The sequence below is a fragment of the Neorhizobium fuzhouense genome, from assembly GCF_042611105.1.
Taxonomy (GTDB): domain Bacteria; phylum Pseudomonadota; class Alphaproteobacteria; order Rhizobiales; family Rhizobiaceae; genus Neorhizobium; species Neorhizobium galegae_A.
In genome coordinates, this window is record NZ_JBHFFP010000013.1 from 1 (window position 1) to 210,418 (window position 210,418).

The window sequence follows — 210,418 nt, forward strand, 5'->3', positions numbered from 1 at the left end:
CCGCAGTCAACAAAACCATCAGAGCCAAACCGAAACCCGGCCCCAAAATCAGCAATCAGCCAATTCAATGATTTCTCAAGAACGAAGTCAGTCGTCGCTAGCAGCGCCGCCGCCCTCGTCAGTGAGTGGGCTTATAGATCCACCACCCCCAAAACGTCAACACTCAAAAATCATAAATCGCAGAAAAACTCGCAAGGCATTGATTTAATGGGGGAAATTTCGGCGCAAAAGCGACATAACCCTGCGGGAGGTAAACATGTGGCCTCCACGACCGCCGGAGCAACAGGCCACAAGGGCACGAAAGCGACAATGAAAGGGAAACCCTGGCAAGTCGGTTTAAATCCGGACAGCCTGGTTCGCGGACGGGTGTCTGCTGCCCCACGGGACTGCGCCTCGCTTGTTCTACGTCTATATGAAGTGCCTGCACTGCACAGAAGCCGGAAGAGAGATGAATCGCAGCACCTCCGACCCGCGACTTGTCGCGGCACGGCCTGACATGCGATAGAAAGGCCTTCCCGACAGACGCCCTATGCAGTGTTGACGTCTGCCCCCATGCCCGCCGCGTTGCGGCCTCTTTTAAGAAAGATCCGTCCGTGCATGTTCTTGCCGAAGCCTTCATTGCCGAACTTCCCAATTATTACCGCGGCAAGGTTCGCGACAATTACGATCTGCCGGACGGGCGCCGGATCATCATCTCGAGCGATCGGCTGAGCGCCTTTGACCGCAATCTCGCCGTCATCCCCGACAAGGGACAGGTGCTGACGCAGACGGCGCGCTACTGGTTCGAGAAGACCGCCGACATCTGCCCGAACCATGTGCTGGCCTATCCCGACCCCAATGTAGTGATCGGCAAGCGGCTCGACATCCTGCCTGTCGAGATTGTCGTGCGCGGTTATCTCGCCGGCACGACCGGGACCTCGCTGCTCACGCTCTATAAGAAGGGTGAGCGCCATATCTATGGCCTTTCCCTGCCCGATGGCCTGCGCGACAATCAGGTTCTGCCGCAGGCGGTGATCACGCCGACCAGCAAGGCCTTCGACGGGGGCCATGACGAACCACTCTCGGAGAAGGAAATCGTCGAGGCAGGGCTTCTGACCGCCGAGCAGTGGCAGACGGTGAGCACCTATGCGCTCGCGCTTTTTGCCCGCGGTCAAGCGCTTGCCGCCGAGCGCGGCCTGATCCTCGTCGATACGAAATACGAGTTCGGCGTCGATAAGACCGGCACGATCATCCTTGCCGACGAGATCCACACGCCCGACAGCAGCCGCTACTGGATTGCCGCGACTTATCAGGACCGTTTCGAAAAAGGCGAGCGACCGGAGAGTTTCGACAAAGATTTCGTGCGGGCCTGGGTTGCTGAACGCTGTGACCCCTATCACGATGACATTCCGGAGATTCCGCAGGAGCTCGTTGAGGCGACTGCCGATGTCTATCGCAAGGCCTATCACAGCATTACCGGGGAGACGATCACGCCGGTCAGCATGGAGACAGACGTGCTTGCGCGTGTCCGGGCAAACCTCGCGCCCTACTTCGTGTAGGCCGGGACCCTATGCAGGAGCGGGAGGACAAGGTGCGCAGACCCAGGCGACGGGCAGAAGAGACACGGGCGGAAATTCTCGACACCGCCGAAACCTTGTTTCGCAAGCAGGGCGTTTCCGGCTGCTCGATCGCCCATATTGCCCAGGCGCTTTCCATGTCCCCCGCCAATGTGTTCAAGCACTTTCATTCCAAGGTGGCGCTCGCCGATGCGATCTGCGAACGCCAGATCTGCGCCATGTCGCAGAAGGTGGAAGCGCTACATCTCGAAGGGCCAGCGCCCGAGCGGCTGAAAACGCTCGCCTTTGGCCTGATGGACCTGCACACCCAAGCCGTGGCCGATAACCAGTTCATGCTCGAGATGATCTTCTACCTGTCGGAAACCGAAATCGAGAGCAGCAAGCACTACGAGAAGATGGTCGAAACCCTGTTTGCCGACCTGATCCGGCACGGCGTCGAGGCCGGCATCTACCATAGCCGTGATCCGGAGGTGAGCGGGCGGGCGGCGGCGGCGGCCTTTGCAAGCGTTTTACACCCGGTTTTCCTGACGCGTCACTCACGCGCGCAGACGGCCGAGCGGTGCAGCCAGATTGTCGATCTCGTCAATGCCGCACTGCAAAATCCCCTTGCTAAGTGACGGTATCTGAATTACGTCACTTAGCAAATGTCGCGAATGCCCTGCCCGGAATGCATTGTTTCGCTTGCCGGATATAAAGGTGCACTTCACTATTCCTTGCCGTGCACCGCTCCGTGCACCCTCATTCTGGATGTGACCATGACCACACGTCGCCTCATCGTTCCCCTTCTCCTGACTGTCGCCCTTGCCGGATGCAGCGATCAGGGCAAGTCCGGGCAGGCAGCAGGCGGGGCTGGCGCAGCCGGTCAGCAGCGCCCGCCGTCAAAGGTCAGCGTCGTCACCATGACCAAAGGCGAGCGTCCGGTGACACGGGTTCTGCCGGGTCGCGCCGTGGCCTATCAGACCGCCGATATCCGTCCGCGCGCCAATGGCATGATCGAGCAAATCACCTTCAAGGAAGGCAGCGAGGTCAAGGCCGGCGACCTTCTCTACAAGATCGACGACGATACCTATGTCGCCCTCCTGGAAGAGGCGAAGGCAAGCCTCGCCAAGGCCGAGGCAAGCGTTCCGAGCGCCCAGGCCAACCTCACGCGCTACGAGCGCCTGGTGAACAGCGGCGCCACCCAGATCGAATATGAAAACGCCCGCGTTACCCTGCTGCAGGCGCAGGCGGACGTGGCTCAGGCCAAGGCCTCCCTGCAATCGGCCCAGATCAATGTCGGCTATACGGAAATCAGGGCGCCCTTCGATGGGGTGACGACGATCTCCACCGTCAGTGTCGGCAATATCGTAACGGCCAATCAGACGACGTCGCTGACGACGCTTCGCCGGCTGGACCCGATCTATGTCGACCTTAACGATTCCAGCGCCAACCTCCTGGAGCTGCGCTCGGCGATCGCCGCCGGCCGCCTGAAGGGCAACCCGACCCAGGCCGATATCAAGCTGACGCTGGAAGACGGCACCAATTACGACAAGACCGGCAAGCTCGACATGGCGGAACTTGCCGTCAGCGAAACGACCGGCACCTACCAGATCCGCGCCGTCTTCGACAATCCGGACAATCTCATCCTGCCGGGCACCTATATGCGCGCCACCGTCACCGTCGGCTATGAAGACGGCTATCTCATCCCGCAGCGCGCCGCGACACGCAATGCCACCGGCCTCCTGTCGGCGAAATTCGCGACCGCCGACAACAAGGTGGAAACCCGCACCTTCGAGCAGAGCCAGGTATCGGGCAACAACTGGCTGGTGACCACCAATATCAAGGACGGCGACAAGCTGATCGTCGATGGCTTCCAGTCCATTGCAGACGGTGCAACCGTCGTGCCCGTCGATGCCAAGGTCGATGAAAAGGGCTTCGTCGTCGAATCCGCTGCGGCCCCGGCCGCAACCCCTGCTGCAAAACCATGACCGGTTGCTGGCACGGACAATCAGGCGTTAAGGGGTAACCAATGGCCAAGTTCTTCATCCGACGCCCGGTCTTTGCATGGGTCATCGCAATCGTCATCATGCTTGGCGGCGGGCTTGCAATCTCGACGCTGTCGATTGCGCAATATCCGGAAATTGCCCCGACGACCGTTCGCATTTCCGCCACCTATACGGGGGCCAGCGCCGAAACCGTCGAAAAATCGGTGACCACCATCATCGAGGACGGCATGACCGGGCTCGATGACCTCACCTATATGACGTCGTCCTCGAGCACCGGCTCGGCAACGGTGACGCTCACCTTCGGCAACACGATCGATCCCGATATCGCGCAGGTGCAGGTGCAGAACAAGCTGCAGCTCGTGCAGTCGCAGCTGCCGGACGTGGTTCAAACCAATGGATTGTCGGTGGAGCGCACCACATCCAGCATCCTTCTGGTCGGCGCGCTTGTCTCGACCGATGGCAAACGCCAGCCCGTCGAACTCGGCGACATCTTCTCCACCCAGATCGAGGACCAGATCAAGCGCCTGGAAGGCGTCGGCAGCGTGCAGGTGTTCGGTACCGGCTATGCCATGCGCATCTGGCTTGACCCGTTCAAGCTCAACAAGTTCCAGCTGACGCCGACCGATGTGACGTCGGCCATCCGCGCCCAGAACACACAGGTCTCCGTCGGTTCGATCGGCGCCCAGCCGGTGGTGGAAGGCCAGCAGTTGAATGTGACGGTCACCGCGCAGAGCCAGCTGCAGACCGTGGCCGACTTCCGCGCCGTCATCTTGAAGACGGAAACGGGCGGCGCCACCGTGCGCCTGTCGGACGTGGCCCGCATCGAGATCGGCCAGGAAAGCTATTCGACCAGCACCCGCTCGAACCGCAACCCGGCAACCGGCTTTGCAGTCAACCTTGCCACCGGCGCCAATGCGCTCGACACCGCAGCCCGCGTGAAGAGCGCGCTTGCAACGGTCGGTCCCTCCCTGCCGGAAAACGTCATCATCACCTATCCCTATGACACCTCGCCCTTCGTGCAGCTGTCGATCGAGAAGGTGGTGCATACGCTGATCGAGGCGATCATCCTCGTCTTCGTCGTGCTCCTGGTCTTCCTGCAGAATCTGAGGGCAACCTTCATTCCGATGATCGCGGTGCCGGTCGTGCTTCTGGGGACCTTCGGCATCCTGGCGGTGACCGGCTATTCGATCAATACGCTCACCATGTTCGCCATGGTTCTGGCGATCGGGCTTCTCGTCGACGATGCCATTGTCGTCGTGGAAAACGTCGAGCGCATCATGACGGAGGAAGGCCTGTCGCCGCTCGAGGCGACGGAAAAATCCATGGGCGAGATCACCGGCGCCATCGTCGGCATCGCGCTTGTGCTGACGGCCGTCTTCATTCCCATGGCGTTTTTCGGCGGGTCGACCGGCATCATCTACCGCCAGTTCTCTGTCACCATCGTTTCCGCCATGCTGTTGTCGGCAGTAGTGGCCATCGTGCTCACACCGGCGCTCTGCGCCACCATGCTGAAGCCTGCCCATCACGGCGAAAGACGGGGCCTTGCCGGCTGGTTCAACCGCAATTTCGACCGCACCACCGGTGGCTATGTGAAGACCATCGGCTATTTCCTGAAGCGCCCGCTGCGGGTGATGCTGATGTTTGCCATCATCATCGGCGGCTGCGCCTGGTTCTTCCTGCGTCTGCCGACCTCCTTCCTGCCCCAGGAAGACCAGGGCGTACTGTTCACCATCGTGCAGCTGCCGAACGGCGCCACGACCGCACGCACGGAAGAAGTGGTCAAGAAGATCGAGGACTATTATCTCGACAAGGAACCGGACGCGATCCAGGACGTGTTTTCCGTCAACGGCTTCTCGTTCACCGGTTCCGGGCAGAATTATGCCATGGTGTTCGCCAAGCTGAAGGATTTCGACAAGCGCACCGATCCGAAGCTTGCCGCCTCGGCGGTTGTCGGGCGTGCCATGGGCTATTTCTTCACCCTTCGCGATGCCCGCGTCTTCCCGCTGCAGCCGCCGGCCATTCCCGGTCTTGGCAATTCCAGCGGTTTTTCGATGTATCTTGTCGACAGCGGTAAAACCGGGATCGATGCATTGACCTCGGCCTCTCAGACACTTCTTCAGGCAGGCAACAGCAATCCGTCCGTCACGGCGCTCAGATCCAACAGCCCGCCGGCGGAAAACCAGCTGAAGTTCCTGCTCGACCAGGAGAAGATGGGGGCGATGGGTCTCGATATCGCCACCGTCAATTCCATGCTGTCGACCATCTTTGCCGGCAGCGACGTCAACGACTTCACGCTGAACAACGAATTGAAGAAGGTCTATGTGCAGGGCGATGCGCCCTATCGCATGCAGTCGGACGCCATCAACAGCTGGTATGCCCGCAATGGCAACGGCGAGATGGTGCCCTTCTCGTCCTTCATCAAGCCGCAATGGGTGAGTGGAGCGCCGACGCTCAGCCGCTTCAACGGCATCAGCGCCATTTCCATGGAAGGTGCCGCCGGCCCGGGCGTCAGTTCCGGTACGGCCATGGACGCCATGGAGAACCTCACCGCCGGTCTTGGCGGCGGCTATACCGTGGCCTGGCAGGGCATTTCCTATCAGGAACGCCTGTCGGGCTCACAAGCGCCGATGCTCTATGCCTTGTCGCTTCTCGTCGTCTTCCTCTGCCTTGCAGCGCTGTATGAGAGCTGGTCTATCCCCTTCTCGGTCATCATGGCCGTGCCGATCGGCGTTCTGGGGGCTGTGGCGGCTGCAACGCTGCTCGGCCAATCGAACGACGTCTATTTCAAGGTGGGCCTGCTGACGACCATCGGTCTTGCCGCCAAGAATGCCATCCTGATCGTCGAGTTTGCCAAGGATCGCCAGATGGCGGGAATCGGGCTGATGGAGGCGACGTTGGAGGCGGCGAAACTGCGTCTGCGTCCCATCATCATGACCTCGCTTGCCTTCATCCTGGGGGTCGTGCCGCTTGCCATTGCAACCGGAGCAGGGTCTGCCGCGCAGAACTCCATCGGCATTGGCGTACTGGGGGGTATGCTTTCTGCAACACTCCTGGGAATTTTCTTCGTCCCTTCATTTTTCGTGGTGGTCAGAAAGCTTTCACGCGGTAAAAAAACGCCGAATTAACCTTTTGTGCCGCGAGGCATTAACCATTCCGAATCGCGGGTACCGCCTCCGACCGTCGCGGCCGGGGGCATTACAATAAGAGTTCGATGAGTGAAATCATCGCCAAACAGGGTGTACTCATGACTTCCATTCGCGCAGCAGCCCCCCTCGTCATGCTTCTGCTTTCAAGCTGCGTGCTCGGGCCGGACCACAAGGCACCGGAAATTACCCTTCCGGCGAAATTTGCCGAAGGTGGCGTGGCAAGCAACGGCGATCTTTCCCAGCAGGCCTGGTGGACTGCCTTCCGCGACCGTCGCCTCGATGGCTTCATGAAGCAGGGGCTCGAACAGAACCTGTCGATCCAGGAAGCTCTGGAGCGTATCAACCAGGCCGAGGCCAATGTGGTGGTTGCGGGCGCAGGCGCCCTGCCGAGCCTGACCTTGTCCTCGCAGGCTTCGCGCAGCGGGGCCGAAGGTTTCCGCAATACGCCCAATACGTCTCCGACCACCGCCGCCTCGGGCACGCTTGACGTCTCCTGGCTGCTGGACCTGTTCGGTCGCTACAAGCGCAACAAGGAAAGCGCACTGGCCTCGCTCGACGTCGCCTATGCCAATGTCGACACGGCGCGCCTGTCGCTTCTGTCGTCCGTTGCCTCGGCCTATATCGATGTGCGCTACTATCAGGAGCGTATCGCGCTGGCGCAGCAGAACCTCAAGTCGCGCCGCGAGACGCTTGACCTGACCAAGCTGCAGCTGGAAGCCGGTGCGGCTTCGCGCCTCGACGTCGTGCAGGCCGAGGGTCTTGTCAATTCGACCCTGGCCGACATTCCGGGCTTCGAAACCAGCTTCCGCCAGGCGTCGCACCGGGTTGCCACGCTTCTGGCGCTTCCGGCTTCGTCGCTGGTGTCAGACCTGCAGAAGGGCGGCGGCCAGCCGGTCGCACGCGTCAACCCGAAGTCCGGCATTCCGGCCGACCTCATCCGCAACCGCCCGGATATCCGGGCGGCAGAACGGACGCTGGCTGCATCGGTTGCCTCCATCGGGGTTGCCGAAGCCGAGCTTTATCCGAGCATCAGCCTCGGCGGCTCGATCTCGCCCGGCTATACGCGCGTGGGTGGCTCGGAATCCGGTCGCCTGAGCTGGTCCTTCGGCCCCGCGCTGAACCTGCCGATCTTCGACGGTGGCCAGCTGCGCGCCAATCTGAGCTCTGCCGAATCGCAGGCTCGCGGAGCCTATCTCTCCTGGAAGAGCACGGTTCTGAGCGCCGTCGAGGAAGTGGAAAACGCGCTCGCCGCCATCACGCGCGACGGCCGTACCGTCGCGGCCCTTCGCGATACCGTGCGCTCCTACGAAGAAGCCCTGTCGCTGTCGACCGCAAGCTACCGCGACGGCGCCTCTTCGCTTCTGGACGTTCTGGATGCGCAGCGCCAGGTATCGAGCGCGCAGGCAAACCTCGCCGCAGCCATCCAGCAGCAGGCCCAGGATTACGTGACGCTGAGCGTTGCCATCGGCGGCGGCTATGCCTGGGGTCGTGGACCGACGGTTCTGGCGGCAGCCAACACGCCGAAACGTTAATCATCCAGACAACTGGCACAGCAAAAACCCCGCAGCTTCGAAGGCTGCGGGGTTTTTCATGTGAGGATCTCTTGGGCGAGGCCGGGAGAGGATAGGCGACCGCGGGGTGCGCGATCGCCGTCCGCTCAGGCGCCGCTCTTGGCGCGCTCGACGTAGGAGTTGTCTTCCGTCGCGATCACGACGCGGGTGCCGGCATCGATATGCGGCGGCACCATGGTGCGCACGCCGTTCGACAGCATGGCCGGCTTGTAGGAGGACGACGCCGTCTGACCCTTGACGACCGGCTCGGTCTCGACGATTTCCAGCGTCACGTGGCGCGGCAGCTGCAGGGCCAGCGCAATGCCTTCGTGCATGGACAGAATGCAGGTCATGCCTTCCTGGAGATAGGCCTTCTGATCGCCCATGGTTTCGGCATCCACGACCACCTGGTCGTAGTTGTCGGGGTTCATGAAGTGGAAGCCTTCGCCATCCTCGTAGAGGAACTGGTGGTTGACGTCTTCGACGAAGGCACGCTCCACCTGTTCCGTCGTGCGCCAGCGTTCCGACACCTTCACGCCGTCGACGATGCGGCGCATGTTGACCTGGGTGACGGGCGTGCCCTTGCCAGGATGGAAGTTTTCAGCGGTGAGCACGACATAGAGCTTGCCGTCGACATCGAGGACATTGCCCTTGCGGACGGAGGAGGCGATTACCTTGACCATTGGATTTCCTTGTGACTGCCTTGGCTTGTCAGTTCGCAGAATGCGTCGTAGAGGTCCAGCCTTCCGCCGGCCTTTGGCACGCTTGATCTGTTTTCCCGGGCGCAACTACCTTAAATTGGCGGAAATAGAAAGCCTTCGCATGGAATGGCCCGGAATAAAGCCCAGTTATGGAGCCTGACTTGCCCAACGCCTCTCCTCCCCTGCGCGCCGCCTGGTGGCGACCGGACATCCATGCCGATCGCCGCCCGCTGCTGATCGGCCGCAACCGCATCCAGGCGCGGTTTCGCCGGTTCTTCGAAGAGGCCGATTTCATCGAGGTCGATACGGCAGCCCTGCAGGTTTCTCCGGGAAACGAAGCGCATCTGCATGCCTTTTCGACCGAGGCGCTGACCACGGACGGCCGCGCCAGCCGGCTTCACCTGCACACATCGCCGGAATTTGCCCTGAAGAAGCTTCTGGCCGCCGGCGAACGCCGGATCGCCTGCTTTGCCCATGTCTATCGCAACCGGGAGCGCGGGCCGCTGCACCACCCGGAATTCACTATGCTGGAATGGTATCGCGCCGGCGAGCCCTATGAACGCCTGATGGAAGACAGCGCAAAGCTCATCGCGCTTGCCGCCGAAACTGCCGGCGCACGCTCCTTCCAGTTCCGCGGCCGGCAAATGGACCCGTTTGCCGAACCCGAACGCCTCAGCGTGGCGGACGCCTTCGAGCGCTTTGCCGGGATCGATCTTCTCGCCTCCGTGTCGCGCAACGGGGAGACGGACCGGGAGCAACTGCGGGCCGGACTTCTCAGCGCCGGCATTCGCACCGCCGATGACGACACCTGGACGGACCTCTTCAGCCGCGTTCTCGTGGAAAAGATCGAGCCAAACCTGGGCGACGGTCGCGCCACGATCCTCGACCGCTATCCGATTTCGGAGGCAGCGCTGGCCCGGCCGGCTCCGGATGATCCTCGTGTCGCCGAACGTTTCGAACTGTATGCCTGCGGGGTGGAACTTGCCAATGCCTTTGGCGAGCTGACGGACGCGGCCGAACAGAGACTGCGGTTCGAAGCGGAAATGCTCGAAAAACAGCGCGTCTATGGCGAGACCTATCCACTCGACGAGGAGTTTCTCTCCGCTCTTGCCATCATGCCGGAGGCGAGTGGTATCGCGCTCGGCTTCGACCGGCTGGTGATGCTGGCAACAGGAGCCACGCATATCGAGCAGGTGATGTGGGCCCCGGTCGCAGAGACCGTCGGATGACCACACGGCGCACGCTCAAGACACCGGCGGATCTGGCCGGAGCCGGGCTGCTTGACGCAGCCGGCGTTGAGGCCGCATCGAAGGTGGCCAGCCGCTATGCCGTGGCCGTCACGCCCGCCATGGCGCGCCTCATCGATCCCGCCGATCCCGCCGATCCCATTGCCCGCCAGTTCCTGCCCGACAGTCGCGAGCTCGACGTGACCCTAGAGGAGCGCGCGGATCCCATCGGCGACAGCGCCCATTCGCCGGTCAAAGGCATCGTCCATCGCTATCCCGACCGGGTGCTCCTGAAGGCGGTACATGTCTGTCCGGTCTATTGCCGCTTCTGCTTCCGCCGCGAAATGGTCGGTCCCAGCGGTGATGGCACGCTGTCGGGGCCGGAACTCGCTGGCGCGCTCGACTATATTCGCGCACACCCCGAGATCTGGGAGGTCATCCTCACCGGCGGCGATCCGCTGGTTCTGTCGCCGCGTCGGCTGTCCGAGATTCTTGGGGGCCTGAGGGATATCGAGCACGTCAAGATCGTGCGTTTTCATAGCCGCGTGCCTGTGGTCGATCCGGAGGCGATCGATTCCGCACTCATCGGCGCACTCAAGGACAGCGGCAAGGTGACCTATGTGGCGCTTCACGCCAATCATCCCCGCGAGATGACGCAGAGCGCCCGCGCCGCCTGCGCCCGCCTGATCGATGCCGGCATTGCCATGGTCAGCCAGACGGTGCTCTTGAAGGGCGTGAACGACGACCCGGCGGTTCTGGCCGACCTGATGCGGGCCTTTGTCGAGGCGCGGGTCAAACCCTATTACCTGCACCATCCGGATCTTGCACCGGGCACCAGCCATTTTCGCCTGGATATTGCCGAAGGCCAACGCATCGTCGCCGCCCTGCGTGGCCATGTCTCCGGCCTTTGCCAGCCAACCTATGTGCTCGATATCCCCGGTGGCTTCGGCAAGGCGGATATCGGCCGGAGGGCTGTTCGACCGCTCGGCGACGGCTGCTACTCGGTCAGCGATTATCGCGGCGAGGAGCACGTCTATCCGCCGAAGGCCTGAAGCTGCTTGCGCCGGCCTTTGCGTCAGTAAAGCCCGATGGCGGCACCGACCGTTGCGCCGGCACCTGGCGTCGAGGGGGCGGGATTGGCGAGATATTGCCGGAAAAGCTGCACCATCTGCTGGTCGCGCGCCTCCGCGGTCGCTCCTCCCATCACCACGCCGATGAACCGCTGGCGCCCTTTCTGCACCGACGTGACGACATTGTAACCGGAGGCGCTGGTATAACCGGTCTTGATGCCATCGACGCCGGGATAAAGGTCGAGCATAAAATTGTGTCCCTTGAGCGGTTTCCCGCGAAACGTCGCCTCGCGTGTGCTGAACAGCGCAAATTCCCGCGGAAAATGATGCATCAGCGCCATGCCGAGAATGGCCATGTCACGCGCCGTGGTCAGCTGGCCATCCGCCGTCAGGCCGGTGGCATTGCGAAACGTGGTGTTGGTCATGCGCAGCGCCCGCGCCTTCTTTGTCATCAACTGCGCAAAGGCATCCTCGCTGCCGCCCAGCCGCTCGGCCATGGCAATGGCGGCGTCATTGGCAGAGAGAACGATCATGCCCGTTACCGCATCGCGCACGCTCACGGTGCCGCCCGGGGCAACATCGAGCTTGTAGGGAACGGTGGCGGCGGCGTGTCGTGACATCGGGATCTGCTCGTCCCAGCGAAGGCTGCCCCGGGCAATCGCCTCGAAGGTGAGATAGAGCGTCATCATCTTGGTGAGCGAGGCCGGCCGGTTAAGAGCCTCAGCATTGTCCGAGGCAATCACGGCGCCTGTAGACGCGTCGATCAGAATGCGCGCCTGCCCGGCCCATGCCTGAGCGCCGGCCGACAGGAGGAAAACGACAAGCCATGCCGCGCGCTTCAGCAAGCCAATCCTGTGCTGCATGATATCTTCCTTCTGCCCGTCCTCGTGCGGCAACGCCTATCATGTGCGGCAAGCCGGGCGTACACATAGGGCGGCAGGCGGCTGACGTCTTCCACTCATCGCACCGGATCGATCAAATTCGGGAGAGCCCGGCGCCCTCACCGATCGTCTGTATGGGCCATGCCGGCCGCAATGATGACCAGATTGGCACAGCCGTACGCCGATGCAGCCGCTAAATGCCCAATATTGTTGCGAAACCTATGGACGGAACCTTTCAGCGCGCTACTCTTCTCCCCTCAATCGTCGTGGGGAGACGCGGATGGGCACTGTTCAGCCAGACCAGGCACAAGACGTCAGAGAGCAGACCATCTTTCCCGACCCGGACGACGTTCTGGCGCGCTCCTTTGGCCTTTCCGGCGACCTCCGCCCGATCCCGTCCAATCCTCACGCCTATACCTTTTCCCCTGAAGACCTTTCCTACCGGCTGGATTTCACCGATGACGCCGAGCAACAGGCGCGCTTTCAAGGACAGGCGGACCTGATTTCGGGCCTCATGGAAGGCGAGGAGACCATTCAAGGCCCGCTGCCGATCCGTGACATCTATGACGAGTTTGTCGTGAAGCTTGCGGCGGACGAAGACGAACCGTCGTCCTGGGCACGGCTTCTGCGTCTGCCCGACGGGGTAGCCCTTGCAGGCGACAAGGCACCCTCGGCTCTTGAAGCGCGGGCCTTTGGCCAGTTTGCCGCCCGGCTCATCCGTGCACTGGATGGTGAAAGCCGCAAGGACGAGGGCCGGACGACGCCGGTACTCACCTCGATCCATGATCTTCGCCAGGCGGGTCCGAGCGTGGTGAAGCTGTTGCGCGCCGTTGGAGATTCGTCCGTGCGGGACCCCGTGGCAAAGACGATGGTGGCGGCACTGCGCCAGATCCAGCCGCTCGGCCCCGCGCTTCGGGTCAAGATCGTTCATCACCAGCCGGTGCGTGCCGATGTGCTTGGCGAACGGGTGGACGGTGCGTGGCATCCGGTTTCCTTCATCAGCGCAGACGCCCTCGGCGAAGGCTGGATTGCCGCATCGCTTGCCGCGCTCTGCGCCGACCTCCTTGTGTCGGGCGATGCCGATATTCTGGATTTCCTGCCCGCCGTCAGCGGCTTTCACGACGAATTGCCGCTTCTCGAGGAAGAGTTGAAGGCCCTCTGGCCGCTGACATTGATCCGCATCGGTCTTTTGCGGGCAATGGCCGAACATCAGGCAGTGGTTGCCGCAAGTGACGAGACGCTGGGCGCCCGCCAGGCGGCCCGGGAGCTGTTTTCCCGTGCAACGGCCGTCCATGCCGCCTTCGTGGAGGCGGCGATCCTTGATGCGGTCGACTGGCCACGCGAGGGCGCCCCGAAATTCGGCCTGCTGCTGCCGGAGATCGAGGCGGACGCCATCCGCGTGGTCGATCTTTCGGTGACAAGCCCGCTGTTTGCGGAAGGAAACTGGCAGGATCCGGACATCGACTGGCGGCTTCTTGCCCGCATCGCCTGGGACAGCCGCATGGGCGCGACGCGCTTTGGGGAATACAGGTTTTCGCGCGCCCAGCTGGCCGGTGGCGAAGAGGCGGACAATTATGCGCTGCATGTCGATCTTTGCCTTCCGGCAGGCGCTGTCGCGGTCGCGCCGATGGGCGGTATCGTCCATCTCGTCGACAATCGGCTGGTGCTCGTCGGAAAGGAGGCAAGCCTTTATCTCGAAGGGCTCGACAGCGTGCTTGTCGATGGGACCGCGCTGTTTGCCGGAGACCGGCTGGGTGTTGTTGCCGGCGGTGAAGGATCCGTCGGTGGCCTGCGCATCCGCATCTGTCGGGCGGCCGACCTCCTGCCACCGCTGTTTGCGTCCGCCCGCTTTGCGCGCCTGTGGAGCCGGCTTGTGCTCTCGCCATCCCTGTTGCTCGGCCGTGACCTTGATGCGCCGCCGACCGGTCGCCAGCCGCTGGCCCGCGGCTGGCAGGACTGCGTCTTTGATGGAAACGGCCGCTCCTTCGTGGATCTCTCCGGCGCTGCGGGGCTTCTCGGCCATGGCAATGCCGATATGGCAGAGGCGGCCTATCGCCAATGGATGACGCTGGCCGGCGTTCAGGGCACGCAGGCCGAGGCGGATTTCCGCGACGCCCTTCTGCGCCTTCTGCCCGACGATTATAACGTCGTGCTGACGGTGACAGATGAAGAATCGGCGATGGAGCTTGCCGAGGCGCTTGCCGGGCAATTGGCACAAGATGGTGAAACGCTGGTCATTGCCGATGAGCGCCGCCATGGTTTCGGCCGTCTGGGAGCAACGTTCTGGCGGTTCGTCCGGGACGGTGAGGCGCCTGATCTTGTCGTGACCGGTTCACCGGTGCCCGGAGAGCCGCTGGCGGCCGTCATCGCAAAAGCCGTTCATGAAGATATCGCAGTGCCGGCGCCCGCTGTACCCCCCGGTGCGGTTGCCTGCCGGATCGGCTGCTGCGTCTTGAACGCTCTCACCGATGACGCCTCTATCGAGCGGGCCGACACCACCGCGCGCTATCTTGGCGAGCAGCTTCACAGGATCGGTGGCTGGATGCCGGAGCTTCTCGCTGTGGAGGGCGAGGGTTTCACATACGATCTTCTTCTGCCCGACGAAACGCTTTCCTCCTTCGATCTGGCACGCCAACTGGCCGCGCACGGCATTCTCATGCCGCGCCCGCAAACGCCCGACCGGTTGCCATTTTCCGCGCCGCTCTGCCTGACGCATCAAAGCGTCGACCGGCTGACACAGGCGCTGGCGAGCGTTCTTGAAAGGCTGCGTCCCGAGGCGGGCACGCTTGACCAACCGGCACCGTCCTTGACCGACCTTGAGGATGAGCCTGTATGAGCAGCTATTGAAACGCGCGCAATCGGCGAACAGGATTTCGCAAATCCGCCTCACTCCTGTCATGAAACGGAAAAAAATTCTAGGTAGACAGGAATTCGATTGAAGTTGCCGATCGACTCACATATGGTCCCCATCCAAGGACGAGCCTTAATTCGCGCGTCCGGAAGAGCGCAACACCAACAGGGAGAGTGACATGTCGAAAACCGTCCGTAATGCCGCCCCTCTTTGGCGTTCGCATGATGTGAAACGCACGGGAATTTTCTCCGCCCCGTGCTGTCGAATGTGACGCTTCACCTTCCAAGGATCTGAACAGTCAATTCGTCGCGCTGTCTTGAACAGCCACACCAGGAGTATGACCATGCAAAAGCAGGTTATCGAATACGGCGGCGAGCCCGTCGGCATCGTCGTGCCGGACCAGGACCGCCTGAAGTTCATCGCCGTGAAGTTTCACGTGATCGATCTGGATGAGCAACGCTTTTCCTCGGCTGACGAGGTGCGTCTTGCCATTCGCAACCACGTGCTTGCCCAGAAGAGTGCCGCACCGGTTGTCCGTGCGGCCGTGGCGTGAGGCGCAGCAAGGCGCCTGCCGCGCCGCCCGCGTGAAGGATTCCGCCCGAACGGACATCCAGGTTCAACCGACATGCCAGCCGCCCTGCCTCATCCGGCGCGGGCGGCTTTTTCTATTAGAGCGTTTCAACGCATTTCCGGACGGAAAACCGTTTCACACTTTTCCTGGAAATGCTCCAAGGGATGAGACGACGGGGCTGATCAGAAGGCGGTGAAGGTCAGCGTCGTCAGCGAGCGCTCGATGCCGGGGATCTTGACGATCCTCTCATTGATGAAGCGGCCAATCTCCTCGCCTTCCGGCAGATAGATCTTCAAAAGCAGATCCCAGTCACCGCTCGTTGAATAGAGCTCGGAGACAAGTTCGGTCTTGTAGATGGCATCGGCCACCTCGTAGGTGGTCCCCGGCGCGCAGCGCAACTGGACAAAAATCGGCTTCATGACATGTCTCGCTCGTCGGATCGCTCTGGCGATCGGTATGGGTGCGCCACTATTGTCCGATGCTGCCGGAGCGCGCAAGGCGGTCCTTGCCGATCTCGGTCAGCAGCCACGTGCGAAACGCCATCAGGGGCGGGTAGCTTGCGCGATCCGGGGGATAGGCCAGATGATAGTCTCCCGTGCGCATATCCGTATCGGGAACGGCTTCGACCAGGCGGCCAAGCTCCAGTTCGCGCGCAATCAGCACCCGCGGCAGAAGTGCCACGCCAAGCCCGGCCGTCGCCGCCTCCGCCATGGTGATGAACTGGTCAAACAGCATGCCGTGCAAGGCATCGAAACTGACGCCCTGCTGGCCGAACCACATCTCCCAGGCGTCGGGGCGTGTATTGAGGTGGAGAAGAGGCGCCTTGAGCAGATCCTCCGGAGCTTTCAGGGCCTGACGGGCAAAAAGATCCGGGCTGCAGGCGGCAATCACCGTCTCATCCATCAGGGCGGTGAGAACGGCTCCGGGCCAGCGCGGCGCGCCAAAATGAATGGCTGCATCCAGCGTATCGAAACGAAAGTCGAAGGGCTCCAGCCGGGTAATCAGGTTGACCACCATGCCGGGATACTCCTTGAGAAAGCGCGGCATGCGCGGCGTCAGCCAGCGCGTTCCGAAGAAGGGCAGGATGGCCAGGTTCAGCGTGCCGCCGGATGGATTGGCGCGCAGGTTGAGCGACGCGTTCGAAATGCGCCGCAGGGCCTCGCGCACTTCGCGCACATAGGTGTCGCCGGCAATCGTCAGGCGGATCGTCTGGCGCTCCCGCAGGAACAGCGCGACACCAAGCTGCCTTTCGAGCGCGGAAATCTGCCGGCTGACGGCACTCTGGGTAAGCCCCAGTTCCTCGGCCGCCGCCGTGACGCTGCCGGTGCGGGCAGCAGCCTCGAAGGCGGAGAGCAGCGAGAAGGATGGCAGGAAGCGCCGGGGCGGCAGCATGGTCATTCCTCCGGAGAATGAACTGTTGAGAAGAATTCGATATTCACCGGGATGGCCGGCCTGTAAAGATGCCATCGGCGGCGTTCCGGGTCCCTCCGGCCGCCTTATCCGGACATGTCCCATGCTCAACGATCCCCGCTCCCATGGCCTTTGGGAAAAGACTGCACCCGCCGCACCGCAAACCCGCAGCCTGAAGGGACCGGTGAGCGCCGACGTGGTGATCGTCGGCGGCGGCTATACCGGCCTGTCGGCAGCCCTTCATCTTTCCGAAGCGGGGCGCCAGGTGGTTCTTCTGGAGGCAACAGACATCGGTTTCGGCGGCGCCGGACGTAATGTCGGGCTCATCAATGCCGGCATGTGGGTGATGCCCGATGATCTTCCGGGCGTGCTTGGTGAAAGGCATGGCGAGCGCCTGCTCGATCTGCTTGGCAACGGCCCGCAGGCCGTGATGGCACTGATCGACCGTCATGGCATTGAGTGCGAACTGACCCGCACCGGGACCCTGCATTGCGCCGTAGGCGACGACGGTTTGAAGGAAATCGAGGATCGAGCCCGCCAGTGGCAGAAACGCGGCGCACCGGTCAGCGTGCTCGATGCGGCCGAAACAGAACGGCGGATCGGCACCAGTGCCTATCGCGGCGCCCTTCTCGACATGCGCGCCGGCACGCTGCAGCCGCTTGCCTATGCGCGCGGACTTGCCCATGCCGCCGTCAAGGCTGGCGCGGTACTCCACACAGCAAGTCCAGCCATCGGCTGGCGTCAGGCGCAGGGGCGCCACACCATCGAAACACCGGAAGGCTCCGTGACCGCCGATTGGGTGATCGTCGCAACCGATGCCTATTCCACCGGCCCGTTTGCGGCCGTGCGCACCGAACAGGTCCGTCTTCCCTACTTCAACTTTGCCACCGTGCCGCTGTCCGACAATCTGCGCCGCTCGATCCTGCCGGAGCGGGAGGGATGCTGGGATACCAAGGAAATCCTCTCCTCCTTCCGCATGGACGCCCGCGGACGGCTGGTCTTCGGCTCGGTCGGCGCGCTTCGCGGGACAGGTGTCGCCGTTCACCGCAACTGGGCAAAGCGGGCGCTGCGCCGGCTGTTTCCACAACTGGGCGACGTCGCTTTCGAGGCCGAATGGTATGGCCAGATCGGCATGACCGACAATGCGCTTCCCCGCTTCCACACATTTGCCAAACGCGTCATCGGATTTTCCGGTTACAATGGGCGCGGAATTTCACCCGGCACCGTCTTCGGTCAGGTGCTGTCGCGCCATGTGCTGGGCGAGATGGGTGAAGAGGATCTTCCCCTGCCTGTCACCGTGGCGAAGGACCCGGCCTTTCGCGCGCTGAAGGAAGCCTATTACGAAGCGGGCGCGCAGCTTGCCCATTTTACCGGTGACCGGTTCTAAAGCCCGACGGCTTGACCCGCCCCGACGAACATCGCAGATGACACCGACAGACAGACGAGAAGGACAAAGATGACCCTCGCCACGCTCAACCTGAACGCCGAAACCGCTGCCATCCTTGCAAAGCTGGGTGTTGCCGCTTCCGCCTATACGGGCGGCACGCTTGTCGTGCGCTCGCCGATCACAGGCACAGAAATCGGCCGCCTGCCGGAAATCTCCGCAGCCGATACGACGACCGCCATCGATGCCGCGCATCAGGCCTTTCTCGAATGGCGTCAGGTGCCGGCGCCCAAGCGCGGCGAACTGATCCGCCTGCTTGGTGAAGAACTGCGCGCAGCCAAGGCCGATCTTGGTCGCCTCGTTTCCATCGAGGTCGGCAAGATCACCTCGGAAGGCCTTGGCGAAGTGCAGGAGATGATCGACATCTGCGATTTCGCCGTCGGCCTGTCGCGCCAGCTCTATGGGTTGACCATCGCAACGGAGCGCTCCGAGCACCGGATGATGGAAACCTGGCATCCGCTGGGCGTCACCGGCATCATTTCGGCTTTCAACTTCCCCGTTGCCGTCTGGTCGTGGAATGCGGCGCTGGCGCTGGTCTGCGGCAATTCCACCGTCTGGAAGCCGTCGGAAAAGACGCCGCTGACGGCGCTTGCCACACAGGCGATCTTTGAAAAGGCGCTTGCCCGCTTTATCGCCGAAGGTGGCAAGGCACCGGCCAATCTTTCGACGCTGTTGATCGGCGGGCGCGAGATCGGCGAAGTGCTGGTTGACCATCCGAAAGTGCCGCTCGTTTCAGCCACCGGCTCCACGGCGATGGGCCGCGCCGTCGGCCCGCGCCTTGCCAAGCGCTTTGCCCGCGCCATCCTGGAACTCGGCGGCAACAATGCTGCCATCGTCACGCCGACGGCCGATCTCGGTCTCACGCTGCGCGGCGTTGCCTTTTCCGCCATGGGCACGGCCGGTCAGCGCTGCACCTCGCTTCGCCGCCTCTTCGTTCACGAGAGCGTCTACGACAACCTCGTGCCGCGCCTGCAAAAAGCCTATCAGTCCGTCACCATCGGCAACCCGATGGTGGATGGCAATCTCGTCGGCCCGCTGATCGACAAGGCAGCCTTTGACAAGATGCAGGCGGCTCTGGAAGCCGCAAAGGCCGAAGGCGGCAGCGTGACCGGCGGCGAGCGCGTCTCTGCCGAAGACGCCGCCGACGCCTATTACGTACGCCCCGCCATCGTCGAAATGCCGTCGCAATGCGGCCCGGTGATCGAGGAAACCTTCGCCCCGATCCTCTACGTGGTCAAATATTCCGATTTTGACGCGGTGCTTGCGCTCCACAACGACGTACCGCAGGGCCTGTCTTCCTCGATCTTCACCAATGACATGCGCGAGGCTGAAACCTTCATTTCCGCCCGTGGCTCCGATTGCGGCATTGCCAATGTCAACATCGGCCCATCGGGCGCTGAAATCGGCGGGGCCTTCGGCGGCGAGAAGGAAACCGGCGGCGGCCGCGAATCGGGCTCCGATTCGTGGAAGGCCTATATGCGCCGGGCCACCAACACGCTGAACTATGGTCGCACGCTGCCACTCGCGCAGGGTGTGAAGTTCGACATCGCCTGACGCGGATGACAGGGGGCAGCGATGAAGCCGCTGCCCCTTGCACGACAGGGGCAGCGCAACGCGCTAGTCTGCGGGCCGAATCGCCGCTGACGTCAAAAGGTCCCCGCCCATGCCCGCTCCCCTTAATCTCCTCACCGATATCGATGGCCTGAGCGTTGGCCATGCCACGGATCTCACCCTCGGATCCGGGGTCACGGTGGTGGTTTTCGATGAACCGGCCACCGCTTCCGGCATCGTGCTCGGCGGAGCGCCGGGCGGACGCGATACCGCACTGCTTGACCCCTCTCTTACGGTGGAAAAGGTCGATGCGCTGGTGCTGTCGGGCGGATCGGCCTTCGGGCTCGATGCGGCCGGCGGCGTACAGGCGGGGCTGCGTGAGATCGGACGGGGGCTTCAGGTCGGCACCACCCAGGTCCCGATCGTGCCGCAGGCAATCCTCATGGATCTCCTGAACGGCGGCAACAAGGACTGGGGTCTTCATTCTCCCTATCGCGACATGGGTTACGAGGCCTTTGCGGCGGCCGCAAAGGGTTCCTTTGCGCTCGGAACCGTCGGCGCCGGCACGGGCGCCACCACGGCAACCTTCAAGGGCGGGCTTGGATCGGCAAGCGCGGTGACGCCGAGCGGACACCGGATTGCAGCGCTGGTGGCGGTAAACGCCCTTGGCTCGGCCACCGTGGGAGAGGGCCGGCACTTCTGGGCAGCCCCTTTCGAAGAGGGACAGGAATTTGGTGGTCTCGGCCTTCCCGCCACCTTTGCACCGGGCGATCGATCCATGCGCCTGAAAGGCGTGAACCTTAAGGCAACGACCATCGGCCTTGTGGTGACCGATGCCATCCTCACCAAGGCGCAGGCGCATCGCCTGTCGATCATGGCGCATGACGGGCTTGCCCGGGCGATCCTTCCCGCACACCTGCCGGCCGACGGCGATACGGTCTTTGCAGCCGCGACCGGCAAACGCGCCCTCGAAGACCCGCTCGACTTCATGGAGCTTTGCCATCTGGCAACGCTCACCTTTGCCCGCGCCATCGCACGCGGCGTGTTCGAGGCAACCGCCCTGCCGGTTGAAAAGGCCCAGAAAGCCTGGCGCGACAGCCTCGCCTCAGATCAGACAGCCGGCTGAGCCTGACGTTTCATCACGGCAACCGTCACGAACCACAGCACGACGCCCAGCGCGATCAGCAGGCCGGCAATGGTGTATTGCACCGGATCGCGCCCCGTCCAGGGCCCGGCCAGAAAGGCGCAACTGGCAGCCCCCAGCACCGGGAGGATGGTTGGCGTGCGAAAATGTTTGTGTTCCACCTTGTCCTTGCGCAGCACGAGGACCGCAATGTTGACGATGGTGAAGACGCAGAGCAGCAACAGCGCCGTGGTGCCGCCGAGCGCCGGCACGCCGCCGGCAAAGGTGATGAGGAGGGCTGCAATCAGCGTGGTGAAGAGGATGGCGACGAACGGCGTCTGTCGCGTCTCGTGCACCTTGCCCAAGACCGGCGGCAGCACGTTTTCGCGCGACATGCCGTAGATGAGGCGGCTTGCCATCATCATGTTGATGAGGGCGGAATTTGCCACGGCAAACATGGTGATGAGACCGAAGATGCCGACCGGAAAGTCCGGAGCACCGGCGGCGACCACTTTCAGAAGCGGCGTTTCACCCTCGCCAAGTTCTGCGGCCGGCACCAGCGTGATGGCCGAAATGGAGACGAGGACATAGATGATGCCCGTCAGCACAAGCCCACCCAGCAGCACTTTCGGAAAGATCCGGCTCGGCTCCTTGCATTCTTCCGCCATGTTGACGCTGTCCTCGAAGCCAACCATGGCAAAGAAGGCAAGCGTCGTTGCCGCAACAACCGACCAGATCGCGCCATGATCTCCGGCCGGCTGAAAGGTCCAGGCGCGCGAGACATCGCCCTGTCCGCCCGCAATCGCCCAGAAGCCGATCCCGATGATGAGGAGCAGGCCGGACAGTTCGATGACGGTCAGCACCACGTTGACCTTGACGCTTTCGCCGACGCCGCGAAAATTGACGATGCCGACCAGCGCCATGAAGGCAAGCGCCACGCCGGTGACGCCAAAGGCGCCGGCATCGAAGCCCGTGGAGGCGGTAAAATTGGCGGCAAAGGCACGTGACGCCGTGGCGGCCGAGGTAACGCCGGAAGACATGACGGCAAAAGCCACCAGAAACGTGATGAAATGGATGCCGAAGGCCTTGTGCGTATAAAGCGCAGCACCCGCCGCACGGGGATATTTCGTCACCAGTTCCAGATAGCTGAAGGCGGTCATCAGCGCGACGAGGAAAGCGACGAGGAAAGGCAGCCAGACGACGCCCCCCACTTCTGCAGCCACCTGCCCCGTCAGCGCATAGATGCCGGTGCCCAGAATGTCGCCGACAATGAACAGCAGCAGCAGCCCCGGTCCCATCACCCGTTTCAGCTCCGGCTGGCTGCCGAGCTGCTCAGTCCCCCGATTGTCCTGCATGATCCCCTCCTGATGCACCGCATTGGCAACGTACACGTCGTGACACGTCGTGCTGACGGATATGGATCACGAACAGTGAGGAACAAGTCGAGGCCTTGAAGGTTCGGCATCAATGGCGTGCTGCCCTTCGGGGCGGCAGAGCGCGCATGTCTTACCGAACCATGTCTTATCAAACAGGAGGGACGACCATGGATGACAGACAGAGCGGCACGATGCCGAAGGGCACCGATGACAAGGTTCTAACCAACCGGCAAGGCCATCCGATCACCAACAACCAGTCGCAGCGCACCGTTGGCGCCCGCGGCCCGGCCACATTGGAAAACTACCAGTTTCTCGAAAAGATCAGCCATTTCGACCGGGAGCGCATTCCCGAGCGCGTCGTGCATGCGCGCGGCTTCGTCTGCTACGGCGAACTGGAAGTGACCGGCAAGATCGGCGACGAGCCCGCATCCAGATATACCCGCGCAAAACTGTTCCAGGCGGCAGGCAAGAAGACGCCGCTCGCCATTCGCTTCTCCACCGTCATCGGCGGGCGCGATTCCTCGGAGACAGCGCGCGACCCGCGCGGCTTTGCGGTCAAGTTCTACACCGAAGACGGCAACTGGGATCTGGTCGGCAACAATCTGGCGGTCTTCTTCATCCGCGATGCGATCAAGTTTCCCGATGTCATCCATTCGCTGAAGCCGGATCCGGTGACGTTTCGCCAGGAACCCAACCGTATCTTCGACTTCATGAGCCAGACGCCGGAAAGCATGCATATGCTGACGCATCTGTTTTCGCCGCGCGGCATTCCGGCAAGCTATCGGCACATGGAAGGCTTTGGCGTCAACACCTACAAGATGGTGAATGACCAGGGCGAGACGGTGCTGGTGAAATACCATTTTCACCCGCGCGCCGGTCTGGCCTGCCTGACGGCGGAAGAAGCTGCCAAGGTGCAGGGCCAGGATTTCGGCTCGGCCTCGAAGGATCTCTTCACCGCGATCGAGCGGGGCGAATATCCGCAATGGGACATGTTCGTGCAGATCATGGAGGATCACGATCATCCCGAACTCAGCTGGGACCCGCTCGATGACACCAAGATCTGGCCGGAACACCAGTTCCCGCTGCGCCATGTCGGCACGATGACGCTGAACCGCAATGTCGAGGACTTCTTCAACGAGAACGAGCAGATCGCCATGGGCACCGGCGTGCTGGTGGATGGGCTCGATTTTTCCGACGACAAGATGCTGGTCGGGCGCACCTTCTCCTATTCCGATACGCAGCGTTACCGGGTCGGCAGCAATTACCTGCAATTGCCGGTCAACCAGCCGAAGAACGCCAAGGTCTCGACCAACCTCTCCGGCGGCCAGATGAGCTTTCAGCGCGATCTGGCGCCGGGGCAGAACCCGCATGTGAACTATGAGCCATCCATCCATGACGGACTGACGGAAAGCGCCCGCGCCGAGCCTAACAATCCGCCGGAAATCCGCGGCCGCCTGACCCGCGAAGTGCTGGAACGCCGCAATGACTATGAACAGGCGCGTGGCCGTTTCTGCACCATGATGGACTGGGAGCGCGACGACCTGATCTTCAACATGGGGGACCTTCTGTCGCAATGTCAGCGCGACGTGCAGGAGCGCATGGTCTGGCACTTTTTCATGGTGCATGACGATTATGGCCGGCGCGTTGGCGAAAAGCTCGGCATTTCGGCAAGCGACATCGCCCATCTCGGCCCCCTGCCGAAACAGGTGCTGACGGACGAGGAGACACGGCGCCTGCAAAATCTTGGCCGCAACGGCGACGTGATCGATCCGGCCGTCTGGGGCCAGTGGACGAGTTCGGTAAAGAACCACAAGGCAACAGCCGAAGAGGTTCTGATGGGCAAGCTTCCCAAGGCCGGCATGATGCAGAGCGAAGCGGCCGAATAACCGCTCATTTCACGCAACACGATCCGGGAGATCCGTCTCCCGGATTTTCTTATTCCGTCGCCTCTGCCCGGCGGCCCAGCCGCGCCAGCGCCAGAAAGATAACCAGCCCGACAAGCGAAAGCCCGGTCAGCGACCAGAGAACGCTTTCCGCGCCGGCTCTTTCCAGAACGAAGGCAAGGCCGAACGGGGCGACCGACGATACGGCAAGCCGCACCAGCGTCATCTGTCCCTGGCGGGCGCCGTAGCCTTCGCTGCCGAAGAGCGTCAGCGGCAAGGTTCCGAAAACGATGCTGGCAAGGCCTGAGCCGAAGCCGAATAGGACGGCAAACACCATAGCACCCGGCACGAACGGATGGGTGAGCGCCAGGATCAGAATGGCAAGCGGCGGAAAGACCGCCATCAATACCGCCAGATGCAGCGCATCGAGGTTCTTGCCGAAGATCATGTTGGTGAAGCGGCTCAAAACCTGCGCCGGCCCGAAGACTGTGGCAACCAGGACGGCTGTGCCTCCGAGCCCCAGCGCTGTCAACACCGGCACCATGTGGAAGAGGAGCGCCGCATTGCCGAAGGACACCACGCCCATGCCGGCCAGCATCAGGCGGAAGCCGCGTTCCCGAACAGCTTCGGGAAGAAGACCCGGGACGGGTTCACCGCGATTGCGGGTCGAAGCATCAACGGCACCGCGGGCACCCTTGCCCTGCAGCCCGAGCCAGGCATGCAGAGGCAGGCAGATGAGGAGATTGAGCCCCGCAAAGGCAAGATAGACCTCGCGCCAGTCGAGATGCGCGTGGAGCGCCGATGTGAAGGGCCAGAACAAAGTGGAGGCAAAGCCTGCAATCAGCGTCAGATAGGTGATGCTCCGCGATGCCTCCCGCGGCCGGATTTCAACGAGCAACGCAAAGGCTGCCCCGTATTGGACGAGGTTTGAAGACACTTCCATCAGCAAGATGCCGGCGACGAACATCGGCAGGCTTGAAGACAGAGCACACAGAAGCAGTGACAGGACTGCCATCAGCGAGCCGGTTGCCATCACCCGGCCCGTGCCGAAGCGGTCCATCAGGCGCCCGACATAGGGCGCAACAAGGCCCGAGAGGAAGAGCGAGGCTGACAGAAGGCCAAAGAGCCAGTCGACTGTCCAGCCGAAATCCCGCGCCATGGCCGGCGCCAGAATGCTGAAACTGTAATAGAGCGTGCCATAGCCGATGATCTGCGTCACCCCTAGGGCGACAATGGCGGCAATCGGCAGACGCTCACTCATATCGAACTCAGTTTCACCCGTTGCTCCAGCTTTTGCGCATCCTCTTTCCGCTCGCTGTAGCGATCGGTCAAGTGGCCCGAGACATCGCGGGTGAGAAGGGTGAATTTCACCAGTTCCTCGCAGACATCCACCACCCGGTCATAATAGGCGGATGGTTTCATGCGGCCGTGTTCATCGAATTCCTGAAAGGCCTTGGCAACCGACGACTGGTTCGGGATGGTGAGCATCCGCATCCAGCGCCCGAGAATGCGCATCTGGTTCAGCGCATTGAAGGATTGCGAGCCGCCGGACACCTGCGCCAGCGCCAGCGTCTTTCCCTGGGTCGGGCGGATCGAGCCGATGGACAAGGGGATCCAGTCGATCTGCGCCTTCATGATGCCGGTCATGGCGCCGTGGCGCTCGGGACTCACCCATAGCTGGCCTTCCGACCATTCGACCAGATCGCGCAATTCGGCCACCTTCGGATGACTGACCGGCTCGGCATCGGGAAGCGGAAGCCCGGCCGGATCGAACAGGCGCACCTCACAGCCGAAATGCGTCAGCAACCGGTCCGCTTCCTCGGCCAATAGCCGGCTATAGGAAATGGTTCTGAGCGATCCGTAGAGAATGAGGATGCGTGGCTTGTGGGTGGAGAAGGTCGGCCGCAGGACGGCAGGGTCCGGCATGCGCAGATGATTTTCCATGACGGCCGGAAGGTCGGACGAGAGATCAGCCAAGACGTTTGCCCTCCGCGTCCAGAACCTGCTCTCCGTCCTCCTTGGCAAACGGACCCTTGTGGGTATCGGGCAGGATATCGAGCACCCGTTCGGACGGGCGCGACAGCCGCGTGCCAAGCGGTGTGATCACGAATGGCCGGTTGATGAGGATCGGATGCGTGAGCATCGCATCCAGCAACTGATCGTCGCTGAGCGCCGGGTCATCAAGGCCCATCTCCCTATAGGGCGTGTCCTTTTCGCGGATCGCCTCGCGCACAGAGAGGCCGGCATCGGCGATCATTTTCTTGAGGTCGGAGCGCGAAGGCGGTGTCTTCAGGTAGTCGATAACGGCGGGCTCTATTCCGGCATTGCGGATCATGGCCAGCGTGTTGCGTGAGGTTCCGCAGGCGGGATTATGGTAGATGATGACATCCATGGCGTTTCACGTCCTTTCGACAGAGGTTGACCGCACGGACGCGCCGCGCTCGTACCAGGGCTTGCTGGCATTGACGATCCAGACGACCGACAGCATGACCGGCACCTCGATCAACACGCCGACCACGGTTGCCAGGGCGGCACCGGACTGGAAGCCGAAGAGGCTGATGGCAGCAGCCACCGCCAACTCGAAGAAGTTGGAGGCACCGATGAGGGCCGAGGGGCCGGCCACGCAATGGGCTTCACCGCTCATCCGATTGAGCAGATAGGCAAGGCCGGAATTGGCATAGACCTGGATAAGGATGGGGACGGCCAAAAGCGCGATCACCATGGGCTGCGCGATGATCTGTTCGCCCTGGAACCCGAACAGCAGCACAAGCGTCGTCAGAAGTGCGACAAGCGACAGCGGCTGCATGACCTTCAGCAGAGCGTCGAGCGCAACCATCGAGCCGGAGGCCAGAAGCCGGCCCCGGATAAGCTGGGCGGCGATCACCGGCAGGACAATATAAAGCATGACCGAGAGGATCAGCGTATCCCATGGCACGGTGATGGCTGACAGGCCGAGCAAAAGACCAACAATCGGAGCAAAGGCGATGACCATGATCGCGTCGTTGAGCGCCACCTGCGACAGGGTGAAATGCGGCTCGCCTTTGGTCAGGTTAGACCAGACAAAGACCATCGCCGTGCAGGGCGCCGCTGCCAGAATGATGAGGCCAGCAATATAGCTGTCGATCTGGGCGGACGGCAGCAACGGGCGAAACAGCCAGCCGATGAACAGCCAGCCAAGCAGCGCCATGGAAAATGGCTTGACTGCCCAGTTGATGAAAAGGGTCACGCCAATTCCGCGCCAGTAACGGCTCACCTTTCCCAAAGCGGCAAAGTCGATCCGGATCAGCATCGGGATGATCATCAGCCAGATCAGTACCGCCACCGGCAGGTTGACCTTGGCGACTTCCAGCGCCGCAATTGCATGGAAAACGCCGGGTATCAGAGCGCCGAGCGCCACGCCGACGAGGATGCACAGAAAGACCCAGAGTGTGAGATAGCGTTCGAATGTCGACATGATCAGAAGGTCCTGCCCTTGGTGCGGCGGCGGCCTGCCAGTGGATCGTGCTGCAGGATGCCGGTCATGGCTTGTTTTCCTCGGCGGCCGTGGCGCAACAGATGTCGATGGTATGTGTGACGGGCGCGCAGATTTCCGGACGTCCACCACAGCAATCCTCCATCAGAAAGCGGATGAGGCCGGTCAGTTGTTCGTAGGCGGCAGAGTAGATGATGGACCGCGAGTCGCGCTCTGCCGCCACAAGCCCTGCCCGCTCCAGTTCCTTCAGGTGAAACGAGACATTGGAGGCCGAAACGCCAACGGCATCGGCAATTGCACCGGCGGCCATGCCCGCGGGCCCGGCGACCACCAGCATGCGGATGATCTTCAACCGGGTTTCCTGCGAGAGCGCACCAAACAGAACGACTGCCTGCTTTTCATTCATAATTCAATAATCCTATAAGTATTGAATTATTTTGTACACGTCTGCGCGACTTGAGGCAAGAGGCAGCAAAAAGCCCGCGACAGGACATCGCGGGCTTCGGTCACGGATCAGCGAGGGGGCATCAGATCTTGGCAGATGCGCCGGCTTCCTTCAGGGAGGCAAACTTCATCGTCAGGCTGCGCAGGTTGTGGTCCAGCCAATCGGCCATGGCCACTTCCTCGTCCAGATTGGCCTTGAGACCGGCCGTTGCCGCCGGGAAATTGCCCAGCTCAGCAATGGTCAGCAGCGATTTGTAGGCCGCGATCTCGTAATTTTCGAAGGCGAAATTGGCCAGGGAATTCTTGACGATTTCGTCACCGGCCATGCTGTGGCTGATGGCCGCCATGGAGCCTCCCATGGACAGCGCCATGTCCTTCAGCGCCGAATTGCTTTCGGAAAGGCCGGACAGGATCTCCTCGAGCCGCTGGATCTGCCCCTCGGTTTCGCGGATATGGGCTTCCAGCCGGGTGGCGACTTCCGGATAGTTCTCGATGCGGGAAACCTGCGGCTTCATGATCGAAAGAGCCTGGTTTTCCATGGCGTGGGCGTTTTTAAGGCCCGTCACGAAAATCGTGCGTGTTTCGTCGGCTACGGCCATTATGATCTCCTCGGTTGATGCCGGCCCAACCGGCAAAGCCAGGGATTGTTCCAGCCCGCAGTCAGCCGAGGTAGGAGCGCCATTGCGCGCGATACGCGGCAAGCCCCTCGGCAGACAGAGGAACGACGGCCCGTCCGGTTTCAGACGGCAGTGCCGAGCCGCAGAGCAGGGCTGCACCATGGGTGGTGCCGGTGGACCCGGCAAGGGCCAGCACGCTGCGGCCAAGAAGACCCGCAAGCGCTGCCAGATAGGCCTCATTTGCTGCAAACGGCCCCTCCACCAGCACGGGACCGTCCGCCCCCAGCAGGTCCAGGCAGGCTTCGGTCATCAGTGCCAGATACAGCGAAGCAGCTGCCCAGCGGTCCTGACGGCCAGGACCCTCACCACCCTTCCTCTCGATCCAGCGCATGCGCCGGCCGGGAAACGGCCCCGATCCTTCTGCCACATTGGGAAGCAGCATCAGCCCCGAGGCGATGACGGCAGGAAGGGCCTGAAGGACGCCCACCTGCGAATCGAGAGGGCCAAGGGCGCTGGCGAGCATCTCGTATTCCCGCCCGCCCATAAAGCGTGCGGAGGGAACCGCACGGCCATAGGCATCGACATTGGCCAGCGTATCGCGGGCCGGATCAAGATGATCGAGATCGCCGCCGACGGCGAAGCTGACCACCCAGGTGCCGGTGGAGACGACCGAAAACGGCGGCTCGCGGCCGACGAGATGGGCGAGAAGCGAAGCGTTGGAATCGTGCAGGCCGCAAAAGACCGGCACCGGAGACGGCAGGCCAAGTTCGGCTGCAAGCTGCGGCAGAAGATCCCCCAGACGATCGAAGGCGGAACGCACCGGCGCCATCTGCTGACGGATGCCGAGCGCATCGACCAGGCCGGACCATCCGCCGTCCCGGGGGCACCATAGGTCGGTATGGCAGCCAAGCGAGGTGACTTCATTGGCCGCAATGCCCGTCAGCCGGAACGCCCAGTATTGCGGATAGGTCATGATCTGCGCGACACGGGCAAACTCATCCGCAAAGACGGTCTTCTGGTAGTGCAGTTGCGCTCCAAGGTTCAGCCCGCCGGGAAGCGCCGGTGAAAATGTCTCTATAAAAGGCGGACGTAGCGCCGCATAGGCTTCTTCGATCGCCGGCGGGTAGCGATGCTCGTAATCCAGTACCGGCAGCGCAAGTTCGCCTGATACATCGACAAGTGCTGCAGACGCGCCGTGGGTGGTGATCGAAATGGCATCGAAGCCCACGCTGCCGGCCAGCTCCTGCAAAGCCTTGCGAAAGAAGCGCCAGAGCGCCTCGATATCGTAATGCGGATAAGGCGGCGCGTCGATGACGTGGTTGCGGACACGGCGCATATCGAGTTCCTGCCCACTCGCACAATCGAGAATGGCGACCTTGGCATTGGTCTTGCCGACATCGAGAACCGCAACGCGCGCATAGCCGGTCATGGCAGGTGAAACACCGTGACGAGATCAGTGGCAACAGGCGAATTGTCCGGATGGGTTTCCATGATATCGGCCATGTGCGCCCACCAGCGCTTCATGACGGGATGGTCCGGCAGGCTTGCCATCGTGTGGTCGGCGGGACGGGTGAGAATGCCGAAGAGGATGTTGGTCTCACGGTCGAGATGGATCGAGTAGTCGCTGACACCGGCCTCGTGCAGGAGGTCCACCAGGTCCGGCCAGATCTCGTCGTGGCGTTTGCGGTATTCGGCTTCCATGCCGGGGGCGAGCTTCATCTTGAAGGCGTGTTTTTCAAGGCTCATGCGCGTCTTGCCTGTCTGATGCGGCGCGCCAGGATCGGCAGCGCAATGGTGACGATGAGGAGAAGGCCGACGAAGATCGACATTACGATGCCGGGGACGTTGAGGAGCCCGAGGCCGAAGGTGACGAGCCCCATGACGAAGGCCGCGATAACGACGCCGAGAATGCTGCCCGAACCGCCCAGAATGGACACGCCGCCGAGCACGACCATGGTGACCACTTCCAGTTCCCAGCCTTGCGCGATGGAAGGTCGCGTCGAGCCGAGCCGCGAGGTGAGGCAGACGGCTGCGATACCGCTCATCAGACCCGTCAGCAGGAAGAGGATGAATTTTATCCGCTCCACCGGCACACCGGAAAAGCGCGCAGCAAATTCATTATTGCCGATCACCATGACCTGCCGGCCGAAATTGGTCCAGTGCAGCAACACGGCAAACAGCGCGGCACAGAGGAGAAACAGGCCGAACTCGAAGGAGAACACCCAGACGAGGTAACCTTGGCCGAAATAGGCAAAGCTGTCCGGATAGCCGCCATAGGCCTTGTCCCCCAGCGTGATGTAGGAAATGCCGCGGAACAGGCTCATCGTGCCGATGGTGACGACGATGGAGGGCAGCTTCAGCGCCGAGACGAGAAAACCGTTGACGGTACCGCAGGCAAGGCCGGTGCCGATACCGATTGCCACAAGGCCCGGCGTTCCGACACCCGCCTGTGCAGCCGCCCCCATGGCCGTGGAGGCAAGCGCGATGATGGCGGCAACCGACAGATCGATTTCGCCGGCGATGATGAGCAGCGCCATGGCAAAGGCGACGAGCGCCTTTTCGGTGAAGTTGAACGTCGCGTCCGAGAGATTCCAGGCATCCAGGAAATAGGGAGAAGCCAGCGAATTGGCGATGAAAATCAGCACTGCCACGCCGAACAGCAGCACTTCCCAGCTGGAAAGAGTGCGGGACAAGGGGGTGCCGAGCCGATCCGGAATGGTGCGGCGGGCGGGGACCGGCGTATCGCGCTTGTTCATGCCGTCACCTCTATCGTGTTGCGGTTGCGAAGGATGATACGGCCTTTTCGAGCTTCGGCGCGGGCGTTGAACACGACGGCGAGCACAATCACCACGCCGGAAATCGCCATCTGGGCAAAGGGCGAAATGCCGATGACGGGAAGCGCATTCTTGATGACGCCGAGAAACAGCGCGCCGAGGACCGCACCGGCCACCGAGCCAATACCGCCAGCAATGGAAATCCCGCCGATGACGCAGGCGGCCACGCTATCCAGCTCGAAACCGTTGGCGATATCGACATAGGCGACAGCGTAGCGCGAGACCCAGAGATAGCTGCAAAGACCGGCCATGGCGCCAGACAGAACGAAGGCGAAGAAACGCGTCGCGCCGATATCGATGCCGGCATAGACCGCCGCAACGGGATTTCCACCAGACGCAAAGGCGGCACGGCCAAACGGCGTGCGGGTGAGCACGAACCAGAAGACAAGCACCACCAGAACCGCCACCCAGGACAGGACCGGCAAGCCCAGAAGCACGGTGCGCGGCACATTGAGGAAGGTCGGCGTCATCTGGTGGGCGTTGACCCAGCTGCCGCCCGAGAGCACGAAGGCCATGCCGCGATAGATGGTGAGCGTGCCGAGTGTCACGACGATCGGCGGGATCTGCAGGATCCAGACCAGAAAGCCATTGATGGCGCCCAGGCATGCGCCGATCCCGAGCGCCATGACGATCAGCGCCACAAGCGGCAGATCCGGGAAAGCGGCATTGGTCATGGCAACCGCCATGCCGGTAAAAGCGAGATTGGCAGCCACCGAGAGATCGATGGATTTGGTGAGGATCACTGTCATCTGTGCGAGCGCCAGGATGATCAGGATCGACGTGTCGTTAAAGATATTGGCCAGGTTGACCGGCTCAGCAAAGCCCGGTGCGCGGGTGGCAAAGCCTGCAACCATCAGCACAATAATGCCGGTCAGCAGGATTTCGCGGTTTTTCAGAAGTCGTGTCATCGCGGATCCTTCACGCATTGCCGGTTGCGGCACGCACCAGCACTTCGGCTGAGGCCTCGGCGCGCTCAAAAATTCCAGCCTGCAGGCCCTCGCGCATCACCATGACCCGATCCGACATGCCGAGAATTTCCGGCAGTTCGGACGAGACCATGATGATGGAAAGGCCCTGGGAGGCGAGTTCGGAAATGAAGCCATGCACGGCAGCCTTCGAGCCGATGTCGATGCCCTTGGTCGGTTCGTCGAGAATGATGACCTTCGGCTGCGTGGCGAGCCACTTTCCGATGACGACCTTCTGCTGGTTGCCGCCCGACAGCGTGCCGACCGGAACCGAGAGGGCCGCGGCGCGCAGATCCAGCCGCTCCGCATACTGGCGTGCCAGCTTCAACTCGTTGGCAGCATTGAGAAAGCCTGAGCGCGAGGTTCTGGCAAGCGAGGGCAGCGACATGTTCTGGAAAATCGGCATGGGCAGCGCCAATCCATGTCGGCCGCGTTCCTCCGGCACATAGACGATGCCAGCTGCAATTGCCTCTGCCGAAGAGTGGATCTCAATACGGCTTCCCTCAAGCGTCAGGCGGCCGGATGACGGCTTGGTGATGCCGAACAGCGACTGGCAGAGTTCCGAACGCCCGGCACCGATCAGGCCGTAGACCCCCAGAATCTCGCCGCGCTTCAGATCGAAGGAAATGTCGTTGAATTCCGTCGGGTGGCAGTAATTCTCGACCGACAGCACCGTCTGGCCGATCTCGACCTTGATTTTGGGAAACACGTCATGGACGTCGCGGCCAACCATCAGCCGGACGATATCGGCCTGCGACGTCTCCTTCAGACGCCCTTGGCCGACAGCCTTGCCATCCCGGAAGACGGCGAAATTCTCGGCGATCTCATAGACTTCATCGAACTTGTGGCTGATGAACAGGATCGCCTTGCCCTGGCGCTTCAGGCCTTCGACGATGCGGAAGAGATCATCGATTTCCTTGCGCGAAAGGGCGGCCGTCGGCTCGTCCATGATGACGATGCGGGCCTCGACGGAAAGTGCGCGGGCAATGGCCACCAGATGGCGCTGGGCGATCGAGAGATCCTTCAGCCGGATCGTCGGATCGATCTCGCTCTCCAGCTGCCGCAGCAGTTCGCGCGAACGGGTGTTGATGGTGCGCCAGTCGATGGTGCCGAAACGGCCGCGCGGGGCATGGCCGAGAAAGATGTTTTCGCCCACCGACAACTCGTCGAACAGCACGGTCTCCTGATGAATGGCGGTGACGCCCGCATCGATGGCAGCCTGGGCGCTTGCAAACTGCACCGGCTGACCGTCGAGCAAGATCTCGCCTTCATTCGGCCGGTAGATGCCCGTGAGGATCTTGACGAGTGTCGACTTTCCCGCGCCGTTTTCGCCGATCAGCGCCGTCACCTCGCCCGGATAAAGCGCGATGGATACCTGATCGAGCGCCTTTACGCCGGGAAAAATCTGGCTGATGCCGCGCATTTCCAAGAGCGGCTTTTGCGCCCCACGGCTTTCGATAACAGTCATCGGTGCGACAGCATTCATTGTTGTTTTCACCATTGGAGCCCCTCATCTGCCTGCCGGCACCTTCTCCCCGCATACGGGGAGAAGGAGATATGCCGCGCCCTCAAAACCCGACGCGATGTTTCGTGCGGCAGGTTCCCTCTCCCCTTGCAAACGGGGAGAGGGTCAGGGTGAGGGGCAAAGCGTCAAGCGTGAGGGATGATCAGAAGATCTTCGAGAACTGGTCGATGTTCTTGGCGTCGTAGACAAAGGGATCGGCCATGGCGGCTTCGCCATTGTCGCCGATCTTGATCGAGCCCATGCGGCCAGCCTTCACCTCGGTGCCGGGCTTGCCGGTCGCGTCACCCTTCACCAGGTGATAGGCGATCTGGGTTGCCGAGTATCCAAGGTCGATCGGGTTCCAGATCGCGAATTCCTTGGTGGCACCGGACTTGATGGCGCCGGCCATTTCGGACGGAAGGCCAAGGCCGGTGACATAGACCTGGCCGATCTTGCCGGCATCCTTCACCGCCTGCGAGGCGGCGAGCACGCCGACCGTGGTCGGAGCGACGATCACCTTGACGTTGGGCTGCGAGGTGAGCAGTCCCTGTGCTTCACGGTAGCTCTTGTCGGCAAGGTCGTCACCGTAGACGGTGGTTGCGAGGTTGAGGCCCGGGAAATCCTTCAGCTGCTTCTTCATCTCGCCGATCCAGATATTCTGGTTGGTCGAGGTGGTGGTGGCGGACAGGATGGCGAAATCGCCCTTGCCGCCGGGCAGATGGTTCTTGGCGAGCGTCAGGCACATCTTGCCGATCAGCTCGTTTGACGACGGGTTGAGATGCATGATGCGGCCGGCAGGCGCCACGCCCGAATCCCAGGAAATGACCTTGATGCCGCGCTGGGCCGCCTTCTTGAGCGCCGGGACGACCGCATCCGGATCGTTGGCGGAGATGGCAATGGCATCGACGCCCTGCGCGATCAGCGAGTTGATGACTTCGATCTGGCCTTCGGCCGTCGTCGTGGTCGGGCCGGTATAGATGATCTTCACGCCGCCCAGTTCCTTGGCGGCCTCTTCGGCACCCTTGTTGGCCGCTTCGAAGAAGCCGTTGCCGAGCGACTTCACCACCAGCGCGATCTTGATGTCGGCAGCAGAGGCAAAGCCCGCCATCGAAACGGAGGCTGCCAGCGCAAGGGCTGCCGCACCCAGATGTCTTCTCGATAATTTCATGTCCATTCCTCCCAAAAAAGACCGTTCTCTCCCCGTCTTCGGCCGGTCGTCTCCTCACGCGACCGAAGACGTATCCTCTCTGCCCGCGGATGCCACGGGCTTTACCGTGATCAGCTTCACGCCAGCACTTTCCACCATCGCAACCGCCTCATCGGTCACGCCGTCATCGGTAATGATGGTTGAAACATTTTCGAGCGGGCACAAAATCATGCTGGAGCGCCGGGCAAACTTGCCCGAATCGACCAGCAGGATCAGCTCGTCCGCCTGGCGCATCAGCCGCTGCTCGCTCTGGATGACGAGCGCGTCCGGCTCCATCACGCCCAGCGCCGAGATGCCTTGCGCTCCCACGAACATCCGTCGCGCATAAAAATTGCGGATCGCGTCGTTTTCAAAGGGCGACAGGATCAGGCTCTGGTCGCGATAGATCGCGCCGCCCGGCACCGTCACAGTGCATTTCGACTGCTTGACCAGATGTTCGGCAATGGCGAAGGAATTGGTCATCACCTGCAGACGGCGCGCCGACATGAAATGCACCATCTGGAACGTGGTGGTGCCGCCGTTGATGATGATCGAATCGCCTTCCTCGCAAAGCTCGACCGCTGCGCGCGCAATTGCGCGCTTCTTATCGATATTGACCGATTCCGATACCCGGAACGGACGTGCCGCCAGATTGCCCAGTTGCGGGGGATGCATTGCTTCCGCCCCGCCCCGCACCCGGCGCAGCTTTCCCTGCACATGAAGAGCCGCAATGTCACGCCGGATCGTCGCCTCGGAAGCCTCCGTCAACTCGGCAATATCCTGCACCGTGATCACAGGCTTTTCCTGGATCGCGCTCAAGATGATGCGATGGCGTTCACGTTCGTGCATGGGGTCCTCCTTGCTGTCGATATAGGCTTAGCAAAAGATTGCTGTCAATCATAATCGATCAAAAATATCTATGCTGCGTCGCACAATGAAAACTTATGATCGTTTTTGATTGACAATCGCGACCTGCCTGCGCGATACCGTCAAGCCAATAGGGGAGGCGCTGGCCAGCGGTCCTCTTGAACGAACGATCTGGGAGGATTTCCATGACAGGCCAAACGCACCTTCTCGACAATCGTTGGGACGATGCCCATGCGGCAAGCCTCGATGAGCCGGGCAAGCTTCTTTACCGCTCCAACCTTCTTGGCGCCGACAAGCGAATCACCAATTACGGCGGCGGCAACACGTCCGCCAAGGTCATGGAAACGGACCCGCTCACCGGTGAAAAGGTTCAGGTTCTCTGGGTCAAGGGCTCCGGTGGCGATGTCGGCACGATCAAGCTTGATGGCTTTGCCACGCTTTACCAAGAGAAGCTGGAAGCGCTGAAGGGGATCTACAAGGGCGTTGAGGATGAGGACCGCATGGTCGGCTTCCTGCCGCATTGCACCTTCAACCTCAACCCGCGTGCGGCCTCCATCGATACGCCGCTGCATGGTTTTGTGCCGTTTACCCATGTCGACCATATGCATCCGGATGCGATCATCGCGATTGCTGCCTCCAAGAACTCCAGGGAACTGACGCAACAGATTTTTGGCGCCGATATCGGCTGGCTGCCCTGGCGCCGCCCCGGCTTCCAGCTCGGGCTTGATCTCGAAGCCTTCGTGAAGGCCAATCCGACGGCAAAGGGCGTCGTGCTCGAAAGCCATGGCCTGTTTACCTGGGCGAACGATGCCAAGGACTGCTACCTGCTGACGCTGGAGATCATCAACAAGGCGATCGAGTGGTTTGCCAAGGAAACCGAGGGCAAGCTGATCTTCGGTGGCGCCGTCACCCAGAGCCTGCCGGCCGAAGAACGCCGCGCGATTGCTGCTCGCCTGATGCCGGAAATCCGTGGTCGCATCGGAAAGCTTGAGCGCAAACTCGGCCATTTCGACGATCAGGATGCGGTTCTGGAATTCGTCAATTCCGCAGACCTGAAGCCGCTCGGCGCGCTCGGCACCTCCTGCCCGGACCATTTCCTGCGCACCAAGATCCGCCCGCTGATTCTTGATTTCAATCCGGCAAAGCCTGATGTCGACGCGGTTCTCTCCGGTCTCGATCAGGCGCTTGAAGACTACCGCGCCGATTACACGCGCTATTACGAGGCCTGCAAACACGCCAACTCGCCAAAGATCCGTGACCCGAACCCTGTGATTTTCCTCGTTCCCGGCGTCGGCATGTTTTCGTTTGCCAAGGACAAGGCGACGGCCCGCATTGCCGGCGAATTTTACGTTAATGCCATCAACGTCATGCGCGGTGCCTCCACCGTGTCCGACTATCAGGGCCTGCCGGAGCAGGAAGCCTTCGATATCGAATACTGGCTTTTGGAAGAGGCAAAGCTGCAGCGTATGCCCAAGCCCAAGAGCTTGGCCGGCCGGGTCGCATTTGTGACCGGCGGTGCCGGCGGCATCGGCCGGGCAACGGCAGAGCGGCTGGTGGCGGAAGGCGCCTGCGTGGTGCTGGCCGATATCGATGCGGACGCGCTTTCTGCAACGCTTGCCGATTTCTCCAAGCGCCATGGCGCTGACGCCGTACGTTCGGTGAAGCTAGACGTGACGCAGGAGGCGGCCGTCATTGATAGCTTCGCCGCCGCTTGCGTCGAATTCGGTGGCATCGACATCCTGGTGTCCAATGCCGGCATCGCCTCCTCGGCCCCGGTGGAAGACACCACGCTTGCCATGTGGGACAAGAATATCGGCATTCTTGCGACCGGCTATTTCCTTGTTTCACGTGAAGCATTTCGACTTTTCCGCCGTCAGAAGCTCGGTGGAAACGTCGTCTTCGTCGCCTCCAAGAACGGCCTTGCCTCCTCGCCCAATGCGTCTGCCTATTGCACCGCAAAGGCGGCCGAAATCCATCTGGCGCGCTGCCTGGCGCTGGAAGGGGCCGATGCCGGCATCCGCGTCAACACGGTGAACCCCGACGCAGTTCTGCGCGGCTCAAAAATCTGGAACGGCGAATGGCGCGAACAGCGCGCGGCTTCTTCGAAGATCGAGGTGGACGATCTGGAGGAACATTACCGCAAACGCTCGATGCTGAAGCTCAACGTGTTTCCGGAAGACATTGCCGAGGCGATCTATTTCCTCGCCTCGGATCTTTCCGCGAAATCGACGGGCAATATCATCAACGTGGATGCAGGCAACGCGCAGAGCTTTACGCGATAAGGGCGTTGCGTCCCTGATCCTTAAGCCCCCCTCCCCGTCAAGACGGGAGAGGGAGGCTACCGGATGAGGGGACGCAATCCTTTGGGAGGAAACACAATGACAGAACCGACAATTTCGAGCGATCAGATCGCCGAACACAATGACCAACACGAAGCCGCACTCGCGTCCGATTATTCAGCACTGGGTGAAAAGCTCGCGCGCAGTGGCATCGATATCGATTCCATCACGCAAAAGGTGTCCGAGTTTTTCGTGGCTGTCCCCTCCTGGGGGGTCGGCACCGGCGGCACGCGTTTTGCCCGTTTTCCGGGCCCCGGCGAACCGCGACACATCTTTGACAAGCTCGACGATTGCGGCGTGATCCAGCAGTTGACGCGGGCCACCCCCACCGTTTCGCTGCACATTCCCTGGGACAAGGCCGACCCGAAGGAGCTGAAGGCCAAGGCCGCATCGCTTGGCCTTGGCTTTGACGCGATGAACTCCAACACGTTTTCCGATGCCGCCGACCAGGCGCATTCCTATAAATATGGATCGCTCAGCCACGGCGATGCGGCAACCCGCGCGCAGGCCGTCGAGCACAACATCGAATGCATCGAAATCGGCAATGCGCTCGGCTCCAAGGCCCTGACCGTCTGGATCGGCGACGGCTCCAATTTCCCGGGCCAGACGAATTTCACGCGTCAGTTCGAGCGGTATCTCGACTCCATGCGGGAGATCTACAAGGCGCTGCCCGACGACTGGCGGCTGTTTTCCGAGCACAAGATGTACGAGCCGGCCTTTTATTCCACCGTCGTCCAGGACTGGGGCACCAATTACCTGATTGCCCAGACGCTCGGCGAGAAAGCCTTCTGCCTCGTCGATCTTGGCCATCATGCGCCCAACACTAATATCGAGATGATCGTCGCCCGCCTCATCCAGTTCGAAAAACTCGGCGGCTTTCACTTCAACGATTCGAAATATGGCGACGATGACCTGGATGCGGGGTCAGTGGACCCTTACCGCCTGTTCCTCGTCTTCAACGAGCTGGTGGATGCGGACCACCGTGGCGTCCAAGGTTTTCATCCGGCCCACATGATCGACCAGAGCCATAATGTCACCGATCCGATCGAAAGCCTGATCTCCTCTGCCAACGAAATCCGGCGCGCCTATACACAAGCCCTGCTGGTGGACCGCGCAAGCCTCGACGGCTTCCAGGAGGCAAATGATGCCCTGATGGCGACCGAGACGCTGAAGCGCGCCTACCGCACCGATGTCGAGCCGATCCTGGCACAGGCAAGGCTGCGGTCGGGCGGCGCGATAGATCCCATCGCAGCCTATCGTTCGAGCGGGTATCGTGCAGCAGTTGCGGCCCAGCGTCCCGCTGTCAAAGGTGGTTCCGGCGGCATCGTCTGAATGTCACAGTGGGGTGCGCCTGGAACGTCAATACCGAACCGGGCGCACAACCCACTGTATTAGCGACATAAAATAAAGTTTGTTAACCGTAACTCTTAATCAGATTTTAAAAACTTCCGGATCGGCCCCTTCGCAGCGCAGCATAGTTTGATACACTGTCGGCTATTGGAAATGGGGTCGAGACTATGGCGGACGTATCGGAGCGGGCGAGACAGGTGGAACGCGAGGCAACCGGCGACGCCGGCCTGCGCCGTCCGGCAGCAACGATCCCGGAGAAGCCGGCGCTGCTGCGTGGCAGTGATCTCCTGCCGATCGAACTGAGCTTTGCAACCGCCTCCTATGATCAGCTGGAGGTGCGGCTTGATCCGGCCCAGAAGACCCTCTGGTACTTTATGCGCCCCACCCAGGCGCCAAGCTATACCCCGGCACTTCTGAAGGACCTGAGCAATCTTCGCGCGCGCATCCAGAAACTGTTCGAGCGCCCGAGTGATGAGTTGCCGCTGCTCTATCTGGTCAACGGCTCCAAGCAGCCGAACATCTTCAACCTCGGCGGCGATCTTGGCTATTTCGCCGAGCACATCCGCTCGCGCGACCGCGACGGGCTTCGGCGCTATGCGCTGGATTGCGTCGATCTCGTCTATTCATCATCGCAAAGCCTCAACCTTCCGATCTTCCTCATCTCGCTGGTACAGGGCGATGCGCTGGGCGGCGGCTTCGAGGCAGCGCTTGCCTCCGACATCATCATTGCCGAGCGCAAGGCAAAGTTCGGCCTGCCGGAAATCCTGTTCAACCTCTTCCCCGGCATGGGCGCCTACAGCTTCCTGTCGCGCCGCCTCGACCCGACCCGCGCCACCAAGATGATCATGAGCGGGCAGATCTACAGCGCTGACGATCTTTTCGAGATGGGTCTCGTCGACATGGTGGTGGACGACGGCAAGGGCGAGGAAGGCGTGCGGGAATATATCGCCCGCAACAGCCGCAAGCATGCCATCCAGCGCACGATGCGCGACGTGCGCCGGCGGGTAAACCCGCTCACCCACCAGGAACTGATCGATGTGGTCGATCTGTGGGTGGATGCGGCCATGGCGCTCGAGGATGCGGATCTGCGCAAGATCGATCGGCTGCGCGGGGCGCAAACGAAGCGCATCGAGGCGGGCCTGCTCTAGGACGGAACCGAGACGCGCTTGCGCGCCTCAGGATGCAAGCCGTGATCGGACCTCCTGCTGCAGGCGCTCAACTTCTCCTGTCAGCGTGTGAAGATGGTCTTCGCCCCGTCTGGACAGTTCCGGGTCGTTGATTTCCCGCCATTCCAGGCACAGCTGGTAGATACGCGCGGCCCCGACATTGGCGGCGGCACTGCGCAGCGCATGGGCGCAGTTGCGAAAGCTCTGCACGTTCTCCTCGGCAACGGCCTGGGCAAGCTCGCTCAACGCCTCGGCCGAATCGTTGACGAACTGTTCGAGCAGCTCGTCGACGAATGCCGGGCCACCCAGTTGCTCCAGCGCCTCGCAGGTCATGGCATCAATGATCGGACGGTCGGCAGCAACAGCGGCAACGGCAACGGCTGGCGCCTCCACCACCTCAGCGGCCGGTTCCGGCATGGTATCGCCGATGATGGCGGCAATCGTTTCCAGAAGATGCCGGGGTTCGACGGGCTTTGTCAGGCATCCGGCCATGCCGGCTGCCAGGCAGCGCTCCCGCGCCTCAGCCGTGGCATCGGCCGTCACCGCAACAACCGGAATCTCCTTGGTGCCGAGGGCTGCAAAGCGATAGAATTTGACCGCCTCGATGCCGTTCATCACCGGCATGTTGAGATCCATCAGCACCAGGTCGAGATCGCCTTGCAGCATGCGCTCGACCGCCGCCTCGCCGTTCTCGACCACTTCGTAATGATGTCCGCTGGTTTCCAGAATCTTGCCCAGCACCATCTGGTTGGTCTTGTTGTCGTCGGCGATCAACAGGCGGAACCGCCGCCCGGTGCGGGCCGGAACATGCGCCTCCGCGAGGCTTTCGGCACTTTCGCGTGTCATTGCAAGGAGAACCGAGATGTTCCCCGGTTCATCCGGCGCAACAACGGTGAAAAACAGATGGCGCATGACGGGGGTAAGGCGCCCCTCGCCAGGCTGGCGCTTGACGAGAACCAGGAGCGGCGCGTCATCGAGCGGGAAAGCATCGAGCAGCAGCCGTGCCAAGCGGGCGGGCGATGGATCGCGCATCTGCGAATCGATGAGAACCAGCGGCTGTTTGACGCCTTCAAGACGCAAGGCGCGGACCGCCTTCACAGCCGCCTCGAGCGTTGAAACCGGACGGGCATGGCGATAGGCTTCCGCCTCCAGCCTGCCCTGCCCGAGGAATACGAAGGGCGGCAGCGTCACATCGGCCTCTTCATCGATGACCGCCTCGACCGGCAGGCGGAAGAAGAAGGAACTGCCCTCGCCTGGCGCACTGACCACACCGATATCGCCACCCATCGCCCGCACCAGTTGGCGCACGATCGCCAAGCCGAGCCCCGTGCCGCCGAACCGGTCCATGATGGTACCATCGGCCTGGGTGAAGCGTTCGAAGATGCGCCCATGTGCCGAAGGGTCAATGCCAATGCCCGTATCGGCGACTTCCACATGAAGGCCCGCGCCATCCGCGGTGGTCTTATAGTCGACCTCGATGCGGATGTGGCCGCTTTCGGTGAATTTGACGGCGTTGCTGGCCAGGTTGAGCAGGATCTCTTCCAGATGCCGGCGATCCGCCAGCACGAATTGCGGTGTGTTGGCGCCCACATGCAGAGACAGCCTGAGACCCTTTGCATGCGCCGCCACGCCGGCCATGGCCCGCACGTCCTGCAACAGACGCGGCAGGTCGACCTTTTCAGGCAGGATCTTCACCTGGCCGGCCTCGATGCGGGAGAGATCAAGCAGCGCCTCGATCAGCGATAGGAGTGAGCGGCCGGAGCGGCTTATGGTGCGCACCATATCCTTGTGCTCGCCTTTCAGCGCCATGCCCATCAACAGGTCGCTGAGGCCGATAATGGCATTCAGGGGCGTGCGCAGCTCATGGCTCATGCTGGCGAGAAAAAGGCTCTTGGCGCGGCTTGCCTCTTCCGCCTCGCGCTTGGCCTGCGACAGCTTGCGCACGAGCTTTGCGGTATAGGCGGGGATGACGATGAGGGCGCCGATGAGGCCGATGGAGAGGTTGATCTCGGTCTGCCAATAGGGGGTGGTGAGGACGACCGCCAGAAAGCAGAGGACGGCTGCGACGGCTGCAAGCGCCAGATAGACGATGCCGAACCGGAAGCCATTGCCAAGCACTGCCCAGAAATAGACCAGGAAAAGAGCGGCACCCGCTTCGCCACTGACATGCAGCCCATAGGAAAAGGCCCCGACATCGGCCACGATGCCGGCCACCCGGCGCCAATGACTGACGCCCGGGTAAAACAGGATATGCAGAAAAAGACCGAAGGCAAAAATCTCAAACAGCGCGACCGGTACGGCAGCCACATCGAGGGCAGAGGCTGCCGCCTCGGACCCGACGAACTGCGCCAGCACCAGATAGAGGATGATGCCGGAGGACAGAATGAGGCGATTTGCCGTCAGCTCGTGCTCGGTATCCGGGCGCGACCGCAACATCAGCCGCAACTGATGCAACGAGACCGAGAGCGGCTGGCAAAACAGCAACCTCAGATCAAGGGACAGTGTCCGCCTCATGCACTCAGTCCCAGCCCTTGCGGATCGGGGTTCTGCTGCGAGCGCACCAGATCGATAAACTGCGCGGCAGGCATGGGGCGGCCGAAGAGATAGCCCTGCATGACATCGCAGCCATCGACCTTCAAAAGCGTCGCCTGCTCCTGCGTCTCGACGCCTTCGGCAACGACGACAAGGCCAAGGCTGTGGCCGAGATTGGCCACCGTGCGCACGATGGCGTGGTCGCTCGGATCCTCCACCATGTTGCGCACGAAGCATTGGTCGATCTTGATGCGGTCGATCGGGAATTGCTTGATGTAGTTCAGCGACGAATAACCGGTGCCGAAATCGTCGATGGAAATGCCGACCCCCAGCGCCCCGATCTGCTTCAGTGCGGAAATCACGCTCTCGGTATTCTCGATCACGATGTTTTCTGTGATCTCGATTTCGAGGACGGCCGGATCAAGATCGGCGGCGGCAAGCGATCGCGTGATAAGGTCGGCGACATCGACGCGCCGGAACTGTACAGGCGACAGGTTGACGCTGATGCGCAGGCCGGCAAGTCCGAGGCGCTGCCAGTTGCGCGCCTCGCGGCAGGCCTGCGCCAGCACCCATTCATTGATGGGCACGATATGGCCGTTTTCCTCCGCCCGCGGCAGAAAACTCCCCGGCGTCACCAGTCCCTTTTCCGGGTGCTGCCAGCGCAGCAGCGCTTCGGCGCCGATGACGAGACCGGTGACGGCCGAAATCAGCGGCTGGTAATAGACGACGAATTGGCTTTCATCGATCGCCGTGCGCAGCTTGCCATCGAGAATGGCGTTGTTGCGCATGCGCTCGGCCATGTTCGTTTCGAAGAAACGGAACTGGTTTCCACCGTTTTCCTTGGCCTGATACATCGCAAGCTCGGCATTCTTGACCAGCTTGCTAACGTCGGTGCCGTCCACCGGATGGGCGGTGATACCGATGCTTGCGCCGCAGGCAAAGCGCTTGCCTTCCCCGGCAAAGGGCTTGCCCATCACCTCGATGACCGCGCGTGCGCGGGTTGCCGCATCCGGATCGCCACTGCTGATCGATTGCAGCATGGCAAATTCGTCGCTGCCAAGCCTTGCCACCATATCCTCAGGCCCGGCCAGTTGCTGGAGACGGCGGGCGACTTCCTTCAGAAAGTCGTCGCCGGCATCATGACCGAGCAATTCATTGATGCTCTTGAACTCGTCGATATCGATGAAATGCAGCGCAAAGGACCGGTCGCCCCGCCGTGCCCTGGCAACCTCGCGGCGCAATCGGTCGAGCAGGAAATTGCGGTTCGGCAGGTTGGTCAGCGCATCATGGCGCGCCACATGCAACAGGTGCTCTTCGGCCCGTTTGCGCTCCGTAATATCGAGCGCGCTGGTGACCACGCCGACAATGGTGTTGCTGCCATCGCGAAGCGGCGATTTGGTCGTCAGGAAAACCCGCTTGTCACCGGCGGCGCTCGTCATCTCCCGCTCGAAACTCTGCAGGGGCTGGCCGCTGAGAATGACCTTGCGATCCAGCATGCGGTTCGGTCCTGCGATTTCCGGATCGACCAGCAGATCGCTGCTCTTGCCGACCAGGCTTGCCGGATCGCGCGCCATGAAGGCGCCGACAAAGGCATTGACGAACAGAATGCGGCCCTCGCGGTCACAGGCGCTGACCATCGCCGGCACCGTATCGATGACCTGCGCCAGCCTTTCGCTCGAATCGCGCAGAACCGCCTGGCGTGACTGCTCGCTGGTCGCAAGCTCGACGGCGAGAAAGCGGGCACGGCTTTCCAGCAGCATCTGCTGCTTGCGCAGCTTCAGGAGGTTGCGCGCCCGCGTGATGAATTCCTGATGGTCAATGGGGCTCTGCAGGAAATCGGTGGCGCCGGCCTCCAGCGCCCGCATGCGAAAGCTGCGCTCTTCATAGACAGTGATGACGATGACAGGGATCTCGGAAAATCCGTGCAGCGCGCGCACTGCGCGAATGAAGCCCGCACCATCCATAACCGGCATCTTGAAATCGGTCACTATCAGATCCGGGACCAGGCCTGCCTCGAAGGCAGCAAGCGCGCTGACTGGATCTGCAAAGACACGGATGACCACCGCATCTTCAATCGAGGACGCTAATCGCTCGAAGATGCGCCGGTTGGTTTCCTGGTCATCGAGAATCGCAATTAGGGGCATTCTGGATTCCGGTATCATATCGGCGGCCTTCCGATCGGCGGCAGATATTGGTCATGCTGCAACAGAATTCGTGCCTTCAAAAGACACATTCCCGCCACGTTAGGCAGGAAACCGTTAACGTTTTGATACTGGATCAGCTTTGCTGGTATCGGTAATGGCAGGCCGTCGTTATCGCTGTATCGACTTGGGATCTTGCACCGCCCCGAAAGGGGCTTTCCCTTCATCGTGGCTGCGGGAACACACCTTCCCCGTCCCAGACTGGCGCAGGATCGGTTTGCTTTGACCGCGGCTGCGGCTGCGCTTATCTTGAACACCTGTTGAATCTAAGGGGGGCGCAATGCCTTTTTCCTCTTATGACACACTGGAGACGGAGGATCTGCGCATTCTGCGCGCGATGCTGGAAGAGGTGTGCCTGCAACGATCGATCGCTGTTGACAGTGAGGAAGCCCAGACCATCGGTCGCGCGCTGATCGACTGGTATCTCTTCGGCATCCGCGAGCCGGATCAGTTGAAGGCGATGCTCGATCCCTTGTCCGAGACCGCCGGCTGATTGCAAGCATCGTCGTCTGGGATCATAAGACACTGCCGCCAGATAAAGGCGGAGAAACTTCCCCGCCGGCTCGCCGTTGAGCCCTCCCCCTGACGGATCGCTCATGCCGAAGAAACACAAGCGCACTGCGCTGGAAAAGCTGCAGAAACACTGGCTGCGGGCAAGCGCTGATGAACGCCGGTCATTTCTGGCCAGCCTCCATGCCAGGGATTCCGATCCGGAAGGAGCCTGCGGGACCGAGACTTTCATAAGCGGACGCGACGAGCTGATTGCCAATGGCCGCTACCTGCTGCCGCTGACGGTCGCCCGCATCGAGAAGATCATGATCGCCCGCCGCATCGGCCCGTCCGAGGTGATGGCGGAAATGGGCTTTGCCGGACAGGGTACGGCGCTGGCGCGCGCGCTCATCCGCAAGGCGAGCATCCGGCTTCGGGTCATCGCGGCCCTGCAAGACTGGCTGCGCGCCCAGGAGGCCGCCGCGACGGCGAAGCCGGGGGCCATGTCAAGCGAGGCATCACAGGGTCAGCCGGGTGACGCCACGCACCTTCAGCCGGAATGAACCGCGCATCCGCAACGCATTGATGGCAGCGTCCTAGAAGTCGATGGCGCGCCCATTGATTTCCCAGTCGCCGAAACGGGCCGGATCGGCACCGCCGCGCCCACCGCGTTCGGCCGGCATTTCCATGGGTTTTTCGCGGGCGCGACGCTCCTCGGCTTCCTGCAACGCACGCTGGGCGGCCGGCGAAAGCACCTTGGCCACCGGCTCTGCGCTTGCGTCCGTTTCGACATTATCGTTGTCCGGCGTCTGCATGGGGTCAACCTCCTTGCGTTGCGGGGAATATTGAAAACACGCCCCGGATAACCACATTTCCTTACGATAGAACGCGGCGCGCATGAAGTACCGCGTTACCTTTCCCGGGAGAACCCACAATGAACATGATCCGCACCGCCATGCTTCTGGCCTTCATGACGGCACTCTTCATGGGCGTCGGCTTCCTGATCGGGGGACGCGGCGGCATGATGATCGCGCTTCTGATCGCGGCCGGCATGAACCTGTTCTCCTACTGGAATTCCGACAAGATGGTGTTGTCGGCCTACCGCGCGCAAGAGGTGGACGGGCACAATGCGCCGGAATTCTATCACATGATCCGCGACCTTTCCGCCAATGCCGGACTGCCGATGCCGCGCGTCTATGTCTATGACAGCCCGCAGCCGAATGCCTTTGCCACCGGCCGCAATCCTGAAAACGCAGCCGTTGCCGCCTCCACCGGCCTCTTGGAACGGCTATCGCCCGAAGAAGTGGCCGGTGTGATGGCGCATGAACTGGCGCATATCCAGAACCGCGACACACTCACCATGACGATTACCGCAACCCTTGCCGGTGCCATTTCCATGCTGGGCAATTTCGCCTTCTTCTTTGGCGGCAACCGCGAGAACAACAATCCGCTCGGCTTCATCGGCGTGCTGGTTGCCATGATCGTGGCACCGCTTGCCGCCATGCTGGTGCAGATGGCCATCAGCCGTACGCGCGAATATTCCGCCGACAAGCGCGGCGCCGAAATCTGCGGCAACCCGCTCTGGCTTGCCTCGGCGCTTGCAAAGATTGCCGGTGCCGCGCAGTCGATCCACAACCAGGATGCCGAGCGCAATCCGGCCACCGCCCACATGTTCATCATCAACCCGCTGTCGGGCGAGCGGATGGACAACCTGTTTTCGACCCATCCGAACACCGAAAACCGCATTGCCGCCCTGCATTCCATGGCATCGAGCATGCCCATGACCTCGACGCGCCCTGCAACGACTGCTAGACCCACGCGCACATCGCGTTCCGTGCCGACAACCGGCCCGGCGCGCCGCACCGATGACGAACCGCGCAAAGGTCCCTGGTCTTGACGGCAGACGACAACAAGAAGAAACGACAGAAGCCCTCAGCACCACGCCCGGGTGGAGACGGGACGCCAAGACATCCCGTCTTTGCAGACAAGCCGGGCCTTGATGTGCGCATCGCCGCCTCGAAGATCCTCGCTGCCGTCATCGACAAGAAGACATCGCTCGATGGCATGCTGGATGCCGGCCATGGCAATCCGGCCTACCGGGCCTTGAGCGAGGCAGATCGTTCGCTGCTGCGCGCGATCCTCAACACCACGCTTCGCCACCTGCCGCGCATCGAAAAAAGCCTGTCGATGATGCTCGACAAGCCGCTGCCGGAGGGCGCGCGCGCGCTCCAGCATGTGTTGACGACCGCTGCTGCGCAGATCCTTTATCTCGATATCCCCTCGCATGCCGCCGTCGATCTTGCCGTCGAGCAGGCGCATCGCGATCCGCGCAACCGGCGCTTTGCCAAGCTCGTCAACGCACTCCTGCGCCGGATGGTGCGCGAGCGCGACGAGATCCTTGCGGCAAGCAAGGCCATCTCTCCGGTGCCCGGCTGGTTTTACACCCGGCTGGTCAAGGCCTATGGCGAGGCCGAGGCCCGCCGCATTGCCGAAGCCCAGCTGACACCGGCACCGATCGACCTCACCGTAAAGGACGACGGACAGGCCTGGGCCGAGCGCCTCAATGCCCGTATTCTGCCGACCGGCAGCCTGCGGCTTGCCGCGTTCGATGGTGGCATTACCGCGGTCGAAGGTTTCGAGGAAGGCGCCTGGTGGGTGCAGGATGCGGCAGCCAGCCTCCCGGCCCAGTTGTTCGGGGGCCTTGCCGGCAAACGCATTGCGGATTTGTGTGCCGCTCCCGGCGGCAAGACCGCCCAGCTTTGCGCGCTCGGCGCCGAAGTGACTGCCATCGAAATGTCCGCCAACCGGGCCTTGCGGCTTGCCGAAAACCTGTCGCGGCTTAATCTGCAAGCGACAATCGTCCAGTCCAACCTCTTTGACTACAAGCCCGAAGAACTGCTGGATGGGGTGCTTCTCGATGCGCCCTGCTCCTCCACCGGCACCACGCGCCGGCATCCGGATGTGCTGTGGACGAAGGACGCCAAAGATATCGAGAAACTGGCCGACCTGCAGGGGCGCATGCTGCGCCATGCCCTGACGTTGGTAAAGCCGGGTGGGCTCGTGGTGTTTTCCAACTGCTCGCTCGATCCGCTGGAAGGCGAGCAACTGGTGGCGCAATTGCTGCGCGACGATGCCTCCGTCAAGCGCTTGGCCATCCGCCGCGAGGACTGGCCGGGCTTGGAAGAGGCGATCAATCCGCTCGGCGAATTCCGCACGACGCCCGCCATGATCGCCCCCAGCGAAAGCCATGCCGGCGGCATGGACGGGTTTTTCGCCTGCGTTCTACAGCGTGGGTAAGGATTTGTTCACCATAAGCGCGCACATTCGGGACTTGTAATGGACTGCAGCCGTTTCACAGGAAGCGGCAGGCGGGAGGGGTCCATCAAGGATTTCCGGATTTGACAATGCTCATGGCAGAGCGCCGACACTATGCTGCTCTCTGGACGACCGAGGCTCGCAGGCGCCTCTGTCAGCGCATGACGGCGCTTGGCATGACGCGCTGCCGGGTTCTTCTCGACGTGCCGGACCGGCTGGTGGTGGCGCCCACCGACCTGCGCTCCATCGATCCTTATATTGCCGAGGAAATCATGGAGGGTCGCTTTCCGCTGGCCGGAAAGCTGCTCGAAGCCGGTGAGACCTCGCCGTTCCTGATGCAGCTCCCCTCGCTTGCCTTTGCTGAGCGTCTGCACTCATTTGCCTTCCTGCGCCACATGCGGGCGATCCGCTCCCCGCAGGCGCGCGCGCGGGCACGCAGCCTCGTGTCGTCATGGATGCATTTGCACAACGCCCGCATCTCCGGCCTCGCCTGGGAGCCGCATGTGGCGGCAGAGAGGATGATTGCCTTCCTCTGCCATTCGCCTGTCGTGCTGCAGGGAGCCGAAAGTGGGTTTTACCGGCGCTTCATGAAAAGCCTTGCCATCCACCGGCGCTATCTGCGCAAGGTGGCCACGTGCCTGCCGGAGGGCGAAACGCGGCTGCGCATCCAGATCGCGCTAGCCATGGCCTCGCTTTCGATCCCCTCGACGGAAAAGCTTATTCGCCGCGAGGGCCAGAAACTCGACCGGGAACTTGAGCGGCAGATCTTGGCCGATGGCGGCCATGCCTCGCGCAACCCCCGCACGGCGCTCGACCTGCTTCTGGATCTCCTGCCGCTGCGCCAGACCTATATCAATCTCGGCCATGACGTGCCGGGAAAGCTGATCCCGACCATCGACCGGATCTTTCCGGCGCTGCGCTTCTTTCGCCACCAGGATGGCGATCTTGCCCTTTTCAATGGTGCAAGCGCCACGCCCGCCACCGAGTTGATGTCCGCCCTGCGCTACGACGAGACAGGCGGCAAGCCGTTCAAGGCTCTGCCGCACAGCCAGTACCACCGGCTCACCGCCGGCGAGACGACGATCCTCATCGATACGGGAAAGCCCGCATCGCCGGAACTGTCGCGGTCGGCCCATGCCGGCTGCCTGTCGTTTGAAATGTCGGCCGGGCGCAACCGCTTCATCGTCAATGCCGGAGCGCCGAAATTTTCCGGCCGCGATTTCCGCCTGCTGTCGCGCTCGACGGCCGCCCATTCCACGGCAACCCTTGGTGAAACGTCCTCGGCGCGAATCCTGCCCTCCCGCTTTCTCGGGCCGATCATGATGGATGGGCTCGAAGAGGTCGAAGCGCGCCGCTGGGACGATGCCTATGGCAATGACTGGGTGAAAGCCTCCCATGACGGCTACCTGAAAAGTTTCGGCTATATCCATCAGCGGGAAATCGGCCTGGCTGCCAAGGGCAACAAGATCAAGGGCCACGACCACTTCTTCATGCCCGAGGGTGCGGGACGAAAGGCCGGAGGGACGGTTTCTGCGGTGCTGCGCTTTCATGTCCACCCCGCCATCCTTCTGCAGCGCCTGCAGGAGGACACGATCCGCCTGGCCGCGCCCGATGGCGAAACCTGGTTGTTTTCCGTGCCCGGCCAGACCGTTCAGATCGATGAGGATGTCTTCTTCGCCGATGTATCGGGCATGCGGGCCAGCCAGCAGATGGTCATCGAATTTGTACTGCCCGACACACCCGACCTGCGCTGGATGCTCAAACAACAGGTTTAGCCACAAAAACCTCCGCCCACCGCCCTGCCCGCGCCTGATCGTCGTTTCCTCCCGTGCCAAGCTGTGATAACGCGGCCCGGATCGAGGCGCCCGGCAGCACGGGGCCAAGTTACCCAGCACGGAGTTCCCCCGATGGCCGTCGTTTCCAAGATGATCCCCGCCCCCGACAAAGTGAAAATCCGCACGGCCCTTCTGTCGGTCTCCGACAAGACAGGCATTGTGGAACTGGCACGCGCCCTTGCCGACCATGGCGTGCGGCTTCTGTCGACCGGCGGCACGTTCAAGGCCATCCGCGAGGCGGGCCTTGACGTGACCGATGTCTCTGACATTACCGGCTTTCCCGAAATCATGGACGGCCGCGTCAAGACGCTCCATCCGGGCGTTCATGGCGGGCTTCTGGCCATCCGCGACGATGCCGAGCATGTGAAGGCGATGGAAGAGCACAAGATCGGTGCGATCGATCTTGCCGTCATCAATCTTTATCCGTTCGAAGAAGTGCGGGCAGCCGGCGGCGATTATCCGACGACGGTCGAAAACATCGATATCGGCGGCCCGGCCATGATCCGTGCTGCGGCCAAGAACCATGCCTATGTGACGATCGTCACCGATCCGCAGGATTATCCGCAGCTGATCGAAGCCCTGCGTGCCGAGGACGGCCAGACGGCTTATGCCTTCCGCCAGAAGCTTGCTGCCCGCGCCTATGCCCGCACGGCCGCCTATGACACAATGATTTCCAACTGGTTTGCCGAAGCACTCGATATCGAGATGCCGCGCTACCGCACCGTCGGCGGCATTCTCGCCCAGGAAATGCGCTACGGCGAAAATCCGCACCAGTCGGCAGGCTTTTACCTCACCGGCGACAAGCGCCCCGGCGTTTCGACGGCGACCCTGATCCAGGGCAAGCAGTTGTCCTATAACAACATCAACGACACGGACGCCGCCTACGAACTGGTGAGCGAGTTCCCGGCCGAGATGGGTGCTGCCTGCGCCATCATCAAGCACGCCAACCCCTGCGGCGTCGCCATCGGTTCGTCGCTCGTTGATGCCTATGGCCGGGCGCTTGCCTGCGACAGCACCTCTGCCTTCGGCGGCGTGATTGCGCTCAACCAGATGCTGGATGCCGCAACGGCAGAACAGATCATCAAGCTGTTTACCGAAGTCATCATCGCCCCGGATGCCTCGGAAGAGGCCAAGGCTATCATTGCGAAAAAGCCGAACCTGCGCCTGCTCGTGGCCGGTGGCCTGCCCGATCCGCGCTCGCGGGGACTCACCGCCAAGACCGTCTCCGGCGGGCTTCTTGTCCAGACCCGCGACAATGGCATGGTGGAAGACCTTGATCTGCGCGTCGTGACCAAGCGCGCGCCGAGCGAGCAGGAACTGATCGACATGAAGTTTGCCTTCAAGGTGGCAAAGCATGTGAAGTCGAATGCCGTTGTCTATGCCAAGGATGGCCAGACGGCCGGCATTGGCGCCGGCCAGATGAGCCGCGTCGATTCCGCCCGTATCGCGGCGCTGAAGGCCGAGGAAGCTGCCAAGGTGATGGGCTGGGCGGCACCTATGACGCAAGGCTCCGCAGTTGCCTCCGAAGCCTTCCTGCCGTTTGCCGATGGTCTCCTGTCGATGATTGCCGCTGGCGCCACCGCACTTATCCAGCCGGGCGGCTCCATGCGCGACGAGGAAGTGATTGCAGCCGCCGACGAACACGGCGTTGCCATGGTGTTTACCGGCATGCGCCACTTCCGCCACTGATCACAGTCGCGCCTCAAACCATCCTGCACGATGCCCGGGTTACGCCCGGGCATTTTTCGTTGAGGATCAGCGCTCTTCCGGGCGCTCCACGGCCGGATAACGGGTCCCGATCAGAAGAACGAGGCCAGCCAGAAGAAACAGGATGAGCATGGCCATCCCGAGCCGCGCCGAGCCAGAGGCATAGGTGACGAGCGAGAAGGAGAGCGTTGCCATAAAGCTCGTGGCGCGGCCGGACAGCGCATAGATGCCGAAGTAGCGCCCGGCTTCATCCGGATGCACGCTTCTCGACAGGTAGGAGCGGGACGAGGCCTGAACCGGGCCGAATGCCATGCCGATGAGCGCGCCGAAGAGCAAATAAACCTTTTCGGCAGACGTGGCGAACACGCCGCCGGTATCGACTGGCGACAGCGGGACCAGTCCGAACAGGATGTAACCCGGCGCCGTCGAGATGATGCCGAGCGTTGCGATGAGCAACAGGACAAGGCTGAGGATGACGACGGTTTTTGAGCCGGACAGCCTGTCGAGGTGGCCGGCAGCAAGGCAGCTGAAGATCGCGACGACATTGATGAGAATGCCGAACAGGCCGATTTCAAGCGTGGCCCAACCGAACATGCCCGCCGCAAAGGCGCCACCGAGGATCAGAAGACCGTTTACGCCGTCCTGGTACAGCATGCGGGCGATGAGAAATCGAAGGATGGTTTTGCGCCGCGTGACGAGTTCGGAAAGCGTGGCAGACAGTTCGCGCACGCCGGAGAGAACCGCCTTTTTCATCGGCTCGCCACGCTTGGCATCCGGCGTGAAAAAGAACATCGGCAGGATGAAGAGAAGATACCAGCCGGCAGCCAAAGGCCCGGTGATGCGCGCATCTTCGCCGAGCGCCGGATCGAGCCCGAAGAGCGGGGCCATGCCAAGGATCGTCACCCCCGTCTTCGGATCGGCGGCCAGAAAACCGACGACGAAGATCAGCACCACCATACCGCCCAGATAACCCAGCCCCCAGGCGGTGTTGGAGACACGGCCCACCTCGCTTGCCGGCACCAGCCGCGGCATCATCGAATCATTGAAGACGATGGAAAATTCCGCGGCGATCGAAGCAAGGATCATGAAGGTAACCGGCCAGACGAGCGCTGAGCCCGGGGCTGCAAACCAGAGCATTGCAAGCGATGCAATCTTCACCACGGCAAAACAGGCGATCCACGGCTTTCGCGGGCCGGATTGATCGGCAATCGCACCGAGGACCGGCGACAGAAGCGCGATCACAATGGAGGAAACGGTTGCCATGTTGCTCCACATGGCCTGGGCTGCCACGGGATCCTCTGTCAGGCGGGCCACGAAATACGGCCCGAAGACGAAGGTGGTCACCACCGTGAAGAAGGGCTGGGCTGCCCAGTCGAACAGCATCCAGCCCCAGATTCCGCGAGACGACACCTTGGGCACCGTCCCGGAGTTTTCAAACGTCACGGCGCTCCTCCCGTTTCAGAGCGCCATTGGATCACCGAACCCCGGTCTGGGCAAGGTCCGTGAACAGGCTGGCCGCCACCATCATCCGGGCCAACGTCGTGTCGCCGCCTTCGCTCAAGGCCATCAACTCGCTGCTGATGCGGTTGAGACGCAGCCGGTCGCTGGCAAGCCAAGCTTCCAGCGGCTTGTCGTCTGCGCCATGGGTCTGGAGCGCAATCGTCACGATATCCCGCCGTGCCGCTGCGATCTGCTGCAGGGCGCGGATGATGGCGAGGTTTTCGTAATGATCGGCCGTGCCGAACCGTTCGCCCGCCTCAAGGAAGCGATTGACCCGGAACGTGTCGGTGGCGTGGAAATAAACCTCCGTTGCCCGCGAAAGAGGTGCACCGCTGCGCTCGGAAATCAGCATGATTTCCGGCACGAGAACCAGGTTCGGCAGAAGGTCAAGTTCGCCTGCAAGCGCGGCCGGCACGCCCTCGATGGGGGCGGCACCCTCGCCTGCCGCCGTGCTGCGGATGGTACTGCGCAAGCCATCGATGCCGGCCCGGATGCGCTTGATGGCATCTTCCACCGGAGCAGCGACAATACCGGTCTGCAGGATGAAGATGGTGGCGCCGAAGAAGATTTCGCCGATACGCTCGTAAAGATCGTTCTGCACCTCGCCATCCAGCGTGCCATCCAGCGCATCGACCGCCGCCCAGAGTTTTGGCAGATCATAGGCATCGCGGGCGATGAAGGCGGCTTTCACCACATCCACCTGCGCGCGACCGCTGATATCGCTCATCATCTGGGCAAAGCCCGGACCGCCGCGGTTGATCACCTCGTTTGCCAGCACCGTTGCGATAATTTCGCGGTGCAGACGGTGGTGGGCAATTTCATTTGCATAAGCCGCCTGCATGGGGCCTGGGAAGTAAGCCGTCAGCACAGCGCCAAAATAGGGATCATCCGGCAGGTCGCTTGCCACGATCGCATCAAACAGCACGATCTTGGCATAGGAGAGAAGCACGCCCACTTCCGGGCGCGTCAGCGGCTTGCCGGCGGCATACCGTTCGGCAAGTTCGGCATCATCCGGCAGCGTTTCAACCTTGCGGTTCAGCTCCCCTTGCCCTTCCAGCGCCGACATCAGCCGCGACAGTTCCTCGCGGTTGCGCACGCCACGTCGCGTCGTCAGCGAAATGGCAAGCGACTGCAGGTAGTTGTTGCGCAAAACGAGCGCGCCGACATCCGCCGTCATCGAGGCAAGCAGAATATCGCGCTTGTCGCGCGGCAGGCGGCCATCCTGCATGGCGGGGCTGAGCGCAATCTTGATGTTGACCTCGACGTCGGAGGAATTGACGCCGGCCGAGTTGTCGATGGCATCCGAATTGCAGCGCCCGCCGGCAAGCGCATAGGCGATGCGGCCCTTCTGCGTGACACCGAGATTGGCGCCCTCGCCGATCACCTTGGCGCGCACCTCGCCGGCCGTGACGCGGATCGGATCGTTGGCGCGGTCACCAACCTCCGCATCCGTTTCCGACTGCGCCTTGATATAGGTGCCGATGCCGCCGAACCACAAAAGATCGACCGGGCTTTTGAGGATCGCCGTGATGATCTCGAAGGGAGTGGCGATATCCTTGTCGAGGCCGATGGCGGCCTTTGCCTCCGGCGTCAGTTTCACCGATTTTTCCGTGCGCGGAATGACCATGCCGCCCTTGGAGAGAACCGAACGGTCGAAATCCTGCCAGCTGGAGCGCGGCAAGGCAAACATCCGCTCGCGCTCGGCAAAGGTCTTTTGCGTATCGGGGTCCGGATCGATGACGATGTCACGGTGATCGAAGGCGGCAACCAGCCGGATGTGCTTGGACAGCAGCATGCCATTGCCGAACACATCGCCCGACATGTCGCCGACACCGGCCACGGTAAAGGGCGTTGTCTGGATATCGACGTTCATTTCGCGGAAATGACGCTTGACCGCCTCCCAGGCGCCGCGTGCGGTAATGCCCATTTTCTTGTGGTCGTAGCCGGCCGAACCGCCGGAGGCAAAGGCGTCGTCCAGCCAGAAGCCCGCCTCCTGCGCCAGGCCATTTGCCGTATCAGAAAAGGTTGCCGTGCCCTTGTCGGCGGCGACGACGAAATAGGGATCGTCACCATCGAGCCGCAGCGTATCCTCAGGACCGACGATCTCGCCGCCGACGATGTTGTCGGTGATCGACAGGAGCGTGCGGATGAAGGTCTTGTAGGCGTCGCGGCCGGCATTAAAGAAGGCATCGCGCTGCGCCGGCGATGGTAGCTTTTTCGGGAAGAAACCGCCCTTTGCGCCAACCGGCACGATCACGGCATTCTTCACCTGCTGGGCCTTCACGAGCCCCAGCACTTCCGTTCGGTAATCCTCGCCGCGATCCGACCAGCGCAACCCGCCGCGCGCCACCTTGCCGAAGCGCAGGTGGACACCCTCCACTTCCGTGCCGTAAACGAAGATTTCGCGGAACGGGCGCGGTTGCGGCAGGCCGTCCAGCAGTTTGGGATCGAGCTTGAAGGCGATCATCGGCTTGGGCTGGCCGTTCTCGTCCGTCTGGAAATAGTTGGTGCGCAGGGTTGAATCGATGACGTTGACGTAGCGGCGCAGCGTACGGTCGTCGTCGAGATTGGGAACGGCCGTCAGCGCCTCCTCGATGGCGGCATGATGGCGGATGAGACGCTCCTCGCGCTCGACATCACCCAGTTTAGGATCAAATCCATCCCTGAAGAGCGAGAAGAGATCCCGGCTGATGGACGGGTAGCGGGCCATGGTATCGGCAATATGGGCCTGCGAATAAACGATGCCGGTCTGGCGCAGGTAGCGGGCATAGGCCCGAAGCACGGTGACTTCGCGCACGGAAAGACCCGTCATCAGAACCAGCCGGTTGAAGCTGTCATTATCGGCCGACCCGTCGAAGGCGGCGAGGAAGGCTTCCTCCACCAGCGGCGCCTCCCGCTCCATGTCGATCGCGCGCTCGTCGGTCAGTTGCAGTTCCATGTCATGCAGCACGACGCGCGTGCCGCTTTGCGTGAGCACAAGGTCGAAGGTGCGCTCGCTCACCACCTGAAAGCCGAGATTCTCCAGAAGCGGCACGCGGCGCGACAAGGCCAGATGGCCGCCGGCGTGGAAGATTTTGAGAGACAGAATGCGCCGCTCTCCCTCCTGGCGCTCGTAAAGCGAAATACGGATCGGCTCTCCGCGCACGCAGGCCAGGATATCGGGCAGATCGGCAAAAGTTTCCTCCGGCGAAAACGCTTCCTGGAAGGCGAAACTGGTGTCGATGTGCGGACTGTCCGGCCCTGCGAGACCAGCAAAGCGCTCGGCCCAGGGCGTTGAAATCTCGCGGATCGCGTCTTCCAGCTGCTTTTGAGGCACATGCGGGGTCTTGCCGAGCCTGCGGCCGATGATGAAATGCACGCGCGCATTGCCGCCCTCCGGAAAGGCCGGATAATAGGCGGAGACATGGCCTTCGAAGGTTGCGGCGAGATAGGTGCCGATCTTCTCGCGCACCGCCGAATTGTAATTTTCACGCGGCACGTAAACGAGAATGGACACGAAGCGGTCGAAATGGTCGATGCGCGCCAACGCTCGCACACGCGGCCGCTCGGCCAGTTCCATGATCTGCTCGCAATAGCGCGCCAGAAGATCCGGATCGATCTGGAACAGGTCGTCGCGCGGATAGGATTCGAGCGTGTTGCGCAGCATGCGACCGGAATGGCTGAGCGGATCAAAGCCGAAATGCTCTTCCACCCGCGCGGCCTTGGCCCGCAAGAGCGGAATTTCGCTGACGGAATGGGTGTAGGCCGTGCCGGTAAACAGGCCGACGATGCGCAACTCGCCGATCACCTTGCCTGCGGGGTCGAAACGCTTGACCCCGACATAGTCCATATAGGCGCGCCGGTGGACGGTGGATTTCACATTGGCCTTCGTGACGATCAGGAAATCCTCCCCCTGCAGGAATTGCAGGATTTCCGGCGTCGTTGTCACCTGATCCTTACCCTGGCGCAGTACAAGCACATCCGGATCCGACAGGATGCCGAGGCCCCGCCCCTCGCCGCGCGACAGTGTCGCATCGGCGCCCTCGCCGGAATAGACGTATTCACGCATGCCAAGGAAGATGAAATTGCCGTCGCGCAGCCATTTGAAGAAGTCGAGCGCCTCGTCCCGTTCTGCCCGACGGCCGGTGATCGGCGCCTCCTTCATGTCGCGGCTGGCGCCCTTCAGCAGGGACAGCATCGGCTTCCAGTCGGTAATGACGGAGTGGACCTTATCGAGCAGAAGGCGCAGTCGCGCCGAAAGATCTGCCGCCTGCTCCTCGGTGAGTGGTGCCAGATGAATCTGGATGAGGCTGACATGCTCGCTCGCCGCCTGGCTTCGCTCATAGGAATAGAGCCCCGGCGCCTTGCCCGGCTGCACGTCGAGGATAGGATGGACGGCAAGCGTGATGTCACGGAAGCTGCTGGTCACCTCGCCCATGACCGAATCGAAGAGGAAGGGCATGTCACGGTCGATCACCGTCAGCACCGAGACCGGCACGCCATGGGGTGCGACGCCCTCGACGGTGGAAATGGAGATCCGCGCGGTTTCGCCCGTAAAAGCCTCCAGTTCGCGGGCCGCATAAAGGGCGGAAGCGGCCAGCATGTCGGGCGTATAGGCGGCGATGTCGTCATTGCTGGCCCGGCCAAACAGAATATCCGGATCCAGCACGACACCACCGCTCTCAGCCCAGGCCGCGTGGGCCAGTTGGATCTGTTTTTCCTGCTTCGGATTACGCTTGGCAGCCATGCTTTCCTCCCTTTGCTTGGTTAGGAGCTATTCAACCGATGTTTGAGGCATTAAGGCAGCTCTGGAACAGGTTCTTGCATAGTTTTATGAGTTTAATTGACACCAGACCGTGAAAAATCGACGTAATCGCTCAAAAACAGGCTTTTTCTCATGTCCGACACCCATGCCGTCATCGTCATCTCGAGCCATGTGATTCGCGGCTCCGTCGGGAACCGCGCAGCCGTGTTTGCGCTCGAGACGATGGGCCTGCCCGTCTGGGCGCTGCCGACGGTCATCATGCCGTGGCACCCGGGCCACGGTCCCTCGACGCGGGTGGTGATCCCGGAAGATCAGTTCGAAAAGATCATCGAGGATCTGATCCGCGCGCCCTGGCTGCCGGAAGTGAAGGCGGTGCTCACCGGCTATTTCGGCCACGCGGCGCAGCCGCGGCTGGTGGCGCGTCTGATTTCGGCGCTGAAAGCCAAAAATCCCGATCTCCTTTATGTCTGCGATCCGGTGATGGGCGACAAAGGCGGCCTCTACGTGCCGGAAGCAACGGCCGAAGCCATCCGCGAAAACCTCATTCCGCTTGCCTCGCTTGCGACGCCGAACCGCTACGAGCTTGCCTGGATGGCCGGCGCAGATCTCGACAGCAATACGGCGATCATGGATGCCGCCCTGTCGCTGGGGCCGGCAAAAATGCTGGTCACCTCCGCCGTGCCGATGATGGCGGGTGGCACCGGCAATCTGTACTTGAGTGGAAAACATGCCCTGCTTGCCGAGCACCGGCTGATCGACAATGCCCCCAACGGGCTGGGCGACCTCCTGTCTGCGGTGTTTCTCGCCCGGCTTCTGTCGGGTATGGACGAGGAAAGGGCGCTGCAGCTGGCAACCGCCAGCGTGTTCGAGGTTCTGGCGCGCACAGCCAAACGCGGCGGTGACGAACTGACACTCGAAACCGATGCGGCCAGCCTCTCGACACCGATGGCCATGGTGCAATTGCGCCACCTGATGCATCCCTCGCGCACCGGACGGCGCTGAACGGGTGGGCGCTTTGGCTCTCCTCAGGGCGTTAAGCTGCGCCGCCTGGATGCACACGAAAGAGGGTTCCTGCCGGCTGCCGTTTGACGACCGGCTCGGCTGGCCCCGATTCGGATCGGGCGGATGCCGCATGTGTTGATCTTCTGCGCCAGCAAGGCTAATCAAGGCGCATGACAGATTTTCCGCCCTCGCTCCTTTCCGGTTACGACAACTTCATGAGCGGCCGCTACAGCGGGGAGCGCGAGCGCTACCGCACGCTGGCCGAGACAGGCCAGAAGCCGCACACACTGGTCGTTGCCTGTTGCGACAGCCGGTCGGCGCCCGAGACCATTTTCGATTCCGGCCCCGGCGAGCTCTTCGTCGTGCGCAATGTCGCAAACCTCGTGCCGCCCTATGAGCCGGACGGCCAGTTCCACGCCACGTCGGCGGCACTCGAATATGCCGTGCAGGTGTTGAAGATCCGCGATATCGTCGTCATGGGCCATGGCCGCTGCGGCGGTATCCAGGCAGCGCTCGATCCCCTGGACGAGCCTCTGTCGCCCGGCGACTTCATCGGAAAGTGGATGGGCCTGCTGCGCCCGACCGCCGAACAGATCCCCGGCATCGACGTTCTGACCCAGGCCGAGCGCCAGACGGCGCTGGAGCGGGTGTCGATCCGCAACTCCATCGCCAACCTTCGGACCTTTCCTTGCGTGAAAATCCTTGAGGAAAAGGGCCGTCTGCGCGTCCACGGCGCCTGGTTCGATATCTCGACAGGCGAGTTGTGGGTGATGGACGCCAAGACCGGCGATTTCATCCGGCCCAGTCTCTGAGCCGGATGCATGGTGCAGGTTGAAGAGGCCTGCACCGGACGGGATTATTGCCCGTCGATCTTTGCGCCCATATAGGCGATCGCCTGCTGATAGACGGTGGCGGCATTCCAGCCCTGGATGGCTGCAAAATTCGGCTGGCCCTGCTGATATCCCGCACCACGCTGCCAGCCATGGCCGACGAGGAAGTTTGCGGTCGAGGCCAGCGCATCGGCGCGCGAACGCACCATGTCGATATGGCCATCGCCATCGCCATCGGCACCGTAGCGGATGACGTTGAGCGGCAGGAACTGCGTCTGGCCGATTTCGCCATGGGCTGCACCCTTGGCAGAGGGGCTGAGGTCACCGCGCGCCACCAGCTGCAGGGCGGCGTAAAGCTGCTCGGTAAAATAAGCGGAGCGGCGGCAGTCATAGGCGAGCGTCGCCACTGCCGACAGCGTGTGCTGGTCGCCCATGAAACTGCCAAAGCCGGTTTCCATTCCCCAGATCGCCAGGATCGGACCCGCCGGCACGCCGTAGCGACGCTCGATATTGGCAAACAGCGCCGCATTCGAGGCCTTCATGGTCTTGCCGCGGGAGATGATGGCAGAGGCGCCGCGCTTCTGCAGGAATTCATCGAAGGACAGCTTGAAGCTTTTCTGACCGCGGTCGGCACGGATCGTCGGGCGATTGTAGCTGACGCCGGAAAAGGCCTGCTGGACGACGGAGGCCGGAATGCCCTGGGCGGGCGCCTGTTGCTTGAAGTCCTGCACCCAGGCCTCGAAGCCTGATGCATCATTGCCGCAGCTGGCAGCCTGCGCGGCAGTGACAGTCATCATCACCGCGCCGACAGCGCCACCCAGAACAGTTTTCAACATTCGTCGGATCCCATGGTTGTCTCGAAGGCGCAGCCGTTCTGACGCGCCCTTTGTTGCTCGTGTGGTTATGGTGCGCTGAGCGCCATCGACAACCTTTCCAGGCATGAAAAGATCGTGATCCGCCCGAACGCAAAAGCCCCGCCCTGAAGGCGAGGCTTTATCACGTCATGCTTACCAAAAGGTAATTTAAGCTCAGGCGGCCTGCTTGCGCGGCTTGATCAGGCCGCGATTGACGAGAAGTTCCGCAATCTGGATGGCATTGAGGGCAGCCCCCTTGCGCAGGTTGTCGGAGACGACCCAGATGTTAAGGCCGTTTTCAACCGTGGCATCCTCGCGGATACGGGAAATGAAGGTCGCATCCTCGCCGGCGGATTCGAGCGGCGTGATGTAGCCACCGTTCTCGTGCTTGTCGATGACGAGGCAGCCGGGCGCCTCGCGCAGGATATCGCGCGCCTGGTCGGCCGTGATCTCGTTTTCGAACTCGATGTTGACCGATTCCGAATGGCCGATGAAGACGGGAACACGCACGGCCGTGCAGGTCACCTTGATCTTCGGATCAAGCATCTTCTTGGTTTCGGCGAGCACCTTCCACTCTTCCTTCGTATAGCCGTCTTCCATGAAGCTATCGATATGGGGAATGACGTTGAAGGCGATGCGCTTGGTGAACTTCTTCGACTCGACAGGATCGGCGACGAAGACGGCGCGTGTCTGGGTGAACAACTCGTCCATGCCTTCCTTGCCGGCACCGGAGACAGACTGGTAGGTGGACACAACGACGCGCTTGATCTTGGCAAAATCATGCAGCGGCTTCAGTGCCACGACCAGCTGGGCCGTCGAGCAATTGGGGTTGGCGATGATGTTGCGCTTGGAAAAGCCGTCGATGGCATCCGGATTGACTTCCGGAACGATGAGCGGAACATCCTGATCGTAACGCCAGGCCGAGGAGTTATCAATGACGACGCAGCCCTGCGCGCCGATCTTCGGCGACCACTTCTGGGAAATCGTGCCACCGGCCGACATCAGGCAGATATCGGTATCGGAGAAATCATAGTTCTCGAGGTTGGCAACCTTCAGCACCTTGTCGCCAAAGGAAACTTCCGTGCCCTGCGACCGTGCGGAGGCAAGCGCCACCACTTCATCGACGGGAAAGCCGCGCTCGGAGAGAATGTTCAGCATCTCCCGGCCGACATTGCCGGTTGCGCCGACCACTGCAATCTTGAAACCCATTTTCCTGCTCTCTTTCTCTTCTCTCCTCGGGCTTTGAGGGGGAAACACGATAAAACCGTGCTTCCTTGTCCCCGGCCGAACCGGGGAGAGAGCGGTAGGCCAGAGACGTCAGACGGTTTTCGTCGTCGTTTTGGCCTTGGTTTTGGAGGATACGCATGCGAAAAGCGGCGCTCCGGCCACACGTGCCGGACCAAATGAAGCGGCGATGTGATTGTCGCTGCGATACATTGTTGCTTCCCTTCGGATGAACTCCTTAGAAGATTTCGCAGGCGAGTCAAGCGTTGCGAAGAGCAACCTTTGCAGCCGCCCCCCGTTAGCGGCCAAAGCCATGGCCATTGCGAGCATGCCGCATGAGAAGGACACATCATTTGTCAATGATCGACCGCCGGAGCCTGCGACCCGGAGCCTCCACTGGTGATCAGTGAGCTTACCAGTCTCCCGCGCCCTGCAATCCTTGCCGCCGGTGCCCTGACAAGCGCGATCTGCGTCTTCGTCATCATTGCAAAGGCACGCGATCTCGGCCTCATGCAGGCCCCGGTGGCGCGTTCCTCGCATGTGCGGCCGACGCCGACCGGCGGCGGCATCGGCATTGTCGCCGGCACGCTGCTGGCCGGCCTCCTGTTGCCCGGCGGCAATGGCCAGACCCTGTCACTGCTGCTGCTTGGCGCGCTCATGGCAGCGCTGGGCCTTTTCGACGACTGGCGGCCGCTCCCGGCCCGCGTCCGTCTGCCGGTGCAGGCGCTGATCGTTCTCCTGGCGATCTGGATCACAGGCGGCACGGCGGCCATCGCCGGCGACAGTGGAGCTGTCATTCAGCTCGGCGCCGGGCTTATTCTGCTGCTCGGCGGGCTCTGGTGGGTCAATCTCTTCAACTTCATGGATGGCATAGACGGAATTGCCGGCCAGCAGGCGGTCATGATGATGATCTCCGCCATGGCAATTGCCGCCCTCGGCACTCCTGCAGCGCTGGAGAGCTGGGCCTGGTGGCTGATGGCGGCCACCGCCAGCGCGACGGCGGCCTTCCTGCTCTTCAACCTTCCCCCTGCCCGCATCTTCATGGGCGATGCCGGCAGCACGTTTCTCGGTTTTGTCATCGTCGCGATCGCCATGACGAGCCTTGTTGCCGGCTGGCTCAGCCTGCCGCAATGGCTGATCCTGTCGGCACTCTTTGCAAGCGACGCCACCGTGACGCTGATCATCCGCTATCTGAGGGGTGAAAACATTGCCGAGGCCCACCGCTCCCATGCCTATCAGCGCCTGGCGCGGCGGTTCGGCGCGGCGCGGCCGGTTACCCTGTCGGCCTTCGGTCTCAACCTTCTGGTCATTCTGCCGCTGGCACTTCTGGCCCGTGACACGGGCTTTGGCTGGCTTGCCGTGCTTCTGGTCTATCTGGCCACGGCCGCACTTGCGCTTCTGTCCGGTGCCGGCCTTCCCGACCACGAGACGGCAGGGATCGCCACCTATCGGCGTCTGCTGAAACGATGAGCATGAGGGCGACAGAAACGTGTACCTGATCACTGGCGCCACAGGTTTTGTCGGACAAGCCCTCTGCCGGATGCTGGCGGAACGCGGCTTGCCGTTTCGGCCGGTGAGCCGCCTCCCCCGCCCCGGCTATGCAACGATCGGCACCATCACCGACCGGACCGACTGGCGGCATGCTCTTGCCGGCATCGACACGGTCATCCACCTTGCCGCGCGCGTTCATGTGATGCGCGAGACGGACGGCGACCCGCTGACGAAATTCCGCGCGATGAATGTCGAGGCGACGCTTCATCTGGCCCGCGCGGCCACAGAGGCGAAGGTGCGCCGCTTCATCTTTGCAAGTTCCATCAAGGTAAACGGTGAAAGCACAAGAGAGGGCTTTCCCTTCCACGCCGACGATACACCTCATCCCGAGGATGCCTACGGCCTTTCCAAGGCCGAAGCGGAACGGGCGCTTCTGGCCTTGGGCAAGGAGAGCGGCATGGAAGTGGTCATCGTGCGCCCGCCTCTGGTCTACGGCCCGGGTGTCGGCGCCAATTTCCGCCTCTTGATGCGCCTTGCCGCTGTCGGCCTTCCCTCGCCTTTCGCCGCCTGCGACAACCGGCGTTCGCTGGTCTATGTCGATAATCTCTGCGACCTGCTTCTTGCCGCGGCCCAGCATCCGCAGGCTGCCGGAGAGGTTTTTCTGGCAAGCGACGGTGAGGATCTTTCCACGCATCAGTTGTTCAAGCGGCTGGCACAACTGCAGGGACGGGCTGGACTTGGCCTGCCGATCCCACCCAGCCTCCTGAAAACATTGGCAAAGTTGGCCGGAAAGACCCAAATAAGCAACCGCTTGCTTAAGAATCTTCAGGTGGATATACGAAAGACGGGTGATTTGCTGGATTGGGTTCCTCCCTATCCGGTGGCCTACGGTCTGCAGCAAACGGTGGCGCGGGACAAATCACCCGAAGCGCCGCCCCATCACGGCAAGGCGACCCCATGATTGGCGCGAGAGGCTTCAAGACGCGAGCGACTGCATGGTGTTGACCGAGGTGCTGCGGCGCAAAATCGAGGAAATGCCCCGGTTCTGGAAGCGCGTCCTGCTGATCGGCTTCGACGTGGTGACACTGATTGTCGCGCTCTGGGCAAGTTACGCGCTGCGCTATGCCGTGTGGTGGCCGGATATCTCGCCCGAGCGGGTCTTTCTGGCGCTGTTGGCACCGGCGATTGCCATTCCGATCTTTATCCGCATGGGCCTCTACAGGGCCGTGATCCGTTACCTTCCGGATACGGCCATCTGGACGATCCTGAAGGCCATGGCGATTGCGACGATGATCTGGGTCATCCTCGTGTTCCTGATGGAGATGTCCGGCCGCGGCATCGTTCCCCGGTCGATTCCCTTTTTCTATTTCGCCCTCGGCGCGGCCCTCATCGGAGGATCGCGCTTCACCACCAAGATCATCCTCAGCCATGGCACCGGACTGCGCCGCGACGAGCGGCCGGTGTTCATCTATGGCTCCAGCGCCTCCTCGGTGCAGCTGGCGCAGGCGCTGCGCGGCAACGGAAACCGCTTCATCGTGGGGCTCCTGGACGAGGATCCGGGCCATCATGGTCGTGATGTCGGCGGCTACCGCGTTTACAATCCGGCCAACTTGCCGCGCCTGATCGAGCAATACGGCGTGCAGGAAATCATCCTGTCCCTGTCGACGATTTCGGCCGACCGGCGCCGCAGCGTCATCAGCAAGATTAGCGGCCTTGGCGTGAAGATCCGCACCGTTCCCGATATTTCAGACCTGGTCGACGGCCGCTACCTGGCAAACCAGATCCGCGAGATCGAGATCGACGAATTGCTCGGTCGTTCCTTCGTGCCGCCGGACCCGCAACTGATCGATAGCATCGTCAAAGGCCGGGTGATCATGGTCACCGGCGCCGGTGGCTCCATCGGCTCGGAACTGTGCCGGATGATCGTGCAGTGGAAGCCGGAATGCCTTGTTCTGTTTGAGGCCAATGAATTTGCACTCTACAAGATCGAACGAGAGCTGGCCGGGCTTACACGCTGCCCAATCGTCCCTTTTCTCGGATCGATCACGCATCCGGGCCGGGTCAATCAGGCAATCGAGACCCATAAGGTCGACGTGCTTTACCATGCCGCGGCCCACAAGCATGTGCCCATGCTTGAAGCCAATGCGCTGGAAGGCATCGAGAACAATGTTTTCGGCACGCTGACGGTCGCCAAGGCTGCATTCGAAGCCGGTGTCGGCCATTTTGTGCTGATCTCGTCGGACAAGGCGGTGCGCCCGACCAATGTGATGGGCGCCACCAAGCGCTGGGCGGAACTCATCATCCGGCAGATGGCGCTGGAAGCGGAGCGACACGGCACCGGCCAGCACTTTTGCGCGGTGCGCTTCGGCAATGTGCTGGGCTCCAACGGTTCGGTCGTACCGCTGTTCAAGCAGCAGATCGCCGAGGGCGGGCCGGTCACCGTCACCAATCCGGACATGACGCGCTACTTCATGTCGATCCAGGAAGCGGCCGAACTGATCGTTCAGGCAAGCGCCCTGTCGGTCGGCGGCGACATCTTTCTTCTGGAAATGGGAGAGCCGGTGCGCATCGGCGATCTGGCGGAAAACATGATCCGCCTTGCGGGCTTTACCGTGCGCAATGACGAAAACGCCCACGGTGGCATTGAAATCCGCGTGACGGGCAACCGGCCGGGCGAAAAACTGTTCGAGGAACTGTTTTACGATATGGCAAACGCCATGGCGACGCAGCATCCGAAGATCCTGCGGGCCGACACCAAACTGGCCGACCATGACGATGTGCTGCAGGCACTGCAGGCGCTGAAAGCCGCCGTCGATACCAAGGACGAGCAGGCCGCGCGTGCAACCCTCTTTCGCTTCATCGGTCTTGAGTTTCCGCCGTCATCAACGACCTGACGGAAAGGCTCAGGCCGCCGCCGTCGGCTGGCCTCCCGAAGCGCTGCCGCCCAGCACCGGCAAGAGAGTGCGCCACCGGCCGGCACGCCGGCGCGGCGGCAAAGACAGCGGCAGTGGCCGGCAGAGCTTGGGCAGGCTGCCATCCTGCGCCGTAAACAGAAGCCCGTACCGGGCAAATGCCGTCGCCGTCACGATCGAGAACCAGGCGCCGAAGACGAGGCCGGCAATCACATCGCTCGGATAATGCGCGCCCACGATGACGCGCGAGAAGCCGAGCCAGAGGCCAAGCACCAGGCAATCGACGCGCCAGGCGGGCGCCATCAGCGCAAGCGCCATCATCAGCGCCCCCACCGTCGTGGCATGGCCGGAGGGAAAACTCTCGAACTGGTAGCTGCCATGCAGCGGCGAAAAGCCGAAAGCGCTGCCATCCGGCGCAAACAGCGGCCGTACGCGCCCGATCATCCGCTTGGCGAGATTGGCGGCAAGACCGGAAAGGGCGACCGTCAGAAAAACATAGGCGGCAACATGAGAGATGAGGAAAGCCTGCAAGCGCAGTGCGGCGCTGCGCACAAGCCTTGCCTTCGTCAGGGCTTCGCCAAACAGAAGGGCGCTCACCATCAAAATCCAGCCGGATTTGCCGGCATCCGTCACAAAACTACCGATCGGCTTCAAGACCGATGGCGTACGCAGCAGATAGGTGGATACCGGCTCATCCAGAAGGAAGACGGCCAGTAGAATGAGGTTCAACGCAACCAGAACACAGGAAACATGACAGTGTGTCCGCACGCTGCCGCAGTAACGAAGGTGCCGCCGCCTCAACTTTCCCATCATCGCCAGATTTCCCCACAGCCTATACAGGGATAACAAGTCTGTATGACAGGAATTTTGGCATTCCTGACGTTTGGCGGCAGGCATCGCGATAATCTTGAGGCCTTTGCAGGCAAGGCAAAAAAAATGCCCCGCACAGGGCGGGGCACGGGTCGCATCCGCAGGCTCCACCGTTTCCGGCAAAGCGCACAGCGCAAGTGTCAGGCCGACAGAGCCTTGAATTCAGCAAGGATCGCATCGCCCATTTCGGACGTGCCGACCTTGGTGCAGCCTTCCGCCATGATGTCGCCGGTGCGGATGCCCTTGTCGAGCACGTTGGCAATGGCCTTTTCCAGACGGTCGGCTTCTTCAACCTTGTTGAAGGAGTAGCGCAGGCACATGGCAAAGGAAGCGATCATGGCAATCGGGTTGGCAATGCCCTTGCCGGCGATATCGGGTGCCGAACCATGGACGGGCTCGTAAAGCGCCTTGCGCTTGCCGGTCTTTGCATCCGGCGCGCCAAGCGAGGCAGACGGCAGCATGCCGAGCGAGCCGGTCAGCATGGCGGCGACGTCCGACAGCATGTCGCCGAAAAGATTGTCGGTGACGATCACGTCGAACTGTTTTGGCGCGCGCACCAGTTGCATGCCGCCGGCATCGGCCAGCATATGCTCCAGCTCCACGTCGGAGAACTTTGCCTTGTGCGTCTCGGTCACCACCTGGTTCCACAGGACGCCCGACTTCATCACGTTGCGCTTTTCCATGGAGCAGACGCGGTTCTTGCGGGTGCGGGCCAGTTCGAAGGCAACACCCGAAATGCGCTCGATTTCGTAGGTGTCGTAGACCTGCGTATCGATGGCGCGCTTCTGGCCATTGCCGAGATCGGTAATCGTCTTCGGCTCGCCGAAATAGACGCCACCGGTCAGTTCGCGCACAATGAGGATATCGAGCCCTTCAACGAGTTCCGGCTTCAGCGAGGACGCGTTGGCAAGCGCCGGATAGCAGATCGCCGGGCGCAGGTTGGCAAACAGCTCGAGATCCTTGCGCAGGCGAAGCAGGCCGGCTTCCGGGCGCACCTCATAGGGAACAGAATCCCATTTCGGGCCGCCGACGGCACCGAACAGCACCGCATCGGCACTCATGGCCTTTTGCATGTCGCCTTCGGAAATCGCAGCGCCATGAGCATCGTAGGCCGAGCCGCCGACCAGGCCCTGATCCGTAACGAAGCCCGCACCGAGCGCCTCGTTCATGTGGTCGATGATCTTCACCACCTCGGCCATGGCCTCGTGGCCGATACCGTCACCGGGAAGCAGGAAAAGCGAATGAGACATATGATGCGTGTCCTTGAGAAATCGGCAGGCCTGATGCGCCAAAGGTGGCGCCTCCCTGAGCTTCGCCCGCGCCTGCCGCTGGACGAAGTCGCAGATTGGTTGTCATGCGGAACCGGCGCCGCGGCGCGCAGTAACCTCGATCTCGATCTTCATCTCCGGGCTGACCAGACCGCAGACCACCATTGTGGCGGCCGGGCGAATGGCGCCAAAGACGTCTCCGAGGACGGGAACCACCGCATTGTAATGGACCACGTCACTCAGGTAGTAGCGCACGCGCAGCACATCCTTGAGGGAACTGCCGGCCTCTTCGAGCGCCTTGGTAATGGTCTGCAGCGCGTTTCGGGCCTGTTCGCCGACATCGCCGGGCATCACCATGCGGCTGTAATCATAGCCGGTGGTGCCGGAGACGTAGATCATGTCGCCATCCACGACGGCGCGCGAATAGCCGATCGTCGCTTCAAAGGGAGAGCCCGACGAGATGTACGTCAACATCGGAAACTCCTTCTTCGGCTTTAAAGCCAGGGGCGCTCGGACTTCAGCTTCGTCTCGAACGAGGCAATGGCGCCGTCGCTCTTCATCGTCGTTGCAATGTCGTCGAGGCCTTCCAGCATGATGTGCTTGCGGGCCGGATCGATGTCGAAGGTGATCGTGCCGCCATCGGGACCGGAAATCTGCTGCGCTTCCAGATCCACCGTCAGCACGGCATTGGAGCCACGCGAAGCATCGTCCATCAGCTTGTCGAGGTCGTCCTTGGAGACGACGATCGGCAGGATGCCGTTCTTAAAACAGTTGTTGTAGAAAATGTCGGCGAAGGACGTGGAGATGACGCAGCGGATGCCGAAATCGAGGAGCGCCCAGGGCGCATGTTCGCGCGAGGAACCACAGCCGAAATTGTCGCCGGCCACCAGGATCTTGGCATTCTGGTAGGCGGGCTTGTTGAGGACGAATTCGGTATTGAGCGAGCCGTCTTCCAGATAACGGGCTTCGGCAAACAGGCCGGCACCGAGGCCGGTGCGCTTGATCGTCTTCAGGTAATCCTTCGGAATGATCATGTCCGTGTCGATGTTCACGACAGGAAGCGGCGCAGCAACGCCGGTGAGCTTGGTGAATTTATCCATGATCTGCCTCCGCGAGACTTACTTCTGCGGAAGCTGCCATAGACCAATTTCAAGAGGATTTGAAGGCCGGTTTGCCATCAAACGGTACGCCGCCCTGCCTTGAGCGGGCGGCTGTCATCACAATGTGATACGCGCCCTGTAAAGAGCGCGCAGGCAAGTCACTGGCGGCAGGGCCTAAAGATCGATGGCTTAAAGATCAATGATCGTGCCGCGGCCATCGTTCCAGACGCGCATGTGCTCATCTCTTGCATTTGCCGAACGCCTCGCACGCACAGGGGCGGGCTTGGGACGCGGGGTCAGTGCCTTCACGGCCGTAAACACGGCAAGCATGGCGGCAAAGGCCAGCGTGATGGAGGCCGTCAGCACGACGATTGCGGTTATAGCGGCAATGCCTGCAAGGCCAAGGAAGAGTGCGCGGATATTCTGCATGGTTTTAAACCTTTCTTCTTGTGGAAATGTGGGCTTTTCTCTCGACACATGCAAGGGCTTTTGCCCTACTGCGCTCTTGCGCCTCATCACAAAGCTTGTCACAACATTGCGATGTCCCATTCGCTTGCTCCGGCTCTTCGCCCGCACCGCTCGTTTTTGAGCGTGCCTGCCATCAACCAGCGCGCGCTGAGCAAGATTTCCTCGCTTGCCTGTGATGGCGTGATCCTCGATCTCGAGGATTCCGTTTCTTTCGAGAAGAAGCACGAGGCACGCGCCAATCTTTCGGGCCATTTCGCAGAGCCGCCGGCCGGGGATCGCCTCTCGATCATCCGCATCAACCCGCTCCTCTCTAAATTCGGCGCCGACGATCTGGCGCTCGTCGTCTCTATCCGCCCCGATGCGATCCTCCTGCCGAAGGTGGAAAGCGCCGAGGATCTGCAAACCGTGGAACGCGTCCTTGATGAGGCCGGCGTTCCCGACACCACCAAGATCTGGGCGATGATCGAGACGGCCAAGGGCGTGCTCAATGTGGGCACGATTGCCGGTTCCCGTGAAACATTAGTGCCCCGCCTGCAGGGGTTCGTCGTCGGCCTCAACGATCTTCGCAAGGAAACACGCATCCCGGCGCGGAAAGGCCGCAGCTTTCTTATTCCCTTCCTGATGCAGGTGGTGCTGGCGGCGCGCGCCCATGGGCTTTGCGTGATTGACAGCGTATTTAACGATTTTCGCGACGCCGAAGGTTTTGAGGACGAGTGCATCCAGGGCCGCGACATGGGCTTTGATGGCAAGATGCTGATCCACCCGGCACAGATCGACCCGGCCAACCATCACTTCGGCCCGGATCCGGAGGCTGTCGCGGAGGCCGAGGCGATCATCGCCGCCTTTTCCACACAGGAAGCGCAGACCCTCAACGTGATCAACCTCAACGGCCGCATGATCGAGCGGTTGCATCTTGTCGAGGCCGAACGGCTCGTGCAACTGGCCCGGCTGATCGGACAAAGCAGCCGCATCGACCAAAGCCCCTTTGACCAAGGAAAGACCGAAACATGAAAGTTTACCGCTTCCTCACCGGACCCGACGATTCCTCCTTCTGCCATCGGGTGACGGATGCCCTCAACAAGGGATGGGAACTGTACGGCTCCCCCAGCCACACCTTCAACGTGGCGGAAAACAAGCTCTATTGCGGGCAGGCGGTGGTGAAAACCGTCGAAGGCAAGGACTATCATCCCGACATGAAGCTCGGCGAGCAATAAGCCTCAACAGGCTTGCCGGACACCATTCCACGCATGGGCAGGGCTGCGCCTTGAACGATGACGATGCCTTACAACCGCCGGGAAATCCGTGTGGTTGGGGCATTGCTTCGCACCCCAAACAAGACGGATGAGACCATGGCAGAACCGAGAGCGGCTGAACGGGTAGAATATATTGTCGAGGGCGGACATCGCCTGTCCGGCACCATCGAGCCCTCGGGCAACAAGAATGCAGCCCTGCCGATCATTGCGGCCGCCTTGCTGACCGACGAACCCGTCACTCTCTCCAACGTTCCGCGCATTCGCGATGTCGAGGCGCTGGTGCAGCTGCTGTCCTCGCTCGGCGCCGAAACCGCATGGACGGATCACAATACCTTGCGGATCCATGCGCGCGAGGTTCGCCCGGCAACGCTGGATCCGGATCTGTGTTCGCGCATTCGCGCCTCGATTCTGCTGGCCGGGCCGGTTCTTGCCCGCTGCGGGGAAATTACCTTGCCGCCGCCCGGAGGCGACGTGATTGGCCGGCGCCGGCTCGACAGCCACTTTCTGGCCCTGCGCCAGCTCGGGGCGGATATTGCCCTCGACGGAGATTATGTCTTTCACGCCAAAAAGCTTGTCGGGGCGGATGTGTTTCTCGACGAACCCTCGGTCACGGCAACGGAAAATGCGCTCTGCGCCGCCGTTGCCGCCTCCGGCACGACGATCCTGCGCAATTGCGCCTCCGAACCGCATGTGCAGGATCTCGCCCATTTCCTCGTTGCGATGGGCGCCCGCATCGAGGGTATCGGCACCAATTGCATGACGATCCATGGCGGGGCAGCCCTTTCGGGGGCAAGCCACCGGATCGGGCCGGACCATATCGAGGTGGGCTCCCTGATCGGGCTTGCGGCGGTGACCAATTCCGATCTTCGCATCACCAATGCCGGCGTCCAGCATCTGCGCTCGACCCTCATGGGCTTTGAACGGCTGGGCATCCATTGCCGGATCGAGGGCGACGACCTGATCGTGCCATCCGGCCAGTCCAAACGGATCGAACCGGATTTCGGCGGCCATGTGCCCAAGATCGAGGATCAGCCCTGGCCCGCCTTCCCGGCCGATACGATGTCGATTGCCATCGTCACCGCAACCCAATGCGAGGGCATGGTGCTGATGTTTGAAAAGATGTTCGAATCCCGGATGTTCTTCGTCGACAAGCTGATCTCGATGGGCGCGCGCATCGTGCTGTGCGATCCGCACCGGGCCGTCGTCTCCGGGCCAAGCCCGCTGAAAGCCGCACGGCTGGAAAGCCCCGACATTCGCGCCGGCATGGCCATGCTGATTGCCGCCATGGGCGCCGAGGGCACCTCGATCATCAACAATGCCCAGCAGATCGAGCGCGGCTATGAACGCATCGAGGAGCGGCTGAATGCGCTGGGCGCCCGCATCCGGCGCATTCCGGCCCGCGCCTGATGAACGCGGCTTAGCCGGTGCGATCTGCCGCTTCGTCGACGCTTGCCTCGATGCGCTCCATGTCATCGTCGCTCAAGCCGAAATGGTGGCCGATCTCGTGGATCAGCACATGGGTGATGATATCACCCAGTGTTTCCTCGTTTTCCGCCCAGTAATCGATGATCGGCCGGCGATAGAGCCGAATGCGGTTGGGCAATTCGCCGGTTTCCATGGTGAACCGCTCGGAAATGCCGCGCCCTTCGAAAAGCCCCAGAAGATCAAAGGGCGTCTCAAGCGCCATGTCCTCGAAAATCTCGTCGTCGGGAAAGTCCTCGATCTCGATGGTGAGGTTTCCGGTCAGCGCGCGGAACTCTTCCGGCAGGTTGCCATAGGCCTCGATTGCCAGCGATTCGAACGTGCTGATGGTCGGGGCGTGGCGATCACGCCAATCATCGGTCTGGTCGACACGGGCCATAACTGCTCCTTTTTCAACGAGCATATAAGGTTTCTGGAAAAATATTTCGAGTGCGGATTCAAGCAAGAGGTGGGGAGGGTGAACGAATCTCATGGGACGCGCTGTTGACTCTTCGGGGCAGCTCTGGAATCCATAAGAACATAACATGAACAATTGAGGCGAAGAGGATCCTGGAGATCCTGGTCTCGACAAGAAGTGGAGCTGACGTCATGGCGCGATCCGCCCTGGCGCAGGAGACTGTTTTTGCCCTGCGCGAAACCATAGCCCGGCTGGAGGGAAAGCCTATTCCGGCACTGGCCGCTGCACAGGCGCAAGCCACGGCAGACGGGCAGGAAAGGGAACGGTCAGGCCGGGAAGACCGGCCGGCCCGGCTGGCGACCGGTGTTGCAGTGCTGGACGAGGCCCTCGAGGGCGGGGTGCCGCTCGATGCCATCACCGAAATCCGCAGCCGCGCTTTTCTCGATGCGGGTGTCGCAAGCGGCTTTGCATTTGCCCTTTCGGCGCGCCTGCAGGCAGGCGCGCAGGGCGGTGTGGGCACGCTGCCGGTGCTGTGGATTGCCGAGCGGATGGCAAGCCAGGAAGTTGGAGCGCCTTACCCCTTGGGGATAAGGGGGGTCGGCTTGTCCACGACACAGTTCTTTCACGCCTTCCCGAACCGTATCGATGAGGCGCTGTGGCTTGCGGAAGCAGCCCTTGGCAGCGGCGCCTTTGGCATGACCATTCTGGAGGTGCGCGGCAATCCGAAAGCCTTCGGGCTGACCGAAAGCCGGCGCTTGGCGTTGAGGGCAAAAGCGGCGGGGCGGCCGCTTTTCGTTCTGCGCCATGCCGCGCAGGAGGAGGCCTCGAGTACCACCTTCCGGTTTCTGGCCGAACCGGCGCTTGCCGGCGAACGGCGCCTTCCCGACGGATCGATGCTGGGCGGCAGCATCGGCCATCCCGTCTTTCGTCTCACCTTGGAGAAGAGCCGAAACCCGGCTCCGCTCTCCCTCTTTCTTGCCTGGAACGCCCATGACCGTCAATTCACCTGCGTCGACGACCCGATCCGACATGCTGTGCCTGAGGGGAGGGCCGCAGCGCATTCTCGCGCTTCACTTCCCGCAGCTTTCAACCGACAGGATCCTGCGCCGGCACTGGGGTCTCTCCTGGCGTTTGACCGGCAAGCGAGCGGGCGCGCCGGGCCTTTCGAACGGGCATCCTGAGGATGCGCCTCTCGTCTGCGCCGGCCGGCGTGACAATGCCATGCGGCTCACCGCACTCGATGAGAATGCGCAGGCTGCCGGGCTGAAGCGGGGGCAGGGGCTTGCCGAGGCGCGTGCCATCTGTCCGGGCCTTGTCGCCATCGACGAGGATAGCGCCGCCGACCGGCGCTTTCTCGACGCGCTCGCCGACTGGTGCGACCGTTATACGCCGCTGGTGGCGCTGGAGGGCCAGGACGGCCTGTTTCTCGACATTACAGGCTCCGCCCATCTTTTCGGCGGCGAGGCGGCTCTTCTTTCTGATGTTCTCCACCGCATGACCGGCCTTGGCCTTGCCGTGCGCGGAGCCGTCTCGTCGACACCCGGCCTTTCTTCCGCCGTCGCCCGCTTCGGCGAAAGCCGGGTGATCGCCGACAGCGAGATCGAGGCCGTTCTTGCCCCGCTTCCGATCGCGGCCCTGCGTGTTGGCGCCGACGTGGTTCAGGCGCTGGCAAAGGTGGGACTGAAACAGGTGGGCGACCTTCTGGAAGCGCCGCGCGCGCCGCTTGCCCGACGCTTCGGCCCCCATCTCCTGCTGCGGCTCGATCAGGCAGCCGGCATGGACGAGGAGGCGATTTCGCCGCGCCTGCCGGTGGCAAGCCTGTCGGCCGAACGACGGCTGGCCGAACCGATCCAGTCCGAGGAGGATATCCTGAGCCTTGCGGGTCAGGTGGCGGAAGCCCTGAAGCCGAGCCTAGAAGCCCGCGCGGCAGGGGGCCGGATGTTCGAACTGGTGCTGTTTCGCGTCGATGGCAAGGTGTTTCGCTTGACCGCCGGCGCCTCGCGCCCCTTGCGCGACGGTCCCCGCATTGCCCGCCTGTTTGCCGAACGGCTGACGGGCGTGCATGACGACCTCGATGTCGGCTTCGGCTTTGAGATCCTCAGGCTCAATGTCCTCAGCCACGACGCTTTTGACCACGCCCAGGGCGATTTCGATGGCGATGGCTCCAGGCAGCAGTCCCTGGCCGATTTCATCGACCAGGTGTCGGCACGGCTTGGGCCGGAATGTCTCAAGACCTACCAGCTGCGCGAAAGCCATATTCCCGAGCGGGCGATGGTCGCCGTCGATGCCATCCACCACGCCCTGGGCAAACCGCAGCGCCTGCCGGAGGCGGCACCGCTCGACCATGGACACCTCTTGCAAAAGGAGCGGCCGCTGCGGCTGTTTGCCCATCCCGAGCCGCTTGAAGCTTTTGCCGTGGAAGTGCCGGACGGGCCGCCGATCCGCTTTCGCTGGCGCCGCCTCACCCATCAGGTGCGCCGGGCGGAAGGGCCGGAACGGCTGGCGGCGGAATGGTGGCTGGACGGTGAAGACGCCCCGACGCGCGATTATTTCCGGCTTGAATCCGACAATGGCCAGCGTTTCTGGGTCTACCGGCAGGGGCTTTACGATCAGGTGGCTAATCCGCGCTGGTTCATGCACGGCATTTTCGCATGAAAGACGCTCCTGCCTTTTGCGAACTGGGAGCACGCACCAATTTCTCCTTCCTGGAGGGCGCCTCGCATCCGGAGGAAATGGTGCAGCAGGCCGTTTTCCTGAAGCGGCAGGGGCTGCTGTCGGGTCTTGGCATTGCCGACCGAAACACGGTGGCGGGCGTGGTGAAAGCGCATTCGCAACTGCGGGTGCTGAAGAACGAGACGGATCTGGAGGTCAAGCCCGGCGCGCGGCTGGTGTTTTGCGATGAGACGCCGGACCTGCTGGCCTATCCCCGCAACCGAAAGGGCTGGGGCCATCTCTGCCGGCTGCTGAGTGCCGGCAATCTGCGCGCCGAAAAAGGCGAGTGCCGGCTTTTCCTCGACGACCTCCTCACCTGGGGCGACGAGATGATGATGGCCGTCCTGCCCGGCCGTCCGTTGCTTTTCGATCAGCATGCCGGCGACAATTTTCTCTCCCTGCTGGAACGCCTACGGGAGCGGTTCGGCACGGCGTTCCATGTGGCGCTTTCAGCCCATTATGACGGGCAGGATGTTTTTGCCTTTGCCGCCTTTGCCGGTTGGGCGCGAAAGGCACGCGTTGCCCTGATTGCCACCAACGAGCCGCTTTACCACGCCTCCGATCGCCGGCCTCTGGCCGACGTCGTCACCGCCATTCGCGAGCATGTGACGGTGACGGAGGCCGGCTTCCGTTTTGCCGCCAATGCCGAACGCTACCTGAAGACCGCACCACAGATGGCTTCCCTCTTTCGCCGTTACCCGCAGGCGCTCGACAACAGCCTTGCCTTTTTCGACCGGCTGGATTTCTCGCTCGATGAATTGCAGCACAATTATCCGGAAGAGCGAGTGGAGGGCGAAACGCCATCGCAAACGCTGGAACGGCTGGCCCATGAAGGGGCCCACCGGCGATATGGCGGTGACGTTCCGGAAAAGGTCAGCGCGCAGATCCGCGCCGAACTCGATCTGATTTCAGAGAAAAAATACGCGCCGTATTTCCTGACCGTGCGCAACATCATGGAATTTGCCCGCGGTGAGAACATTCTCTGCCAGGGGCGCGGATCGGCGGCCAATTCCACCCTCTGTTACTGCCTCGGCATCACCGATGTCGATCCGATGACATCCTCGCTGCTGTTTGCAAGGTTCCTCTCCACCGAGCGCGACGAGCCACCCGATATCGACGTGGACTTCGAGCATGAGCGGCGCGAGGAGGTGATCCAGCACATCTATCGCACCTATGGACGCGAGCATGCCGGCCTCACCGCCGCCGTCACCAGCTATCGCACCCGCTCCTCCGGCCGCGAGGTGGCCAAGGCTTTCGGATTGTCGCAGGACGTTCAATCGGCGCTGTCGAGCACGATCTGGGGCTGGTCGACAGAGGGTCTGACGGAGCGCGAGGCGAAGAATGCCGGGCTCGACACGGAGGATGCGACGACGCAGCGCGTGCTGACCTATGCCCGCCAGCTGATGAATTTCCCCCGCCACCTCACCCAGCATGTCGGCGGTTTCGTCATCACCCGCGACCGGCTGGACGAGGTGGTGCCGATCATGCCGACCGCCATGCCCGGCCGCTACATGATCGAGTGGAACAAGGACGATCTCGACACACTCGGCATCCTGAAGGTGGATGTGCTGGCGCTTGGCATGCTGACTTGCCTCGCCAAGGCTTTTCGCCTGCTGGAGAACCATTATGGGCAGCGGAAAACCCTGGCCGGCATCCTGAAAGACGAGAAGCCGCAGGTTTACGACATGATCTGCCGGGCCGACACGGTGGGTGTCTTCCAGATCGAAAGCCGGGCCCAGATGAGCATGCTGCCGCGCCTGCGGCCGCGGAAATTCTACGATCTGGTGATCGAGGTGGCCATCGTGCGCCCGGGCCCGATCCAGGGCGACATGGTTCACCCCTATCTGAAGCGCCGCGAGGACGAGCGGGCAGGGCGGAAGATCGCGTATCCGAGCGACGAACTGCGCCAGGTGCTGGAGCGCACGTTGGGTGTGCCGCTCTTCCAGGAACAGGCCATGCAGATTGCCATTACGGCGGCGGAATTTTCCCCAAGCGAGGCCGACAGACTGCGCCGGGCCATGGCCACCTTCAAGCGCACCGGCACCATTCACAGCTTTCGCGACAAGATGGTCGGCAACATGGTGCGCCGCGGTTATGACAAGGATTTCGCCGATCGCTGCTTCAGCCAGATCGAAGGGTTTGGCGAATACGGCTTTCCCGAAAGCCATGCCGCCTCTTTCGCGCTGCTGGTCTATGTCTCCTGCTGGTTCAAGGCGCTCTATCCCGATGTGTTTCTCGCCGCGATCCTCAATGCGCAGCCGATGGGTTTTTATGCCCCCGCGCAACTGGTGCGCGACGCGCGCGATCACGGGATCGAGGTGCTGCCGGTCGATGTGAACTTTTCTGACTGGGACGCCATGCTGGAAGAAGGCAAGGGTTTCGACGCCCGCCGCATGGCGCCGCAGCACCGGGACATGGGCACTGTCATTCAGGCGCGAAAATCCGTGCGGCTGGGCTTCCGACTCATCAAAGGTCTGTCGGAGGCAGAAATCCGGGGAAAGCTGGTGGCGGCGCGCGGCGAAGGCTATCGCTCGATCCGCGAACTGTGGCTGCGCTCCGGCCTCAACCGCGCCACCATCGAAAAGCTGGCGGAGGCGGATGCCTTCCGCTCGATGGGGCTCGACCGGCGCCAGGCGCTCTGGGCGGTGCGGGCGCTCGATACCGCAAGCGCCCGCGACAGCCTGCCGCTGTTTGAACGGGCAGGCCACGAGGATCTGCAGCACGAGCCGGCGATGGACCTGCCGGAGATGCCGCCCGGCGAAGAGGTGATCGAGGACTACCGCAGCCTCACTCTGTCGCTGAAGGCGCATCCCGTCTCCTTCCTGCGCGGCGAGCTTGCGGGGCGGGCGATGGTGACCACGGCCACGCTCAGAACCGCCGAGAAGAACCGTCGGGTGGAGGTGGCGGGGCTGGTGTTGATCCGCCAGCGGCCCGGCACGGCCAAGGTGATCTTCATCACGCTGGAGGACGAGACGGGCACCGCCAACATCATCGTGCGGCCAAAGATCTTTGCCGCCTACCGGGCCGTGGTCATGGCCGCAAGGCTGGTGCGCATCCGTGGCCTGCTGCAGCGGGAAAGCGACGTGATCCACGTGATCGCCGACCATATCGAGGACCTGACCCCGATGCTCGGCCTGCTGCAGGCCGAAACCCGCCGTTTTGGTGCCTGCGAACGGTCCGATGAGGTCTTGCGGGCGACCCGCGATCCACGGGAAGCGCGGGGGAGGCCGTTTCCGCCTTCAACTCCAGGCGCCCCGCCGGCAGGTGCTTTGGACGAAAATGCCCGCGTGCTGCCGCGCGGTCGCAATTTCCACTGAGACTGCACCTCCATGGCTCAGGCAGCAAGCGACACGAAGATGTGACAAGGCCAAGGGCCGCCAGATCAGCGAAAAGGCCCGTCACCAACCTTTTGCCGGCGATTCTTTCTTGACATCCATCATCCGCTTTATCAATAAAGAGGATATCGTGTGTCATGTTTGATGGCTAATGAGCATGCTGGTCTGTAGTTGCAATTACATCACCGATCATGAAATCAGGGACGTGATCAACGGGCTCCTCGATGAGGACTGTTGGCAGCTGATCGTGCCGTCCAAGGTGTATCATGCGATGAGCAAGCGCGGCCGTTGCTGTGGATGCTTCCCGAATGTCGTCGACCTGATTATCCGGACCACGGAAGAATATCATGCCTGCCGCCACTCGACGGAGGCAGAGGTTGTCGACTATATGTCACGCTTGAAAAAGTTCCATGAGGACAACAGGAGAGCGGACATTGAAAGGCGACACAAGAGTCATCGAGCGGCTTAACGAAGCCCTTTTTCTCGAACTCGGCGCAGTCAACCAGTATTGGCTTCACTATCGGCTTCTGGAAGACTGGGGCTATACGAAGCTTGCCAAGAAGGAACGGGCCGAATCGATCGAGGAAATGCAGCATGCTGACAAGCTTGTCGCGCGCATCATCTTCCTGGAAGGCCATCCCAACCTGCAGACCCTTGCTCCGCTGCGGATCGGCCAGACCGTTCGCGAAGTGCTGGAAGCGGATCTCGCCGGCGAATATGATGCCCGCACCGCCTACAAGGCATCCCGCGACGTCTGTCATGAAGCCGGCGACTACGTCACGATGAAGCTGTTCGAAGAACTGCTGATCGACGAAGAAGGCCATATCGACTTCCTCGAGACCCAGCTCGAACTGCTCGGCAAGCTGGGCGAAGAGCGCTACGGCCTGCTGAACGCCGAGTCGGCTGACAGCGCCGAATAAGCCATTTCAAATCATCAAAAAAGCCGGCTCGCGCTTATCCGCAAGCCGGCTTTTTTTGTGGGCTGCTGAAACGCAGCGGATCAGCCTTTCGTGCCGGACAAATGCGAGAAGGCGGCAACCACCTGCTCATAGGCGGGCCGCTTGAACGAGACGATGAGGTCCGGCAGTTCCGCCATCGGCTTCCAGTCCCAGGCATCGAATTCCTGATGCTGACCGCTGGGCGGGTTCTCGATGTTGATCTCGCTCTCATCGCCCTCGAAGCGGAAGGCAAACCAGCGTTGGCGCTGGCCACGATACTTGCCCTTGAGGCCGATGCCGATCAGGTGGGCAGGAAGATCGTAATGAATCCAGTCCGGCGCTTCTGCCAGAAGCGAGACGGTCTTGATGCCGGTTTCCTCAAACAGTTCGCGATAGGCCGCATCCCGCGGATCTTCGCCCTTGTCGATACCGCCCTGCGGCATCTGCCAGAGCTGCGGCGATCCGTCCGATTCGCTGTTGTTTTGCGACAGGCGCCGGCCAACCCAGACCAGCCCCTCGCGGTTCAGCACCATGACGCCGACGCAGGGGCGATACGGCAGCTCACCTGCGGGTTTTGTGTTCTTGCTCATGCTCACCTCACTGATGTTCGGGTACGGCCAGAAGGGCCGACACGCCTACAATTTCCACGCCACGACCTTGTGCCTGCTTCAACCACTCAGCCACGGCATCCACCGTTTCGTCAAAGGCCGAGCCAATGCCGATTGCCGATCCCTGCCGCTGCGCAATCCGCTCGAGATCATCCAGCTTTTTCAGGATGGCCTGACGCGAGAGGCTTGTATCCAGTGTCAGGTCGGCAAAGCCATGCGGCAAGGACAGTGTGCGGGCCAGATCGCCACTCTTCGATTGCGCCGATGACCCATCATCGAGAAACAGCAGTCCACGGCGCGCCAGATCCGCCAGAACGGGCTGAAGCGCCTGCGGATCGGCGAGATAGCGGCCGCCGAGAAAGTTCACGACACCGGTATAATTGGTGATGCGGCCCATGGCCTCGTGCAGGCGGCTCAGATTTTGCGCGGACGAAGACCCGCTAACCAAGGTCAGGGGACCTGGATCGTTTGCCGGGTAATCAAACGGTTCCATCGGTATCTGCAGGAGGATTTCGTGATCCGAACGGCGCGCCTCCTGCATCCAGCGCTGCAGGCTGTTGCCACTGGCGGCAAGGGCAAAGGTCACGGAGCCGGGCAGGACGCGGATTGCTTTCTGCGTTCCGGTCTGACTGAGACCGAGCCCTCCGATGACGATCGCAATGCGAGGGCCACGCGCACCGGACCAGGGCCTGGCATAATGATCCATCGGCCGAAGCCCATCCGGACCCTTGACTGGCAGGCGCCCGAAACGCGTCTCTTCCAGAAGATCGTCATTGGGCAGGGCGGCCAGGCGCGGATCCTGCCCGATCCGAGCCCCCTCGACGAGAAGCGGTCCGGAACCGTCCCGCGGACGCGGTGAAAAGGTGGTGACGACCGTCCCGTCCTCAAGCTGCGCAGGCTTGGCATTGACGCCGGCCGTCCTACCGGAGCGCAGCAGCGACGATAGCGGCGGCTCGTCCGGCAACGCCGACTGGGATGGCTCCGGCAAGGACTTTGCCAGGCCATCGACGGAAGACGTGAGGGGGACTGTTACTGCAACGCGGGCCTTATCGGGAACGCCCGAAGCCCGCATGAGATAGAAGGACACGCCGAGAAGGGCAGCAGCCGCCAGGCCGAGAAGGCACCCACCCACAGAAAGGCCCCGCCTCGGCCGGGCCTTTTTGGGTCTGCCGGGTCCAAGCGGAGCGCGAAGATCTGTCCCCAATGCGTCCGTCCGCTGTGCTGGAGGTCGGGCAAGAAAAACCCGCTCTGCGCCGGGCGCAAAGCGGGCTTAACGCGTGGATCAGGGCTTGACGACGGCGGCAGCCGCCTTATCCGGCTGCGGCGGGAAGGACGGATCCGTCTTCACACCACGCAGCAGGTCGAGCGCATAATTGAGCTGGACGTCGTCCTTTGCTTCCGGCGGCACATAGGCCGTGGAGCCGGAGCCTTCTTCGGTCTCGCTCTGGCCCTGGATATGCCCCTTGAGGCTTGATTCGCCTTCAGCGCGCACCTTGCCCTGCAATTCCGGCGGCAGCGGCTGCTCGACCTTGATATCCGGCTGGATGCCGGTGCCCTGGATCGATTTGCCGGACGGCGTGTAATAAAGCGCGGTCGTCAGACGCAGCGCACCGGCTTCGCCGAGCGGGATGATCGTCTGGACAGACCCCTTGCCGAAGGAGCGGGTGCCAACCACGGTCGCGCGCTTCAGATCCTGCAGCGCACCGGCAACGATTTCCGAAGCCGAGGCCGAACCGCCGTTCACGAGCACGATCACCGGCTTGCCGTCGGTCAGATCGCCCGGGCCGGCGTTGAAGCGGCGGGTTTCCTCCGGATTGCGACCGCGGGTGGACACCACCTCGCCGCGCTCCAGGAAGGCATCCGACACATTGATCGCCTGATCCAGCAGGCCGCCCGGATTGAGGCGCAGGTCCAGCACATAGCCCTTCAGCTTGTCGGCCGGTACGTCCGCCTTGATCTTCTTGATCGCCTTTTCGAGGTCGTCATAGGTCTTTTCAGTGAACGAAATCACGCGCAGGTAGCCGACATCGCCTTCAACGCGCGACTTGACGGCGCGCACGGCAATGATGTCGCGCATCACGGTGATTTCGAGGGGCTTGTCAGCACCTTTGCGCAGAATGGTCAGCTTGATCGGCGTCTTCACCGCGCCGCGCATCTTCTCGACCGCATCTTCCAGCTTCAGGCCGCGCACCGGCGTTCCGTCGATTTCGGAGATGAAGTCCCCGGCGAGAACGCCCGCGCGGGCTGCCGGCGTATCATCGATCGGCGTGATGACCTTGACCAGCTCGTCTTCCATGGTCACTTCGATGCCGAGACCGCCGAACTCACCCTTGGTCTGGGTGCGCATGTCGGCCGCATCCTTGGCGTTCATGTAGCTGGAATGCGGGTCTAGCGAGGAGAGCATGCCGTTGATGGCATTTTCCACGAGCTTTTCATCGTCGGGCGGCGTCACGTACTGCGCGCGCACGCGCTCGAACACGTCACCGAAGATGGACAGCTCACGATAGGTCGATGAACCGGCCGCCTGGGCAGGCACGCCGGCGGAATAGACGACACTCATGGCCGTCGCGCCGAGCAGCGCTCCAACGATGACAAGAGAAGCCCTACGAATCATTGCGTGCCCTTCCAGTTTCCTTTGCGGACCACCACGGCTTCGAATCGACCGGAGTGCCGTCCTTTCGAAATTCAATGTAAAGCGTCGGACGGTCTGTTTCCAGCGCCAACGCGGTTGCGCTCGCCACTCTTTTCTCGCCCATGGCGGCGAGCGGCTCGCCGGCAAAGACGAATTTTCCCTGCCGCACATTCACCCGGTCCATCCCCGTCAGGACGAGGTGGTAGCCATCGCCCACATTGAGGATGATCATCTGCCCGTAGCTTCGAAACGCACCGGCAAAGACGACCAGCCCATCTGCCGGAGCCGTGACAACCGCACCGGCGCTTGCGGCCAGGGTGATGCCCTTGGCCGGGTGACCTGTACCGTCCGGATCGCCGTAACTGCGCAGAAGGTCTCCCTCCACAGGCAGTGTCAGTTTTTGCTTGAGGCTTGAAAATGCATATGCGGGTGCAATACGGTTTTTGTCAGGCACGCCGCTTTCAGCCAGTTCCTGGGCCTTCCGGCGCTCGGCATCCGTCAGCTGGTTGCGCCGCTCCTCCTCCTCGCGGGCCCGCTGCATGGCCTCGCGCACGGAGGAAATTTCGCCTTCCAGCGAACCGATCAGCCCTTCGAGACTGCTGGCGCGGCTGGCCAGTTCCTGCGACCGCCGACGCTCTGCCTCCAGCTCGGCGGAACTTTGCCGGCTCTGCTTGTCGTTTTCCGCCAGAAGCAGTTCCATGCGGCGATCTTCCTCAAGGCTTGCCGTCATCGCCTGCGAGGCCTTTGTCCGTTCGGCCAGCACCTCAGCCTGAAGATCAGACAGTGCCTTCAGATCCGCCATCAGGCGATCAGCCTCGGCGCGCATGCCGGGAACGACTGCCCCCAGCAGAATGGCACTGCGCACCGAACCCAGCGCATCTTCCGGGGTCACCAGAAGCGCCGGCGGCGGATTGCGCCCCATGCGCTGAAGGGCGGCCAGAACTTCGGCCAGGACGCCACGCCGCTCATGCAGGGATTTCCGAATGCCGTCTTCCTTCACCTTCAGCTCGGCAAGCTTGTTTTCGCCAGCTTTCAGATCGGCCTCGAAGCCTTTGCGCCTTGTGGCCGAATCGATCAGCGCCTGGCGGATATTGGCGCTGCTCTTGTCGAGCGCGGCAATGGCTGCGGTAATTTCCTTAGTCTTGTCCGTGGAGAGAGAAAGCGTCTTCGACAACGTCTCGAATTCGCGGCGCGTTTCATCGCGCTTCGTTTCCAGGAGATCGACGGCGTTGCCGGTCCCACCCGGGGATGCGGCATCGTTGCGCGGCACCGTCGCATCCGTCTGCGGCAACGCCTGACCCTGCGCCGCCATGGACACGGAAACGCAGGCCAGCAGCAGGATTGCCGCCAGAGACCTTGCAGGCTGCATGCTCTCGTCGCGCTTTCGCATTCTCACCCGTCACACCAGCCTTTGGACCTTGGCCAACCCATGGCCGGATACCCGCAAACGACCGGAACACGCCACCTCAATCCGTCAAGATTAAGCTGATTTGCCGGCAAGCACCAGAAACAACATCGTGTATCGGTGAGGCCATCAGACCCGGTGATAGGGATGGCCGGACAGGATGGTGACGGCGCGGTAGAGCTGTTCGGCAATCAGGATGCGCACCAGTTGATGCGGCCATGTCATGGAACCCAGGTTGACGATCGCATCGGCGCGCTCGTAAAGCGCAGGATCGAGGCCATCGGCGCCGCCGATCGCCAGCAGCAACTCGCGCTTGCCCTGGTCCCGGTAGCGCCCCAGGAGGTTTGCAAAGGCCGGACTGTCCAGCGCCTTGCCGCGTTCATCGAGCAGGATCAGGATGGCGCCGTCGCCCAGGCTTTTTTCGAGAAGCTGCGCCTCTTCGCGCTTGCGCGTCTCGGCAGAGGACGCCCGGCTTTCATTGACCTCGACCACCCGGGAGAGCTCCAGGCTGACCGCCGGCCCCGCCTTGGCGAAGCGATCGAGATAGCGCGAGGCCAATTCCTTCTCTGGGCCGGTCTTGAGCCGCCCCACCGCAAAAAGACCTATGCGCATTGCATCACCGCCTGAATTCCAAACACCGCATCGGTAGACATCGGGCTCAAAAGAGCCCGGCCACCTCGGCAAGCTATCCTGCGACGGCCCGGCAAGGGCATTGGCAAGTCACATGCCGTCCCGCATCCGGAAGCCGAAGCCGACCCGATGGCGCCTGATGCCTTTATCCGATCGAGGAGCACCTTGCACGCGCAAAGGGCGTGCCGGCACCCTCAATGGAGCGTTTCGTCCTCGTCGGGCGCGGCCCACATCCGTTCCAGGTTGTAGAATTCCCGGATTTCCGGACGGAACACGTGGATGATGATGTCACCGGTATCGATCAGCACCCAGTCTCCCGTCTCCAGTCCCTCGATGCGAGCGCCGCCAAAGCCCTCGTCCTTCAGGTCGGAGAGAAGATGCTCGGAAATGGCCGAGACATGCCGGCTCGATCGCCCGGAGACCACAACCATGTAGTCGCCCAGCGCGGACTTTCCGGCAATGTTGATGGTGACAATGTCTTCCGCTTTGGAGTCCTCAAGGCTTGCGAGGACCAGTTCAAGAGCACGGGAAGCGGCATCGACGCCACGTTCCGCTCTCTTCGGGAGGACGCTGTGCGCCTTCCCCTTGGCGTGTACTGTTGTCAGGGTTGTTCCTTTCTTCCAAGAACAGAACAGGCACTTGCCCCGAATCCCTTGCTTCGGAACCCGGTCAAGTGAAGGTGGCATCGAATGATCAATCTTTCAAGGGATGGGGTTCTAGAACACCGGGCGAAGCGGCAGTCCCCTGCGCCGCCTTTTGCCCGTGGCGCAGCGCCGTCGAACTGAGGGAGGAGCGCGGTCCGTGGATGAAGGTCCAGGCGGGCGGTGTCCGGTAGGGCAGGGAGCGTGCTGCCTCCTCATCGATGCGCGCAAAAGACAAAGCACGCGCCGCCGGCGATGACAGGAAGGAGAGCGTGGCACCCGGCCGGTCCACCACGGCGATCGGAACGGTTGCGGCAATCTCGCGCCATTTCTGCCAGCGGTGAAAGGTCTTCAGGCTGTCGGCGCCCATGATCCAGACAAACCGCACCTTGCTGTTCCTTGCCGCGACATGGGCAAGTGTGCGGGCAGTATAGCTGGTGTTCAGCCGTTCCTCGAAGGCGGTCACCTTGATGCGCGGATCGCGCGCCAGGTCCTCGCTGAGCGCAATGCGCTCGGCAAGCGGCAGCAGTTCCGCACGGCTTTTCAGCGGATTGCCGGGCGTCACCATCCACCAGAGCTGATCGAGCCAAAGCCGTTTCAGCGCGATTTCCGCCACCAGAAGATGGCCCGGATGCGGCGGGTTGAACGAGCCACCGAACAGGCCAACCGTCATGCCGGCTTCGGCACGCGGCATGACGAGATAGCGATCGTGTGCCCGCCTGGCCGTCACGCCGTCAGGGCCGCGTCTGGCCGGTGCCGTGCACGCGGTATTTGAACGAGGTCAGCTGCTCGACGCCGACAGGGCCGCGTGCATGCATCTTGCCGGTCGAAATCCCGATCTCGCCGCCCATGCCGAACTCGCCGCCATCGGCAAACTGCGTTGAGGCATTGTGCAAAAGGATGGCCGAATCGATCTCGTTGAAAAAACGCGAGACGACCGACGGATCCTCGGCAATCACCGCTTCCGTGTGATTGGAAGAATAGGTGGCGATATGAGCGATCGCCCCATCGATGCCATCGACCAGCGCAACCGAAATGATCGCTTCCAGGTATTCCGTCCGCCAGTCCTCTTCCGTTGCGGCGACAAGGTCGGGCTCCAGCGCCAGAACATCCTCCGAAGCACGGATCTCGCATCCGGCAGCCGACAGCGCAGCAAGGATGGGCTTCAGATGCGTATCCGCCGCTGCTCGGTCCACCAGGAGCGTTTCGGCCGCACCGCAAATGCCGGTCCGGCGCATTTTCGCGTTGACGACGATGCTGACCGCCATGTCGAGATCGGCAGAGGCATCCACGTAGATATGGCAAAGCCCTTCCAGATGGGCAAAGACCGGCACGCGCGCTTCCGCCTGCACCCGCGCCACAAGGCTTTTGCCCCCACGCGGCACGATGACGTCGATGGCGCCATGAAGACCGGACAGCATGGCACCGACGGCCGCGCGATCCGCCACCGGCACGATCTGGATTGCGTCTTCCGGCAGGCCGGCTTCGGTGAGCCCCTGGACCAGGCAGCGATGGATCGCCTGCGATGAATGATGCGAGTCCGAACCGCCGCGCAGGATCACGGCATTGCCGGCCTTCAGGCAGAGGGCACCGGCATCCGCCGTCACATTCGGGCGGCTTTCGTAGATCACGCCGATGACCCCGAGCGGCGTGCGCACGCGCTCGATCTTCAGCCCGTTCGGACGCTCCCAGGCGGCAATGACGTCGCCGACCGGATCGGCAAGGGCGGCGATGGCGCGCAGTCCCTCGGCCATCTCCACCACCCGCTTGTCGTTCAGTGTCAGGCGATCGATAAAGGACGGCTGCAGGCCCTTGTCGGCAACCGCTGCCAGATCTTTGGCATTGGCGGCGAGGATTTCCTCGCGTGCGGACAGAATGGCATCGGCCGCCAGTGTCAGCGCCCGGTTCTTGGCTTCGCTCGAGGCATTGGCAAGCCGGCGGGCGGCAGCCTTCGCCTTGTCACCCATGTCCTGCATCAGCTGGCCGATATCGTTTGTGGTCACCTTGTCAAGCATGGGCGGCCTCCTGTGAGATTGCATCCGTCGTCACCTTGGCCGACACCGGGCCGGTCATTACCAGATCATCGCGATGAACCATGGCGGCGCGGCCGGCATAGCCGAGGATCGCTTCGATCTCGCCAGACTTGCGTCCGGTGATCTGGCGCGCCTCGTCGGCATCATAGCCAGCAAGGCCACGGGCAATCTCGCGCCCTTCCGTGCCGATGATGGCGACCGTATCGCCCCGGCTGAACTGGCCAGACACGGCACGAACACCCGCCGGCAGCAGGCTCTTGCCGCTTGAAAGCGCTCGTTCAGCACCGGCATCCACCACAAGCTCTCCGGCCGGCTGCAATTGCCCGGCAATCCAGGTCTTGCGGGCCGTCACCGGCGTGCCAGACGGGGCAAACCACGAGGAGCGAGCGCCGCCATCGATCACCTTCAGCGGATGGTCGGGTTTGCCCGACGCGATGATCATGCCGCAGCCGGCACCGGTTGCAATCTTGCCCGCATCGATCTTGGTGCGCATGCCGCCGCGCGACAGTTCCGAAGCCGCGCCACCGGCCATGGCTTCGATCTCCTGGGTGATGGCGGGGATCGTTTCCAGAAACCGCGCATCCGGATCCAGATGCGGCGGGGCGGTGTAAAGCCCGTCGATATCCGACAGCAGCACCAGAAGATCCGCGCCCGTCATGGTCGCCACGCGAGCTGCCAGCCGGTCGTTGTCGCCATAGCGGATTTCTGAGGTGGCCACCGTATCGTTCTCGTTGATGATCGGCACGGCGCCAAGCTTCAGCAACTGGTTGATCGTGGCACGGGCGTTAAGATAGCGGCGCCGCTCTTCCGTATCGCCAAGTGTCAGCAGGATCTGGCCGGCGACGATCTCGTCGCGCGACAGGCTTTGCGACCAGGCACGCGCGAGCGCGATCTGGCCAACGGCTGCCGCCGCCTGGCTTTCCTCAAGCTTCAAGGCACCGGACGGCAGGCCGAGCACCGTGCGGCCAAGCGCAATGGCACCGGACGAGACGACGAGAACGTCGATGTTCTGCGCGCGCAGCGCCGCGATATCGGCGCAGACGGAATTCAGCCAGGCGCTTTTCAAACCCGTCTTGCGATCGACAAGCAGGGCGGAGCCGATCTTGATGACGATCCGACGATGACCGGACAGGGGCTTGCGCGACAGGCTCATCTCAATCCTCGTTTTCTGCATCTTCGCCAAGGCTGCGGTCGGGAAGCGCCGTCTCGCCATGGGAGGACACGATGACATCGCGCAGCGCCCGCTGCACCTCCAGCATGCCCTTGTTGATGGCAGCCGAAATCAACATCGGCGGACGCCCACAGGCCTTTTCCAGCTCCTTGGCCTTCTTCTTCAGTTCCTTCTCGTCCAGAACGTCGATCTGCGACAGGGCGACGATCTCCGGCTTGTCTTCAAGCCCGCCGCCATAGGCTTCCAGCTCGTACTTCACGGTCTTGTAGGCCTTGCCGACATTCTCTTCCTGGGCAGACACCAGATGCAGCAGCACGCGGGTGCGCTCGACATGGCCGAGGAAGCGGTCACCAATGCCGACGCCCTCGTGGGCGCCCTCGATCAGGCCCGGAATATCGGCGAGCACGAACTCGCGTCCATCAATCGTTGCGACACCGAGATTCGGATGCAGCGTGGTGAAGGGATAATTGGCGATTTTCGGCCGTGCGCGCGTGACGGTGGCCAGAAAGGTGGATTTTCCCGCATTCGGCAAGCCAACCAGACCCGCATCGGCAATCAGCTTCAGCCGCAGCCAGATGTTCTTCTCTTCGCCCTCGAGGCCGGGATTTGCCCAATCCGGCGCCTGGTTGGTGGAGGACTTGAAATGCGCATTGCCAAAGCCGCCATTGCCGCCGGCGGCTAGGCGAAAGCGCTGGCCTTCCTTCGTCAGGTCGCAGATCAGCGTCTCGTTGTCTTCCTCAAAGATCTGGGTACCGACCGGCACTTTCAAGGTGACGCTTGCGCCATTGGCGCCGGTGCGGTTGCGGCCCATGCCGTGCACGCCGGTCGCGCCCTTGAAATGCTGCTGGAAGCGGAAATCGATGAGGGTGTTGAGGCCGTTGACCGCCTCCACCCAGACGTCGCCGCCGCGTCCGCCATCTCCGCCATCCGGGCCGCCGAACTCGATGAATTTTTCGCGGCGAAACGACACCGCGCCCGCGCCACCGTCGCCGGATCGGATGTAGACTTTTGCCTCGTCGAGAAATTTCATGGGTTCTGCCATCAGTTCTGGGGTTGATCGGGGCGAGCCCGCACCGTTTTCCGGGCTTTTCGTTATCGCCGCTTGTCGTGAAGGTCAAAGATTATCGACATTTTCGTGCCTCGCACGCCGCAAGAGATCAGTAGATCTGCCGTTTGGCGGGAGAGACGAGCAGGCCGAACGCAATCGGCCTGCTCCAGACGGGTGTTGATCAAGCCCGCGGGCTCTTCAAGGCGCCGGGCAGAAGCCGGGTCGCGATATGCGAGGCCATGCGGTTGCGCGCCAGCGAAAAGACCTCATCGGTGCCGACCACTTCGAACCCCAATTTTTGCTGGATCCGCAGCGAGGCTGCGTTATCGGCAAAGGCACCGGAATAGATCGTCACATCCGGCATGCGGCGCGTGAAACGTTCGAGCGCGGCAAAGACCGCCTCGCTCATGACGCCCTGGCCCCAGTAGAACCGGTTCAGCCAGTAGCCGAGGTGCCACAGCCCGTGGCGCAGCTCGATGCCGACGCAGCCGATATGCACGCCATCGCCTTCGGTAATGGCCAGTTGCCAATCCGGAAGCGCGCCGGACCGTTGCCGGTTCAACCAGTCGCGCGCGTCATCGCGGCTGTAGGGCAGGGCGACGCGCGACAGCATGCGCGTCACCTGCCAGTCGTTCAGCGACTGGGCGATTGAATCGGCGTCATCCATGCGGTGGGGCCGCAGCACGAGATGCTCCGTCTCGATGATCGGGCAGGGGCCGGGCCTTGCCAGGACCGGCCGGGAGAGAACGGCAGCGCTCATCGCATTTCCCCCCAGCTCTTCAACGACATCCAGGTCTTGCGATCCAGCCGGAACCACTCGACCGGCACCATGCCGCCGAGCGCCAGCGAACCGACCATGCCGGAGCCCTGGAACTGGAAGCCGCACTTCTGGATGACCCGCCGCGAGGCGATGTTGGTCACCCGGCAGCGGGCATCGATCTGGTCGATGTCACGGGTGCGGAACGCCATGTCGATCAGCGCATGGGCGGCTTCCGTCGCAAAGCCCTGGTTCCAGAAGGGTTCGCCCAGCCAGTAGCCGATTTCGAGCGTCAGCGGATCATCCAGATGTGGCTCCAGCGCGCAGCAACCGAGAAAGGCGCCGTTGTCTCCTCGCGTAATGGCATAAACGCACTTGCCAATCTCGCCCGCTTTCGTGCGTCGCACGAAATCGGCTGCGTCCGTTGCCGTGTAAGGATGCGGCATACGCGACACCATGGAGGCGATGTTCACATTGTTGGCGAGATGGGTAAGGGCGTTGATGTCTTCTTCGTGCGGGGCGCGCAGAACAAGTCTCTGCGACAACAAGACAGGGCAATCGCTCCGTAACCGCTGCGGCCTCAGCCGCTCTTGCGGCAGCCGCTGCCGGCTGCTCCTTAATAATTCGTCCTGCATGGTTTCAGTCCTCCTGACGGGGGTTAAGAAAAAAGGGGAGGTGGGTGGCGCCCCATCTCCCCTTTTTTCAGACTGAACCTTTTGCGGGCATCAGCCGGGTCGATGTGACGCCGGCTGTTTTAACGCGCTCCGGCTTGTTATTCCGCGGCTTCCGCTTTCGGCATAACGGACACGTATACGCGGCCGTTAGCCTTCGTACGGTAGTTCACATTGCCGGCGGTGAGTGCAAAAATGGTGTGGTCCTTGCCGAGGCCGACATTGGCGCCCGGATGCCACTGCGTGCCACGCTGGCGCAGGATGATGTTGCCGGCAATGACGGTTTCGCCACCGAACTTCTTCACGCCGAGGCGCTTGGATTGGGAATCGCGACCGTTGCGCGAGGAACCGCCAGCTTTTTTATGTGCCATGGGAGTTCTCCTTTAAACCTTCGAAAACCTAGTGAAACCGATCAGGCGACGATGTCGGTGATGCGGACGACCGTGTGGTGCTGGCGATGGCCGCGAATCCGCTTGGAATTCTGACGACGACGCTTCTTGAAGGAGAGAACCTTCTTGCCACGGTTATGTTCGACCACTTCCGCCTTGACGGTGGCGCCAGCCACGAAGGGCGCGCCAAACTTGGCATCGGCGCCAACGCCAACGACCAGAATTTCATTGAACTCGATCACGTCGCCGGCTGCCACGTCGAGCTTCTCGATGGTGAGAACGTCGTTGGCCGCTACGCGGTACTGCTTACCGCCGGTCTTGATGACTGCGAACATTTTTTATCCTTTCATGTTCGATCCGGCTCTTCCTGCCTTCAAAGGCAAGCGGCCGTCTTTTTATCAGTCCACATTTGAGCAGGATTACAAAAGATCAACTCTTTCGAACCGGTCTGCCGGTGAAACAGGTTTCATTCGAAACCCGCCTTTTCATCCCGCGGGCACCGCGTTGAACGCAATACCCCACTTCGGAACGCGTGGGGGATACGTGAGGGCCTTGAAGCTGTCAAGGAGAAAGACGTGACAAGACGCGATTTCGCCCTTGCCAGCCCTTCCTTTCATCGCTATGAGACAGCCCGCGCTACAAAGCGCCGACCAGCAAAGCGGAGAGGTGGCTGAGTGGTCGAAAGCACCGCACTCGAAATGCGGCATACGGGCAACCGTATCGTGGGTTCGAATCCCACCCTCTCCGCCATTTCTGGGTCACTCTTCCCCAATTAGACGCAAGCCCTTGGGTTTCCTCGCGAATTCCTGACTGATCGCCCCAACCAGAGGCACGCAAGTCATGAATGTATCGCGCATTGTATCGCTCGATGTACAGTCCGATGTATCGCCGGACGCGGAAATCATTTCCGCAAAGAAACGGAATCGCAAGCTTAAAACGAGATCGTCCGGGCTCTATCTGGTGAGGAGCGGCGGGACCTATCTTTTCCAGATCAGACTGCCGAAACGCATCGGTGGCGGTGCAGGCTCCCGGCCCATCCGGGTGAGCCTGGGCGCGCTTCCACACCAACAGGCGAGAGAGCTTGCCAATGCCCTTGGGGCGTTGGCACCGACGCTCTTCAGGGAGATCGAGAAGAGAATGGCAGGCAAACGGGGACCCAATTCGAAAACTGCAAAAGACCTCGGTGACGAGGGGATCGCTGACGAGGACTGGCCTTTCGATTTTGCCAGCGTGTTCCTCAAGGCCGCGCTCTACGACATCGTGCAGCCTCCTCGCGCGCCGACGCCTGCCGAAGCGGAGGGGCATGAGATGATGCGCGGCCTCGTGCGGATTGGACGTGAGGTCTCAGCCAAGCAGGCGGGCCAGCCTCATGACGAGATGATTGCCGACCATGCCGAACTTATTGCCTCCCGACATGTAGCCAAATATCAGGCGGCAGCCTCGCCGGTTTCTATCTCTGAGGAGCTGTACACCTCGGTATCGGCCCCGCTCGCGCCGGTGCCTTATCAACCATCAAGTTCGCCTCTACCAGAACCCACGCCCCTTACTCAGCCTGACACCGAGTCCGGCAGCAAGGACAAGCGCTTGATCAGCGCCGACGTGCCCGCCGCCTTTCAGCTCGATCGGCGTACCGTCGAGCGACCTGCCTCAAGCAAGCCGCTCTTCAGTCACGTTGCGAGCAATTATCTCGCGAAAAGAAAGTCCTCCAAGTCGGAGGAAAACAAAGATATTGCCACTGCCGAGACGCGCCTTAATCTATTCGCCGAGCTGATCGGTGATCACCCGATCGACACCTACACGGCAACCGATCTTCAGGCCTTCATTGATCTCATCAAGTATTGGCCCAGGCTCGCAAAATATCGGCCTGCTCATCTCACCGCACGTGAGATTATCGCGTCGAACCAGGATTACCGGTTCGAGACAATGGCGCGGAAGACGCTCGAGGAGGGCTATGTCGCTGTCGTCAAAGCAGCCCTGAATTCAGGCCAGGTCGACTATGACTACCGCCCGATCGCCAATGCCAAACTCTTCTACCCCGACCTGGCTCGGCCACCGGTTCACACACAGCCGTTGGCGATTGCCAAAATCGAGAAGGTATTTCAAACAGGGGTCGCAAGTGGGATGTTCGACTACGCGTTTCTCCCGCTTATCGGCTTTCTGACCGGGCGACGCTTGGGACTGCTGTTGCACCTCCAAGGCTCGGACTTCAGGGAGAAGTTTGATGGCGTATGGGTTGCCCAGACATCTGGCATCGTCTTGAAGGATGGCAAATGGAAGCGGGTTCCGATCAAGAACACCGCTAGCGCCTCGTTTTTTGTGCTCAATAACTTCCTCGCCAAGATCGGCCTCGTTCAGTGGGCGCAGGAGCGGGGGGACCAGTTTTTGTTCCCCGAGTTGATGAGGCTGATGAGACCCAGCAAAAGCGCATCCAGCTACATGGGACGGTTGTTCGAGAAGGCAGGGATCGAGAAATCTCGCGGTGAGGTGTTTCACTCGTTCAGGAGTGGCTACATTGCCGACGCCGGTGACAACAACATCGAAAGGCGCGACAGGAAGATGCAGGTTGGACACGAGGTCGGTGATGACGAGCACGACAAATACGGATTTCGGACCCTGACTGAGCGGAAAGCTCGCCTACTCGCCAACCTCCCGATCGAGGCCGATGTTTCCATGTTCAGGGGGCTGGATTTCGACGAGTTCGCCAATGCAAAGCGAACGCGGGGACGGAAGCCTCAGAAGGCTTGACCGTCTCCGTCCCAAAAATAGTCAACGATGACCTTCCAATCTTCCTCGCGCCTCTGCAGCTCAGAGTAGGGGCGCGACATCAAAAAGTTGAAGAAATGGATTTACAATCATGAGGATAATGAACGAAATACACTGACTAGAAGTAAGTGGGGGCTTGCCTGCCTCCAGCAGCGCCAGCCGGCTGGGACAGACTATGGACTTGATTAAGAATACTGGTCGCGAGCGTGTCCTCGACAAGCTCGAAGAGTGGCTACAGGCAGGCTCTGCACTCGACATTATGTCTCCCAGCCTCTCGCTGCATGCTTTCGCTGAAATCCGCGAGCTCCTCAAAAAAGCCGACTCAGTCAGGCTATTGCTGGAAGACGGAGCCTCTCTGACGGCGTCCTTGTTCGGGGGGCATTCTGATATCGGGTACCGGAACAAACTTCAGGGCCGATGGCATGCAAGATCGACGCTAGAATGGCTCGGACGGCAAGTTCAGCTCCGGTACGCGGATAGGCTGCCTCAGTCTATGGCCATCGTTCGCAACGCTAGCCTCCGCAGGGCTGCGATCGGCTCATGTTCGCTGACAACGGAAGGGTTAGGAATAACGCCTGGAAGCAGGCTGGGCCTCGTGCAGACAACATCCACGGACGATGAAACTGCGGCTTTCTCATCCTGGTTCCAAACAGCCTGGGACACCGTGCCGGGCAGACCTGATGCCGATGACCTGGAACGCGTTTTGGCCGACGCTGCATCTCAGCGCGCGCCCTCGCTCATCTACTTCAAATTCCTCTTCGAGATGTTCAAGGATTTGGGCGACGAGCTTGATGAGGAGCGCATCGTCAAATCCGCGACCGGCATCAGGAACACGACCGTCTGGAAGAAGCTCTTCAAATTCCAACGGGATGGTGTCGTCGGGGCAATCGACAAACTCGAGCGTATCGGAGGATGCATCATCGCCGACAGCGTAGGTCTGGGTAAGACCTTCGAGGCGCTCGCAGTCATCAAGTACTATGAGCTACGTAATGATCGCGTCCTGGTGCTTTGCCCGAAGCGTCTCCGCGATAACTGGACGCTCTATAAAGCTAACGATCGCCGCAATAGCCTGGCGAGCGACCGCTTCAACTATGACGTCCTCAATCATACCGACCTGTCCCGGGATGGTGGCACCTCCGGTGATATCGATCTCTCGCACGTAAATTGGGGCAACTACGATCTCGTGGTGATCGACGAGTCCCATAACTTCCGAAATAAGGCGACCCACAAGGATCGCGACACCCGCTACGATCACCTGATGAAGCGCGTGATCAAGGCTGGCGTCAAAACCAAGGTCCTGATGCTGTCTGCAACTCCGGTCAATAATCGGCTTGCGGACCTGAAGAACCAGATTGCCTTCATGACGGAAGGCAGTGACATCGCCCTGATCGACCACGGTATCCCGAGCATCGAAGCAACCATCCGTAAGGCGCAGGCACAGTTTAACAGGTGGCTAGACCTGCCTGACGGCGAGCGTCGCACATCGCGCCTGATGGACATGCTGGGCTTTGACTACTTCAAGCTCCTGGACATGCTGACCATTGCACGATCCCGAAAACACGTGCAGCGTTACTATGGGACGGCGGAAACTGGCCACTTCCCTGATCGCTTGCAGCCGATCAATGTCAAGGCAGATGTAGACCTCGCCGGTGAGTTCCGTCCGATCCGCGAGATCAACAATGAGATCAGGCGACTGACGCTCGGGGCCTATGCGCCGTTGCGCTATGTCGTCCCTGACAAGCAAGAGGCCTACGACGCGAAATACAGCACCAAGATTCGCGGAGGCGAGAGCTATTTTCGTCAGGCCGACCGAGAGGAAAGCCTTATCCACCTGATGCGCGTTAATCTGCTCAAGCGGATGGAAAGCTCGGTGGCCTCCTTTGCTCTCACCATCAAGCGTCAGCTCGATGACGTGAATGCGTTGCTTGCGAAAATCGAGGCCCATGATGAATCTATCGATGAGCTTGCGATCGACGATGTGGATATCGACGACCCCGCCTTTGAGACGCTGCTCGTCGGCCGCAAGGTCAAGGTACTCTTGCAGGACGTCGATCGGGTTCGTTGGCAACAGGACCTGATTGAAGACCGGAACCGCCTGGCCACGCTTCTGTCGGCTGCACGCTCTGTGTCAGCAGATCGCGACGCAAAGCTGTCGGAGCTGAAAGCACTGATCACCCGCAAAGTTCAAGCACCGATCAACGGCGAGAACCGGAAGATATTGCTGTTCACCGCCTTTGCGGACACCGCTGACTACCTTTACCGCGAGCTCGGCGAGTGGGCACGGGCGACGCTTGGAATCCATGCGGCCGTGGTAACCGGTACAGGCGCAAACAAGACCACGCTCCAGAGCCTTCGCTCGGACATGAGCTCCATCCTCAGTGCCTTCTCGCCCCGGTCTAAGGAGCGGCCTCCGGAACTGGCTGTTGAGGGTGAGATCGATCTCCTGATCGGCACGGATTGTATTTCGGAAGGACAGAACCTTCAGGATTGTGATTTCCTCGTCAACTATGACATCCACTGGAACCCCGTCCGCATCATTCAGCGCTTCGGCCGCGTCGACCGTATCGGCTCGACGAACCAGCGCATTCAGCTAGTGAATTTCTGGCCGAACATCGAGCTCGACGAGTATCTCGACCTGGAATCGAGAGTGAGTGGACGCATGGTCCTCCTGGATGTGTCCGCGACCGGTGAGGAAAACGTTATCGAGTTTCAGGCCGGCAACCAGATGAACGACCTGGAATACCGCCGTGCTCAGTTGCAGAAGATGCAGGACTCGGTGATCGACCTTGAGGACCTGTCCAGCGGCGTCTCCATTGCTGATCTCACGCTCAATGATTTCCGCATCGACCTCGCAGGGTATCTGCGTGATCACCGTGAGCAGCTCGAGGCATTGCCACTTGGTACCTATGCCGTGGTTTCACCGCCTGAGGACGAGTTTGGCAGTGCCGAAAACGTCATCTCGCCAGGCGTCATTTTCTGCCTGCGCGCGGTCGGCGAAGCTGCGGAACGGTTGGCGGAGCCTGGGTATCCGCTGAAACCCCATTTCGTTGTCCATGTGAGCGACGAGGGAGAGGCGCTCTTGCCCTATACCCGTGCGAAGCAGGTGCTGGATCGCCTCAAGAAGGTTTCCGTCGGACGCGATCTGCCAGACGCCCAGGCCTGTGGCCGGTTCGATAAGTCCACCCGCTTCGGGCGGGACATGGAGCCCTATCAAAAGCTTCTGGCACGGGCCGTCGCCTCGATTGCGGGAAAGAGCGAGGAGCGTGCGGTCGCAAGCCTGTTCTCTCCAGGTGGTACACATGCGCTCAAAGGGGAGTTCGCCGGCATCAACGATTTCGAGGTCGTCGCATTCCTCGTGATCCTTCCGGAGATGAGCGCGGAATGAATGCAGCAGCGTGCATCAGTGCTGTCGTTGACGCTCTCGGGTTACCCGCGAATGCCCGCGTTGATATTCGCGTCCCGAAGAAAATGCTCATTGAACAAGGCGCACCCACGTCGACCGACAAGCGCGCCATTCAGGACGGCATTGATGAACTGCTGTGGTTTGCGGCATGCAAGCCCGGAACTGTCGGCGTGCCGACCTTTGCGGACGACTTACGCGAATATGTCGAAATCGCCGTCATTGGCTGTGCCTTCCGAAGTGGGGCGAAAACAAGCCGACTTATAGAGCTCATTCATCGTGCCATCCCTTATCCCGTGGTGTTGATCACCGCTGATGATGAAGGCATCGATGTGTCCGTGGCCCACAAGCGGCGGGCTCAGAACGAAGCGGCCAAGGTCGTCGTCGACAGAGATGCCTCCACACGCCTATCCGATCCGACGACGCTGACACCGAACGAAAAGGCCTTCCTCGATAGCCTTGAACTTTCGAAGCAATCGCAACGGGACTTGTACGCACTGTATGACGGGTGGGTGGCACGGATTGAGGCTATGAACGCGGCCCACCTGGTCGGCTCCTTCTCGGTGACGACAGACGAGAACCAGATTACGCGTCGCCGAGCGGCGATTGAGGACTACGAGAGGCTGGCCAAGGAAAACTCGCTTTTGCGGTCGCAGGCGGCAAAGGCGAAACAGATCAGTCAGCGCGTCGATCTGAACCAAAAGATAAAGGCGATCGAACGCGCCATGGAACAAGCGAAGCAGGCAATGGGGGGAAAGCAGCGATGAAGATTTCGACCATTCTGGACCACATCGACAGTGGGCACATGGCACTGCCGGAATTCCAGCGAGGCTATGTCTGGAACACCGAGCAGGTACGTGGCCTGTTTACCTCGCTCTATCGACGCCATCCCGTCGGAGGCCTCCTGGTCTGGGCAACGGAATCGGTCACTGCAAATCATCGTGGCGATGGCCAACTCGCGTCCGGGATCGTGAAGCTATTGCTGGATGGCCAGCAGCGGGTCACCTCCCTCTACGGTGTAGTCCGCGGCAAGCCACCTGCTTTCTTTGACGGCAACGCCAAAGCTTTTACTGGCCTGCATTTCAACCTCGCCTCCGAGATATTCGAGTTTTACCAGCCGCTGAAAATGTCTGGAGACCCGCTCTGGATCGATGTGTCGGCTCTTATGAAGTCGGGCCATGATGGCGTTGGAAAGATCATGACCTCCCTCGGGCCGACACCGCCCGGAGAGTATTATGGCCGACTGAGCCGGCTGCTGGGTATCCTTGAAATCAACCTGCATGAAGAAGAGGTGACTGGCGCGGACAAGACGCTTGATGTGGTCGTGGACATCTTCAACAAGGTGAACAGTGGCGGCACCAAGCTCTCAAAGGGCGATTTGGCGCTGGCCAAAATCTGCGCGGAGTGGCCTGATGCCCGCACCGAGATGAAGGGCAAGCTGAAGGCCTGGAACGACGCGGGGTACGACTTCAATCTGGATTGGCTCCTGCGCTCGATCAATACCGTGCTGACCGGGGAGGCCAAATTCCTCTATCTGCACAATCAGTCTGCCAGCGATATTCAGGACGGCCTCAAGCGCGCCACCAAGCGGATCGACGCGTGCCTCAATCTTATTTCCGGCCGACTTGGACTCGACCACTCGCGGGTTTTCTTTGGCCGATTTGCTGTTCCGGTGATTGTGCGCTACCTCGACCAGAAGGGTGATGCGTTGGATGAAGTCGAGCGCGACAAGCTCCTCTTCTGGTTTGCGCAGGCTGGTATGTGGGGCCGTTACTCCGGCTCAACGGAATCCTTCCTCGATAAAGACCTTGAGGCGCTGGAAGGCGCTGACGGTGGCCTCGACAAGCTCCTGGAGCAGTTGCGGCTTTGGCATGGTGGCTTGCGGGTCGAAAAAGGCCATTTCACCGGATGGAGCCTCGGAGCACGCTTCTACCCTGTTCTCTACATGCTCACTCGCATGGGAGCGTCCAAGGACTGGGGAACGGGCATCGAATTGAAGTCCGGGTTGCTGGGGAAAATGAATGCGCTTGAAGTGCACCACATCTTCCCGAAGGCACAGCTCTACAAACATAAGGTCCCGCGGTCGCAGGTGAACGCGATTGCCAATTTCTGCTTCCTGACCAAGGATACCAATCTCAACATCCGCGACACGCTGCCTGAGGTCTATTTCCCGAAAATCGAATCGAAGCATCCGGGCGCTCTGGCGTCGCAGTGGATTCCGATGGACGAGTCCCTGTGGAAGATTGACCGTTATGCCGACTTCCTCGAAGCCAGAAAGGAATTGCTGGCGGCCGAGGCAAACAAGCGGTTTGCCTCGCTGCTGCATGGCGATGACAGATGGATTGCCGAACCTGCGCGGATATCGACGATTTCCACGACGGCTGCGGCCGGCGGCATCTCCAGCGCTGATGAAGAAGCAGAGCTGCAGGCCATCAATGATTGGGCGGTCGAGCAAGGCTTCGCCGAAGGGATCATTGCCTATGACCATTCTAACCCGGAGACAGGCGATCAGATCGCGGTTTTCGACCTCGTCTGGCCGAACGGGCTCCAGGAGGAGTTGTCAGAACCGGTCGCCGTGTTACTGAACGAAAACGACGAGACGATTGCCCTAGCGAGTGCTGCAGGCTTCCGCTGCTTCACCAGCGCCGCGGCCTTCAAGGACTACATTAACAAGGAAATGCTCGGACAACAGGCGGCCTGAGGCCGTGTTGGAACCCGAAGGAAATGGATGTGCGATGAAGAAGCTCGAACTGAACGACCCTGAAACCAAGAGCGCCGATATCGTCTCGGAGAACATCGCCGCTTTGCAGGCAGTCTTTCCCGATGCTTTCCGCGAGGGGAAAATCGACTTTGAGGTGCTCAAGCAACTTCTTGGTGGCACGGTTGACGATCGAGAGGAGAAGTACGGGCTTAATTGGCATGGCAAGCGGAAGGCACGTCAAATCGCGTTGATGCCTTCGGTCGGCACGCTTCTCCCTCGGCCCAAAGAGAGTGTTGATTGGGATACTACCCAGAACTTGATGATCGAGGGTGATAACCTGGAAGCGTTGAAGCTTTTGCAAAAAAGCTACTCTGGAAAAGTGAAACTTATCTACATTGATCCACCGTACAACACTGGTAAGGACTTTGTTTATCCAGACGATTTCCGAGACAGCATCAAAAACTATCTGGAACTGACCGGGCAGGTCGCTAGTGACGGTAAAAAAGCGACATCTAATGCTGAGACCTCTGGTCGCTTTCACACTGACTGGTTGAATATGATGCTGCCACGCCTCAAGGTGGCCAAAACTCTCTTGCGACGTGACGGCGTCATCCTCATCAGTATTGATAATCAAGAAGTTTCAAATCTTCGAATTCTCTGTGACGAGATATTTGGACCAGAAAATTTTGTTTCATGCTTCATTTGGGAAAAGGGAAGGAAAAATGACGCCAAACTGGTGTCCAATGGCCACGAATATATTTTGGTCTATGCAAATTCTCTTGGTTATTTGAAAGAGTTGAAGACTAAGTGGCGGGAAGAAAAGCCTGGGGCCCGCGAAATTTGGGAGCAGTATTTAAGGCTGCGTACCAAATACGGGAGTGACGACCGCGCGATAGAGGTTGATCTCCAAGCATGGTTCACGGCACTTCCGAAGACGCATCCCGCCAAGAAATGGAGCCGCTACAAGAGGGTTGATCAAAATGGCCCATGGAGAGATCGCGACATTTCGTGGCCCGGCGGTGGCGGACCTCGATACGATGTACCCCATCCCGTGACAGGAGAGGCATGCGCGGTTCCTGAAGCGGGTTGGCGCTATGCAAATTACGCGGAGATGAGCCGTCAAATAAAACTTGGTCTCGTTGAGTTCCGTCAAGACCATACCGAGCCACCGTTTCGAAAAGCGCATATTCGTCCACTTCCCGAGGAAGATGACACGCCCGAGGTTGACGAATTCGAAGATGAAAACGGTGCTGAAGACGAAGAGGAGTTCGCTACCCAGGTCCGGGGGTCATATTTCTACAAGCAGTCTCAGGTCTCGGTAAAATCTCTTCGAAATCTGATGGGCGCGCAGGTCTTTAACAATCCAAAGGATTCGGAAGAAATTGCACGACTGATTGAATACGCCACTGCTGGCGATCCGACTGCTATCGTATTGGATTTTTTCGCAGGCAGCGGCACCACCGGACAGTCAGTTTGGTCTCTAAATGTACGCGACGGAGGGCAGCGCCGATTCATATTAGTACAACTACCTGAGCCCCTTGACCCATCAAAGAAAGATCAGAAGGCTGCAGCAAGCTATTGCGACAAGCTGGAAAAGCGGCGAACCATAGCCGAACTCACTAAAGAGCGTCTCCGTAGAGCTGGTCAAAAATTTAAAGACGATACCTCGTTCGAAGGCGACCTCGGATTTCGGGTGTTTAAACTCTCGCGCTCTAACATCCGTTCATGGGAACCGACTTCATCTGACCTAGAAGGCACGTTGCTTGCCAATGCCGAACACATTGTTCCGGGCCGCACCGAGCAAGATATACTGTATGAACTTTTGCTCAAACTCGGTCTCGATCTCTGCGTGCCCATGGAGACGCGACAGATCGCGGGAAAGATTGTTCACGCTATTGGAGGCGGCGCTCTGATCGCCTGCCTTGCGGATGGCCTTATCAAGGATGTCGTTGAAAGTCTTTCGGCGGGCATTGTCGCTTGGTGGAAGGAGCTTGCGCCGGCGGTTGAAACACGGGTCGTATTCAAGGACTCGGGCTTCGCCGATGACATTGCCAAAACAAATATGGCGGCGATCCTCAATCAGAATGGCATTCTCGACGTGCGCAGTCTGTAAGGGAGGGCGGGATGAAGCTTCATTTTGAGTCCGACCTCGACTACCAGAAGGCGGCGATCGAGGCGGTGTGCCAGCTGTTTCGTGGGCAGGAGATAAACCGCACCGAGTTTACTGTGACACGACGCTCGGCTGGCGGCGTGCAGGGCGAACTAGGCTTTGTCGAGAATGCGCTTGGCATCGGTAACCGGCTGACGTTGCTCGACGACGAAATCATGTCCAACCTCAAAGACATCCAGTTGCGCAATGGGCTGGCTCCGTCTGGCTCGTTGACCTCTGGCGATTTCACCGTGGAAATGGAGACCGGCACGGGCAAGACTTATGTCTACCTCCGGACGATCTTCGAACTGAACAAGCGGTTCGGTTTTACCAAATTCGTGATCGTCGTGCCGTCCGTCGCCATCAAGGAAGGCGTCAACAAGACCCTCCAGATCACCGAGGAGCATTTCAAGGCACTCTATTCCGGGCAGCCTTACGACTATTTCCTCTACGACTCGTCTAAGCTCGGCCAGGTGCGCAATTTCGCAACCAGTCCAACCATCCAGATCATGGTGGTTACGGTTGGCGCAATCAACAAGCAGGAGGTGAACAACCTCTATAAGGACAGCGAGAAGACGGGCGGTGAAGCACCGATCGACCTGATCCGCGCCACGCGCCCGATCATCATCGTGGATGAACCCCAGAGCGTTGACGGTGGTCTCCAGGGCCGCGGCAAGCAGGCGCTCGACGCCATGAACCCGCTCTGCACTTTGCGCTATTCTGCGACCCACGTGAACAAGCACCACATGGTCTATCGGCTCGATGCCGTCGATGCCTATGACCGCAAGCTGGTGAAGCAGATCGAGGTTGCTTCGCTTGAGGTCGAGGGCGGCCATAACAAGGCCTATCTGCGCTTCTTGTCCGCCCGCAATGTGAAGGGTGTGATTTCCGCCCGGGTGGAAGTGGACATTCAACGAAGAAGTGGCGTTCAACGCGAAGAAATCACCGTTCATGACGGCGACGATCTGGAAGAGGTAACCGGCCGCGCGGTCTACAAGGACTGCCGCATCGGCGAAATCCGCATTTCGGGCGCCGCGTCCTTTCTCGAGGTCAAAACGGCGGGTTCAGAGACTTTCCTGGAGCAAGGCCAAGCGATCGGTGATGTGGACGCCGATGCGATCAAGCGGCTGATGATCCGCCGCACCATTCAGGAGCATTTGGAAAAGGAGAAGCGGCTCGCGCCTCTTGGGATCAAGGTCCTCAGCCTGTTCTTCATCGATTCCGTCGAGCATTACCGCTCCTACGATGCAGACGGAAATCCGGTTAAGGGCAAGTATGCGACGATCTTCGAGGAGGAGTACCGTCGCGCAGCCAAGCTTCCCGAGTTCGTGAGCCTGTTCACGGAGGTTGATGTCACCTCTGACGCCCAGGAGGTGCATGACGGCTACTTCTCCATCGACAGAAACAAGCGCTGGACGGATACGGCTGAAAACAACCAGGCCAACCGGGACAGCGCGGAGCGTGCCTATAACCTGATCATGAAGGAAAAGGAGAAGCTGCTCAGCTTCGACACCAAGCTCAAGTTCATCTTTTCTCACTCGGCACTCAAGGAAGGCTGGGACAATCCCAACGTCTTCCAGATTTGCACGCTGCGCGAGATGGGTACTGAGCGGGAGCGCCGGCAGACGATCGGGCGCGGTCTTCGGCTCTGCGTCAACCAGCAGGGTGAGCGACTGCGGGGCTTTGAGGTGAACACCCTGACCGTGATCGCCACCGAGAGCTACGAGTCCTTCGCCGAAAATCTTCAGAAGGAGATCGAGGCCGACACAGGCATCCGCTTCGGGATCGTCGAGGAGCATCTGTTCGCGAATATCCCCATGGTCGCCGACAAGCCTTCACAGGGACCGGGGATGGAAGAGGAAGGCGCAGCCTACGACGCTGGGGTGCCGGAAGTGTTGGGGTATGAGCGTTCCTCGGAAATCTATCGCCACCTGCGTGCCTTGGACTTTATCGATCGCCAGGGCAAAGTGCAGGATAGCCTGAAGACTGCCATCAAGACTGGAACCCTTGTGCTGCCGGTCGGCCTGGAGCCATATCTCCCTGCCGTCACGGGTATCTTGCGTAAGGTGGCCGGTCGCCTGGAAGTCAAGAATGCCGACGAGCGTAAGCCGGTGGCCATTCGCAAGGAAGTGTTTCACAGCGAGGAGTTCCGTGCACTGTGGGACCGGATCAAGCATACGACGACCTACCGGGTGGAATTCGACAATGAGAAACTCATTGCCGATTGCGCCCGCAACATCGCCAATGGGCCACCGATTGCAAAGGCGCGTGTGACCGTCCGGAAGGCCGATCTCGCGATCGGTCAGGGCGGCGTGCTTGCCAAGGAGACGTCGAGTTCTGGACCGATTGCCATCGACGAAGGCGACATCGTACTTCCCGACCTGTTGACCGATCTCCAGGACCGGACACAGCTCACGCGGCGCAGCCTCGTGACGATCCTGATCGAAAGCGGCAGGCTATCCGACTTCAAAAGAAACCCGCAGGCCTTCATCGAGCTGGCGGCTGACATCATCAATCGCACGAAGCGCTTGGCCCTGGTGGACGGCATCAAGTACCAGCGGATCGGTGACCAGGACTTCTACGCTCAGGAACTGTTCGAGCGAGAAGAGCTGACCGGCTATCTGAAGAACATGCTGACCAACACTCAGAAGTCGGTTTACGAGCATGTCATTCACGACTCTGCGGGCGTGGAGCGAACCTTCGCCGAGCAGATGGAAAAGAACGATGCCGTGAAGGTCTATGCGAAGCTTCCGGGCTGGTTCAAGATTCCGACGCCGCTGGGAACCTACAATCCGGACTGGGCCGTGCTGCTAGAGGTCGATGGGCGGGAGCGGCTGTATTTCGTTGTTGAAACGAAGGACAGCCTGTTCACGGACGATCGGCGTGAGCTAGAGAACGCAAAGGTAGCTTGTGGCGAAGCGCATTTCCGCGCGTTGGTGCGCGACAACAATCCGGCCAAATACGTCCAGGCGACCAAGCTTGAGGATGTGTTCGACCACGTTTAGGGGCGTGGCCTGATCGCAACGAACAACCGCGGCTCCCGGTACTCTGAGTGTTCCGGGAGCGGCGTGCAGCGGTGACCTTTATTCAGGCGCGCGCTCAAGACGCAGATTTGGTACGAGCACTCTGAAGCGGAAATGATTTCCGCTTCATGTTCACGATCGAGACGTCATCCGAGTAGCTATGACACCCAACGCTTCGGCGTCTGGAAATCCTTCTGCCCAACCTGCGGCAAAAGAAATGTCATTGGAGTTTGGCCGCTTTTCTTTTGGCAAATGGGTTAACTTGATCCTCGCAGGAAGGGCTGCGGCCTCTCCCACGAATAGTGCCTCGCGTCGCGGTAACGACGGAAGCAGCTTGATGAGACCGGCCATTGTGTCTGGCAGAAAGCGGCTCACATGCTCTTGGTCCCGGCCATTGGTCAGACGTAAAACTACCCAGGAATTACACTGTGAAAGGACCGTGCTCTCGACATCAGACGGGCGCTGAGACACGAGCATCAAGCCTATGCCGTATTTCCGACCCTCACGAGCGATCCTCCGTATTGCCTCTTGCGCGGCGGCATATTGGGCCTCGCCGCGGTCTGGGACATATCGGTGAGCTTCTTCGCACACGATGAGAATAGGGTCCTTCTCCCGTTCTTCTCGTGTCTGGGCAAGCTTGTATGAGAATAGCAACCTAGCTATAGCCGCGGTCAAGGGCCCGGCTACCTCGGTCGGAAGGCCAGAGATATCTATGATGCGAATAGGAGCGTCGGGTTTTTCGGCGTCTGCCCCAACGAACTGTGCAAGGACATCCGCGAGGCTTGGGTCGCCAGCAACATAGTTGCGCATCAGAAAATCAATGCGAGCGTCGAGCCGAAGCACAGACAGCTTATCAAGTATGGAGGCAAATTTCTCCTGATAGACGCTATCGCTAACCGCCTCCCAAGCGGTCTTGACCCAACGGTTGTTTTGACACGCTTCAATGTGCTTTACGAACTCATCTAGATCAAACGGAAGAGGCCAATCACGGTCGAAAGTTGCAATGGCCGTTTGATCTTGATTCGGTGCCGCACGCGGAAGATCAGGATGTCCTCCTCCTGCCTTTCTAGCTCCATCAGTCGCATCCAAAACAAGGCCGCTCTTGTGCATTCGGGCGTGCGCCAGAGCCTTGTAGACAACGTTGGCTTGAGATGTCGCCTCGAACTCCCCTTTGCCGACCACCAATCGACGGAACTCATCACTGGACATAAGCCAGTAGGGTAGCTTGATCTGACGAGTGCCTGCAGCCCCCTGATCGGCATCATCGTAAGCCCGATAGACAATGGCTTTATCACCAAACGCGGCACCATATTCTCCGTGAGGATCGATAATGATCACTCTAGGAGCACAGGCTTGTGCGCCTTCAGCAGCTTTGTGGTCGAGTACCGCATGAAGTATCGCAGCGACTGCGGTGGATTTGCCTGAGCCGGTAGAACCCAGCACTGCTAGATGTTGCCCGAAGAGTTTATCCATGTCGGCGTGACACGCGACGCCTTCAGCTCCGACGTAACCACCGAAGCTGATGAAACGATTGGGACCCTCGCCGCCGTGCTTTTCGATTGCGGTGTACAGGCGGCGTGTCTCAGAAGAGGTAACAAGGTATGCCGCTTGCAAGGGGAGTGGCGAATTGCGCACACCTCTGTCAAATGACAGAATTTGTTCGGTCCTTTGCCAGCGCGCCTCACCAAAGAGATCGGCCTCAAGCACTCGGCGATCCATAGCTTCGGCTGCACCTTGCGCTGCAGCCTCCTCCTCGGTCTGTAATCGAAGGAGCCGCACCATCGCGAAGAGGACGGTTCGCCCCATATGCAGCTTGATCAGGCTGCCAATTTGACCCACGGAGTATACAGTTCCGCCGTGGGTTTGAACGAGCTCGGTTAGGCTACGCCGAAGAGATATCTTCAACGTTGTACCCGACGTTTCGAAAACGGTGCCAATCTCAAGATTGGGATCAAGATCAAAGTCGCTCATTCGATCGCCTCAGCAATATCGGCAGGCAAGCCGTTCTCAAGCAGGGAGCTGGTGCCTGCAAAGCTCCACCAATCGCGCGCGATACTGGCGGTGGGTGGAAAGAATGGCCCGGCACGCCCTCGATAAAGACCGTCTTCTGCGAGAACGAATATCCTTTCACCCGCACTACTTTCTCCCCAGGCTTTCAGCTTGGGTGTGCGGCTTTTGGAGAGCGCTACGAGGGTCGTTTTGCTGTCAACGTGGAGCAACTGATGCTCAATAATTGCATCTATGTGATCGTCACCGAACGAATATCCGCATACGAATAGGACCTGCTGCCTATCTGCAGACAGAAGACCGCGAAACCGTTGAAATAGAAATCCAAAAGGGTCCTCACGTGATGCCATGTATTTCGTCGACTGCGGATAGATGACCACGTTGCCATTGTTGTTGGAGCGATCGGGGTAGGCGTCATCATGGCGAACCCTAAAAACGCGCCCGTTCTCTTGACCACTTCTGTACCAGTCTATCGATCCGTGAAGCTTGGTTATCACGGCTTTGACGGAGGGCCCGCTTACAGGAAGATTGAGAGACTGTTCATCCCACCCAGCGATAGCGCCACCTGAAAATCCATCAATGTATGGGACAAGCTCGAGCGCCAGAGCATCCTCGAGAAGAGTGTCGTAATTCGTTGTGACGAACTGGATCGCCTCTCGGCGCTCATCAAGTCCCGCGCGATTGACCCTATATAGTGCGCGAACGAAACGACGGTGATCATCGATCTTGACGATTGGCTTTCCGGGTTTGCCTTCCTGCTCGGCTGATGTCTTGGAGCCCGGAACATACCCCCAACGCAAAGTGTCTCGGATGTGCCGCAGTATTGTGTGGTGGGCCGCCTGCAGTTTAGTTTTCGTCACCCTTTTGCCGCCGACGAAGGCCGAGGTATCTTTAGCTCGCTCGGCAAGCGCCACCAGATCACCAAAATGACTAAGGACGTGTTCGATGTGCAACTCATCGGGCAAATCATCTCTGACTGCTTTGACCAGTTCGAATGCCTCGGCGTCCTCTGCATTTTTTTCCAGCAGATTAAAGACCCGGTCAGTGAGGGGATACATCAGGGGCAATCCCGCACCGTAGCTGATACCAGCGCCGGTGAGCCAAATCTGCCGTGGTGAGCGGATGTGACGATCCAACTGACGCGCTGCTTCAATATCGGTACTCATGATCCCCCCTGTAAGAGTCCTCGGAATTGATAACTTCTGGTTGAAGGTCCAGCAAGTCAAACTTCAAATCAGGCAACATCGGAAGACAGCCCCACCGATGACCGATTCCTCTGCAAACGCCGTTATCGGGAGTAACGGGGGGAAGACGAGGATAAGAACCTAACGGCGTTTGCATTTGACGGAACGCAGAGTGCCTGATCAGGAAAGCTTGAGATGGCGCTTTGGTCGGAACGGGTAGAGGCCGTCGCTATACCGGTCAGCGATCTCGTGGAACACTTCTTCGCATTCTCGGACGGCAAATCCCTGGCGCTCAAGATCATTGGTCAGAGAGTCCCGGACCTTGCCCAGCGCGCGGTCTGTGTCCTTATGCGCCTGCGCGGCGGTAATGATCTGCCACAGCAGAACTCGAGCCAGGTCGTCGCGGGATGGACGGCAGCGCGCCTTGGCATCCTCACGCACCTGCTGTTGGCGTTCCGCCTGCTCGGCGTTGCGTTCTTTCTTACTCTTTCTAGGCTTCTTCGACATCGTGTGCTCCTTGGTTGTCGGAGCCTTACCGTGACCGATGGCCATGCAAGCAACAAAACCACCGAGCCAACCGCCGGCGCGGCACCTCCCTCATGCAACCTCAGCATGAACGCCCAGCGGTCCACGCCCTTCCGCCCAATCACCGTTTGCAGATGAATCGCAGAACCGGAATCCAGCAACGCTCTTCGGGAATTCGGAATCGGATGAGGGTAAATTGAGATGACGTGTCCAGAACTCGACGCAAAGCATGGCGATGTAATCTCAATCGACATGCCTTGCGCTCAAGACGTTTCAAATCGCCAAGGATGGAAGCGGGATAGCGCCTCCGGGGATGGCGAAGTCGAATGCCTAGCCGAGTAACGCGGTTACGCGATTTCGCAACGCGGACCGGGAAGCCGGAATCCAGATCACTGAACTCAGAATCGAGCGTTCAGATTTCTGAATCGAAAATCTTGAGATAGGAAACGCGCCGGCGCCATCAGGAATCGCCTTTTCTCAGCTGAGGTCATGGCTCACCCTTTTCGCTATCACCGACGGAACCGCGAACGATGCGCCTCACCTCGTCGCCCGACAGAATGCCGACGCTTTCCAGGCCTGAGGCAATCTCATTGAGAGCCGACCTGTTGGCCTGGATCAGGTCATGCGCCATCGCCTCTGCGCACTCCAATCGCTGATAAACGCGATCGGCGAGTTCCCGATCGATCGTCGCTTCGTGCATGCCCATTGCGATCGACCGATAGCGAAGCGGCTGTTGTTTCGAGAAGCCGAGACTGGTCTCAGCCGCCAGGGCCATCGCCGTCGCACGGGCGAGATCGCTTTCATCCGCGCCACCGGCTCCGGCAATTGGTTCGTGGAAGACAAGAATTTCAGCGGCACGGCCCGCAAGGAGGGAGGCGATGTTGTTCATGAGCCACGCTTCAGTTTCCGGCAGGTGCGCGTTCGGAACCGTCTTGACCAGTCCGACACCGTGCAACGCGATACTGGCGGATTGCACCTCGGCGATGCCGGTCAGGGTATAGACCAGCGCATGCCCCGCCTCATGGATGGCTGCTCGTTTGCGAAGGTCAGCGGACATGGGTGCCTGTCCGGCCCGCAGACCTGCCTCGAGGTCGCGCCAGGTGATGCTGCGCCCGGAGCGGCGGGCGGCTCGGCGAATGTCGCGGATCAAGTGCTCGATATCCGCACCCGTCTTCCCCAGAGCCAAGAGGGCGAGTGGACGAAGCAGATTTCCGGGATTAGTGACGTGGTCTGTCATGGTGCGGCTCCCTTTCCCTTTGAGGCTTTGCGGGTCTCGGAATTCTTCCGAAGCTGTTGAGGATCGGTGTTCCTCGCGGCAGCTGGCCGCAGCCTGACGCGGTTCGCGGGAGCCGACGCCAGGACGGCTGGGAGATCGTTGCCCAGATGATGCGTAAGGATGCCGGTCAGCGTTTCGACGTCTGGTAGCGGAATGCGGACATGTGTCTCCAGCCTTCCAGACCGAAGCAGCGCTGGATCGATTTTCTCGGGCAGGTTCGTTGCACCGACGATCACGACGCCCTCGGTTTTCGTGGCACCATCGAGCAGCTCAAGGAGGCGATTGATCAACGACACCCAATAGTCATCGTGTTGCCGCGCGCCTGCACTTGAGCGGGAGCCAATGTTGTCGATCTCGTCAATGAAGAGGATCGCAGGCGCGTGCTTCGATGCTTGGGTAAAGGCGGCCGACATCCTCTGGAGCACGTCACCGAGAAATCCGGGCTCAAGCCAATTGGCGACCGAAGTTACCAGAAGCGGTACCTGAAGCGTATTGCAGAGCGCCCGCGCAAACGTCGTCTTGCCGGTACCGGGAGGTCCTGACAGCAGAAGCTTTGTGCTCATCTCCGGCCAGCTAAGAGCGCCTTCACGCCAAAGCGCCAGATCGGCCTTCAAGTCGCGCGTCCAAGCGTGGGCGGCACCATAGCCGCAAAGTGTTTCGACTAAGACGATCGGAGTGCGCTTTACAGCTGTCCGCTTTGGTTCATCGGTGTCGACCGGGACGGTTTCGGAAATGGGTGGCTCGGGAAGAATGACCTCAATACCCGTCAGTTCATTCGCGTTTTCCTTCTCGGCAGACTTGGCACGTGACTTCCCGCCGCCTGACCGGCCACGTGCCTCACCTGCTCCCTTGTTGTCGTTGGCGTCTTTTTCCTCGACTGAGCATCGATCAACCAGCATCGAAAGAAGCGTGAGCACTTCCTCGGCGGAGCGACCAGGCCGCACTGCGAGGAGCAGATCATCGATCGAAAGCGATTGTGGATCGAACGCCTTCATCTCCATCCGTTTGAGAGCGACGTCCGCTGATGCGCCGATACAGAGGTTCAGAAGATCGGCGATCATCGACCGGTCAAAGCCCTCACATTCGACAACGAGGTCGGCCGTCTCGACGATCACCGGTGTCAACGCAGTCGGTGTTTCATCGGCCACCAGAATTGGCTGAGCTGCATCGGTCATCGCCGTGCGGAGTAGACGACGGATCGTTCTGTCGTCGCGTTTAATCAGTGAGGAACCAGCCAGCGTTTGCAGCCTCATCTGCTGTCTCGAGGACCGGCTATCCCGAAACCTGCCGGACAGCGATCCCTCTCGCGCGACATCTTCCAAGATCACCGAGAACGGCAGAAGCAATCCGTCCTCGAGCATCATGCCGACACTCGCCTCGAACCTTGCAACCGGTGCTTTGATCAGCACGAACGGTGTAAGGGAACGAATGACATCCGTGAACGCTGACAGACGTCTCAGACTTGTGCCGACCGCACGCGCGATCAGAAGCGCGACTGCGACGTGCATGGGAGAAGATGGCGGCAGATGCTCTTTCAGCAGCTCGGCAATATAGCTGAAGCTGATCGCTGAGCCGCCGGGCAGTCGACGAGTACGGCGTCCGGGCTTTGGTTTCGGCTGCTGACTTGGAGGTGCCGGAGTAGACCAGTCGTAGAGTGATGCTTCGCCCTCTGAGGTGCTCGTCGACCGAATGTGATCTGGGCTGTCACCATCACGATTGCCACGACTGCTGCCGATCATCCGAGCGATGGTTTTCCGATCGTAGTCATGGGCGCCGGTCAGATATTGCCGTGCCTTGATCGAGACAATCCAGGACCTGGCAAGCGTGCCGGTATCGCCGACGCCGCGTTCCAACAGTCCAGCAGTCGCAGCCGTTTCGTAAAGGTCGAGGACAGCACGACGGCGCAGCCGTGCGAGGAGGTAGCGGCGAACGCGTTGCTCGAGCGTTTCCATTACGCGCCTTCCTGAGAGGACAAGTCCGTGAAGACCGGGTTGCCATCGAGCCAAGCACGCACAACAACGCATGTCGGGTCACCCAGCTCGCACAGCTCGAGCAACCACACCCGCAGTTGCGGCGGCAGGCTTTCGATCCGCCGACCCTTGCGTCGGGCAAAGCCGATCGTCGAGCGGACAATGGATGCGACGTAGTCCGCGCGTTCGTCGGCATCGACTTTGTCGCCGGCAGGCACAGGATGCTTATCCTGCACCGGTGGCAGAGGAACTGATGACGGGGTGCGATTCGGGAAAGGAAGGATATTCGATGTCGATGGCGTCATGGCAGACGTCTCCTGTTTCCCCAGCAGCACTGCTTCCGGGGACCTAAGGTCAGAGATGGATGATGGAAGACTTGGGCCGATTAGGCTTTTGCTATCGAGGGTGGCCTGGCAAAGCCGATCGATACCGGCGTACGCGACACGCTGGACTCTTCTTCGCGTGAACGTCGTCGGGCGACGTCGTCTGCGATCGGGTCGCCACTTGGCGGCATCTGGATCGGAGCTGTGTCGAGCCAGTGACCGTTCAATACCGACATCCAGTTTGCCTCGACACGCCGTTGGAATAGCTCGCGGAGGTGCGCCATGACTTCGCCGGCGCCCATGATTTCCAGAAGGTGGTCGAGATGCGTGAGGGGCCAGACACCGCCATCGATATCGGTCCGCTGGTTCTCGGCGTTCAAGATGACGACGCGAACCTCTTCGACATGCAGTCGCCGGTGCTCCTTATACAGGAGGTCTGGCACTACCAGCGCAGCCGCAAGCATGCGGTTCTTCAGTTCCACGATCCGCGAGACCTCATAAGAGCTAAGGCTCCGCTTCACATCCACAAGATGCCCGATCTTCGTCGACCGGTTGATGATCAGGAGATCGGGCGTATAGCTCTTGCGGCCCCCGCTATCGGCATCGAGGCTGAGTGCCTTGACCAGAGCGACATCGTTCATCGCGACCAGTTCCGCCGCAGCCTTGGTCACTGGCAGGCGCAAGTTGTCGGTCAGGACGACAAGATCGGGATTGCGTTTGGCGAGGAAGCCAATGCCTCGCTCGAGCAATCGGCCCTCGGCGACCGGTACTGCGCGCATCACGGATGCGATGTCGTCCATGCCGGCGGCAAGCGCACGGCGGAACACAGCAGCGGAGAGAGCAGTGTCGACGACCTCGCCCACCAGCTTGTCGAGCGCCGAACGGATATCCTCAAGGTCGATGGTCAGGTCATAGGATGCCGTTGCGACGGCGGGAATGATGTTGGCAGTCATGCGGAATACTCCTGTGATCGAAGCAGGATCGGCAGTCACATCCAAGGGACAGACGCGGGTGCCCAGACGCGGAAATGATTTCCGCATCGACACTGGTGACAGCGATCCTGACGGAGGCGGTTAGCGGGTAGTCGAATGGCCGCTGGAAGATGGACGCCCGCGAGTTTCAACAGGGGAATGCGGATAGGATGCTTCCGGTGGGCAAGCGAAGCGGTTAAGGGTCGACATAGCCGGTGGCCTTTCATCAGAAGGTTACGGGTCAGGCTTTCGTCGGTGTTGGTAGCACCGGCGGGAGCCGCTAAGTGTCTGCAGAACCAGGCGTTTCTGCTGACACCGTCGACATAGCCTGGAGAACCATGTCCGGCAAGTCGACAAGAACACACCCGGAACAAAGAGCTCCGGGATGGTTAACGAAGGACGCAGCTTCCCCTAAATGCAAAAAGCCCCGCGCGGTGGCGGGGCTCTTGGTGGCGGTCTGGTGTCAGGCAGCCAACCTCTTTAGCTGCCGCTTGAACGGTCTGGCATCGAACACAAGCTTCGTCTTGAGTTCGTCTCGACCGTCTGGAGCGACGGTATCCAGAGTACTGTCGATCAGGTCCCGCACCGGTAGCGGCATCTGACCGTAGCCGAGCAACCCTTCATCAGCCTCCTGTTCGATCTTCACAGCGACGTCCGAGCCGGCCTCCTCCTCCTCGGCGTCACCCGGCAGGGGTTCACCGTGAACGACGAAGCGGAGGAGCGGTACCACTTCGTTCTGAAGCCAGGGTACAAAGCTCGCTCTGTCCGGCCAGTCCTCCGTGCCGCCCATCCGATGCAGGAGTGCCTGCACCTTCCGCCAGTTGGTGCCGTCGGGCAATTTCTCCGGACGCCAATTCAGATGCGGAGTGACGTCAGGCCTGAGCGGGGCAGCGAGACTGTTGATCAGGTCGTGGGCATGGCGGCAGTCGTACATGACGGCATCGCTCAGCGCCCCCTTGAGTACGGCGCGATTCCGGGAGAGAGGCTCAAGTGCCTTGTCGACCTTGTTCAGGATCGACGTCGTCAGACCAAGGAACCGTGCGGCATCCTGCTCGATCTTCAGATCGGCAACTTTGCGCAGGCCGGCCAATCCGCCCATGTTCAGACTGTCAGGAACGGGCGCTGCCTTCTTGGGTGTCGACACGCCGACCATCTGCTTCACCTGGGCTACTGTGAGCTCCTCACCGGCTTCAAGAGCAGCCAGTACGTCCTCGACCTTTTGTTCCTCGGCGTAGGCGAGGACGAAGAGCATGGTCGGGGACGTCGCCGTTGCGACCAGCCGCTCCTTATAGACACTCAGGTTCTCATAGACGGCGATGTAGTTGCGGGCGGTCTTCTGGGTGAACTTGCAGATCGCCTTCACCCAAGCGCCAAGCTCTCGCTCCGGGAGTATGGCTTTCGCGCGAGCGAGGTAACCGCCCAGCTCGTATGCTTGCAGGTTTGTCCTACGACCGAGAGAGCGAATGTCCTCGCCGATGGCCTGTAGCTCGCTGACGTCCTCTGGCGAGACGTCGTCGGCCGCCTTCGCTGCCTTGGCGGCGAGCTTGGCCGAAATCTTCTTATGCGTGTACTTCGCCATGTAATCATTATCTCCTTGTCTGATCCGGTCTTCATCGATGACCGTGAGATAATGATGACACGGATTTGCAGAAGGTGTTACAACCGAGATTGTCAACACTATGAAAAACAAAGATAAATGACGATTTTGCCGACATTCGCGTTGGATTTTCTCAATGATTCCAAGAGCCGAATTTTCTCGAAAATTTTTTTGGAGGCCAATTTTGAATGCATCAATAAGTTGCATTCAAATGTCGATCATACCGAGTTTCAGCCCGAAATCTGCCGCTCGATCCGTCGGCACCGCTTCTTGATGAGGAAGACGAGGTTCGAGGCGATTTCCCGGTTCGAAACCGGGTAGGATTGCACCTGCTCGAGCGCTTCGTCGGCCTTGGTCGTGACAAGAGCGGCAAGCTCTCCGACGCGCCTGGTCACGGTGGCGGGGCTGAGCCCGACGTCGGCGGCGAACTCACGCCAGTCCTTTCCGTGCAGCTCATCGGCGTTTCGTTTGCCGCCCAGATGCTGGGGTAAGGATTGATCGACCTGCTTGTAGGGTGCCGCGCACATCAGGTCGTAGAGCGGGGCGAGCCTGGCCGTGCCAGACGCACCGATTAGGACGGAATAGTTTTTCGCATGCGAGTCCGAATTGCAGATCAGGACATTGAAGACCACCGCGTCGAGTAGCCGAATGCGTTCGGCTGGCGAGACAAGGCGAGCCAAGGCTTCGAACATCTGCGGCAGAGATGCGCCGCCACGCCGACCGAGACCGGTTTGCTCATACTTCTCTGCCGGGAACAGTCCCAACAGCTGGCAGAAGTCCTCCTGGTGTATGCGGCGGATGATCCCCTGGCCGTCGGAAACCCGGTCATAGCGGCGGACAAGAAGATAGTCCCGTTTCCCTGCGCGGCCCATTGTCACCTCGGCGGCGTCCAGACCGCAGAGCCTTGCGAGGATCATGCAGAACGCTTCGTTGGTGACGCTGCCTGCGAGACGCTTGATGTCGGGCTTCAGGATGTGGGTCGATGGTGTGCCGTCGATCGGAATGCCGATCCGGCTGTCCTGATCGAGATAGACGGGCAGCTTATCCTGGACGCCGGCAAGCGACATCGAGACGCCACGCTCGCCGATCAGGAAAGGTCGCTCCGGCAGTTCGTCGATGATGCGCTCGAGTGCTGCCTCGTCATCGACGATGCGGAAATTATTTCCCTCCCGCCGCGGCTCACCGATCGAGAATGCGCCTGCCGTATCGCGGCCGACGCGCATCAGGAGACCGAGCACGTCTTGGGGCGAGACTTTCAGCTGTTGGCCGATTTCAGAGAGATGGGTTTCCGGCAGCAGATTGGCGAGCCAGGGCATGACCCGTTCGGGGCCATAGCTACCAGCGCGCATCGGCATCGTGAGTGACAGGGGGAAGGCGGAGGCCCGCTTCTCCCACTCCGGGTGATAGAAGAGAGACAGGCCGTCCTGGTCCGACAGATGTGCCACAGGCCAGTTCTCGTAGTAGATCGTCGTCAAGGTCGTATCCGATCAGGAAAAGCGTGGCAGGTAGCCGAGATCATCATCGGCCGCCGAAGCGGGCGAGGGGGAGGCCGAGTTCAGATCGCCGAGGTTGATTCCGACCGTTCTGGCCGCGATCAGGGATTTCTCGAGCTGACAGCTGGGCTTGCCGTTCTCCAGATCGACGATGAAACGTTCCCCGGTCCCGCAGCGCTCGGCGAGCTGGGTTTGCGTCCATCCCAGCTTCTTCCTGTGTTCTCGGACAAGCGCGCCGAATTCTGCCGCTGAACGGATCATGATAGGCTCTCCCATATGCTGACTTACCGTACAGGAAGAATTGATAAGTTTCCATGAAAACTTACCGAAGGGGAAGAGCGGCAATGTTGCGACCAGAATCGTCCCGATCGGGAAGCTTTTCTGTTGCCGTTGATCAACGGCGAACTTTTGGTAAGCTGCTCATGGATGGAGGTGAGACATGTCGCTCACCTGGAGTTTTCTACGAACTCGTCAGCGAGGCGTTCAATCGGCGCTCGTACCGTTCAAAGACTGCGGAGTGACGTATTACGCATACGTCGTCTTGTGCGAGGGTTTTCCTCCCAACTGAGGGGTGGCCGCAAACGGTCACTGCACGTCCGCTTCAGCAATGAAGCAAAGGACGTGGACCCATGCCATCAACAAAGGCAATCAAGAATCTGAGAAGGCAAGCTGCTCGAGAGCAGGGCTGGCGTTGCTTCTACTGTCAGCTACCGATGTGGGACACCGCACCGGAGGAGTTCATCGAGCGCTATGGAATTTCGTCGGGGCTGGCGAAGCGGTTTCGATGCACGGCCGAGCACGTTGAAGCCAGATGCGATGGTGGCAAGGACGTCGCACCCAACATCGTGGCTGCCTGCCTCTTCTGCAACGCAACGCGGCACAAGGCGAAGCATCCCCTCGATGCGATCAAACACGTGTCCGTCGTGCGCTCCAGGCTGGCCAAGGGGAGGTGGCATCCGCCCCAGGTCGTGGCCGCTCTAGGCAAACGAAGAACGCCACCGATCTGAGCCGGATTGGCTTCTGGATTGATCCAGATCGCGCGACCAGAATTGGGGAAGGCAGCGGCTCCGAACAGGTCGACTTGTCAAAATGTATCGTTCAATGTATCGCTCGAAGTATCGAAATCGGGCTTATCCGTCAGTGTCTTGGCGGAAACCCTATGGTTTTGCTCTAATTGGGGAAGAGTCCCACCCTCTCCGCCATAATTTGCGCCATTGATTTCACGTGACATACCGCCGGTCTTCAGGGCCTTCGCAAGCCGATGTCCAGTGAGCACCGTGCGACGAAGAATATTCGTCTCTCGCAGGGCGCCTAGATATCCTCTTTGAGGAGGTCGAAGGCCAGCACGCCTTCGCGATTTGTTGGCCGTTCATAGATGGACGGGTTTTCCAGAGTGCGTCTGGCGTCCAGATAGCCGGCCTTCCAGTGGTCGAGCATGGTCAGCCGCGAGAACTCGTAGTCCTTGGAAGATCCCTCGTGTCTTTGCGTGCGGTAGATCAAGTGAACGACGCTGTAGACCTTCTGGTCCGCCACTTCAGCGAGCAGCTTTGCATCCTCGCTGTCCTGGAGGTCCGGGGGCAGGGCGGCAAGCAGATGGGAAAGCGCGCCGCGGATGCGCTGGAGACGCTTGAAATGATCGGTTTCCGAGCGGGTGCGGCTCGAATACTGGATTTCCTTCTGACGGGTGGAGACTTCGAAGATATTGCCCGGCAGTTCACCGTGTGCGCTCCAGAGGTCGACCTGAAAGGCCAGCGTATCCTGGCGAATGCCGGCCGTATCGACCACCCATTGCAGCGGCGTGTTGGAAATCAGGCCGCCATCCCAATAATATTCTCCATCGATTTCGACGGCGCCGAAGCCGGGCGGCAATGCGCCGCTGGCCATGACATGTTCCGGCCCGATGCGATGGCGCGTGTTGTCGAAATAGGTAAAATTCCCGGTCCTGACATTCACCGCGCCAACCGAGAAACGCATGTCGCCGTCATTGATGCGATCGAAATCGACCAGCCGTTCGAGCGTCGATTTGAGCTGGCTCGTATCGTAGAAGCTGGTCGCCTCCCGGTCACCCTGCGCGTGGAGGAACGGCACCGGGAAACGGGGCGTAAAGAACGCCGCCGCGCCGAAGGCAAGGTTGCAGTTGGCGCTGATGGCGTTGTGAATCCAGCGCGCCAAGTCGCCCCTTGGGGTTAGCATCTCATTCGCCGTGACCCAGTCCAACAGCGGATTGGCCGTGATCGTATCCCAGAATGCCCGCAGCTTCTCCACCCGCTGTTCCGGCGCGTTGCCGGCAATCAGGGCCGCGTTCACGGCCCCGATCGAAATGCCGGCCACCCAGTCGATCGGCAGACGGGTTTCCGCCATCGCTTCATAGATCCCGGCCTGATAGGAGCCGAGCGCGCCGCCGCCCTGCAGCACCAGCGCGACGCATTCGAAGGGCGGGCGGCGTTGAGAGGATGGGCTGCGGGCTTTCATGGAGCCTCCTGACATTACTGCATGAACCAGCCGTGGCTGACGACGATCGACTGGCCGGTCAGGGCATTGCTTTCGAAGCCGGCAAAGAACAGTGCCGCTTCGGCGACATCCTTGGCGGTGGTGAACTCACCATCCACCGTGTCCTTCAGCATGATGGTACGGACGACCTCCTCCTCGGTGATCCCGAGGGTCTTTGCCTGTTCGGGGATCTGCTTGTCGACGAGCGGCGTGCGCACGAAGCCCGGGCAGATGACGTTGGCGCGCACCTTGTGCTTTGCGCCTTCCTTGGCCACCACCTTGGCAAGACCGGAGAGGCCGTGCTTGGCGGTGACATAAGGCGCCTTGAGGAGGGACGCTTCCTTGGAATGCACCGATCCCATGTAGATGATGCTGCCGCCCTGGCCCTGGCGATACATGTGGCGGAGCGCGGCACGGGTCGTCAGGAAGGCGCCATCGAGATGGATCGCCAGCATCTGCTTCCACTTGGCGAAATCATATTCATCGACCGGCGCCACGATCTGGATGCCGGCATTGCTGACCAGAATATCCAGCTGGCCGAACCGGGCGACGGTTTCATCCACGCCCGCGTCCACCTGTGCTTCGCTGGTCACGTCCATGCCGATGCCGATCGCGGTGCCTTTTCCGTAGCGCGCGTCGATCTCTTCGGCGGCGCCATGGGCGGCGTCTACATTGAGGTCGGCAATGGCAACCTTTGCGCCGGCCTCGGCAAAGGTGAAGGCGATTTCCTTGCCGATGCCACTGGCGGCACCGGTCACCATGGCGACTTTACGGGCGAGTTTCATGGATGCTCCTGGTTTGCGAGATAATCATGGATGACCTCGCCGAGGCCGAGCGTGAGATCGGCGCGAAAATGCGAGGCGGACAGGATCTCCAGCACCGGCAGGTCATTGACCGGTGCCAGCGCGTGGCTGTCGAGTTTCAGGCTGCAGGGGCCGGTATAGGCCCATTTGAGGTCGATATCCTGCAGATGATATTCCACCAGCTCGCAGATGCGTGGCGTGCCATCGACATGCGGAATGATCTTGAGCAGGAAATTGGGCGCTGCAAGAGAGGCCAGCACGGGGCCATCCTCGAGCCGCACATGCTTGTAGCCCATCGTTGCGGTCGCGACCCGCACCGACCCATAATCGAGTGTGGCGACAATACAGTCGGTTTCGGTCGTCAGGCGGGGGCTCGCAAGCTTCTTGGGAAAGCCCCAGAGTTCGCGCCCACCGGCAATCGGCGGATCGTCATTCAGGAACATGCAGTGCGTATAACCGCCCTTTTGCCCCCGAAAGGAAACGGGGATGACCTGGCCGCTTTCGGTATAATCGCCAAAGCCGGTCGAATCCGGCATGCGGATGAATTCGTATTTGACCACCGGATTGTCGCGGTCGATCTCCAGCGGTTCCGGCACCAGCCGGCGCAGAATATCAGGGTCGGTGCGGTAGGTGATGATCAGGTATTCGCGATTGAAGAACCGGTAGGGTCCCTTCGGAAATGCCGGGCTGGTGAGCGGCATGGCGAAGGCCTGCTTCAGGATCTCTGCTTCATTCATAATGGTCTTCGGCTCCAGGGGACCGCAATTTAGAGGCTCGACGAGCAGCGGCCTTCAGGCTTTGCCCGCCCGACAGGGGTGAGACTGCCGACCCCGCCGTCGCCGGCGAGATCAAGTCTTTCGGATCGACATCTTTCGGCCTGCAGATGCGGGAGGGTATCGCTGCGTTGCCAAACGTCCGCTTTGACGAATGAATGTGTAGCGGTCTCAGCTATGCCACCGGAAGTGAGACAGTGTTTGGCTCACTGTGAGCGGTCTGCGAAGAGGTCTGGCGCGTCAACAGAACGGCTGCGCGATGCGCAAGGGTGCCGTGGCTGCATCACGTGGGACCAAGGGATGCGGCTCGGGTATGGCGGCGAAGATGGCAGCCATCATCATAAGGTGGAGGGTCGCATTGTCGCGCACCTCGTATCAGGCATCGTACAGCGTCAGCAGCACCCTGGTTATCAACGCCGGGAAGGCTCCAGAAGAACAAGCGGGAAGCTTATGCGAAGCGTCTGCACCCATTGCGGCAGTGCCGTTTGATGCACGCGATGTGCGCCCTCCCAGATATCCATAAAAGTGATGACCCGGATACTGATGATCGACACGCGTCATGCCCAGGAAGCCGAGCTGAGGGAGAATGCCGCGACATTATCGGCGTACCACCATTGCGTCAGCGCATCCGGCACGTCCGAAAACAGCAAAGCCCGATGGTTGCCTGCGAATCTCAGAATCGCAGGCAACCGTGTCCGTTACGGGAACGCGCCACAGCCAAGGAAGCAGGGTCTTTTGGCTGTTCCGCGTCGGTTCGGCATGAGTGTTAAAGACATGCGAGGGTGGACGAACATCTTCGTAAACGATGCGCCACGGGTGCCGGAAGTGAGATCACCTTAGGCTTACTGTAAGTTGCGGGAAGGACGGCTCAGGCGGAGAGCACGCTTGAGATGATTGCCTCGCCGGTCAGTGCCCTGAACCGGTCGGAATCGCGGATGGCATCGAACCGGCGGTCCATGCGCATCCAGACGGTGGACAATTCGCGCTTGCGCAGGGCGAGATGCAGATAGCGCAGGGCCGCCTCGCCATCGCCAATGGCGCAGGCGAGGGTGGAATGGGAGAAATAGCTCGCCTTCGCACTGCCGGCCTTCAGAAGGGTGGCGGCGCGGTCAGGCGATCCCAGCCAGGCCTCCAGCTCGGCACTGGCAAAGACCAGCAGTGGATGCGTCATCATCATGTTGCCGAGCGGCTGCAGACAATGGCGGGCAAATTCGGAATTGCCGGCGAAGTGGGCGCCGAGCGCCAGATAGAACAGGGCTTCCATCGGCGCGTTGCGCAAGGTCACGGCGGATGCCATCTCCGAAAGCCGGGCGAAGTTCCGGGACTGGAAGCGGCTCAAGGTTTCCGCAATATCCTGTTGCTGGGAAAAGGGCTCGATCCGCCGAGCCTCGGCAAAAAGCCGCTCGGATTCGTCCTCCCGCCCGCGCGCTGCCAGATAGGTCCCGAAAACCCGGGCGGTTCTGGCGTGGTATCCGAAGTTCATCGCAGCATTGAAACTGGTTTCCGCTCCCGCCCAATCCCGCTCCAGCCATGCCTGGACCACGCCCAGAGCGGTCAGCGCTTCTGCCGATTGCGGATCGATTTCGAGCGCCTTTTCGACGGCAGGGCGCGCGAAGGACCGTGCCGTGACCGCATCGACCATACCGATCCGGAACATGTCGCAATAGCAATCGGAAATGCCGGAATAGCCGCGCGCATAATCGACAGTGTCCTCGGCGATCTTCGAGAAGATGGACAGCGATTCGCGCAGGCTTTCCGGCACCTGACGATCGAGCAACTGGCGTGCCCTGTAGAGCTGACCATGTGCCTGAGCGGCCGCCGGCCCGGGCTTGACAAGGCGAGCGCGCAGTTTGGATGTATCGAACCGGTGGCGGCTGACAAAGGTTGTGGCAATCCGTTCCGCCAGGTCCGCGTGTTGAACGACAGAACCTTCGAACCGGTCCGAGGTGACGACCACGCCTCGGGTATCGGACACTTCGAGCGTGACGCGGATGATCCCCTCATGCTGACGTACGGTCCCCTGGATAACCGCGTCGAACCCAAGTTCCGCCGCCAGATCGCGTATGGACGGCTGCCTCTCCTTGTAGGCGAATGTCGTGGCGCGCGACAGAATGCTGATCCCGGGCTCGGAACCGAACGCAAAACTCAACTCGTCCGTCATGACATCGGCAAATTCCTGGGTGGCCGCTTCGCCAGACACCGCACGGAAGGGCAGGATGGCGATCACGGCGCCCGGCCCGTTACGGAAGATGTTCCGGTCGGATCCCTGATGCAGGGGCACAGCATCGCGCTCGCCGGATTTGATGACGAAGGCCGGCACATAGGTCCCCGTCGGGATCATGATGCCGACCGGATCCGATTGCCCGTAGATACGGCTGTGCTCCTCCAGCTTCTTGCGCAGCCGCCTTGCCTCCACGCGAACGGTTGAATCAATGCGGGGATCGTAGGGCGGATCGCGCTGGTAGACTGCATTGCCGATGACGGCTTCCTTCAGGTCGCCGGCACGGCCATTCAGCGTTTCTTCCACCACGTAACTGAGCAGTTCGAGCAGGCGTTCGGAACCCGCAAATGCCGGGCTTTTTCGCAACAGCTCCATCTGCTCCCGTATGGCCGAAGCTGGCAGGTCGGTTTTCATGAAATACCCGTCGGATCAGAGGTTTAGGTGCACGCCTCCGGATCGTTCGCTGCCGGCTGGGGTCCTGCTTCCACCGGTCGTCCCCCAAGCCCGCTGCCCTCAAGCGACGTGAGTTCCGGTGAACTCACGACCAGCTAACTTCCGTTAATGCAATTAAATATTACTTCTGGGCCAACTTCAACATCAGGTGGTGTAGCGCACTCTTGAGGGACCTCGGCCAAGCGTCGTTTCTGCATAAGGCGTCAGCCGACACGGACCCGACGATCCGCCCCGGACCGGCCCCAAACTGACCCTGCAGAACATCGATCTCTCGTTCCTGGCCACCGCCGTAAGCTTGTCCAGGTGACAAACACGTATTCGCGCTTTCTCTGAAAGGTTACTGATAATGGTGAGTAAACTCGGCGCGGCACTCGGCGTCGCAAGCATCGCAGGCCTTGCCGGGCTGTTGTGGTTCGCCACCCGTCCGCCTCCGCTTGTCGTGCAGGGCGAGGTTTCTGCGGATCGCGTTGATGTCAGCCCGCGCGTTTCCGGTCGTGTTGCACAACTGAATGCCGATGTCGGCGATACGGTGAAGCAGGGCACTGTGATTGCGCAGCTTGAAAGTCCGCAACTGGTCGCCGCCACGCTGGCGACGCAAGCGGCGCTGGCCGTGGCAAGGGCGGATCTGGATCGTGTGAACAGCACGCGTCCCGAGGTAATCGAAGCACACAAGGCCGAAGTGCGCGCCGCCGATGCCGACGTGGTGCTCTACCTCTCGGACAAGGATCGCCAGAGCAAGCTCGCGGAAACCAATGCGGTACCGCAGGCGCGGCTGGAACAGTCGAGTCGCAACCTCGAATCGGCCCTGCGTGCCCGCGAAGCGGCACAAGCCAATCTCGATCTGGCGGTCGCCGGTGCCAGCAAGGAAGAGCGGGCGCTCGCCGTCACGAAAGTCGAACAGGCCGAAGCAACGCTCAACCAGCAGCAGACCGATGTGAAGGAACTGACGCTTCTTGCCCCCATCGACGGCCAGGTGACCACACGGATTGCCGAACTGGGCGAAAATTTCAGCGCCGGTGCACCGCTCTATTCGATCGTCGATATCGCCCATCCCTGGTTTACCTTCAACCTGCGCGAGGATCTGCTGAAGGGCCTGAAGGTCGGCGACAGCCTGTCCGTCCTGGTGCCGGCGCTCAAGAATGCGACGGTGAATGCGCGGGTGACGGTGATCAACGCACAGGGGCAATATGCGACCTGGCGCGCCACGCGCGCCACCGGCGATTTCGACCTCAGAACCTTCGAGGTGCGCGCCGAGCCGGTGGACCCGACGGACGGGTTGCGGCCCGGCATGAGCGCCATCCTCTCCTGGTCCCGTCCGGAGCGATGAGATGCGCGGAAAAACCAGTCTGCGCCCCGGTTTCCTCATCGTCTTCATGCGGGAATTCGGACAGTTCCGTAAACATCCCCTGCTGCTCGCCCTGACGGTGGTGCTGCCGCTTTTCTTGATGGGCATCCTGTCTGCCGTGTTCAGCCAGGGGCTGGCGACACGGCTTCCGATCGCCGTTCTCAATCTGGATGGCGGCGATCTTTCCCGCACGATCATCCGCACCGTCGATGCGACGCCGGACACGGCGGCCACGATCACGGTGAGCGATCTTGCCGAGGGGCGCCGGCTCATCCTGTCCGGCCGGGTGCATGGTCTGCTGATGATCCCGGACAATCTCGAGCGCGACGTGTTTGCCGGTCGGCGTCCCGAAGTGGTGTTTTTCTACAATACCCAGACCATGACGCAAGGCCTGCTGACCCTACGCGGCGTCAATGCCGCCCTTGCCGGTGTGGAAGGTGGCATTCGCCTGTCTCTGCGCACGGAACGTGGCCAGCCCGTCGATGTCGCACAGGCCTCGCTCTCGCCCATTCCCGTCCAGATCAACCCGCTGTTCAACCCGACGCTCAATTACAGCCATTTCCTGCTGGCGGCGCTGATGCCGGCGGTGCTGCAGATCATAATTGCCACATCGACGGCCTATGCCGTGGGACGCGACGTGGAAACCCGCCATCGCCTGCGCGTACTGCGCCGGCTGGGCGGCGGGCTGTGGCCGGCGATGTTCGGCAAGCTTTTGCCCTACACGCTGGTGTTCCTGTTCGTTCTCGGCATTGCGGATCTTGTTCTCTTCCTGTGGTTCAGGATGCCGCTCAGAGGGGACCGGTTGCTGCTGCTGTCGGCAGGCGCCCTGTTCATCCTGGCAAACCAGCTGTTTGGCGCGCTTCTGGCCGTCCTTATCCGCTCCACGGCGACGGCCATCAGCGTGGCCTCGCTGGTCACCGCGCCGGCCTTCGGCTTCATGGGCATCGGCTTCCCGCGGTTCGGTATGACACCCTTTGCCTTCTACTGGGGTGAGGTGCTGCCGGGTACCTGGTATCTGACGGCCCGCATCGACCAGACACTGCGCGCCGCGCCGGCGGATCTGTCGCTGCAACCGCTGGCGGTGCTCTTGTTCATGGTCATCCTTCTTGCCACCGTGACGGCTGTCTGCCTGGAGAACCAGGGTGCCCGGCGTCAAAGGGCAGGCCGTGCGCTGGAGGCTGCATCGTGAGCCCCGTTCTGTTCATCTGCCAGATGGAATTGCGGCGGATCCTGACGCTGCGACCGGTCTTTTCGGTGATGATCATCGCCGTCGTGATCTACTCTGCCTTCTATCCGCAGCCCTATCGCAGCGAATCCCTTCGCAACGTGCCAATCGCACTTGTCGATCTGGACGACAGCGACATGAGCCGCACCTTCGCCCGCAGGCTTGACGCCTCCGCCGATGTGGCGATCGTGACGGCATTGCCCGATGTCGTGTCCGCGCAGCGTGAGGTTTTTGCGCGCCATCTCCATGGCATTCTGGTCATTCCGAAATTCTTCGAGCGCGATCTTCTGCATGGTCGGCCCTCACCGCTGGCGCTTTATGCCGATGCCAGCTACTTCCTGCTCTACAGCCGGATTTCAGGGGCGGTGACGGCACTTGCGAAGACCATGGGCGCGGAGATCGAGGCGAAGCGTCTCGTCGCCGCCCATGTCGATCCGGATCTTGCGGTCGCGGCAACGGACCCGATGCCGCTGACGGCGATCCCGCTCTTCAATCCGCAGAGCGGCTACGCGACCTATATTCTGCCCGCCGCCTTCCTTCTGGTGCTGCAGCAGACCCTTCTGATTGGCGTCGGCCTGCTGGGAACCTATCCGAACGCATGGGAACAGGCGGCCCGGGACCGGAGGATCGGTGCCGTTGACCGCATCATGGGTTGCCTGCTCGCCTACCTGGTGGTCGAGGCGTTCGCCTTCGCCTTCTACCTGATTGTCCTGCCCTATCTTTACGGTATTCCGCGACTCGGCGCCATTGGGCCGATGGCGGCCGTGGCCGTCCCCTTCATTCTGGCCGTCTGCGGTCTTGGCATGCTGATCGCCCGGCTGCTGCGCAATCCGGTGCTCGTGCAGCTTGTGACCGCAGCCCTCGGCCTGCCCTTCATCTTCATGGCGGGCTTTACCTGGCCGGCCGAGGCCATGCCGGAGATCTTGAAGAAGGCGGCGCTTGTCATCCCCAGCACGAGCGCGATCAATGCTCTCGTCAATCTCGGGCAATTGGGGGCAAGCCTGCAGGATGTCGGAACCTATGTGCTGACGCTGGTGAGTCTCGCCGTTTTCTATTGCGGGCTGGCGGTCATCCTCGAAGCCAGAAGCGGCAAGGAGCACGGCACGCCTGTCCACGCTGACCCGGGCGCGTGACACCCCTCTCATTGGCTCATGCACCGCTCGGCGGCCGGATATGCGAGCCTCGGGATAGGTTCCTAACCGCACATATCCGATTGCCTTAAGCTTTATGGTTCCACGAAAGGTAAGGTGTGCTCCTGATCGATCTGACACAGAATGCGGCGGCTCAGTTTACGGGCATGATCCTCACGTTCGTGGTGATGAACTGGATCGTCTTTCACAATAGGAAGGTGCTGCTGTTGCTCAGCCGTGCTCTGCTGTTCGTACTTCTCAGCACCTTCCTCTATGCCCATGACAGCACGCCATTTTCTCCGAACGCTGCCGGATCGATGAGCGTCACCATGATCGCGCTCTTGGCTGCGAAGGCTGCGTGGTGGTTTGTCGGTTCGGCCTGCCTTGTCGGTCTGGTGCGGATTTTCCTGATCTTCGAGCGCAAGCCGCGGGAAGCGCGCCTTCTGCAGGATCTGGTCGTTGCGGTTCTCTATGGCGGTGCCTTCCTGGCGGTCATCTCCTATGTGCTGAGCGTGCCCGTGGGCACTCTCGTTGCCACATCCGGCGTCTTTGCCATCATTCTCGGCCTGGCACTCCAGAGCACCTTGAACGATGTTTTTTCCGGGATCGCGCTCAATCTCGGGCGTCCCTATACCGTAGGCGACTGGATTGTTGTCGATGATGGTGCGGAGGGGCGCGTCGTGGAAACGAACTGGCGCGCCACCTACCTGATCAATGGCGCGAACGACCTCGTCACCATTCCAAACAGCAGTCTGGCGAAGGCGAGGCTCGTTAATCGCAGCGGTCCCGACATCAGCCATGGCGCCAGCGTGAAGCTGCGGTTCGCCATCATGACGACACCGGTTGCGGTGGTCGAGGTGATGGAAACGGCGTTGAAGGGAGCCAACGCTATCCTCCAGGTGCCGCCTCCCACTGTGAAGATCTGCAGCCTGGACACCGAAAGCATCGAACTTGAATTGAGCTTCCGGATCGCCAGCCTGGCCGATGGCGTAAGGGCCAACAATGAAATCTTCGATCTCGCTTTTCGCCATGCCAAGGCGCACGGCATCAGGCTGGCGGATGCGGCAGGTTCCGTTCGAGCGCCCGAGCCCTCATCGCAAGGCGCCAACCCCGGCACCGCACGGCGCTTGGTCAATGCCTTGCCTCTTCTTGGCTCATTGACCGAGGACGAAAAGGAAGCGCTGAGTGCCGCAATGACACGGCGCACGTTCCGCAAGGGTGACCTGATCGCTCGTCAGGGCGAGATCATGAACACCATCCTGATCCTGCGCTCCGGGGTGGTCTCGATCGACCGGGACGGCACCGAATTGATGCGGCTTTCTCCCGGGGACTGGTTCGGCGAGGGCGGCTTGCTCACCGAAACCGAAGAGGCCGGAAACATCACGGCCCTCACCCCCTTGGTGGCCTACGAGATCGATCGCGATACGATCGCTGCCCTCCTCAAGGACCGCCCGGCGATCGCCGACGAGGTGAGCGCAATCCTCTCCCGCCGGCTGTCGGAGGAGAAGAGGCGCCTTGCTCCGCACGATGCTGCCAAACCGCCCCTCTCTTTGGCAACACGGATAAGGCACATCTTCAACATCGAGGGTTTTTGACGCAGGCAGTTGCCCGGTGTGACGCGTGGCTTTGCCGTCCACCTTCCGCAGGCAAGTCTGCACAAAACCGGGGACAGGGGCGTCGGGCCATGGCATAAGGCGCGCGAAAACCATTCGGGCCCTTTGTCGACATGATCCGCATCGAAAACATTTCCAAGCAGAACAGCCATCGCCTTTTGTTCATCGAGGCCTCCGCCGCGCTGAACAAGGGGGAAAAGATCGGGCTTGTCGGGCCAAACGGCGCCGGCAAGACCACGCTCTTCCGGATGATTACCGGCGAGGAGCTTCCTGACGAAGGTCAGGTCGCCATCGAAAAAGGCGTGACCGTCGGCTATTTCAACCAGGATGTGGGGGAAATGTCTGGACGCACGGCCGTCGCCGAGGTGATGGAAGGGGCGGGCCCCGTCAGCACGGTGGCGGCCGAGCTGCGTCTTCTGGAGGCGGCGATGTCCGATCCCGACCGTATGGACGAGATGGACGCGATCATTGAGCGCTATGGCGAGGTGCAGGCGCGCTACGAGGAGCTGGACGGCTATGCGCTGGAAGGCCGCGCCCGCGAGGTTCTGGACGGGCTCTCCTTCAGCCAGGAGATGATGGACGGCGATGTCGGAAGGCTCTCCGGCGGCTGGAAGATGCGTGTGGCGCTTGCCCGCATTCTCCTCATGCGGCCCGACGTGATGCTGCTCGATGAGCCGAGCAACCACCTCGATATCGAAAGCCTGATCTGGCTTGAATCCTTTCTGAAAAATTATGACGGCGCGCTTTTGATGACCTCGCACGACCGCGAGTTCATGAACCGCATCGTCACCAAGATCATCGAGATCGATGGCGGATCGCTCACCAGCTATTCCGGCGGCTACGTGTTCTACGAGCAGCAGCGCGAACAGAACGAAAAGCAGCAGCAGGCGCAGTTCGAGCGCCAGCAGGCCATGCTTGCCAAGGAGATCAAGTTCATCGAGCGCTTCAAGGCGCGCGCTTCGCATGCAGCGCAGGTGCAGAGCCGGGTGAAGAAACTCGACAAGATCGACCGCGTGGAGCCGCCTCGGCGCCGCCAGACCGTCGCCTTCGATTTTCTGCCGGCGCCGCGCTCGGGCGAAGACGTGGTGAACCTGAAAAACGTTCACAAGGCCTATGGCAGCCGCACCATCTATGCGGGGCTCGACTTCATGGTGCGCCGGCGCGAGCGCTGGTGCATCATGGGCATCAACGGCGCCGGCAAATCGACACTCCTGAAGCTGGTGACCGGCAGCACCGCGCCGGATGAAGGCAGCGTCACCATTGGTGCCAGCGTCAAGCTCGGCTATTTCGCCCAGCACTCCATGGACCTGCTGGATGGCGAAAGCACCGTGCTGCAGTGGCTGGAAGAACAATTCCCCAAGGCCGGTCAGGCACCGCTTCGGGCGCTGTCCGGCTGCTTCGGCTTTTCCGGCGATGATGTGGAAAAGCGCTGCCGGGTGCTGTCGGGCGGCGAAAAGGCAAGGCTCGTCATGGCGGCCATGCTGTTTGATCCGCCCAATTTTCTGGTGCTGGACGAGCCGACGAACCATCTCGACCTCGACACCAAGGAAATGCTGATCAAGGCGCTGGCTGCCTATGAAGGCACGATGCTGTTTGTGAGCCATGACCGCCATTTTCTCGGCGCCCTCTCCAACCGCGTGCTGGAACTGACACCGGATGGCATCCACCAGTATGGCGGCGGCTATCTCGAATATGTCGAACGCACGGGGCAGGAAGCGCCAGGACTGCATGTCTGAATTCGGCGGTCAGCTGCAAGGGGTGAACAGGTCGTGCATGAAGGTGCCACAGATCTTGTAGGTTAAAATTCCCATTGACGTTGGCTAATACAAGGAATATTTTCCTTGTATGACCTATTCCCGTTCCCTCCCGTTGTTGACCCTGATGATCGGCCTTGCTGCGACACCTTTCGCCAAGGCCGAAACGCTGGTGGAGGGGCCGGTCGTGGCGGATGTCATTCGTGTTGTGGATGGCGACACGCTTCTGGTGACCGCACGGCCCTGGCCGCAACAGAGCGTGGAAGTGTTCGTGCGGCTGCGCGGCATCGATACGGCAGAGCTGAAATCCAAGTGCGATACCGGCCGCCAGGCTGCAGAAGAAGCCAAGCGCCTGCTGGAAGACATGGCCGCCCGCTCACCGCAGGTGAAGCTCTCGCGCATTGCCGCGGACAAATATTTCGGCCGGATCGTGGCCGACGTTTCGCTGGCCGACGGACGTGATCCGGCCCGCGAAATTCTGCAGGCAGGGCTTGCAACGCCCTATAGCGGCAAGGGTCGCAAGAACGACCTCTGTGTTCGCAGCTGATTGTTGAGCCGGCCACTGCACTGCGCCTAATAGAAACGGCCGGCGGATTGCTCCACCGGCCGTGATGCGTAAGGGACGCGGCTCAATCAGGCCGCCACGGGCGCCTTGTTCTGCCGGTTCTCGATCAGGTCATCGACAACGGCGGGCTCGGCCAGCGTCGAGATGTCGCCAAGCGCACCGAAATCGTCCTCGGCGATCTTGCGCAGGATGCGGCGCATGATTTTTCCCGAACGGGTTTTCGGCAGACCGGGGGCGAACTGGATCTTGTCGGGAGCCGCAATCGGCCCGATTTCCTGGCGCACGTGCTTGACCAGTTCCTGACGCAGCGCCTCGGTTCCCTCATTGCCCGCCATCAGCGTGACATAACAATAGATGCCCTGTCCCTTGACGGAATGCGGATAGCCGACCACGGCGGCCTCCGACACGAGATGGTGGGAGACGAGCGCCGATTCCACTTCCGCAGTCCCCAGACGATGGCCGGAAACATTCAGCACGTCATCGACGCGGCCGGTGATCCAGTAATAGCCATCGGCATCGCGGCGGCAGCCGTCACCGGTGAAATATTTCCCCTTATAGGTGGAAAAATAAGTCTGGATGAAGCGCTCGTGGTCGCCGTAGACCGTGCGCATTTGTCCCGGCCAGCTGTCGGTGATGCAGAGATTGCCGTCCGCTTCGCCTTCCAGCACATTGCCTTCATTATCGACCAGCTGCGGCTTGATGCCGAAGAAGGGCAGGGTGGCCGATCCCGGCTTCAGGGCGGTGGCGCCCGGCAGCGGCGTGATCATGTGGCCGCCGGTTTCCGTCTGCCACCAGGTATCGATCACCGGGCAACGCTTTTCGCCGACGACATTGTAATACCATTCCCAGGCTTCCGGATTGATCGGCTCGCCCACCGTGCCGAGCAGGCGCAGACTGGAGCGCTGCGAACGGGTGACATATTCGTCGCCGGCCCCCATCAGCGAGCGGATGGCCGTCGGCGCGGTGTAGAAAATGTTGACCTTGTGCTTGTCGATCACCTCCCAGAAACGGCCCTGGTCGGGGAAGTTCGGCACGCCCTCGAACATCAGCGAGGTCGCGCAATTGGCGAGCGGCCCGTAGACGATGTAGGAATGGCCGGTCACCCAGCCGACGTCTGCGGTACACCAGTAGACGTCGCCGTCGTGGTAATCGAAGACATATTCGTGTGTCATCGCCGCATAGACGAGATAGCCGCCGGTGGTGTGCAGCACGCCCTTCGGCTTGCCGGTGGAACCGGAGGTGTAGAGAATGAACAGCGGATCTTCCGCCTTCATCTTCACCGGTTCGCAATGGCCCTTCACGGTTGCGATTTCCTGGTGATACCAGAGGTCGCGACCGGGCGCCCAGTTGGTCTTGCCGCCGGTCCGGCGCACCACGACCACCTTGTTGACAGTGACATACTGGCGCGCCGCGATATGGATCGCCTTGTCGGTGTTTTCCTTCAGCGGCACCGGCTTTCCGCCGCGCACGCCTTCATCGCAGGTGATGACGAAGGTGGACTGGCAATCAACGATGCGGCCGGCAAGGGCCTCGGGCGAGAAGCCGCCGAAAACGACCGAATGCACCGCGCCGATGCGGGCGCAGGCCAGCATCGCATAGGCCGCTTCCGGGATCATCGGCATATAGATGGTGACGCGATCGCCCTTCTTGACGCCGTGTTTCTTCATCACGTTGGCGAGGCGACACACCTGATCGTAAAGCTGGTTATAGGTGATCTTCTTGTCGATATAGGGGTTGTCGCCTTCCCAGATCAGCGCGGTGCGTTCGCCATGGGTTTTCAGGTGCCGGTCGATGCAGTTGTAGGAGACGTTGGTCAGCCCATCCTCGAACCACTTGATCGCCACCTTGCCCTTGAAGGAGGTATTCTTGACCTTGGTGTAAGGCTTGAACCAGTCGATCCGCTTGCCGTGCTTGCCCCAGAACTTGTCCGGGTTTTCGACGCTTTCCTCGTACCATTTCATGTACTTGTCACGGTCGACCAGAGCCTGGCTCTTCACGTGCTTCTGGACCGGATACACTTTCTCCGACATGACATTCCTCCTCATGCTCCACCGCCTGCGAACGACGAAAGCGGTTCCCGAATGTGATTCTTATCAGGTGGAGCGGTGACGACAATTAGACAAACGGTCATGCTGCTTGAAGAATTGCAATTTATTCGCAATCCGGTTATAGAGCCCGGGAATTCCCGGAAATTGTGGTGACAGCCCACGGCCCGCGACACCGGCGCGGACGATAGAAGGATCATATCCATGGCTCAACAATTGCTCATGCCGAAGGCGACGGCAGTCTGGCTCGTCGACAACACGGCGCTCTCCTTCGATCAGATCGCCCAGTTCTGCAAGCTCCACCCTCTCGAGGTGAAGGCGATTGCCGATGGCGAAGCCGCGCAAGGCATCAAGGGTCTCGATCCCATCGCCACCGGCCAGCTCTCGCGCGATGAAATCGCCCGCGCGGAGAAGGACGTGAACTACCGCCTGAAGCTCTCCGAGCCGAAGGTACGCGTGCCGGAATCCAAGCGTCGCGGCCCGCGTTATACGCCGGTTTCCAAGCGCCAGGATCGCCCGAACGCCATTCTCTGGCTGGTGCGCAACCATGCCGAACTGAAGGATGCGCAGATTTCGCGCCTCGTCGGCACGACGAAATCCACCATCGAGCAGATCCGTGATCGCACCCACTGGAACGCGGCCAACCTGACGCCGATGGATCCGGTCACGCTGGGCCTTTGCAGCCAGATCGATCTCGATCTCGAAGTTGAACGCGCCGCCAAGAACCGCCCGCTGCCGACCGCTGCCGAAATGGGCGCGACGCTGCAGGCTGCCAGCGAAACCGAGAACCTCGGCTATCGCTACGAGCGCGAGGAAGAGAAGGAAATCGACGCCGACGCCGTCTTTGCCAAGCTGTCGTCGCTGAAATCCACCCGCACCGACGACGAGGATGACGACCGTTACTGAGGTCTGACCGTTCCTGTTTGAAAAGCCGGCCCCAGCGCCGGCTTTTTTTATGCGCGCAATCTGCCTGCTACGCCGCTGACGGCGTAGGCGAAGGGCCAGCATAACCATGGTTGCGCAGGATCGCGCCGATCTCGTCGAGAATGGCCGGATCATCAATCGTTGCCGGCATCTTCCACGGCATGCCATCGGCGATTTTCTGCATCGTGCCGCGCAGGATCTTGCCGGAACGGGTCTTTGGCAGGCGCTCGACGATCATCACGGTCCGGAAGGCTGCTACCGGGCCGATTTCCTGGCGCACCAGATCCACCACCTCGCGGATGATCAGGGCGTTATCGCGCGTCACGCGGTTCTTCAAGACGAGGAAGCCGCAGGGGATCTGCCCCTTCAAGGCGTCCATGACCCCGATGACCGCACATTCGGCGACATCCGGATGCATGGCACAGACCTCTTCCATAGCTCCGGTGGAAAGACGATGGCCGGCGCAATTGATGATATCGTCGGTGCGCGCCATGACGAAGACATACCCATCCTCGTCACGCATGCCAGCGTCGGCCGTCTTGTAGTAGCCGGGAAACTCATCGAGGCAGGTCGCGCGAAAGCGCTGGTCGGCATTCCAGAAGCTGACGAGGCAACCGGGGGGCAGGGGCAGCCGGATCACGATATTGCCCAGCGTGCCGGCCTCCACCGGATGTCCGGCATCGTCGACAACCTCGATCGCATACCCCGGCATCGGAAGGGTCGGCGAGCCGTATTTGAACGGCAGGAGCCCGAGGCCCGCCGGATTGGCCGCAATCGCCCACCCGGTTTCCGTCTGCCACCAATGGTCGATCACCGGCACTTTCAACAGGCGCTCGGCCCATTTCAGCGTTTCCGGGTCGGCGCGTTCGCCGGCAAGAAACAGGGCGCGCAGACCCGACAGGTCATGACGGTAGACGAGATCACCGTCGGGGTCATCGCGGCGGATGGCACGAAAGGCGGTGGGCGCCGTAAACAGCACCTTCACGTCATAATCCTCGATCACCCGCCAGAAAGCCGCCGAATCCGGCGTTCCCACGGGCTTTCCCTCGAAGACGACGGTGGCATTGCCCGCCAGCAGCGGGCCGTAGACGATATAGGAATGTCCGACCACCCAGCCGATATCGGAGGCCGCCCAGAAGGCTTCGCCGGGCGAGACGCCGTAGATGTTGGCCATGGTCCAGTTGAGCGCCACCATGTGCCCGCCATTGTCGCGCACGACGCCCTTAGGCTGACCCGTGGTGCCCGACGTATAGAGAATATAGAGCGGGTCTGTGGCTGCCATGACGGCGCAGGGCACCACGGTTCCCTTTGCCTTTTCCACCTCCACCAGATGGGCAAAATCCGCATCGCCATGTTCGTAGCGCAGCGCGGCATGCAGCTGGTCGCGCTGCAGGATCAGACAGCAATCCGGCTTCACCCGCGCCATGTCCACCGCCTGGTCGAGCAGAGGCTTGTAGGGAACAACCCGGCCCGGTTCCAGACCGCAGCTGGCGCTGATCACCACCTTTGCCTGCGAATCATCCAGCCGCGTCGCAAGTTCATGGGCAGCAAATCCGCCGAACACCACCGAATGGATGGCACCCAAACGGGCGCAGGCCAGCATGGAAAAGACCGCCTCCGGCACCATCGGCATGTAGATAATGACGCGATCGCCCTTCTCCACGCCGAGATTCTTCAGGACAGCGGCCACGGCCTGCACTTCCGTCAGCATGTCATCATAGGAATAGATGCGCTGGTCGCCGGTCATGGCGCTATCGAAGATCAGGGCCCGATCACCGCCGCGCCCGTCGGCGATATGGCGGTCAAGGCAGTTATAGCAGGTATTGGTCTCACCATCGGCAAACCAGCGACCGTAAACGCCCTGATCCGGATCAAAGACGCGCGTCGGCGGCTTGAACCAGTGCAGCGCCTTTGCCGCCTCGCCCCAGAAGGTGTCCGGGTCCTGCTGCCATTCCTGATAGACCTCGTGATACCGGCTTTGCATCTGATCCTCCCATCGTCCGCCACTGCCCTCTGATGCAGTTTAGAAGCAGCTGATGAGAGCGAAAAGCCCGACGAAAGGGGAAGGCATCGCAAGCCTGGGACCCCGAGGCTTGCGCTTTGTCAACGATGGCCGAAGATTGCGGAGCCGACCCGCACGCTTGTCGCCCCAAAGGCAATCGCCGTTTCAAAATCGCCCGACATGCCCATGGACAGTTTCTCGACGCCGGCCTCGCGGCCGAGCTTCGCAAGAAGCGCGAAATAGGGGCCCGGATTGTCGTCAGCCGGCGGAATGCACATCAGCCCCTCCACCGACAAACCGAGCTCCTTGCGGCAGAAATCAACAAAAGCCACCGTCTCCTTCGGCGCGATGCCGGCTTTTTGCGGCTCCATGCCGATATTGACCTGGACATAGAGCCTGCATGGTTTGCCCTGCGCCCGCATCTCGGTGGCAAGGGCGCGGGCGATCTTCTCGCGGTCGACCGTTTCGATCACGTCAAACAGGGCAACCGCATCGGCAGCCTTGTTGGATTGCAGCGGGCCGATGAGGTGAAGCTCGATGCCCGGTGTCTCCGATTTCAGCTGCGGCCACTTGCCCTGGCTTTCCTGGACGCGGTTTTCGCCGAACACACGCTGGCCCGCGGCAATGACGGGGCGGATGGCATCGGCCTCGAATGTCTTCGACACAGCCACGAGCGTCACAGAGCGTTCAGCCCGGCTTGCATCGTGCTCCGCCGCACTTATCTTTGTGCGGACCTCTGCCAGTCTTTCCTCGATCGTCATGGCCTCTCCTTGGGGTCGATGGCATTCTCTCTCGTCCGGCGATACCGCCAGAAGGGCCGAATGCCAAGTGTTTGATCGCCCGCGGCGCATCGGGCACCCTCAAAACTTGACGCTCACCGGCTTTCGTGGTGAAGGTCTCGCATCTTATTCATACCCGGAATTTCACTGAAATGGCGACCGAACGTTACAATCCGCGGGATGCCGAACCCCGTTGGCAGACAAAGTGGGCCGAAGAGAAGACCTTCGAGACCGACAACAACGACACCCGCGAAAAGTACTACGTGCTCGAGATGTTCCCCTATCCGTCGGGCCGCATCCACATGGGCCACGTTCGCAACTATGCGATGGGTGATGTGGTTGCGCGCTACAAGCGGGCCCGCGGCTTCAACGTGCTGCATCCGATGGGCTGGGATGCCTTTGGCATGCCGGCAGAAAACGCCGCCATGCAGAACAAGGTTCATCCGAAGGACTGGACCTACCAGAACATCGCCACCATGCGGGCGCAGCTGAAGTCGATGGGCCTGTCGCTCGACTGGTCGCGCGAGTTTGCGACCTGCGACGTCGATTATTACCACCGCCAGCAGTACCTGTTCCTCGACATGATGGAAAAGGGGCTGGTCTACCGCAAGCAGTCGAAGGTCAACTGGGACCCGGTCGACCAGACGGTTCTGGCGAACGAGCAGGTCATCGACGGCCGCGGCTGGCGCTCCGGCGCATTGGTCGAGCAGCGCGAGTTGACGCAGTGGTTCTTCAAGATCACCGAGTTTGCCGAGGATCTGCTGGTAGCTCTCGACGGCCTCGACCAATGGCCGGAAAAAGTGCGCCTGATGCAGAAGAACTGGATCGGCCGCTCGGAAGGGCTGACGATCCGCTGGGAACTGTCGCAAGAAAGCACCTCCAAGGCCGGTTGCCGCGAGATCGAGGTCTATACGACCCGTCCGGATACGCTGTTCGGCGCGTCATTCCTCGCCATTTCCGCCGATCATCCGGTGGCAAAGGCGATTGCGGCAAGCAATGCCGAGGCCGCCGCATTTGCCGAGGAATGCCGCCGGCAGGGCACATCGCTTGCCGCACTCGAAACGGCGGAAAAGAAGGGCTTCAACACCGGCCTCACCGTCAAGCATCCGCTCGATCCGAGCTGGGAGCTGCCCGTTTACATCGCCAATTTCGTGCTGATGGACTATGGTACGGGAGCGATCTTCGGCTGCCCCTCCGGTGACCAGCGCGACCTCGATTTCGCCCGCAAGTATGATCTGCCGGTCGTGCCGGTGGTGATGCCGAAGGACGGCGATGCGGCAAGCTTCACCGTGGGCGACGAGGCCTATGTCGGCGATGGCGTGATGATCAATTCGCGCTTTCTCGATGGCCTTTCGACAGACGACGCCTTCCAGAAGGTGGCGGACCTCCTGTCTCAACAGCAGGTCGGCAATGCGCCGCAGGCCGCGCGCAAGGTGAACTTCCGCCTGCGTGACTGGGGCGTGTCGCGCCAGCGCTACTGGGGCTGCCCGATCCCGGTCATCCATTGCGAAGTCTGCGGCGTGGTGCCGGTGCCGAAGAAGGATCTTCCCGTCCAGCTGCCGGATGACGTCACCTTCGACGTGCCCGGCAATCCGCTCGACCGCCACGCGACCTGGCGACACGTGGCCTGCCCGCAATGCGGCCATGATGCACGCCGTGAAACCGACACGATGGACACGTTCGTCGATTCGAGCTGGTATTTCGCCCGCTTTACCGCGCCCTGGGAAGACCGCCCGACGGACCCGGCGGTTGCCGATCGCTGGCTGCCAGTCGACCAGTATATCGGCGGCATCGAGCACGCGATCCTGCATCTGCTCTATTCGCGTTTCTTCACCCGCGCCATGCGCGAAACCGGCCATGTGAACCTCAGCGAACCCTTCAAGGGCCTTTTCACGCAAGGCATGGTAGTGCACGAAACCTACCGGCTGGGTGAGGGCCAGAATGGGCAATGGGTGGCACCGGCTGAGATCCGCATCGAGGATATCGACGGGGCCCGAAAGGCCTATCTCCTGTCGTCGGGCGAAGAAGTTTCGATCGGCTCAATCGAGAAGATGTCGAAATCGAAAAAGAACGTCGTCGATCCGGATGATATCATCGCGTCCTATGGCGCCGATACCGCCCGCTTCTTCGTTCTGTCGGATTCGCCGCCGGAGCGCGATGTGATCTGGTCGGAATCCGGTGTCGAAGGCGCGCACCGCTTCGTTCAGCGCGTCTGGCGCCTCGTGTCGGAAGCCGCTCCTACCTTGAGTGCCGCCGAAGCAAAGCCGGCTCACGAAGGCTCGGCGCTTGCCATTTCGCAGATCGCCCACAAGACGCTGAAAGCGGTCGAGGGCGATTACGAAAAGCTTGCCTTCAACAAGGCTGTGGCCAGGATCTATGAGCTGGTGAATTCGCTGGCGCAACCGCTGACGCAGGTTGCGGGCGGCAGCGCCGATGCGGCGACCGTTTCCGCCGTTCGCGATGCCACGCAGATCCTGGTGCAGCTGATCGCACCCATGACACCGCATCTGGCGGAAGAGTGCTGGTCCGTGCTTGGAAACGAGGGGCTGATTGCGCAGGCCGGCTGGCCTGTCTTTGATGCAGCACTCGTGGCCGACAATGACGTGCTGCTGCCGGTGCAGATCAACGGCAAGAAGCGGGCGGAATTGACAATCGCCCGTGACGCGGATCACAATACTATCGAGCAGGCAGTCCTGCAGATTGAAGCGGTGCGTACGGCCCTTGCCGGCGGTGCGCCGAAAAAGATCATCATCGTCCCACAGAGGATCATCAACATTGTTGTTTGAACTCTCACCGGCCCTTCGCCGCGCAAGCCAGCTTGTGCTCATTCTTGCAGCCGCGGTGTCCCTGTCGGCCTGCCAGGTGCGACCGCTCTATTCATCCACAAGCGGCACGCCGCAGAAGCTGGCGGCGATCAAGTTCTCTGCAGCCGGCGACCGGGTGGGTCAGGTGGTGCGAAACCAGCTGATCTTCCTGACGAGCGGTGGTGCAGGGGAGGCGGTAACGGCCGACTATCAGCTTGCAATGAGCGTGACGTCGGTTCGCGCCGACATTCTGGATGACCAGATCTCCCAGAGCGTGACACCCGGCCGCGTCACCGTATCGGCAACCTATACGCTGACCAAGATTAGTGACGGCAAGGTCCTGCGGACCGCGACGCGGTCTGTGACGTCGCTCGTCGATATCGGCAACCAGCAGTTTGCCAAACTTCGCGCCTATCGCGATGCGGAAGACCGAGCTGGACGTGAACTTGCCGAATTCATCCGCGCGGATCTTGCTGCTACCCTTGGCCGCTGAGCGCCATGGCGGAAATCAAGGCCCATGAGTTCGAGCGGCTTTTGCCGAAAGCTGCGCAACTCTACCGGATTTTCCTGATCTATGGACCCGATCGCGGACTTGTTTCGGAACGCGCCGGCGAGCTGGCGGCGAAGGCCGGCGTCTCGCCGGACGACCCGTTCTCCTTTACACGGCTGGATCTCTCCGACCTTCAGGGCGATCCCGGTCGTCTCGTGGACGAAGTCAATTCGGTCGGCCTTTTCGGCGGCAATAAGCTGGTCTGGCTGCGTGGAAACGGCAGCGAGAAGCCGCTGGCAGATGCGCTGCAGGTCCTGCTTGCAGGACCTGAACCGGAAAACCTTCTGATCATCGAAGGTGGTGATCTCAAGAAAACCAATGTGTTGCGCAAGCTTTGCGAACCGGCCAAGCTCGCGGTTGCCATCCCCTGCTATGCGGATGACGTCAAGTCTTTGAATCTGTTGATAGATCACGAGCTTTCAGCAGAAAACCTGCGCATCACCGCCGATGCACGTGAACGGCTTCTGGAAGGGCTGGGCGGCGACCGCGTGGCATCTCGCAACGAGATCCGCAAGCTCGCCCTCTATTGCCGCGGCAATGCCGTCATCGAGGAACATCACGTGACGGAGATCATCGGTGATGCTAGTGCCATCTCCACCGATGATGCTGTTGATTGCGTGCTGAAGGGAGACTTGCCCGGACTTCATCGAGCCATCCAGAAGATCGTCAGTTCAAAGACGCCGATCTTTCTCGTGCTGCAGTCTTGTCTGCGCCAATTTCAACTGCTTGACCTCATGCGCGCTGAAATGGATGAGAAGCGCAGCCAGCCGGCGCAGATCATGCAGACCATGGGCCGCCATATCCATTTCAAGCGCAAGCCCCTGTTTGAGAAGGCGCTCCGCAGCTGGACGGGTGAGGCCCTGGCCCGCGAGACCAATCGCCTCCAAACCGCCGTTCTCCACTCTCGCCAGAAGGCAGTTCTGGAAGATACCATCGCGTTTCAGACCTTGCTCGCGACGACGCTTCAATCTGCACGCGGTGCAGCGCGCGGCTAAACCGCGGTTTTCGGTCCAAAATCGGGGCTTATCGGTCTGGAACGCCTATCGGCGCTCCAAAAGCCGGCAGATTTCTTCCAGCTGTTCCAGCGTACGATAGGAAATGCGGATCTGGCCGCTACCGCTCTTGTGGCTGATCTTCACGTCCAGTCCAAGCGCATCCGTTAACGTCCGCTCCAGCGCCAGAGTGTCGGAATCCTTCTCCGAAGCCCGCGACAGGGTCTGCGGCTCGCTTTGAGCCTTGATGTCGTTCTGGGCCAGACGTTCGGCATCCCGCACCGACATGCCCTTGGCGACGATGGTGCGCGCAAGCGCTGCCGGATCGGATGTCGACACAAGCGCACGTGCGTGGCCGGCCGAGAGATCGCCCGACGAGAGCATATCCCGCACCGGTTCCGGCAATTTCAGCAGGCGCAGGCTGTTGGCCACATGGCTTCGGCTCTTGCCGATGATCTCGCCGAGATCGTTCTGCGTGTAGCCATGTTCGGCGATCAGCTGCTCGTAACCCAGTGCTTCTTCCAGCGGATTGAGGTCCGAACGCTGGACGTTTTCAACGATCGCGATTTCCAGCGCTGTGCGATCATCCACATCGCGAACGATAACCGGGATTTCGATCAAACCCGACAGCTGGGCTGCACGCCAGCGCCGCTCACCGGCAATAATCTCGTAATCAGTTCCAACCGGGCGGACCACGACCGGCTGGACAATCCCGTGCTGGCGGATGGAGCTCGCCAGGTCCTGCAACTCGGCTTCATCGAATGTGCGGCGAGGGTTGCGCGGATTGCGCAACACATGTTCAATGGGCACCAGCCGATCGGGATTGACAGCGCGCGCGGCGGGCTCGCCCACCGGCAAAGCCTGGTCCATTTCGCCGATCAATGCGGCAAGACCGCGACCGAGGCGCCGCTTGGAAAGATCTTCACTCATTTCATTTTACCCTTGGCAGATCAGGCAGCCTTACGCCGCCGTTCGCGCTGAATGACCTCGGAAGCCAGCTGCAAATAGGCCTGGCTTCCCGCGCATTTCAGATCATAGAGGATGGCGGGCTTGCCATAGGAGGGCGCCTCGGAGACGCGAACATTGCGTGGAATGAGCGTGTGGTAGACTTTCTCGCCGAGATAGGTACGCACATCATTCACCACCTGCTGCGCGAGGTTGTTGCGCGCGTCAAACATTGTGAGCACGATCCCCTGAATATCGAGACCCGGATTGATCGTCTGACGCACCTGATTGACCGTCTCCAGAAGCTGGCTCAAACCCTCCAGTGCGAAGAATTCGCACTGCAGCGGAACCAGGACCGAATGAGCGGCCGCCATGGCATTGATGGTCAGAAGATTGAAGGACGGAGGGCAATCGAGCAGGATATAGGAAAAATCGAGCGCCTCGACCGTTTGCAGCGCGCGGCGCAGCCGGAAGGCGCGATCGGCATCGCGGCCGATTTCCATCTCGAGACCGAGAAGATCCATCGTCGACGGAACGATGAACAGGTTTGGAACGGCGGTGGCGACAGCGGCATCCCGGATGGTCTGACTACCCATCATCACGTCGAAGGACGACATCTTGCGATCCTTCCGGTCAATGCCGAGCCCTGTGCTGGCGTTGCCCTGCGGATCCAGGTCAACAATCAGAACGCGTTCGCCAATGGCCGCCAGAGCCGTCGCAAGATTGATGGCGGTCGTCGTTTTGCCGACACCACCCTTCTGGTTGGCGATTGTGATGATCCGATTGCTCTCGTACATGGAACACCTGCTGGTGAGGTCAAACCCTGCGCTGCAGCTGAGAGACTTCCAAGATCACGGAATCATCCTCTACAACGCTTGCATGTTGTACCAGATCGAAGTTCCAGCGGCCATGCGCTTTGTCGACTTCAGCCGCGTAATCCCGGCCTTTGTGCAGATAGGCCTTGACGGCAGGATTGGACAGCATCCAACCGGACGCGTAATCGAGCAGAAGCGGCAGTTCGGCAAGCGCACGGGCCGAAATCCGGTCGCATCGGGGTACGGTTTGCACGGCAGCTTCAATTCGCACCGGGTGAACAGAGGCACGACCGCCCGTTTCCGCAATGGCAGTTCTCAGGAAAGAAGCCTTTTTCTGGTTGCTCTCGATGAGATGGACCCAGCCTTCTCCGAGCTCCGCCAGGAAAATCGCCGTAATGATGCCTGGGAACCCACCGCCGGAACCGAGATCCACCCACACAGCCGGCTCAGGGGAGAGCTGGAAGATCTGGGCGCTGTCGGCAATGTGGCGCTTCCAGAAATCAACCTTTGTCGAGGGAGCGACGAGATTGATAGTCCGTGCCCACTTCTGGAAGAGCGCTTCGAAGCGCTCCAAGCGGTCGACTGTTTCACGTGAAACACGTTTGGCGTTCAGTTGCATCAAGAGACTCGCACCTCGCGAAGCGGCTCTGCCTTCTTCACCAGCACCAGGATCAGTGCCAGCGCTGCCGGCGTCATACCGTCAACCTTGGATGCCTGGGCGATGTTGCGCGGCGCTGCACGCCTCAGTTTCAACTTCAATTCGTTCGAAAGGCCGGAAATCTGATCGAAGTCGAACGTATCCGGAATCTGCCGATCTTCGTCTCGCCGGACCGATTGGATATCGGCCTGCTGGCGCGCCATATAGACCGCATAGCCGGCTTCGATTTCCAGAGCCTCGGCAACCGGCTTAGTGAGTTGCTTAAGTTCCGGCCAGACTTGCCGGACCGATGACATGTCAATGTCAGGATAGGACAGAAGATCATAGGCACTGCGCCGCTGACCGTCCTGATTGAGATGCAGGCCGTGCGCCTCCGCTTCCTTGGGCGTCAAGGTCAAGCTCTGCAGCATGTTCCGGCCGTTCGCTATGTGCGATTCAAACTCTTCGAATTTTTCCGCACGCGCTTTTCCTGCAAGGCCGAGCTTGATCGCAATGGGTGTCAGGCGAAGATCCGCATTGTCGGCACGAAGCGAAAGACGATACTCGGCACGGGAGGTGAACATGCGATAAGGTTCAGTGACCCCGCGGCTCGTCAGGTCATCAATCAACACGCCGATGTAGGAGTCCGTTCGGCTAAACGTGACAGCTTGTTCGCCGCCCGCCAACCGGGCAGCATTCAACCCGGCGACCAGACCTTGCGCGCCTGCTTCCTCGTAGCCCGTCGTGCCGTTGATCTGGCCCGCCAGAAACAGACCACCCATCCGTTTCAACTGCAGATCCACTTCCAGTTCGCGCGGATCGACGTGATCATATTCGATGGCATAGCCCGGCTGGCGGATTTCGACCTGCTCAAGCCCGGGGATTGTGCGGATGAAAGCTTCCTGAATATCGGCGGGCAGGGAGGTCGAAATGCCATTCGGATAGACTGTGTCGTCATCGAGTCCTTCCGGCTCCAGGAAAATCTGATGCCCGTCCCGTTCCCCGAACCGAACGATCTTGTCCTCGATCGAGGGACAGTAGCGGGGACCAACGCCGGTAATCTGCCCGGAATACATGGCCGACTTTTTAATGTTGTCGGCGATGATCTTATGCGTTGCATCGGTTGTTCGCGTCACACCACAGGCAATCTGCCGGTTGGTGATCGTCTGCGTCATGAAGGAAAAGGGAACCGGCTCCTCATCCGCTTCCTGGCTGCCGATGGCACTCCAGTCGATGGTCGCGCCATTGAGACGCGCCGGCGTTCCGGTCTTCAGACGGCCGAGCGACAGACCGAGGGCGCCAAGCGTGGCAGACAGCCCGGTGGACGGCGCTTCTCCCACGCGACCGGCAGGAATGGTTTGGTCGCCGATGTGGATCATGCCGCGCAAAAACGTGCCGGTCGTCAAGACGACGGCGCGGCAGGGCAGGCGGGTCCCGTCCTTCATCACGACGCCGGTGACACATCCCTCGGTATGCTCCAGGTCGAAAGCATCACCTTCGATGACAGTGAGATTGGTGTGCCCGAAAATTTCTCGCTGCATGGCTTCACGATAAAGCCTGCGGTCCGCCTGGGTCCGGGGCCCACGGACAGCCGGACCCTTCTTGCGATTGAGCAGGCGAAATTGGATACCGGCGGCATCCGCAACGCGCCCCATCAATCCATCCAGCGCATCTATCTCGCGAACGAGATGTCCTTTTCCCAAACCACCGATCGCCGGATTGCAGGACATGACGCCGATCGTGTCGCGGCGATGGGTCACCAGCGCGGTTTGCGCACCGAGGCGCGCCGACGCCGACGCCGCTTCGCAGCCGGCATGCCCGCCACCAATTACAATTACATCAAAGCCGTTCATGTCGACGCCCGCTGTCCCGCAGTGTTTCACGTGAGTCATTTACCAATGCAGAATTCGGAAAAAATCACATCCAGGAGATCTTCCACATCGACCCGACCGGTGATGCGACCCAGTTCTTCTGCTGCCAGTCTCAGGCTTTCCGCCCGAAGGTCGAGTTCCGCCCCTGATAGCGCTTCTGCCATGAAATGGGAAGCGCGTTGAAGATGGGCAAGGTGTCGGAGTCTTCCGGCCCCGCTGGCGGAGACGGCGGCCCAGTTGTCGCGAACACGCGCCAGAATAGCCTGTCGCAGGTCGTCGAGACCTTCCCCTGTTTTCGTCGAAATCAGGAGATCGAAAGATCTGTCGGCACTGGCGCCTTTGTCTTTCTTTGTCCCAACATGAAGAATGGGGATGTCACTGGCAAGATCGAGGGATTGTTGCGCCTGCGAATCGATTTCCGTGAGGTGGAGAACAAGATCAGCTTCGGCTATCGCCTGTCGTGCTCTTCGTACGCCCTCACGTTCGATGATGTCAGTGGTCTCCCGCAAACCCGCGGTGTCATAGAAGCGCACCAGAAAGCCATCCAGATCGAGATCGACATGCAAAATATCGCGCGTCGTTCCGGCAATATCGGTGACGATCGCCACGTCGCGCTTCGAGATCGCGTTGAGGAAGCTCGATTTCCCGGCATTGGGCGGTCCGGCTATCACGACTTTGAACCCGTCGCGTACAGCACCCGCCTTTTCGGTCGCCAAGATCTGACCTGAGACCTGGCGTTGGATTGCCTCGACCTGCCGCCAGACCTGATCTGACACCGAACCCGGAATATCGTCCTCATCGGCGAAATCAAGTTCCGCCTCGATGAGCGCACGGCAACGGGTCAGCCTTTCCGCCCATTCTCCATACTGGCGTGATAGGCCGCCTGCGCTCTGCTCAATGGCCAGTCGCCGCTGCATTTCAGTTTCTGCCGAGATGAGGTCTCCCAACCCTTCCACTTCGACAAGATCCATCTTGCCATTGTTGAAGGCGCGCTGCGTGAACTCTCCCGCCTCCGCCGGGCGAAGTCCAAGCGCCAGAAGCTCGCTCTGCAGAGCCGCCACCACGGCCCGGCCGCCATGCAGCTGGAATTCCAGGCAATCTTCCCCGGTAAAGGACGCAGGTCCAGGAAAGCTCAGCACCAATCCCTTGTCGATCAGCTCACCGTTCCGGCGACGAATCGATCGCAGAGCCATGGCGCGGCCTGGAGGGAAGGATGTCAAGGTGCGCCCCGCGGTGAAGGCATCAGGACCACTTAAACGAACAACGGCGACACCGGATGGTGTCGCCCCGCTCGAAAGTGCAAAAATCGTGTCTGACTGATTCAGGGACATAAGCCCTCTTCTACCGCCGATCGCTCTTAACAGCCGGATATCGAATCCGACTATCGATCAGGTGTTCATGGAATCGAAGAAGTCGCCGTTGCTCTTGGTCTGCTTTAGCTTGTCGATGAGGAATTCGATCGCATCCGTTGTGCCCATCGGGGCGAGGATGCGACGCAGAACGAAAATCTTCTGCAGGTCCTGGCGCGGCACAAGCAGGTCTTCCTTGCGGGTGCCGGACTTCAGGATGTCCATCGACGGGAAGATACGCTTGTCGGCGACCTTACGGTCGAGCACGATTTCGGAGTTGCCGGTGCCCTTGAACTCTTCGAAGATGACTTCGTCCATGCGGCTGCCGGTGTCGATGAGGGCGGTCGCGATGATCGTCAGCGAGCCGCCTTCCTCGATATTGCGCGCTGCACCGAAGAAGCGCTTGGGGCGCTGCAGGGCGTTCGCATCCACACCACCGGTCAGCACCTTGCCGGAAGACGGAACCACGGTGTTGTAGGCGCGGCCAAGACGGGTGATGGAATCGAGCAGGATGACGACGTCACGGCCGTGCTCGACCAGACGCTTCGCCTTCTCGATGACCATTTCAGCGACTTGAACGTGGCGCACGGCCGGTTCGTCGAACGTCGAGGAAACGACCTCACCGCGCACCGAGCGCTGCATGTCCGTCACTTCTTCGGGCCGCTCGTCGATGAGGAGAACAATCAGATAGCACTCCGGATGATTGGCCGTGATGGAGTGGGCGATGTTTTGCAGAAGAACCGTTTTACCTGTGCGCGGCGGTGCGACGATCAGACCGCGCTGACCCTTGCCGAGCGGCGCCACCAGATCGATGACGCGGGCCGAAAGATCCTTCGAGGTTGGAACTTCCAGCTCCATCTTGAAGCGCTCGTTCGGATAAAGCGGCGTCAGGTTATCGAAGTGAACCTTGTGACGGATCTTTTCCGGATCATCGAAATTAATCGTGTTGACCTTCAGAAGTGCGAAATAGCGTTCGCCTTCCTTCGGCCCCCGGATCGGGCCTTCAACCGTATCGCCGGTCTTCAGAGAGAACCGGCGGATCTGGGAAGGCGAGATGTAGATGTCGTCAGGACCCGGCAGATAGTTGGCATTGGCCGAACGCAGGAAGCCGAACCCGTCCTGCAGCAGCTCGACGACGCCTTCTCCGATGATTTCCACATCCTGGCTGGCCAAGACCTTGAGAATCGCGAACATCAACTCCTGCTTGCGCATCGTGCTCGCGTTTTCGACCTCCAGCGATTCAGCGAAGGTCAACAAGTCGGTCGGGGACTTGCTCTTGAGTTCTTGAAGCTTCATTTCAGCCATGAAGAGGGACCGCTTTGACTAATTTTGAGGGAATTGGCGTGTCTGTGAAATTCGCTACCGCAGGAAAACCGCGGACGACAGGAGAATGCACACGAGCCACGAAAGATGAGTGGCGGGAAAATAGCGGCTTCAACAGTGAGCCGCAAGGGGGGCTTGCGGAATTCTTCGCGCTCAGAACGGTTTGACGATCACGAGAATGACAATCAGCATCATCAGCACGGTCGGGATTTCATTCATCAGACGCCAGTAACGCGCTGTCTTGCGCGGCCCGTCGACAGCAAACTGTCGAACGGCGCGGCTCTGATGGATATGGGCGAGCGTCAAGGCGATGACGAGCGCAATCTTGGCGTGAAGCCATCCGCCCTGAAATTGAAACACGTCCCAGGCGAGGTAGAGACCGAGCGTCCAGCTGATCATCATCGCCGGGTTCATGATAACCTTCAGCAGACGCTTCTCCATCACCTTGAAGGTTTCCGACTGCTGCGAACCCGGTTCAGCATCGGTGTGATAGATGAAAAGCCGCGGCATATAAAACAGACCGGCCATCCAGGCGATGACCGCAATCACATGAAATGCCTTCACCCAGAGGTAAAGGTTCTCCGGCTGCAGGGTGACGAGCCCTCCCAAAATTCCGACAAAGACGATGAGCGCTATGGCGGCCCGCAACGCTGCCCGGCGCCCAGGCCGCGCATCCACCTGTTTCTCAGGCGCCATGCGCAATCCCCCGCACGCGGTTGACGAGCTGCGTCACGTGATCGGGGTTCGCCTCCGGCGTAATGCCGTGCCCGAGATTGAACACCAGTGGCCCCTGACCGAGAACCTGAAGGATTGCGTCTATCCCGTCATCAAGTGCGAGGCCGCCTGCAACAACCCGCATGGGATCGAGATTGCCCTGGACAGGCCCATCCTTCTGCAGGTCGGCGGCAAAGCTCAGCGGCACCGACCAGTCGAGCCCGATCATGTCGGCCCCCGTCTTCTGCCGGTAGTGGCGCAGGTTCATGCCGGCGCCCTTGGCAAAAGCAATGATCTTTGCCTGCGGCCTGCGTTCCTTGACGCTGCGAATGATCCGCGCCACCGGCTTGATGGCATATTCCTCGAACTCCGTTTCCCCGAGCACGCCCGCCCAGGAATCGAAGATCTGAACGGCATCGGCACCCGCATCGATCTGGGCGACGAGATAATCGGCAGACAGATCGGCAAGCACCGCCAGCAGATGCGCAAAGGCCTTTGGATGGCGATAGCCGAAGAGGCGGGCCGGAGCCTGATCGGACGTGCCGTGGCCGGCAATCATATAGGTGGCAACCGTCCAGGGCGCACCGCAAAAGCCAAGCAGCGTGGTTTCATCCGGCAGGCGCGCGCGGATCTGCTCGACAGCCTGCATCACGGGCTTGAGGTGCGGAAGAACCTTTTCCGGAGAAAGCGAAAAAATTCCTTCCTCGTCGATCGGCTCCATCCTGGGGCCCGAGCCTTCAATGAAGTGAACGTTCCGGTCCAGTCCATCAGGGATCACGAGAATATCGGAGAACAGGATGGCCGCATCAAATCCGTAGCGCCGGATCGGCTGGAGCGTGACTTCGGTTGCCAGATCCGGAGAATAACAGAGCTGCAGGAAGCTCCCGGCCTGTTTCCGGGTTTCGCGATATTCCGGCAGGTATCGACCTGCCTGTCTCATCAGCCAGATCGGTGGGGGCGTGACGGTCGATCCTTGCAGGACCTCCAGAACCTTGCGGCGTGGTGAAGGCAAACCGTGTTCTCCCTAAAACAAAGAAAATGAGAATCCTGGATTCTTCTGATTCTTAGAGTCGGTGACTATCAAGGATCATTTATTTTGCACAGTCGGCACGCGATCGGTGCGACAATGACACCCAGGCTGGAAAGAGATATAGGCATAGATCGCCGGATGTGGACAGTGGCGATTCACGCTCTGGAATCAATTCGTTGCGACGCCGCCGAATTGAAGCATGCCTGTGGACAGTCTGTGAGAAAGGAGATGCGTCTTGGCAGTTATCCCCAGTTCCCACATAGCTTGGACAGTCCGCCGCACAGAACCCTTCGTTGTGGATAAAGTGACACTTGTTCCGCCCGCTCCAGGCGGCTGCTCCAGGCATCGTGGTTTATCCCAGGTTATGAACAGAGGGTGAAGTTTACCGTGGAGAACCGCAAAAGCTTCTTTCATCTGCACCTCATTTCTGACTCAACGGGAGAGACCCTCATTTCGGCAGGGCGTGCAGCGTCCGCGCAATTCCAGGGATGGCTCGCCATCGAGCATGTCTATCCGCTGATCCGAAACCGCCGCCAATTGTCGCCGGTGCTGGAAGCGATTGACGGAAAACCCGGCATTGTTCTCTATACGATCGTCGACCAGGATCTGGCTGACCATGTTGCTCAACGCTGCCGTGACCTCGGCGTTCCATCGGTAAATGTGCTGGAACCGGTGCTTGCGACGTTCCAGACCTATCTGGGTGCCATGTCGCGCCGTCGGGTCGGTGCGCAGCATGCGCTCAACGCCGACTATTTCAAACGGATCGACGCGCTGAACTTTGCCATGGACCATGATGATGGACAGATGGCGGAGAATTACGACGAGGCGGATGTGGTGATCATCGGCATCAGCCGGACATCCAAGACGCCGACATCGATCTATCTCGCCAATCGCGGCATCAAATGCGCCAATATCCCGATCGTGCCAGGCGTGCCGCTTCCGGAAAGCCTGCTGAAGTCCAGCCGCCCGCTGATCGTCGGACTGGTGGCGACGACGGACCGTATTTCTCAGGTCCGAGAGAATCGCGAGCTTGGTGCCGTCACCGGTTTTGACCGCGGCCATTATACGGACCGGGCAAACATCCATGAGGAGCTGAAGTATGCGCGCAGCCTCTGTGCCCGCCATCAATGGCCGGTCATCGACGTGACACGGCGTTCCATCGAAGAAACGGCCGCTGCCATCGTTGCCCTGCGTCCGAAGCTGCGGTAATCCGCACTCTGATGTTCAAAGCCCGGAATGAACCCGTGACCCCACCGCTTGTTCTTGCGTCCTCCAGCCCGTTTCGCCGCATGCTGATGAAAAACGCCGGTCTGGTCTTTGGCGCTCAGGCGGCAGATATCGATGAACGTGCAATTGAAGCAGGTCTTCACGAGGCGGGAGCGGGCCCCGAGCAGGTGGCCCAGGTCCTCGCCCGGGAAAAGGCGCTTGCCGTGAGTCGCCATTGGCCCGGTGCCTTTGTTATCGGGTCGGACCAGACGATGTCGCTCGGCGACCGGCTCTATCACAAGCCGGTACATCTTGCCGAAGCTCGTGAATCGCTTCTGTCGCTCTCGGGAAAGACCCATCAGTTGAACAGCGGGTTCGCGATCGTTCGAGATGGCGTGTCGCTGTTTGAAGATGTGGTCATGGCAAGACTGACAGCCCGGCCGTTCGGCGACAGCTTTATAGACGGCTACCTTTCCCGCATCGGCGACAAGGCTTTGACCAGCGTCGGCGCCTATCAGCTGGAAGGGGAGGGCATTCAGCTATTTTCGCATATCGATGGCGATTACTTTACCATTCTGGGGCTTCCCATGCTGCCCCTCCTGCAAGCATTGCGTGACCTTGGAGTGATTAATGGCTGATTCACGTGAAACGTTAGCCGCCTTCGTCGTCGGCAGCCCCATCCGCCATTCACGCTCGCCGCTCATCCATGGCCACTGGTTGCGCCAATTCGAGCTGGAGGGAAGCTACAGGGCGCTCGAGGTTCTGCCGACGGATTTTGAGCCTTTCATCGCATCCCTCAAAGCCGATCGCCGCTACCGCGGCGGCAATGTCACCATTCCCCATAAGGAGCGTGCCTTCGAACTGGCGGACCAGCCGGATGCGCTTGCCGAGGAACTGGGCGCAGCCAACACGCTCTGGCTCGAAGATGGCCTGCTGAAGGCAACCAATACCGATGGCTATGGTTTTACGGCCAATCTCGACCAGTACCATCCCGGTTGGGACAAGGCGCATTGCGCTGTCATTCTGGGGGCAGGGGGCGCAAGCCGGGCGGTCATCCAGGCAGTGCGTGATCGTGGTATCGGCGAGATTCACGTGGTCAACCGCACCCAGTCGCGGGCCAAGGCGCTGGCTGACCGGTTTGGCGAGCGCGTCCATGCCCATCCCATGGAAGCGCTTGCCGAGCTCATGGCGGACGCCCGGCTTTTTATCAATACCACGTCGCTTGGCATGGATGGCGAGGCAGCGCCAGAAATCGATTTTTCGCCGATGCGCTTCGATGCGGTCGTGACCGACATCGTTTACGTGCCGCTCGAAACGCCAATACTCGCCATGGCAAAGGCACAAGGTTTTGCAACAGTGGATGGTCTCGGCATGCTTCTCCACCAGGCGGTTCCCGGTTTTGAAAAATGGTTCGGCCGGCGCCCGGTGGTGGATGACGCCTTGCGCGCCCTTGTGGTCAGAGACATGGAGGCCCATGGATGATCAGGATCGGCCTCACCGGATCGATCGGCATGGGAAAGTCGACCACGGCAGCTCTGTTTGCCGCCGAAGGCATTCCGGTCAACGATGCCGATCAGGTGGTGCATGATCTGTATCGGGGCGAGGCCGTCACACCCATCGAGGCAGCCTTTCCAAGTGTAACGAGAGACGGTGCCATCGACCGCGCTGCCCTGTCGCGGGTGCTTGCCGCAGAGCCGCATCGGTTCAAGGAACTGGAAGCCATCGTGCATCCGCTGGTTCGGGCACGGGAGGCCGCCTTCCTGGAGAAGCATCGCGCCAGCGGCCGTGACCTGGTGGTTCTCGATATTCCGCTTCTGTTTGAAAGCGGCGCGGCCGACCGAGTGGATGTGATCGTGGTCGTCTCGTGCGATCCACAGATCCAGAGGCAAAGGGTGCTTGCACGACCGGGGATGAGTGAGGAAAAGTTCAACCTCATCCTGTCGCGGCAATTGCCCGATGCGGACAAGCGGGCACGGGCAGACTTCATCATCGATACCGGCCACGGCATCGAAATGGCGACAGGCCGGGTGCGCGAGATCATCGCCGCGGTGCGGGCTGGCATTGAAACGGGATAATGGAGCGGAAAAGATGCGTGAAATCATCTTCGATACGGAAACGACCGGCCTTGATAACAAGATCGACCGCATCATCGAAATTGGCGGCATCGAACTTCTGAACCATTTTCCGACGGGCCGGACCTTTCACATCTATATCAATCCGGGCGACCGCAAGGTGCATCCGGACGCGCTTGCCGTCCATGGCATCACCGACGACTTCCTGAAGGACAAGCCGAATTTTGCCGCGGTCGTCGATCAGATCCGCGAGTTTTTCGACGGCGCCAAGTGGGTGGCGCACAATGCGAATTTCGACATGGGCTTCATCAACGCCGAATTCGACCGGCTGGGCCTGCCGCCCGTTCCGTCCGACCAGGTGATCGACACGCTGTCCATGGCGCGGCGCAAGAACCCGATGGGGCCGAATTCGCTTGATGCGCTGTGCCGGCGCTACGGGATCGACAATTCGCACCGCACGAAACACGGCGCGCTTCTCGACTCCGAGCTTCTGGCGGAAGTCTATATCGAGATGATCGGTGGTCGCCAGGCTGCACTGGGGTTGGCGAGCAACACGCAGACGCGCACCGTCATTGAAGAGGATGTGGTGGAACTCACTACGCTCCAGCGGCCCCGGCCGCTCGCATCCCGGCTTGGCGAGGATGAAATCAAGGCGCATGAGGCGCTTGTGAAATCGTTTGGCGAAAAGGCCATCTGGGCCCGTTACCAGGAACGCCCCCAATAAGTGCCACAAAAAAAGCCCGGGCGAACCGGGCTTTTTCGATAGGCAATTGGGCAAGGCCGATCAGCTGTTCAGCGGCTGAACCTTCGAGCGGACCTGTTCTTCCGCAACGCGCTGCGCAAACATCTGGCCAAAATCAATCGGGTCGATCATCAGCGGCGGGAAACCGCCATTGCGGGTCACGTCGGAAATGATCTGACGGGCAAAGGGGAAGAGCAGGCGCGGGCACTCGATGAAGAGAACCGGCAGCATGTGCTCCTGCGGGAAGCCGGTGATGCGGAAAACGCCGCCGTAAACGAGTTCGGCAGCAAAGACCACCTTGTCGCCATCCTTGGCTTCGGCATTCAACGTCAGCACGACATCGAAATCGGTTTCCGACAGCGGATTGGCATTGACGTTGACATTGATGTTGATCGCCGGAGCCTTGTCACGGGCCTGCAGCGAATGCGGTGCGCCCGGGTTCTCGAAGGAAAGATCCTTGGTGTACTGCGCAAGAATAGTCAGGGAAGGGGACTGCGTTTCGTTTTCGTTTGCCATTGGCTGTTCCTCGGCTTCGATCTTTTGCGCCGTCTATCACTTAGACTTCGCCCTTACAACCCTTTGGCAGGGGCCGGCATGCCTGTCATGCCCCTTCCGGGGCCACGTTTAGCCTCTGTCGTCGGGCTTGCGATCCAGCCCGTTGGACCAGTGGGAGGAGGGGTTCGACTTGCGATGGTAATCCTCGGATCCAAGATCCAGCGTGCGGTCGCTTGATGGGCGATTGCGCGGACGATCGCCGAACGGATCAGCAGGTCCCGCCGAGGCTGAATAGCCCGTCCTGACCACCACCTTCTGGCCGATCAGGCCCCAAAGAAGCGTGCGCACTGGCGGGATGAACAGCAAGAGGCCGAAAATGTCGGTGAGGAAGCCGGGGAGGATCAAAAGAATGGCCGCAAAGACAATCAGCGCGCCATGGATGATCGCTTCTGCCGGCACGCGGCCCTCGCGTCCTTCCGTCTGGATCTGGCGCAGCACACCCAACCCCTGCACGCGCAACAACGTAGCGCCGACCAGGCCGGACAGGATGACCAGGCCAAGCGTCGGCCAGACGCCAAGCCAGCGTCCGACCATGACGAAGCCGGCGATTTCTGCGAGCGGAAGGCCGAGGAGAAGAAGCGGAAACAGGAAGAGGCGCATGAGATCCTTGGAGCACGGTGACAGGGCGCGAACGGGAAGACAGGGTCCCGCTCTTTGAATGAGCGTCATATCAGACTATATGAGGTGGAACCTCTTCAATTCCAACGATACTGCGGGTGAAAATGGGCGCGAACGATTTCATAACTCTGTTTTTTCTCGTGGCAGCGGTGCTGATCTTCCTGCAATTGCGCAGTGTGCTCGGCCGCCGCACCGGTCACGAGAAGCCGCCTGCAGATCCGTTCAGCCCCCGCGATACGGCCCGTGCGCCGGCTGCCGATGACGGCAAGGTGGTGACACTGCCCCGTCGGGAGGCCGTGGATGATGAGCAGCGCTGGAGCGAAATCGATGCTGTGGCAAAACCGGGCACGCCCTTGAACGATGGCCTGCGGGATCTGGTGAAGGCCGATCCGAGCTTTCGTCCGAAGGAATTTCTGGCCGGCGCCCGCATGGCCTATGAAATGATCGTGATGGCATTTGCCGATGGCGATCGCAAAACTTTGAACGGCCTCCTCTCCAAGGAGGTCTTCGAAGGGTTTGATGCGGCCATCCGCGAACGTGAGGCGCGCGGCGAGGTGGTGAAGTCGACCTTCGTCGGCATCGACAAGGCCGACATCACTCATGCCTCGGTAAAAGATCACGACGAGCAGATCACGCTGCGGATCGTCAGCCAGCTGATTTCGGCAACCTATGACAAGGCCGGATCGCTGATCGACGGAGATGCGGAAACCGTGGCGGAAGTGACCGATATCTGGACCTTCGCCCGTGACCTTCGCTCGCGTGACCCGAACTGGAAGCTGGTAGCGACCGAATCCGAGCAATGACCTCTTCCCAACCCTTTTCCCTCAAGCGCCTGGCATTCTCCGATTTGAGGGGGTGGGAGATCGATGATCCCCGCCCCCTCTTTTCAGTCATGCGCCAGTGTCTTGCGCATCTGGAACGCGGCAAGCCATATCGAACGGGATCGCTCGGGTTGAGCGCCAGCGAACTGCGTCCGCTTCTTCTGGCGGCTGGTCAGGCTGAGATCACGGATGCAGCCTCTGCCCGTGCTTTCTTCGAGACCCATTGCATCCCCTTCCGCATCGAGCAGACCGAGGCAAAACCGGGTTTCGTCACTGCCTTCTACGAACCGGAAGTCGAAGTGTCGGAAAGTGAGGAATCCGGCTATCCATTCCCGTTCTATCGCCGGCCGGCCGATCTCGTCGATCTCGATGACAGCAACCGTCCGGCGGATATGCCGTTCTCCTACGCCTTTGGCCGCGAGAGGTCCGGTGTGATCGATCCTTATCCGGACCGACGGGATATCGATCAGGGATATCTGAAGGGCAGGGGATTGGAAATCGCCTGGGCCCGATCCAAGGTCGATGTGTTCTTCACGCATGTGCAGGGGGCAGCCCGGCTGCGTTATCCGGACGGCAGCCTCCGGCGGATCACCTATGACGGCAAGGCCGGACATCCGTTTTCACCCATCGGCAAGCTGCTGATCGATCGCGGCGAGATCCGTCCGGCCGATATTTCCATGCAGTCGATCCGCAAATGGTTGGCGCAGAATCCGGCTAAGGTGGATGAGGTTCTTTGGCATAACCGGTCCTATATCTTCTTTCGGGAGGCGGAGGTAGACGATCCGGCGCTTGGGCCGATTGCCGCTGCAAAAGTGCCGCTCGTGCCGGGACGATCACTTGCGGTGGACCGGCTGATCCACACGTTCGGCTTTCCCTTTTTCATCACCTCGGACACGTTGACCCATCTGGACAGCGGACGACCTTTTGCGCGGTTGATGCTGGCGCTCGACACGGGCTCGGCCATTGTCGGACCGGCCCGCGGCGACATCTTTACCGGGTCGGGCGACGCGGCCGGCGAGATGGCCGGGACCGTTCGCAACAGCGCCGATTTCCATATCCTCATCCCGAGGCAAGCGGCGGATCGGTACGGCGGATGAGGGGTGGACGCAAGCTGAGCGCCGAGGAGCGCATTCTCTGGGGCACCGTCGCCAAGACGACGAAGCCGCTGTCGGGGCGGATGGAAGAGCTTTTGTCCTTCGAGGCGGAGATCGCTCCGCCGGAGCCGGAACCGAAAAAGGGCAAGGCGCCATCCCATGTGGCGGGCACGCCCGGTGAGCCGGTGGATGCCGCGCCGAAGAAGCAGCAGCCAAAGGGCCTGCATCATCCTCTCGAAAAACCGGTGAAGCGCAAGATCGCGCGGGGGCGGCTTCAGCTCGAGGCACGGATCGACCTTCACGACATGTTCCAGAGTGAGGCTCATGGCATGCTGCTCGACTTTCTGATGCGAGCCCATGAACGGGGTTTGCGTCATGTGCTGGTGATTACCGGCAAGGGAAGCTCATATGGCAGCGAAGGCGCCTTGAAGCGGGCCGTGCCGATGTGGTTTTCAAAGCCCGAGTTCCGCTTTCTGATTTCCTCCTATGAACCGGCAGCCCGTCAGCATGGCGGCGAGGGGGCGCTCTATGTCCGGCTGAGCCGCCGCGGGAGCGAGTAGTGACGCCATTCGGGGAAGCGCTGCGGGCGCTGCGCCTGCGCAAGGGGGTGAGCCAGCAGCAGATGGCGGCGGCACTGCGTGTGTCTCCGGCCTATCTGTCGGCGCTGGAGCATGGACGGCGTGGCCGCCCGAGCTTTGATTTCCTTCAGCGCGTTGCCGGCTATTTCAACATTATCTGGGATGAGGCGGAAGAACTGTTCATGCTGGCAGAGACGTCCGACCCGCGCGTTGTGGTCGATACGGCCGGCCTTCCGCCAAAATATACGGCCCTTGCCAATCTTCTGGCGCGCCGCATTAGCACTTTGGAACCGGACGTGATAGACGACTTGACGGAGCTGCTAGAAAAAGCCTCAAATCGGGGCTAACGGCGCATGTCATCCCCTGTTTTTGCAGGCCGAAGCTTTGGAAACGGGGCCGGAACTTCTTATAGTCCGTGTCAAGGACAACGGTGATTCGACGCCTCACCGTCCGCAGCCAAGAAACTAGAAAGTTGATTGATGAGCGATACACCCGTCAGCGATAGCGCGAGTGCAGAATACGGAGCCGATTCGATCAAGGTCCTCAAGGGGCTTGATGCGGTTCGTAAACGTCCCGGCATGTATATCGGGGATACGGACGATGGCTCCGGTCTTCATCATATGGTCTACGAAGTCGTCGACAACGCAATCGACGAAGCGCTGGCCGGCCATGCCGATATCGTCACCGTCACGCTGAACGCCGATGGCTCGGTTACTGTCACGGATAACGGACGCGGTATCCCGACGGATATCCATACCGGCGAAGGTGTCTCTGCCGCTGAAGTCATCATGACGCAGCTGCATGCGGGCGGGAAATTTGACCAGAACTCGTACAAGGTCTCCGGTGGTCTGCACGGGGTGGGCGTTTCCGTGGTCAACGCGCTCTCCGTCAAGCTCAGCCTGAAAATCCGCCGCAGCGGCCGGGTTCATGAAATGAGCTTCACCCACGGCGTGCCCGATGGACCGCTTGAGATCATCGGCGAATACGAGGGGCGTTCCGGCACGGAAGTGACCTTCCTGCCGAGCCCGGAGACGTTCACCAAGATCGAATTCGACTATGGCACGCTGGAGCATCGCCTGCGCGAGCTGGCCTTCCTGAATTCCGGCGTGCGCATTCTTTTGACCGACAAGCGCAAGTCCGACATTCGCCAGGAAGAAATGCTCTACGATGGCGGCCTCGAAGCCTTTGTGCGCTATCTCGACCGCTCCAAGAAGCCGCTGGTCAACACGCCGGTGGCGATCAAAGGCGAGAAGGACGGCATCACCGTCGAAGTCGCCATGTGGTGGAACGACAGCTACCATGAAAACGTGCTGTGCTTTACCAACAACATTCCCCAGCGCGATGGCGGTACGCATATGGCCGGTTTCCGCGGCGCGCTGACGCGCCAGGTCACCTCCTATGCCGACACGTCCGGCATCACCAAGAAGGAGAAGGTGACGCTGCAGGGCGAAGACTGCCGCGAAGGCCTGACGGCCGTTCTGTCGGTCAAGGTTCCGGACCCAAAATTTTCGTCGCAGACCAAAGACAAGCTGGTGTCTTCGGAAGTGCGCCCGGTCGTTGAAAACCTCGTCAACGAGGCGCTCAGCACCTGGTTTGAGGAACATCCGGCGGAAGCCAAGATTCTTGTCGGCAAGGTAGTCGAGGCCGCTGTTGCCCGCGAAGCGGCCCGCAAGGCCCGCGAACTGACCCGCCGCAAGGGGGCTCTCGATATTGCCTCGCTGCCCGGCAAGCTCGCCGACTGCTCGGAGCGCGATCCGTCCAAATCCGAACTCTTCCTCGTGGAAGGGGATTCCGCTGGCGGCTCTGCCAAGCAGGGACGGTCGCGCGAGAACCAGGCGATCCTGCCGCTGCGCGGAAAGATCCTCAATGTGGAGCGCGCCCGCTTCGACAAGATGCTGTCGAGCCAGGAAATCGGCACGCTCATCACGGCGCTTGGCACCTCCATCGGCAAGGACGAGTTCAACGCCGACAAGCTGCGCTACCACAAGATCATCATCATGACGGATGCTGACGTCGACGGCGCCCATATCCGAACCCTGCTGCTCACTTTCTTCTTCCGCCAGATGCCGGAACTGATCGAGCGCGGCCACCTCTATATCGCCCAGCCGCCGCTCTATAAGGTTACGCGCGGCAAATCCGTGCAGTATCTGAAGGACGAGAAAGCGCTGGAAGATTACCTCATCGGCCAGGGGCTTGAGGATGCGACGCTGACGCTGGGCTCCGGCGAAGTGCGTGCCGCAGCCGATCTGCGCGATGTGATTGCCGATGCGCTGCGCCTGCGCTCGCTGCTCGATGGCCTGCATTCGCGCTATAGCCGCGCTATTGTCGAGCAGGCTGCCATTGCCGGTGCGCTTAATCCGGAACTGACCGGCAATCCCGCCCGCGCCCAGGAAACCGCGAATGAAGTGGCGCGTCGCCTCGACATCATTGCCGAAGAAACCGAACGGGGCTGGTCCGGCCATGTGACAGCCGAGGGCGGTATTCGCTTCGAGCGCATGGTGCGCGGTGTCAAGGAAGCAGCCTTCCTCGACGTGGCACTGATCGGTTCGGCCGATGCCCGCCATATCGACCAGATGACGGCGCGCCTGCACGATATCTACGGCACGCCGCCGGTTCTGTCGCGCAAGGAAGGCAAGTTCGAAATCGCCGGTCCGCGCGCTTTGCTCGATGCCATCTTTGCCGCCGGCCGCAAGGGGCTTTCCATGCAGCGATACAAGGGGCTCGGCGAGATGAATGCCGAGCAGCTCTGGGAAACCACGCTTGATCCGAACGTGCGCTCTCTGTTGCAGGTCAAGGTTCTCGATGCGACCGATGCCGACGGCATGTTCGCCCGCCTGATGGGCGACGAGGTGGAACCACGCCGTGACTTCATCCAGGAGAATGCTCTGAGCGTCGCCAATCTCGATATCTGATCAAAAATTGTTTCACGTGAATCTTTCCTGTGGATTGATTCACGTGAAACATCCTTTGTGAACTCTTGATAAACCGGCGGTAAAGCCGGCTTCCCTGCACGCCGAAAAGACTGTCCGAACAATGATGCGGACCCGCAAGAGCGGTTGTGGGAACCCTTCATCTCTCCCCGCATTGACGGGAAGGCTCGCGATCACCGCGCGAAGCTCTGCTGCTTTTGGCGATATTGCACCGCACATGTATCCTGTTAGTTTACCTCCCCCATGCTAGATCTTGTTTGCGCCTGTTTCGGCGCAGGCACGTACATCGGACAAGAAAGGTGGCGCCTCGCATGTTCTACCAGCTTTATGAGTTGAACCACGCCGCGATGGCGCCCTTCCGCGCCTCGACTGAAGCCATGCGGTTCCTCTACGACAACCCGCTCAATCCTTTTGCCAAGACCACGATGGGCCGTACCTATGCTGCCGGTCTCGAAGTCTTCGAGCGTATGACGCGCCGCTACGGGAAGCCGGAATTCGGCCTGCCCTTCACTACGGTCGATGGCGAGACCGTTGCCGTTACGGAAAAGGTCGTATGGGCAAAGCCGTTCTGCGATCTCCTGCATTTCGAACGCGCACTCCCGAAGGAGCGGCAGGCTGATCCAAAGATCCTCGTCGTTGCGCCGATGTCGGGCCATTATGCCACGCTGCTGCGCGGCACGGTGGAAGCGCTGATGCAGGGGGCTGATGTCTACATCACGGATTGGCAGGATGCGCGCAATGTGCCCGTGACCGAAGGGCTCTTCGATCTGGACGACTACATCGACTACATCATCGAGATGTTGCACCATCTGGGACCGGATACCCATGTCGTGGGCGTGTGCCAGCCCTCAGTGCCGGTGCTTGCTGCGGCTGCGGTGATGGAAGCTGCCGGCGATCCGCTCGCCCCGGCCTCGATGACGCTGATGGGGGGGCCGATCGACACCCGCATCAACCCGACAGCTGTCAACCAGCTCGCCCAGGACCGTCCGCTGAAATGGTTCAAGGACAATGTGATCATGACTGTGCCTTGGCCGCAGGCCGGTTTCATGCGGCCCGTCTATCCGGGCTTCCTGCAGCTCTCGGGCTTCATGTCGATGAACCTTGATCGCCATGTGGTGGCGCACAAGGAATTCTTCCAGCACCTCGTCAAGAACGACGGCGAGTCGGCCGAAAAGCACCGTGACTTCTACGACGAATATCTGGCAGTCATGGATCTGACGGCGGAATTCTATCTGCAGACGGTCGATACCGTCTTCATCAAGCACTCGCTGCCAAAGGGCGAGATGATGCATCGGTCCGTCAAGGTCGATACCGCGGCCATCCGCAACGTCGCTCTGCTCACCATCGAAGGGGAGAATGACGATATTTCCGGCATCGGCCAGACGAAGGCTGCGCAGACCATCTGCCCGAACATTCCAGATAGCCTGCGCGAGCATTACATGCAGCCGGATGTCGGCCATTACGGCGTGTTCAACGGCTCGCGCTTCCGCCGCGAAATCGCACCCCGCATCCTCGCCTTTGCGCGCACCCATTCCAAGACGGCCCGCAAGGCAGCGACCCCGCGTGTCATAAAGGGCGGCAAGAGCGCCTGATCTATCGGTTACATGCCGATTTCCTGAAATAATTTGAGGGCCTTTGCCGATTTGGCGAGGGCCCTTCTTGAAGGTGGTTGCAGTACTTACCAAATCGAAGTCAGACGGGCAGGCATGAGGCCGGTTCGTATGATAATGAGGACATGCATCCATGAACCAGCAAGCATTGATACGTCCCGAATGGACGCCGGCGACCATCGCCCTGATGGTGCTCGGCTTTGTGGTCTTCTGGCCGCTCGGCCTTGCCATGCTCGCCTATATTCTGTTCGGCGAACGCCTTCGCGATTTCAAGCGCGAGGCAAATGCAAGGGCCGATGGCTTCTTCTCCGGCCTGCGCCGGTCGGGCCGCCGGTCGCCCTTTGCGACCAACCCCTATTCGACCGGCAATGTCGCCTTCGACGAATGGCGCAAGGCAGAACTCGACCGCATGGAAGAGGAGCGCCGCCGCATGGACGAAATGCGTGAGGAATTCGATTCCTATCTGCGCGAACTGCGCCGCGCCAAGGATCAGGAAGAGTTCGACCGTTTTATGCGCGAGCGTCGCGGTCGCGGGCAGGATACGCAGTATCCGACCGTCTGACCGGCGCTTGGCGGATGAAACAAAAGGACCGGCATCGCAAGGTGCCGGTTTTCTGTTGCGCCGATGGACCCGCGCTCGCTAGAAAGACCGAATGTTCGCCCTGTTGAAGAAGTCCAGAAAGACACGGCCGCCGGCCAAGAAGACCGAGCGCCTCCTGCAGGTGGGCGAGCGCGAGATGCCGATCACCATTCGTGAACATCATCAGGCAAGCCGTATCACCCTGCGGATCGAGCCGGGTGGACGGGCGCTGCGCCTGACGGTGCCGACGGGGCTTGCCAAGCGGGAGATCGATGCGTTTCTCCTGCGCCATGATGGCTGGCTGAAGGTGAAACTTGCGAAGTTTTCGCATGACTCCGGCCTGCGTCCCGGCGGGACGCTTTTTCTCCGCGGTGTTCCGCATCGTATTGTCCATACGGGGTCGTTGCGAGGTCTCACCGAACGGACGGAGGAAGACGGGGAGGCCGTCATCCGCGTCAGCGGACTGGAGGACCATCTGGGCCGCCGGCTATCGACCTTTCTGAAGAAGGAGGCGCGGGCGGATCTCGAAATCCTGGTGGCGCGCCATGCAGCGCTGGTTGGCAAGCCGGTGAAATCGCTGTCGATGAAGGATACCCGCAGCCGCTGGGGCTCCTGTTCTTGGGATGGAAACTTGAGCTTTTCCTGGCGTATCGTCATGGCACCGCCCCTGATCATCGATTATCTGGCGGCCCATGAAGTGGCGCATCTGAAGGAAATGAACCACGGGCCAAAATTCTGGGCACTGTGCGGCACGCTCTGCCCCAACATGGAGGAAGCCAGGCGCTGGCTGAAGCAGAACGGTTCGCAGCTCCATGCCATCGATTTCAGCTGAGACGACCATGAACCGCAAGACAGCAATTTGGCTCGACTTGGCGGGCAAAACATGCGACTCCGCCTGACCATGACACCAGATATCAAAATCTGCGGATTGAAGACGCCGGACGCTGTCGAGCTTGCGGTGGCGCGTGGCGCGACCCATGTCGGCTTCATCTTCTTCGAGAAGAGCCCAAGGCACATCGATCCGGTGAGCGCCGGCCTTCTGGCCGACCGGGTGAGGGGACGCGCAAAGATCGTCGCCGTCACCGTCAATGCCGATAATGAGGAACTGGATGAGATCGTCGCCGTGCTGAAGCCGGATATCCTCCAGCTGCACGGCGCTGAATCGGCAGAGCGCGTCTTGACGGTGAAGGCCCTGTTCGGACTGCCTGTCATGAAGGCCTTTTCGGTGCGCACGGCCGATGACCTGCGCCGGATCGACGCCTATGAGGGCCTCGCCGATCGCTTCCTCTTCGATGCCAAGGCGCCGGAAGGCTCCGAACTTCCCGGCGGCAACGGCGTTTCCTTCGACTGGACGATCATGGACGCGCTTGACGACCAAGTCGATTACATGCTTTCCGGTGGCCTGAATAAGGATAACGTGGTTCAGGCGCTGACGGCGACACGGGCAAGCGGCATTGATTTGTCCTCGGGCGTGGAAAGCGCGCCGGGCATCAAGGACCTCGACAAGATGAACGCCTTCTTCGACAGGATCGATGCGTGGCGCGTCAGTGGATCAAAGGGAGTAGAGACGTGAACCAGGCTCTGAAACCGAATTCCTTCCGGGCTGGCCCCGATGAAGACGGCCGTTTCGGCATCTATGGCGGCCGCTTCGTGGCCGAAACCCTGATGCCGCTGATCCTCGACCTGCAGGAGGAGTGGAACAAGGCCAAGACCGATCCGGCCTTCCAGGCGGAGCTTGCGCATCTCGGCACCCATTATATCGGCCGTCCGAGCCCGATGTATTTTGCCGAGCGCCTGACGGCGGAACTCGGCGGCGCAAAGATCTATTTCAAGCGCGATGAGTTGAACCACACGGGCAGCCACAAGATCAACAACTGCATCGGCCAGATACTGCTGGCCAAGCGCATGGGCAAGACCCGCATCATCGCGGAAACCGGTGCCGGCCAGCATGGCGTGGCGTCGGCCACCGTTGCCGCCCGCTTCGGCCTGCCTTGCGTGGTCTACATGGGCGCGACCGATGTGGAGCGCCAGGCGCCGAACGTCTTCCGCATGAAGCTGCTGGGCGCCGAGGTGAAGCCTGTCACCTCCGGCCACGGCACGCTGAAGGATGCGATGAACGAGGCCCTGCGCGACTGGGTGACCAATGTCGACGATACCTATTACATCATCGGCACGGCCGCTGGCCCGCATCCCTATCCGGAAATGGTGCGCGAGTTCCAGTCGGTTATCGGCAAGGAAGCCCGCGAACAGATGATGGCTGCCGAAGGGCGCCTGCCGGATATGCTGGTGGCCGCCGTGGGTGGGGGCTCGAACGCCATCGGCCTCTTCCATCCCTTCCTCGATGACGAAAGCGTTTCGATCGTTGGCGTTGAAGCCGGCGGCAAGGGCCTGGACGGCGAAGAGCATTGCGCCTCGCTGACGGCTGGCCGTCCCGGCGTGCTGCATGGCAATCGCACCTATCTGCTGCAGGACGATGACGGGCAGATCAAGGAAGGCCATTCCATCTCCGCCGGTCTCGATTATCCCGGCATCGGGCCGGAACATTCCTGGCTGCGCGATACCGGCCGCGTCGAGTATGTGCCGATCAAGGATGACGAGGCGCTCGCCGCCTTCCAGATGCTGACGCGCACCGAGGGCATCATCCCGGCGCTTGAGCCCAGCCACGCGCTGGCCGAAGTCATCAAGCGCGCGCCGAAGATGGACAAGGACCAGATCATCCTGATGAATCTCTGTGGCCGCGGCGACAAGGACATCTTTACCGTCGGCAAGCTTTTGGGGATGGGTCTCTGATCATGACTGAACGTATGGATGCACGTTTTGCCGACCTGAAGGCTGAAGGCCGCCCGGCGCTTATCACTTATTTCATGGGCGGCGATCCGGATTTCGAAACGTCGCTCGGCATCATGAAGGCGCTGCCGGAAGCCGGCGCCGATGTGATCGAACTCGGCATGCCGTTTTCCGATCCGATGGCCGATGGCCCGGCCATCCAGATGGCTGGTCATCGGGCACTGTCCGGCGGCCAGACGCTGTCGAAGACGCTTGATCTTGCGCGCGCTTTCCGTGAAGGCGACCAGAAGACCCCGATCGTGCTGATGGGCTATTACAACCCGATCTACTCGTTCGGCGTCGAGCGCTTTCTGGATGCAGCGCTTGAAGCTGGCATTGATGGTCTGATCGTGGTCGACCTGCCGCCCGAAATGGACGATGAACTGTGCATCCCGGCGCTTGCCAAGGGTATCAACTTCATCCGCCTGGCAACGCCGACGACCGATGAAAAGCGCCTGCCAAAGGTTCTGAAGAACACCTCCGGCTTCGTCTACTACGTCTCGATGAACGGCATTACCGGCTCGGCACTTCCGGATCTGTCCAAGATCGCCGCTGCCGTCAACCGCATCAAGGCCCATACGGACCTGCCGGTCTGCGTCGGCTTTGGCGTCAAGACCGCCGATCATGCCCAGGCGATCGGCGCCGCGGCCGATGGCGTCGTGGTGGGGTCTGCTATCGTTGCCCAGGTGGCCGGCAGTCTCGATGCCGAAGGCCGTGCAACGAGCCACACCATTTCTGCAGTCTCGACGCTGGTGCGCGGTCTTGCCACCGGCGTCCGTTCGGCCCGCCTTGCGGCTGCCGAATAACGTTACCACATTGACGATGGTCAATCAGGAGTTTTGCCCGTGAACTGGATCACCAACTATGTGCGCCCGCGCATCAATTCCATGCTGGGTCGCCGGGAAGTGCCGGAGAACCTCTGGATCAAGTGCCCGGAAACCGGCGAAATGGTCTTTCACAAGGATCTTGAGGAGAACAAGTGGGTCATTCCCGCCTCCGGCTTCCACATGAAGATGCCGGCAAAGGCACGGCTTGCCGACCTGTTCGACGGCGGCGTTTATGAAAACCTGCCGCAGCCGAAGGTGGCGCAGGACCCGCTGAAATTCCGCGATTCGAAGAAATATGCCGACCGCCTGAAGGACAGCCGCATCAAGACCGAGCAGGAAGATACGATCCTTGCCGGCCTCGGCAAGGTCGAGGGCCTGACGCTGGTTGCCGTCGTGCATGAGTTCAACTTCATCGGCGGCTCGCTCGGCATGGCGGCCGGCGAGGCGATCGTCAAGGCTGCCGAACGGGCGCTTGCCGAACGCTGCCCGCTGGTCATCTTCCCCGCTTCGGGTGGAGCGCGCATGCAGGAAGGCATCCTCTCCCTGATGCAGCTGCCGCGCACCACGGTTGCGATCGACATGCTGAAGGAAGAAGGTCTTCCTTACATCGTGGTCCTCACCAATCCGACGACCGGTGGCGTGACGGCATCCTATGCGATGCTGGGTGATGTTCACATTGCCGAGCCGGGCGCCGAAATCGGCTTTGCCGGCAAGCGCGTCATCGAGCAGACCCTGCGCGAAAAGCTGCCGGAAGGGTTCCAGACGGCGGAATATCTGCTGGAGCACGGCATGGTCGACATGGTGGTGAAGCGCCATGATATCGCCCACACGCTGGCCACGATCCTCAAGATCATGCTGAAGCAGCCGGCAGGTGTTGCGGGCCATGACGCAGGTCAAAAGCTCGCACTCAGCGCCTGATTTTCCATGAATGCCTCGGGGACTGACATGAACGACGTGGCCCATAGCGAGGCGGAGCAGGTTATCAACGACCTGATGAAACTGCACCCCAAGGGTTTCGACATGACCCTTGGGCGCATGCGCCGCCTGCTCGATGTTCTGGGCAATCCGCAACTGAAACTGCCGCCGATGATTCATGTCGCCGGCACCAACGGCAAGGGCTCGGTCTCCGCCTTCTGTCGCGCGCTTCTCGAAGCGGGCGGCTACGCGGTGCATGTCCACACCTCGCCACATCTGGTGCGTTGGCATGAACGTTACCGGATCGGTGCCAAGGGTGCCGCCGGGACGCTGGTTGCGGATGCGGATCTGGCCGATGCGCTGCGCCGCGTTGCCGAAGCCAATGCCGGCCAGGCGATCACGGTGTTCGAGATCCTGACGGCGGCCGGGTTCCTGCTGTTTTCCGAGCGGCCTGCCGATGCGGTGATCATCGAGGTCGGCATGGGCGGCCGCCTCGATTGCACCAATGTTGTCGATGATCCGGCCGTCTCGGTGATCATGCCGATCTCCTTCGACCATCAGGCCTATCTGGGAGACCGGGTGGAACTGATTGCAGCGGAAAAAGCCGGTATCATCAAGAAGGGCCGCCCGGTGGTCATCGGGCACCAGGAATTCGAGGCGGCGCGCGAAACGCTGGCTGCGACTGCCGATCGCCTCGGCAGTCCGGCTGCCATTTACGGCCAGGACTTTTCAGCCCATGAAGAGTTTGGCCGCATGGTCTACCAGGACGAGTTTGGTCTTGCCGACCTGCCTCTGCCCCGCCTCCCGGGTCGCCATCAGCTCGCCAATGCGGCAGCGGCCATCCGTGCCGTCAAGGCGGCAGGATTTGCCGTGACCGAGGCAATGATGGAAACGGCCATGACGTCAGTCGAATGGCCGGGACGTTTGCAGAAACTGACAGAAGGCGAACTTCTGGCCTATGCGCCGGCGGGTTCCGAAATCTGGGTGGACGGCGGGCATAATCCCGGCGCCGGCGAAGTGATTGCCGAAGCCATGGCCTCGTTTGAGGAAAAGCAGGCGCGGCCGCTTTACCTCATTGTCGGCATGCTCAACACCAAGGACCCGATCGGCTATTTCCGTGCCTTTGCCGATATCGCCGAATATGTCTTCACGGTGCCGATCCGCGGCAGCGATGCCGGCCTGGACCCGGTGGCGCTGGCCGATTCGGCTTATGATGCGGGCCTTGTGGCGGAACCGTCGCTTGCGGTTGCCGATGCGCTGAAAGAAATCTCGGCGCGCCAGCTCGAAGGACAGCTGCCGCCACGCATCCTGATCGGCGGGTCGCTCTATCTTGCCGGAAATGTCCTCGCCGACAACGGGACACCTCCGAAGTAAGCTCTCCAATCAACTGACGCCCACAAAAAAAGCCCGGTCAATGCCGGGCTTTTCCGTCGATTGGGAGGCGGTGCTTAAACAGCACCGGCAATCCATGAGGTCAGCGCAGTCTTGGGCGCGGCGCCGACCTTGATGTCTGCCACTTCGCCGCCCTTGAACATGGCAAGCGTCGGGATCGAACGGACACCGAACTTGGCAGCCAGTTCCGGGTTTTCATCGATGTTCAGCTTGGCGATCTTGACCTTGCCGGCCATCTCGGTGGAAATTTCTTCGAGGCTCGGACCGATCATCTTGCAGGGGCCGCACCACTCAGCCCAGAAATCCACGACGACAGGTTCTGCGGAATCCAGAACTTCCGACTGGAAGTTCGCGTTGTCGACTTTCACGGTAGCCATGAGGCTCTCCTTCAACGATTTTCGTGTTGGCAAGAATGTGATGCGCCCGCGCGCCAAATTCAATGCTGCCTATCTCATTTTGTGGTGAGCTCGGCAAGGGAGCGGACCAGAAGCGCCGGTGGAAGTTGAATGACAGCGCCCGTTTCCGTGTAGACCAGCACGCAGGCAATCTCCCGATCCGGATAGAGCGGCTTCAGGATCTCCCGGTAGATGGCAAGCTGCGCCCGGTGGGCGAGCGGCACCTGCTCGGGTGATCTTGGGGCAAAGCGGTTCGTCTTATAGTCGAGAATGGTTACTGTACCGTCGGACCCTACGCTCAGGCGGTCGACGCGGCCGGATACGGCGTGATTGCGGCCATTCAACTGCAGCGTACCCATGATCGAGACTTCCGGCTGGGCATGGGCCGTAAAGACGGATTGCAGATCCGGGTGGCGCAGCACACCCATGATGGCGGCTAGAAGCGCCTGCCTTTCGTGCTCCGGCCAGAAGCTTGCCGTGCGCGAAAGATAGCGGCGTGCCGCGTCTTCCTGCGCATTGAGAGGGAAGCTCGGCAACATCTGCAGCATGCGATGGGTCAGGCGGCCCTTCTGCAGCGCGCGGCCTGCCGATGCCTTTTCGCCAAAGAGCGGCGAGACAAACGCGACCTCGCCATCCTCCTCATCGATCGTCACACCGGCGCCGGACGGACTGAGCGGCCGGGGGAGGGGTTTGGACGGCGGCAGCTGGCGCGACAAGGCCTCAGGCAGGCTCTCCTCCCGTCTGTCGGCCATCGTCTCTTCGTGTCTGGCCAGCGGGCGAAGCGGGCCCACCGGTGCCCGCCACTGATGGCCTTCCCAGTCGCCGTCGGGGCCGGAAAAGCGTGCGGGCTTGCACCGATCGCCGTTGCTTGAGAGCGCGCGCGCCACCATGGCCTGCCAGCTTTCGTCGTTCTCCAGCTTGCCGCGATAGCCGCAGATGATCAGGCGGTCGGCAGCCCGTGTCATGCCGACATAGAGCAGGCGCCGATACTCTTCCTCGGCGGCGAGTTTGACCCGCTCGTCATCGGCGGATGTCAGCGCGTTCGAGAGGGTCTTGCCCGGCACCCACGCGGGCACATCGCGACCATCGATCTTCAGGAAGCGGAATTTCGGCACATGCGAGTGGATGAAGGCCTTCGAGCCGCTATCGACCAGAAACACCACCGGCGCCTCCAGCCCCTTGGAGGCATGCACGGTCATGATGCGCACCTCGTCACGGCCGCTGTCCTGCTCACGCTTGATGGTGGGCGATTCCAGCTCCAATGTCGATATGAAGCTCTGCAGGCCGGGCAGCGTCTTGTCCTCATGGTCAAGCGCAAGGCTCAGGAACTCATCGAGAATATCTGCCGCCTCGCTGCCCAGCCGGGCAAGGAAACGCTTGCGGCCGCTATCTGCCCCGAGAATCCGCGCAAAGAAGTCATGCACGCTGAAGCGCCCGGCCATCTCGACCATGCCCTTGAGGCGCGTCACGGTGGGCGCAAACCGGCTGTCGTCTTCCGCCGCCAGCGCCTGCATGTGTTGCCAGACGCTGGTGTTCTCGGGCCTCAGCGCCGCGAGGTGGAAGATATCGTCTTCGACGAGATCGAAGAGCGGGCTTTTCAGCACGGCGGCCAGCGACAGATCATCGTGCGGCTGCAGCACGAAGCGGGCAAGCGCCATCAGGTCCTGGACGGCGATATGATTGGTAAGCTTCAGGCGGTCGGCCCCGGCGACGGGGATTTCGCCGCGTCGTTTCAGGGCGCGTGTCAGCGCGTTGACGAAGGCGTCGCGCTTGCGCACCAGAACCAGAATATCGCCCGGACGGATCGTGCGTTCGTGATCTTTCTCGATGATGGTCTGGCGGCCGACCATCTCGCCGATCACATAGGCCATGCGCGCTGCCAGAATGGCGGAAGGCGCCCGATCGGGCGTTGCGTCAAAGGGGGCTGTCCAGTCGTCCTCCATGTCCGAGACATCGGGCACGACGGTTTCCCAGAGATCCACGGCACCCGCATGGCCGATGCGATTTGACCGGTGAATGACTGGATCTCCGATGGCGCTCAAGCCCCTTGCATTGTCTTCGAGCGCAAATACCTGGTCGACGGCGCTCAGGACATCGGCGGTGGAGCGGAAGGAGAGGGGCAGCCGCACCGGATGGAAGGCCTGGCCGCTCAGGTCCACCCGTTTCTGGGTTTCGAAACGCTCCTGCGCAAACCGTTCCGGCCGCGCCCCCTGGAAAGAATAGATTGACTGCTTTTCGTCGCCGACGGCAAAGATGGTTCGCCGGGTTTCGCGCGCGCTCTGCCCGGAGAAGAAGTCTTCGGCCAGAGATTTGATCACCGCCCATTGCACCGGGCTCGTATCCTGCGCCTCGTCCACCAGAATGTGGTCGATGCCCTGGTCGAGCTTGTAATGCACCCAGGCACCGACCCCATCGCGTGTCAGAAGATCGGCGGTGCGGGCAATCAGGTCCTCGAAGTCCAGAAGACTGCGGCGCCGCTTCAGCTCCTCGTAATCTTCGTTCAGCCGGTCGGCGAGCGTCAGCGCCGCACGCGTCGCCTCGAACATGCGCAGGGTGCGCAGTCGTTCGCGGGTATCGACCACATGCTGGCGCGCTAATGCCACGGCATCACCCAGCTGCGGTGCTGCCGTCAGCATGGCCTTTGCGATCAGCGAGCTGTCTGCCTTGGGTTTGCCGGCCTGCGTCAGGAAGACCTGGTCGAGAAGTTTTGCCCGCGCAAGAGGATCCGCCTCGGCCACGGCCCGTTTCAGCATCAGGCCGGCATCACCCGCCTTTGCACCGCCCTTTGTCTCGGCAAGCTCGAGGTAAAGGTCCAGCAGCGGACCGGAAAGAGCGGGAAGCGGCCAATAGGCCTCGATCAGCGTGGCTTCACTGTCATTCTTGCCGAGGTCAAACGCCTGGCGCAACAGGGCGTCCGGGCCACCATGCTCATCCGCTTCTGCGAGAAAGCGGCGGATCGCGGTGCGGTTCGCGATGATATCGGAGATGAGACCTTCGAGCCCCGTTTCATCACCGAGATCGAGGACATGGGCAAAGGCTGCGGCGAGACCTGAATCGTCTTCCGCCGATGTTGCCGTCAACAGGGAACGGCGCGCTTCGGCGAGAAGCGCCGAGGCCGAGGCATCGTCCAGCACGGAAAAATGCCCGGCGACATTGGCTTCCAGCGGAAACTGGTGCAGCAGCGCCTCGCAGAAGGCATGGATGGTCTGGATCTTCAGGCCGCCCGGCGTTTCAAGCGCCTTGGCAAACAGGCGGCGGGCGTTGGCGAGCTTGAAGGAATCCGGCTCATGACCCTCGATGCCGGCGATCCGCTCGGCCAGTTTCTCGTCCGGCAGAACGGCCCATTCCGCCAGTCGCTGAAACACCCGGTTCGACATCTCCGATGCGGCCGCCTTGGTGTAGGTGAGGCAGAGAATGGCCGACGGGCGGCAACCGGCGAGCAGAAGCCGGATCACCCGCTGGGTCAACACATGGGTTTTCCCCGAGCCGGCATTGGCCGAGACCCAGGCGGAACTGGCCGGATCGGAGGCAAGCGCCTGCTGGCGCGCCGTCCAGGTCAGCCACAGAGCCGGATCATCGCCCAACAGCGTGACGTCCGTCTGCTCATCTCGGCGTTCACTCATCGGCATCGCTTTCTTCGGCGTCGGCGGTGGACCATTCCGCCACGCGTGCCAGATGGTCGTATTCGCCGCCGAAATTGCTTTGCATGACGGGGATCAGCCGCGAAGCAAAGCCGATATCGCCCTCGCGCAGACGGATGACAAAAGTAGTCAATTGCGCGATCGAATCCTCCGCCAGGTCCAGCGCCGATTTCGGCTTGCTGCGGGCGGTTTCGCGCCCGCCCTCGTTGTTGACGGTGTCGCACGTGAAACGTTCGCCGGGGCGAAGGCGCACATAAAGGAGATTGTCCGGTCGAACCGCACCGATGCCCTTGAAGCCACCGGCCTGAAGTGCTGCCGCTTCAAGCGGCAATTGCGGATCAAGCAGCGCCCGGGCCTGTGCGACTGAGGGGCTCAGCCCGGTCTTGTAGTCGATGATATCGGCGGTGCCCGACCCCTTGATGTCGATGCGGTCGGCAATGCCGGTGAGCCTGATCCCCGCCTCCGGGATTTCATAGCCGGCGGGCAGTTCCGTATAGGTGCGGCGGATGTCGGGTGCGCGCTCAGCCTCCCAGCGCAGGAAGGCGCGGGCGACTTCGCGAAAACGCGGGCGCCACACCTGATCGATGTGGATCGGCAGCGCTTCGATGAGAAACTCCTCGTCGATCAGCCGCTCCATCACCTGAAGTGCTTCCGGCGAGCCCGGAACAGGGGCAACCCGCGTGTAGCGCTCGATGATGCGGTGATAGAGCGTGCCGCGCTCGGCAACCCCCGGATCCTCGTTGAACGGCGAAAGGGGATCAAGCTTCAGGATGCGGCGTGCATAGATCGAATAGGGGTCGCGGCGCAGCCGTCCGACTTCGCTGAAGGAATATTTCGTCGGCTGCAGTTCCGGCGGCGCCTTGGGTGCGGGACGCCGTGCCAGCGGCTGGCGTTCGTCGGGACCTGCGCGGTCGAGAAGCTGCGCCCAGTTTCGATAGACATCGCCGCGGCCCCGCAGATCTTTCGCCAGCGTCTCGCCGCAGAGCGCCAGAAGCCGCTGCAGCCAGCGCGAGGCAACGGTCGGAGCGCCGCCCTGGCGCAGCGCGCGCGTGTAGATCATGTGGCGTGTGCCGTTCGCCATCGCAAAGTCATGCGCCAGCTGGCCGATCCGCCGTTCCGGCGGCTCAAGCCCGATATCGGTCTTCATGGTGCGCGACAGGAAGGGATTGTTGACCGACTGGCCCGGCCAGGAGCCTTCGTTCAAGCCGCCGAGAATGAGCGTATCCACCCATTGCAGGCGCGCTTCGAGCGTGCCGAAGATGAAGATGCGCGGATGGCTGAGCGCCCGGGGCTTGACCGCTTCGCTGGTCAGAAGCGCTGCGATGATATCGATCCACTGCGGCCCGTCGGCCTCGATCTGGCCGTCCGTTTCGATGATCTCGGCAAGAAGTGCTGCAAGTCTCTCGCCGGCCTCGCCGGTCCAGAGCGCCCGAAGGTCACCCTCGGGGCCGGCTGCAATGGCCTCCAGAGCCCGGCCGGTCCGTTCCGCCCAATCGGAAAGCGGCAGGCGGGCGGTGAGGCTGCGGCCATCGGCGCGTCTGGCAACGAGGGCAGAGGCGAGCGGTTCGACCGCGACAGCGATGGTTTCGGCAAAGGCCTGGGCTTCCCCGGCAGCCTCCGGCGGCAGCGACAGTCGCCATTGCGGTGCATGTCGGTCGTCCGCCTGTTCGCGCAACCGCCGTTCGAGAAGCGGCGCAAGGTTTGCGATATCGGGTTCGCCCAAGCCGCCGCGCAGGGCCAGAAGTTCCAGCGCTTCGCCAGCGCGCTTGCGCTGATCGGGGCCAAGACCGAAGGCGGCAAGCGGATGCTTGATGAGCGCAGTGATGGCCACGGGATCGCCCGGTCGCAGAATGGCTTCGAGCGTCAGCGCCAGAAGCGTGCCCTGCGGCGTGGCCGACAGCGGCGTGCCGGCGGTGTCGTCGGCAGTGATGCCAAAGCGGGCAAGTTCGGCCGCGACGCGACGGGCAAGCGCGCGGTCGGGCGTGATGAGAGCCGCCAGTGATTCACCGCCATCGGCACCGGGCTTTTCCAGCGCCAGCCGCAGCGCAATCGCAATGGCTGCGGCCTCCTCGCGCTCATTGGCGGTTTCGATGAGGCTGATATCGGCAAAGGCTTCGCTGATTGCTGAAAGCGGGGTTTCCTGACGCCAATGGTTCCAGCGATCGGTGGCCTCTGCGGGTGCAAGCGCCTGCGAGAGAAGCCTTGCCCGAAGCGTCAGGTCATCTGGAGCATGCCCAAGCGGCTCCACATCGTCGCGACGGACATTGAGCTTTTGCAGAAGCCGATGGAGGCCGTATTGCGGATGACTGCGGCCTGAAGGGTCCGGGCGGGTGCCGGGCATCTGCTCGCCCAGCATCTGCCACTGGTCGTCCGGCATGAACAGATCGAGCCCCGGCAGAACAATGGCGCCGTTCGGCAGGTTAGCGATGGCGGCAATCAGATTGGCAGCCGCCGGAACCGAGCCGGTAGAGCCGGCGACGATGACGGGGCCGTCGTGCTGGCGTTCGCCGATGCGGCGCGCCTCGCCATTCAGAATGGCTGCCTTGTGGCGGGCGGGGGAGGAGCGGCGCAGCTCTTCCAGCCGCGCGGGCCAGAAACTGCTGGCGATTTTCAAAAATTCCGCCGTCAGCTGCCACCAGAGCGAATGATCACCGGTATCCAGCCGCTCGAGATCCGACCAGTCGCGTTCTTCGGTTTCGATGGCGTCGATCAATTCGGCAAGCGCCCGGGCAAGCCAGATGGCATCTGCCGGACTTGCGGGCGCGACAAGCGGGGATTCCTGGTGCACGTCGAGAATGGCGCGGGGGAGGGAGTTTCGCCAGACAAGGATCAGGCGGCCAAGCTCCAGCAGCCGGGCGGTGCTGGAGATCGGCATGGCCAGGTCCATCTCCTCGGGCGCCACCAGATCGAAGAAGCCGACATCGTCATCGGTCTCGCCCAAGGGCCGGATGAGCGGCAGGATGGCCGACCGGCCGCCCAGGAGATCGACGAATTCGGAGCGCAGCACGCGCGCGGCGCGGCGCGTCGGCACGTAGATGGTGACCTTGGAGAGAGACAGCGGGTCGTCGGGCGCATAGCGGAAGGAAGGAAGGAGCCGGCCATCGCAAAGGCTTTCCGCCACCGTGCGCAGGAAGGGGACCGCCGCCGGCACCGTCAGGATGCGTTTTTGCCCGCGCGCGCTCATGCTCCGCCCGTTGGCGCTGCATTTTTCAGGAAGGCCTCGGCTTCCTCCAGCCCCTCCGGCGATCCGACCGTGATCCAGTCGCCGTGAAGGTCGATGCCGTAAAGGCGGCTGCGGGCAATCGCCTTGTCGAAAAAGAGGTTCAGGTTGAAGGCATCGTCGGGCGCATCGGCAAAGAAGGTGGTGTCGACGGCAAAGGCGCCGGCATAGACCACCGGATGGGTATCGCCCTCCCGGTAGCGCGTCAGGTGGCCTTGCGCATCCTTATGAAAATCGCGCGTGCCATTGTGGCCAATGGTCCGATCCATCGGCGCACAGAGCATCAGCATGTCCATCGTAGCCGGATCAAAGGCATTGACCAGACGGACGAGGTTGGACGCTTCTCCGGCCGGTTCGTTGACCCAGAAGAGATCGGCATTCATCACCAGGACCGGCCCCGGCGGCAGAAGGGCCAGGCCCTTCACCAGTCCGCCGCCATTGTTCATCAGGCGCTGCCGTTCGTCGGAAACGAGAATATCGAGATCTTTGCGGGCCGCCAGATAGGCTTCCATCTGGTCGGCATGGTGATGGACATTGATGGCAAGGCGCTTGACGCCGCACTCCACCAGAAGATCAAGCACGTAGTCCAGCATCGGGCGCCCGCCCACCGGCACAAGCGGTTTTGGCGTGAGGTCGGTCAAGGGACGAAGGCGGGTGCCGAGCCCTGCGGCCAACACCATGGCGTTCTCGATGATCATCCGGAACCTATGAGTGTCTGAAATCTATTCGAGCTTCTGCCATCCAATCGCGCAAGGGTGCAAGCACCGGATGTTGCAGCGCTGAGGAGAGATAGGCAAGGGTACGCGGCATGTGCTTCATGTATCCGGGCTTGCCATCGCGATCTTTCAGCCGCACCCAGAGACCGGCAAGCTTGCAATTGCGTTGCGCCGCCATGATGGCAAAGGCTTCCCGGAAGGACGCTTCGTCGAAATTGCCGTGCTGGTGGCGAAGCGCAAGGTAATGCTGCAGAAGTTCGTTACCAAGGGCTGGCGAAATGGTGACGCGCGCATCCTGCACAAGCGAGGCCACGTCATAGGCCGTCGGGCCGATCATGGCATCCTGGAAATCGATGAGGCCGACGCGCTGCAGGCCCTGCTCGGCCTCGCGCCAGATCAGGTTGGGCGAATGCATGTCGCGCAGCAGCAAGTGGTGTTCGCTGGTCTTGAGTTTTTCGATCAGGCCATCCCACACCGCGCCATAGCTCAGCCGTTCCGCCTCGCTGACGGTGCCGCCTTTGCGCTGCCACGGCAGATACCAGTCGAGGATCAGCCGTGTCTCGATCTTCATCGCGACGGGATCGAAATCCGGCACCCGGTGCATATGGTGGGGCGTGACCGCAAGGTCCCGCTGCAGCGGGCTTTGATGGAGATGGGCAAGGCAGGCCACGCTCTCGCGGTAGCGCTGCGCAATGGGCGCACCGTCCGCATCCAGCACGCCATCAAATCCCAGATGCTCGATCAGCAGGAGACCGGCTGCATAATCGACTGCCAGGATTTGCGGCGCGGCAAGGCCGAGATGGCGCAGATATTCGGCAATGGCGACGAAGGGATAGGCGTCCTCGGCCAGATGCGCCACCTTCGGATAGGCTTTTCCATCCATCACCGGCGGGCCTTCCGGACGAAGCGGCCAGTCCATCAGGATAGTGAGCTTGCCGTCGCTGTCGGTAATCGTTTCATAGGCGCGCAGCGACGCATCGCCGGTGAGGAAGCGGCGGCGGGCCTCGCCATGGCCGTTGTCCCGCAGGAAGGCGCGGATGGCGAGCACGCGGCGGATGCGATCGAGCGCGGGCTTAGGCCCGTGGATTTCTGCCCGGCGGCTGTCGCCATCATGCACGAGGGTGAGGCGGATACGGCTTCCCGGCAGCTCCGCATCGGCCATTTCGGGCCATTCGACAAGGCAGATACCGTCGTTCAGCGCTTCATCGAAGCCGAGTTCGTCGAGTTCCGACCCGTCGGCCAGCCGGTAGAGATCGAAATGCGCGACAGGAATGCGCAGGTCATAGGCCTGTACCAGGGTGAAGGTCGGGCTCGGCACTTCCAGATCGTCATCGTCTGCCATGGCGCGGAGAAAGGCGCGCGCCAGTGTCGATTTGCCGGCGCCAAGATCGCCGGAGAGCGCCAGGCAATCGCCGGCCTTCAGCGCAAGAGCCAGGTCTTCCCCGAGACGGACCGTGTCCGCCTCGCCTGAAAGCGCAAGCTGGAGAGGGGGTTCGTCGTTCATTCGGCGGCAATGGACCGGGCGTTGATGGCGCTCGGAATACGGCAGGTGACGGTTGTACCTTCGCCCGTGCGGCTGTCGATCTTCACGTCGCCATGATGCAGCGTCACGAAGCTTTCGACAATCGAAAGGCCAAGGCCCGCGCCGCTCTTCTTGCCACCCTTGCCACTGGAGAAGCGGTCAAACACCGTCTTCAGCATGTCTTCGCTCATGCCGGGACCATGGTCGGCGACGGAGAAGAAGAAGTCGGATCCCTTGCGCCAGCTGCTCAGGGTGACCGTCGAGCCTTCCGGGGCAAAATTGGCAGCATTGGTGATCAGCTTGATCAGGATCTGCTTCAGCCGCTGCTGGTCTGCGACGATCGTGCCGAGGTTCTTGGCCGCGATGATTTCCAGCGTCACGGCATTTTCGTACAGTCGGTCGGAGATCTGCATGGCCACGTCGTCCAACAGATCGTCGATGTCCATCTCGGTATAGTTCAGCTCCATGATGCCGGCATCGACTGTTGCCAGATCGAGGATGTCGTTGACGATGGTCAGAAGAACCGCCGAGGAGGTGGAGATGTGGTCGACATACTCCGCCTGGCGTTCGTTGAGCGGCCCGATGCCCGGCGTCTTCAACAGGTCTGTGAAACCGATGATGTTGGTGAGCGGCGAGCGCAGTTCATAGGATACGTGCTGGACGAAATCATTCTTCAGCTCGTCTGCCTTGCGCAGCGCCTCGTTCTTTTCCTTGAGAGCCCGTTCGGCGCGCGCACTGTCGGTCATGTTGACGAAGGTCAGCATGGTCTGGGCATTGGGCAGCGGAATGAGGGCGTAATCGAGCACGATGCCGGAGAATAGCTCGAACGTTCCCTGCAGCGAGGGGCGCTCGTCATCGAAATTGGTCAGCATCTGGCCAAACAGCCGCCAGCCGTCCGGCTTGTCATATTCCATGGCACAGGCCGCTTCGATGGCCTTGATATGGGTGTTCGGCTTGGTCTGCTCGTCCGTAATGCCCCAGATGGCGCGGAAAGCCGGGTTGGACAGGCGGATGCGCCCGTCCGGGCCGAAAACGGCAACCCCTTCGGCCAGATGGTCGATGGTTTCGCCCTGCACCTTGACCAGCGTGTTGTAGCGGGTCTCCAGATCCACCTGCTCGGTGAGGTTCTCAAACACCCAGGTCACGCCGCCCTGCGGATGGGCGGTGGCGATCACCTGCAGCGTCTGTGCATTGGGCAGGTGCCAGCGGTTCGTCTGGGTTTCGAGCGACCGGTAGACGGAGAGCACGCTTTCCTTCCAGTTGCGCCAGTTGAGCTGTTCGGGCAGCTTGTTCTGGCTGCGCAGCCGGTCGAGCAGTTCGTTATGGTCCGGGCGGCTTTCGAGGAAGCCGAGATCGAGATCCCAAAGGCGGGCAAAGGCCTGGTTATAGAACTGCAGGCGCTGGTCGCGATCGAAAATGGCAACGGGCGTTGCGAGGTGATTGAGCGTCTCGGCATGGCTTTTCAGCGTGCGGCTGAGTTCGGCGCGGATCGCATCCGCTTCCGAGACGTCAATCGCCATGCCGGCGGATCCCCCCTTGCCGACCACGTTCACCACGTCGAAAACGCTGCGATTGCCGCGCACCACGGTGGACACCCGCTCATGGAAGGGCGAGGTGGCGGTTGCCGTGGCGCGGATCTTTTCGCGCGCGATGGTGCCGAGAAATTCGCGGCCCTCCTCAAGAGCCTGCTCCGGGTTCGAGGCTTCCACAGCCTCGCCATAGGCATGATTGACCCAGGTGAGATTGCCGTCGTGATCGCGGTGCCAGACCGGCTGCTCCAGCGCATCGAGAAGCGACTGGAACAGGCCCATGGAGGTGACAAGGCGCTCCCGCTCGATCTTCAACTCGGCAAGTTCGGCGCGGAGATTATTGAGCGCAATGAAGCGGATGAAGGCCTTTCCGCCGGAGACGCGACCCTGCACTTCCAGAATCTCATCGCGCTGCGTTTCCACCACCATTTCGAAACTGCGGGCATGGCCGCGCAGCAATTCGATGGCGCGCTCAAGCTCTGCGGCCGAATGAGGCCGCATCCACTTGCCGAAGGCTAAGAATTCGCGGTCTTCCTGCGGCGCGCCGGTTTCCGCCGGCAGCTGTCCTAAGAATTCCGGGCGCGAAGGACCTGCTTCCCAGATGACGATCCGGCGGTTCTTGTCGGCAATCAGCGCCTCGTATTTCGAGATACGCTGGTTGGCCTCCGACAGCGCGCTGCGCATGTCCTCGCTCTCGGCCTCCAGATTGCCGCGCTGGCGCACCAGCCAGATGGTGGAAAGAAGGGCAGCTGCAATCGCACCGATGGCCAGCGACGAAAAGATCACCTCGGAGGAGGTGAACAGCCGCGTGGCGCCATAGGCTGCGTCCTGTGCGAGAGCCGCCCCGGCAAAGCCGGACAGCGCCGTGCCCGCAAGGGCCGTCCGCACCAGAGGGTACAGCCGGTTGAAGCGAAAGCGCCCGGCTTTCGCCAGGCCCTCAGCCTTCAGAATCTGTGTGGATGCCGGTGCCTCGTCGCAACCAGCATCCTTTGGAGCCCCCGCAAGAGGAGCTTTGAAATGTACCGCCATTCGGGTCTGTCTCCGTCCCATGTGCCGCATCGCCGACAAGACATCCCAGTCCGCGCGACACGAAACAGGCGCGCGAATCAAGTCTCACAACAATATCTGCTTCAGGAATCCGGGCAAAGGGTGGCGGCAAAAAAAGAAGCCGCGCATTTGTCAAGTGCGCGGCTACCATATCTTGTGGATATTTTAGTGAGAATTAGTACCTGTAGTGGTCTGCCTTGAACGGGCCCTGCTGGGAGACGCCGATATAGGCCGCCTGCTCGCTGGAGAGCTCGGTCAGCTTCACCCCGAGCTTTGCCAGATGCAGGCGCGCGACCTTCTCATCGAGGTGCTTGGGCAGGATGTAGACGCCCGGCTTGTATTCGCCAGGCTTGGTGAACAGCTCGATCTGGCCGAGCACCTGGTTGGTAAACGAGGCCGACATGACGAACGACGGATGGCCGGTGGCATTGCCGAGGTTCAGCAGGCGGCCTTCCGAAAGGATGATCATGCGGTTGCCCTTCGGGAACTCGATCATGTCCACCTGCGGCTTGATGTTCGTCCACTTGAGGTTCTTCAGCGCGGCAACCTGGATCTCGTTGTCGAAGTGGCCGATATTGCCGACGATCGCCATGTCCTTCATCTCGCGCATATGCTCGATGCGGATGACGTCCTTGTTGCCGGTGGTGGTGATGAAGATATCGGCAGACGAGACGACGTCTTCGAGCTGCACGACTTCAAAACCGTCCATGGCGGCCTGCAGGGCGCAGATCGGATCGACTTCCGTCACCTTGACGCGGGCGCCGGCGCCGGCCAGCGAAGCGGCCGAACCCTTGCCCACGTCGCCGTAACCGCACACGACTGCAACCTTGCCGGCCATCATCACGTCGGTGGCGCGACGGATGCCGTCGACCAGCGATTCCTTGCAGCCGTACTTGTTGTCGAACTTCGACTTGGTGACGCTGTCGTTGACGTTGATGGCCGGGAAGGGCAGCAGGCCCTTCTTGGCAAGCTCATACAGGCGATGAACGCCCGTGGTGGTTTCTTCGGTAACGCCCTTGATCGCGTCGCGCTGCTTGGTGAACCAGCCCGGCGAAGCCTTCAGGCGCTTCTTGATCTGCGCGAACAGAATTTCTTCCTCTTCCGAACCCGGAACAGACAGAACATCCTCGCCCGCTTCAGCGCGTGCGCCGAGCAGGATGTACATAGTGGCATCGCCGCCATCGTCGAGGATCATGTTGGAGACGCCACCATCGGTCCACTGGAAGATCTTGTCGGTGTATTCCCAATACTCGGTCAGCGTCTCGCCCTTGACGGCAAAGACCGGAATGCCGGCGGCGGCAATGGCGGCGGCGGCATGATCCTGGGTCGAGAAGATGTTGCAGGAGGCCCAGCGCACATCGGCACCCAGAACCTTCAGGGTCTCGATCAGCACGGCGGTCTGGATCGTCATGTGCAACGAACCGGAGATGCGCGCGCCCTTGAGCGGCTTGGTGGTGCCGAATTCCTCGCGGCAGGACATCAGTCCCGGCATTTCGGTTTCAGCAATGTCGAGTTCCTTGCGCCCGTAATCGGCAAGCGCGATGTCGGCGACAATGTAATCTTTCTCAATGCTCATGGTGGCTCTCCAGCTTTGCAGGGGGCTACCGCTCATCGGCAAGCAGCAACACGGATGCCGTTGCACGGCAGGCAACGACGCTGCCTGCCGTGTAGCAGGCTTCCTCAAAACTAGCAATAATGATATAAAGAAGTCTTTATATGATTGTTACATCTCTTCGCCAAATCGATCGGCGATCAGCTGGGTGAGTGCCTCAAGGGCCGCCTCGGCATCGGTGCCGGTCACGCTCACTTCGATGGAGCAGCCCGGGCTTGCGGCGAGCATCATCAGGCCCATGATGGATGTGCCACCCACCGTCATGCCATCCTTGGAGACGCTGACCTCCGCATCAAAGCCGGTGACCAGCTGGACGAACTTTGCCGAGGCGCGGGCATGCAGGCCGCGCTTGTTGATGATCAGCAGTTCGCGTGAGAGAGGTTGCATCGATCCGCTCATTTGCCGCTCAGAACCCGGCTGGCGACGTTGATATACTTGCGGCCCGCATCGGCGGCTTCGGCGAGCGCCTTTGCCATGTCATTATCGGCCCGCACGCCGGCGAGCTTGATCAGCATCGGTAGGTTCACGCCCGCAATCACTTCGGTCTTGCCGCTGTTCATGACGGAGATCGACAGGTTGGAGGGCGTGCCGCCGAACATGTCGGTAAGGATGATGACGCCGTTGCCGCTATCGACCCCGCCAACCGCATCCACGATATCCTGTCGCCGCTGGTCCATATCGTCCTCTGGACCGATACAGACAGTCTCGATGTTTTTCTGAGGGCCTACGACATGCTCGAGGGCATGACGAAATTCCTCAGCCAGCTTGCCATGGGTGACAAGCACCAGTCCTATCATATTGAAATCACCCCCCAGTAGATGGATACGCGCGGTCGCTTTTTGCACTGCAACAGGACCAGTGGCGGTGGGAAGCCATCTTGTCCATGTAAAGTCGAAGTGCAAGCTAAAAATCGTCGAATGGCATGCATCAAAACGGATGCTCTCCTCGAAATTCCGGTCGAAGGGCGGCGATGATGGCCAGTGGATCGCGTGTGCCCTGCAGCAATCGGATCAGCGGTAGGCTTCCTGCGGTTCCAAGATCAAGCCTTTCATCGTCGGGCGGCAGGCGTTGTGCTTTGTCCTCTTCCTCGACACGGACGGCAAGATGAAGGACAGCTTTGCCGATACTGGCGATGCTTGCAATGCCGCTGCCGCGGATCTCGATCAGGCCGGCAATGGAGGGCGGGCGTTGCGCAATCACGACAGTGTCCCGAGCCTCGATGAAAACCTGATCGTCGGCAATGAGGGCTGCGAAAGACCCGGTGCGGCGCGCCTCTTTGAGACAGGCAAAGGCTAAGGTCGACTTGCCGATGCCGGAAGGGCCGCAAAACACGATCCCCCGGGTTCCAAGCACGACGGCCGTGCCATGAAGGTTGATCCTGCCTTGGCTCACGCAGCCTCCCCGGCTGGAAGCGACAGGGTGAAGCGGGCGCCGGTCACGGCTTTCCCGTCGGACAGATTTTCAGCTTTCAGCGTGCCGCCATGCGCTTCGGCAATCTGGCGGCTGATCGACAGGCCAAGGCCGGAATTCTGGCCGAAACTCTCGCCCTCCGGACGGTCGGTGTAGAATCGCTCAAAGATCCGGTCGATATCCTCGGCGCGGATGCCGGGGCCGTTATCGTCCACCTGCACCACGCAATTGTCGCGGTTCTTGAACAGCTTCACCGTGATGCGCCCTCCCTGGTCGGGCACGAAGGAACGGGCGTTTTCGATCAGGTTGGTGATGATCTGGCCAAGCCGTAGATCATGGCCATGGACGCGGTAGCTGGTCTTGACGCCGGGCTTGTGATCCACCGACAGCTCGATCTCGACCGGCTTGCGGCCGGTGCGGATCTGGCGCGAAATCTCGACGAGATTGCTTGCCAGCATTTCCATGTCGACCGGTGCCGCATCGGAGCGGGCGAGTTCGGCATCCAGCCGCGACGCGTCGGAAATATCGGTGATCAACCGGTCGAGACGGCGCACGTCATGCAAAATGATGGCGGTGAGGCGCTGCTTGGAATCCTCGTTCTTCGCGAGCGGCAGAGTTTCTACCGCGCTTCGCAGCGAGGTGAGGGGGTTTTTCAGCTCGTGGCTCACATCGGCTGCGAAGCTTTCGATGGCGTCGATGCGGTCGTAGAGCGCGTTCGTCATGTCACGCAATGCAATCGAAAGATTGCCGATTTCGTCCTGCCGTGCCGAAAAGTCTGGAATTTCCTCGCGCTGCTTGACCCCTCGGCGCACCCGGATGGCCGCAGCCGAAAGCCGGCGCAGCGGATTGGCGATGGTGGAGGAGAGCAAGAGCGACAGAAGAATGTTGACGAGGGTCGCCACGCCGAAGACGCGCATGATCGCCAGACGTTCCGCATGGACGATATTGTCGATGTCGCCCGCCTGGGTCGACAGCAGCAGGACGCCGAGCACAGCGCGGAACCGCTGCACGGGAACGGCGACCGAAACGATGAGCTCGCCCTTGTCGGTCACACGCACCACGGCACCGCGTACGCCTGTCAGCGCATTCATCACCTCCGGATAGATCGAGCCGTCGCCGCCGGGCGCTTCCTTATAGGCCGGCAGGTTGCCCGGCTGCAGGATGCGGTTGATGATGCTGGCAAACCATTCGTTCCAGGTGGTGGTCTCGTTTTCGACCGGCGGCAGGTCATAGCGCAGCACCTGGCCGCGGGAATAGAGATGGCGCGAATCCAGCAGAAGATTGGCGTCTGCATCGAAAAGCCGGGCGCGTGTGCGGGTCGGCGAAATCAGCCGGCGCAGCACCGGCGCCACCCGCTCGGGATTGATTGGAAAGCCGAGATCCTCGTCATTCGGCACCGGCGTGATGCTCTGGCCGGCTTGCAGTTCCAGAAGCTTGCCGGGATCGATGGTGATCGAATTGGTATCGACCGAGGCGGAGGCCGAGATCGCGCCGGCGATGATTTCGCCCTGCGTCAGGAGGCTTTCGACGCGCGCATCGATGAGACCTTCGCGGAACTGGTTGAGATAGAGAATGCCCGCGACCAGCACCACGGTGGCTGCAATGTTGAAGAACAGGATGCGGCGCGTCAGGCTGGAAAACACCGCATTGCCGAAAATGCGGCGAATGAGCGTGAAGGGATGCGACCATAGCCGTCGGGCGGGGCGGGAGGCTTTCACCTCCGTCCCGTCAGTCTCGGCGGAATGAATTGTCTGGTCGGCCACGCCATTCCCTTTCACGCGACCGCCGGCCGTCCGGGCGGTCGATGTGCGTGCGCAATGTTTGCGGCGTCAGGCCGCTTCGCGGAACCTGTAGCCAACGCCGTAGAGCGTTTCGATCATATCGAAATCGCCGTCAACCATTTTGAACTTCTTGCGAAGGCGCTTGATGTGGCTGTCGATGGTGCGATCATCCACATAGACCTGCTCGTCATAGGCGGCATCCATCAGGGCGTCGCGGCTTTTCACCACGCCCGGGCGCTGCGCCAGCGAATGCAGAATGAGGAATTCCGTCACCGTCAGCGTGACCGGCTCGCCCTTCCAGGTGCAGGTATGGCGCTCCTGGTCCATGGCAAGCTGTCCGCGCTCCAGCGTGCGGGCCGCCTGATCGGCAATGGCTTTTGGCGTGCCGGGCGCTGCCTGACCTTCACGGCTAGTGGCGCGGCGCAGGATCGCCTTGACGCGCTCGACGAGAAGACGCTGCGAAAACGGCTTGGTGATGAAATCGTCGGCACCCATTTTCAGGCCGAACAGCTCATCGATTTCCTCATCCTTGGAGGTGAGGAAAATCACCGGCATGTCCGATTTCTGGCGAAGCCGGCGCAGCAGCTCCATGCCATCCATGCGCGGCATCTTGATGTCGAAGATCGCCAGTTGCGGCGGGCGCGCAAGCAGTCCGTCGAGTGCAGACGCTCCGTCCGTATAGGTCTCGACGCGATATCCTTCCGCTTCCAGTGCAATGGACACTGACGTTAGAATATTGCGATCGTCGTCCACCAACGCGACTGTCTGCATTCTGTCTATCTCCGCCATTCTCAACGCATCTCCTGGATTGTGGCCCAGCCGGACGACTGCCCGGGTTTGCGTGTCTTGGGGATAAAGGTGGAACAAATTGTGGCAAAGATAAAGGGCCGTCTATTTTGGCGCGGCACTTGCGGGCCCGGAAGGCGGTGTCGGAATCGGGAGAATTGTTCTTCTCAAACCGATTTAAACAGAACGAAAAGTTTTTAAATCGATTAAATAATTGATTTTATTGGCCTAATTCCATTTTCTCTCTTGCTCTTTTAAAAATCGCTGGTTAGCGTTCCCTCATTACCAACGTCAGCTGAAGGGAAGCGCGACATGGAGGCACTCGGTGTTCACAATCCGTCGAATGGCATTGCAGCCATCGGTCTTGGCGGTGCGGCGCGCGTCAACTACAATCTGAACGAGAGCGAGCTGTATGAGGCGGCCCTGCGTGCGGGTGAGGCGGAGCTGACGATCGACGGCGCGCTGCGGGCCGTTACCGGCCAGCACACGGGCCGTTCGCCGAAGGACAAATTTGTCGTTCGCGATGAACACACCGATCCGAAAATCTGGTGGGACAACAACAAGCCGATGTCGCCGGAGCATTTCGAGATCCTGCGCCAGGACATGCTGGCGCATGCGGCCGGCCGCACACTCTATGTGCAAGACCTGATCGGCGGCGCCGATGCCGACAATGCACTGCCGACCCGCATGGTGACCGAGCTTGCCTGGCATGCGCTGTTCATCCGCAACCTGCTGATTCGCCCGGATCGTGCGACGCTTACCTCCTTCCAGCAGAAGCTGACGATCATCAACCTGCCGAGCTTCCGCGCCGATCCGGCCCGCCATGGCTGCCGCACGGAAACGGTGATTGCCTGCGACCTGACGAACGGTCTGGTGCTGATCGGCGGCACGTCCTATGCCGGCGAGAACAAGAAATCGGTCTTCACGGTTCTCAACTACCTGCTGCCCGAAAAGGGCGTCATGCCCATGCACTGCTCGGCTAATGTCGGCCCGGACGGTGATTCGGCGGTGTTCTTCGGCCTGTCGGGCACCGGCAAGACGACGCTGTCTGCCGATCCGAACCGCACGCTGATCGGCGATGACGAACATGGCTGGGGCGAAAACGGCATCTTCAACTTCGAAGGCGGCTGCTATGCCAAGGCGATCCGCCTGTCGGCAGAGGCCGAACCGGAAATCTATGCGGCCACGCGCCGTTTCGGCACCGTGCTCGAAAACGTGGTGATGGACGAAAACCGGGTGCCGGATTTCGACGATACCTCGCTCACGGAAAATACCCGCAGCGCCTATCCGCTGCACTTCATCCCGAACGCCTCGGCCACCGGACTTGCGCCGCATCCGAAGACGATCATCATGCTGACGGCCGATGCGTTCGGCGTGATGCCGCCGATTGCCCGGCTGACACCGGAACAGGCCATGTACCACTTCCTTTCCGGCTACACCGCCAAGGTTGCCGGCACGGAAAAGGGCGTGACCGAACCGGAAGCGACCTTCTCGACCTGCTTCGGCGCTCCCTTCATGCCGCGCCACCCGACGGAATACGGCAATCTGCTGCGCGATCTGATTGCCAAGCATGAGGTCGATTGCTGGCTGGTCAACACCGGCTGGACCGGTGGCGCTTACGGCATTGGCCGGCGCATGCCGATCAAGGCGACGCGCGCGCTTCTGACGGCGGCGCTCACCGGCGAGTTGAAGAAGGTCGAGTTCCGTACCGACGAGAACTTTGGCTTTGCCGTTCCGGTTGCCGTTCCGGACGTCGATACCACCATCCTCGACCCGCGCTCCACCTGGGCCGATGGCGCCGCCTACGACGCCCAGGCGACCAAGCTCGTCAACATGTTCATTACGAACTTCACCAAGTTCGAGAACCACGTGGACAGCAAGGTGCGCGATGCAGCGCCGGGCGTGCTTGCCGCCGCCCAGTGAGGATTCACGTGGAACAATGAGCACCGCCGGTCCTTCAGGGGCCGGCGGTTTTCTTTTTGCGGGTTTTGTGAAATAGAGGGCGCCGGAGAAGAACCATGGCCAGCGATCCCCTTGTCATCAACAACCGCATCACCATCGCCGGATGGGAGCTGACGGAACAGTTCGTTCTCGCGGGCGGTCCCGGCGGGCAGAATGTCAACAAGGTCTCCACCGCCGTCCAGCTGTTCTTCAACCTGATGGGCTCGCCGGCGCTGAGTGACCGGGTGAAGGCCAATGCCGCGCAACTGGCCGGTCGCAGGCTTTCCAAGGAAGGCATTCTGCTGATCGAGGCCAACCGGTTTCGAAGCCAGGACCGCAACCGGGAAGACGCGCGCGAACGGCTGAAGGAACTGCTGCTCGACGCGGCCAAGCCGCCACCGCCGCCACGTCGCAAGACCAAGCCCACCAAGGGCTCGATTGAACGGCGGCTGAAGGAAAAGTCCGGACGCTCGGAAGTCAAGAAGATGCGGGGCCGCCCCGGCGGCGATTGAGGGGGCACGGCATGGCAACGCTTCTCAATGGTATCCGGCATCTGCCGGAATTTCTTGATCGCGAGGCCCAGGTCCGGCTTGTCGAGACCGTGCGGGCCATCGTGGTGCAGGCCCCCCTTTATGTGCCCGTCCTGCCGCGGACGGGAAAAACCATGTCGGTGCGCATGACCAATTGCGGATCGCTCGGCTGGGTCACCGACAAGGAACGCGGCTATCGCTATCAGCCGCATCATCCTGCAACGGGAGAGCCTTGGCCTGCCATTCCGGATGAACTTCTCGCGATCTGGGAGAGGCTTGCCGGCTATCCGAAGCCGCCGGAAGCCTGCCTCATCAATTTTTACGCGGATGATGCCCGCATGAGCCTGCACCAGGACCGTGACGAAGAGGCGCTGGATGCGCCCGTCCTGTCACTGTCGCTCGGCAATAGCTGCCTGTTTCGGGTCGGCGGGCTGGAGCGCACGGACAAGACTGGCTCTTTCCGGCTGCAAAGCGGTGACGCTGTCGTGCTGGGCGGGGAGGGGCGGCTGGCTTTTCACGGCGTCGACCGGATTTTTCCCGGCACCTCGACGCTTCTGAAGAATGGCGGCCGCATCAATCTGACGCTGCGCCGGGTCAATCGCTGACGATGGATTTTCATCGCCAGCGATAGATAGCCTACAGTTTACGCAGCGCCACCGTCTCGATGAAGTGGTTGCTGCCTTTGCGCAGGATGAGATCGGCCCGCGGGCGCGTCGGCAGGATGTTCTGGCGCAGGTTCTTCAGGTTGATATTGCTCCAAAGCCCTTCAGCGATCGCGAGTGCCGCCGCCTCATCGATGGTCGCATAGCGGTTGAAGAAAGAATTGGGGTCGCGGAATGCCGTTTCCCGCAGGCGCATGAAGCGCTCCACATACCAGTTGTGGATCTGGCCCTCGTCCGCGTCGATGTAGATCGAGAAATCGAAGAAATCCGAAACGATCGGCACGATGGTGCCATCGACGGGCAGCGTGCGCGATTGCAGCACGTTGATACCCTCGAAGATGAGGATATCCGGCCGATCGACGATCGTATGCTCGTCCGGCAGAACGTCATAAGTCAGGTGCGAATAGCGCGGCGCCATGACATTCGGCTTCCCGGCCTTGATGGCCGACAGAAAGCGCAAGAGCGCGCCGATGTCGTAGCTTTCCGGAAACCCCTTGCGCTCCATCAGGTTTTCCCGGCGAAGGACCGCATTGGGGTAGAGAAACCCGTCGGTGGTGACGAGGTCGACCTTGGGACTTGAGGGCCAGCGCGCCAGAAGCTCCTTCAGGATACGGGCCGTGGTGGATTTGCCGACCGCAACCGAACCGGCAATGCCGATGACGAAGGGCGTCTTGACCTGGTCCGAAAGGCTCAGGAACCGGTTGCGCTGCTGGAACAGCAGTTGCGAGGCTTCCACATGGGCCGACAGAAGGCGCGACAGCGACAGATAGATGCGCCGCACCTCATCCAGATCGATCGGATCATCCAGCGAGCGCAGGCGCTTCACTTCGTAGGCTGTCAGGGTGAGCGGCGTATCGGCCCGAAAATGCGACCATTCCTCCGAGGTAAACAGGAAGAACGGTGAATAATTGCTGGCAGCAGACGGCTTTGGCGGAATATCGGGTTCAACGCTTTGGCTGGCGATCGTCATGGGGATTGTCGGCTCGCCTTTTCCTGAAGGCCCGACTGGGCCGTGCGGCGTTGAAGTTCGTCCAGCACATCCTGCAACGGAATACCGGCAATCTTCAATACGACCATCAGATGATAAAGCAGGTCCGCCGATTCGGCGGTCAGGTTCTGCCTATCGTTGAGGATGGCGGCGATCACGGTTTCCACCGCCTCTTCGCCCAGCTTCTTGGCGGCCTTTTCCTGGCCCGCGGACACAAGCTTTGCCGTCCAGGAGCTTTGCGGGTCGGCCTTGGCGCGCTCGGAGACAATCGCCTCCAGATCGGTGAGGGAAAACTGTGTCATCGTGTCTCCTCAGTCGAGCCGCATCGCAATGCCATGGTCAGCCATGTAGCGCTTGGCCTGACCGATGGAATAGGTGCCGAAGTGGAAGATGGAGGCGGCAAGCACCGCCGTCGCATGGCCATCGCGCACGCCGGCCACCAGATCATCCAGCGAGCCGACGCCGCCAGACGCGATAACCGGCACGCGAACCGCATCGGCAATCGCCCGCGTCAGTTCCAGATCATAACCGACCTTGGTGCCATCGCGGTCCATCGACGTCACCAGCAGTTCGCCGGCACCCAGTTCCACCATGCGGGCGGCAAATTCCACCGCATCGATACCCGTCGCATTGCGTCCGCCGTGGGTGTAGATTTCCCAGGCGCTCTGATTGTCCGAGCCGACGCCCTGGCTTCTGCGCCGCTTGGCATCGATCGAGACGACGATGCACTGGTTGCCGAATTTGTCGGCGGCTTCCGCCACGAAATCCGGATTGTTGACCGCCGCCGAATTGATCGACACCTTGTCGGCCCCGGCAAGCAGCAGTTTTCGGATATCGGAAACGGCGCGCACGCCACCGCCGACCGTCAGCGGCATGAAGCAGTGCTCTGCCGTCTCAGCCACCACCTCGAAGATGGTATCGCGATTGTCAGAGGATGCGGTGATGTCGAGGAAGCAAAGCTCGTCGGCGCCGGCCGCATCATAGGCCTTGGCCGCCTCCACCGGATCGCCGGCATCGATGAGGTCAACGAAGTTGACGCCCTTGACCACGCGGCCGTCCTTGACGTCCAGGCAGGGAATGACACGGGCTTTAAGGGTCATGCACGGCCTCCCTTGGCAGCGCGAATAAGCGCCAGTGCTTCTGCTGGATCGATGCGGCCATCGTAGAGCGCGCGGCCGGAAATGGCGCCTTCGAGATTTTTCGCATCGGGTTCCAGCATGCGGCGGATGTCGTCGATGGAGGCAAGGCCACCGGAGGCAATCACCGGGATCGAGGTGCTGTTGGCAAGTTCCAGCGTGGATGACCAGTTGATGCCGGCCAGAATGCCGTCGCGGTCGATATCGGTGTAGATAATGGCGGCAACGCCGGCGCCCTCGAATTTTTGCGCCAGCTCCACGATGCCGAGTTCGGAGGCTTCCGCCCAGCCTTCGACCGCCACCTTGCCGCCCTTGGCATCGATGCCGACGGCGATCTGGCCGGGGAATTTTTTGCAGGCCTCGATGACCAGCGCCGGATCGCGCACGGCAACGGTGCCGAGGATGACGCGGGCCAGACCGCGTGAAAGCCAGGCCTCGATATGATCGAGTGTGCGGATACCGCCGCCGAGCTGAACCGGGTTCCTCGTCGCCTTCAAGATGGCATCGATGGCAAAACCATTGCGGCTTTCGCCGGCAAAGGCGCCGTCGAGATCCACCACATGCAGCCACTCGAATCCCTGGTCTTCGAAGGCTTTCGCCTGGGCGGCGGGATCAGGATTGTAGACGGTCGCCTGGTCCATGTCGCCAAGCTTCAGGCGAACGCACTGGCCGTCTTTCAGGTCGATGGCGGGAAAGAGGATCATGTCAGGGCTTCCAGCGCAGGAAATTGGAGATGAGGGCAAGGCCGAGCGTCTGGCTTTTTTCCGGATGGAATTGCGCGCCTGCCGTATTCTCATGGGCAACGAAAGCCGTGACAGGCCCGCCGTAATCGGTGGTCGCGACGATGTCATCGGGGTTTTCCGCCGCCAGATGATAGGAATGAACGAAATAGGCGTGCAACCCGTCGGGGCCGGTCGGGATGCCCTCGAAGAGGGCGTGCGGGCGGTTGAGCGTCAGCGTGTTCCAGCCGATCTGCGGGATCTTGAGGGAGGGATCGGACGGCGTCATCTCCTTTACGTCGCCGCGGATCCAGTCGAACCCTTGCGTCACGTCCTTTTCAAGCCCGCGCGAGGACATCAGCTGCATGCCGACGCAGATGCCGAGGAAGGGTCGAGCTCTGGTCTTGACGGCCTCGAGCAGCGCCTCCTCCATTCCCTGAACTGTGCTAAGGCCGCGACGGCAATCGGCATAGGCGCCAACACCGGGCAGGACGATACGGTCGGCGACTGCGACCACGTCCGGGCTGTCGGTCAGCTCGATCGTCGCATCAAGGCCGGCCTCCCGCGCAGCACGCTCGAAGGCTTTGGTGGCCGATCGAAGATTGCCCGATCCATAGTCGATGATTGCAACGCGCATCAGCGTCCTTTCCCCATGTCGAAAAGCCCGAGCGCCGGGCCGCCATAGGCGGGCCCTTCCTTGCGCGGGGAGATTTTGGTCCAGTCGGCGGCCGGAACGGCAAAAGGCTCCGGTGCCGGAAGAGTCTCGAAGAACATGGCTTCGGCTGTGACAAGATCCGGCGCCAGCAGCACCGCCTCTTCCTGCCAGCCGCGCCGCACCAGGTTCCGTGCCTGCATATGGCGTGCCTCAAGCCCGATCAAAAGGGAAAGCGCCAGACTGGACAGAGTTCCGGCCCAGAAAAGACCCGGCTGGTCGGCAAGCCAGCCGGCGAGACCCTGCGCGGCAAGGGCGGCAAGGCCGCTCCACCAGCAGCGATGCATGAGGAGCCAAGGGCCGGGAAACAGGAAGGCCAGCACGGCAAACCGATCTGCGATGAAGCGCGTGGTGCGATGATCGCGCAGAGGACCGCCCGGTGGCGTCAGGATGATATAGCGTTTCAAAGGTCCTCCTGACGGACGTCAGACCAGCGTGCCCTTGGTGGATGGCACCCGTCCCGCCTGGCGCGGATCGATTTCGGTCGCCTGGCGCAACACCCGCGCCACGGCCTTGAAGCAGGTTTCGGCGATGTGGTGGTTGTTGGCGCCGTAATGGTTCATCACATGCAGCGTGATACCGGCATTCTGGGCAAGGGCCTGGAAGAATTCACGCACCAGTTCGGTATCGAATGTGCCGATCTTCGGCGCGCTGAAGGTGACGTTCCAGACAAGGAAGGGCCGGCCGGACAGGTCGACGGCCGCCTTGGTCATGGTTTCGTCCATGGCAAGGTCGATCGAGGCATAGCGGGTGATGCCCCGCCGGTCGCCGAGCGCCTTGGAAATCGCCTGGCCGATGGCAATGCCGGTATCTTCCACCGAATGGTGGTCATCGATGTACAGGTCGCCGCTGCAATCGATGTCCATGTCGATCAGCGAATGGCGCGACAGCTGGTCGAGCATGTGGTCGAAAAAGCCGATGCCGGTCTTGATGGACGATTTGCCGGTGCCGTCGAGATCGACGGTCACGGAGATGGCGGTCTCGTTGGTCTTGCGCGAGATGGTGGCGCGGCGTTCGGTCATTATAGTCACCGGATCTGTCAGGCTTTTCATCGTTTGGCCTCATTATCAGCCGCAAAGCTGCGGTGCAAACGAATAGAGGGCAGGTGTGTTGCCTGGTCGTCGGTCCGATTTGCAATCGCCGCTCCACCACTTACATGTGAGCCAACAGCCGGAATGGACCGGCGACAGGAAGCCCGGGTGACGGGCACAGGTGAAACATATGACGACAATCATTACCGTGCGGAAAGGCGGAAAGGTCATCATGGCCGGCGATGGCCAGGTCAGCCTCGGCCAGACCGTGATGAAGGGCAATGCGCGCAAGGTGCGCCGCATCGGCAAGGGCGAAGTGATCGCAGGCTTTGCCGGCGCCACCGCCGATGCGTTTACGCTGCTCGACCGGCTGGAAAAGAAGCTGGAACAGTATCCCGGCCAGCTGATGCGGGCCGCCGTCGAGCTTGCCAAGGACTGGCGGACCGACAAGTACCTGCGCAATCTCGAAGCCATGATGCTGGTGGCCGACAAGACGGTGACGCTGGCCGTGACCGGCAATGGCGATGTGCTGGAACCCGAACACGGCACGATCGCCATCGGTTCGGGCGGCAATTTCGCCTATGCGGCGGCGCGCGCCATGATGGATTCGGACAAGGATGCCGAACAGATTGCCCGCACCGCGCTCGATATCGCTGCCGATATCTGCGTCTATACCAACCACAATCTGGTGGTCGAATCGCTGGACGCCGCGTGAGCGTCCGGCACTCCCGCTAACGAATGCTGATCATGGGTCCCTGCGGCCGGGCTGAACGACGAAGCCGGCCGGGCAGGGATGCCGCAAGAGGAAGATATGACCACATTTTCTCCCCGCGAAATCGTCTCGGAGCTGGACCGCTACATCATCGGCCAGCATGAGGCCAAACGTGCCGTTGCCATTGCGCTCAGAAACCGCTGGCGCCGCCAGCAGCTCGACGAGAGCCTGCGCGACGAGGTGATGCCGAAGAACATCCTGATGATCGGGCCGACCGGCGTCGGCAAGACCGAGATTTCCCGCCGCCTCGCCAAGCTGGCTGGTGCCCCCTTCATCAAGGTGGAAGCCACCAAGTTCACCGAGGTCGGTTATGTCGGCCGCGATGTCGAGCAGATCATCCGCGATCTGGTCGAGATCGGCATCGGACTGGTGCGCGACAAGAAGCGCGCGGAAGTTCAGGCCAAGGCGCATCAGAGCGCCGAAGAGCGCGTGCTCGATGCGCTGGTCGGCACGACGGCCTCGCCTGCCACACGCGAAACCTTCCGCAAAAAGCTGCGCGCCGGCGAACTGGACGACAAGGAAATCGAAATCGAGGTGGCTGATACCGGGTCTGGAATGCCCGGCTTTGAGGTGCCCGGCATGCCCGGCGCCAATATCGGCGTGCTCAACCTGTCGGAAATGTTCGGAAAGGCCATGGGCGGCCGCACCAAGAAGGTGCGCACCACCGTGCAGAAGTCCTATGGAGACCTCATCCGTGACGAGAGCGACAAGCTGATCGACAACGAGGTCATCCAGCGTGAAGCGGTGCGCTCGGTCGAAAACGATGGCATCGTCTTCCTGGACGAGATCGACAAGATCGCTGCCCGCGATGGCGGCATGGGGGCGGGCGTCTCGCGCGAAGGCGTGCAGCGCGACCTGCTGCCGCTGGTCGAGGGCACGACCGTGTCGACGAAATATGGACCGGTGAAGACCGACCATATCCTGTTCATTGCCTCGGGCGCCTTCCACGTCTCCAAGCCGTCCGATCTCCTGCCCGAACTTCAGGGTCGCCTGCCGATCCGGGTGGAGCTGAAGGCTCTGACCAAGGAAGATTTCCGCCGGATTCTGAAGGAAACCGAGGCAAGCCTCATCCGCCAGTACCGGGCGCTGATGGAGACCGAGCAGCTGTCGCTGGATTTCACCGAGGATGCCATCGATGCGCTGGCCGACGTCGCCGTCCATCTCAACGCGTCGGTCGAGAATATCGGCGCGCGCCGTCTGCAGACGGTGATGGAACGAGTGCTGGACGAGATCTCGTTCAACGCGCCGGATCGTCCAGGCTCGGCCGTGACCATTGATTCGGGCTATGTGAAGCAGCATGTCGGCGATATCGCTGCCGATACGGATCTGTCGCGCTACATCCTGTAAAGCGTGGCAAGGGCGCAACGGCTGGTCGCCGTGCGCGCCTCATGACGGGAAATTGACGGGGCGCGGGCTCGACTCCGCGCCTCCTTTTTCAGTAATGCATCACGCACGTGAGCACGCTGCAATTTGCATGTCTGATTCGTCTTCAATGTGATTCGCCGGAAATTGCAGGGCCATCCGGCCCAGCTCGTCACGACTTCCTGGGATGCCGAAATCTTGCGACGTATCTTGCTGGCCTTGCTGATGATCTTTTCCTGGAGCGCCTCCCATGCGCTCGCCGGCAGCCTTAACTTGGTGCCGCCGGGAAATCGCAACGTGCAGCAGCCAAAGGTGCCCGGAGCTTCCGTTCGCCGCACAACGGCCGGCCGCAGTACGTTCGACGAGAAGTATGACAAGATCCGCGATCTTCTCGCAAACGACAAGTCGCTGATCGCCAAGATCAAGCAGACCTCGCGCCAGTACGACATCGACCCGATCCATATCATCGGCGCGATCGTCGGCGAGCACACTTATAATGTCGATGCCTATGACCGGCTGCAGTCCTATTACGTCAAGGCCGCCGCCTATGCCGGTGATCGATTCCGCTTCGGCTACAAGGACGAGACGATCGGCGCCTTCGTGCAGCGGTCGCAGTTTTCGAAATGCGATGATTTCAACGATTCCTATCGCCTCTGGTCCTGCCGCGAGGCTGTGTGGGAGCGTGTCTTCCGGGGCAAGACGGTCGAGGGCGTATCCTATCCCGACAACCGTTTCAGCGCGGTGTTCTTCCAGCCCTTCTTTGCCGGCCAGACCTTCGGCCTTGGCCAGATCAACCCGCTGACGGCGCTGATGCAGTCCGATATGGTGGCCCGTCGCTCCGGCTATCCCAAGCTCGATGCTGCAAATGCAGCCGATGTCTACAAGGCCATCATGGATCCGGACCAGTCGCTTGCCTATATGGCCGCCACCATCCGCCGCGCCATCGATGACTACGCACAGATTGCCGGCATGGATATTTCCCGCAATCCCGGCATTACCGCCACGCTTTATAATATTGGCAATTCGGCCGATCGCGCCGCAGCGCTTGCCGCACGCAACCGCAATGGCGGCTTCTCCTGGCCGGAGGAGAATTATTACGGCTGGCTGGTGAACGACAAGCTCGACGAATTGAAATCGCTGCTGTGAGTTCTGATATAGGTTCTTCGAGCACACGCTTCAGGAGAACCGGTCATGGACATGCGTCCCGAGCCTTTCGAGCCACCGGCACCGGTTCCCCGGACGGTTCCACCCGGCCGGCTTGAGATCATCCGCACGGTCTTGCGCAATCCGCTCGAGCTTTGGGGTGAACCCTCCTATACGCTGCCGTGGATCGAGACGAAATTCTTTGCCGAGCGCACGCTGATCGTCAATGATCCCGGCCTTATCCGCCATGTGCTGGTGGATAATGTCGCCAATTACGAAATGTCGGAAATCCGCCAGCTCATCTTGCGCCCCATCCTGCGCGACGGGCTTTTGACAGCGGAAGGTCCCGTCTGGAAGCGCTCGCGAAAAGCCATGGCGCCGGTCTTTACCCCGCGTCACGCGAAAGGCTTTGCCGGCAAGATGCTGGCGCAATCGCAAGCCTATATCGAAAAATATGCCGACATCGGCCCCGGCGGCCGCATCGAGGACATCTCCGTCGACATGACGGAGATCGCCTTTGCGATTCTCTCCGAAACGCTGTTCTCCGGCGATATCGTCACACAGAGCGAAAAGTTTTCCGACGATGTCGACAGCCTGCTGCACCGCATGGGGCGCGTCGATCCGATGGACCTCTTGCGGGCGCCGCCCTGGGTGCCGCGGCTGACGCGCATCGGCGGTGCCAAGGTCTTGGGGAAATTCCGCGAGATCGTGCGGCTTACCATGGAAAAGCGCAAGGCGATGATGCGGGCTGACCGTGCCGGCACGCCCGACGATTTCCTGACGCTGCTGCTCGACCTTGCCGGACCCGACGGGCTGACGCTGGATGAGATCGAGGACAATATCCTGACCTTTATCGGTGCTGGCCACGAGACGACGGCGCGCGCGCTCGCTTGGACGCTCTACTGCGTCTCCCATTCGCCGCAGGTGCGCGGCCAGATGGAAGAAGAGATCGACCGGGTGATGGCGTCGGGCGCCGAACCGGTCGAATGGCTGGACCTGATGCCGCATGTGCGCGCAGCCTTCGAGGAAGGCATGCGGCTTTATCCGCCGGCGCCTTCCATCAATCGCGCAGCCATTGCCGATGATCGCTGGACCAGCGCCGAGGGAAAGACCGTCGAGATTGCCGCCGGCACCACGGTTCTCATCATGCCCTGGACGTTGCACCGCCATGCGCTCTACTGGGACAAGCCCCGCGCCTTCATGCCGGAGCGCTTTCTGCCGGAAAACCGCGGCAAGATCCATCGCTTCCAGTACCTGCCGTTCGGGGCCGGGCCGCGGGTCTGCATCGGAGCGACATTTGCCATGCAGGAGGCGGTAATCGCACTGGCCGTGCTGATGGCCCGATACCGGTTCGACGCTGTGCCTGGGGCAATACCCTGGCCGGTGCAGAAGCTCACCACCCAGCCGCAAAACGGTCTGCCGATGCGTGTCAGCCCGCGCTGAGCCGGGTGCGGGCTGCCGCGGCCGCGGGTATTGTCCGCTTATCGCAGCCTCGCGCCGTGCGTGCGCAGCAAGGGCTGACGTGGTCCGTCGGCTGCCTCAATGCAACCAATGCCCGATTGACTAAGCGGTCTGCCCGCGCAAAAACCACAGCGGACAGCAAAGAGGGAGCATCTGGATGAACCGAATCGAGCGACATGGCCTGGCCATTGACGAGGCACTGCATGCCTTTTTGGTCAATGAGGCGCTTCCCGGCAGCGGCATCGATGTCGAGCACTTCTTCGCCGGCTTTTCGCGCATCGTGCATGAGCTTGCTCCGAAAAACCGCGCCCTGTTGAAGACGCGCGATACGCTGCAGGAAAAGCTCGACGAGTGGTATCGCAAGAACGGAGCGCCTGGTGATTCGGCGGTTTACGAAGCCTTCCTGCGCGAGATCGGCTACCTGCTGCCGGAAGGGCCGGACTTCAAGGTCGAGACGGCCAATGTGGACCCGGAAATCGCCGAAATCGCGGGCCCGCAGCTGGTGGTGCCCGTCATGAACGCCCGCTATGCGCTGAATGCCGCCAATGCCCGCTGGGGCTCGCTCTATGATGCGCTTTACGGCACGGACGCGATTGCCGAGACGGACGGTGCCGAAAAAGGTGCGTCCTACAATCCGGTGCGGGGCGCCAGGGTGATTGCCTGGGCGCGCCGCTTTCTCGATGAATCGGTCCCGCTTGCCGATGCCTCCTGGGCGAATGTGACGGGACTTTCGGCCGCGGATGGCACGCTGTCCGTTTCCGTCGGCGACAAAGCGGTATCGCTGTCCGATCCCGCACAATTTGCCGGATACCGTGGCGAGGCTTTGAAGCCCACCCATCTTCTCTTCGTGCGCAACCGGCTGCATGTCGAAATCCGCATCGACGCCACGACGGCCATCGGCAAGGCCGATCCGGCGCATATTTCCGATGTCTGGCTCGAATCGGCCATCACCACCATCATGGACTGCGAGGATTCGGTCGCCGCCGTCGATGCCGCCGACAAGGTTGTGGTCTATCGCAACTGGCTTGGCCTGATGAAGGGTGACCTTTCCGAAGAGGTGTCGAAGGGGTCGCGCACCTTTACCCGCCGCCTCAACACGGACGTGACCTATACGGCGCCGGATGGCACGTCCTTTGATGTACATGCCCGCTCGCTGATGCTCGTGCGCAATGTCGGCCACCTGATGACCAATCCGGCCATTCTCGATACGGAGGGCCACGAGGTGCCGGAAGGCATCATGGATGCGGTGGTGACGGGCCTGATTGCCCTTTATGACATCGGCCCAAACGGCCGTCTGCAGAATTCGCGCCTTGGCTCCATGTATGTGGTGAAGCCGAAGATGCACGGGCCCGACGAAGTGGCCTTTGCCTGCGAGATCTTTTCGCGCGTCGAGGACTTGCTCGGCATGGCGCCCAATACGATCAAAATGGGCATCATGGACGAGGAGCGTCGCACGACGGTCAACCTCAAGGAATGCATTCGCGCCGCCCGCGAACGGGTGGTGTTCATCAATACCGGCTTCCTCGACCGCACCGGCGACGAGATCCACAGCTCGATGGAAGCCGGCCCGATGATCCGCAAGGGCGACATGAAGCAGGCGCCCTGGATTGCCGCCTATGAGAACTGGAATGTCGATATCGGCCTTGCCTGCGGCCTCTCCGGGCACGCGCAGATCGGCAAGGGCATGTGGGCAATGCCCGACCTGATGGCGGCGATGCTCGAGCAGAAGATCGCCCATCCGAAAGCCGGCGCCAACACGGCCTGGGTTCCCTCGCCGACGGCGGCCACGCTGCATGCCACGCATTATCACACGGTGAATGTCGCCGAGGTTCAGGCGGGGCTTGCCGCGCGAAGCCGGGCAAAATTGTCGGATATCCTGTCCGTTCCCGTCACCGCGCGCCCCAACTGGACGCCGGAGGAGGTGCAGCGCGAACTGGATAACAATGCGCAAGGGATTCTTGGCTATGTCGTGCGCTGGATCGACCAGGGCGTCGGCTGCTCCAAGGTGCCGGACATCAACAATGTCGGTTTGATGGAAGACCGGGCGACGCTGCGCATCTCGGCCCAGCATATGGCCAACTGGCTGCATCACGGCCTGGTGACGACGGATCAGGTGGTCGAGACGATGAAACGCATGGCGGGGGTCGTGGACGGACAGAATGCCGGCGACCCGCTCTACCAGCCGATGGCCGGCAACTTCGACCAGTCGGTCGCCTTCCAGGCGGCGCTGGATCTGGTGCTGAAAGGCCGCGAACAGCCGAACGGTTATACCGAACCGGTTCTGCATCGGCGCCGGCTGGAAGCAAAGGCAAAGGCCTGATCGGAAAACAAGCCCCTGGCTGAGGTCACACAGCCCGGGGCTTTTTCAAATGCCGCATACGAAAACGGCGCGTCTGGCGCGCCGTTTGCACTGATGCTCCGGAACAGACCGGCTTACTGGATGACGATGACCTTGGTCTGGCGGCCCGGAAGGACGCGGCTGTACAGGTCGATGACGTCCTGGTTGATCATGCGGATGCAGCCCGACGAGGCGGCCGTGCCGATGGAAGCCCATTCCGGCGTGCCGTGAACGCGAAACAGCGTATCCTGACCCTTTTCGTTGAAGAGGTACATGGCGCGCGCGCCGAGCGGGTTGCTGAGGCCCGGGCCCATGCCGTTTTCCACGTAGCGGGCAATATCGGGCTTGCGCACGGCCATTTCCTTCGGCGGATGCCAGGTCGGCCATTCCTGCTTCCAGGCGATATAGGCTTCGCCGGCCCAGGCAAAGCCTTCCTTGCCGACGCCGATACCGTAGCGCACGGCCTTGGAGCCCGGCAGGATGTAATAGAGGAAGCGTTCGCGCGTGTTGACGATGATGGTGCCCGGACGTTCCTTGCTGTCGAAATCGATGATCTGGCGGTGGAACTTCTTGTCCAGGCGGCTGATCGGAATGGCCGGCAGCGCATAGCCGGCATCGGTGACCGCGCCATAGGAATCGCTGAAGATCGCGTTGGTTTCAACGCGGACGGGCGCTACGGCAACCTGCCGGGTGTCGGATGTGGTGGAGCAGCCGGAAAGGGCCAGCATCGCCAACAGGCCGGATGCGATCATGCGTGTGCGGGTTTGCATCGATTTCTCTTAAATGGTGGGGTCAGGGCAGATGAGATACGCCATCTTTGATCGACGGGTTATTTTCCATTAAAAGGGGGTTGGCAAGGCATCGTCGCGCACCCGGCGTCTGCGCCGCTACAAATGAAAAAGACATTGTCTTTTTGCAACAATCCGCTGCTCACCCCATGTGTTAAAGATGACCATCGTTCAAATCGGCCCCAGCAATCCGCTCATCGACGGCCGGCAATCCGGCCGGGCGATGATGGTGCGCCGCGGCGTGCAGATCCTGTTGAACGAGATGCGCCACACGCTTTTGCCGGAGCTCACGCTCGCCAATGGCCGGCGCGCCGATCTGGTGTCACTCACCGACAAGGGAGAGATCTGGATCATCGAGATCAAGACCTCGATCGAGGATTTTCGCGTCGACCGGAAATGGCCGGATTACCGGCACTTTTGCGACCGGCTGCTGTTTGCCACCCATAATCAGGTTCCGCTCGACATTTTTCCGCAAGACTGCGGCCTTCTGCTTTCGGACGGCTACGGTGCGCATCTTTTGCGCGAGGCGCCGGAGCATCGCTTAAGCGCAGCACAGCGCAAATCGATGACATTGTCCTTTGCCCGTATCGCCGCGCAACGCCTGCTGGCGGCCGAATGGGCGACCGGCCAGACCTTCGGTGACGGCTGATAAGCGCTTTCCGACGCTATTTCGGGGCGCGTTTGGCAAGAATCCTCTGCAGGGTGCGCCGGTGCATGTTGAGCCGGCGGGCCGTTTCCGAGACATTGCGCTCGCACATCTCATAGACACGCTGGATATGCTCCCAGCGCACCCGATCGGCCGACATGGGGTTTTCCGGCACATCCGCCTTTTCGCCAGGCCGCTGGGTCAGCGCCGCATAGACGTCATCGGCATCGGCGGGCTTTGACAGGTAATCGACAGCGCCCAGCTTCACCGCAGTCACCGCGGTTGCGATATTGCCGTAGCCGGTCAGCACGATGACGCGTGTGTCCTCGCGCTGCTGGCGGATGGCCTCGATCACGTCGAGCCCGTTGCCATCGCCCAGCCGCAGGTCGACCACCGCATATTTTGGCGGGCGGGCACGCGATCGCGCAATGCCATCGGCCACCGATTCGGCCGTTTCCACCTGGAAGCCACGGCTTTCCATGGCGCGTGCCAGGCGGCGCAGAAACGGCGCGTCATCATCGACAATCAGAAGCGTCGCATCGGGTCCCAGATCATCGGTGCCATTGCCTGCCGCGCCAGCCTCAATCTTGTCTGCCATCATCATCTTGTCTCCACCGGTGTCTGTCCGGTTTTTCAGCTCTTTAACCGGTACCCTGCGCCTTTGTCATTACGCATGTGCCGGGTTGTCGGGTCACAGTATCGGTCGGTCTTCACGCCTTCATCTGCATGACGGAACGTGGCCAGGTGACGCGCACCCGTGCGCCCTCTCCATCCGGCGCCCGATTGGCAAAGGCAAGCGTTGCGCCTGACCGCTCCAGCAAGGTCTTGGCGATAAAAAGCCCGAGGCCAAGGCCGCCGGCCCGCGCAGTTTCGCGGCTTCGTGTCGACATATAGGGTTCCCCGATATGAGTTAAAACATCCGGCGCAAAACCTTGCCCGTCATCCTCGATGGTGATGGCCACCATATCCGCATCATGTTCCACGGTCACGGTTACCTTTTGCCGCGCAAAGTCCACAGCGTTTTCGATGAGATTGCCGAGCCCGTAAAGAATTCCGGCATTGCGATGTCCCACCGGTTCTTTGCTGCGCTCGCCTTTCTCGACCAGCTCAAGCGCGATGCCAAACTGCCGGTGCGGCGCCATCACTTCCTCGATCAGCGAAGAGAGCGGCAGCCGGCGCATGTGCTCCTCGTTGTCGGCAGACAGCGAGGTGAGCCGGCGAAGAATGTCGCGGCAGCGTTCGCTCTGGCTGCGCAGCAGGGCCACATCCTCGCCATAGCGCGGGTCGGAACTCAGTTCCCGCTCCATCTCCTTGGCCACCACGCTGATCGTTGCCAGTGGGGTGCCGAGCTCATGGGCGGCGGCAGCGGCAAGTCCATCCAGCTGCGACAGGTGTTTTTCACGCTCCAGCACCAGCTCGGTGGCCGCCAGCGCATCGGCAAGCAGCGTCGCCTCCAGCGAAACCCGATAGGCATAGAAGGCGGCAAAAATCATCATCGAGACGATGGCGCACCAGCTTCCGAGCTGCAGGATCGGATGGATGAGAAGCACCTCGTCCTTGACCCACGGAACCGGATAGGGCGACAGCACGAGGGCTGTGGTGCAGACCACCGCAAAACCCAGGAGCCCAAGGGAATGGCGCAGCGGCAGCGAGCCGAAGGAGATGATCACCGGCACGCAGATGAGCGGCGCAAACGGGTTCGCAATGCCGCCCGTGATGAACAGCAGACCTGCCATCTGCAGAAGATCAAAGCCGAGCAGGCCAAGCGCTGCCGCCGGCTGCAGGCGATGCGTCGGTGGAAAGCGCAGCGACAGGAGGAGATTGGCGAGCGCCAGCGCTGCCACCAGCAGCGCCGTCTCCACAAGCGGCATCGCATAGCGCAGGAGGACGGCGACAATCAGGACCGTGATCGTCTGCCCGGCCACGGCCAGCCAACGCAGCCGCACCAGGGTCTGCAGCCGCATGCTGCGGCTGGCGCGGCCAAACTGCGCGTGGCGGATCGAAATGGGTTCCATTCTGTCTGGTCCTTGTCAGGTGCCGCGCGGCTTGGCGCGCGCGGTGGGGGCGGCATTGGCCGGATCTTCCGGCCAGGCATGGCGTGGATATTGCCCGCGCATGTCGGCACGCACATCCCGCCAGGAGCCGGCCCAGAAACCCGGCAGATCGCGCGTGGTCTGGATCGGCCGATGGGCGGGCGAGGTGAGTTCGAGAAGCAGCGGCAGCCGGCCGCCCGCGACGGCAGGATGAACTTTCAGCCCGAACAATTCCTGCACGCGCAGCGAAATGACCGGTTCGTCGCCATCATAGCGGATCGGATGCCGCTGGCCTGTCGGTGCGTCGAAATGGGTGGGGGCGAGCCGGTTGATGTCAGCCCGCACCGCATGGGGAACGAGGCTGCGCAGTCCCTCGGCAAGACTGCCCTGGTCTATGGCATCCAGACTGGTGCGGCCGGTCTGGAACGGCGTGAACCACTCGTCAAGGCGGGCAAGCAAGGCTTCTTCCGAGACATCTGGCCAGGGCTCGCCGATCGTGCGGTGCAGGAAACCGATGCGGGCCCGCAGTTGCTCGGTTTCCTTCGACAAGGACAACACCCTGAGGCCGAGCTGGCGAACGCCATCCGCCAGCGCCTCGGCTGCCTCGGCGCCGGTCGGGCGGGGAAGCGGCGTTTCTTCCAGAAGGATGGCACCGAGCCGCACCACCCGCCGCGCCCGCACCTGCCGGCTCTGCCGGTCGAAATAGCCCTCCTGCCGCCGCTCGATGGCATGGGCAAGCTCCGCTTCCACGCTGTCGCGATCGATCTCGGCCGCCGCCAGGATGCGGGCCTGCGCCGCTCGTCCCGTCAGGTCGGCAATTACCAGCATGCGCGCACCCGCCAGCCGCTCGGTTTCCGGAAGTTCCGCGCCGCGCCCATTCACCATCACGAACCGGCCGCGCGCGCCGCGCTGCAGCGCCACCCGGTCGGGATAGGCATGCATGAGCAAGGAGCCGGCAAGGACGGGTGCTGCGGATTGCTCCGTGCGTGGCAGGGCATCGGCAAGCCTTCTGGCAAGCTGGCGCGCGGCCTCTGCCCGTTCGCCGCGTTCGGTTCGAAAGGATTTCAGCCGCTGGTCGAGGTCGACATCCGCACCGCCAAGGCCCTGTTCCGTCATCAGCACGGCCAGCTGGCAGGCGGCCAGTGCCTGTCCCTCTTGGGCGCCGGCAAGCGCCATCGCCGCAAGCCGCGGCGGCAGCGCCAGGTCGCGCATCAGCCGGCCCTTCGGCGTCAGCATGTCGGACGCATCAAGCGCCCCCATCATCCTTAACAGCGCCCGGGCTTCGTGAAGGGCGGCTGCGGGGGGCGGGTCGAGAAAGGACAGATCGGCCGGATCGCGCACACCCCAGTGCGCCAGGTCGAGCGCCAGCCCCGACAGATCGCTCGCCAGGATCTGCGGCGGCGTGAAGGCGGGCAGGGCGGCCGTCTGGCCCGGATGCCAGAGGCGGATCACGATGCCCGGCTGCGTTCGCCCGGCGCGGCCCGCCCGCTGATCGGCCGAGGCACGCGAGACCTTGACCGTTTCGAGCCGGGTGATGCCGGTGGCAGGCTCGAAGACCGGCAGGCGCTGCAAACCGCTGTCGATCACGATGCGCACGCCGTCGATGGTGATCGAGGTTTCGGCGATGGAGGTCGCCAGAACCACCTTGCGCTCGCCGTCCGCCGTTGGCCGGATCGCCAGATCCTGCGCCTGTTGCGACAGGTTGCCGTAAAGCGGTGCGACGATGGTGGCGGCCGGCAGCCTGTCCTTGAGCCTTTCGGCGGCGCGCAGGATTTCGCCCTGTCCCGGCAGGAAGGCCAGAATGGAGCCGTCTTCCTCCGAAAGAGCCCGCAGGATCGCGCGTGCCATCGCATCCTCGATCCGTTCGGCGGGTCCCCGCTCGCCATGGCGGATGTCGATGGGAAAGCTGCGCCCTTCGCTCACGATCACCGGCGGGTCGCCAAGCAGATCGGCCACCCGCTCCACGTCAAGCGTTGCCGACATCACGAGCAGCTTCAGATCCTCGCGCAGGGCACCTTGCGCATCGAGCGCCAGCGCCAGGCCGAAATCGGCGTCCAGCGAGCGTTCATGGAATTCGTCGAAGATCACGGCGGAAATACCGGCCAGTTCGGGATCCTCGAGAATCATCCGGGCAAAGACGCCTTCCGTCACCACCTCGATGCGGGTTGCCGAGGAGATGCGGTTGTCGAGGCGCATCCGGTAGCCCACCGTCTCGCCGACCTTTTCCGACAGAAGCGAGGCCATGCGCGCCGCCGCCGCCCGCGCCGCCAGACGGCGCGGTTCAAGAAGAATAATCCTGCCGCGGCACCAGTCCTCGTTCAGCAGATAAAGCGGCACCAGGGTCGTCTTGCCGGCCCCCGGCGGCGCCGAGAGAACCGCCCGGCCGGTGCGCGCAAGGGCTACGGCAAGATCGGCAAGGACGGCGCTGACCGGCAGAGGGGGCAGGGGGGCATGCGCCTTCGTCATGCGCGGTCGTTCCTGTCGCGCATCGTTTCATAGGCAAGGATGGCGCCCGCCAGATCCTCAAGTGCTGCACCGACCGACTTGAATAGCGTGATGTCGTCCGGCGACTGGCGCCCGCCGTGCTCCTTGCGGATGAGTTCCGCGAGATCCGCCTGGATATCTGCCGGCGAGAGCGTCCCGTTCTGAAGGGGAATGACAATATCTCCGGCCTCGTGCATGGCGCCGTCGCGCGTATCGACAAAGATCTTCGCGCGACGAACCGCCGTATCGTCGCTTTCGCGCATGGTCGGCTTGAAGGCCCCGACGAGATCGAGATGGGCACCGGGTTTCAGCCATTCGCCGCGGATCAGCGGATCGATGGAGAGCGTCGCGCAGGAGATGATGTCGGCGCTGGCCGCCGCCGCCGCCAGGTCGTTTACCGGCTCCACGTCAAGGCCAAGCGCTTTGGCTTGGCGCGCCATCTCCTTTGCCTTGTCAGGATCCCGGCCCCAGAGACGAAGACGCGTCAGTGGCCGGTGCACGCAATGAGCCTCAATGAGGTTCAGGGAAAGGCGCCCGGTCCCCACCACCAGCAGTTCCTGCGCATCGGCGCGCGCCAGATGGCGGGCCGCCAATGCGGAGGTTGCCGCCGTGCGCCGGGCCGTCAGTTCACCCCCCTCGACAATCGCCAGCATCTCGCCCGTCGATCCGGACGACAGCAGATAATTGCCGAAGATGGTCGGGAGCGCGCGCAGGTGATTGTCCGGGAAAAGGTTGAGGATCTTCACGCCACTGTAGCGGCCCGGCGTCCAGGCGGGCATCAACAGCATGGTCGCTGCCGCCTCGCCGGGCACCTCCATCTCGTGATGGTGCCGCAGCGGCATAACGCAGCCCGTTTCAAACATTCTCTCAACCGCATCGATCAGCGCCGGATAGGAAAGGGCAGCGCGCGTCTCTTTGTCATTCAGCACCAGCATGGTGGAAACTCCTGCAAAACAAGGGCCGACCTTAGCCGTGGGGCGCTGGCGCCGGAAGGCCTGGAAGAAAAATGACAGTTTTTTGAAATTCCCTGTTGACCTCTCCGGAGGCTGGATCTATAAGCCCACTCACTGACGAGGGCGGCGGCGCTGCTAGCGACGACTGACTTCGTTCTTGAGAAATGTCTCGAGAAATCATTGAATTGGCTGATTGCTGATTTTGGGGCCGGGTTTCGGTTTGGCTCTGATGGTTTTGTTGACTGCGG

At 61.3% G+C, this 210,418-nt stretch carries 175 protein-coding genes and 1 tRNA gene; 80 read left to right on the plus strand and 96 right to left on the minus strand.

All coding sequences use genetic code 11. The features are described 5' to 3' along the window. Positions 1-593: 593 nt before the first annotated feature. The 5 genes from ACEXP3_RS20260 to ACEXP3_RS20280 all read left to right on the plus strand — a co-directional run bounded on the left by ACEXP3_RS20260 (position 594) and on the right by ACEXP3_RS20280 (position 8,219). Complete coding sequence (locus ACEXP3_RS20260; protein WP_210106741.1) at positions 594-1,538, plus strand: phosphoribosylaminoimidazolesuccinocarboxamide synthase; 945 nt, start codon at positions 594-596, stop codon at positions 1,536-1,538. A gap of 32 nt (positions 1,539-1,570) precedes the next feature. Then, positions 1,571-2,173, plus strand: coding sequence for a TetR/AcrR family transcriptional regulator (locus tag ACEXP3_RS20265; protein ID WP_377298902.1), 603 nt, complete (start codon positions 1,571-1,573; stop codon positions 2,171-2,173). A gap of 138 nt (positions 2,174-2,311) precedes the next feature. After that, the gene (locus ACEXP3_RS20270) at positions 2,312-3,523 is read left to right on the plus strand and encodes an efflux RND transporter periplasmic adaptor subunit (RefSeq protein ID WP_377298904.1); all 1,212 of its coding nucleotides are present in this window, start codon (positions 2,312-2,314) and stop codon (positions 3,521-3,523) included. Positions 3,524-3,564: 41 nt separating this feature from the next. After that, complete coding sequence (locus ACEXP3_RS20275) at positions 3,565-6,666, plus strand: efflux RND transporter permease subunit (protein WP_377298906.1); 3,102 nt, start codon at positions 3,565-3,567, stop codon at positions 6,664-6,666. Positions 6,667-6,785: 119 nt separating this feature from the next. Beyond that, on the plus strand, positions 6,786-8,219 hold the full coding sequence (locus tag ACEXP3_RS20280; RefSeq protein ID WP_210106745.1) for an efflux transporter outer membrane subunit: 1,434 nt from the start codon (positions 6,786-6,788) through the stop codon (positions 8,217-8,219). Between the two features lie 125 nt (positions 8,220-8,344). Here the strand turns inward: ACEXP3_RS20280 and efp are convergent, their stop codons facing one another. Beyond that, complete coding sequence (gene efp, locus ACEXP3_RS20285; RefSeq protein ID WP_210106746.1) at positions 8,345-8,920, minus strand: elongation factor P; 576 nt, start codon at positions 8,918-8,920, stop codon at positions 8,345-8,347. A 179-nt stretch (positions 8,921-9,099) separates the two neighbouring features. Between efp and epmA the strand changes: the two genes are divergently transcribed. After that, positions 9,100-10,167, plus strand: coding sequence for an EF-P lysine aminoacylase EpmA (epmA, locus tag ACEXP3_RS20290; protein ID WP_377298908.1), 1,068 nt, complete (start codon positions 9,100-9,102; stop codon positions 10,165-10,167). Then, a complete protein-coding gene (locus ACEXP3_RS20295; protein WP_377298910.1) occupies positions 10,164-11,216 on the plus strand; it encodes a lysine-2,3-aminomutase-like protein in 1,053 nt (350 codons plus the stop codon). The genes epmA and ACEXP3_RS20295 overlap by 4 nt, the downstream gene beginning before the upstream one ends. 23 nt (positions 11,217-11,239) lie before the next feature. Here ACEXP3_RS20295 and ACEXP3_RS20300 read toward each other — a convergent pair whose 3' ends face one another. After that, complete coding sequence (locus ACEXP3_RS20300) at positions 11,240-12,097, minus strand: D-alanyl-D-alanine carboxypeptidase family protein (protein WP_377298912.1); 858 nt, start codon at positions 12,095-12,097, stop codon at positions 11,240-11,242. Positions 12,098-12,395: 298 nt separating this feature from the next. On the opposite strand from ACEXP3_RS20300, the gene ACEXP3_RS20305 reads away from it, so the two are divergent. Then, complete coding sequence (locus ACEXP3_RS20305) at positions 12,396-14,951, plus strand: aminotransferase class III-fold pyridoxal phosphate-dependent enzyme (protein WP_377298914.1); 2,556 nt, start codon at positions 12,396-12,398, stop codon at positions 14,949-14,951. A gap of 358 nt (positions 14,952-15,309) precedes the next feature. Then, positions 15,310-15,519 (plus strand): hypothetical protein, encoded by a 210-nt coding sequence (locus ACEXP3_RS20310; RefSeq protein ID WP_210106751.1) that lies wholly within the window; start codon positions 15,310-15,312, stop codon positions 15,517-15,519. A gap of 200 nt (positions 15,520-15,719) precedes the next feature. Here ACEXP3_RS20310 and ACEXP3_RS20315 read toward each other — a convergent pair whose 3' ends face one another. Both ACEXP3_RS20315 and ACEXP3_RS20320 read right to left on the minus strand, forming a co-directional pair. Next, positions 15,720-15,956: an Lrp/AsnC ligand binding domain-containing protein gene (locus tag ACEXP3_RS20315; RefSeq protein WP_210106752.1), complete on the minus strand. Its 237-nt coding sequence runs from the start codon at positions 15,954-15,956 to the stop codon at positions 15,720-15,722. 49 nt (positions 15,957-16,005) lie between these two features. Beyond that, positions 16,006-16,935 (minus strand): LysR family transcriptional regulator, encoded by a 930-nt coding sequence (locus tag ACEXP3_RS20320; protein WP_377299122.1) that lies wholly within the window; start codon positions 16,933-16,935, stop codon positions 16,006-16,008. A 115-nt stretch (positions 16,936-17,050) separates the two neighbouring features. Between ACEXP3_RS20320 and ACEXP3_RS20325 the strand changes: the two genes are divergently transcribed. The 3 genes from ACEXP3_RS20325 (at position 17,051) to ACEXP3_RS20335 (ending at position 21,068) form a co-directional block, all read left to right on the plus strand. Beyond that, positions 17,051-18,334 carry an NAD(P)/FAD-dependent oxidoreductase gene (locus tag ACEXP3_RS20325; protein WP_377298917.1) on the plus strand — a complete coding sequence of 428 codons (1,284 nt, stop codon included), beginning with the start codon at positions 17,051-17,053 and terminating at the stop codon, positions 18,332-18,334. Between the two features lie 69 nt (positions 18,335-18,403). After that, positions 18,404-19,945 (plus strand): L-piperidine-6-carboxylate dehydrogenase, encoded by a 1,542-nt coding sequence (amaB, locus tag ACEXP3_RS20330; RefSeq protein ID WP_377298918.1) that lies wholly within the window; start codon positions 18,404-18,406, stop codon positions 19,943-19,945. 109 nt (positions 19,946-20,054) lie between these two features. Next, a complete protein-coding gene (locus tag ACEXP3_RS20335; protein WP_377298920.1) occupies positions 20,055-21,068 on the plus strand; it encodes a P1 family peptidase in 1,014 nt (337 codons plus the stop codon). Here the strand turns inward: ACEXP3_RS20335 and ACEXP3_RS20340 are convergent. Further along, complete coding sequence (locus ACEXP3_RS20340) at positions 21,053-22,420, minus strand: APC family permease (RefSeq protein ID WP_377298922.1); 1,368 nt, start codon at positions 22,418-22,420, stop codon at positions 21,053-21,055. The genes ACEXP3_RS20335 and ACEXP3_RS20340 overlap by 16 nt on opposite strands. A gap of 188 nt (positions 22,421-22,608) precedes the next feature. On the opposite strand from ACEXP3_RS20340, the gene ACEXP3_RS20345 reads away from it, so the two are divergent. Further along, positions 22,609-24,327, plus strand: a complete 1,719-nt coding sequence (locus ACEXP3_RS20345) for a catalase (protein ID WP_377298924.1) — start codon at positions 22,609-22,611, stop codon at positions 24,325-24,327. 49 nt (positions 24,328-24,376) lie between these two features. Here ACEXP3_RS20345 and arsK read toward each other — a convergent pair whose 3' ends face one another. The 13 genes from arsK to ACEXP3_RS20410 all read right to left on the minus strand — a co-directional run bounded on the left by arsK (position 24,377) and on the right by ACEXP3_RS20410 (position 36,195). After that, on the minus strand, positions 24,377-25,585 hold the full coding sequence (arsK, locus tag ACEXP3_RS20350) for an arsenite efflux MFS transporter ArsK (protein WP_377298925.1): 1,209 nt from the start codon (positions 25,583-25,585) through the stop codon (positions 24,377-24,379). Then, positions 25,582-26,268 (minus strand): arsenical resistance protein ArsH, encoded by a 687-nt coding sequence (gene arsH / locus ACEXP3_RS20355; RefSeq protein WP_377299124.1) that lies wholly within the window; start codon positions 26,266-26,268, stop codon positions 25,582-25,584. The genes arsK and arsH overlap by 4 nt, the downstream gene beginning before the upstream one ends. 25 nt (positions 26,269-26,293) lie before the next feature. Then, positions 26,294-26,716 carry an arsenate reductase (glutaredoxin) gene (gene arsC, locus ACEXP3_RS20360; RefSeq protein ID WP_377298926.1) on the minus strand — a complete coding sequence of 141 codons (423 nt, stop codon included), beginning with the start codon at positions 26,714-26,716 and terminating at the stop codon, positions 26,294-26,296. A 6-nt stretch (positions 26,717-26,722) separates the two neighbouring features. Then, complete coding sequence (gene arsB / locus ACEXP3_RS20365; RefSeq protein ID WP_377298928.1) at positions 26,723-27,778, minus strand: ACR3 family arsenite efflux transporter; 1,056 nt, start codon at positions 27,776-27,778, stop codon at positions 26,723-26,725. A 64-nt stretch (positions 27,779-27,842) separates the two neighbouring features. Beyond that, positions 27,843-28,202, minus strand: a complete 360-nt coding sequence (locus ACEXP3_RS20370; RefSeq protein WP_377298930.1) for an ArsR/SmtB family transcription factor — start codon at positions 28,200-28,202, stop codon at positions 27,843-27,845. Between the two features lie 121 nt (positions 28,203-28,323). After that, a complete protein-coding gene (locus tag ACEXP3_RS20375) occupies positions 28,324-28,839 on the minus strand; it encodes a ferritin-like domain-containing protein (protein ID WP_377298932.1) in 516 nt (171 codons plus the stop codon). Positions 28,840-28,900: 61 nt separating this feature from the next. After that, positions 28,901-30,286, minus strand: a complete 1,386-nt coding sequence (locus tag ACEXP3_RS20380) for an FGGY-family carbohydrate kinase (RefSeq protein ID WP_377298933.1) — start codon at positions 30,284-30,286, stop codon at positions 28,901-28,903. Continuing rightward, positions 30,283-30,603, minus strand: a complete 321-nt coding sequence (gene rhaM / locus ACEXP3_RS20385; RefSeq protein ID WP_377298934.1) for an L-rhamnose mutarotase — start codon at positions 30,601-30,603, stop codon at positions 30,283-30,285. Before rhaM ends, ACEXP3_RS20380 begins: the two co-directional genes overlap by 4 nt. Then, positions 30,600-31,613 carry an ABC transporter permease gene (locus ACEXP3_RS20390; protein ID WP_377298936.1) on the minus strand — a complete coding sequence of 338 codons (1,014 nt, stop codon included), beginning with the start codon at positions 31,611-31,613 and terminating at the stop codon, positions 30,600-30,602. Before ACEXP3_RS20390 ends, rhaM begins: the two co-directional genes overlap by 4 nt. After that, complete coding sequence (locus ACEXP3_RS20395) at positions 31,610-32,599, minus strand: ABC transporter permease (RefSeq protein WP_377298938.1); 990 nt, start codon at positions 32,597-32,599, stop codon at positions 31,610-31,612. The genes ACEXP3_RS20390 and ACEXP3_RS20395 overlap by 4 nt, the downstream gene beginning before the upstream one ends. Positions 32,600-32,609: 10 nt before the next feature. Next, on the minus strand, positions 32,610-34,142 hold the full coding sequence (locus tag ACEXP3_RS20400; protein WP_377298940.1) for a sugar ABC transporter ATP-binding protein: 1,533 nt from the start codon (positions 34,140-34,142) through the stop codon (positions 32,610-32,612). Positions 34,143-34,323: 181 nt separating this feature from the next. Continuing rightward, on the minus strand, positions 34,324-35,328 hold the full coding sequence (gene rhaS / locus ACEXP3_RS20405) for a rhamnose ABC transporter substrate-binding protein (protein ID WP_210106767.1): 1,005 nt from the start codon (positions 35,326-35,328) through the stop codon (positions 34,324-34,326). 54 nt (positions 35,329-35,382) lie between these two features. After that, positions 35,383-36,195, minus strand: a complete 813-nt coding sequence (locus tag ACEXP3_RS20410; protein WP_210106768.1) for a DeoR/GlpR family DNA-binding transcription regulator — start codon at positions 36,193-36,195, stop codon at positions 35,383-35,385. Positions 36,196-36,398: 203 nt separating this feature from the next. Here ACEXP3_RS20410 and ACEXP3_RS20415 point away from each other — a divergent pair, with 203 nt between their 5' ends. From ACEXP3_RS20415 to ACEXP3_RS20425, 3 genes are all read left to right on the plus strand, one after another. Beyond that, the gene (locus ACEXP3_RS20415; protein ID WP_377298942.1) at positions 36,399-38,495 is read left to right on the plus strand and encodes a bifunctional rhamnulose-1-phosphate aldolase/short-chain dehydrogenase; all 2,097 of its coding nucleotides are present in this window, start codon (positions 36,399-36,401) and stop codon (positions 38,493-38,495) included. A gap of 96 nt (positions 38,496-38,591) precedes the next feature. Continuing rightward, entirely contained in the window at positions 38,592-39,884 is a 1,293-nt protein-coding gene (rhaI, locus tag ACEXP3_RS20420) for an L-rhamnose catabolism isomerase (RefSeq protein WP_377298944.1), read from the plus strand. A gap of 185 nt (positions 39,885-40,069) precedes the next feature. Further along, entirely contained in the window at positions 40,070-41,050 is a 981-nt protein-coding gene (locus ACEXP3_RS20425) for a crotonase/enoyl-CoA hydratase family protein (RefSeq protein WP_377298946.1), read from the plus strand. 27 nt (positions 41,051-41,077) lie between these two features. On the opposite strand, the gene ACEXP3_RS20430 is transcribed toward ACEXP3_RS20425, so the two are convergent. After that, positions 41,078-43,582 (minus strand): ATP-binding protein, encoded by a 2,505-nt coding sequence (locus ACEXP3_RS20430; RefSeq protein WP_377298948.1) that lies wholly within the window; start codon positions 43,580-43,582, stop codon positions 41,078-41,080. Next, the gene (locus tag ACEXP3_RS20435) at positions 43,579-45,744 is read right to left on the minus strand and encodes a putative bifunctional diguanylate cyclase/phosphodiesterase (RefSeq protein ID WP_377298950.1); all 2,166 of its coding nucleotides are present in this window, start codon (positions 45,742-45,744) and stop codon (positions 43,579-43,581) included. Before ACEXP3_RS20435 ends, ACEXP3_RS20430 begins: the two co-directional genes overlap by 4 nt. Positions 45,745-46,081: 337 nt before the next feature. On the opposite strand from ACEXP3_RS20435, the gene ACEXP3_RS20440 reads away from it, so the two are divergent. Both ACEXP3_RS20440 and ACEXP3_RS20445 read left to right on the plus strand, forming a co-directional pair. Beyond that, on the plus strand, positions 46,082-46,294 hold the full coding sequence (locus tag ACEXP3_RS20440; protein WP_210106774.1) for a hypothetical protein: 213 nt from the start codon (positions 46,082-46,084) through the stop codon (positions 46,292-46,294). A gap of 103 nt (positions 46,295-46,397) precedes the next feature. Next, entirely contained in the window at positions 46,398-46,853 is a 456-nt protein-coding gene (locus ACEXP3_RS20445; RefSeq protein WP_377298951.1) for a hypothetical protein, read from the plus strand. A 33-nt stretch (positions 46,854-46,886) separates the two neighbouring features. Here the strand turns inward: ACEXP3_RS20445 and ACEXP3_RS20450 are convergent, their stop codons facing one another. After that, a complete protein-coding gene (locus tag ACEXP3_RS20450; protein ID WP_377298952.1) occupies positions 46,887-47,105 on the minus strand; it encodes a DUF1674 domain-containing protein in 219 nt (72 codons plus the stop codon). Between the two features lie 119 nt (positions 47,106-47,224). On the opposite strand from ACEXP3_RS20450, the gene htpX reads away from it, so the two are divergent. The 4 genes from htpX (at position 47,225) to purH (ending at position 53,129) form a co-directional block, all read left to right on the plus strand. Next, positions 47,225-48,187, plus strand: coding sequence for a zinc metalloprotease HtpX (htpX, locus tag ACEXP3_RS20455; RefSeq protein WP_377298954.1), 963 nt, complete (start codon positions 47,225-47,227; stop codon positions 48,185-48,187). Continuing rightward, positions 48,178-49,587, plus strand: coding sequence for an RsmB/NOP family class I SAM-dependent RNA methyltransferase (locus ACEXP3_RS20460; protein ID WP_377299126.1), 1,410 nt, complete (start codon positions 48,178-48,180; stop codon positions 49,585-49,587). Before htpX ends, ACEXP3_RS20460 begins: the two co-directional genes overlap by 10 nt. 107 nt (positions 49,588-49,694) lie before the next feature. Further along, the gene (locus ACEXP3_RS20465) at positions 49,695-51,380 is read left to right on the plus strand and encodes a heparinase II/III family protein (RefSeq protein WP_245366939.1); all 1,686 of its coding nucleotides are present in this window, start codon (positions 49,695-49,697) and stop codon (positions 51,378-51,380) included. 132 nt (positions 51,381-51,512) lie between these two features. Further along, the gene (purH, locus tag ACEXP3_RS20470; RefSeq protein ID WP_377298955.1) at positions 51,513-53,129 is read left to right on the plus strand and encodes a bifunctional phosphoribosylaminoimidazolecarboxamide formyltransferase/IMP cyclohydrolase; all 1,617 of its coding nucleotides are present in this window, start codon (positions 51,513-51,515) and stop codon (positions 53,127-53,129) included. 66 nt (positions 53,130-53,195) lie between these two features. On the opposite strand, the gene ACEXP3_RS20475 is transcribed toward purH, so the two are convergent. Both ACEXP3_RS20475 and ACEXP3_RS20480 read right to left on the minus strand, forming a co-directional pair. Next, the gene (locus ACEXP3_RS20475) at positions 53,196-54,530 is read right to left on the minus strand and encodes an MFS transporter (RefSeq protein WP_377299128.1); all 1,335 of its coding nucleotides are present in this window, start codon (positions 54,528-54,530) and stop codon (positions 53,196-53,198) included. A gap of 91 nt (positions 54,531-54,621) precedes the next feature. Continuing rightward, complete coding sequence (locus tag ACEXP3_RS20480) at positions 54,622-59,373, minus strand: NAD-glutamate dehydrogenase (RefSeq protein ID WP_377298957.1); 4,752 nt, start codon at positions 59,371-59,373, stop codon at positions 54,622-54,624. 150 nt (positions 59,374-59,523) lie between these two features. Here ACEXP3_RS20480 and pdxY point away from each other — a divergent pair, with 150 nt between their 5' ends. Together pdxY and ACEXP3_RS20490 are read left to right on the plus strand one after the other, a co-directional pair. Next, positions 59,524-60,393: a pyridoxal kinase PdxY gene (gene pdxY / locus ACEXP3_RS20485; protein WP_377298959.1), complete on the plus strand. Its 870-nt coding sequence runs from the start codon at positions 59,524-59,526 to the stop codon at positions 60,391-60,393. Between the two features lie 170 nt (positions 60,394-60,563). Continuing rightward, complete coding sequence (locus tag ACEXP3_RS20490; protein WP_210106782.1) at positions 60,564-61,205, plus strand: carbonic anhydrase; 642 nt, start codon at positions 60,564-60,566, stop codon at positions 61,203-61,205. Positions 61,206-61,249: 44 nt separating this feature from the next. Here ACEXP3_RS20490 and ACEXP3_RS20495 read toward each other — a convergent pair whose 3' ends face one another. Next, the gene (locus ACEXP3_RS20495) at positions 61,250-62,059 is read right to left on the minus strand and encodes a lytic murein transglycosylase (protein ID WP_210106783.1); all 810 of its coding nucleotides are present in this window, start codon (positions 62,057-62,059) and stop codon (positions 61,250-61,252) included. Between the two features lie 192 nt (positions 62,060-62,251). Further along, complete coding sequence (locus ACEXP3_RS20500; protein ID WP_377298962.1) at positions 62,252-63,286, minus strand: aspartate-semialdehyde dehydrogenase; 1,035 nt, start codon at positions 63,284-63,286, stop codon at positions 62,252-62,254. 414 nt (positions 63,287-63,700) lie between these two features. Here ACEXP3_RS20500 and ACEXP3_RS20505 point away from each other — a divergent pair, with 414 nt between their 5' ends. Genes ACEXP3_RS20505 through ACEXP3_RS20515 form a run of 3 tightly spaced genes read left to right on the plus strand, consistent with a single transcriptional unit; the run spans position 63,701 to position 67,686 of the window. After that, positions 63,701-64,771 carry an MraY family glycosyltransferase gene (locus ACEXP3_RS20505; RefSeq protein ID WP_377298964.1) on the plus strand — a complete coding sequence of 357 codons (1,071 nt, stop codon included), beginning with the start codon at positions 63,701-63,703 and terminating at the stop codon, positions 64,769-64,771. A gap of 19 nt (positions 64,772-64,790) precedes the next feature. Beyond that, positions 64,791-65,753: an NAD-dependent epimerase/dehydratase family protein gene (locus tag ACEXP3_RS20510; RefSeq protein WP_377298965.1), complete on the plus strand. Its 963-nt coding sequence runs from the start codon at positions 64,791-64,793 to the stop codon at positions 65,751-65,753. Between the two features lie 34 nt (positions 65,754-65,787). After that, positions 65,788-67,686, plus strand: coding sequence for a polysaccharide biosynthesis protein (locus ACEXP3_RS20515; RefSeq protein ID WP_377298967.1), 1,899 nt, complete (start codon positions 65,788-65,790; stop codon positions 67,684-67,686). A gap of 9 nt (positions 67,687-67,695) precedes the next feature. Here ACEXP3_RS20515 and ACEXP3_RS20520 read toward each other — a convergent pair whose 3' ends face one another. From ACEXP3_RS20520 to ACEXP3_RS20540, 5 genes are all read right to left on the minus strand, one after another. Continuing rightward, positions 67,696-68,433 (minus strand): phosphatase PAP2 family protein, encoded by a 738-nt coding sequence (locus ACEXP3_RS20520; RefSeq protein WP_377298969.1) that lies wholly within the window; start codon positions 68,431-68,433, stop codon positions 67,696-67,698. Between the two features lie 281 nt (positions 68,434-68,714). Further along, the gene (gene leuB / locus ACEXP3_RS20525; protein ID WP_377298971.1) at positions 68,715-69,824 is read right to left on the minus strand and encodes a 3-isopropylmalate dehydrogenase; all 1,110 of its coding nucleotides are present in this window, start codon (positions 69,822-69,824) and stop codon (positions 68,715-68,717) included. Positions 69,825-69,926: 102 nt separating this feature from the next. Continuing rightward, entirely contained in the window at positions 69,927-70,316 is a 390-nt protein-coding gene (locus ACEXP3_RS20530) for a RidA family protein (protein ID WP_377298973.1), read from the minus strand. Between the two features lie 20 nt (positions 70,317-70,336). Then, positions 70,337-70,942, minus strand: a complete 606-nt coding sequence (gene leuD, locus ACEXP3_RS20535; RefSeq protein ID WP_210106791.1) for a 3-isopropylmalate dehydratase small subunit — start codon at positions 70,940-70,942, stop codon at positions 70,337-70,339. 189 nt (positions 70,943-71,131) lie between these two features. After that, on the minus strand, positions 71,132-71,371 hold the full coding sequence (locus ACEXP3_RS20540; RefSeq protein ID WP_377299130.1) for a hypothetical protein: 240 nt from the start codon (positions 71,369-71,371) through the stop codon (positions 71,132-71,134). A 111-nt stretch (positions 71,372-71,482) separates the two neighbouring features. Here ACEXP3_RS20540 and ACEXP3_RS20545 point away from each other — a divergent pair, with 111 nt between their 5' ends. The 3 genes from ACEXP3_RS20545 (at position 71,483) to murA (ending at position 74,070) form a co-directional block, all read left to right on the plus strand. Further along, positions 71,483-72,421: an HpcH/HpaI aldolase/citrate lyase family protein gene (locus ACEXP3_RS20545; protein WP_377298974.1), complete on the plus strand. Its 939-nt coding sequence runs from the start codon at positions 71,483-71,485 to the stop codon at positions 72,419-72,421. Continuing rightward, positions 72,418-72,624 (plus strand): DUF1737 domain-containing protein, encoded by a 207-nt coding sequence (locus tag ACEXP3_RS20550; protein WP_210106794.1) that lies wholly within the window; start codon positions 72,418-72,420, stop codon positions 72,622-72,624. Before ACEXP3_RS20545 ends, ACEXP3_RS20550 begins: the two co-directional genes overlap by 4 nt. A 135-nt stretch (positions 72,625-72,759) precedes the next feature. Then, a complete protein-coding gene (gene murA, locus ACEXP3_RS20555; RefSeq protein WP_377298977.1) occupies positions 72,760-74,070 on the plus strand; it encodes a UDP-N-acetylglucosamine 1-carboxyvinyltransferase in 1,311 nt (436 codons plus the stop codon). Positions 74,071-74,080: 10 nt separating this feature from the next. On the opposite strand, the gene ACEXP3_RS20560 is transcribed toward murA, so the two are convergent. After that, positions 74,081-74,524: a metallopeptidase family protein gene (locus tag ACEXP3_RS20560; protein WP_210106796.1), complete on the minus strand. Its 444-nt coding sequence runs from the start codon at positions 74,522-74,524 to the stop codon at positions 74,081-74,083. Positions 74,525-74,733: 209 nt separating this feature from the next. Here ACEXP3_RS20560 and ACEXP3_RS20565 point away from each other — a divergent pair, with 209 nt between their 5' ends. The 5 genes from ACEXP3_RS20565 (at position 74,734) to bfr (ending at position 81,509) form a co-directional block, all read left to right on the plus strand. Further along, the gene (locus tag ACEXP3_RS20565; protein ID WP_377298979.1) at positions 74,734-75,723 is read left to right on the plus strand and encodes an ImuA family protein; all 990 of its coding nucleotides are present in this window, start codon (positions 74,734-74,736) and stop codon (positions 75,721-75,723) included. Next, positions 75,674-77,197: a Y-family DNA polymerase gene (locus ACEXP3_RS20570; protein ID WP_377298980.1), complete on the plus strand. Its 1,524-nt coding sequence runs from the start codon at positions 75,674-75,676 to the stop codon at positions 77,195-77,197. Before ACEXP3_RS20565 ends, ACEXP3_RS20570 begins: the two co-directional genes overlap by 50 nt. Continuing rightward, on the plus strand, positions 77,194-80,571 hold the full coding sequence (locus ACEXP3_RS20575) for an error-prone DNA polymerase (protein ID WP_377298982.1): 3,378 nt from the start codon (positions 77,194-77,196) through the stop codon (positions 80,569-80,571). The genes ACEXP3_RS20570 and ACEXP3_RS20575 overlap by 4 nt, the downstream gene beginning before the upstream one ends. A 169-nt stretch (positions 80,572-80,740) precedes the next feature. After that, the gene (locus ACEXP3_RS20580) at positions 80,741-81,058 is read left to right on the plus strand and encodes a (2Fe-2S)-binding protein (protein ID WP_245366906.1); all 318 of its coding nucleotides are present in this window, start codon (positions 80,741-80,743) and stop codon (positions 81,056-81,058) included. Then, a complete protein-coding gene (bfr, locus tag ACEXP3_RS20585) occupies positions 81,024-81,509 on the plus strand; it encodes a bacterioferritin (protein WP_210106799.1) in 486 nt (161 codons plus the stop codon). The genes ACEXP3_RS20580 and bfr overlap by 35 nt, the downstream gene beginning before the upstream one ends. A gap of 80 nt (positions 81,510-81,589) precedes the next feature. Here bfr and ACEXP3_RS20590 read toward each other — a convergent pair whose 3' ends face one another. The 14 genes from ACEXP3_RS20590 to rplU all read right to left on the minus strand — a co-directional run bounded on the left by ACEXP3_RS20590 (position 81,590) and on the right by rplU (position 93,847). Next, entirely contained in the window at positions 81,590-82,117 is a 528-nt protein-coding gene (locus ACEXP3_RS20590) for an RNA pyrophosphohydrolase (protein ID WP_377298984.1), read from the minus strand. Positions 82,118-82,124: 7 nt separating this feature from the next. Then, complete coding sequence (locus ACEXP3_RS20595; protein ID WP_377298986.1) at positions 82,125-83,339, minus strand: divergent polysaccharide deacetylase family protein; 1,215 nt, start codon at positions 83,337-83,339, stop codon at positions 82,125-82,127. Positions 83,340-83,417: 78 nt separating this feature from the next. Next, positions 83,418-84,749: a S41 family peptidase gene (locus ACEXP3_RS20600; RefSeq protein ID WP_377298988.1), complete on the minus strand. Its 1,332-nt coding sequence runs from the start codon at positions 84,747-84,749 to the stop codon at positions 83,418-83,420. Next, positions 84,739-86,136 carry a murein hydrolase activator EnvC family protein gene (locus ACEXP3_RS20605; protein WP_210106903.1) on the minus strand — a complete coding sequence of 466 codons (1,398 nt, stop codon included), beginning with the start codon at positions 86,134-86,136 and terminating at the stop codon, positions 84,739-84,741. Before ACEXP3_RS20605 ends, ACEXP3_RS20600 begins: the two co-directional genes overlap by 11 nt. A gap of 165 nt (positions 86,137-86,301) precedes the next feature. Next, positions 86,302-86,784, minus strand: a complete 483-nt coding sequence (gene rlmH / locus ACEXP3_RS20610) for a 23S rRNA (pseudouridine(1915)-N(3))-methyltransferase RlmH (RefSeq protein ID WP_377298989.1) — start codon at positions 86,782-86,784, stop codon at positions 86,302-86,304. A 212-nt stretch (positions 86,785-86,996) separates the two neighbouring features. Beyond that, positions 86,997-87,488: a ribosome silencing factor gene (gene rsfS, locus ACEXP3_RS20615; RefSeq protein ID WP_377298991.1), complete on the minus strand. Its 492-nt coding sequence runs from the start codon at positions 87,486-87,488 to the stop codon at positions 86,997-86,999. A gap of 7 nt (positions 87,489-87,495) precedes the next feature. Continuing rightward, complete coding sequence (locus ACEXP3_RS20620; RefSeq protein ID WP_377299132.1) at positions 87,496-88,137, minus strand: nicotinate-nucleotide adenylyltransferase; 642 nt, start codon at positions 88,135-88,137, stop codon at positions 87,496-87,498. 40 nt (positions 88,138-88,177) lie between these two features. Then, positions 88,178-89,458: a glutamate-5-semialdehyde dehydrogenase gene (locus ACEXP3_RS20625; RefSeq protein WP_377298992.1), complete on the minus strand. Its 1,281-nt coding sequence runs from the start codon at positions 89,456-89,458 to the stop codon at positions 88,178-88,180. Then, positions 89,451-90,629 (minus strand): glutamate 5-kinase, encoded by a 1,179-nt coding sequence (proB, locus tag ACEXP3_RS20630; RefSeq protein WP_377298994.1) that lies wholly within the window; start codon positions 90,627-90,629, stop codon positions 89,451-89,453. The genes ACEXP3_RS20625 and proB overlap by 8 nt, the downstream gene beginning before the upstream one ends. A gap of 1 nt (position 90,630) precedes the next feature. Then, positions 90,631-91,677, minus strand: a complete 1,047-nt coding sequence (gene obgE / locus ACEXP3_RS20635) for a GTPase ObgE (protein WP_210106808.1) — start codon at positions 91,675-91,677, stop codon at positions 90,631-90,633. A gap of 199 nt (positions 91,678-91,876) precedes the next feature. Then, positions 91,877-92,455, minus strand: a complete 579-nt coding sequence (locus tag ACEXP3_RS20640; protein WP_377298996.1) for a GNAT family N-acetyltransferase — start codon at positions 92,453-92,455, stop codon at positions 91,877-91,879. After that, on the minus strand, positions 92,452-93,087 hold the full coding sequence (locus tag ACEXP3_RS20645) for a GNAT family N-acetyltransferase (protein ID WP_210106810.1): 636 nt from the start codon (positions 93,085-93,087) through the stop codon (positions 92,452-92,454). Before ACEXP3_RS20645 ends, ACEXP3_RS20640 begins: the two co-directional genes overlap by 4 nt. Positions 93,088-93,224: 137 nt before the next feature. Next, positions 93,225-93,494, minus strand: a complete 270-nt coding sequence (gene rpmA, locus ACEXP3_RS20650; protein ID WP_210106811.1) for a 50S ribosomal protein L27 — start codon at positions 93,492-93,494, stop codon at positions 93,225-93,227. 41 nt (positions 93,495-93,535) lie between these two features. Continuing rightward, entirely contained in the window at positions 93,536-93,847 is a 312-nt protein-coding gene (gene rplU, locus ACEXP3_RS20655; protein WP_210106812.1) for a 50S ribosomal protein L21, read from the minus strand. 325 nt (positions 93,848-94,172) lie between these two features. Here rplU and ACEXP3_RS20660 point away from each other — a divergent pair. The 7 genes from ACEXP3_RS20660 to ACEXP3_RS20690 all read left to right on the plus strand — a co-directional run bounded on the left by ACEXP3_RS20660 (position 94,173) and on the right by ACEXP3_RS20690 (position 107,530). Next, positions 94,173-94,262 (plus strand) — tRNA-Ser (locus tag ACEXP3_RS20660). A gap of 90 nt (positions 94,263-94,352) precedes the next feature. Then, positions 94,353-96,257 carry a site-specific integrase gene (locus tag ACEXP3_RS20665; RefSeq protein ID WP_377298998.1) on the plus strand — a complete coding sequence of 635 codons (1,905 nt, stop codon included), beginning with the start codon at positions 94,353-94,355 and terminating at the stop codon, positions 96,255-96,257. Between the two features lie 613 nt (positions 96,258-96,870). Next, on the plus strand, positions 96,871-99,660 hold the full coding sequence (locus ACEXP3_RS20670) for a helicase-related protein (protein WP_377299000.1): 2,790 nt from the start codon (positions 96,871-96,873) through the stop codon (positions 99,658-99,660). Next, complete coding sequence (locus ACEXP3_RS20675) at positions 99,657-100,442, plus strand: DUF4391 domain-containing protein (RefSeq protein ID WP_377299002.1); 786 nt, start codon at positions 99,657-99,659, stop codon at positions 100,440-100,442. The genes ACEXP3_RS20670 and ACEXP3_RS20675 overlap by 4 nt, the downstream gene beginning before the upstream one ends. Next, the gene (locus ACEXP3_RS20680; RefSeq protein ID WP_377299003.1) at positions 100,439-102,376 is read left to right on the plus strand and encodes a GmrSD restriction endonuclease domain-containing protein; all 1,938 of its coding nucleotides are present in this window, start codon (positions 100,439-100,441) and stop codon (positions 102,374-102,376) included. The genes ACEXP3_RS20675 and ACEXP3_RS20680 overlap by 4 nt, the downstream gene beginning before the upstream one ends. A gap of 34 nt (positions 102,377-102,410) precedes the next feature. After that, positions 102,411-104,489 (plus strand): site-specific DNA-methyltransferase, encoded by a 2,079-nt coding sequence (locus ACEXP3_RS20685; protein WP_377299005.1) that lies wholly within the window; start codon positions 102,411-102,413, stop codon positions 104,487-104,489. An 11-nt stretch (positions 104,490-104,500) separates the two neighbouring features. Then, entirely contained in the window at positions 104,501-107,530 is a 3,030-nt protein-coding gene (locus ACEXP3_RS20690) for a type III restriction-modification system endonuclease (protein WP_377299007.1), read from the plus strand. Between the two features lie 150 nt (positions 107,531-107,680). Here ACEXP3_RS20690 and ACEXP3_RS20695 read toward each other — a convergent pair whose 3' ends face one another. The 10 genes from ACEXP3_RS20695 to ACEXP3_RS20740 all read right to left on the minus strand — a co-directional run bounded on the left by ACEXP3_RS20695 (position 107,681) and on the right by ACEXP3_RS20740 (position 119,155). After that, the gene (locus ACEXP3_RS20695) at positions 107,681-109,519 is read right to left on the minus strand and encodes an ATP-binding protein (RefSeq protein ID WP_377299009.1); all 1,839 of its coding nucleotides are present in this window, start codon (positions 109,517-109,519) and stop codon (positions 107,681-107,683) included. Continuing rightward, positions 109,516-110,721: an SIR2 family protein gene (locus tag ACEXP3_RS20700; protein ID WP_377299011.1), complete on the minus strand. Its 1,206-nt coding sequence runs from the start codon at positions 110,719-110,721 to the stop codon at positions 109,516-109,518. The genes ACEXP3_RS20695 and ACEXP3_RS20700 overlap by 4 nt, the downstream gene beginning before the upstream one ends. 198 nt (positions 110,722-110,919) lie before the next feature. Continuing rightward, positions 110,920-111,246 carry a hypothetical protein gene (locus ACEXP3_RS20705; RefSeq protein ID WP_377299013.1) on the minus strand — a complete coding sequence of 109 codons (327 nt, stop codon included), beginning with the start codon at positions 111,244-111,246 and terminating at the stop codon, positions 110,920-110,922. Positions 111,247-111,751: 505 nt separating this feature from the next. Further along, on the minus strand, positions 111,752-112,501 hold the full coding sequence (locus tag ACEXP3_RS20710; protein ID WP_377299014.1) for an ATP-dependent metallopeptidase FtsH/Yme1/Tma family protein: 750 nt from the start codon (positions 112,499-112,501) through the stop codon (positions 111,752-111,754). Continuing rightward, a complete protein-coding gene (locus ACEXP3_RS20715) occupies positions 112,498-114,492 on the minus strand; it encodes an AAA family ATPase (RefSeq protein ID WP_377299015.1) in 1,995 nt (664 codons plus the stop codon). Before ACEXP3_RS20715 ends, ACEXP3_RS20710 begins: the two co-directional genes overlap by 4 nt. After that, positions 114,492-114,815 carry a hypothetical protein gene (locus tag ACEXP3_RS20720; RefSeq protein WP_377299016.1) on the minus strand — a complete coding sequence of 108 codons (324 nt, stop codon included), beginning with the start codon at positions 114,813-114,815 and terminating at the stop codon, positions 114,492-114,494. Before ACEXP3_RS20720 ends, ACEXP3_RS20715 begins: the two co-directional genes overlap by 1 nt. 80 nt (positions 114,816-114,895) lie before the next feature. Further along, positions 114,896-115,786, minus strand: coding sequence for a hypothetical protein (locus ACEXP3_RS20725; RefSeq protein ID WP_377299018.1), 891 nt, complete (start codon positions 115,784-115,786; stop codon positions 114,896-114,898). 481 nt (positions 115,787-116,267) lie between these two features. Beyond that, positions 116,268-117,608 (minus strand): hypothetical protein, encoded by a 1,341-nt coding sequence (locus ACEXP3_RS20730; protein WP_377299020.1) that lies wholly within the window; start codon positions 117,606-117,608, stop codon positions 116,268-116,270. 23 nt (positions 117,609-117,631) lie between these two features. Next, complete coding sequence (locus tag ACEXP3_RS20735; RefSeq protein ID WP_377299134.1) at positions 117,632-118,846, minus strand: type II toxin-antitoxin system HipA family toxin; 1,215 nt, start codon at positions 118,844-118,846, stop codon at positions 117,632-117,634. A 42-nt stretch (positions 118,847-118,888) separates the two neighbouring features. Next, complete coding sequence (locus ACEXP3_RS20740; RefSeq protein ID WP_377299022.1) at positions 118,889-119,155, minus strand: helix-turn-helix domain-containing protein; 267 nt, start codon at positions 119,153-119,155, stop codon at positions 118,889-118,891. A 368-nt stretch (positions 119,156-119,523) separates the two neighbouring features. Between ACEXP3_RS20740 and ACEXP3_RS20745 the strand changes: the two genes are divergently transcribed. Next, positions 119,524-119,901, plus strand: a complete 378-nt coding sequence (locus ACEXP3_RS20745) for an HNH endonuclease (protein ID WP_377299024.1) — start codon at positions 119,524-119,526, stop codon at positions 119,899-119,901. Positions 119,902-120,205: 304 nt separating this feature from the next. Here ACEXP3_RS20745 and ACEXP3_RS20750 read toward each other — a convergent pair whose 3' ends face one another. The 4 genes from ACEXP3_RS20750 to ACEXP3_RS20765 form a co-directional block, all read right to left on the minus strand. Continuing rightward, entirely contained in the window at positions 120,206-121,366 is a 1,161-nt protein-coding gene (locus tag ACEXP3_RS20750; protein WP_377299026.1) for a DUF3734 domain-containing protein, read from the minus strand. A 14-nt stretch (positions 121,367-121,380) separates the two neighbouring features. Then, the gene (locus ACEXP3_RS20755) at positions 121,381-122,169 is read right to left on the minus strand and encodes a 3-hydroxybutyrate dehydrogenase (RefSeq protein WP_377299028.1); all 789 of its coding nucleotides are present in this window, start codon (positions 122,167-122,169) and stop codon (positions 121,381-121,383) included. Then, a complete protein-coding gene (locus tag ACEXP3_RS20760; protein ID WP_377299029.1) occupies positions 122,166-122,924 on the minus strand; it encodes an acetoacetate decarboxylase in 759 nt (252 codons plus the stop codon). The genes ACEXP3_RS20755 and ACEXP3_RS20760 overlap by 4 nt, the downstream gene beginning before the upstream one ends. A 904-nt stretch (positions 122,925-123,828) precedes the next feature. Beyond that, complete coding sequence (locus ACEXP3_RS20765) at positions 123,829-125,595, minus strand: hypothetical protein (protein ID WP_377299031.1); 1,767 nt, start codon at positions 125,593-125,595, stop codon at positions 123,829-123,831. Between the two features lie 385 nt (positions 125,596-125,980). Between ACEXP3_RS20765 and ACEXP3_RS20770 the strand changes: the two genes are divergently transcribed. The 6 genes from ACEXP3_RS20770 (at position 125,981) to ACEXP3_RS20795 (ending at position 133,248) form a co-directional block, all read left to right on the plus strand. After that, the gene (locus ACEXP3_RS20770; protein ID WP_377299032.1) at positions 125,981-126,961 is read left to right on the plus strand and encodes an HlyD family secretion protein; all 981 of its coding nucleotides are present in this window, start codon (positions 125,981-125,983) and stop codon (positions 126,959-126,961) included. 1 nt (position 126,962) lies between these two features. Further along, a complete protein-coding gene (locus tag ACEXP3_RS20775; RefSeq protein WP_377299034.1) occupies positions 126,963-128,168 on the plus strand; it encodes an ABC transporter permease in 1,206 nt (401 codons plus the stop codon). Beyond that, a complete protein-coding gene (locus tag ACEXP3_RS20780; protein ID WP_377299035.1) occupies positions 128,165-129,337 on the plus strand; it encodes an ABC transporter permease in 1,173 nt (390 codons plus the stop codon). The genes ACEXP3_RS20775 and ACEXP3_RS20780 overlap by 4 nt, the downstream gene beginning before the upstream one ends. Before the next feature lie 116 nt (positions 129,338-129,453). Beyond that, positions 129,454-130,929 carry a cyclic nucleotide-binding domain-containing protein gene (locus ACEXP3_RS20785; RefSeq protein WP_377299036.1) on the plus strand — a complete coding sequence of 492 codons (1,476 nt, stop codon included), beginning with the start codon at positions 129,454-129,456 and terminating at the stop codon, positions 130,927-130,929. 131 nt (positions 130,930-131,060) lie between these two features. Beyond that, entirely contained in the window at positions 131,061-132,683 is a 1,623-nt protein-coding gene (locus ACEXP3_RS20790; RefSeq protein ID WP_210106836.1) for an ABC-F family ATP-binding cassette domain-containing protein, read from the plus strand. Positions 132,684-132,792: 109 nt separating this feature from the next. Further along, on the plus strand, positions 132,793-133,248 hold the full coding sequence (locus ACEXP3_RS20795; RefSeq protein ID WP_377299038.1) for a thermonuclease family protein: 456 nt from the start codon (positions 132,793-132,795) through the stop codon (positions 133,246-133,248). A gap of 86 nt (positions 133,249-133,334) precedes the next feature. Here ACEXP3_RS20795 and acs read toward each other — a convergent pair whose 3' ends face one another. Continuing rightward, positions 133,335-135,296: an acetate--CoA ligase gene (acs, locus tag ACEXP3_RS20800; protein ID WP_210106837.1), complete on the minus strand. Its 1,962-nt coding sequence runs from the start codon at positions 135,294-135,296 to the stop codon at positions 133,335-133,337. 219 nt (positions 135,297-135,515) lie between these two features. On the opposite strand from acs, the gene ACEXP3_RS20805 reads away from it, so the two are divergent. Then, positions 135,516-136,217, plus strand: coding sequence for a DUF1013 domain-containing protein (locus tag ACEXP3_RS20805; protein ID WP_210106838.1), 702 nt, complete (start codon positions 135,516-135,518; stop codon positions 136,215-136,217). Positions 136,218-136,284: 67 nt separating this feature from the next. Here the strand turns inward: ACEXP3_RS20805 and ACEXP3_RS20810 are convergent, their stop codons facing one another. Beyond that, positions 136,285-138,219: a propionyl-CoA synthetase gene (locus ACEXP3_RS20810; protein ID WP_377299041.1), complete on the minus strand. Its 1,935-nt coding sequence runs from the start codon at positions 138,217-138,219 to the stop codon at positions 136,285-136,287. A 119-nt stretch (positions 138,220-138,338) separates the two neighbouring features. Beyond that, on the minus strand, positions 138,339-138,998 hold the full coding sequence (locus tag ACEXP3_RS20815) for a YggS family pyridoxal phosphate-dependent enzyme (RefSeq protein ID WP_377299042.1): 660 nt from the start codon (positions 138,996-138,998) through the stop codon (positions 138,339-138,341). A gap of 170 nt (positions 138,999-139,168) precedes the next feature. Between ACEXP3_RS20815 and leuS the strand changes: the two genes are divergently transcribed. From leuS to holA, 3 genes are read left to right on the plus strand one after another with little or no spacing between them, the layout of a single operon-like run. Next, positions 139,169-141,802: a leucine--tRNA ligase gene (gene leuS / locus ACEXP3_RS20820; protein ID WP_377299043.1), complete on the plus strand. Its 2,634-nt coding sequence runs from the start codon at positions 139,169-139,171 to the stop codon at positions 141,800-141,802. After that, entirely contained in the window at positions 141,792-142,313 is a 522-nt protein-coding gene (locus ACEXP3_RS20825; RefSeq protein ID WP_210106842.1) for an LPS assembly lipoprotein LptE, read from the plus strand. Before leuS ends, ACEXP3_RS20825 begins: the two co-directional genes overlap by 11 nt. A 5-nt stretch (positions 142,314-142,318) precedes the next feature. Beyond that, a complete protein-coding gene (gene holA, locus ACEXP3_RS20830) occupies positions 142,319-143,365 on the plus strand; it encodes a DNA polymerase III subunit delta (RefSeq protein ID WP_377299045.1) in 1,047 nt (348 codons plus the stop codon). Between the two features lie 45 nt (positions 143,366-143,410). On the opposite strand, the gene ACEXP3_RS20835 is transcribed toward holA, so the two are convergent. From ACEXP3_RS20835 to hemE, 8 genes are all read right to left on the minus strand, one after another. Further along, the gene (locus ACEXP3_RS20835; RefSeq protein ID WP_377299047.1) at positions 143,411-144,292 is read right to left on the minus strand and encodes a ParB/RepB/Spo0J family partition protein; all 882 of its coding nucleotides are present in this window, start codon (positions 144,290-144,292) and stop codon (positions 143,411-143,413) included. A gap of 20 nt (positions 144,293-144,312) precedes the next feature. Then, entirely contained in the window at positions 144,313-145,104 is a 792-nt protein-coding gene (locus ACEXP3_RS20840) for a ParA family protein (protein WP_377299049.1), read from the minus strand. 19 nt (positions 145,105-145,123) lie between these two features. Further along, on the minus strand, positions 145,124-145,741 hold the full coding sequence (rsmG, locus tag ACEXP3_RS20845; RefSeq protein ID WP_377299135.1) for a 16S rRNA (guanine(527)-N(7))-methyltransferase RsmG: 618 nt from the start codon (positions 145,739-145,741) through the stop codon (positions 145,124-145,126). Next, entirely contained in the window at positions 145,741-147,612 is a 1,872-nt protein-coding gene (gene mnmG, locus ACEXP3_RS20850) for a tRNA uridine-5-carboxymethylaminomethyl(34) synthesis enzyme MnmG (RefSeq protein WP_377299050.1), read from the minus strand. Before mnmG ends, rsmG begins: the two co-directional genes overlap by 1 nt. A gap of 35 nt (positions 147,613-147,647) precedes the next feature. Beyond that, a complete protein-coding gene (gene mnmE, locus ACEXP3_RS20855; protein ID WP_377299136.1) occupies positions 147,648-148,955 on the minus strand; it encodes a tRNA uridine-5-carboxymethylaminomethyl(34) synthesis GTPase MnmE in 1,308 nt (435 codons plus the stop codon). Positions 148,956-149,018: 63 nt separating this feature from the next. Then, entirely contained in the window at positions 149,019-150,284 is a 1,266-nt protein-coding gene (gene rho, locus ACEXP3_RS20860) for a transcription termination factor Rho (RefSeq protein WP_210106847.1), read from the minus strand. Between the two features lie 171 nt (positions 150,285-150,455). Then, the gene (hemJ, locus tag ACEXP3_RS20865) at positions 150,456-150,998 is read right to left on the minus strand and encodes a protoporphyrinogen oxidase HemJ (RefSeq protein WP_377299052.1); all 543 of its coding nucleotides are present in this window, start codon (positions 150,996-150,998) and stop codon (positions 150,456-150,458) included. Continuing rightward, the gene (gene hemE, locus ACEXP3_RS20870; RefSeq protein ID WP_377299053.1) at positions 150,988-152,028 is read right to left on the minus strand and encodes a uroporphyrinogen decarboxylase; all 1,041 of its coding nucleotides are present in this window, start codon (positions 152,026-152,028) and stop codon (positions 150,988-150,990) included. The genes hemJ and hemE overlap by 11 nt, the downstream gene beginning before the upstream one ends. Before the next feature lie 405 nt (positions 152,029-152,433). On the opposite strand from hemE, the gene ACEXP3_RS20875 reads away from it, so the two are divergent. Genes ACEXP3_RS20875 through dnaQ form a run of 5 tightly spaced genes read left to right on the plus strand, consistent with a single transcriptional unit; the run spans position 152,434 to position 156,048 of the window. Next, positions 152,434-153,255 (plus strand): pyruvate, water dikinase regulatory protein, encoded by an 822-nt coding sequence (locus ACEXP3_RS20875; protein ID WP_377299137.1) that lies wholly within the window; start codon positions 152,434-152,436, stop codon positions 153,253-153,255. A gap of 35 nt (positions 153,256-153,290) precedes the next feature. Next, entirely contained in the window at positions 153,291-153,890 is a 600-nt protein-coding gene (locus tag ACEXP3_RS20880) for a Maf-like protein (protein WP_210106908.1), read from the plus strand. Next, positions 153,883-154,734, plus strand: coding sequence for a shikimate dehydrogenase (locus ACEXP3_RS20885; protein WP_377299055.1), 852 nt, complete (start codon positions 153,883-153,885; stop codon positions 154,732-154,734). The genes ACEXP3_RS20880 and ACEXP3_RS20885 overlap by 8 nt, the downstream gene beginning before the upstream one ends. Next, on the plus strand, positions 154,731-155,327 hold the full coding sequence (coaE, locus tag ACEXP3_RS20890; RefSeq protein ID WP_377299057.1) for a dephospho-CoA kinase: 597 nt from the start codon (positions 154,731-154,733) through the stop codon (positions 155,325-155,327). The genes ACEXP3_RS20885 and coaE overlap by 4 nt, the downstream gene beginning before the upstream one ends. A gap of 13 nt (positions 155,328-155,340) precedes the next feature. Next, positions 155,341-156,048 (plus strand): DNA polymerase III subunit epsilon, encoded by a 708-nt coding sequence (gene dnaQ, locus ACEXP3_RS20895; protein ID WP_210106852.1) that lies wholly within the window; start codon positions 155,341-155,343, stop codon positions 156,046-156,048. Positions 156,049-156,108: 60 nt separating this feature from the next. On the opposite strand, the gene secB is transcribed toward dnaQ, so the two are convergent. Further along, entirely contained in the window at positions 156,109-156,582 is a 474-nt protein-coding gene (gene secB / locus ACEXP3_RS20900; RefSeq protein ID WP_210106853.1) for a protein-export chaperone SecB, read from the minus strand. Between the two features lie 108 nt (positions 156,583-156,690). Beyond that, the gene (locus ACEXP3_RS20905; protein ID WP_210106854.1) at positions 156,691-157,221 is read right to left on the minus strand and encodes an FxsA family protein; all 531 of its coding nucleotides are present in this window, start codon (positions 157,219-157,221) and stop codon (positions 156,691-156,693) included. A gap of 122 nt (positions 157,222-157,343) precedes the next feature. On the opposite strand from ACEXP3_RS20905, the gene ACEXP3_RS20910 reads away from it, so the two are divergent. The 13 genes from ACEXP3_RS20910 (at position 157,344) to ACEXP3_RS20970 (ending at position 170,794) form a co-directional block, all read left to right on the plus strand. Further along, positions 157,344-158,042: a Tim44/TimA family putative adaptor protein gene (locus ACEXP3_RS20910; RefSeq protein ID WP_210106909.1), complete on the plus strand. Its 699-nt coding sequence runs from the start codon at positions 157,344-157,346 to the stop codon at positions 158,040-158,042. Beyond that, positions 158,039-159,157, plus strand: a complete 1,119-nt coding sequence (gene mltA, locus ACEXP3_RS20915; protein ID WP_377299059.1) for a murein transglycosylase A — start codon at positions 158,039-158,041, stop codon at positions 159,155-159,157. Before ACEXP3_RS20910 ends, mltA begins: the two co-directional genes overlap by 4 nt. Continuing rightward, positions 159,154-159,714 (plus strand): Smr/MutS family protein, encoded by a 561-nt coding sequence (locus ACEXP3_RS20920; protein ID WP_377299061.1) that lies wholly within the window; start codon positions 159,154-159,156, stop codon positions 159,712-159,714. Before mltA ends, ACEXP3_RS20920 begins: the two co-directional genes overlap by 4 nt. Further along, a complete protein-coding gene (locus ACEXP3_RS20925; protein WP_210106857.1) occupies positions 159,714-160,079 on the plus strand; it encodes a helix-turn-helix domain-containing protein in 366 nt (121 codons plus the stop codon). Before ACEXP3_RS20920 ends, ACEXP3_RS20925 begins: the two co-directional genes overlap by 1 nt. 132 nt (positions 160,080-160,211) lie before the next feature. Further along, entirely contained in the window at positions 160,212-162,644 is a 2,433-nt protein-coding gene (gene gyrB / locus ACEXP3_RS20930; protein ID WP_210106858.1) for a DNA topoisomerase (ATP-hydrolyzing) subunit B, read from the plus strand. A gap of 329 nt (positions 162,645-162,973) precedes the next feature. Continuing rightward, a complete protein-coding gene (locus ACEXP3_RS20935) occupies positions 162,974-164,254 on the plus strand; it encodes a polyhydroxyalkanoate depolymerase (protein ID WP_377299064.1) in 1,281 nt (426 codons plus the stop codon). Positions 164,255-164,405: 151 nt separating this feature from the next. Then, positions 164,406-164,834 carry a DUF2852 domain-containing protein gene (locus ACEXP3_RS20940; RefSeq protein WP_210106860.1) on the plus strand — a complete coding sequence of 143 codons (429 nt, stop codon included), beginning with the start codon at positions 164,406-164,408 and terminating at the stop codon, positions 164,832-164,834. 91 nt (positions 164,835-164,925) lie between these two features. Then, the gene (locus tag ACEXP3_RS20945) at positions 164,926-165,684 is read left to right on the plus strand and encodes a M48 family metallopeptidase (protein WP_377299066.1); all 759 of its coding nucleotides are present in this window, start codon (positions 164,926-164,928) and stop codon (positions 165,682-165,684) included. 69 nt (positions 165,685-165,753) lie between these two features. Further along, positions 165,754-166,425, plus strand: a complete 672-nt coding sequence (locus tag ACEXP3_RS20950) for a phosphoribosylanthranilate isomerase (RefSeq protein WP_210106862.1) — start codon at positions 165,754-165,756, stop codon at positions 166,423-166,425. Beyond that, entirely contained in the window at positions 166,422-167,642 is a 1,221-nt protein-coding gene (trpB, locus tag ACEXP3_RS20955) for a tryptophan synthase subunit beta (protein ID WP_210106863.1), read from the plus strand. The genes ACEXP3_RS20950 and trpB overlap by 4 nt, the downstream gene beginning before the upstream one ends. Before the next feature lie 2 nt (positions 167,643-167,644). After that, positions 167,645-168,484 carry a tryptophan synthase subunit alpha gene (gene trpA / locus ACEXP3_RS20960; RefSeq protein WP_210106864.1) on the plus strand — a complete coding sequence of 280 codons (840 nt, stop codon included), beginning with the start codon at positions 167,645-167,647 and terminating at the stop codon, positions 168,482-168,484. A gap of 39 nt (positions 168,485-168,523) precedes the next feature. Then, the gene (gene accD, locus ACEXP3_RS20965) at positions 168,524-169,423 is read left to right on the plus strand and encodes an acetyl-CoA carboxylase, carboxyltransferase subunit beta (protein WP_377299068.1); all 900 of its coding nucleotides are present in this window, start codon (positions 168,524-168,526) and stop codon (positions 169,421-169,423) included. Between the two features lie 27 nt (positions 169,424-169,450). Continuing rightward, a complete protein-coding gene (locus ACEXP3_RS20970) occupies positions 169,451-170,794 on the plus strand; it encodes a bifunctional folylpolyglutamate synthase/dihydrofolate synthase (protein WP_377299070.1) in 1,344 nt (447 codons plus the stop codon). A 74-nt stretch (positions 170,795-170,868) separates the two neighbouring features. On the opposite strand, the gene trxA is transcribed toward ACEXP3_RS20970, so the two are convergent. The 12 genes from trxA to chvI all read right to left on the minus strand — a co-directional run bounded on the left by trxA (position 170,869) and on the right by chvI (position 188,456). After that, positions 170,869-171,189: a thioredoxin gene (gene trxA / locus ACEXP3_RS20975; protein ID WP_377299072.1), complete on the minus strand. Its 321-nt coding sequence runs from the start codon at positions 171,187-171,189 to the stop codon at positions 170,869-170,871. A 74-nt stretch (positions 171,190-171,263) separates the two neighbouring features. Then, positions 171,264-174,830, minus strand: coding sequence for a double-strand break repair helicase AddA (gene addA, locus ACEXP3_RS20980; protein WP_377299074.1), 3,567 nt, complete (start codon positions 174,828-174,830; stop codon positions 171,264-171,266). Beyond that, complete coding sequence (addB, locus tag ACEXP3_RS20985; RefSeq protein ID WP_377299076.1) at positions 174,823-178,032, minus strand: double-strand break repair protein AddB; 3,210 nt, start codon at positions 178,030-178,032, stop codon at positions 174,823-174,825. The genes addA and addB overlap by 8 nt, the downstream gene beginning before the upstream one ends. After that, entirely contained in the window at positions 178,029-178,766 is a 738-nt protein-coding gene (locus ACEXP3_RS20990) for a nucleotidyltransferase family protein (RefSeq protein WP_377299078.1), read from the minus strand. The genes addB and ACEXP3_RS20990 overlap by 4 nt, the downstream gene beginning before the upstream one ends. Positions 178,767-178,773: 7 nt before the next feature. Continuing rightward, positions 178,774-180,288, minus strand: coding sequence for a tRNA (adenosine(37)-N6)-threonylcarbamoyltransferase complex ATPase subunit type 1 TsaE (gene tsaE / locus ACEXP3_RS20995; RefSeq protein ID WP_377299080.1), 1,515 nt, complete (start codon positions 180,286-180,288; stop codon positions 178,774-178,776). Then, positions 180,285-182,864 carry a PAS domain-containing sensor histidine kinase gene (locus tag ACEXP3_RS21000; RefSeq protein WP_377299082.1) on the minus strand — a complete coding sequence of 860 codons (2,580 nt, stop codon included), beginning with the start codon at positions 182,862-182,864 and terminating at the stop codon, positions 180,285-180,287. The genes tsaE and ACEXP3_RS21000 overlap by 4 nt, the downstream gene beginning before the upstream one ends. 193 nt (positions 182,865-183,057) lie before the next feature. Then, positions 183,058-184,458, minus strand: a complete 1,401-nt coding sequence (ahcY, locus tag ACEXP3_RS21005; RefSeq protein WP_377299084.1) for an adenosylhomocysteinase — start codon at positions 184,456-184,458, stop codon at positions 183,058-183,060. Between the two features lie 147 nt (positions 184,459-184,605). Beyond that, positions 184,606-184,881, minus strand: coding sequence for an HPr family phosphocarrier protein (locus ACEXP3_RS21010; protein WP_377299085.1), 276 nt, complete (start codon positions 184,879-184,881; stop codon positions 184,606-184,608). 8 nt (positions 184,882-184,889) lie between these two features. Beyond that, complete coding sequence (locus tag ACEXP3_RS21015) at positions 184,890-185,291, minus strand: PTS sugar transporter subunit IIA (protein ID WP_377299087.1); 402 nt, start codon at positions 185,289-185,291, stop codon at positions 184,890-184,892. Positions 185,292-185,421: 130 nt separating this feature from the next. Continuing rightward, a complete protein-coding gene (locus ACEXP3_RS21020; RefSeq protein ID WP_377299089.1) occupies positions 185,422-185,886 on the minus strand; it encodes an HPr kinase/phosphorylase in 465 nt (154 codons plus the stop codon). After that, positions 185,883-187,652: a sensor histidine kinase gene (locus ACEXP3_RS21025; protein ID WP_377299138.1), complete on the minus strand. Its 1,770-nt coding sequence runs from the start codon at positions 187,650-187,652 to the stop codon at positions 185,883-185,885. The genes ACEXP3_RS21020 and ACEXP3_RS21025 overlap by 4 nt, the downstream gene beginning before the upstream one ends. 81 nt (positions 187,653-187,733) lie before the next feature. Continuing rightward, complete coding sequence (chvI, locus tag ACEXP3_RS21030) at positions 187,734-188,456, minus strand: two-component system response regulator ChvI (RefSeq protein WP_210106877.1); 723 nt, start codon at positions 188,454-188,456, stop codon at positions 187,734-187,736. Between the two features lie 327 nt (positions 188,457-188,783). Between chvI and ACEXP3_RS21035 the strand changes: the two genes are divergently transcribed. From ACEXP3_RS21035 to ACEXP3_RS21045, 3 genes are all read left to right on the plus strand, one after another. Further along, positions 188,784-190,394, plus strand: coding sequence for a phosphoenolpyruvate carboxykinase (locus ACEXP3_RS21035; RefSeq protein WP_377299091.1), 1,611 nt, complete (start codon positions 188,784-188,786; stop codon positions 190,392-190,394). Between the two features lie 95 nt (positions 190,395-190,489). Then, complete coding sequence (gene arfB, locus ACEXP3_RS21040) at positions 190,490-190,924, plus strand: alternative ribosome rescue aminoacyl-tRNA hydrolase ArfB (RefSeq protein ID WP_377299093.1); 435 nt, start codon at positions 190,490-190,492, stop codon at positions 190,922-190,924. 11 nt (positions 190,925-190,935) lie between these two features. After that, a complete protein-coding gene (locus tag ACEXP3_RS21045; RefSeq protein WP_377299094.1) occupies positions 190,936-191,547 on the plus strand; it encodes an alpha-ketoglutarate-dependent dioxygenase AlkB family protein in 612 nt (203 codons plus the stop codon). A gap of 31 nt (positions 191,548-191,578) precedes the next feature. Here ACEXP3_RS21045 and coaA read toward each other — a convergent pair whose 3' ends face one another. The 7 genes from coaA to hisB are packed head-to-tail and all read right to left on the minus strand — an operon-like array spanning position 191,579 to position 196,181. Then, a complete protein-coding gene (coaA, locus tag ACEXP3_RS21050) occupies positions 191,579-192,574 on the minus strand; it encodes a type I pantothenate kinase (RefSeq protein WP_377299096.1) in 996 nt (331 codons plus the stop codon). After that, positions 192,571-192,894, minus strand: a complete 324-nt coding sequence (locus ACEXP3_RS21055; RefSeq protein ID WP_210106882.1) for a phosphoribosyl-ATP diphosphatase — start codon at positions 192,892-192,894, stop codon at positions 192,571-192,573. Before ACEXP3_RS21055 ends, coaA begins: the two co-directional genes overlap by 4 nt. Positions 192,895-192,903: 9 nt before the next feature. Then, on the minus strand, positions 192,904-193,692 hold the full coding sequence (gene hisF, locus ACEXP3_RS21060) for an imidazole glycerol phosphate synthase subunit HisF (protein ID WP_377299098.1): 789 nt from the start codon (positions 193,690-193,692) through the stop codon (positions 192,904-192,906). Beyond that, positions 193,689-194,432: a 1-(5-phosphoribosyl)-5-[(5-phosphoribosylamino)methylideneamino]imidazole-4-carboxamide isomerase gene (gene hisA, locus ACEXP3_RS21065; protein WP_377299100.1), complete on the minus strand. Its 744-nt coding sequence runs from the start codon at positions 194,430-194,432 to the stop codon at positions 193,689-193,691. Before hisA ends, hisF begins: the two co-directional genes overlap by 4 nt. 1 nt (position 194,433) lies before the next feature. Continuing rightward, positions 194,434-195,084, minus strand: a complete 651-nt coding sequence (gene hisH / locus ACEXP3_RS21070) for an imidazole glycerol phosphate synthase subunit HisH (RefSeq protein ID WP_377299102.1) — start codon at positions 195,082-195,084, stop codon at positions 194,434-194,436. After that, positions 195,084-195,566 carry a DUF2628 domain-containing protein gene (locus ACEXP3_RS21075; protein WP_377299104.1) on the minus strand — a complete coding sequence of 161 codons (483 nt, stop codon included), beginning with the start codon at positions 195,564-195,566 and terminating at the stop codon, positions 195,084-195,086. Before ACEXP3_RS21075 ends, hisH begins: the two co-directional genes overlap by 1 nt. Positions 195,567-195,584: 18 nt before the next feature. Beyond that, positions 195,585-196,181, minus strand: coding sequence for an imidazoleglycerol-phosphate dehydratase HisB (gene hisB / locus ACEXP3_RS21080; protein WP_377299139.1), 597 nt, complete (start codon positions 196,179-196,181; stop codon positions 195,585-195,587). Between the two features lie 199 nt (positions 196,182-196,380). Here hisB and hslV point away from each other — a divergent pair, with 199 nt between their 5' ends. The 5 genes from hslV to ACEXP3_RS21105 all read left to right on the plus strand — a co-directional run bounded on the left by hslV (position 196,381) and on the right by ACEXP3_RS21105 (position 203,248). Then, the gene (gene hslV, locus ACEXP3_RS21085; protein ID WP_210106887.1) at positions 196,381-196,905 is read left to right on the plus strand and encodes an ATP-dependent protease subunit HslV; all 525 of its coding nucleotides are present in this window, start codon (positions 196,381-196,383) and stop codon (positions 196,903-196,905) included. Positions 196,906-197,001: 96 nt separating this feature from the next. Next, positions 197,002-198,309: an ATP-dependent protease ATPase subunit HslU gene (gene hslU / locus ACEXP3_RS21090; RefSeq protein WP_377299107.1), complete on the plus strand. Its 1,308-nt coding sequence runs from the start codon at positions 197,002-197,004 to the stop codon at positions 198,307-198,309. Between the two features lie 213 nt (positions 198,310-198,522). Then, positions 198,523-199,470 carry a DUF1402 family protein gene (locus tag ACEXP3_RS21095; RefSeq protein WP_377299109.1) on the plus strand — a complete coding sequence of 316 codons (948 nt, stop codon included), beginning with the start codon at positions 198,523-198,525 and terminating at the stop codon, positions 199,468-199,470. Positions 199,471-199,515: 45 nt separating this feature from the next. Beyond that, positions 199,516-200,910: a cytochrome P450 gene (locus ACEXP3_RS21100; RefSeq protein WP_377299111.1), complete on the plus strand. Its 1,395-nt coding sequence runs from the start codon at positions 199,516-199,518 to the stop codon at positions 200,908-200,910. Positions 200,911-201,085: 175 nt separating this feature from the next. Continuing rightward, complete coding sequence (locus ACEXP3_RS21105; protein WP_377299113.1) at positions 201,086-203,248, plus strand: malate synthase G; 2,163 nt, start codon at positions 201,086-201,088, stop codon at positions 203,246-203,248. Between the two features lie 113 nt (positions 203,249-203,361). Here the strand turns inward: ACEXP3_RS21105 and ACEXP3_RS21110 are convergent, their stop codons facing one another. After that, complete coding sequence (locus ACEXP3_RS21110) at positions 203,362-204,036, minus strand: L,D-transpeptidase (RefSeq protein ID WP_210106892.1); 675 nt, start codon at positions 204,034-204,036, stop codon at positions 203,362-203,364. Positions 204,037-204,214: 178 nt separating this feature from the next. Between ACEXP3_RS21110 and ACEXP3_RS21115 the strand changes: the two genes are divergently transcribed. Then, positions 204,215-204,703 carry an MmcB family DNA repair protein gene (locus ACEXP3_RS21115; protein ID WP_210106893.1) on the plus strand — a complete coding sequence of 163 codons (489 nt, stop codon included), beginning with the start codon at positions 204,215-204,217 and terminating at the stop codon, positions 204,701-204,703. A gap of 16 nt (positions 204,704-204,719) precedes the next feature. Here ACEXP3_RS21115 and ACEXP3_RS21120 read toward each other — a convergent pair whose 3' ends face one another. From ACEXP3_RS21120 to lhpI, 4 genes are all read right to left on the minus strand, one after another. Further along, positions 204,720-205,298, minus strand: a complete 579-nt coding sequence (locus ACEXP3_RS21120) for an ActR/PrrA/RegA family redox response regulator transcription factor (RefSeq protein ID WP_210106912.1) — start codon at positions 205,296-205,298, stop codon at positions 204,720-204,722. A gap of 112 nt (positions 205,299-205,410) precedes the next feature. Further along, positions 205,411-206,715, minus strand: a complete 1,305-nt coding sequence (locus ACEXP3_RS21125; RefSeq protein ID WP_377299116.1) for an ActS/PrrB/RegB family redox-sensitive histidine kinase — start codon at positions 206,713-206,715, stop codon at positions 205,411-205,413. A 15-nt stretch (positions 206,716-206,730) separates the two neighbouring features. Further along, positions 206,731-209,199, minus strand: a complete 2,469-nt coding sequence (hrpB, locus tag ACEXP3_RS21130) for an ATP-dependent helicase HrpB (protein ID WP_377299118.1) — start codon at positions 209,197-209,199, stop codon at positions 206,731-206,733. Further along, the gene (gene lhpI, locus ACEXP3_RS21135; RefSeq protein ID WP_377299120.1) at positions 209,196-210,152 is read right to left on the minus strand and encodes a bifunctional Delta(1)-pyrroline-2-carboxylate/Delta(1)-piperideine-2-carboxylate reductase; all 957 of its coding nucleotides are present in this window, start codon (positions 210,150-210,152) and stop codon (positions 209,196-209,198) included. Before lhpI ends, hrpB begins: the two co-directional genes overlap by 4 nt. Positions 210,153-210,418: the final 266 nt, after the last annotated feature.

What these genes read in the sequence shown, in the direction of transcription:
- ACEXP3_RS20270 (WP_377298904.1), top strand. Translation starts at nt 2,312, where the DNA reads ATGACCACACGTCGCCTCATCGTTCCCCTTCTCCTGACTGTCGCCCTT.
- ACEXP3_RS20275 (WP_377298906.1), top strand. Translation starts at nt 3,565, where the DNA reads ATGGCCAAGTTCTTCATCCGACGCCCGGTCTTTGCATGGGTCATCGCA.
- ACEXP3_RS20280 (WP_210106745.1), top strand. Translation starts at nt 6,786, where the DNA reads ATGACTTCCATTCGCGCAGCAGCCCCCCTCGTCATGCTTCTGCTTTCA.
- efp (WP_210106746.1), bottom strand. Translation starts at nt 8,920, where the DNA reads ATGGTCAAGGTAATCGCCTCCTCCGTCCGCAAGGGCAATGTCCTCGAT.
- ACEXP3_RS20295 (WP_377298910.1), top strand. Translation starts at nt 10,164, where the DNA reads ATGACCACACGGCGCACGCTCAAGACACCGGCGGATCTGGCCGGAGCC.
- ACEXP3_RS20300 (WP_377298912.1), bottom strand. Translation starts at nt 12,097, where the DNA reads ATGCAGCACAGGATTGGCTTGCTGAAGCGCGCGGCATGGCTTGTCGTT.
- ACEXP3_RS20305 (WP_377298914.1), top strand. Translation starts at nt 12,396, where the DNA reads ATGGGCACTGTTCAGCCAGACCAGGCACAAGACGTCAGAGAGCAGACC.
- ACEXP3_RS20310 (WP_210106751.1), top strand. Translation starts at nt 15,310, where the DNA reads ATGCAAAAGCAGGTTATCGAATACGGCGGCGAGCCCGTCGGCATCGTC.
- ACEXP3_RS20315 (WP_210106752.1), bottom strand. Translation starts at nt 15,956, where the DNA reads ATGAAGCCGATTTTTGTCCAGTTGCGCTGCGCGCCGGGGACCACCTAC.
- ACEXP3_RS20320 (WP_377299122.1), bottom strand. Translation starts at nt 16,935, where the DNA reads ATGACCATGCTGCCGCCCCGGCGCTTCCTGCCATCCTTCTCGCTGCTC.
- ACEXP3_RS20325 (WP_377298917.1), top strand. Translation starts at nt 17,051, where the DNA reads ATGCTCAACGATCCCCGCTCCCATGGCCTTTGGGAAAAGACTGCACCC.
- amaB (WP_377298918.1), top strand. Translation starts at nt 18,404, where the DNA reads ATGACCCTCGCCACGCTCAACCTGAACGCCGAAACCGCTGCCATCCTT.
- ACEXP3_RS20335 (WP_377298920.1), top strand. Translation starts at nt 20,055, where the DNA reads ATGCCCGCTCCCCTTAATCTCCTCACCGATATCGATGGCCTGAGCGTT.
- ACEXP3_RS20340 (WP_377298922.1), bottom strand. Translation starts at nt 22,420, where the DNA reads ATGCAGGACAATCGGGGGACTGAGCAGCTCGGCAGCCAGCCGGAGCTG.
- ACEXP3_RS20345 (WP_377298924.1), top strand. Translation starts at nt 22,609, where the DNA reads ATGGATGACAGACAGAGCGGCACGATGCCGAAGGGCACCGATGACAAG.
- arsK (WP_377298925.1), bottom strand. Translation starts at nt 25,585, where the DNA reads ATGAGTGAGCGTCTGCCGATTGCCGCCATTGTCGCCCTAGGGGTGACG.
- arsH (WP_377299124.1), bottom strand. Translation starts at nt 26,268, where the DNA reads ATGGAAAATCATCTGCGCATGCCGGACCCTGCCGTCCTGCGGCCGACC.
- arsC (WP_377298926.1), bottom strand. Translation starts at nt 26,716, where the DNA reads ATGGATGTCATCATCTACCATAATCCCGCCTGCGGAACCTCACGCAAC.
- arsB (WP_377298928.1), bottom strand. Translation starts at nt 27,778, where the DNA reads ATGTCGACATTCGAACGCTATCTCACACTCTGGGTCTTTCTGTGCATC.
- ACEXP3_RS20370 (WP_377298930.1), bottom strand. Translation starts at nt 28,202, where the DNA reads ATGAATGAAAAGCAGGCAGTCGTTCTGTTTGGTGCGCTCTCGCAGGAA.
- ACEXP3_RS20375 (WP_377298932.1), bottom strand. Translation starts at nt 28,839, where the DNA reads ATGGCCGTAGCCGACGAAACACGCACGATTTTCGTGACGGGCCTTAAA.
- ACEXP3_RS20380 (WP_377298933.1), bottom strand. Translation starts at nt 30,286, where the DNA reads ATGACCGGCTATGCGCGCGTTGCGGTTCTCGATGTCGGCAAGACCAAT.
- rhaM (WP_377298934.1), bottom strand. Translation starts at nt 30,603, where the DNA reads ATGAGCCTTGAAAAACACGCCTTCAAGATGAAGCTCGCCCCCGGCATG.
- ACEXP3_RS20390 (WP_377298936.1), bottom strand. Translation starts at nt 31,613, where the DNA reads ATGAACAAGCGCGATACGCCGGTCCCCGCCCGCCGCACCATTCCGGAT.
- ACEXP3_RS20395 (WP_377298938.1), bottom strand. Translation starts at nt 32,599, where the DNA reads ATGACACGACTTCTGAAAAACCGCGAAATCCTGCTGACCGGCATTATT.
- ACEXP3_RS20400 (WP_377298940.1), bottom strand. Translation starts at nt 34,142, where the DNA reads ATGAATGCTGTCGCACCGATGACTGTTATCGAAAGCCGTGGGGCGCAA.
- rhaS (WP_210106767.1), bottom strand. Translation starts at nt 35,328, where the DNA reads ATGAAATTATCGAGAAGACATCTGGGTGCGGCAGCCCTTGCGCTGGCA.
- ACEXP3_RS20410 (WP_210106768.1), bottom strand. Translation starts at nt 36,195, where the DNA reads ATGCACGAACGTGAACGCCATCGCATCATCTTGAGCGCGATCCAGGAA.
- ACEXP3_RS20415 (WP_377298942.1), top strand. Translation starts at nt 36,399, where the DNA reads ATGACAGGCCAAACGCACCTTCTCGACAATCGTTGGGACGATGCCCAT.
- rhaI (WP_377298944.1), top strand. Translation starts at nt 38,592, where the DNA reads ATGACAGAACCGACAATTTCGAGCGATCAGATCGCCGAACACAATGAC.
- ACEXP3_RS20425 (WP_377298946.1), top strand. Translation starts at nt 40,070, where the DNA reads ATGGCGGACGTATCGGAGCGGGCGAGACAGGTGGAACGCGAGGCAACC.
- ACEXP3_RS20430 (WP_377298948.1), bottom strand. Translation starts at nt 43,582, where the DNA reads ATGAGGCGGACACTGTCCCTTGATCTGAGGTTGCTGTTTTGCCAGCCG.
- ACEXP3_RS20435 (WP_377298950.1), bottom strand. Translation starts at nt 45,744, where the DNA reads ATGCCCCTAATTGCGATTCTCGATGACCAGGAAACCAACCGGCGCATC.
- ACEXP3_RS20440 (WP_210106774.1), top strand. Translation starts at nt 46,082, where the DNA reads ATGCCTTTTTCCTCTTATGACACACTGGAGACGGAGGATCTGCGCATT.
- ACEXP3_RS20445 (WP_377298951.1), top strand. Translation starts at nt 46,398, where the DNA reads ATGCCGAAGAAACACAAGCGCACTGCGCTGGAAAAGCTGCAGAAACAC.
- ACEXP3_RS20450 (WP_377298952.1), bottom strand. Translation starts at nt 47,105, where the DNA reads ATGCAGACGCCGGACAACGATAATGTCGAAACGGACGCAAGCGCAGAG.
- htpX (WP_377298954.1), top strand. Translation starts at nt 47,225, where the DNA reads ATGAACATGATCCGCACCGCCATGCTTCTGGCCTTCATGACGGCACTC.
- ACEXP3_RS20465 (WP_245366939.1), top strand. Translation starts at nt 49,695, where the DNA reads ATGCTCATGGCAGAGCGCCGACACTATGCTGCTCTCTGGACGACCGAG.
- purH (WP_377298955.1), top strand. Translation starts at nt 51,513, where the DNA reads ATGGCCGTCGTTTCCAAGATGATCCCCGCCCCCGACAAAGTGAAAATC.
- ACEXP3_RS20475 (WP_377299128.1), bottom strand. Translation starts at nt 54,530, where the DNA reads ATGCTGTTCGACTGGGCAGCCCAGCCCTTCTTCACGGTGGTGACCACC.
- ACEXP3_RS20480 (WP_377298957.1), bottom strand. Translation starts at nt 59,373, where the DNA reads ATGGCTGCCAAGCGTAATCCGAAGCAGGAAAAACAGATCCAACTGGCC.
- pdxY (WP_377298959.1), top strand. Translation starts at nt 59,524, where the DNA reads ATGTCCGACACCCATGCCGTCATCGTCATCTCGAGCCATGTGATTCGC.
- ACEXP3_RS20490 (WP_210106782.1), top strand. Translation starts at nt 60,564, where the DNA reads ATGACAGATTTTCCGCCCTCGCTCCTTTCCGGTTACGACAACTTCATG.
- ACEXP3_RS20495 (WP_210106783.1), bottom strand. Translation starts at nt 62,059, where the DNA reads ATGTTGAAAACTGTTCTGGGTGGCGCTGTCGGCGCGGTGATGATGACT.
- ACEXP3_RS20500 (WP_377298962.1), bottom strand. Translation starts at nt 63,286, where the DNA reads ATGGGTTTCAAGATTGCAGTGGTCGGCGCAACCGGCAATGTCGGCCGG.
- ACEXP3_RS20515 (WP_377298967.1), top strand. Translation starts at nt 65,788, where the DNA reads ATGGTGTTGACCGAGGTGCTGCGGCGCAAAATCGAGGAAATGCCCCGG.
- leuB (WP_377298971.1), bottom strand. Translation starts at nt 69,824, where the DNA reads ATGTCTCATTCGCTTTTCCTGCTTCCCGGTGACGGTATCGGCCACGAG.
- ACEXP3_RS20530 (WP_377298973.1), bottom strand. Translation starts at nt 70,316, where the DNA reads ATGTTGACGTACATCTCGTCGGGCTCTCCCTTTGAAGCGACGATCGGC.
- leuD (WP_210106791.1), bottom strand. Translation starts at nt 70,942, where the DNA reads ATGGATAAATTCACCAAGCTCACCGGCGTTGCTGCGCCGCTTCCTGTC.
- ACEXP3_RS20540 (WP_377299130.1), bottom strand. Translation starts at nt 71,371, where the DNA reads ATGCAGAATATCCGCGCACTCTTCCTTGGCCTTGCAGGCATTGCCGCT.
- ACEXP3_RS20545 (WP_377298974.1), top strand. Translation starts at nt 71,483, where the DNA reads ATGTCCCATTCGCTTGCTCCGGCTCTTCGCCCGCACCGCTCGTTTTTG.
- ACEXP3_RS20550 (WP_210106794.1), top strand. Translation starts at nt 72,418, where the DNA reads ATGAAAGTTTACCGCTTCCTCACCGGACCCGACGATTCCTCCTTCTGC.
- murA (WP_377298977.1), top strand. Translation starts at nt 72,760, where the DNA reads ATGGCAGAACCGAGAGCGGCTGAACGGGTAGAATATATTGTCGAGGGC.
- ACEXP3_RS20560 (WP_210106796.1), bottom strand. Translation starts at nt 74,524, where the DNA reads ATGGCCCGTGTCGACCAGACCGATGATTGGCGTGATCGCCACGCCCCG.
- ACEXP3_RS20565 (WP_377298979.1), top strand. Translation starts at nt 74,734, where the DNA reads ATGGCGCGATCCGCCCTGGCGCAGGAGACTGTTTTTGCCCTGCGCGAA.
- ACEXP3_RS20575 (WP_377298982.1), top strand. Translation starts at nt 77,194, where the DNA reads ATGAAAGACGCTCCTGCCTTTTGCGAACTGGGAGCACGCACCAATTTC.
- ACEXP3_RS20580 (WP_245366906.1), top strand. Translation starts at nt 80,741, where the DNA reads ATGAGCATGCTGGTCTGTAGTTGCAATTACATCACCGATCATGAAATC.
- ACEXP3_RS20590 (WP_377298984.1), bottom strand. Translation starts at nt 82,117, where the DNA reads ATGAGCAAGAACACAAAACCCGCAGGTGAGCTGCCGTATCGCCCCTGC.
- ACEXP3_RS20600 (WP_377298988.1), bottom strand. Translation starts at nt 84,749, where the DNA reads ATGATTCGTAGGGCTTCTCTTGTCATCGTTGGAGCGCTGCTCGGCGCG.
- ACEXP3_RS20605 (WP_210106903.1), bottom strand. Translation starts at nt 86,136, where the DNA reads ATGCAGCCTGCAAGGTCTCTGGCGGCAATCCTGCTGCTGGCCTGCGTT.
- rlmH (WP_377298989.1), bottom strand. Translation starts at nt 86,784, where the DNA reads ATGCGCATAGGTCTTTTTGCGGTGGGGCGGCTCAAGACCGGCCCAGAG.
- rsfS (WP_377298991.1), bottom strand. Translation starts at nt 87,488, where the DNA reads ATGCCACCTTCACTTGACCGGGTTCCGAAGCAAGGGATTCGGGGCAAG.
- ACEXP3_RS20620 (WP_377299132.1), bottom strand. Translation starts at nt 88,137, where the DNA reads ATGCCGCGTGCCGAAGCCGGCATGACGGTTGGCCTGTTCGGTGGCTCG.
- ACEXP3_RS20625 (WP_377298992.1), bottom strand. Translation starts at nt 89,458, where the DNA reads ATGCTTGACAAGGTGACCACAAACGATATCGGCCAGCTGATGCAGGAC.
- proB (WP_377298994.1), bottom strand. Translation starts at nt 90,629, where the DNA reads ATGAGCCTGTCGCGCAAGCCCCTGTCCGGTCATCGTCGGATCGTCATC.
- obgE (WP_210106808.1), bottom strand. Translation starts at nt 91,677, where the DNA reads ATGAAATTTCTCGACGAGGCAAAAGTCTACATCCGATCCGGCGACGGT.
- ACEXP3_RS20640 (WP_377298996.1), bottom strand. Translation starts at nt 92,455, where the DNA reads ATGAGCGCTGCCGTTCTCTCCCGGCCGGTCCTGGCAAGGCCCGGCCCC.
- ACEXP3_RS20645 (WP_210106810.1), bottom strand. Translation starts at nt 93,087, where the DNA reads ATGCAGGACGAATTATTAAGGAGCAGCCGGCAGCGGCTGCCGCAAGAG.
- rpmA (WP_210106811.1), bottom strand. Translation starts at nt 93,494, where the DNA reads ATGGCACATAAAAAAGCTGGCGGTTCCTCGCGCAACGGTCGCGATTCC.
- rplU (WP_210106812.1), bottom strand. Translation starts at nt 93,847, where the DNA reads ATGTTCGCAGTCATCAAGACCGGCGGTAAGCAGTACCGCGTAGCGGCC.
- ACEXP3_RS20665 (WP_377298998.1), top strand. Translation starts at nt 94,353, where the DNA reads ATGAATGTATCGCGCATTGTATCGCTCGATGTACAGTCCGATGTATCG.
- ACEXP3_RS20675 (WP_377299002.1), top strand. Translation starts at nt 99,657, where the DNA reads ATGAATGCAGCAGCGTGCATCAGTGCTGTCGTTGACGCTCTCGGGTTA.
- ACEXP3_RS20680 (WP_377299003.1), top strand. Translation starts at nt 100,439, where the DNA reads ATGAAGATTTCGACCATTCTGGACCACATCGACAGTGGGCACATGGCA.
- ACEXP3_RS20685 (WP_377299005.1), top strand. Translation starts at nt 102,411, where the DNA reads ATGAAGAAGCTCGAACTGAACGACCCTGAAACCAAGAGCGCCGATATC.
- ACEXP3_RS20690 (WP_377299007.1), top strand. Translation starts at nt 104,501, where the DNA reads ATGAAGCTTCATTTTGAGTCCGACCTCGACTACCAGAAGGCGGCGATC.
- ACEXP3_RS20695 (WP_377299009.1), bottom strand. Translation starts at nt 109,519, where the DNA reads ATGAGCGACTTTGATCTTGATCCCAATCTTGAGATTGGCACCGTTTTC.
- ACEXP3_RS20700 (WP_377299011.1), bottom strand. Translation starts at nt 110,721, where the DNA reads ATGAGTACCGATATTGAAGCAGCGCGTCAGTTGGATCGTCACATCCGC.
- ACEXP3_RS20705 (WP_377299013.1), bottom strand. Translation starts at nt 111,246, where the DNA reads ATGTCGAAGAAGCCTAGAAAGAGTAAGAAAGAACGCAACGCCGAGCAG.
- ACEXP3_RS20710 (WP_377299014.1), bottom strand. Translation starts at nt 112,501, where the DNA reads ATGACAGACCACGTCACTAATCCCGGAAATCTGCTTCGTCCACTCGCC.
- ACEXP3_RS20715 (WP_377299015.1), bottom strand. Translation starts at nt 114,492, where the DNA reads ATGGAAACGCTCGAGCAACGCGTTCGCCGCTACCTCCTCGCACGGCTG.
- ACEXP3_RS20720 (WP_377299016.1), bottom strand. Translation starts at nt 114,815, where the DNA reads ATGACGCCATCGACATCGAATATCCTTCCTTTCCCGAATCGCACCCCG.
- ACEXP3_RS20725 (WP_377299018.1), bottom strand. Translation starts at nt 115,786, where the DNA reads ATGACTGCCAACATCATTCCCGCCGTCGCAACGGCATCCTATGACCTG.
- ACEXP3_RS20730 (WP_377299020.1), bottom strand. Translation starts at nt 117,608, where the DNA reads ATGCAACTTATTGATGCATTCAAAATTGGCCTCCAAAAAAATTTTCGA.
- ACEXP3_RS20740 (WP_377299022.1), bottom strand. Translation starts at nt 119,155, where the DNA reads ATGATCCGTTCAGCGGCAGAATTCGGCGCGCTTGTCCGAGAACACAGG.
- ACEXP3_RS20745 (WP_377299024.1), top strand. Translation starts at nt 119,524, where the DNA reads ATGCCATCAACAAAGGCAATCAAGAATCTGAGAAGGCAAGCTGCTCGA.
- ACEXP3_RS20750 (WP_377299026.1), bottom strand. Translation starts at nt 121,366, where the DNA reads ATGAAAGCCCGCAGCCCATCCTCTCAACGCCGCCCGCCCTTCGAATGC.
- ACEXP3_RS20755 (WP_377299028.1), bottom strand. Translation starts at nt 122,169, where the DNA reads ATGAAACTCGCCCGTAAAGTCGCCATGGTGACCGGTGCCGCCAGTGGC.
- ACEXP3_RS20760 (WP_377299029.1), bottom strand. Translation starts at nt 122,924, where the DNA reads ATGAATGAAGCAGAGATCCTGAAGCAGGCCTTCGCCATGCCGCTCACC.
- ACEXP3_RS20765 (WP_377299031.1), bottom strand. Translation starts at nt 125,595, where the DNA reads ATGAAAACCGACCTGCCAGCTTCGGCCATACGGGAGCAGATGGAGCTG.
- ACEXP3_RS20770 (WP_377299032.1), top strand. Translation starts at nt 125,981, where the DNA reads ATGGTGAGTAAACTCGGCGCGGCACTCGGCGTCGCAAGCATCGCAGGC.
- ACEXP3_RS20775 (WP_377299034.1), top strand. Translation starts at nt 126,963, where the DNA reads ATGCGCGGAAAAACCAGTCTGCGCCCCGGTTTCCTCATCGTCTTCATG.
- ACEXP3_RS20790 (WP_210106836.1), top strand. Translation starts at nt 131,061, where the DNA reads ATGATCCGCATCGAAAACATTTCCAAGCAGAACAGCCATCGCCTTTTG.
- ACEXP3_RS20795 (WP_377299038.1), top strand. Translation starts at nt 132,793, where the DNA reads ATGACCTATTCCCGTTCCCTCCCGTTGTTGACCCTGATGATCGGCCTT.
- acs (WP_210106837.1), bottom strand. Translation starts at nt 135,296, where the DNA reads ATGTCGGAGAAAGTGTATCCGGTCCAGAAGCACGTGAAGAGCCAGGCT.
- ACEXP3_RS20805 (WP_210106838.1), top strand. Translation starts at nt 135,516, where the DNA reads ATGGCTCAACAATTGCTCATGCCGAAGGCGACGGCAGTCTGGCTCGTC.
- ACEXP3_RS20810 (WP_377299041.1), bottom strand. Translation starts at nt 138,219, where the DNA reads ATGCAAAGCCGGTATCACGAGGTCTATCAGGAATGGCAGCAGGACCCG.
- ACEXP3_RS20815 (WP_377299042.1), bottom strand. Translation starts at nt 138,998, where the DNA reads ATGACGATCGAGGAAAGACTGGCAGAGGTCCGCACAAAGATAAGTGCG.
- leuS (WP_377299043.1), top strand. Translation starts at nt 139,169, where the DNA reads ATGGCGACCGAACGTTACAATCCGCGGGATGCCGAACCCCGTTGGCAG.
- holA (WP_377299045.1), top strand. Translation starts at nt 142,319, where the DNA reads ATGGCGGAAATCAAGGCCCATGAGTTCGAGCGGCTTTTGCCGAAAGCT.
- ACEXP3_RS20835 (WP_377299047.1), bottom strand. Translation starts at nt 144,292, where the DNA reads ATGAGTGAAGATCTTTCCAAGCGGCGCCTCGGTCGCGGTCTTGCCGCA.
- ACEXP3_RS20840 (WP_377299049.1), bottom strand. Translation starts at nt 145,104, where the DNA reads ATGTACGAGAGCAATCGGATCATCACAATCGCCAACCAGAAGGGTGGT.
- rsmG (WP_377299135.1), bottom strand. Translation starts at nt 145,741, where the DNA reads ATGCAACTGAACGCCAAACGTGTTTCACGTGAAACAGTCGACCGCTTG.
- mnmG (WP_377299050.1), bottom strand. Translation starts at nt 147,612, where the DNA reads ATGAACGGCTTTGATGTAATTGTAATTGGTGGCGGGCATGCCGGCTGC.
- rho (WP_210106847.1), bottom strand. Translation starts at nt 150,284, where the DNA reads ATGGCTGAAATGAAGCTTCAAGAACTCAAGAGCAAGTCCCCGACCGAC.
- hemJ (WP_377299052.1), bottom strand. Translation starts at nt 150,998, where the DNA reads ATGGCGCCTGAGAAACAGGTGGATGCGCGGCCTGGGCGCCGGGCAGCG.
- ACEXP3_RS20885 (WP_377299055.1), top strand. Translation starts at nt 153,883, where the DNA reads ATGGCTGATTCACGTGAAACGTTAGCCGCCTTCGTCGTCGGCAGCCCC.
- coaE (WP_377299057.1), top strand. Translation starts at nt 154,731, where the DNA reads ATGATCAGGATCGGCCTCACCGGATCGATCGGCATGGGAAAGTCGACC.
- dnaQ (WP_210106852.1), top strand. Translation starts at nt 155,341, where the DNA reads ATGCGTGAAATCATCTTCGATACGGAAACGACCGGCCTTGATAACAAG.
- secB (WP_210106853.1), bottom strand. Translation starts at nt 156,582, where the DNA reads ATGGCAAACGAAAACGAAACGCAGTCCCCTTCCCTGACTATTCTTGCG.
- ACEXP3_RS20905 (WP_210106854.1), bottom strand. Translation starts at nt 157,221, where the DNA reads ATGCGCCTCTTCCTGTTTCCGCTTCTTCTCCTCGGCCTTCCGCTCGCA.
- ACEXP3_RS20910 (WP_210106909.1), top strand. Translation starts at nt 157,344, where the DNA reads ATGGGCGCGAACGATTTCATAACTCTGTTTTTTCTCGTGGCAGCGGTG.
- mltA (WP_377299059.1), top strand. Translation starts at nt 158,039, where the DNA reads ATGACCTCTTCCCAACCCTTTTCCCTCAAGCGCCTGGCATTCTCCGAT.
- ACEXP3_RS20920 (WP_377299061.1), top strand. Translation starts at nt 159,154, where the DNA reads ATGAGGGGTGGACGCAAGCTGAGCGCCGAGGAGCGCATTCTCTGGGGC.
- gyrB (WP_210106858.1), top strand. Translation starts at nt 160,212, where the DNA reads ATGAGCGATACACCCGTCAGCGATAGCGCGAGTGCAGAATACGGAGCC.
- ACEXP3_RS20935 (WP_377299064.1), top strand. Translation starts at nt 162,974, where the DNA reads ATGTTCTACCAGCTTTATGAGTTGAACCACGCCGCGATGGCGCCCTTC.
- ACEXP3_RS20940 (WP_210106860.1), top strand. Translation starts at nt 164,406, where the DNA reads ATGAACCAGCAAGCATTGATACGTCCCGAATGGACGCCGGCGACCATC.
- ACEXP3_RS20945 (WP_377299066.1), top strand. Translation starts at nt 164,926, where the DNA reads ATGTTCGCCCTGTTGAAGAAGTCCAGAAAGACACGGCCGCCGGCCAAG.
- ACEXP3_RS20950 (WP_210106862.1), top strand. Translation starts at nt 165,754, where the DNA reads ATGACACCAGATATCAAAATCTGCGGATTGAAGACGCCGGACGCTGTC.
- trpA (WP_210106864.1), top strand. Translation starts at nt 167,645, where the DNA reads ATGACTGAACGTATGGATGCACGTTTTGCCGACCTGAAGGCTGAAGGC.
- ACEXP3_RS20970 (WP_377299070.1), top strand. Translation starts at nt 169,451, where the DNA reads ATGAACGACGTGGCCCATAGCGAGGCGGAGCAGGTTATCAACGACCTG.
- trxA (WP_377299072.1), bottom strand. Translation starts at nt 171,189, where the DNA reads ATGGCTACCGTGAAAGTCGACAACGCGAACTTCCAGTCGGAAGTTCTG.
- addA (WP_377299074.1), bottom strand. Translation starts at nt 174,830, where the DNA reads ATGAGTGAACGCCGAGATGAGCAGACGGACGTCACGCTGTTGGGCGAT.
- addB (WP_377299076.1), bottom strand. Translation starts at nt 178,032, where the DNA reads ATGAGCGCGCGCGGGCAAAAACGCATCCTGACGGTGCCGGCGGCGGTC.
- ACEXP3_RS20990 (WP_377299078.1), bottom strand. Translation starts at nt 178,766, where the DNA reads ATGATCATCGAGAACGCCATGGTGTTGGCCGCAGGGCTCGGCACCCGC.
- tsaE (WP_377299080.1), bottom strand. Translation starts at nt 180,288, where the DNA reads ATGAACGACGAACCCCCTCTCCAGCTTGCGCTTTCAGGCGAGGCGGAC.
- ACEXP3_RS21000 (WP_377299082.1), bottom strand. Translation starts at nt 182,864, where the DNA reads ATGGCGGTACATTTCAAAGCTCCTCTTGCGGGGGCTCCAAAGGATGCT.
- ahcY (WP_377299084.1), bottom strand. Translation starts at nt 184,458, where the DNA reads ATGAGCATTGAGAAAGATTACATTGTCGCCGACATCGCGCTTGCCGAT.
- ACEXP3_RS21010 (WP_377299085.1), bottom strand. Translation starts at nt 184,881, where the DNA reads ATGCAACCTCTCTCACGCGAACTGCTGATCATCAACAAGCGCGGCCTG.
- ACEXP3_RS21015 (WP_377299087.1), bottom strand. Translation starts at nt 185,291, where the DNA reads ATGATAGGACTGGTGCTTGTCACCCATGGCAAGCTGGCTGAGGAATTT.
- chvI (WP_210106877.1), bottom strand. Translation starts at nt 188,456, where the DNA reads ATGCAGACAGTCGCGTTGGTGGACGACGATCGCAATATTCTAACGTCA.
- ACEXP3_RS21035 (WP_377299091.1), top strand. Translation starts at nt 188,784, where the DNA reads ATGGAGGCACTCGGTGTTCACAATCCGTCGAATGGCATTGCAGCCATC.
- arfB (WP_377299093.1), top strand. Translation starts at nt 190,490, where the DNA reads ATGGCCAGCGATCCCCTTGTCATCAACAACCGCATCACCATCGCCGGA.
- ACEXP3_RS21045 (WP_377299094.1), top strand. Translation starts at nt 190,936, where the DNA reads ATGGCAACGCTTCTCAATGGTATCCGGCATCTGCCGGAATTTCTTGAT.
- coaA (WP_377299096.1), bottom strand. Translation starts at nt 192,574, where the DNA reads ATGACGATCGCCAGCCAAAGCGTTGAACCCGATATTCCGCCAAAGCCG.
- ACEXP3_RS21055 (WP_210106882.1), bottom strand. Translation starts at nt 192,894, where the DNA reads ATGACACAGTTTTCCCTCACCGATCTGGAGGCGATTGTCTCCGAGCGC.
- hisF (WP_377299098.1), bottom strand. Translation starts at nt 193,692, where the DNA reads ATGACCCTTAAAGCCCGTGTCATTCCCTGCCTGGACGTCAAGGACGGC.
- hisA (WP_377299100.1), bottom strand. Translation starts at nt 194,432, where the DNA reads ATGATCCTCTTTCCCGCCATCGACCTGAAAGACGGCCAGTGCGTTCGC.
- hisH (WP_377299102.1), bottom strand. Translation starts at nt 195,084, where the DNA reads ATGCGCGTTGCAATCATCGACTATGGATCGGGCAATCTTCGATCGGCC.
- hisB (WP_377299139.1), bottom strand. Translation starts at nt 196,181, where the DNA reads ATGACCGAACGCCGCGCCACCATCTCGCGCAAGACCAACGAGACCGCC.
- hslV (WP_210106887.1), top strand. Translation starts at nt 196,381, where the DNA reads ATGACGACAATCATTACCGTGCGGAAAGGCGGAAAGGTCATCATGGCC.
- hslU (WP_377299107.1), top strand. Translation starts at nt 197,002, where the DNA reads ATGACCACATTTTCTCCCCGCGAAATCGTCTCGGAGCTGGACCGCTAC.
- ACEXP3_RS21100 (WP_377299111.1), top strand. Translation starts at nt 199,516, where the DNA reads ATGGACATGCGTCCCGAGCCTTTCGAGCCACCGGCACCGGTTCCCCGG.
- ACEXP3_RS21105 (WP_377299113.1), top strand. Translation starts at nt 201,086, where the DNA reads ATGAACCGAATCGAGCGACATGGCCTGGCCATTGACGAGGCACTGCAT.
- ACEXP3_RS21110 (WP_210106892.1), bottom strand. Translation starts at nt 204,036, where the DNA reads ATGCAAACCCGCACACGCATGATCGCATCCGGCCTGTTGGCGATGCTG.
- ACEXP3_RS21115 (WP_210106893.1), top strand. Translation starts at nt 204,215, where the DNA reads ATGACCATCGTTCAAATCGGCCCCAGCAATCCGCTCATCGACGGCCGG.
- ACEXP3_RS21120 (WP_210106912.1), bottom strand. Translation starts at nt 205,298, where the DNA reads ATGGCAGACAAGATTGAGGCTGGCGCGGCAGGCAATGGCACCGATGAT.
- ACEXP3_RS21125 (WP_377299116.1), bottom strand. Translation starts at nt 206,715, where the DNA reads ATGGAACCCATTTCGATCCGCCACGCGCAGTTTGGCCGCGCCAGCCGC.
- hrpB (WP_377299118.1), bottom strand. Translation starts at nt 209,199, where the DNA reads ATGACGAAGGCGCATGCCCCCCTGCCCCCTCTGCCGGTCAGCGCCGTC.
- lhpI (WP_377299120.1), bottom strand. Translation starts at nt 210,152, where the DNA reads ATGCTGGTGCTGAATGACAAAGAGACGCGCGCTGCCCTTTCCTATCCG.